The sequence below is a fragment of the Pantoea sp. BJ2 genome, assembly GCF_040255075.1.
In the GTDB taxonomy this organism is placed as follows: Bacteria; Pseudomonadota; Gammaproteobacteria; order Enterobacterales; family Enterobacteriaceae; genus Pantoea; species Pantoea leporis.
The window spans coordinates 980,415-1,210,363 of the sequence record NZ_CP158292.1 but is presented as its reverse complement, the minus strand read 5'-3'; the positions used below and the strand labels follow the sequence as shown (position 1 = coordinate 1,210,363).

Below are 229,949 nucleotides of genomic sequence, written 5' to 3'. Positions count from 1 at the left end.
ATGTGTGGGTCGGCAGCTCTGAAATTGATAGCCAAGGCCGCTGGCAGTTTGAACTGCCCACCGATATTTCTGTCGCTCAGCATGTTTTTAGTGCAGTCCCCATTAATCCGCAAGGCGTAATGGGTGGCAAAGTTGATTATCCGTTTTTGACTAAGCCTAAAATAGGTGAAATCATTATGCCAATTGATGAGAGTGAATCAGACAAAATTGAAATAGCACTCATTGATGTTATTACAGCAGAGGAAGAAGAAAGACTATCGCTGATACCCTTAATTTTAACTGATGATATGTTGCAGGGCTGGCATACCCAGGATGGGTTGAGCGACTTTGATGGCTTATATGGCTCAACAATATTTGATGTGGATGAGCAGGAAATCATTTACGCCAATTGGCACTAAGACGCAAAAAACAAAAACCAGGCTGGCGACAGTCTGGTTTTTTATCAACGTAATAAATATTTACACTTATTGACGTTTGGCGCAGAGATTACTCTTTGTGGCTGACACGTTCAGCAGGCACTTCTTCAGCGCTGCTTTTGGATGCGCCGGATTCATCATCTTTCATGGCTTTTTTGAAGCCTTTGATTGCGGAACCCAGATCGCCACCCAGTGAACGTAACTTATTGGTGCCAAAAAGCAGTACGATGAGCGCACCGATGATCAGCAGTTTGGCAATACTGATACCTTCCATAATTTACCTTTCAACCAATGTGAAAAACGGACCTGACTATTAACGCGCAGTTTATAAAAGGCCTCAACTGCAATCTGTAACAGAGTGAGACCGCCTGCTCAGATAAAGCGGCTGAGAAATGCCTGCGTGCGCGGATGTTGCGGGTTACCAATCACCTGCTCCGGACTACCCTGCTCCACTACCACGCCGCCATCCATAAACACCACGCGATCGGCCGCCTCACGCGCGAAACCAATTTCATGGGTCACGACAATCATGGTTAGCCCTTGATCAGCTAAGGTGCGCATGGTGGCCAGCACTTCGCCAACTAATTCCGGATCGAGTGCCGAAGTGGGTTCATCGAACAGCATCAGCGCCGGTTTAATCGCCAGCGCGCGCGCAATCGCCACGCGCTGCTGCTGGCCACCGGATAGATGACGCGGCCAGGCATCGGCTTTGTCACTTAATCCCACGGTTGCCAGCAGTTCACGCGCATGCTTGAGTGCATCCTGCCGTGCAAACTTGTGCACGCCTATCGGCGCTTCAATGATGTTTTGCAGCACCGTCATGTGCGGATAGAGGTTGAACTGCTGAAACACCATGCCGATTTTCTGGCGCTGATGAGCAATTTTACGCGCCGACAGACGATGCAAAATACCGCGCTTCAGTTCATAACCGATCTGATCGTCACCGACCACAATCGAACCGGCATTCATGTCTTCCAGATGGTTAATACAGCGTAAAAAGGTGGATTTACCCGAGCCTGATGGCCCGAGAATCACCACCACTTCACCGGGAAACACATCGAGATCGATGCCTTTCAGCACTTCATTATCGCCATAACTCTTCTGCACATTACGCGCACGCACCAGTGGCTGAACTTCACTCATACATCCTCCTTCAGACGGTGCGCGACGGCAGGCGCGGCTTCGTTAGCAGCAACGCGACGTTTATTCACCACCGTGCGGGTGGTGCCACGGGCGTAGTAACGCTCGATGGCGGACTGGCCAACGTTAAGAATCGAGGTGATAAGCAGATACCAGATCACCGCAACCATCAGCATCGGGATAATTTCAAAGGTGCGGTTATAAACGGCTTGCACCGAGTACAACAGATCGCCCATAGCGATCACACTTACCAGCGAGGTCGCTTTGATCATGCTGATCAACTGGTTGCCGGTAGGCGGAATAATTGAACGCATCGCCTGTGGAATGATCACGCGGCGCAGCGCACGACTGCGACTCATGCCAAACGCCTGGGTGGTTTCGATCTGACCGTTATCCACTGACAGCAGGCCGGCGCGAATGATCTCGGCCATATAAGCCGCTTCATTGAGCGCCAGTCCGGCAATGGCGGCAGTCAGTGGCGTGATCAGATCGTTGGTGTTCCAGCTGGCGAAAGTGATATCCGTCCACGGAAGAGTGATTGCGATGGTGGGAAACAGCGTCGACAGGTTGTACCAAAAGATCAGCTGTACCAGCAGCGGCGTACCCCGGAAAAACCAGATGTAGAGCGACGATAAGCCGCTCAGCAATTTGTTTTCCGAGAGACGCCACACGCCCAACAGCAGCCCGAGCAGCGTGCCGAGAATCATCGACACCACCGTCAAGCCGAGCGTGACCTGCAGGCCTTTCATCACCGAACCTTCGGTGAACCACTGCAGCACCACGTTCCACTCGAAATTGGGGTTGGTCGCCACCAGCCAGAGGAAGTTCGCGGCAATAACCAGCACCAAAATCCATGAGATCCAGCGCCCATAAGTGGGCGCACTGCGGGCAAAAGCCACATCGCGCTGCTGCACGTCGGCCTTATCCCTGGCTCGCGAATTGTTGGTGACCGGACTCATTTTGCTGCCCCTTGCGCCAGGTTACGTCCCGGTTGCTGCAACACGTTGCCGTCTAATTTCCACTTCTTCATGATGGCCGCGTAAGTGCCGTTATTGAACAGCTCTTTGTACGCATCCAGCACCACGTTGCCGAGTTCAGAACCCTTGGGTACCACGGTGCCCTGGAAAATGTCACCAAAGCCGTTTTTCTTGCCTTTGCCCGAAAGCTCTAGCTGGCCATTGGCCTGTTCGATGAAGTATGTCAGCGGCGCCTGCGAGGAGAAGAAAGCATCGGAACGTTTTGAACGCACGGCTAAAATCGACGATGGCTGGTCGGTGAAGGATTGCACCACCACCGCCGGTTTACCCGCCGCGACACAGGCATCGGACTGCTTGCGAATCACCTGCTCTGCTGAACCGGCCGCCATTACCGCAATGCGTTTACCGCAGGTATCTTCCAGACCGTTAATCTTCGAGGGATTGCCTTTCTGCACGCCAAACACCACGAACTCCTGCACGAAGTCGATAAAATCAACCTTCTGCTGACGATCCGGATAATCGCCAATCGGGCCAATCGCCATCTGGTAGCGGCCGGAATTAATGCCGGTGAGCACGCCCGATAAACCGCTGACGGTGGCATGTTCAATCTTCACGCCCAGCAATTGTGCCAGCGCTTCGGTGAGATCGGCGGAAGCGCCGTCCATTGAGTGCGGACCGTTAACCATCTCATACGGAGGAAAAGATCCGTTGTTCACCGAGATCATTTTACCGCTGCTTTTGATCTCTGCTGGCAGACGATCGTGCAGCGCCTGATCCACTTTTTGCGCAGGAATCACGTCGGCGGCCTGAGCGAAACAGGCCGTGAGGCCCAATGACAGCGCGATGGCGGTAGCAAGAATTTTCATCAGTCAGATTCCCCAGCGATCAAAGTGGTTTAAGTTCGGGACGCGCAAAACAGCGATTTTCCAGCACCGGCAGTACGCTGCGTGCATAGGCGATGCGCTGTGGATCGAGATCGGCAAACACCAGCGCGGCCGATTCCGGCGCTTTGGCAATCGCCACGCCCAGCGGATCGATTACCAGACTGTTGCCGATATTGCGTGGCCCACATTCGCCCACCGCCACCATGTAGCAGGTGTTTTCCAGCGCACGCGCGGTGGTCAGCAATTCCCAGTGCATCTCTTTCAGCGGGCCTTTCACCCACGCTGCCGGCAGCACCAGCACATCCGCGCCGTCAAGCACTAAGCGACGCGCCAGCTCCGGAAAGCGCACGTCGTAGCAGGTCATCAACCCGACTTTCATGCCCGCCACGTCAACCAGCGGCGGAATCTCACGTCCCGGATTCACGCGCTGCGACTCCTGCATGGCGAAGGCATCATAAAGGTGCAATTTCACGTACTCGGCGATGATTTCGCCGTTGCGAATGGCGATCAGCACATTGAGCGCCTTCTGCCCTTCTGTCGGCACGTGCACGCTCATCATGGTGGTCAGGTTGTTGCCTTTGCTAACCGCCAGCAGCTGCGTGACGAAAGGACCATCAAGTGGCTGCGCCGCTTTCAATACCAGATCAGGATCGGCGATATCACGCGCCAGTACGCCTTCCGGCAGCACCAGCAGATCAGCACCGCTCGCCAATGCCTGGTTCATCAATCCGATGCAGATATCGGTGTTTTCCTGCCATTCGCGGCTGACGGCAAATTGTCCCATTGCTACTTTCATGGTTATTCTCCTTGGGCCGCAGCCGGGAAAATCGCTTCCGGCGTCAGCAATGTTTGGGTTAGGCCTTGCTGGAACAGCTCATTCGCAAAGTCGGCAATCATCTTTTTGTTAACGGAAAATCCGTTCTGATTCCAGTTGGCCGGTAATTCCTGCGCGGTGCGCCGCAAATCGTCCAGCAGCCACGGCGTAGTGTCGGCATATTTCTCGCGCTTCTTCATCCACATCTGGTACGAACGATCGATGATGTCGCTCAGCGCCTGAGGCAGCCACGGATGCGCCTCCGCTAAGGCGGGCTTCAGTGCCAGTAAGTGAATGCCCGGCACATAACCGACGCGATTAAAGTAGTCGCGCTCGGCAGCGGCAAAATCCACCTGCAGCTGACGCAAACCCGAATCGGCGAGGAAAAAACCTTCCGGCATAAAAGGGGTAAAGACAGCATCCAGCTCACCGGCTTTCAGCAACGCGATCAGTGGACGCTCACCTGGCGCCGGTTCAATACGCCCCGGACGACCAAAACCGGCCAGACGATCAACAATCGGGTGATCCTCAGTCAAACGCCCGGCAAACCAGTACGCATCATCAATCTCCACGCCCGCTTCACGCAGCACGGTGCGCGTCCAGGTGTTGCCCGAATCCTGCCAGCCGGTGACGCCGATCTTTTTACCTTTCAGCTGCGCTGGCGAAGTCATCGGGCTGTCGCTGCGCGTAATGATGCAGCGCTGACGGAAACCGCGCATCAGAAAGTGTGGCAGGCCCAACAGTGAAGTGTCACCTTTTGCCCGGGCCTGAGCAAAGCGGCTAAACGACACCTCACCGGCATCGTATTTATCGCTGGTGGCGAGGTTATCCACCAGCGTGCCAACACGATCGATCTCCAGCGTGAAACCTTCCGGCTTGATATCGCCAAGTGCCAGCGGTGTGAAGTAATCCCAGTCACGTACCGCCAGTCTGATGGTTACCATAGTTTTGCCTTCCCCGTCTGTTCTGCCAGCCCTGCGGCTGTGATTATTTATGCAGCAAATAGTGCTTGAATTTGAGTCTAAATCGCGAATACTAATCTGAACAATCTATTATTTGTTACTGAACAAAGGATTTTCTTATGACGCAAAGTGTGGATTTGGAGTGGCTCAGCCAGCAGATCACGGATGCTTCGGTGAAAGGCATCACGCATGCGGCATCCACGCTAATTCGCGATGGGCAGATTGCGGTGGGCATGCAGATGCCGGCAGTACGGGAATTGGCTGAGCGATTAGGCGTGAGCCCGGCAACCGTTTCGGCTGCCTGGGCGCAACTGAAGAAGCAGAAAGTGCTGGCGGGTAAAGGTCGCAGCGGCGTGTGGGTGAGCGGTAACAGCGTGATGCCGCGTCCGATTCGCTTCGAGAAGATCGGCAATTACGGCGAGAATATTCAGGCGTCACTGGCGATGGCCTCACCGGATCCAACGTTATTGCCGGATCTGCGTCGGGCGATGCTGGCGGGCATTGCATCGCCGCAACTGAATAGTTATCAGCGTGAGGCGATTTCACCGCAATTGCTGGATGCCGTAGCGCCACGTTGGCCCTATCCCGCCGAAGCCTGGTTGGCAACCGATGGCGGCTTCGATGCCATGAACCTGATCGTGCAGACGTTGCTGTCACCAGGCGATCGTGTGGTGATCGAAGATCCTACCGCCACGCGATTACTGGATATTTTAGACAACATGGGGGCAGAAATTCTGCCGCTGCCCTGCGATGAGCAAGGTCCCATTCCCTCGGCGCTGACCACGCTGATGCAGAAATCTCCGGCGATGTTTATCTATCAACCGCGCACCCATTCCGCCACCGGAAACAGCGTGAGCCAGCGTCGCAGTGCAGAGTTGGCGCGCGTGCTGGCAAACAGCAGCACCGTCATTGTCGAGGATGACGGCATTGGCGATCTGTCGCGCTACCCGGTGTTTAGCCTCGGCTTCCACTATCCCGAACGCGTGCTGCACGTGCACTCTTTTTCTAAAGCTTATGGGCCGGATTTGCGGCTGGCGGTGTTATCAGGAAACGCCGAAATGGTGAAGCGCCTGCAAGCGTGGCGCAACTTTGGCGTGAGCTGGACCAGCCGTATTTTGCAGGATGCCGTGGCGTGGATGCTCAATGATGAAGAGACTCAGCAGCGTATTCAGCAGGCCAAAGCCACTTATGCGCAGCGTCGCCAGCAGTTACTGGCCGCGCTGGCGAAACGCGGTCTGGTGCTGGAAGAGCGCGATGGATTGAGCGTATGGATTCCGGTGGAATCGGAGCAGTACGCGATGATCACGCTGGCCGCGCGCGGTATCGCCGTGCTGCCCGGGGAACGCTGTAGCATTAGCAGCCGGCAGTTCATTCGCGTCAGCGCCGCGCTGCTGCCTGTGGCACAACTCGACAGCATCGCCGATGCCATCGTGATAGCCAGCGGACGCGAGCTCAATCTTAACTCAGAGCTTTAATGTGATAGCGCGGTGATTCCACATAGCCCTCACGCGCATAGAACTGGTTGGCTTTGAGGCGCGATGAATGGCAGTGCACTTCCATACGGTCGCAACCGCGTGACCGCGCCAGCTGTTCGGCGTGGTTCAATAACTGCTGCCCGCTGCCTTTGCTGCGCTCGCCTTCGGCAATACAGAAGTAGCTGATGCGGGCAAAATCGCCGGCCAATGCCAGCTGCGGAATAAAGTGCAACGAGAGAAAGCCCAGCACCTGATTGCCGTGTTCCGCGACCAACAACATTTCATCGGGATGATGAATAAGCTGCGCCAAACGCGTATCGATAAATCCTTCCGTCGCGCTATAACCTAATTCGGTTAGCAACGCGCTCAATGCAAAGCTGTCTTTTGCCTGTGCCTGACGTATGTTCATCCTGCCTCCTCATTTTCCCTGAGCAGTTATATAGCGTTGCCGGACAAAAATCTGCAAGTAAGCATTGTTGTGGCTATGTTACGGAAGTTATCTGTGAGATGTGCCGCAGAATCTGCCTTGTCACGAGAATGTCATAACGGCTTAAGGCTGGCTTAATCTGGCATTGGCATGCTGAGGGAAATCTCTTTCTGAGGCAGGCGAAATGAAAAACCTTATTCCACGCACTTTCGATGAGTTAATGGCACTGAGCATCAGCATGCTTGCCTTAGCGAGCTGGATGATTATTTGGTGGCGAGCCTAAAAATGAATAAAAAAAACCCGCCAGAAGGCGGGTTTTCAGAATTCGAACTGTTAAATTACAGTGCGATAACGTTAGCAGCTGATGGGCCTTTAGCGCCGTCAGTGATTTCGAACTCAACGCGTTGACCTTCAGCCAGAGTTTTGAAACCGTTGCTGTTGATTGCAGAGAAGTGTACGAATACATCTTTGCTGCCATCTTCTGGAGTAATGAAACCGAAGCCTTTCGACTCATTAAACCACTTTACGTTACCTTTGATCTTAGACATCTATATTACCTTTACATGAAAAAAGGACACTAAACTGTGTCGACGTCTAGTACAGCAATTGCGGTGACATTTGTCCAGTGCGATTTGATGAAAAAGTGATAAATATTGATTTTTTGCATGCCGATCACACTTTATGCGTGCCGCCAGCGCTTAAAACTCAAATCTCAGCCATGCAAAGTAAACGTTGCCGTTATTATAAGTGCCGGGAATATAAGTCATTTGGAAAGTGGCTGGACCATATCCAATTGATGCTAAAGGCAATATCAGCGGAACCGGGATGTAGCGCCAGTTATCCCGCGCCGTTACACCCGCCGTGTATCCGGCGCCCAAATGAAAGTTCTGATCGCTAAGCGGTCGCCAGGTCGCTTCCCAACCGTAACCGCCAATCGGCTCCCATTTGTTAAAGGAGTCCTTGAACGCCATCAGGTACAAACCGTGCCAGTTACCTTTCTCATCCCAGCGCGAAACGCCCGCACCTGCGCCCCACGGGCGCTCGTTGTATTTATCGATGTGTTCATCGTCGTAAGTCCAACGGTTGTGCCAGGTAATCGCCGGCAGATAAAAATCATAATTCTGCGGTTGCGACCAGGTTTGCGACACGTTGTCGCTAAAGGTGTTCCAGCCTGATTTGATGGCTTGTGAAGTTGTTACCGCTGATGCCGAAAATGAGACCGATGAGGTCAAAATGCAGCCTAACAAAACTGCAGAAAAGTGCCGATTCACAACGTAATTTCCTGTTAATTCATGCTGAAAAAATGCACTACCCTGAGGTAAATTTTTCAGATTCTTGTACGACGCATGCCTAAGTAATCGCCAAAAGGATATTAAAAAACAGGCTTAATATCTCCAGGCTAATTCTCGGTTGACGGCGAATTTTACCTCATGCGGAACGTGAAATTGAAACGCCGGATAAACGGAAAGGTATTACTGAGGGATGTACACAAAGTGCAATCATGTTGTGAGGATGACGGCAAGCAATAAGATAGCTTTCAGTGACTTAGTGTCAACTATTCACGCATGGAATAAATTAACAAAATTTATCAATTGAACTCGCCCGACGAATAAGATAAATCTCGATACTCCAGGACGGAGATGGGGAAAAAACTGACATGACTATTCGTTGTAGCCGCTGCGGTTGCACTAAATTTTTTTACACCTTAACGGACTGCAAACAGGTCGATGCAATAAATCATCATGGCGCCTGCTGCGCACAATGTCAGAAACCGTTGACGCTGGGCGATCTTATCCTGCCGATTGCGTCTTTTAATGACAGCGAAAAATCCTATGCTGAATAAAAAATTCAGGCACCCGCAGGTGCCTGTTGTTGTCAGAAAATCAGTTTAAAGACGCCTGTTAGTGTCAGTAACCCAACGATGAAGATGATGGCGATGACCCACAGAATTATTTTCATTGTTCGCTCCTTCAAGTATGAAAAATAACGTGTCTGCTAACCAGTATAGATGATCATTCTGCTTTCGCTGGGCGCTGCGAGAGTGGTCACAACCCTTAGCTATCGTTTCGCTTAATGCCGATTTAATTCTGCGAGACGGGTCGCAGCCTGCGATTTTCCCTCTCCTTGATTCCGCACTCAGCGCCTGTCCGCAGTCTAAACTTATAGCGCCTGAAGAGGCCTCGATTGTTATCAATGCCGACGTAACAAGGAGATTCTTATGAGCACGATTAATACCAGCATGGGGCGTTATAGCCTTAAGGCAAAGGATTACGGCAACCACATCAGCGGCAGTATTGCGATTAATGATGAAGGTGGCACGCAACTCACCCTGCAGGAATTTGAAGAGCACTATCTTGACGATGTCGTCAACAATGTCATTTATCCGATCACTGGCGGAAACCGTGAAATTACCCGCGCACTGCGCGATCAGATGGTCAAAGCGGGCTTTGAACAGCCGCACTGAGTTTTTGGGCCACACGTTGTGGCCCTTTACTTCTTATCATTGACTTGCGGTTATTACTGGTTTCGGCACAGGATGCATGATTGTTCATGATAAGGAGATTGACCGTATGAGTACTCTGCATCTTATTCCCCCTTCTCGCCTTCATCAATTTGTTCAAGCCATTTGGTTACATGCTGGCAGCAGCGCCGAAGAAGCGCGCCTGGTCGCCGACCATTTGGTGGCCGCGAATCTGGCGGGTCACGATTCACACGGCGTTGGCATGATTCCGAGCTACATGAAATCGCTGGCACAGGGCTTTTTGCAACTCAACCAACATGCCAGCGTTGCAAAAGACGCCGGCGCGGTGCTGACGCTGCACGGGCACAACGGTTTTGGTCAGGTGGCGGCCTTTGAGGCGATGCAACTCGGTATTGAGCGCGCAGCCAGGTTAGGTATTGCGGCGGTTGGTTTACACCATTCGCACCACATTGGTCGCATCGGCCATTGGGCAGAACAGTGTGCGGCCGCCGGTTTTGTCTCGTTCCATTTTGTTAACGTGATGGGCGATCCGATGGTCGCGCCGTTTAACGGTAGCGATCGTCGTTTTGGCACTAATCCTTTTTGCGCCATTTTCCCGCGCCGCAATGCCAAACCACTGCTGCTCGATTTCGCCACCAGCGGCATCGCCTTTGGTAAAACGCGAGTAGCGTGGAATAAAGAGCAGCAGGTCGCGCCAGGTTATCTGATTGATCATCAAGGCCAGCCGACCACCGAGCCAGGCGTGATGCATCAGGCGCCGTATGGTTCACTGATGCCGTTTGGTCTGCACAAAGGCTATGCGCTGGCAACCATGTGTGAAATTCTCGGCGGCGCGCTGTCCGGCGGACGCACCACGCATGATGAGACGCTGGTCACCGGCCACGATGCCATTTTCAACTGCATGACCACCATCATCGTGAATCCGGATGCGTTTGATGCGCCTGCGATGCAGGAAGAAGCGGAATCATTCCTGGATTGGGTGAAACAGTCGCCGCAAAGTGGCGAAGCACCAATTCAGGTGCCCGGCGAGTGGGAAGAGCAAAACCGCGTGGCACGTGAACGCGATGGCATTCCACTCGACAGCAACAGCTGGGAGCAAATCTGTGACGCGGCGTTACAAGCGGGAATGCCGCAAGAGGAACTCGCGGCGTTCCGCGCCTTAACGCAGTAAACCGCAAGCGGCTGAGGCGCAGTGCCTCAGCCTTGATGCTTAGATGACGTTGGCAAGCAGTAAGCAACCCAGCAAACCGCACACCGAAATAATGGTTTCCAGCGCCGACCATGAGCGGAAAGTTTCGCCGATGGTCAGGTTGAAATACTCCTTAAACAGCCAGAAGCCCGGATCGTTGACGTGAGAGAAAATCACGCTGCCGGAGCCGACCGCAATCACCATCAGTTCCGGACTGGCGCCGCTGGTGATGATCAACGGTGCGACAATGCCGCCTGCCGTAATCGCCGCCACGGTAGCGGAACCCAGCGCAATACGCAGCACCGCAGCAATCGACCACGCCATGAAGATCGGCGACAGATTGGTTTCATGCATCATGCTGGCGATATATTTATCGACGCCGCTGTCCACCAGCACCTGTTTGAACGCCCCGCCACCACCAATCACTAACAACATCATGGCGATGATCTTGATCGAATCGGTGATGGTGCCCATCACGTCATCCATGCTGCGGCCACGGTTGAGACCAAAGGTGAAGATGGCGATCAGCACGGCAATCAAGGTTGCCATAATGGGGTCACCAAAGAACTCGGCATACGGCAACAACACGTGACCTTTCGGCAGCAGCATCTCCGCTACTGCGCGCAACGCCATCAGCACCACCGGCACCAATGCCGTCCAGACGCTGACGCCAAAGCCAGGCATCTCCGCTTCGGTAAAGGTTTTCGGGTTCCATAAGCCTTCCGGGATCGGCTTATCAATGCCTTTCAGGAAGCGCGCATAAACCGGACCGGCGAGAATAACGGTTGGAATCCCCAGCAGCGTTCCGTACAGCAGCGTTTTACCCATATCGGCATTAAACAGCGTGGCGATCGCAGTTGGGCCCGGATGCGGTGGCAGGAAACCGTGTGTGACCGAGAGCGCGGCCGCCATCGGCACACCCACGTACAGCAGCGGCACGCGCGCGGAGGCGGCGATGCTGAACACCAACGGCAGCATCAGCACAAAGCCCACTTCGTAGAACAGCGCAAAGCCGACGGTGAAGCCGGTCAGCACCAGCGCCCACTGAATATGCTTCTCACCAAATTTAGCGATTAACGTGGTGGCGATTCGCTGCGCCCCGCCGCAATCCGCCAGCAGTTTACCCAGCATCGCGCCGAAGCCCATGATCAGCGCGAGGCTGCCCAACGTGCCGCCGACGCCGGTTTTAATCGAAACAATAACTTTGTTGACCGGCATGCCCTGCATCATGCCAACGGCCAGCGCCACCAGAATCAGCGCAATAAATCCGTTCAGTTTGAAACGAATCATCAGCAACAGCAGTAACGCTACGCCAATCGCCACATAGAGTAATGGCATAATTTTTCTCCACTTTTGCGCACGGTAAGCTACCGGCAGCGGTTTATTTTGGTTATCCCAGAGGACATGAGAATCAACAACGTGCACCACAGGAAACATCCTGCCGAGCAATGTTACGGGTATCATGTTAAGGGTAACATTGCGTACAAAGCACCTGGCGCCGCAGCGGAATTTCTGTTTTGCGAAGGTGATCAACTTTTTGCCAGCGGGTTATCAGAATGTTTGCAGCGGGAGTGTCACGGCTTTTGGTTACACTTAGGTCTTTGAGCCAAACAAGAAGGACGTGCAGGTGAGTGAGAATCTGATCGAGTTGTACAGTAATCAACAAACCCTGTTTGGGCGCGGCAGCATTGACCAACTGATTCCGCTGCTGGCGGCCAATACCCAGCCGACGCTGCTGTTTTGCGGCCGCTCATTCCTGAATGGTCCGGCCTGGACGCGCTTAGGTGCCGCGCTCAACGATCACATCATCGGTTACGAGATTGTCAGCCATGAAGCCTCGCCGGATGAGATTGATGGCTGGGTGCGACGCTGGCGCGGCCATGTTGATCGCGTGGTGGCGATTGGTGGCGGCAGCGTGCTGGATGCGGCTAAAGCCTTTAGCGCGATGATGCAGCACCCGCTGAATACCGCGCGCTATCTGGAGAAAGTCGGTGATACGCCAGTGCAAGCGGTGACCTTGCCGCTGATCGCCATTCCCACCACGGCCGGCACCGGCAGCGAAGCCACGCAGAACGCAGTGGTGACCGATCAGCAGCACATTCAGGTTAAAGCCTCGCTGCGCCATCCAGTGTTTGTGCCGCAGGTCGCGATTCTCGATCCCGATCTGCTAAAAGGCGCGCCCGACAGCGTGCTGGCAACCTGCGCCATCGATGCCTTCACCCATCTTTTCGAAGCCTATCTGTCGCGCAAAGGCAATTTGTTCACCCAGCAAACTGCGCTTAATGGGCTGCGACTGTTCTTCCAGGCCTGGCCAGATTTAAACCGTGACGACGAGCGCGGAGATGCTGCGCGCGAAGCGATGATGATGGCGTCATGGTTGGGTGGCGTGTGTCTGAGCAGCGCCGGATTGGGCGTGATCCACGGCATTGCCGGTGAGTTGGGGGCGATCAAGCCGTTCCATCACGGCGAAGTGTGCGGACGTTTACTGTTCCCGTTCCTCGAGGTGCTGGCAGAAACCGAGCATGCTGAACAGCAACGTTTGATGGCGCAGTTCGGCCAACAGTTGCTGCCGGACGATCCCGCGCCGCCCGCGCTGGCGTTGAAAGCCTGGATCCAGCAGCAGGCGATCGTGCCGTTCTGGTTAGAGGGCCCAACGCTGTCAGCCAGCGACGTTGACTGGATTGTGTCACGCGCCAACAGCAAAAATGGCTGGGTCAGCTACGATGCACCGACGTTAACCGAGATGATCGCCGCCGCCTGGCGCATCGTCTAAATGATAACGGGCAGCCGACGCTGCCCGATTTTTTACTGCTCAGCCACTTTAAACATCGCCATCTCTTGCGCCAGCTGCGCCGCTTCATCACGCAGCGCCTGGGTATTTTCGGCGGTTTGCGTCACCAGCATCAGGTTTTGCTGAATACCGCGCTCCATCTGTGATACGGCCAGCGTCACTTCCGCAATACCTTTGCTCTGCTCATCACCGGCCACGCGCATCTCGCTGACTACCTGCTTCACTTTATGCACGTCGGAAACCAGTTGCGAAAGCTGCTGCCCCGCGCCTTCCACCAGTTTACTGCCGGCCAGCACGTTGCTGTCGGAATCGGCAATCAGCGCTTTGATCTCCTGCGCCGCCGTGGCGCTGCGCTGGGCTAAGGCCCGCACTTCAGATGCCACCACCGCAAAACCACGCCCTTGCTCACCAGCGCGTGCCGCTTCCACCGCCGCATTCAGGGCAAGGATGTTGGTTTGAAACGCGATGCTGTCGATCACCGTCAGAATCTCCGCCACGCGGCGCGACGAGGATTGAATAGCGCCCATGGTGCTCACCACTTCGCCCATCACTTCGCTGCTGCTGCGGGCAATCTGCGCGGTCTGTTCGGCGGCAGCATCGGCCAGTCGGGTATTTTCAGCGTTTTGCTGCACGGTGGCGTTAAGCTGCTCCATCGCCGCCGCACTCTGCTCAAGCGCCGCAGCCTGCTCAGCGATTTTCTCCGACAGCGCGGTGTTGCTGTGCGCTAATCCCGATGCGTTGGCCGCCACCGTTTCGCCGCTGCCCTGCACGCGGGTAATCACGCCAGCGATCTTATCGACAAAGCTGTTGAACGCACCGGCAATATCCGCCAGCTCATCGCGCCCACTTTTGGTCAGACGGCGGGTTAAATCACCATCGCCATTGGCAATCTCATCCAGCGCCGCGTGCGTCGCCTTCAGACGTTGGCCAATGCGTTGGGTAAACGCCCAGGTTAACAGCAGCAGCACGATCATCGCCGGAATCAGGAAAGTGAAGATGTCGCGCATCATGGTACGCGCCAGGCCGCTGACGGCACTTTCCGGCGTTACCAGGCCAATCACCCAACCGGTGCCGGGCATGCGGAACAGCGTCACCTGCGCGCTGTTGTGCAAGTAGCCGTCTGCAAAATCCGACAGTTGTAATACATCGCCATCGCCCTTCAGCTGGGCGATACGGGCGGCCAGCGGCGCCAGCCAGCTGGATTTTTCCGCCAGGCTGCTCAAGGTGGTGAGCGATTTCATATCCTGGCCTGGGTAATAGAGCAGGTTGCCCGCGCTATCGAGGGCAAAGGCGTAACCGCCCGTCACCTGCCCTTTCTGCTGCATAAAGCCCGCAAGATTATCCAGCTGCACATCCAGCGTTGCGACACCGGCAAACCGATCGCCCGCCGCATACGGCACGCTGCAGGTCACCATTTTTACACCGGAGACCGGATCCTGATACACCTCCGACCAACCGCAACGATCGCGCGGTCCGTTACGCACCGCGCTGTACCAGCTTTCCTGTTGATAGCCGTTGCCCGCAGGCAGGTTGTAGTCATCGGAATAGGCCAGCGCGCCATCACCCTGTCGCGCCCAGAAGAAGCTACGACGTTGCACACCGGCGCTAAACGCATCGGGTTCCGGCCACACGCCGCCGCCGGCAATGGTTTTATTGCCGCTGCTGTTGATGATTTGTGGGAAGCTTTGCTGCCACAGCGTGGCATCGTGCGGCAACACTTCAGCAAGGCGCGCCATGCTGACGGCCTCGCCTTCAATGCGCACCAGCTGCTGATTTAATTGGCTGACCAGATTGCTACCGGCCTGCTCAATCAGCGTATGGCTGGCTTCGATGACGCGCGGCTGACCGCGCAACAACAGAACGGAAAACACGACTGCGGTGGTGACGCACAGTAATAGCAGGCCACCCAGCGTCATGCGGGCAGCCAAACGGGTTGGCAACATAATTTATCCTTTCTAACCGACTGCATTAACGATTGAGATAAGAAGTGCCGCTCAGCGGCGAATTGTGCGTTCCGTCACAATCGAATATCGGCAAAGCAAAGAATAAATTCAGCTGTAAATGACGATCAGATGACAAACGGCGGTTTGCCGGCCAGCATCTGCTCAATCACCTGTAAAACGCCCTCGTCGTTATTACCCGGCGCTTCAAAGCGGGCCGCATCTTTGACCTTCTGCGGTGCGTTCGCCATGGCAAAGCTGAAGCCCGACTGCTGCAGCATTTCGAGATCGTTACCGCCGTCGCCAAACACCAGAATTTCACTGCGTTCGATGCCCCAGCGTTTGCCCAACAGATCGAGGCCGTGACCTTTATGGTTGCCCGGCACGATCAAATCCACCGATCCATGACCGCTGGACGTGGCGGCAGCCGCCCCCTGATGTAGACGCTCAATGTCCGCCATCAGCGGTTCCACGTAATCATCAGACAGATTCAGCGCGAACTTGAATAGCTTATCGCCCGCCACGTCATCGAGGCTGCGAATCGCCTTCAGGCGATGGCAATAGTGACGCATTTTCACCAGCCACTTTTCATCAAGGCCTTCGAAGTAGTACGCGCTGTCACGTCCGCATAGGATGTAACGCAGTTCGGGATAGTTACCGTTGTGCAATGTATCCAGCACCGCATCAATATCCGGACGGGAAAACTCGCCGCAGAATAACTCTTCATCACAATCGATAATCCACGCGCCGTTCTCCGCCACGAAGGCAATTTCGTGGGCGATCTCAGGGAAGAAGGATTTGAGTTGGTAATACTGGTTGCCGCTGGCTACCACAAACTTGATGCCGCGCTGCTTCATTTCCTGATAGCAGGCGTTAAAACGCGCGCGATTGTACTGTTTCTTGTCGTCGAGAAAGGTGCCGTCTTTATCCACCGCCACCATTTTTACCACGGTCATCATCACTCCTTAACGTATCGAAAGGAAAAACGGGTCGTAGAGAGAATAACCTGGTGAGCGGATAAAGCGCAGAGAAACACGGATGGCCGCAGCCATCCGCGGAGGGATTAGTTGAACGCGCCGTTGAGCAGAATTGCGGTAATGATGCCGGTTGCTGCGGCCACCAGCACGTAATTACCGTCGATGTAAGCCCAATGCTCACCGCGCGGTGGTTCATACAGACCACGGTCACGCCAGTCATCTACGCGATAATGCGGACCACGAAACTCCGGCGGTGCCGGATAGCCGCGACGGAAGTCATGTCCGCCCCAGGCGAAGCGGTCGCCGTCACGATGCCCTTCCGGCATACGATGGTCAGCATAACGGTCATGACGATCCGGGCCGGGGCCGCGATCGTGGCCACGGTCATGATGATTGCCGCGATCCGGTCCGCGGTCGCCGCCACGATCCGGGCCACGTCCGTGGTCCTGATGCTGGTCGCCGCCGTGCGGCTGCCAGCGCTGGTCACCTGGGCCGTCTGCCCACGAGACGCTTGAAAACAGTGTGCTGCATGCAATAAATGACGCAATAAGAGTTAATGTTGTTTTTTTCATGGTGTTGCCTCCAATGATAACGGCGGTTGCTGTGCCGTTGAGCATTACTATTGATTAACTGGAGACAGAAAAGCATTTCCAAAACTCTTAAAAACCGCATACTTACAGGAAATTACGTCAACTTATCACTTTCTTAACGATTGTGTATTTTCTGACATTAACGGGATCGAAGAGACGCATCAGCGTTTATTACGGCGAGAGCGGGAAATATAAAGAAAAACCCGATCGCAAGGATCGGGAGGATAATTCAATTTCCATAAATTGCATAAAGGGGTAAACCCTGCAAAAGTGAGGGTAAAACTGAAGCACACAACGCCACATCACTAGCATTGCCAGCAAACAATACCATTTAAAATTGAAAACTTCTTTTGAAAAGGGCTATTTTTCAGAAAAATACGCAAAAACTAAATGATAGAAAGAAATATTATTTTAGGAACGTTGTTTCAGGATAAATAAGGTCTGTGCTCTGACCAGATTCAGCAAAGACACAAAAACAAGGCATTCAAGCAGCTAATCCATGCTATCAATAATGGTTAATATCCCTTTAAAAACAACACCATTGGCTTTTTAAACCTTTATAATCTCAGCACGCCGCACGCGCAACCTGATGAGTATTTAACAATTACTGCTCCTTATTCGGCCCGGATTGTTTATAACCAACATTAATACACAGTGGTGATTACTATCGTGCTCAAAATTACCCTGCTTGCGTAACGTTTAAATATCACGAGGCAGCCTGATAAACTATTTAGGGTAAACGTTTACATGAGCAGAATATTGGTTTGCACGCTCACTATCTCATGAAGAAGATAAATGGCGCGTTGAGGACGCCGGATGACGTGCTAACGCTGCAGCAGGACGAATCGGTCGACGCACCAGTTCACCGCTGCAATTCGGGCAGCGCTGCGCCAGGATACCTTCCGCGCACGCCACACAGAACGTGCATTCAAATGAACAGATGCGCGCCTCAAGCGACTCCGGCGGCAGATCTTTATCGCAGCATTCGCAGTTAGGACGTAGTTCCAGCATGATTTCCTCCGGTGAGTTTCAGCCACCATCATCACCGTAATAATGCTGCCGCGCCAGCCAGTGAACAGACATCAGGCGGACAAATCGGGACATCCTGTGTCTGCTCTCTTCACGAGCTTAAGCGAACCATCGATCCTAAAAACATTACTTTCCCCGTTAAGCGTTCTATAGTTCATTCGCCCTATCTACTGACGAGACTTTGTAATGCGTATTAAAGGACTTAATTTAGGCTTCTTTATCGTTATTTTGGCGATCGTCACCTTCGCCTTTTTTGATGTGCTGACACCCTATTTTTCTGCCATTTTCTGGGCCGCGATTCTGGCGGTGATCTTCCATCCACTGAAGTCGCTGCTGCGCCGTAAAATGGGCGATCGCAATGGTCTGGCTTCGTTCGCTACGTTGCTGATTATCTGCCTGATGGTGTTCACGCCGCTGGCGCTGATCACCTCTTCAATGGTGGTTGAAGTTAACACCGTCTATACCAAGCTGCAGAACAACTCCGCGCAGTTCCCTGCGGTGTTTGCCGATCTGCTGCAGCATCTGCCTTCCTGGGCACGCAACTACCTCGCCGATAACAACCTGAACAACGCGCAGGAGATTCAGCAGAAGCTCTCTGGCTTTGCGCTGAAAGGCGGCCAATACATGGCGGGCAGCGTGTTCCTGATCGGCAAAGGGACGTTCACCTTTACCGTTGGCTTTGGCGTGATGCTCTATCTGCTGTTCTTCCTGTTGAAAGATGGCGCCTGGCTGGTGAATTTAATTCTGGAAGCGCTGCCGCTTTCAACCTACGTGAAACATCACCTGCTGATGAAGTTCGCAGCGGTATCGCGCGCCACGGTCAAAGGCACGGTGGTGGTTGCGGTGGTACAAGGTGTGCTGGGCGGCATCGCCTTCTGGATCACTGGCATTGATGGCAGCTTGCTGTGGGGCACCTTAATGGCGTTCCTGTCGCTGATTCCGGCGGTCGGTTCCGCTATTGTCTGGGTACCGGCAACCATCTTCTTCTTCGCCACCAGCGCCATCTGGAAAGCGCTGTTCCTGATTGGCTTCTTCGTAGTGGTGGTTGGACTGGTGGATAATATTCTGCGTCCGCTGCTGGTCGGTAAAGACACCAAAATGCCGGACTATCTGATCCTGATCTCCACGCTAGGCGGCATGGAAGTGTACGGCATCAACGGCTTTGTAATTGGTCCGCTGATCGCCGCGCTGTTTATTGCCTGCTGGAATCTGCTTTCTGGTCGCGATAACCGTGAGAACTCTGAAGAGATCGACGAAGAGTTTATCGAAGAGGGTAAAACCCGCGAGGAAGAGGGCAAAATCCGCGAGTAAGCGTTTCAAACGGCTACCGTTTATCGGTAGCCGCATTCACGCATGAGAATATCGGCCAGCCATTTGCTATCATCGTGGCATTGATTACGGCTTGCGACAAAAGAGAACAACATGTCCATGGAATCCTCCTTAGCGCGTGAAAATCAGGTTCTGTCAGTCTTCGATTTTGACGGCACGCTGACCATTCACGACAGCTTCATCCCCTTTCTGCGTTTCAGCTTTGGCAAACGCGCGTTCGCACGCAAAATTGCCAAACTGGCATTCCCTACGCTGCGCTGCATGCGGAAAAAGCTAACGCGTGATGAGTTAAAAGAAGTGTTGATTCACACCTTTTTAACCGGCGTTGAGGAGCAATGGATTCGCCAGCAGGCGCAACTTTTCTGCGCGGCAAACTGGAATAAGCTAATGCGCCCAGCCGGGCTGTTAGCGGTTGCCGCCGAAGTGAACTCCAGCGCCGAAGTGACCATCTGTTCCGCCTCGCCAGCGATGGTGTTAGAACCGTTCGCCGAGCGTCTGGGCATCAATCTGATCGGTACCCAATTAGAAGTGGTAGACGGCATTCTTACTGGTAAAATTACCGGCCATAACTGCCGCTGCGGGCAAAAGGTCAAGCGACTGGAAAGCGTTTACGGCCCGCTGCATAACTATCACCTGCGCGCATGGGGTGATACGCGCGGTGATTTTGAGTTACTGGCTGCCGCGCAGGATCCACACTGGCGTCATTTCCATCCAACGTGGAAAAAACGCCGCGTGCCAATGGAAAAACTGCGCATGCTGCGTCTGGATCCTTAGGCGCACAATTCGGGCTGATCAATAAATCCGGTCAGCCTTTGCTGCATCCAGCCACGGCTTAAACTCCTCCAGCAGCAAATCGTATAACCGGTCTTCCGCCAGGCTGGCAAAGTTGTCGATGGCGAAGAAATGGGTGTTGTCGATGCGGCGATCGTTGAAGTTATCCAAATCCTGCAAAATGCCATAATTACTGCCGCCGAGGCCGACAAATTTCCAGAAGATGGGATAGTTAGCCGAGCGGCGAATCGCCTCTTTGATGGCGCGGGTTTTGCTGATGCCGCCGTCGGTAATGAAAACCACGTACACCGGCAGATCGCTGTGCCTAAAGGTATCAATCAGCTCTTCCATGACCGGCGGTTCATTATTAGTGCCGCCCAGTCCGGGTAAAATCTCCCACGCCGATGTCTTGCCGCCACGCTGGATGGTAGCGATGTAGCCATCAAGATTATCCAGGGTTACATCGGGATATTTCGCGTGCTGCTGACCGAAGCCCCAGACATCCATCGAACCGTCATCATCAAACTGCGCCGCCAGCACCGCAATGCGATCTAATACGGCCTGCACGTTGCCCTTACTAAACTGCCCTTTCATCGAACCCGAGGCGTCCAGTACAAATGCCACCTTCGCTTTCACCGTTTGTAGCTGGTATTTGCTCAGGCTAACGCTGGCGTTTTTCGCCAGGCTCACTAATCGTGGCGCTTTCTGTTGCAGCTTTTTCTCCAGGCTCACCACCGTTGGCGCGGCTGGCTGAGGATCGGGCTGGGCGATATCCACGCCATAATGACGCGCCAGTGGTTCGAGCCCGCCGTTGAATCCCTGCCCCAGCGCGCGCAGCTTCCAGCCGCTATTGTGACGATAAACTTCGGCCAGAATCAGCGCCTTCTCGCCGCGCCCGTGCGTTTCCGGGCTGAACTGCGCAATATTTTCGGCGGTTAAGCTCAGGCTGTTGAGCGCATTGATCGCCTCGTCGCCGTCAATCACTAAGGTGACGGCGATTTTACTGACGCTGGCGGCAATCTTCATCAGATCCAGATTAATGGTGCAGCCTTGCGGCGTGCTCTGCATGACCACACTGCGATTGGCGGTTGTGGGCTGATTGAAGAAGATGAAGTCTGCATCGCCACTCACTTTGCCAGCGGCATCGAGCAGAAAAACACTGGTATCCACATCGCCGCGCAACGTGGATGAAGCAGCATAGTGCAGGCGCAACGTCAGTTCGGTGGTGTTCAGCGGCAGGTTCTGGCCCGGTTGTAACATCATAGTTTTAACCTCCTGTTAAGGATGCGTCCTTTGAATAGCAAAAAGCCCCGGGCCAGCCGGGGCTTTGTTAGCAATGCTTTGAATCAGACGCTCACGCCGTGCTGCGAAGCCAGCGCTGACAGGCCGCCTGCGAAGCCCTGACCAACGGCTTTGAATTTCCACTCGGCACCATTGCGATACAGCTCACCGAACACCATCGCGGTTTCGGTAGACGCATCTTCAGACAGGTCAAAACGGGCGATTTCAGCACCGCTGTCATTATTGAAGATACGCATGAAGCTGTTGCTCACCATGCCGAAGTTCTGCTTACGCGCTTCGGCATCATAAATGGTCACCGCGAAGACCAGCTTCTTCACCTCAGCCGGTACTTTAGACAGGGTAATTTTAACCTGCTCGTCATCGCCATCGCCAGCACCGGTGCGGTTATCGCCCTGATGCTCAACGGAACCACAAGCGCTCTGCTTGTTGTTGAAGAAGATGAAGCTGGCATCGCTCAGCACTTTACCGTCGTCACCGACCATAAATACTGACGCGTCGAGGTCGAAATCCTGACCATCTGTTACACGTGCATCCCAACCCAGACCCGCCATGGCAACATTCATGGTTGGTGCTTCTTTAGTCAGGGAAACGTTACCGCCTTTTACCAGAGAAACTGCCATTTTAAAGCTCCTGCTTTTAATTGGATGATGCGGGCAGCGCGAAGCTGCCCGTGATAATTAAGACGCGTTGATACCGTACTGAGCACATACCGAAGCGAGGCCGCCGGCATAACCCTGGCCTACCGCGCGGAATTTCCACTCGGCGCCGTTACGGTACAGCTCACCAAACAGCATCGCGGTTTCGGTGGAGGCATCTTCGGTCAAATCGTAACGCGCCACTTCACTGCGATCGTCATCGTTGACCAGGCGGATAAACGCGCCGGAAACCTGGCCAAAGCTCTGACGACGGGTCTGCGCATCGTGGATGGTGACCACAAACACAATCTTGTCGACGTCAGCCGGAATCAAATCCAGTTTGATTTTCAGCGATTCATCATCGCCATCGCCTGCACCAGTACGGTTGTCACCGGTGTGGGAAACGGAACCGTCGGAAGAGACCAGATTGTTGTAGAAAATAAAGTCAGCATCGCCGCGGACTTTGCCGCTGGCGGACAGCAAGAACGCTGACGCATCAAGGTCAAAGTCCTGACCATCGGTGGAACGTGCATCCCAGCCAAGGCCAACGAGGACGTTTTTCATGGTTGGTGCCGCTTTGCTCAGCGAAACGTTACCGCCTTTAGAAAGAGAAACGCTCATTGTAATTACCTCTTGGTTAATGATTTTTCAGACTCATTGCTGGCAGAAGATCAGCTCTCTTCTTTTTCCTCGGGTTTACCGGGGAACATCACGCTGAGTACGATACCGACCGCTAACACGCCGAGTACCACAAACAGGCTGGCGCTAGCAGAGATGCTGTAGCCGTGATGCCAGATATGATCGGTAGCATTCAGACCCAGTTTCACCGCGATGAAGAACAGCAGCACGATAACGGCTTTCTCGAGGTGAACCAGATACTGCTTCAATGCTTCAAGTACGAAGTACAGTGTACGCAAGCCGAGGATGGCGAACATCATGGCGCTATAAACGATCAGCGGTTCACGGCTTACTGCGATAATCGCCGGCACGGAGTCAAAGGCGAACATCACGTCAGAGAGTTCAACCACCGCCACACACAGCATCAACGGCGTGGCATACAGTGCCGCTTTCTTGCCGCGACCAATCGCTACGTCTTTGTTTTCTGGCTTCTGCAGCTCTTCATCAACTTCCTTCTGATTCAGCAGGAAGGCGTTACCGCGCATTTTTGGCCAGATTGGGAAGAAGCGCTTCACCATGCGATAAGCAAGGTGCTGCGAGTAATCTTCGATCTCGTCGCTGTCATCGCCGCTTTTCAGCATCATTACCGCCGTCCACGCGACGATCAGCGCAAACACTATTTCGACATACGGACCAAGGCTCAGCAAGCCGGTACCGATCGCCACGAAGATGCCACGGAAAACGATGGCACCGATGATGCCCCAGTAAAGCACGCGGTGACGATAGCGGTCCGGAACGGCAAACCACGAGAAGATCGCCATCATCACGAACAGGTTATCGACGGAGAGTACTTTCTCCAGCGCATAACCGGTCACGAACAGGCTGGCAACTTCAGCGCCGTGATGGATATAGAGGAAGCCGGCGAAACCCATCGCCACCGCCACCCAGAACACTGACCACAGCGCCGCGCTTTTCAGCGAAATCGGCTTGTCGCCGCGGTGCATGAACAGGTCGATAAAAATAGCGCCCACCGACAGCGCGATGAAAACCGCGACTGTTTCAGTTGGGAAGCCAATGTGCGTAGACACCATGATGAACCCTTAAAAGATAAAAAATTACAGACCAAATATTGCTGGATCAAAGCCCAAAGCGACGGCGATTTCGCGCACCGCTTTCTGCTCGTCAGCATCAAAATCACCATCACTCTTACCGACAGCAATACCTACGCGGATCGCCAACTGTGCGGCTTCCGGCTGATCTTTCAACGCCATGATGTACTTCATGGTTTCGCCCTTGCCGATTTCCAGATCGAAATCAAAGCTGCTCACCAGTTTGTTGAAGAACTCAATCACTTCATTGGTATCAAAGACTTTCAACTCTTCGGAGGCGCGCAGAAAACCGATCATCTTCTGCTTCTCTTCCGTGCTCACGCCGCCGTCTGCCACCGCAATGCGTGCGCACACCGCGACGGTGCCTTGCATAAATTTCTTGTTCTTAAAGCGGCTAACCTGTTTGGTTAATTCATCGCGGCCGGAATTAAATGCCCCTTTGACCTTGTTCAAAAAGCTCATAGTGAATCCTCTGTCTGTTATTATTTGGAGCCAGCTCGCCAGTTGAATCCCCAACCGAAAGCTTTGTCCATATCGGAATGCCCGTTAAAGAACTGATTGATACGCTCGACGCGGATACTGCCGTTCTCATTGACCAGGCGAGCAATCGCACACATGTTGCGGCGGTTCTCCCCTTCAGTCATACGCGTTTCAATCGGAGGCTGGTCTGGAATGTGCAGCGTGACTACGCCATCCGTTTTGTCCCAGCTCGCCGCACCTTGATAGATGAAGGCGAAAATTAATACCTCGCGAATCTGACTCCATTCGCGACCGTTGATGTGCAGCCATTCGCCGTCGGTCACTTCACCGGTGCGATCGTCGCCCTGCAAGTGTACGAAAGGTTTGGCATGCATAGCGCCAAAATTGCCGCCCAGCGCCTGGATCACACCGCGCGAGCCGTCTTGCAGCTCAACGAAGGCGCCGAGATCGAGATCCACGCCTTTGTTGCCGCCGAACAATCCGCGCAATCCGCCGCCACCGCTGCTGGTTTCACGGTGCCAGTTCAGATTGATGCGAATCTCACCGAAGTTATCGCGCTTGGTCAGGCTGATGGCTGGCTTCTCTTTGGTAAGAGACACTTTGCTCAGATTGATTTTTGCCGGCGCGGGTGTCGGTGCTGGAGCCGGTGCCGTCTGCGGTGCAGGCGCAGGCGTTGGGGCAGGCGCGGGTTCAGCCACATCCACACCAAAATGTTCCGCCAGCGGCTTTAAGCCGCCGTTGAAACCCTGCGCAATAAAGCGGAATTTCCACTCATTATTACGGCGGTAAAGTTCGCCGAGGATCAACGCCGCTTCCTGACGTCCTACTAGCTCCACGCTGCCATTCAGCAACACTTCACCGCTCTGCTCCACCTGAATCGCCAGGCGTTGCAAACCCGACACGTTGCGGCCGCCGTCACAGGTAACGGTAAAGGCCACTTTCTGCACGTCAGGACGCAGGCGGGTGAGATCGACAGAAAAGGCGGAGTTGTGCCCTTCGCTTTTCAGGCTGATGGTGCGGTCATCGTTATCCGGCTGACCGTAGAACACCATATCGGCATCGCCATTGACTTTGCCGCTGGCGAACAGACGAAAGGCCGAAGCATCAACGGCGGCGCCAGCGAGTACGCGCACCGTCAGCAGATTAGCGGGAACGGGAGCATTGCTCCCCGGCGTCATATTCATTAGCGCACCACTGCGGCAACGATGTCGTTTTGCATCGCGTCAATGGTACGGCCTGCACTCGCGCGGCCATGCGCCGTGAAATCCCACAGCCCGCCGTTGCGGTGCAGCGAAGCAATCACAATGCCGGTATGGCTGCCTTGCTCAGTCAGCTCATAGCGCGCCAGCTCTTTGCCGTTTTGATCCACCACGCGGCAGAAGGCATTTTCCACTTCATTGAAGGTTTGACCCTGGAAGCTGTTCACGGTGAACGCCAGATACTCAACGTTAGCTGGCAGACGTGACAACTCAACGATGATCACTTCATCGTCGCCATCGCCTTCGCCAGTACGATTATCACCGCTGTGTTTCACCGCACCACATTTAGAGGTTAATGCGCGGAACCAGATGGTATCAATGGCATGACCGGATTGATCCAATAATACGCAGCTGGCATCCAGATCGATGGAATCGCTGCCACCACCAAAAAGCTTGCCCATGAAGCCTTTCTTTTTAATGGGATCCCAGCCTAAGCCGAAATGTAATTTATTCAGCGAAGCGGTTTGTTTGCTGAGTGAAACCGTCTGATTCTTGCTTAATGAAACCATGTCATAATTCCTTCAAACAGGTTTGAAAAGGGTTTTATATTTGCAACAAATTCCATGAGGGAAAAATCATAACATGAGGATATTCATGTTCAGTATTAATTTTCACAGCAATTTTATGAAACACAATAAATCCTTGCAGAAGAACAACTTAAAAGAATCCAGCCCGAACCAGCAACGCACTAAACATGACAATTCTTTACATTAAAATTCATAAGGTTACGTTAGGGTAAAAAATCATATTATGATTGACTCATTTCAAAGTGAGAAATAAACTCGCAAACCATAATCCAGCCACCAGCCTCTTGCGGAAATAATTAGAAATGTCTCACAAAATTTGGCTAATGGAAGGTTTATCCTCCCAGCGCGATATAATTAATGGCATAACATCTGCAGCTAAAAAACATAACTACAACGTGTCGATTTATGCATCACATCGCCAATCGCGTAATGAAATACTTTCGCTGGCGGATCATGCATTAATTGAACCTGGTGATGTTAATCAGCGCCTCGAATTTATTCTTTCTACCGTAGAAAAATATGCCATTCAGGCGATCCATACCGGTCGACATGCTCATTGGTTTGAAGCCCATCGCGTCGCTATCGAAGCCAGCGGTGCGCGCTTAACCACCGGCGCACGCGATGTTGTAATGCTGGATCTGGCCGATGACAAAGTCGCGTTTGCCCACCATATGAAAAGCCTGAATTTGCCGGTGGTGCCTTCACTGCGCGTGGATTCACCCGTACAGTTGCGTGAGCTGATCGCCGGTAAACCCTTTGGCGATCTGCCGCTGTGCGTAAAGCCGGTTACCGGTATTTATGGCATGGGATTCTGGCAGTTTGATGAAAGTGTCTCGCCGATGGCGCCGTTTACCCATCCCGACGCACGCCGGGTGAAAGCCGAATATTACTTACAGGCGCTGGAGGCCGCCGACAGCATGGAGCCGCTGGTCCTGATGCCGTATCTGCCGGGCCCGGAATATTCGGTTGATATGCTGGCGGAAAACGGCAAGGTGCTGGCCGCCGTGGCGCGCCGCAAAGAAGGGGCGCTGCAGTATCTGGAAAACCGCGGCGAAGCCTTTGAGCTGGCGCTAGCCTGTGCCGCTGCGATGGGCGCGGATGGATTGATCAACGTGCAGACGCGCAATGACGCCAGCGGCAAATCGTTATTACTGGAGATCAATATGCGCCCTTCCGGCGGCATTGGTTACACCCGTTTCAGCGGCGTCAATCTTCCCGGCTTGTTTGCCCTGCGCCAGCTAGGCTTGATCAGTCAGCAGCAGGTGATCGACGACGCCCGCCGCGACTTCACGCCAGCCACCGTCCGTGCGCTGAGCGACGTGGTGGCGTACAACCCCGTCCTGTCCAACCAGGTTCAATAAGGAACAATCCATGACCACACTTTGGAGCAGGACGCTGTCATGCGGCTCGCTGAGCGTTACGCCAACCGGCGGCATCAGCGCCATCGACGATCTGTTCGAGATCGCCGAGCGCCGCAATCCCAAGCGCGCTTTTTTGTTCGTCAGTAAAGTGCTTGGCCGCCACATCCCGGTGGCGCCGGAGAAAATGCGCGCCGTGTATCGCCAGCTGGCGGAGCAGTTCCCGCCGTTTTCTGACGGTCCGGTGCTGTTTATCGGCATGGCGGAAACCGCCGTTGGCCTCGGCGCAGGCGTGTTTGATGAAGTGCGCCAGCGCGTCAGGGAGCCGGTGTATCTCACCTCAACGCGTCATCCGCAGCAGGCGGATTTGCTGTGCGAGTTTAAAGAAAATCACAGCCACGCCACCGATCATCTGATCTACCTGCCCGATGATGCGCAGCTGCGCCAGCGCGTGCTCAACGCGCGCACGCTGGTGATGATTGATGACGAAGCCACCACCGGCAACACCTTTATTAACCTGCTCGAAGCGCTGCGCAACGACGGCGGCTTAACGCAGATCGAGCAGGTTATCGCCGTCACGCTCACCGACTGGAGCGGCGATGCGTTATCCGCGCGCTGTCCGGTGCCGGTGCGCAGCGTGTCGCTGGTGCAAGGCGACTGGCACTGGCAGCAGGATCCCGACGCCGCACTGCCACCGATGCCAGCGATGGTGCTTAACGATGCCGCCACCGTGCCCATCACCGGCAAACAGCGCTGGGGCCGACTCGGCATGGCAGCGCCAGCGGGCGATCTGGGTTGCGCGATTCAGGCGCAGCCGGGAGAAAAAATCCTCGTGCTCGGCAGCAGCGAATTTGTCTGGGAACCTTTCTTGCTGGCTGAACGTCTGGCGGCACAAGGCGCAGAGGTGAAATACAGCTCCACCACGCGCTCGCCAATCGCTACCGGATTTGCCATCGAATCAGCTATCGCCTTCGGTGATAACTACGGTCTCGGCATCGCCAACTTCGTATACAACGTGGCGCATCAGCAGTTTGACCGCATTTTGCTGTGCATCGAAACGCCGGTCGACAGCGTGGATCCGCTGTTAACCACGGCACTGGCCCAAGTTGCGCCACAGGTGGAAGTAATTAGCTATGAATAAACCGGTGATTTTTTCCGACCTTGACGACACGCTATTTCAAACGCGCCGCAAAATGGTGGACGAGCTGGATCTTGAGCCGTTCCGTACTGGCGCGCTCGATCTCAGCCTGCAGCCGCGCAGCTTTATGACCGAAGAGCAGTCGATGCTGGTTGACTGGATGATCGAGCAGGCCGATTTGATCCCGGTCACCGCGCGCGGCACCGAAGAGATCGCCCGCGTGCAGATCCCTTTCCGATCGTGGGCGGTGACCACGCACGGCGCGGTGATCCTCAACCCGCAAGGTGAGGAAGATGCCGAATGGCGCGCGCAGATGCTGGAAAAACTGACGCCGTACGGCCCGGCGCTGCTCTCGATGCAGCAGGCGATCACCGACCTGATGGCAGAGCGCGACATCAATGGCTGGGCGCGCATCAACTATGAATATGGCGTCACGCCGATCTATCTGGTGATGAAGCACCGCGACAGCACGCGCCTCGAAGAGCTTTACGCCATCGCCGATGAAATCGAGCAACGCTTCCCCACCGCCGGCTATTACATCCATCGCAACAGCAACAACGTCGCCTGGCTGCCGAACGTGGTGGAAAAAGGCTTAGCCGTCAGCTACCTGCTGGAAAAGCTGCGTAACGAGCGCGGCGTTTTCCCGGTGATTGGCCTTGGCGACAGCCTCAGCGATCACCGCTTTATGAAGCTGTGCAGCTGGTACGGCATTCCGCGTCAGAGCCAGTTTGCCGAACGCATCAACCAGGCAATATTCGGAGAACAAACAGATGGTGAATAACTTGCCTTTCTCTGGATCGTACCGAGCCGGCGACGTCGAATTTCTGCTGAAGCCGGTTGAAATCGACATGACGCCGGTGGAGCAAAAAGAGCAGCTGATCCAATCTGGCGCGCGCCACTATTCCGAGATGTTGAGTCAGGAACCGGAACCGACGCGCTGGCACCTTGAGCTGTTTTCCCGCGCGCTTGACGCCGGTGCCGGACGCCTGGCGCAAGAAGTCACCATGCTGGCGCGGACGCTGGCACAACAGTTTGGCGACACGCCGATTGTGCTCGCCAGCTTGGTGCGCGCGGGCGTGCCGCTCGGCGTGATGCTGCAACAGGCGCTGCGCGCGATGGGCCGCGAATCCTACCATTACGGCATCAGCATCATCCGCGATCGCGGTATTGATCAGGCCGCGCTGGAGATCATCGAAGCGCGCCACGGCACCGCAGGCATTGTGTTCGTTGATGGCTGGACCGGCAAAGGCGCCATCACCGGCGAGCTGATCCGCAGCCTCGAACATCGTCCCGGCTATCCGGCACAGCCGCGCTTGGTGGTGCTGGCCGATCCGTGCGGTCGGGCGTGGCTTTCGGCCAGCGATGATGACTGGCTGATCCCGTTTGGCATTATGGGCGCGCCGGTTTCAGGATTGATCTCGCGCTCGTTGTGGTCTGAAGCGGGCTTGCACGGCTGCGTGCAGTGCGACCATCTGGCGCAATACGATTGCAGCCAGCAGCTGGTGAACACCGTGGCGGAATATGCGCGATCGCTGGATGTCAGCGCCCTGCCCGCGTGCCGGCAGGATCCACAACATCAGCAGCAGCTGGTGGCGCAAAGTGAGGCGGTGATCGCCATGCTGGCGGCGCGTTATCAGGTGAACAGCATCAACCGCATTAAGCCGGGTATCGCCGAAGCCACGCGCGCCGTGCTACGTCGCGTGCCGGATCAGGTGCTGGTCCGTTCGGTGAACGATCCCGACGTGGCGCTGCTGGTCTATCTTGCCCAACAAAAAGGGCTGACCATCACAGAAGCGGGTGCCGATCTTGGGCAATACCGCGCCGTGACGATAATCAAAAAGGTGCTGTGATGAACGGCCGTCTCTCTCCATGGCGATTGGGCGCAACGCTGTATATGCCGGCGGTGCGCAGCGATATCGTCGATGCCATTCTGCACAATAAAATCAGTGGCCTGCGCTCGCTGGTGATCTGCCTGGAAGATGCGGTCAGTGATGCGGATTTGCCGCAGGCGCTGCACAATCTCCAGCAGATCCTGCTGGTGTTGAATGCCGAACAGCGTGCCAATGGCAACGCGCAGTGGCCGCTGGTGTTTATCCGTCCGCGCAACAGCGAGATGGGCGCGTGGCTGGTGGAAAACCTCAACCTCAGCGCGATAGACGGTTTTGTGCTGCCGAAATTCACCGCCGACTCCTTGCCGCTGTGGTGGCAGATTCTTGAACCGAGCCATCTGTGCATGATGCCGACGCTGGAAACCGAAGAGGTGTTCGACGTGGTGGCGATGCGCGAGCTGGCCCTCACGCTGCAAAACCATGCCTGCCGCGAGCGCGTGATCGCCCTGCGCATCGGCGGTAACGATTTGATGAATGTGCTGTCGCTGCGCCGTTCGCGCCACTTCACGCTGTATGACAGCCCGATGGGTTACACCATCAAAATGCTGGTGGCGGTATTCGCGTCGCGCGATTTTGCGCTGACCGCGCCGGTGTGCGAGCACATCGACGATCAGCAGATTATGGATCAGGAACTGGCGCTGGATATCGCGCACGGTTTGGTGGGCAAAACCGCCATTCACCCGAGCCAAATCGGCAAGATTCAGGAGATGTTGATGGTTTCCGCCAGCGATCAAGCGGATGCCTTCCGCATCCTTAATTCAAGCCAGGCGGTATTCAAATCGCAGGGCGCGATGTGCGAACCGGCGACGCATCGCCGCTGGGCCGCCGCCATCCTGGCGCGCGCGCAGGAATATGGCATCGCACCCGATACCCGCTCAGACGGCGCCTTGATGCTGGTAACCTGACAAATCCCTTAGGGTGGGCATTCCTGCCCACCGCGTTACCACCCAATCGCAAACCGGACGTAGGAATTTTCGCACCCTATTTACCTGATATTTAAATACCCTCTGATACTGTCGAAAACCATTTGCCAGGAGGGCGATACCAACCATTGACCACTAACGCAGGCCTCATCGACCATGCAACTCAGTACCCGACAGACACGCGTATTCATGCTCGCCTCGCTGCTCAGCAGCGGCAAACCGGTCGCATCCAGCCGCATTCTCGCTTCGCTCGACTGCTCCGAACCCACGCTGACGCGCGCGCTAAAAGAGCTGCGTGAATCCTGGTCTGCGGAGATCAAATACAGCCGCCTCACCCATTGCTACCAACTCACTGAACCCGGCAAACTCGATAAGAAAAGCCTGCGCCATATTAATGAAGCGCTTAAGCTCAATGCCGAACTACAACAGAGCGAAACCGTCAGCCGGGTATTTCTGGATAAAGAGAAAAAGAAAGCGGTGTCACTGTCGTTGCGTATGTCGGTTTTAAGGAAAATCGACCAGGTTGTGCGATTGAGTGAAACGACAAGGAGTGATGCGGTGGAGATGCTGGTTGAGAGCGGGTTGGATGAGTTGATTGAAAAGTTAATGCTTAAAAAGAACGAGTTAAAACGGCAGTAATATTTCAGCAGTAGTTTAACGACGTTGAGTGGTGGGGTGTATTGCCAACGCACTTTAGCGATACCAATTCTACATCAGCCCCTTAAATTTTTGATGGACCTTATCGACATTGCCAATGTCCCCTAACCTGCCAAAACTGTTAACGTAATCACGTTTTATCGATCGTTATTTTCATCATTAACATTCACATCTTCACACCGCATGATTACTCACGCAGAACAGACTTCCCCTTTATTGAATTATCAAAAATCTTTCAAAATCAGAATGTAAAATAAAAAACCGCAGTAACTGAATCGCGTTAGGATTACTAGTAATGTCGAGGGTAAATCCTTGCTGAAAATTGGAATCCTGTTTCACAAACTCAAATTGTTAGTTTGATCAACTATCACTCCTTGTAATATCCTCAGGGCCGTTGGTAGGTGGAGATCGCTCTTTCAGGGCAGCGAGTCCACCTTTGCTCGGCTAAGTAAGCAGCGTGAGCAACAGCCATTTCTCGATTGAAATCGGTAATTGGATTAATGGATTAACAATGCTCAGGCGTTACCAGGAAGGTGCCCATGACGTTTTCACAACACAACATCACAGCGAATACTCTCGATGAGCTGATGCAGGATACCTGGCTATTGGCGCTCGCGATCCGTAATGGGCAATCCATCACGGTTGATGATGCACTCTACCAGCGCTGCTTCAATACGATTCAACAGGTTCAGCATCACCTCACGACAGCGGGAGCATCCGCTTCTCTCTGCGAAGAAATCAAATTTGCGCACTGCGTGTTTCTCGACGAACTGATCATGACCATTCCGGAAGCTGATATCTCTGCCTGGTGGAAACGCACACCTTTGCAGGGGCACTTTCTCGGGCACCTCATTGGTGGTGAGCAATTCTTTGACCGCGTCAAAAATCTGCTTCGTGAACCTGCAACAGCTCAAGCCGCTATTAGCTGCTACTACAGAATGTTGCATTTGGGTTATGCCGGAAAATACCGAACGGAAGACGATGAGGAGCGCCAGTTGCTGATGCAGCAGCTAAAAGCGCTAATGCCGAAGCAGATTGGATCTGCCGACTCAGCAATAATTATCCAGCGCTCGAAACACAAAACATCGTTCTGGCAACGTTCTCCGTGGCTTATTCGCAGCAGTGTGCTGGTTGCCATTATTGTCGCCACTTTCATCATGAACGGTCATCTGCAATATCTGTTGGTCAAAGGGTAGGCTTCAGGCAAACAAATTTCAGGAAGGAATCTGTAAATGGGCAAGAGGGATTTTGTGATTACGGCTGGCAAGACGCCAATATACAGCCACTATCAACTGAGCATCCAGACGCTGAAAAATCAGCGTCCCGATATTCTTTTGTCAGTGCTGCGTTTTAGCGGTGAAGAGGCATTAAATTCGCCGTGGAAGTACAGTATTGAACTCACCAGTGCTACACGCGATATTCCCGCCGATATTCTGATTAACAGGACGGCCCAGTTATTGTTTTACCCTGACGGCCAACCCTGGCAGTCAGTGGAACCCCGCATTTTGCGCGGTGTAGTTACCGCTTTCCAGCAGTGCGAATCCTCTGCTGACCAAACACGTTATGTAGTCACGCTGGAATCGCGCCTTGCGCTGCTAAAAAACAGCCTGACCTATGCCGTTTACCAGCATAAAAGTGTACCGGGTGCGGTAGAGGATATCCTTAAACGCTGGGAATACTCCTCGCTGGATTATCACTTTCGCCTGAATACTCAATATCCTATTCGCGATTTCTATATCTCATATGCGGAGAGCGATCTCGCCTTTATAGAGCGTCATCTGTCGCGCATTGGGGTCTTTTATTACTTCACCTGGGATGAAGAAAACCACCGAGATGTGCTGGTACTGGGTGACAGCGCGCAGGCCTATGGTGCTGAGCAAAGCATCGTCTTTCGCCATCCGTCAGGGTTATTTGATGGCGGCCTGGAATCTCTCTGGGATATTTCCGTTAATCGCCAATCCGTTGCCGCCAGCACACGACTCAATGATGAGTATTACCGCAACGCGCAAAATGACATGCTGGCGCAAGCGGAAACCGATCCTGATAAGCCTGCGCTTACGGGAGAGCTGTATCGCTATGGTGAAAACTATCAGTTGCTCGGCAAGGAGTACCAGGCTCTACCGGAACAGGGACAGTGGTTTGTCAGACGTCGCCAGGAACGCCTGATCACCGAGCAGGTCACTTTCGACGGTATGAGCAACGGCATGGATATCCGTCCGGGCATGGTGATCTCGCCACAAGGTAAAGAGTGGCCAGACGCGCCGGATGGCCTGCTGGTAGTGTCTACCTCATCAACCCGTATTTCGCGCGATACCGCCTATGTTATCCGCTTTACCGCTGTGCCCGTTCGGCCGCAAAGCACTTATCGTCCACCGTTGAAAAGCTGGCCGCACATTGCAGGCACGCTGCTGGCTCGCGTCACCAGCCCGGTAGAAAATGCGCAATATGCAGAACTTGATGAACATGGCCGCTATCGGGTGCGTTTTCAGTTCGATCTAAACGAATCCTGGCAGTCTGGTTTTGAAAGTGTACCGGTGCGGCTGGCGAAGCCCTATGCAGGCAATGTCTACGGCTGGCATTTTCCACTGATAGCTGGAACGCAGGTGATGATTGCCTTCACCAACGGCGATCCTGACAGACCTTACATTCTCTGCGCGGTGCATGATTCTCGCCATGAAGATCATGTCAATCTCTATAACTATCAACGCAATGTGCTGAGGACGCCGGCGAACAACAAACTCCGCTTTGAGGATCGCCGTGGATATGAACATGTCAAACTGTCGACGGAATTTGGCGGTAAGAGCCAACTTTCACTCGGACATATCGTCGACAGTTCACGTAGCAAGCGCGGCGAAGGGTTTGAGCTGCGTACAGACAGCACCGGTACGCTGCGAGCCGGCAAGGGCCTTTTCCTGACGGCTGATAAGCAGGCCACGGCAACCGGGCCGGTGCTGGAAATGACACCGGCAATAAGCCTGGTCAAAGGTGCGATCAGCCAGATGAGCGGCTGGCAGTCGATCACTCAGTCGCACCATAATCTCCAGCCTGATGTCACGCATCTCAGGGCTTATCTGGCCGCTGTCGACCAGCTCAAATCCCCTGCCATGTTGCTGAGTGCGCCAGAAGGCATTGGCGTTGTCAGCCCCAAAAGCATTCTGCTCAACTCAGGCAGCACTCTGCATCTGCAAAGCCAGATGGAAACCAGCATTGCCAGTGGCAAACGCATTCAGGTCAACGCCAGCCAGGCGATTTCCCTGCTGTCGCAGCAGGAAGGGATTCGCATGGTGTCGGGCCAGGGTCCGCTGACGGTGGAATCGCACGGCGATACCCTCGGACTGACGGCGATGAAAGATATCAGCGTCCAGACCGTTCAGGGTGAACTGCGCCTGACCGCGAAAAACGGCATTATGCTGGGATGTGGCGGCGCAACCATCAGGATTACGCCGCAGGGTGATATCCAAATTCATTCGCCGGGTAAAACCAGCATCCGTGGCGTTCATGTCTGGAATTCTCCTGCCAGCGAAGAAACAACGCTGCCTGATCTGCCTAAATCCGTGTGCAAAGAGTGCCTGAAAAAAGCACAGGAAGCCGCGCTGGCTTTCGCGCCAAGGGGATAGCGATGACGGACATGAATAATGGATGGTTGAAACAGGCTAACGCGCTTTGCACTGCTGCCGGACAGGATTATCTCGATGTGCTGGTTGATCAGGCTGGCACAGCACAGCCGCTGCAACAGGCGCTGAACCAAATTAACCCGCCGTTACGCTGGTTCGAGCTGTTTGCGAACACGCCGGAAGCGGCAACGCCAGAGTATTCACCGCTGGTGATGCGATTGCATTTTAGCATCAGCAGCCACCAGCGCTGGCTGGAACAGCTGGTGGAACACTTCTCCACGACACCGCGATTGACGTTGCTGATATCGCCACTGGCATTCGACCTGCTGAGTAGCCATTTGCAGGCACTGTCACAGGTTCACTGGGAAGAGCAAACCGGTTTACTGCGCTATTACGACAATCGCGTATTTCCCTCGCTACTTGAGCACGTCCTGACGCCAGAGCAGCAGGCGGCTTTCACCGATATTGCGCTGTTCTGGGGCTGGCGAGATCGTGATGACGAGGTGGTATGGAAAACCGGTACCTGGAACCCGGGTCGACAACTTGCTGATGCCCCGGAAATGAGCCGAATTAGCGATGCGCAGGTTGAACTGATGGGATGTATTAGTGATGCCGAGATGTTGATGAAGGAGCAAGCAACTTTGGTTCCCTCACGAGAGGAACACTTTGCGCAATGCCTGGAAATAGCTATTAAAGCAAGCCGGGCGGGATATATAGGCGATCTACTGGACTATAAGGAATAAAGCGAATGAAAAAATGGATATTTAGTGCGCTGAGCAAACAGTTAATCTGCGCAATTTTGTTTGTACAGCTAGCTGGATGCGGGACATTGATGCGCGGAGAAAGTAGCGAAAAAGTTTATCGCGGAGTTGATACCGATATACGCATTACCACTAATGCATTCATGTGGTTATTTAGTGGTGGAATTTTACCCGTTTTCTCAATTATTTCGATGCCCTTTGATGCAGTGATCGATACACTTTTATTGCCTGTCGATCTAGCCATCAGCAATTCGCCTAAAGTTTATAAACAACCCGCGGAAAATTATGTCCCAGTTTTTGCCGTCAATATGACGGGTCAACCAGACGTTGATTATACTATTCGAAAAAAAAGCACTGGAGAAATACTTACTCAATCCCGAACTAGAATTATCCCTCAGGCTGGTAGCGCATCAGGAAAACTTAATAAATCATCCCTGATAACAAAGGATAATCCATCTGCTCCTCCAGAATCTGTGACGATTAGCTGGGATGCTGGAACAAGGCTTCTACAAGCAGAGACGACGGATATCAGCGACTTCACTGAATCATATACTCCCGATGAATCTCTGCTTAAAGCCGCAAGTATCATCGCAATATTTATGCCTTGCAATCGAGTCATGCTGGTTAATTATGAAGATGAATATTACAACTACGATTTCATTCATAAGCAAGCCATACAGGATGTTTTCCAGCAATTACAGTCATTATCCGAACGTTCTCAGTGTTCTGCTTCAGGACAGATAACGTTAATGATGGAAGGAGCCTGGAAATGAAAAAGAAAACATCCGATTGGTTGAATAAAGGATTGTTTTTTATCGTTGCTTCGATACTTTCAGGTTGCTCGCAGGCAAGCGTTGATGACGGCTATACCGCTGGAGACTTGAGCGGTATCAACCATATGGCTGACAGTGGTGTTAATTCGTTTTCGGTTAATGGGTATGGAGGGGTGATGGCTGGTAACACATGCTGCATCATGCTGCCTGAAAAATGGACACCTGAAATGAAAGCTCGGATTCAATGGGAAGTTGATCCTCATACTTCACCATCGCCACCAAGTTATAAAGATTGGGACAAATATCTAGCTTGGGAAAAACAGCTAAAAAGCGGTTTTAAGCAACATAGTGCCATCGTTAATATTCCGCAGTATGGCAAGGAACGCTGTGGACTAACTGTGCACTTTCTACCCTGTAATCAGGTTAAGGTGACAACCGCATGCTCTGGATACGGTACATCGGGCTACCCGATTAAAGAGCCTCTTAACATGAAGGAGCCTGCGACATGTCCCGTGAAATGAATTTAGCGCTGCCTTGTTTTGCACCACCGCTGTTCCCTGACAGTGGTCGCTTGCCACTTAGCGAAACGCAGGTTAATGCCAATTATAAAAAGCAGATTTGCGAAGAAAATGATTATCGTGCCAGCCTGGCCGAAGAATCAAGTAAGAAAGGCATCATTCCATGCTGTCAGAGCCTACATATCAGCTTATTTTTCGATGGCACGGGAAATAATGAAGAGAACGATACGCGTGTAGCTAAACCAACTCATCCGACCAATATCGCCAAATTGTTTCATGCAACATATGACAAAACAGCAGAAACCGAGGGGTATTTCTCCTACTACATTCCTGGCGTTGGCACGCCATTTCCTAAAATTGGCGAGATGGATTACAGCAATGATGGCTTGGCTTTCGCCGCTGGTGGAGAGGATCGAATTAACTGGGCGTTGCTGAGAGTAGTTAACGCCTTGACATATGCTATCACCAAAGGAGCCAAACGCCTTGATGATGGAGTAGCGAAGGGAATGCTGCCCAGTATGCAGGCTCGCGGAGCTTTTTCAGGGGAAGTGAACCGACGTAATGCGATCAATCCCTTGTTAAAGGCGTTAGAAGGTCAGGCAGCGCAAACTCAGCAGCCCCATCTTCTGGGTATTAAGTTGTTTATCTATGGTTTTTCTCGCGGTGCTGCTGAAGCGCGAACCTTTGTGAACTGGTTAACCCAGTTACCCGACCCCAAGTTAAAAAACGATCATCTGCAACTTGCTGGTTTACCCATCAGTATTGAGTTTCTGGGATTACTGGATACGGTGGCGTCTGTTGGGGCTGCTCACATGGTGCCGGGTGCCGCAGGACATATGGGCTGGGCAGATAATAGTCAGCAATTACCTGATGAGCGTAAATTTCCTGGATTAATTAAATGTTGTCGGCATTTTGTTGCCGCACACGAACAGCGCTTATGTTTCCCTCTTGACTCCGTTCGTCGCCCTGATGGCAGTTACCCAGCCAACACTCAGGAGGTCATTTATCCTGGAATGCACTCAGATGTTGGCGGCGGTTATCCTCCAGGGGATCAGGGAAAATCATGTAATGGCACAGGTGAAATTCTATCGCAGATCGTTCTTCACGATATGTATGCTGCGGCATTCGAGTCCGGCGCTCCATTGCTGGTACATCCCTCCGCAATAACCTTACTAATTAAAGATATCTCTCCATCACGCGTGATGTCTGGTGATTCTGTTACTGAGTTTGCTGTTGCACCTATGTTAGCCAAACGCTTCAACATCTGGCGTCAAACCCTGCTCAACACCACTCTGCAAGGCAGCGAAGAGCCGGGAGATACATCAGAAGGCTATCGCGCCTATCAACTTTCTCAGACACTTGAAAGCGCGCTGATCGATCAGATTGGCTGGATCACCGCGTGGCGCATTGGCCGCTACGCTCACGGCAGTATGCTTCCTCAGGGCGATAAGTTTGCCCACAGTTTCTTTAACAAAGCACCACAGCTAACTCCTGAAGAACTTAAAAAAGAAGCGGATGATCATAAAGCAGCGGTAAAAGCACTTGACTCACGCCGAGCAGAAGCCAAAAAGAGCCGCTTGCCGCTGGACGAAAGTTTACAGGGCAAACCCGATCTTGATCCGACTAACGCCCAATATCAACTCCGCGAAGCTGCGCGTGAATTCCAACACGACTATAGGCTGTGGCGGCGAGACATTAATGGTGGCTTGATAGATAAAACTGCGCAGATCGTTCTGGATGTGATCCCCAAGCACGCCATCTTCCTGATCAACGGTGACGATGAAGACGCGGAATACGCGCAGATGAAAGCCGATGGCAATCGTCGTTATCCGCAGCTGTTTACCGACAAGCTGGGCACCGGCATTCGTACTCAACCGCGTGCTGAGCTGCTGACCCTCTTTGATGAACAAATTCACGATTCCCGCGCCTGGTTTATGCAAAGTGCATTGGGGGGACGTGAACCCTGGGGCGGTTATTTCCGCTATCGCATGATTTACTGCGGCAACCAGACTAATAAAAACCTTCGCCTGATTTCCGTCGAAGGCAAAGTTATCAACGCCGCGCCAACCTCCAATAACGTCATCTATTTTATCGAGCCGAAAACCGCTTATAACAATGTGACTTATAAAGTGAAAGATATGGCGACCGGTATCGTTCAGACACTCACTCCACCAGAGGCAACCACTCGACCAGGCACCGCAGTTGCCCTGGCTCGCACCAGTGTGGTGAGCGAACAGCACCAGGCCATGATGACCTCTGCCGTCGATATGCTGAAATCATCGGGAGCGCGAGTGGTATGAAACTTAAAAAACTGGTGCGCGTTGGCGATAAGCTCAAACCTTACGGTGGTGAAGTGCTCAGCGGGAGCTTTGACGCATTTGGCAAGCCGGTGGCCTGCGTCAAAGACAAAGCGAAATGCAACGAGCACGGCATGACCACCATTATTCAGGGAGCAACCAACAGCACCGTAAACGGTAAAGCGGTGGCGCTCGATGGGCATAAATGTGCCTGTGGTTGCACGCTGGTCAGTTCACTACCTGATATGGATGCCTGCGGATGAATCAACCGCCGGTTTATGCCGATTACGCCACCATTTACCCTGCCCGCTGGCGGCGCTGGTGGGTGGCGTTGCCCGTGCTGCTGTTTATATCAGCGATGACAACCATGCTGTTGTGGCCGGAGGGAAAGCCGACCCGTTCGCCGCTTTTCTGGTTCTGCGCACTGGTCTTGCCGCTGCTGTGCTGGTTGCTGGCGGTGACGCTGCGCTGGCTGGTCTGGCTGCAATCCACCGATAACCGCCGCACGCACTATGCAGAAATCTCGCTGGCGCTCGATGCGTGGTGGCGAAAGCGCAGACAGGCCTTGCCGGTTGAAGCCGTTTTATTGGTGACGCCAGCCGGAGACGATGCGTCGGAACATCTGGCGCTGTTGTCACACCCAGCAGATGCCCCACAACCGGGCATCACTGCGCAAGGTTATGCTGCGTTGCGTTGCCCACGGGTGCTTAACAGCGCCCGCAGTCGTCCTGTCATGCTGGCGGCTTATCTCGCCAATCGCCTGGTGACGCATATGCGTCAGTCAAGTGATGCACGCTCAATCACGCATCTCTGTTGGCTGGGTGATGACCACAGTCTGCTCGCCTTTCGCGAAACGCTACTGGCAGCGGGCATGACGTTGCCAGAGGAAACCCTTCGACTCAGTGCAATTGATGGCGCAGATAGCGTTATCGATCTCTTCGCCACTACTGCTCCGGTTTTGCTGCTGTGTGCCGGAAGTGGCGAAGGATTGGCTGATTGCACCCCGGTTGCCGGGGAAGCCGCCTTTGCCTGGCTCTGCTCGGCGCAAGGGGCTGCGCTGATGCATCGCTCGGAGTGCTGGCAACCGGCGAGGGGTGAAACGGCCACTCTGGCCGTTTCACAGCTTTCCCGTTATGCCGGATTAAGTGATATGCCGGATACGGTGATCGCGGCAGATGCCGCCGCCATGGAAGCATTGCTGGAGGGCGGCTGGTCCGCGCTGGATCACGTACTTGCCCCATGGCTCGGCAATGCCGGGCAAATCACACCGTTTACGTTACGGTCGCTGGCGCTGCTCTCGGCGCTCAACGGCCAGTCATGCGGCTGGATCGCCGCAGAAATGGAATCTCAACACACTACAGGAGTTTGTGTTCCCCGTGGAAACCTCCCGCACTAATTCCCGGCACTCGCTGTTCTGGCTGGTTTGTGGCTATTTGCTAGCCGTAACCCTGCTGGTGCTGACTGGCGCAGGGCTCTATTACTTCGCAGGCAGCAGCATTGATCTGCCTGAAGCTCTGCCGCGCCAGATTGCTTTCTGGTCATTGATGGTCTGGCTGGCGCTGGTGTGGTTCTGTCCACTGTTTATTCTCGCCTGGCGCGGGCTGGTGCGACTCAACGCGCGTGAGGCAACGGGCTCGCAGAAACAGCGCCCTGCCGAGAATCAGTGGGTGCAGGAGATCATTACCCAGATGCGCTACCAGTATCGGTGGCGTTGGCGTAGCCGGGTACGCATTCTGCTGGTGTTCGGCGATGAGCATCTGGTTGAACGGAGTATTCCCGGCCTGACAACTCAACACTGGCTTGAGGGGCATCATACCTTGCTGCTCTGGCACGGTAGTCCGCAGGAAGATCCGCTACCCGCGCAGCTGCGGACGTTACGCAAAATTCGCCGCCAGCTGGCCGATGCTGTGGTGTGGGTCGTGAACGCAGAAGCGGAAATGACTCAGGATATGCTGGATACCACGGCTCGCCAGATGCAGAAGCGCTACAGGCTGTTGGGCCAGGATATCCCGCTGTGGCTGTGGGAGATTCACGCGCCCTCTCTGCATAGCGCCCCCGCGCAGGGGATCGGATTCACCATTGCACAAGGTGATAGTGCGGACGATTACCGTCAGTCACTGGATGATCTTGAGCACCAGTTGGTTGAGCGCGGCATGCAGCAGATTGAGCATAATCGCCAGCACAGTTTTTTACTGGAACTGGCGCACGTGCTGCGCAGCGGTGGCGCGGATCGCCTGACACGCACCTTGTCACAGCTCTCCACAGGTGCAAGAGCGCTGCCGCTGGCGGGAGTCGTGCTCAGCCAGCCGGAAACCACGGGAAGCGCTTCATTGCGAAATGCCTGGCAGCCGGGAAAAGCCTGGCGGGATTTACTGGCGCTTCACTGGCGCAGGCCGCTAACTAACGGTGCCTCATGGCGGAAAACTTTGCTGACGCTCTGCTCCTGCCTGCTGGTGATATGGATGGCCTGCCTGGTGTTTTCCTGGATTGCCAATATGCGCCTTATACAGGCAGATCAGCACCTTGCCGCCGCCGCAACAGATTCCCGTCAGCCGCTGCAGCAGCAACTTTCAGCCTTGCACGAGTTGCAGAAAGAGATCGAGCGTCTGCAGCATCGTCAGCAATATGGTGCGCCCTGGTATATGCGTTTTGGCCTCAGCCAGAATGACGCACTGTTAAATTCGCTGTGGCAACAATGGCAGCAGGCGGCCATGCCGCTGCTGCGTGATGCCTCCGTCAAGCGCCTGACTACGCTGATGAGCGGCTGGCGTAACCTGCCGCCCGATAGCCCGCTGCGGGCCGATGAGGCCAAAAGCATGTATGACCTGCTGAAGGCGTACCTGATGCTGGCACATCCCGAACAATCCGATCCGGCGTTTTGCAGCGCCACGGTAATGAAAGTCTGGCAACGGCGTGATGGCATTCCGGACGCAAGCTGGCGAAACAATGGCGGCGCTATGCTGGCCTTTATGATGACGAATCTGCCTGAGCACCCAGAGTGGCAGTTACAACCGGATATGCGACTGGTCAGCAGTATGCGCTCAGCGCTGCTGCGTCAGATTGGTGCCAGCAATGCGGAGACCTCGCGCTATCAGCAGCTCATTGAGCAGGTGTCCCGTGATTATGCTGATATGACGCTCAGTGAGATGGTCAGCGGCACCGACAGCAGCAGGTTATTCAATACCGATGAAACCGTGCCCGGCGTCTTTACCCGTAAAGCGTGGGAAGAGGCAGTAGAGCCTGCGATTGAGCAAGCGGCGAAAGTGCGTCGCGATGAAATCGACTGGGTGCTGAGTGATAACAAAACGGCCAGCAACAATGATCTCTCTGCGGAAACGCTGCAAGCGCGGCTGACAGACCGCTATTTCTCCGATTACGCCGGCGCCTGGCTGAAATTCCTCAACAGCCTGCAATGGCAGCGGGCGGAGAGCCTGTCAGAATCGATTGAACAGTTAACCCTGCTGGCCGACATACGCCAGTCACCTTTGATTGCGCTGATGAACACGATGAATGTGCAGGGCCGGACGGGGCAAACTGGCGGTAATCTTACCGATTCGCTGGTGAGCTCTGCAAAGAATTTGCTCAGCAGTGACAAAACCCAGGCCATCGCCAGACCACAAGGTGCACGTGGCCCAATGGATGACGCCTTTGGACCTTTGCTGGCGCTAACCGATACCGGCGCAGCGGCTAAAGATAGCCTCAGCCTGCCAACCTTCCTGACGCGTATCACCCGTGTTCGGCTGCGGCTGCAGCAGGTCACCAACGCGCCGGATCCACAGGCCATGATGCAGTCGTTAGCATTGACGGTGTTTCAGGGCAAAGCCGTTGATCTGACTGACACCCGAGATTACGGCAGTCTGATTGCTGCCAGCCTCGGACAGGAGTGGAGCGGGTTTGGTCAGGCGATATTTGTCGAGCCGATGGTGCAGGCGTGGGAGCAAGTGCTCAGCCCCACTGCTGAAAGCATTAACAGCCATTGGCAGAACGATATTGTAACCCCGTGGGATCAATCGTTTGCCGACCGCTATCCGTTTGCTAACCGACAAAGCGACGTCTCCTTACCGCATTTAGCGCAGTTTATGCGTACCGACACCGGACGTATCGCGCAGTTCGTTAACAGTCGCCTCGCTGGCCTGTTGCGACTCGAAGGCGATCGCTGGGTGCCGGATGACATGAACAGCCAGGGACTGACGTTCGATCCTGCTTTTCTCAACGCGCTGAATAAACTGACGCACATCGCTAACACCGCATTTGTCCGGGGAGATGTAGAGCTGCACTTTCAGATGATGGCAAAACCTTCCCGCGACGTGGTGGAATCGGAGCTGACGGTGGATCGCCAGAAGCTGCAATATTTTAACCAGGAAGAGAGTTGGCAAACGCTAAACTGGCCTGACAACCGCTGGCAACCGCAAACCACGCTGACCTGGCGCAGCACCAATAACGGAACCCGCATTTATGCCGATCCCCCGGGAAGCTGGGGCCTGATCCGCCTGCTGGATAAAGCCCGCATCACCAATCTGGGGAACAACATCTATCGTGTTACCTGGCCGACGCCGGACGGGCTGGCACTCAACTATCAGATACGTACGGAGCTCGGCAGTGGCCCGCTGGCGCTACTCGAATTGCGCGGCTTCCGCATGCCTGCGCGGATATTTATTTCCGCTACGCAAAATGAAGATGCGTATCAGGGAGGTGAACAATGAAAGTTCGCTTCGCTCATGTGTTGCTGATTTTGCTGTCGCCAACGTTGCTGAGCAGTTGTGGAGCGTGGCAAAAAACCAAACAGGGAACAGCAAGCATTGCCGATGCCGTGTTTTATCGTCAGGTCAATATCCTGCACCTGACCTTCACTGCGCGTACGGCGATCAATCAGGACGACGCCCAGCAGTCGATGCCTTTACGCCTGAATATTTTGCAGCTCAGCACGCGTCAACGTTTCGATAACGCCGAATACAGCAGCCTGCTGACACAGCCAGATTGGGTGCTGAAAGAGAGCCTGCTGGCACAGCGGCAGCTCAGCGTCATGCCGGGACAAAGCGTCAGCCTGGATATGCCAATGGAGAAGCAGGCGCAGTTTGTCGCAGTCGTGGGCTTGTTCCGCCAACCGGACCGGGAGCGCGGTACATGGAAACGGGTGCTGAGCCGTGAGGAGCTTGATGCGGATTCACCACGCACGATTGAAGTAAGGGATAACACCCTGAATTTGGAATTATTGAAGTAACTATTCAATTTAACGGCAGGAGCCACAAAGTGACGCTATACGATATAAAACCGAAGTTTCAGCATTTATTAAGACCGCTGGTCGTCAGGTTACATGCGCAGGGTATCACTGCGAACCAGGTAACCTTGTTTGCCATGCTCACCTCTGTAGTACTGGGCGCATTGTTGATGCGTTTCCCCGATCCACGCTTTTTTATCACCCTGCCCGTTTTCCTGTTTTTCCGCATGGCGCTAAACGCCATTGATGGCATGTTAGCCAGGGAATTCCATCAGCAATCCACCCTCGGGGCAATCCTCAACGAGGTGGGTGACATTATCTCCGACGCGGCACTCTACCTCGCTTTTGCCTTTGTTACTGGCATCTCTGCCTGGTGGGTTGTGCTGGTCGTGCTGCTTGCCTGGCTGAGCGAATTTTGCGGTGTGATGTGCCAGACGCTGAACGGCATCCGTAGCTACCGTGGCCCGTTAGGCAAAAGTGACCGCGCATTTATCTTTGGCGCTCTCGGCCTGGTGATTGCGCTGTGGCCGCAGTCTATCGGCTACGCTAACGCAGTGTTTGCCATCGCCGCCCTGTTGCTGTGCTGGACCAGCCTGACTCGCTGCCGCAATGCGATGGAGGTGAAAAATGACTGATTCCAGACACCTGCTTTATTACTGCCTGGGCGGTATCTTCGGCGTTCTCATTCTGGCGACGCTGATTATTTTTGTGCTGAGAAAGTGCCGCCCACAACGCAACTGGCTGGAATTGCAGCAGCGCGTTAATAGCTGGTGGGTGATTATCTGCCTGTTCTCGTTAGCAATGCTGTCGCCGAAGTGGCTGGCGCTAACCTTTTTCGGCTTCATCAGCTTCCTGTCGTTAAAAGAGTATCTGACGCTAGCACCCACGCGGCGTTCTGACAGTATGCCGCTGCTGTGGATGTATGCCGCTATCCCGGTGCAATATCTCTGGACCGGCATGGCCTGGTACGGCATGTTCATCATTTTTATCCCGGTTTATGTCTTCCTATTCCTGCCCGCTCGCATGGTGATTGCCGGTGATACTAAAGGTTTTCTGCACTCTGCGTCGGTAATGCACTGGGGCATGATGACCACCGTGTTTGCTCTGAGCCACGTGGCCTACCTGATGACTTTACCCGGTGCCGACGCCAGCGCCGGTGCGCTGCTGGTGTTCTTCCTCGTTGCGCTGACTGAGCTGAATGATATTGCCCAATATCTGTGGGGAAAATCGCTGGGCAGGATTCGCGTGACGCCCAACGTCAGCCCGAATAAGACGCTGGCCGGTTTGCTGGGTGGCATCTTTACCACCATGTTGCTGGCCGTGATTCTTGGCCCACTGCTGACACCGATGAGTTATCTCCACTCGCTGGGTGCTGGGTTGATTATTGGTGCAAGCGGCTTTTGCGGCGATGTTGTGATGTCGGCGATCAAGCGCGATTTTGGTGTGAAGGATTCCGGCAAATTGCTGCCCGGACACGGTGGCATTTTGGATCGACTCGATTCACTGATCTACACCGCGCCGCTGTTCTTCCACTTCTATTACTACTTCTACGTGTAGGAGGCGCACATGAACCGCATGCTGCGCTGGCTCTTTACCCTGTGCATCGCTTATCCGGTGGTGTGGATCTGGCTGGGTGTCGCCGTGGCCAACCGCAAGAAGCTACCGAAAACAGGCCCGGCGATCATTGTGGCAAACCACAACAGCCATCTTGATGTGCTGACGCTGTTCACCTTGTTCCCCCTCTCGACGTTAGTGGACGTACAGCCGGTGGCTGCCGCTGATTACTTCCTGAAAAACAAAGTGGTGGGTTGGTTTGCACTCAAGGTGATTGGCATCATCCCGGTGTATCGCGGGGCGCATCAGGCTAATCCGTTGCAGGCCTGCGTCGATGCACTGGCGGAAAAGAAAATTGTGATTATTTTCCCGGAAGGCACACGCGGCGAGCCGGGGAAACTGTCAGAAATTAAATCTGGCCTCTGGCATCTCAGCCAGCAGTGCCCGGATGTGCCCATCATTCCGGTCTATATGCACGGGCTGGATCGCTCAATGGGTAAAGGTCAGAAAATACCGGTGCCGTTCTTTATCGATATTTATATCGATGATCCGCTGCGTTATCAGGACAACAAGGCCGAATTTAAAAGCGCGTTATTAAATCGTTTTGTCGAATTACAACAGCAAGCCATAAGGAAATCATCATGAGCCAGGAAGCACGTTTATTTCAGGAAGGATCTTTTTCAACCAGCGACGGTGAATCTCTCTATTTTCGCCACTGGCCCGCGCAGGATGCGCAGAGCAAAAAAGTGATTGTGCTATTTCATCGCGGGCATGAGCACTCAGGACGTTTGCAGCATGTTGTCGATGAGTTACTGATGCCGGATGCCCATTTTTACGCCTGGGATGCGCGTGGACACGGACATTCGCCGGGAGAACGAGGTTACAGCCCAAGCCTGGCTCGCTCAGTGCAGGACGTCGATGAATTTGTTCGCTTTGTCGCTGAACAAGCCAGGGTGAGCATTGAAGATATTGTTGTGATTGCGCAAAGCGTCGGCGCGGTGCTGGTCGCTACCTGGGTGCATGATTACGCACCTAAAATTCGCGGTATGGTGCTGGCCTCTCCAGCGTTTAAGGTGAAGCTGTATGTGCCTTTCGCACGCACGGGTTTGGCTATGCTGCAACGTATTCGCGGTCTGTTTTACGTGAACTCTTACGTCAAAGGGAAATTTCTCAGCCACGACCCGGAGCGCATTCGCAGCTTTGAGCAGGATAAATTTATCACCCGTCAGATTGCCGTGAATATTCTGCTGGATCTGTATAAAACGGCGGAGCGTATTGTTTCTGACTCTGCCGCCATCACCGTGCCAACCCAGTTGCTGATTTCCGGCGATGATTTTGTGGTGCACACCAAACCGCAGAAAAAATTCTATCAGGGGCTGCGTAGCGCCATCAAAGAGCAGCATATTCTGCCCGGTTTTTATCACGATACGCTGGGAGAGAAGAATCGCCAGCTTGCCTTCGATAAAATGAAGCCGTTTATCGAACAGCTTTACCACGCTGCACCTTACACCTTCGATTACAGCCATGAAGATCAGTGGAGTCCGGGCGCTGATGCGTACCGTGAGCTGCAGGCTCCTCCTAAACGCTGCTCACTACAAGGCATGTCCTACGCTTCATTAAGTTTTGGCATGAAAACCATTGGTCGGCTGTCAAAAGGCATGCGCCTGGGATATGAAACCGGCTTTGACTCTGGCAGTACGCTGGATTATGTCTACCGCAACACGGCTGAAGGCACCGGCATTATTGGCCGTATCATCGACAGGCAGTACCTCAACAGCATTGGCTGGCGCGGCATTCGCATGCGCAAAGAGAATATCCAGCAGGTGATTGCGCAGGCCGTAGCAAAACTGCAAGAGCACAATTTGCCGATTCGCGTAGTCGACATAGCCGCCGGACATGGCCGCTACGTTCTTGATGCACTAGAGAAACAGCCGGGAATTGAAAGCATCTTGCTACGAGATTACAGCGATCTGAATGTGGAGAAAGGCCAGGCGATGATTGAAGCGCGTCAATTAGGCCATCTCGCACAGTTCAAAAAAGGCAATGCCTTCGATTATGACTCGCTCGCCACACTCGCGCCTGCGCCGACGCTGGGGATTGTCTCCGGCCTGTATGAACTGTTTCCGAGCAACCAATTAATCAAAACTTCGTTGGCCGGGTTGGCAGCAGCCATTCCGTCGGGCGGCGTGCTGGTTTATACCGGGCAACCGTGGCATCCGCAGTTGAAAACCATCGCATGGACCTTAACCAGCCACCAGAACGGTATTCCCTGGTTGATGCGCGTACGCAGCCAGAAAGAGATGGATACGCTGGTTGAAGAAGCTGGATTTGAGAAGTGCCACCAGCTAATTGATGAGTTTGGCATCTTTACCGTGTCGCTGGCGGTAAGAAAATAGCATGACTGAATCGTTGCTGACACAACGCCTTTTTAGCCCCTGGAAACAGGGGCTTTGCTGGCTGATGTTGCTGGGGCCCCTGTTTTTTCTCAGCTACGGGCAGGTTAATACCTTCACCGCGACCCGCGATGATGTGGAAAGCCTGGTGTTTGCCTGGGAACGTTCGATTCCATTTGTTCCCTGGACCATCGTGCCTTACTGGAGCATCGACCTGCTTTACGGTATTTCACTGTTCATCTGCACATCAAGACAAGAGCTGATGCGTCACGGCTATCGCCTGCTTGTAGCATCGCTGGTGGCGTGTGCAGCGTTTTTACTTTTCCCGCTGAAGTTTACCTTCACGCGCCCGGAAACCCAGGGTGTCTTCGGCTGGTTGTTCCACCAGCTTGAACAGTTTGATTTACCCTATAACCAGGCCCCTTCGTTGCACATTATTCTGACCTGGCTGCTCTGGCTGCGCTTTCGCCAGCATCTGAATCGCAATGCGAGAATCGTTGCGGCCAGTTGGTTCCTGCTAATAGCTATCTCCGTACTGACCACCTGGCAGCACCATGTTATCGATGTCATTAGCGGGATTGGGGTCGCGCTCATCATCAGCTACCTGATTCCGATTAGAGGAGAATGGCGCTGGCAGCGGCCCACTTGGCACGCGCGACGTCTCGCAAGCAAATACGGCTTAGGTGGAATGCTGTTTTTACTGGCGGGGATAGCGATTCCCTGTGGTCATTTGCTGTTGTGGCCTGCCATAGCGCTGCTGGCGGTGGCTGCGGGCTATGCCGGCTTGGGCGTGACGGTGTTCCAGAAAAACAGTTGCGGCAACTTATCCCTCTCCGCACGCCTGCTGCTTTTACCCTATCTGACAGGCGTGAGGATTTCCCGCCGCTGGTTTTCCCGGCATAGCGCGCAAAGTAATGAGATTGTCGCTGGCGTAGCGCTGGGCAGGTTCCCGGGCAAAGCGCAGCAGGATTTTGCCGTTTTTGATCTGACCGCAGAATTACACAAAGGCAACCGGAACGCACAGCGATGGCAGGCCTATCCACTCATGGATCTGCTGGTGCCCGACATTGCGCATTTGCAGACTGCGGTAAGACAGCTTCAGCAACTGCACCAGGAAAATGACAAGGTGTTGGTTTGCTGCGCGCTGGGTTTATCGCGCAGTGCCACAGTGATTGCGGCGTGGCTGCTGGCGGAAGGACATGCAGCCTCTGTCGTTCAGGCCGTTGAACTCATTAAGTCCCGACGCCCGCAGATTGTTCTCACCCCTGCACACATTGCAATCCTCGAAGCCTTCAGCAAGGAACAGCTATGTCAGACATCATGATGACCAACCGAATTGTGCAAATTCATCTGGCAAGCTGGCGCTACTTTGCCGCGCTGACGCTGCCACCGTTGGCGTTGATACTCAACCTTCTCCACTCTGCGCTGAGTCTGCCGTTAATGGTGTTGTTCTTCATCACACACTACTACTGCTGGCGTTTATGGCTCGATGAACGGCTCTTCGCATTGCTCAACAACGAAGACGACCTTGCTGAGTTTGACCGGGGCATGGCGCAGCTGTGGCCGAAAAAATTTGCCCGCCCGCGTTCTCTGGCAGATCGCCTGCACGGAACAAGAGTCATGTTTTACCGGGCAATGATCTCACTGCTGATGTTGTGGTTGGTTTCACTCTGCTCAGTGAGTTATCTGGCACTCACGCTGGTTGAGTAGGTGAACAATGAACGAGCATGATTTTCTAAAATATTTCGACAGCGAAATGCGTTATCTGAAAGCTGCTGCGCAGGAGTTTGCGGAGCAGCATCCGGAGGCGGGACGGCGACTGGGTGTCGACGGCATGTCTTTGAAGATGAATGACTCCGTAGAGCAACTGTTTCAGGGCTTCTCGCTGATGATGGCGCAGATGCGTCGCAAGATTGATGATGATATTCCGGAGCTAACAGAGCCGCTGCTCGGGCATCTGCTACCTGTGGTAAACCGCACGCTGCCATCAATGTCTGTGGTGGAATTTACGCCCGATAGCGTCGCTCAGGTACGTGATGCGGTGCTGCCGGAAGGCACGACGCTGCTGACCCGACCGATGGATATCACTGGCCTGCGCTGCCCTTATCGCACGACCGATGCGTTGAAATTGCATCCGCTGGCGCTGGGCGAGATAACGACGCCCTTCCATCCCGATGGACACCAGATGATCTCCCTGCGGTTTACACTCAGCCCTCAGGCCGATACGAGCCAAATCGATCTCAGCGATATCCCGCTCTACATCCACGGAGATCGCCCAGTGCAGTCGCTGCTATACCATGCGCTGACCCGTCATCTGAGCAACATCACTTTACGCCTGCCGCAGAGTGAAAACCACGATCCGCAGCCATTTAGTGGCGACATCCGTGCCCGCTGGCAACAGCACTGGCGTCCGGTCTGGCCGGAAAGCGACAGTCCTGCACTCTGTGGTGAAGTGCGCCCGCTGCTGGAATATTTCAGTTTTCCGGCTCGCTACGCCTTCTTTACTCTATCGGGGCTCAACACGCTGCCCTTCAATGAAAGCTGCCGGGAAGTGATGCTCGATATTCACCTTAGTCAGCCACTTCCGCATGATATTTCCCTGCCGGCAGACGCGCTGCGCATTCACTGCGTGCCGGTGATTAACCTATTTACGCTGAACGCCGAGCCGCTGAAGGTAAAGCCTGCGGTACTCGATTATCGTCTGCGTCCGCATCGACTGCGCGATCAGCACACTGAGATTTACAGTGTTGATGAAGTTGCCGCCAGCGAAACACTGGATAAGCGGCGTTATGTGCCGTATCGGCACTTCCGGCAAAAAGGGGGCATGTTGCAACGCAAAGAGTCGTGGCCGGAGCGATATTTCCATACGCGCATCTGGCGTGGTGTCAGCGGTCTTTATGAAACCTTGCTGATGTTGGGTGGCGATGCAAGCGAGACCGATCGGGGCGAGGATGATGCCACGCTGTTTATGAACATCACCTGCACCAATGGTAACTATCCGCGTATGGCGCTGGAGAAAGCCGTATTTGATGGAAGCGCGGTCACCGGCAACCTGACGTTGCAGTGCACAACGCGTCATCCCCCTTCTATGCCTTATTACCCGCCAACCACACAGCTGTATCAGTGGCATGTGATGTCGCTGCTGCATCCGCGCGCGCTGAGCCAGATGATTAGCGATGCTGCAAGCCTCCGCGCCGTGCTGGCGCTGTTTGACTGGAGCAATGACGATAACAACCGCCGTCGCATCAGCGGTATTCGTCACGTCAGCTGGCGTCAGGACTATAACGCCTCGTATCACTGGCACGGCGTGCGTATTCGCGTGGCGCTCGATGAAACCCAGTTCAGCGGCACCGGCGATGCCCGTCTGTTCTGCGAGCTGCTGGAACAGTTTCTGACGCAGTACGCCAGCGTTGTGCGCTTTATCCAGCTGACGGTGCTGCTGACCGCTTCGGGCACCGAATGGGCCTGGCCGGAGCGCCGCATTGACAGGGTGTTGATGTGAGCGAAGAAAACAAAAAGCCGTTCTGGCTAGACGATAACGGCAATGACCAGACCGCGCAGTATAACTTTTACCGCTTCTGCCAGTTGCTTGAGCAAACGACCGGCAGCCGCCTCGGCACGGGCCGCACGCCAGAGAGTGATCCGGTGCGCTTTCGCCCCAATCCGCATCTGGGCTTTCCCGCCGGGGAACTGAAACGCACGGAAATTGCCCCCGATAACCCGGATGCGATACCAACGGTCAGAACCAATTTCTTCGGTTTGTACGGTGTGGATTCGCCGCTGCCCACCAGCATCATTGATGACATCAACCAGGGGCGTGACGGAGCTGATGCGATGGCGGCGTTTCTGGATATCTTCAATCATCGGCTGATGACGCAGTTTTACCGCGTATGGCGCAAGTACAGCTATCCGGCCACCTTTGAGCCGGGCGGTACCGATAGGGTTTCGCAAAGTCTGATGGCGCTAACCGGCATCTCCAACAGCGGTGAACAACCTTCGTCACGCCTGCTGGCTATTCTGAAACCGTTGCTGCATACCACACACACTGCTGAAGGCATCGCTGCGGTTATACGCAGCCAGGCACCGAACACCAAAGTTGAGGTTTTCGCACACCATCCGGTGACGATGCCGGTGGCAAAACGCGCCCGGCTTTCAATACGCAGCGGCATGACGCTCAATCAGAATCCGATACTGGGCGATGAAACCCGCGTGGCTGACTACTGCTCACAGGTTGAGCTTTCAACAGACGATCCTGATGAGGCAAAGGGTTGGATGCCTGACGGACAGCTCAGGAAGGACGTGATGGCGCTGCTGCGCACCTATCTGGGCTGTGACTATGATTTGCGGTTTTGGCTGACGATTCCCACCCGATTGCTGCCAATGCCGCGGCTGGGCGATGCCGGGCTGTTCAGCGGATACAATATGATGCTGGGGTTACGGGAGGATAATCGGAGTGCGATGCCGGAGACGGTGCGGATTAAAGTAGGAAAACTGCGAGAGGAAAATGTCCAGATTGCGGCAGACTTGCGGCACGGGCGTACCCAGCTCAGCTTGCTTCAGGGCAAAGACAATCTGCTCTTCGGTGAGTCATGACTTTTTCATCGGCATAACCTCTGCTCAGGAAAATCATTATTATGCCGGAATTCTGTTTCTGAATGGAGCAGGATTTCGGCTCAGGGTCACTGTAAACTACACACTGTCACAGACTGATCAAGCCTTGCCGCTGGCAAGAAGGTCTCTTCAAACGTACAATCCCCCCCCTAAAAGATCCCTTTCCGAAAAAAAATCGTTTTAACAGGATTTATTGTGAATAAACAGCAGCTTGCGGCAAAAATCTGGGAATCGGCTAACCAGATGCGATCTAAAATTGAAGCTAACGAATACAAAGATTACATACTCGGCTTTATCTTCTACAAGTATCTAAGCGACCAGCTGGTGCAGTTTGTATCAAAAAAAGGTATGACGCCCGAAGACATCAAAACACTCAATGAAGAAGACGTAGACACCGTTGAATATGTGCAAAGCAACTTGGGCTATTTCATTGCTTACGACAATCTATTTTCAACATGGATTGATCCAAAATCAGATTTTGATGAATCTAACGTGCGAGATGCACTCTCGGCCTTTAGCCGTTTAATTTCGCCAAATGATAAAAAAACTGTTTGAAGGCATTTTCACTACCTTAGAAACAGGTCTAAGCAAACTGGGTGAAAGTGCTGGCAAGCGCACCAAAGCCATCAGCGATTTACTGCACCTGATAAAAAGCATCCCCATGAATGGCAATCAAGGGTATGACGTACTTGGCTACGTCTATGAATACCTGATTGAAAAGTTTGCCGCCAATGCCGGTAAAAAAGCCGGTGAGTTTTACACGCCTCATGAAGTTTCGGTATTGATGTCGAATATCATCGCCCATGAGTTAAAACATAAAAATACTATCAAAATTTACGACCCTACCTCCGGCTCTGGTTCATTACTGATCAATATCGGTGGGGCATTCGAGAAATATGCTAAAAACAAAGACAACATCACCTATTACGCGCAAGAGTTAAAAGCTAATACCTACAACCTAACCCGTATGAATCTCATCATGCGTGGTATCAAAGCCAGTAACATTAAAACCCGTAATGGCGACACTCTTGAAGAAGATTGGCCACACTTTGATGAAAACGATCCACAAGGCTCATACTACGCCGTGCATGTCGATGCCGTCGTATCTAACCCGCCTTACTCACAAAACTGGGACCCAAGCTTTAAAGACAGCGATCCACGCTATTCGCGTTTTGGCCTGGCACCTAAAACCAAAGCCGATTTTGCTTTTTTACTGCACGATCTCTACCACCTAAAACCTGATGGCATTATGGCTATTGTGCTGCCACATGGTGTCTTATTCCGCGGCGGTGAAGAAGGTCAAATTCGCAAGCAACTCATTGAGCAAAATCATATTGATACTGTTATTGGATTACCTGCCAATATCTTTTTTGGCACCGGCATTCCCACGGTGATTTTAGTACTTAAACAAAAACGGCAAAACACCGATGTATTAGTGGTCGATGCCTCCAAGCACTTTATGAAAGAAGGTAAGAACAACAAACTACAAGCCAGTGATATCAAGCGTATTACCGATGCAGTGATAAACCGAGAAAGTATCGATAAGTTCTCGCAACTGGTGTGCAAACAAACCCTGCGCGACAACGGCTACAATCTCAACATACCGCGCTATGTGGATTCATCTGCAGCGGTACAAAGCTGGGATTTACACGCCATCATGCTCGGCGGCATTCCCAACAGCGAAATTGCCGAGCTACACAACTATTGGAAAGCTTTCCCGCAATTGCACAATGCCCTGTTTACGCCAGAATCCGCCGCTTACAGTGAGTTGGCCATTGCCAAAGAAGGCGTCAACGCCAGCATTAGTGGGCACCCGCAAGTGCTGGAGTTTATCAGTGCCTACAACCAAGCCTTTAATAGCTTTGATGACCACCTAAACTCCCAATTAATACAAAACTGGGAAAGCGTAAAGCGTAACCAACAAGAGTCGGCATTGAGTGCCGAGCTATTTACTCGCTTAGCCCCTATTACCTTAATCGACAAATATCAGGCTTACCAATTTCTGAACAACCAATGGAAAATTATCAGCGCTGATTTAGAAATGATGCAAACCGAAGGCTTTTCCGCAACTAAACAAGTTGACCCTAATATTGTCATCAAGAAGAAAGACGGCAAAGATACCGAAGTACAAGACGGCTGGAAAGGTCACATACTACCGTTTCATTTAGTGCAAAAAACTTATTTAAGTGATGACTTAGATGCCTTGGCAGCTAAAGAAAACCGTTTGGCTGAAATCGCCAGCACGCTGGAAGAAATTTTAGCAGCCTTGACTGAAGAAGAAAAAGAACAAGATACGGTCAAAGAAAGTAAAGACGGCTTTGCCAATGCCGAAGTCGGTAAGGCAGCCAAAGTCTTCTTGAAAGAGCAAAAAGATGCCAAAACTAAATTTGCAGAAGACAGCTATGAAGCCAAAATCATTCGCGCGAACAAATTAATCGATGAAGAAAAATCCCTGAAAAAAATGGTCAAAGATGCCGCCACTGCCCTGCACTTAAAAACCAAAACGACCATCGAGACATTAATTGATGAACAGGTGAACACCCTGCTGCACCTTAAATGGATTGCGCCATTAAGCACAGAACTCGCCGCCATGCCAAACGCCGTGATTAGCCAACTTACTAGCCAAGTTCAAGCTCTCGCTGATAAATACGCCGTCACTTACTCGCAGGTGGCCAATGAAATTAAAACCACCGAGCAACAACTGGCGGAGAAGATGGGTGAACTCACCGGTAATGAGTTTGATATGCAGGGCTTGGCTGAACTCACCAACTTATTGAAGGGTAAATAAGATGAGTATGGATAGCAAGGTACCAGAAATTCGCTTTAAAGGGTTTAGTGGGGGGTGGGTTAAAAATAATCTAGGTGAACTAATAGATATTAGATCAGCCGCACGAGTTCATAAAGAGCAATGGACTGAAGCAGGCGTGCCATTTTTTAGAACAAGCGATGTAATATCTATTTACAAAGGACAAGAAAACACTAAAGCCTATATTTCCCATGAAGTTTACAACAGCCTCTCCGAGAAGATTGGCAAGGTAACAAAAGATGATCTCCTTATAACTGGCGGTGGCTCCATTGGTATTCCCTATCTAGCCCCGAACGATAATCCTTTATATTTCAAGGATGCTGATTTGCTTTGGCTAAAGAATAATAAAAAATTCAATGGGTATTTTCTATATACATTTTTCTTTAGTGCACCTTTCAAAAAACATATTAAAAGTATTTCTCATACAGGAACGATTGCGCACTACACAATTGAACAAGCGAAAGCAACACCGATAAATACGTGCTACGACGAAGAACAAAACCAAATCGGCAACTACTTCCAAAAGCTTGACGCGCTGATTAATCAACACCAGCAAAAGCATGACAAGCTCAGAAACATTAAAAAAGCCATGCTGGAAAAAATGTTTCCCAAACCTGGCGAAACCATACCAGAAATTCGCTTTAAAGAGTTTAGTGGCGATTGGAAGAAAAAAAAGTTAGGTGATACTACTAATATAACCATGGGACAGTCTCCAAATGGAGAAAATTATACAGACAATCCTAACGATTATATTTTAGTCCAAGGAAATGCAGATTTAAAAGATGGCTTCGTTGTCCCTAGAGTATGGACTACAGAAGTCACAAAAACCGCTACAAAGGGTGCATTGATTTTTAGTGTTAGAGCACCCGTGGGTGAAGTCGGAAAAACTAATTATGATATTGTTATTGGGAGAGGCGTGGCAGCAATATATGGAAATGAATTTATATATCAACAACTGAAGAAACTTAAATCTGATAGTTATTGGTACACAGTTTCCGCAGGTTCAACTTTCGAGGCTATATCAACCTCAGAATTAGCTTCTACATTTATATGGGTTTCTAGTGAATTAGAACAGGAAAAAGTGGGCCATTATTTCAAAAAATTAGACATGCTGATTAATCAACAAAAACAACAAATTACCAAATTGAATAGTATCAAGCAGACCTGCTTAAGTAAAATGTTTATCTGACAGGGAGCGCCATCATGACCATCTTTAAAACCGAAGCGCAATTTGAGCAGGCCTTTATTGAGGTACTCACCAACAAAGGTTGGGAGCCGGAGATACTCAAAAACAAAACTGAAGCCGATTTACTGCAAAACTGGGCAAACATATTGTTTGAAAACAACCGCCAGCAGGATCGCTTAAATGATGTTCCGCTTACCGCGACTGAAATGCAGCAAATTATTGAGCAAATAAAACAACTTAAAACACCGCTCAAGCTCAACGGTTTAATTAACGGCAAAACCGTGGCGATTAAGCGCGATAACCCAGCCGATACCTTGCATATGGGCAAAGAAGTCAGCTTAAAAATATACGATCGCCAGGAAATCGCTGCCGGACAAAGCCGTTACCAAATTGTGCAGCAACCCAAACTTGAACGCGGCAGCCCTTTGCGTAACGATAGACGCGGGGATGTGCTATTACTAATCAACGGTATGCCGGTGATCCATGTAGAGCTGAAGCGTAGTGGTATTCCGGTTAGCCAGGCAGTGAACCAAATTGAAAAATACAGCAAAGAGGGTGTATTTAGCGGCTTGCTTTCGCTTATCCAGGTCTATGTGGCAATGGAACCGAATGAGACAAAATACTTTGCCAATCCAGGGTTAGACGGCAAGTTTAACCCTGACTATCAGTTTAACTGGGCCGATTTTAATAACGAGCCCATGAATCACTGGAAAGACATCGCCTCTACCTTGCTTTCTATCCCTATGGCGCACCAGTTAATTGGCTTTTATACCGTTGCCGACGATACCGACGGCGTGCTCAAGGTAATGCGCAGTTATCAGTATTACGCCGCCAATGCGATATCTGACAAAGTGGCCAAAACCAACTGGCAACAACTGGGCAGCGCGGCCAATAATCCCGATCGCCTCGGGGGATATGTGTGGCATACCACAGGTTCGGGTAAAACCATGACAAGCTTTAAATCGGCGCAATTGATTGCACAATCCAAAGATGCCGATAAAGTGATTTTTTTAATGGACAGGATTGAACTGGGCACCCAGTCGCTCGCGGAATACCGCAATTTTGCTGGCGATGGCGAAGACGTTCAAGCAACAGAAAATACTCACGTACTCATTACCAAATTAAAAAGTGCCGCCCCCGCCGATACCTTAATTGTTAGCTCAATTCAAAAGATGAGTAATATTTTTGAAGATGTAGACGATGAAGGTGCGGCCACAAATTCTGCGGATATTGAAAAAATCCGCGCTAAGCGTTTAGTGTTTATTGTCGATGAGGCGCACCGTTCTACCTTTGGCGACATGCTAATTATTATTAAACGTACCTTTCCGCGCGCCTTGTTTTTTGGCTTTACTGGGACACCCATTCAAGAAGAAAACGAAAAAAATGGCAATACCACCAGTACCGTATTTGGCAACGAGCTACACCGCTATAGCATTGCCGATGGTATACGCGATGGCAACGTGCTGGGTTTCGACCCTTACAAAGTACCCACCTTTAGAGACAGTGATCTAAGACAAGCAGTGGCGTTAGAGCAAGCCAAAGCCGGCTCGGTGATGGAGGCTATGGATAACCCAGCCAAAAAGAAAAAGTTTAACCACTTTATAAATAACGTGCCGATAGCAGGCAATAAAGACGCCACAGGCAAGTACCACAAAGGCATTGAAAACTATGTGCCTAAAAGCCAATATTTAAGCGAAACTCACCAAGCCAAAGTGGTGGAAGATATTCTGCATAAATGGGATGTGCTTAGCCAAGGCAATAAATTCCACGCTATTTTGGCCACTAACAGCATTGCCGAAGCCATTGACTATTACCGTCATTTAAAAGCCGCTAAACCTGAACTGAAAGTATCGGCCTTATTTGACCCGAACATTGATAACGACGGCAGTGGCGACCGTGGCCCCACCTTTAAAGGCGATGGTCTGGACGAAATTATGGATGACTATAACGCGCGTTACGGCCAGGATTTTGATTTTGCCCGCCACGCGGCTTTTAAAAAAGATTTAGCGGCACGTCTTGCACATAAAAAGCCCTACGAACGTATTCACACCGAGCCTTCAAAACAATTAGATTTATTGATCGTGGTGGATCAAATGCTCACTGGCTTTGACTCTAAATGGCTCAACACCTTATATTTAGACAAAGTGATTAAATACCAAAATATTATTCAAGCCTTCTCACGCACAAATCGATTGTTTGGACCGGACAAACCCCACGGCGTTATCCGTTATTATCGCTATCCACATACCATGGAACAGCACATTAAGGATGCGGTAAAACTCTATTCCGGCGATAAACCTATCGGCTTATTTGTTAATAGGTTAGAAAGCAATCTAGAATCCATTAATGAATTAATGGCTAACATTACCGAGCTGTTTACGAACGCAGGTATAGATAATTTTGAAAAACTGCCAGAGGATATAGAATCCTGTGCCCAGTTCACCAAATTATTTAACGCTTTCAACCAGCATCTTGAAGCCGCCAAAGTACAAGGCTTGAATTGGGAACAGTCGCTCTATTCCTTTACTGAAAATGATGTTGAACATGAGGTAATGCTGGCCATAGATGAACAAACTTACTTTAGCTTGGTCCTGCGCTATAAAGAGTTGGTAGGCAAAGGTGATCGCGATGGCACGGGGGATGGCGATATACCTTTTGATATTAGTGGTTATTTAACTGAAATAGATACGGGTAAAATCGATGCCGACTACATGAATAGTCGTTTCGATAAGTATTTAAAAGAGCTTAACAAAAACCACGATTCTGCAAGAATTGAAACCACTTTAAATGAACTGCACAAATCGTTTGCGTCGTTAACTCAAAGCGAGCAAAAGTATGCCAAGCTTTTCTTACACGATTTGCACCGCGGCGATGCGCAGCTAATTGAAGGCCATACTTTTAGGGACTATATTAACACCTACAAAGATAATGCTGAAAATGCGCAGTTGAATGCTGTTGTCAATGCACTTGGTTTAGATAAAGGACAGCTCATATCATTAATGGCTGATAACGTTAATGAGAAAAACTTAAACAACTTTGGCCGTTTCGATGCACTAAAAGAAACGGTAAATAAAGAAAAAGCCAAGCTCTATTTTGAAAAGCAGGACGGTGTCAAACTACCTTTATTCAAGTTGAATATGCGCATTGAACAATTTTTAAAGAAATTTATTTGTGCTAAAACGGATGACTTTATTGACGAAGTAGTTGGAAAAATAGATGGCTTAGCGGAATAGTCATGCATAAGAACTCTGATTTTTGATTAGGGTTCTTCAATCTAGCTACAATAGATCATCGAAAATCAGAAAGTATTAGAAATAAAGCGAGTTCAGTAGAAGTGTGTTGACTTGAAAATGGTACGCCCTACAGGATTCGAACCTGTGACCTACGGCTTAGAAGGCCGGTGCTCTATCCAGCTGAGCTAAGGGCGCATAGTGATTGGGTCGGATTATACGTCCAGCGGCTCGCGCGTCAACGTTTTTGCCCTTCCAGAGCAGCGGAGTGCTGCCAGATTAACCAAAACCCCTTAATGCCGCTTGCGCCACTCGCTCATCGACACCAGATTCCCGCCCTGCTCGGTTTCGCCTTCCAGCTCAATCCCTTGCTGCGTAAAGTGCGCATTGTACTGGTCGCGCAGCGCATGCAATTCCTGGCTGTCCGGCTCCAGCTGGCGCAAGAACCCCAATGCCAGCAACAGCTGCTGCCTCGAAATCAACGCAGAAAACCCCGCCCGGCTCAAAATGCCATGCCAGCGCTGCCTATTTTCGTCGCTGCCATCGACAATCAGCACCTGCCAAATCAGCAGCACCGCCGCGCCATTGTGCAGATGCGTGTCGTTATCTCCCGCGATGTAATCGGTAAACTCTTTTGCCGCCTCTTTGCCCATCAGCGACAACATCGATTCGATATGCACCGGCGGCAGTTGCAACTGTTTATTGAGCGCCTGCACCGCATGGCGCGAGCTGGCCGTCAGCAGCTGAAAACCTACCACGAACACCACCGCCAGCGTGGCGAGAATTAACCAAATCATCACGTCATCCATCTCATTCACTGCCCGGCATCATAAGCGCTAACGCGGGCGGGCGCCACGGCGAAAAATCGGGAAAGCGGCGTTGATGGCGAATCTCTACCTGACAGCCGCACGCGCTTCTGACAGAATAGGCGCCATCCCCGATCTAACCCTCTACAGATGGATTTCCTCTCTGATGGCAGCAAAAATTATTGACGGTAAAACGATTGCGCAGCAGGTGCGCCTTGAGGTTGCCGAAAAAGTACAGCAGCGTCTGGCGGCCGGTAAACGTGCGCCTGGTTTGGCAGTTGTGCTGGTGGGTGAAAACCCGGCTTCGCAGATCTATGTCGCCAGCAAACGTCGTGCTTGTGATGAAGTGGGCTTCATCTCCCGCTCATACGATCTGCCGGCCACCACCAGCGAAGCCGAGCTGCTGGAGTTGATTGATACGCTCAACAACGATAACGACATCGACGGCATTCTGGTGCAGCTGCCGCTGCCAGCCGGCATCGATAACGTCAAAGTGCTGGAGCGCATCGTGCCGGACAAAGATGTGGATGGTTTCCATCCATACAACGTCGGTCGTCTGTGCCAGCGCGCGCCGAAGCTGCGTCCGTGTACGCCGCGCGGCATCGTCACTTTGCTGGAGCGCTACAATATCGATACTTACGGCCTGAACGCCGTGGTGGTTGGCGCATCGAATATCGTTGGCCGTCCGATGAGCATGGAGCTGCTGCTCGCCGGTTGTACCACCACCGTCACGCACCGTTTCACCAAAGATCTGCGTCATCACGTTGAGCACGCCGATCTGCTGGTGGTAGCGGTCGGCAAGCCGGGCTTTATTCCGGGCGACTGGATCAAGCCGGGCGCGGTGGTGATTGATGTGGGTATCAATCGTCTCGACAGCGGCAAAGTGGTGGGTGATGTGGAGTTCGAAGCGGCTGCTGAGCGCGCCTCGTTCATCACGCCCGTTCCAGGCGGCGTCGGTCCAATGACGGTTGCTACACTGATCCAAAACACGCTGACGGCGTGCGAAGAATTTCACGACATTGAGGAGGCATAATGGCCAGTTTTTCTCTCGGTAAACATGCCCACGTAGATTTGTGCGACCTGCTGAAACTCGAAGGTTGGGTGCAAAGCGGTGCGCAGGCGAAAGCCGTGATCGCGGAAGGCGAAGTGCGCGTCGATGGCGCAGTTGAAACGCGTAAGCGCTGCAAGATTGTTGAAGGCCAGAAGGTCGAGTTTGCGGGCTTTAAGATTACGGTTGTTGCCTGACCTTTAGGCGTCCCAATCGGGACGCCTAAATCCGCTCTTCCCCCACCACCCGAGTTTCCCCTTGGATTTGCTCCAGCGCGATATGATTCACCGCCGTATGCTGCGCAATCAGCGTCGCCAGTTTCGGTGAATGGCTGGTGATCCACAGTTGGCTAAACTGGCTGGCTTCGGTGATCAGTCGTGCTAATGCAGGCAACAAGTCTTCATGCAAACTGTTTTCCGGTTCATTTAGCGCCATAAACGCCGGCGGACGCGGGCTGAGCAGCGCCACCACTAAGCAGAGAAAGCGCAGCGTGCCATCCGAGAACTCGGCGCTCTCCAGCGGACGCAAAATCCCCCGCCGTGACATCAGCATCTGAAAACGCCCGTTCTGCACATCAACGTGAAATTCCGTGTCCGGGAAGGCTTCGGCCATCACCTCGAGCAGTAATTCGGAATGACCGCGTTCAACAATTGTGGCCCAGGCTGCGGCCAAATTGCTGCCATCGTGGCTCAGTACCGGCGCGCGCACGCCAATCTGCGGCGCACGAATCGGCGAACCGGGCCACACCGCAAACTCATGATAGAAACGCCACTGGCGCAGCCTTTCACGTACCTGCGAAAGCTCGGGATAAAGGTGCGGCTCGCCAAGCTGCCCAAACAGCGACTCTTCCGGATGCAGCACCGCAGGATAAGCAACGCGTTCGCCCTCAACGTTGTGCAGGAAAGCGGTTTGATTTTGCCGCTGCAGGATGCAGGAGGAAGGACGCCGACGCTGGCCGCTCATCCATATACGCTCCTCTTTCACCAGCGGATCGAGGTTAAACATGCTGGTGGCTAACGGCTCAGGAAAACCGATATCAAGCTGATAATCCATATCATCCATCACCACCGCGAGCGCCAGACGTTTAGGATCGTGGCGACGATCGCCGCGCCGTAATCCGCCCGCCCACATCGCTTTCTGGATGCCGCCCTCTTCCGCCAGCGCCAGCGCTAAACGTCCGCTCGCCGCTTCGTGCAGCAATCGCACCGCTTTATAAAGGTTGGATTTACCGCAGCCGTTCGGGCCGCTCACCACGTTGAGCTGCTGCAGCGGTAGCGTCAGGTCGCGCACCGATCGGAAGCCGTGAATATGAATCTGTTCAATCGCCATCAATAAAAAAGGGCGATTTCTCGCCCTCTCCGGTTATTTGCGTCGCCAGCTGGAACCTTGCGGCCCATCCTCAACGATCACGCCCAACTCATTGAGCTTATCGCGCGCCACATCCGCCTGCGCCCAATCTTTGGCTGCACGCGCGTCGGAACGGGCTTTTACCCAATGCTCGATTTCCGCCACTTCATCATCATTCACCTGCGCACCGCTCTGCAGGAACTGCTCGGGATCCTGCTGCAGAATGCCGAGCACGTTAGCGATCTGGCGCAGTTTCGCCGCCAGCGCATCAGCGGAGGCTTTGTCTTCAGTCTTCAGACGATTAACTTCACGCGCCATATCGAACAGCACCGAATAGGCTTCCGGCGTGTTGAAGTCGTCATCCATCGCGGTACGGAAACGCGCTTCGAAATCTTCGCCACCCGACGCCGTAGCATTGGCATCGGTATGACGCAGCGCGGTGTACAAGCGCTCGAGCGCCGCACGCGCCTGGTTGAGGTTGTCTTCGCCGTAGTTGAGCTGGCTGCGATAGTGTCCCGACATCAGGAAGTAACGCACGGTTTCGGCATCGTAGTGCTGCAACACATCGCGCACGGTGAAAAAGTTATCCAGCGATTTCGACATCTTCTCGCGATCAACCATCACCATGCCGGAGTGCATCCAGTAATTCACATACGGGCCATCGTGCGCACAGGTGGATTGCGCCACTTCGTTTTCATGGTGCGGGAACATCAGGTCCGAACCGCCGCCGTGAATGTCGAAATGGGTGCCAAGCTGTTTGCAGTTCATCGCCGAGCACTCGATGTGCCAGCCTGGACGGCCGTTGCCCCACGGCGAGTTCCACGCCGGTTCGTCGGCTTTAGACATCTTCCACAGCACGAAGTCCATCGGATTGCGCTTCACGTCCGCCACTTCGACGCGTGCGCCGGCCTGCAGTTGCTCCAGATCCTGACGCGACAGCACGCCGTAATCTTTGTCGCTCATCACGTCGAACATCACGTCGCCGTTGTCCGCCACGTACGCGTGCTTACGCTCAATCAGCCTGCCAACCAGCTCGATGATTTCATCGATATGGCGGGTGGCGCGCGGCTCCAGATCCGGCGGCAGAATGCCGAGCGCGGCGAAATCGTTATGCATCTCGGCGATCATGCGGTTGGTCAGCGTTTCAATGCTTTCCCCGTTTTGATTGGCACGTTTGATGATTTTGTCATCGATGTCGGTGATGTTACGCACATACTTCAGCTGATAGCCCACGTAACGCAGATAACGCGCCACCACGTCGAATGCCACAAATGTACGCCCATGGCCGATATGACAGAGGTCGTAAACCGTGATACCACACACGTACATACCGACTTGACCGGCATGGATGGGTTTGAATTCCTCTTTCTGTCGACTCAGGGTGTTATAAATCTTTAGCATTGAACGGTTCCGTTTATTTACGTGTGCGGGAATAGAACTATCAAAAATCTTGCTGTTTATTGCGTCAAGCCAACCAGTTAACCACTGTAATCCGTGACTGCACATTCCGTAGCGGCGCGATTTATCGCGCAATAAATTGCGCCGCTACGGAATGTGCGCGCTATGAGAACGGTTTTCATCTCTTAACTGACAAACATCAAGCCGGTTATTGTGCCGTATTTTTCTGACTTGTGCATCGCTCGGTTGCCAACTGCCGTCCGGTTACTGACGCGTTATTGGAAATTGTGATATAAGAAGCGTCTACAAAAATGCCCCGCCGCCTTACAGGCGTGGCAGTTGATACTGACGACAACCTTGACAGGAAGAAAATAATGGTCACTTTCCAGACGAACCATGGCGATATCGTAATCAAAACTTTCGATGACAAAGCGCCGGCTACCGTGAAGAACTTCCTGGAATACTGCGCGGAAGGTTTTTACGATAACACTATCTTCCATCGCGTAATCAACGGTTTCATGATTCAGGGCGGCGGTTTTGAGCCTGGCATGAAGCAGAAAGATACCAAAGCAGACATCCGCAACGAAGCAAACAACGGCCTGAAAAACACCAAAGGCACCCTGGCGATGGCGCGTACTCAGGCGCCACATTCTGCAACGGCCCAGTTCTTCATCAACGTGGCAGACAACGACTTCCTGAACTTCCGTGACGAAAGCCTGCAAGGCTGGGGTTACTGCGTGTTCGCTGAAGTGGTTGAAGGCATGGACGTGGTTGAGAAAATCAAAGCGGTGAAAACCGGCCGCAGCGGCATGCATCAGGACGTTCCGGTTGAAGATGTTGTCATCCAGAAAGTGACTGTTAGCGAGTAATGTCGCGCACGCTGTTTATCGCAGATCTGCATCTGTGTCATGAAGAACCGGCAATTACTGCCGGTTTTCTGCATTTTTTGCAGGGTGAAGCGCGCACGTGCGATGCGCTTTACATCCTCGGCGATCTGTTTGAAGCCTGGATCGGCGACGACGATCCTAATCCGCTGCATCAGCAAATCGCTGCGGCGCTCAAGGCGCTGCCGGTGCCGAAGTTCTTTATTCACGGCAATCGCGACTTCCTGCTCGGCCAGCGTTTTGCGCGTGCCAGCGGCATGACGCTGCTGCCGGAAGAGAAAGTGCTCGATCGCTACGGACATCGTGTGTTGATCATGCACGGCGATACCTTGTGTACCGACGATGCAGGCTATCAGCGTTTCCGCGCCAAAGTGCATCAGCGCTGGTTGCAGCGTCTGTTCCTCGCGTTGCCGCTGCGTCTGCGCATGCGTATTGCCGCGCGCATGCGCAATGGCAGCAAGCAGGCGAATCAGCATAAATCGGTCAGCATCATGGACGTCAATCAGTCCGCGGTGGAAGCCGCGATGACGCGCCAACAGGTGGCGATTCTGATTCACGGCCACACGCATCGTCCCGCCATTCACGCCTTCCCGCTGCACGGTGAAAACGCCGAGCGCGCGGTGCTGGGTGCCTGGCATGAGAACGGATCGATGATTCAGCTTGATGCCAGCGGCGTCAGCCTGATCGAATTCCCCTTCTGAAATCCGGGCATCAATGCCCGTTTTCCGCCTACGCAACCGTTTTCCTTGCTGCCATCTCATGCTATTCTCTGTGCCCTTCTTCGCCTGCCCGCCCGGCCAGGTTCGTTTGCATATTCACAGGAGTTGACCGCATGTCATCCAACGCCGCCCCGGCCCGTATCGCCATTGTCATGGGTTCCAAAAGTGACTGGGCTACCATGCAGTTCGCCGAGGAAATTCTTAACAGCCTGGATGTTCCCTTCCACGTTGAAGTGGTCTCAGCTCACCGTACGCCCGACAAACTGTTCAGCTTCGCGGAAACCGCAGCCGACAACGGTTTTCAGGTGATCATCGCCGGTGCCGGCGGTGCTGCCCATTTGCCGGGCATGCTGGCCGCGAAAACGCTGGTGCCGGTGCTGGGCGTGCCGGTGCAAAGTGCGGCGCTGAGCGGCGTCGATAGCCTCTACTCCATCGTGCAGATGCCGCGCGGCATTCCGGTGGGTACGCTGGCAATTGGTAAAGCCGGTGCTGCCAACGCCGCCCTGCTAGCGGCACAGATTCTGGCGATCCATGACAGCGCGCTGTCAACGCGCATCGCCCACTGGCGTCAAACGCAAACGGATGAAGTACTGAACAACCCGGATCCGCGGGAGGACGCATGAAGCCGGTTTGCGTATTAGGAAATGGTCAGTTAGGCCGCATGCTGCGCCAGGCGGGAGAACCGCTGGGCATCGCGGTGTATCCGGTGGGCCTGGATGCAGAACCTTCTGCGCTGCCGATCGCCGAAAGCGTGATCACCGCTGAGATCGAGCGCTGGCCGGAAACCGCGTTAACCCGCGAACTGGCGAGCCATCCAGCCTTTGTGAATCGCGATATCTTCCCGCGTCTGGCCGATCGCCTGACGCAAAAACAGCTGCTGGATCAGCTGAACCTCGCCACCGCGCCGTGGCAGCTGCTGGCCGATAAAGCCGAGTGGCCAAACGTATTCAGCTCGCTTGGCGAACTGGCGATTGTAAAGCGTCGTACCGGCGGCTATGACGGCCGCGGTCAGTGGCGTTTGCGCGCCCATGAAACCGATGCGCTGCCGGATGAGTGCTACGGCGAATGCATCGTTGAGCAGGGCATTAATTTCAGCGGCGAAGTGTCGCTGGTCGGTGTGCGCGGACACGATGGCAGCACGATGTTTTATCCGTTAACGCATAACCTGCATCAGGACGGCATTCTGCGCACCAGCGTGGCGTTCCCGCAGGCCGATGCCGCACAGCAACAGCAGGCAGAAGCGATGCTCAGCGCCATCATGCATGAGCTGAACTACGTCGGCGTGATGGCGATGGAGTGTTTCATTACGCCAGAAGGTTTGCTGATCAACGAGCTGGCACCGCGCGTGCACAATAGCGGCCACTGGACGCAGAATGGCGCGTCAATCAGCCAGTTCGAGCTGCATCTGCGTGCGGTTTTGGGCCTGGCACTGCCAAAGCCGGTGGTGTTTGCGCCGTCGGTGATGGTGAATCTGATTGGTACTGAGGTGAATCTGGCGTGGCTGCAGCAGCCGCTGGTACATCTGCATTGGTATGACAAAGAGGTGCGTGAAGGCCGCAAGGTTGGGCATCTTAATCTCACCGATAGCGATCACGCACGTCTGGCGTCAGCCTTGAATGCGCTGGTGCCGCTGCTGCCGGAAGCGTATGCAAGCGGGATTGCGTGGGCAGTTGAGAAGCTGTAGTTCAGCTGTTTTTCCCTCACCCTAGCCCTCTCCCTCTGGAAGAGGGCCGAGGTGAGGGCATCAGCCCGCTCAGAACTCCCCTTACCCCACCATCTTCATCGCCACATGACTCCAGCGATTCAGATGCGTAATCTGGAAACCATGCGCCTTAAACAGCGCATTCAGCGATGCTTCCGAATGAATCGTAATATGACCGGTGCGCGGGGCAATATACCAGTCAGTCATCCCCAAATGACTCACTTCGTCAGTGGTCGCTGTGCTGAAGAAAAACACCCCGCCTTTTTTCAAAAAACCTGACACTTCTGCCAGCGTTTTATGCGGATCCGGCGTATGCTCAAACACCTCAAAACTGGTTATAAATTCATAAGAATTCAGTTCTGGATAATCGCCGGGCACAAACGGATCCCACGCCACCATATCAATGCCCACTTCCTGCATTAAGCGCGCCAGCGTGCCGGTGCCTCCACCGTAATCCAGCATTTTTTTGCCGTGATATTTTTTGAATAACGTCAAAATCAGATCGCGATTTCTCATCGGTCGATTGATCTCATAGTTAGGATCAAACTGCCCGTAAGCCTCGTTATACATATGCTGTGCATAATCCGCTGGCGTCCAGTCATCGCACGCGTGGGTATAAACCAAACCACAGGTCTGGCATTGATGATAATAAATCGCCACACCCGTCAAAGGATAAGTGTAGCGGCTGGCATTTTCCGAATGGCAGATGGTATTGAAATCGGTCACGCCATACAGCGTGGCTTCGCCTTGGCAGACTTTACAGCAGCCGATTTCAACAACAGATTTGACGATAAGTGGAGATGACATGTTTAGCCTTAAATAAGTCTGGTCTGCTTTCATGAGTCGACTCACCCAGACCAGAACTTAAATTTAAGACAAAACCGTTTTGCTTATCCGGCACTGAAGCTTCTGAACAGCGCCTTATGTTTTAACAGCCGAATCCCCAACCAGGCACCGCACAGCGAGAGCAGCAGCGCGCCGCCGATCGGCAAGGCGATCCACAACGTCCAGTCTGGCTGCCACGGGAAATCGAAGATCTTGCGCTGCAAGCCCCATAACGCCGCTTCCGCGCCCAGCGCCGCCGCAATCCCCGACACCACGCCAAGCAGCGCAAACTCACACCATAAAGTGCCACGCAACAGGCGCTTGCTGGCCCCGAGCGTGCGATAGACCACCAACTCCTGCCGACGCTGACGCATGCCGACCTGAATCTGCGCCAGCAGCAGCAGCACGCCGCACACCGTTACCAGCACCACCATCACTTCCAGCGCCTGACTCACCTGCGTCAGCACCTGACCGATCTGGCGCATCATGCTGCCGATATCCAGCAGGCTCAGCGTCGGGAATGCACGATTAAGCTGCGCCAGCAGCGCCGGATTGCTCTCCATACGGAAGCTGGTCAGCCAGGTTTGCGGCTGTTGATCGAGCGCGCCCGGCGGGAAGATAAAGAAGAAGTTCGGCCGCAGACTCTCCCAATCCACCTTACGCAAGCTGGTGATTTTGGCGCTGAACTGCTGCGTATCGCCGCTGAAGGTCAAGCTATCGCCGAGCTTCACGCCCAGACGATCCGCCAGCTCCACCTCCATTGACACTTCACCGGCCTGCGGCGGCCAGTTGCCGGATATCAACGGATTGTGATCGGGACGCTCCGCTTGCCACGTCAGATTCAGTTCGCGATTCAGTGCGTTATCCAGCTTGGGATCGGCCTCTTTGCCGTTCAGCTCGGTCAGACGCGCGCGCACAATCGGGTAGAAGGTTTCTGGCTTAAGCTGATGTCCAGCCAGGAAGTCGCGCACCTGCGGCACCTGCTCTTTGGTGATGTTCAGCAGGAAATAGTTCGGACTGTCCGGCGGCAGTTGCTGTTGCCAGCGATCCAGCAGATCGCCGCGCATCACCAGCAGCAGCGCCAGCAGCATAAATGACAGTGAAAACGCCGCCAGCTGGCTGAGCGTCATCGCCGGTTGACGCAGCAGACGGTTGATCGCCAGGCGCAGCGCCAGATTGCGCACCACCAGCCGACGCAGCAGCAGCAAGGTGCCCCAGCCGAGTAACGCCAGCAGCAGCGCCAGCATCACCACGCCCGCCAGCAGCGCCCACAGCATTTTGCTGCCGCCCATCAGCAGCGCCAGTAAGCCAATCACCACCAGCGCCATTGCTGGCAGATAGAATCGCAGCGGCCAGACGTTCGCCACCGCATCCCGCCGCAGCACGCGCAGCGGTTGTGTCGCCATTAGCAAGCGGTACGGACGCAAACCCACCAACAGCGAAATCACAAACATCGCGCCAATCGCCCATAGCCACGGCCAGAAACTCGCCGCTGGCAGCGCGCCCGGCAGCACCGGTTTCAGCATCAGCAGCAGGATCACTTCAATGCCCTGCCCCAGGGCGCTACCGACAATCGCCGCCAGCAGCAGCACCGCCAGCCACTGGCCGATAATCAGCCGCTGCAGCGCCTTGCGCGTTGCGCCCAGCGTTTTCAGTACCGCCACCAAATCGTAGCGGCTGCGGCAGTAATGACTCATCGCCACCGCCACCGCAGCAATCGCCAGCATCAGCGTCAGCAAGGCCGAGAGCAGTAAAAATTGCTGCGCACGCTGCATTGAGCGGCCCAGCGCATCTTCCGAATTCTCCACGCTGATCCAGCGCTGATCGGCTTTTAGCTGTGGTTCGATCCAGCTGTCATAGCGCGCCAGCGGTGCCGGATCGCCGGAGAATTTATAGCGCCAGCTCAGGCGACTGCCCGGCTGCACCGCACCGGTTTTCTCCACGTCGGCCAGGTTCATCAGCAGACGCGGCGCGGTCTGGAACGGATTAAAGCCGCCATCCGGCTCCTGAATCACTTCCCCGGCAATACGCAGCGTGGTATCGCCGACATCCACGCTATCGCCTACTTTCAGATTCAGCAGCGCCAGCAAACGCGGCGCGGCCAACACCGTGCCCGCTTGTGGACGTAAGCCCGGCGGTTCGGTTTGCAGCGTGCCAAACATCGGATAGGCATTATCCACCGCCTTCACGTCCGCCAGCTGCGGCGTATCTTGCGCAAAGGTCATGGTCATAAAGTGCAGCTGACTGCTGACCGAAAGCCCTTCGTCGCGCGCTTTGTTAAGCCACGCTTCCGGCGCGGGCGCGGTGGTACGCAGCGTGCGATCGCCCGCCATAAAGTCGCGGCTCTGCTGGCTTAAGCCTTTTTCCATGCGATCGCTGATCGAGCCCAGCGCCAGCACGCAGGCCACCGCCAGCGTGAGCGCCAGCCAGACAATCAGCAGCGAGGGCGAACGCCACTCGCGCCAGAACCAGCGCAAAATCATGACTCCTCCCACAACTTGCCGTCGCGCAGCCGTAAGCGACGGTCGCAGCGCGCCGCCAGTTGTTCATCGTGCGTCACCAGAATCAGCGTAGTGGCAAAATCGCGGTTGAGGGAGAACAGCAGATCGGCGATGCGATCGCCGGTTTTACGATCGAGGTTGCCGGTGGGTTCATCGGCAAACAGCAAACCGGGACGACCGCTAAAGGCACGCGCCAACGCCACACGCTGCTGCTCGCCGCCCGAAAGTTGCGCCGGCAGATGATGCAGACGATCTTTCAAACCCAGCACCGTCAGCAGTTCCACCGCCTGGCTGCGGCTTTCGCGATCGCTGTCGCCACGCAGCAGCGCCAGCAGCTGCACGTTTTCCAGCGCATTCAGCGTCGGCACCAGCATAAAAGATTGAAACACAAAGCCCACTTCGCGCGCGCGCAGCGCCGCTCGCTGCTCTTCATTCATGCTGTGCAGCGGCTGGCCAAGCAGATGCACTTCGCCGCTGCTGCCGTCGTCCAGTCCGGCCAGAATGCCCAGCAGCGTGGATTTGCCAGAGCCGGACTCGCCAATCAGGGCGATGGTCTCAGCTGGTTTGACAACCAGCTCAACTCCGGTAAGGATGGTCAGCTGATGCTCTCCCTGACCGACGGACTTAGTAAGATGATGAACTGCAACAATGTTTTCCGCTGGCATTATCCCTTCCTGTTGTTATTGCTTCTGCTGGTGTCCCGACTCGCCGCCGCCGATACCTTGCTGGTGTTGGGCGACAGCCTGAGCGCCGGGTATCGCATGTCAGCCACGGCGGCCTGGCCCAGCCTGCTGAATAAAGAGTGGCAACAGCAGCCCAAAGTGGTCAACGCCAGCATCAGCGGAGATACCGCAGGACAAGGGCTGGCGCGTTTACCGGGCCTATTAAAACAGCATCAACCCCGCTGGGTGTTAATCGAATTGGGCGGTAACGATGGCCTGCGTGGTTTCCCGCCGCAGAATATCGCCGCGGACCTAACCAAAGTGATCGACGAAGTGAAAGCCGCGAAAGCGCAGCCGCTGCTGATGCAGATTCGTCTACCGGCTAATTATGGACGTCGTTATACGGAAGCGTTTAGCGCGATCTATCCACGCCTGGCACAGCAGTACGACATTCCTCTGGTGCCCTTCTTTATGGAGCAGGTCTACCTGAAGCCGGAGTGGATGCAGCAGGATGGAATTCACCCCAATCCGGATGCTCAGCCGTTTATCGCCAACCTGATGGCGACCGAACTGGCTCCGCTAGTAAAGCATGATTAATGCAGGCGTGTGATTTTTAACGGGTAAAGAAATGCAAAAAACAATTCTCATCACCGGCTGCTCGAGCGGCATTGGTTTGGTCGCCGCGAACGATCTTTTGTCACGCGGCTATCGCGTGCTGGCCGCCTGTCGCCGCGCCGACGATGTGGCGCGCATGGAAGCGCTGGGATTTACTGGCGTGCAGCTGGATCTCGATGATGCCGCCAGCGTCGATGCCGCCGCTGATCGCGTGCTGGAACTCACCGATCATCGCCTGCACGCGCTGTTTAACAACGGCGGTTTTGGTCAATATGGGCCGCTCAGCAGCGTTTCGCGTCAGCAATTAGAGAAGCAATTTTCCACCAACCTGTTTGGCACCCATCAACTGACCATGCGCCTGCTGCCCGCGCTGCAAGCCAGCGGCAACGGACGCATCGTCAATACCAGCTCGGTGCTGGGACTGATCTCCACGCCGGGACGCGGTGCCTATGCCGCCAGCAAATGGGCGCTGGAAGCCTGGAGCGATGCGCTGCGTCTCGAAGTGCGCGACTCTGGCGTGCGCGTTAGCCTGATTGAGCCGGGCCCGATAAGCACCAGCTTCACCGATAACGTGCATCAGGGCCAGCAGGATAAACCGGTGCAAAATCCGGGCATCGCCGCGCGTTTCACGCTGCCGCCGGAAGCGATTTTGCCGAAGCTGCGCCACGCGTTAGAGAGCAAACATCCGCGCCTGCGCTATCCGGTAACGCTGGTGGCCTGGGCGATGAGCCTGCTAAAACGCCTGCTGCCAGGTTGGATACTGGATCGCATTTTGCGCAGCAACTAAGCTGCAACGCAGAATCAAACTTGAACCGGGGCAGCTTGCCCCCATATCCTCAACACACTTTCTGACAAGAGACGTATTCATGTCACACGCTTTGATTATCGACATCAACGAATCCAACCTGCAGCAGACCTTAGAACAGTCGATGCAGCTGCCGGTGCTGTTTTATTTCTGGTCCGAACGCAGTCAGCACTGTCTGGAACTGACGCCGGTGCTGGATCGCCTGGCGCAGGAGTATGCGGGTCAGTTTATTTTGGCGAAGCTGGATTGCGATAAAGAGCAAATGGTGGCATCGCAGTTTGGCCTGCGCTCGATCCCAACCGTTTATCTGTTCCAGAACGGTCAGCCGGTTGACGGCTTCCAGGGACCGCAGCCGGAAGAGGCAATTCGCGCTCTGCTGCAAAAAGTGTTGCCGCGTGAAGAAGAAGTTAAAGCGCAGCAGGCGATGCAATTGATGCACGAAGGCAAACCGCTGGAAGCGCTGCCGCTGCTGAAAGACGCCTGGCAGCTGAGCAACAAAAACAGCGAAATTGGCTTCCTGCTGGCAGAAGTGTTGATCACCCTGAACCGCAGCGACGAGGCAGAAACCGTGCTGGATGCGGTGCCGCTGCAGGATCAGGACACGCGCTATCAGAGCCTGATTTCGCAAATCGACCTGTTAAAGCAGGCCGCCGATACGCCAGAAATTCAGCTGTTGCAGGAGCAGTTAGCCAGCGATCCGACCAATGCCGAACTGGCTGCTAAACTGTCGTTACAGCTGCATCAGGTTGGCCGCAACGAGGAAGCGCTGGAGTTGTTATTCAGCTTCCTGAAAAGCGATCTCAGCGTCGGTGACGGCCAGGTGCGTAAAATGTTCCAGGAAATTTTGGCCGCACTCGGCACCGGCGACACCCTCGCCACGCGCTATCGCCGCCAGCTTTACTCGCTGCTGTACTGATCGGTACCGCGCGTTAAACGGGCCGAACGACTCGGCCCGACAATCTGACAGCCAGGAGGTTATATGTTAACGGTCATTCCCGTCATCATTATGCTCGCACTCGTTACCGTGTGGGCCGGTGTAAAAATTGTTCCACAAGGTTACCAGTGGACGGTAGAGCGCTTTGGCCGCTACACCAAAACCCTGGCGCCCGGCCTCAATTTGCTTGTGCCGTTCATGGATCGTATTGGTCGCAAAATCAATATGATGGAACAGGTGCTCGATATCCCTTCGCAGGAAATCATCTCTAAAGACAACGCCAACGTCACCATTGATGCGGTGTGCTTTATTCAGGTTGTCGATCCGGCGCGCGCCGCCTACGAAGTCAGCAATCTTGAACTCTCGATCCTGAATCTGACCATGACCAATATCCGCACCGTGCTCGGCAGCATGGAGCTGGATGAGATGCTGTCGCAGCGCGACAACATCAACACGCGTCTGCTGCATATCGTTGATGAAGCCACCAATCCGTGGGGCGTGAAAATTACCCGTATCGAAATTCGTGACGTGCGCCCGCCGCAGGAGTTGATCGCCGCGATGAACGCGCAGATGAAGGCGGAACGCACCAAACGCGCCGATATCCTTGCCGCCGAAGGCGTACGTCAGGCGGCGATTTTGCGCGCCGAAGGGGACAAGCAGTCGCAGATCCTCAAAGCAGAAGGCGAACGCACCTCGGCCTTCCTGCAAGCTGAAGCGCGCGAGCGTCAGGCAGAAGCGGAAGCCACGGCGACGCGCATGGTCTCCGAGGCGATAGCCGCCGGTGATATTCAGGCGGTGAACTACTTTGTGGCGCAGAAATACACCGACGCGCTGCAAAAAATCGGCGAAGCCAACAACAGCAAAGTGGTGATGATGCCGCTGGACGCCAGCAGCCTGCTCGGTTCAATTGCCGGTATCAGTGAATTGCTGAAGGAGAACCGGACGGAGCGCAGACCATGATCCTGATGGAGCTGATTGCGCATCCACACTGGTTCTGGCTGACGCTGGGCGGCCTGCTGTTGGCCGCCGAAATGCTCGGCACCAGCGGTTATCTGCTGTGGAGTGGCTTAGCCGCCGTCGCGGTGGCGCTGATTGAGTGGCTGTTTCCCATCTCATGGACCAGTCAGGGCATTGTGTTTGCGGTGATGACGTTGTTCAGCGCGTTCTTCTGGCATCGCTGGATGCGCTATCGCGAATCGTCGCAGGTCGCCAACACGCTTAACCAGCGCGGCAACCAGTTAATGGGCATGCAGTTGACGCTGGATAACGCACTGAAAAACGGCCTTGGACACGTACGCATTGGCGACAGCAGCTGGCGCGTGCAGGCAGATAGCGACCTGCCGGCGGGCACGCCGGTGATTGTCACTGGCGTGGTCGGCATTACGCTGATGATTCAGCCGCGCTTTCCATCGGCGTGATGGCAGCAACCGGCCAGGTGATTGATGATCGGGCACTCTGCGCTGTCATCGCCGGGGCAAGCCTCCGCCAGTTCCAGCAAGCGCGCACGCATTACATGTAACTCTTCGATGTGCGCAGCAATCTCGTCGGCTTTCTGCAAAGTGCGCGCTTTAACATCGGCGCTGTGGCGCGCGGGATCGTTGAACAGCGTCACCAGTTCACGGCACTCTTCCAGCGTAAATCCCACCTGACGCGCCTGGCGCAGCAGATTCAGCTCATCAATATGATGCGCCGCGTAATGGCGATAGCCATTGTCACCGCGCGACGGCGGCGTCACCACGCCCTTCTCTTCGTAGAAGCGAATCGCTTTGCTGGTGAGTCCGGTTTTTTTTGCAACATCGCTGATGTTCATCTTTCCCCCTTGACCTTCCATTCAGGGGAAGGTTTAGGCTGTAGTTCTAATGCAAATTTTGCATGCAGTCAAAATCATTAGCCTGAGGAGTACACCATGTCACATACCCAACTGCTGGCGCTGGACGGCTTGTCCTGTGGCCACTGTGTAAAACGCGTCAAAGAAGCGCTGGAGCAGCGCAGCGATGTTGAACAGGCGGACGTCACGCAGCAAGAAGCGCGCGTGACCGGTGCGGCGAGCGCCAGCGATCTGATCGCTACGGTTGAACAAGCCGGTTATCACGCGGTGCTGAAAGACGACGCAGCCAGCCCAAAGCCTGATCCGTTGACAGCTACAGAGCCGCCGCCGGAGGCGCTGACAACGGAGTCGCAACCGGCACAATCCACTGAAGCTGAGCTTGCTGTGCATCATTTACTGATTGGCGGCATGAGCTGCGCCAGCTGCGTAAGCCGCGTGGAACAGGCGCTGCAAAAAGTGCCGGGCGTCAGCCAGGCACGCGTCAATCTCGGTGAGCGCAGCGCGCTGATCATGGGTGATGCAAGCGCCGAAGCGCTGGTGAGCGCGGTCGATCAGGCTGGGTATTCCGCCGAAGTGATCGAGGATGAACAAACCCGCCGCGAACGCCAGCAGGTTAGCGCGCAGCACGCTATGCGCCGTTTTAGCTGGCAATCGGCGCTGGCGTTGCTGCTCGGCGTGCCGATGATGATTTGGGGCATGCTCGGCGACAACATGATGCTGAGCGCAGATAACCAAACGCTGTGGCGCACGCTCGGCGTGATTACCTTGCTGGTGATGGTGATGGCCGGCGGCCACTTCTATCGCAGCGCGTGGCGCAGTTTGCGTCACGGCACAGCCACCATGGACACGCTGGTGGCGCTGGGAACCGGCGCGGCGTGGCTCTATTCGATGAGCGTCGCCCTTTGGCCCGAATTCTTCCCGCATCAGGCGCGTCATCTCTATTTTGAAGCCAGCGTGATGATCGTTGGCCTGATCAATCTCGGCCACGCGCTGGAGCAGCGCGCACGCCAGCGCGCCTCGCAGGCGCTGGAACGATTACTGGATTTAACCCCGGCGCAAGCGCGGGTCATCAGCGATCAGGGTGAAACGCTGCTGCCGCTCAGCGAGGTTAAGTCCGGCATGACGCTGAAGCTGGTCACCGGCGATCGCGTGCCGGTGGACGGTGACGTCGCCAGCGGTGAAGCCTGGCTGGATGAAGCGATGCTGACCGGTGAAGCAGTGCCGCAGGCCAAACAGTCGGGAGATAAAATCTTTGCCGGTACGCTGGTACAAGACGGCACGCTGCACTTTGTGGCGCGCGCCATCGGCAGCCACACCACGTTGGCGCGCATTATCAATCTGGTGCGCCAGGCGCAAAGCAGCAAACCGGATATTGGCCGACTGGCGGATCGCATCTCCGCCGTATTTGTGCCGGTGGTGGTGGCGATTGCGCTGCTGAGCGGGGTTATTTGGTATCTGGCGGGTCCGCAGCCGCAACTGGCTTACACGCTGGTGATTGTCACCACGGTGCTGATCATCGCCTGCCCTTGCGCTTTGGGTTTAGCCACGCCGATGTCAGTGATTGCGGGCGTCGGGCGTGCCGCAGAGCTGGGCGTGCTGGTACGTGACGCCGATGCGCTGCAGCGAGCCAGCGAAGTCGATACCATTGTATTTGATAAAACCGGCACCCTGACGCGCGGCACGCCGCAGGTCAGCGATGTGGTGCTGTATGGCGAGTGGAATCGCGAGCAGGTGCTCAGCGCGGCGGCGCAGATGGAGCAAGGCTCCAGCCATCCGCTCGCCAAAGCGATTCTTGAGGCTGCGCCTGCGGTGAGTAACGAAGCGGTTAAGCAATTTCGTACAATACGCGGCAAAGGCATCAGCGCTACAGTTGCCGACAGAACGCTGCTGCTGGGGAATCAGGCGCTGCTGGATGAGCAGCAGGTTGATTACCGCGCCGCGCAGGACGATATCGCGCGCTTCGCCGCACAAGGCGCAACGCCGGTGCTGCTGGCCGACAATCAGCAGCTGCTGGGATTGATCGCGCTGCGTGACAGCTTGCGTCCCGAGAGTAAAGCGGCGCTGCAGTGTCTGCATCAGCAAGGTTATCGCCTGATTATGCTGACCGGCGATCACCAGAAAACCGCGCAGGCCATTGCCGCCGAAGCGGGTATTGATGAAGTGATTGCCGGCGTGTTGCCGGATGGCAAAGCGCAGGCGATTACTCAGTTACAGCAGCAAGGCCGCAAAGTGGTGATGGTCGGCGACGGCATTAATGATGCGCCCGCGCTGGCGCAGGCGGATGTCGGCATTGCAATGGGCGGCGGCAGCGATGTGGCGGTAGAAACCGCCGCCATGACGCTGATGCGCAACGATCTGCACTGCGTCGCCGATGCGCTGTCGATCTCCAGCGCTACGCTGCGCAATATGCGGCAAAATCTGTTGGGCGCCTTTATCTACAACAGCCTCGGGATTCCCATTGCGGCCGGCGTGCTCTATCCGTTTACTGGCATGCTGCTGAGCCCGATTGTCGCGGGCGCGGCGATGGCGCTGTCATCCATTACCGTGGTGAGCAACGCTAACCGTTTGTTGCGCTTCAAGCCCGCGCAACGGCAATAGCCATTCCAGCCCTGTTTTTCATGAGATGAAATCGCTAGCATGGTTTTTTGCCTTAAAAAGGACAGGGAATGAGACACGGTCTGTGGCACAGCATCCAACAACGGATCGCGACCCTTTTTCCGGCCAGTTACAGCTGGCCGGCCATGGATATTCAGCTGGGCGATCGTCGTTTGCATTTGGCGGGCAGCATTCACATGGGCACGCGCGATATGCAGCCGCTGCCTGCCGGGCTATTGCGCCAGCTGCATAAAGCCGACGCGCTGATTGTCGAAGCCGATATCACTCAAGGCGAATCGCCGTTCAGCAATGATGATGAACATCCGCCGCTGGCAATGCGACTCGACGACGACGTGCTGCAGCGCTTGCAGGCCTTGTGCGAGGAGCTTTCGCTGTCACTGAGCCTGTTCGATACGCTGCCGTTCTGGCAGATCGCGCTGATGTTGCAGGCGCAACAGGCGCAGCGGCTGGGATTGCGTCCGCAGTTTGGTATCGATTATCAGCTGTTGCAGGCGGCCAAAGCGGCCAACAAACGCATTATCGAGCTGGAAGGTCCGGAAACGCAGATCGCCCTGCTGAAATCGCTGCCGCAGGATGGTTTGCCGCTGTTGCTGGATACGCTGGAACACTGGCACACCAACGCGCGCCTGCTGCAAACCATGATCAGTTGGTGGCTGGATGCGCCGCCCACCCAGCAACCGGTGGCGTTGCCGACCACCTTTAGCAGCGAGCTGAATGACACGCTGATGCGCAACCGCAACCAGCACTGGCGCGAGCTGCTGCTGGCGTTACCGAAAGGGCGTTATGTGGTGGCGGTGGGCGCGCTGCATTTGTATGGCGATGATAATTTGCCGGGACTGCTGAAAGGGTAAAGTCGGGTCGCCATTCATGGCGACCTACATTCCAGACATACACAAAACACAAAAAAAGAAGGCCAATAATACTATTGGCCCGTCAAAGAGGAATTTGTTTATGATTTTGGTTATCACCAACAATCTCTTGCTGGCGCGGGCCAATTCTCGCGCAAAGTTCAGAATTTCGCCACTGTTTTTCCATCAAAACTGAAATAAGAATTTTCCTAACAAGGACCGATCATGACGCCCGCGGTAAAACTTCTGGAAAAACAAAAAGTCACCTTTACCCTGCATCCCTACGACCACGATAGCCACGAAACCAATTTTGGCGACGAAGCGGTGCGTAAGCTTAATCTGGATGCGCGCCAGGTGTTCAAAACCTTGCTGGTATCGCTCAACGGCGATGCTAAAGCGCTGGCGGTTGCGGTGACGCCGGTCTCAACCCAATTGGATCTAAAAAAGGTCGCCAAAGCGCTGGGCGCCAAGAAAGCGGATATGGCCGATCCGCAGCTGGCACAGCGCGTGACCGGTTATCTGGTAGGCGGCATTAGCCCGCTGGGACAGAAAAAACGTCTGCCAACGGTGATCGATCGGCAGGCAGCGGAGTTTGCCACCATCTTTATCTCCGGCGGCAAACGCGGGCTGGATATCGAGCTGGCCGCGCAAGATTTGTCTCGCCTGCTGGATGCGCCGCTGGCCGACGTCGCACGGCGCGATTAGTCGGGCTGCTGGGCGCAGAGTTGATCGATCATCCAGCGTCCGGCCGGTCCCGGCGGATTACGCCGCGACCACACCACATCAACCGCGATATGCTGCGGCCAGCCCGGCACCGGCAACTCCTTCAACACCTGATGACCAAACTGCTCCACCAGCCAGCGCGGTAATATACTCCAGCCAAAACCCTGCTCTGCCATCTCTAACAGCAATAAATAAGATGGCGCCGACCACACGCGTCCGGCGGGCAAGGGATCGCGATTTTGTACCCAGGTATTGAGCCGCAGATGCCGCAACTCACCTAACTGCCCTTCACTCACCTGCTGAGCCTGCGACAGCGCATGATCCTGATGAAGGTAGATCGCCATCTGCGCCCCCACTTGCAAGCGTGCCACCGCCAAATCCGGCGGCAATTGTGGCTGCGCCCGCACCACGCCAAGGTGCACGCGCCCGGCTTGTATCAAATCTAATGCATCAGCATCCTCGGCGATCATGCATTCAAAATCGATATCTGGATAACGCACCTCAAACCGGTTAAGCAGATTTTCATGGTGATCCGCTTGCCAAAAATCGGAGATCGCCAGGCTAAGGCGCGGTTCTACGCCCTGCGATAAGCGCACTGCCAGCTCATCCAGCCGCTGGCTGGCGGCCAGAATCTGCTGCACCTGCGCAAACGCGCGCTGGCCATGCTCGGTCAATACCGGGTTACGTCCGCTGCGATCAAACAGCGTGAAACCCAAATCGTCTTCCAGATTAGCGATCGCGTTACTGATGGTGGACTGGCTTTTAGACAACGCGCGCGCCGCCGCCGAAAAGGATCCGCTGGCCACGGTTTGCACAAATGCCTCAAGGGATTCCGGGGAATATTTCATGTTGAACCATCGCTTTTATCGATAGGTGATCATTTTATCTTAGCATCACCCAGTGCGAAAATAGGGGTTATCACCAATAAGGAGGTTTATATGCGTACCCGTTCGCTGAAAGAACGTTTTTGTCATGCCGCAGGCTTTGAAGGGTTAGCACTTATCACTGTTGCGCCGCTGGCTGCCTGGATCATGGAGAAACCGCTGTTTCAGATGGGCGCGCTGGCGATTATGCTGTCAACCGTCGCCATGCTGTGGAACATGATCTATAACACCGGCTTTGACCGCATCTGGCCGCCGCAGGTGAAACGCGGATTCGGTTTACGCGCCATGCATGCGCTGGGCTTTGAAGGCGGTTTTATCCTGATTGGCTTGCCGATTGCCGCCTGGATGCTGAATATTTCGCTGCTGGAAGCCTTTGTGCTAGAAGTGGCGTTCTTCCTGTTCTTCCTGCCCTATACCATGGTTTACAACTGGATGTGGGATAAGTTGCGCCACCGTTGGGTGACGCAGAAATCCTGTCGGGCCTGATGTGCGTATAAAAAGTGGTCGCCATAAATGGCGACCTACGAGCGCAGAGTTCAATGTTGTGCAGCGCGCGGCCAGATCCACGCCAGAATCATTTGCGGGTAGCTTGGTTTGCGTTGCTTCTCCAGCGCTTTGTTGCGCTCTTCAATTTGTGCTGCCGTCAGATGCACAATCCCGCCAGGTTGATAATCCGCTACCTTCAGCGGTGAATGCTGGCTGACATAATCACGCAGCACATCCGCATCGCGCTGCCCGCTGTTGCTGAAGCCAGCATGGGTTTCAATGTTCGGATAACCATCGCCGCCGCTGGCGTTAAAGCTGTTAGTCGCCATGCGGTAGGTTTTATCCTTTTGCAGCGGTTCGCCATTAATCTTCACGTCGCTGACGCCTTTACCATCAGCCACCAGGCTGATGTTGCTGAACTGCGCGAAGCCGCCGGAGTCCACTTTAATATTGGCAACCGTCGCCAGATAATTCATCACTTCATTACCCTTCAGCGTCACCGACACCACCTGATTGCCAAACGGCTGCACCTGCAACAAATCGCGCCAGCTGAGATTGCCTGGCGCCAGCGAAGTGCGAATGCCACCGCCGCTCATCACCGCAAAGTCCGCTTTGGTCGCCGCCATTTGGGCGCGCAAAATTAGCTGCCCAAGATTGGTCTGCTCAAAGCGTACCTTGTCGCGCTCACCGACAAACACGCCGTCGCTGCTGCCGACTTTGACATCCAGTTTCTTGCCAGCACGCAGTTGATACGGCGTTAACAGCTTCATCATCGCGCTATTTTTCGGGATCTCTTCCTGCCAGGTAAGCCAGGATTCGCTGCCATCAAGATTTTTTACCTTGTGCTTGAGGTTGACCGGGATCAGCTGGTAATTCTCCAGCGTCAGCTCGCCATTGCGGAAGGTGAAGTCGCCACGCCCAACAAATTTGCCCCACTCTTTTGCCTGCATGATCCACACGCCGTTTTGCCGATCCGGCTGGCAGGGCTGGCCTGGCTGATAATCTTTTACGCTGACGTTCTCTTTCTCCATGCACACCGCATCCTGCGAATGGCCGCCAATGATCACGTTGATGGTGCCCGCCGGCAGGCTGCGCGCCAGCTCCACGTCGCCCGGCGCATTGCTGCCGTGCTGACCGTCGTCGTAGTGGCCCATGTGTGTCAGCGCGATGATGACATCAGGCTTTTCGCTGGCGCGTAGTTCCGCCACCGCTTTTTCGGTCTCTCTCACCGGATCGCGAATATCAATCGTCGCAATGTTTTCCGGATTGGCGATGCGCAGCGTGTCGGTGGTGGTCAGGCCGATCACCGCAATCTTCAGCCCCATGCGGTTAAAGGTTGCCCACGGCTTAAATAAGCGCGTGTCGGTGCCTTTTTGATAGATGTTGGCCGAAAGGAACGGAAATTTGGCCCACTTCTGCTGCTGTTGTAGCACGCTCAGCGGTTTGTCGAATTCGTGGTTGCCCAACGCCATGGCGTCATAGCCCACCAGGTTCATGCCGCGAATGTCGGGTTCAGCATCCAGCATGTCTGACTCTGGCACGCCGGTGTTCACATCGCCCGCCGACAGGATCAGCGCGCCGCCACCTTTGGCCTGCACATCGTAGCGCTGTTGATCCATCAACGTTTTCTGTGCCGCAAGGCCATATTCGCCCTGTGCGTTCGGCCAGTAACGACCGTGATGATCGTTGGTGTGCAGAATGCTGAAACGATAACTGCGATCCGTTTGCCACGCCTGCGCCAGCATCGGCAGCAGTAACACTGTCAGCGCCAGCCAGCGCCCTTTTCGCGGTGATAAAAACAAAGTCGATCTCCTTATTCTGCGTTTTTCCACTTAGCGGTGGACTTAATGTGCGTTATCGCCCTTCTGTGTCGCACAGATGGCTGGCTAACTCAAGATGAAACACGCATTGCATCATGGCACAGCGTGACGACCAGCATTTTTAAATTCGCTTCTCGCTGGGACTGACAACCCAATTCTACACCTGGCGGTGACTTTATCGACTTAGGACCGCTTTAACCCTAACAACCCCTGCTGCGAAGCCAATTTCCCCCTGCAACTATTTTTTCCGCGCCACCCTTCATTCTGCGTATTTCCAGCCGATAGAGTGAGATAACTGACGAAAATGGAGCTTCAGCTGCGTTTTAGTCTCATTTTTTCAATTTAGTGGGCTTTAACCGCTCAAATGTTTAAACGCGGTAAGGGATTGTGCATTACACTAGGTTGTTACAAGCGGATACATTTGCACACAAGGAGACAGGCATGCATCACACCACACCGTTGATCACTACCATTGTCGGGGGACTGGTCCTCGCATTTCTCCTTGGTATGCTGGCAAACCGCCTGCGCATCTCACCGTTAGTCGGTTATCTTCTGGCTGGCGTCCTGGCCGGCCCTTTCACGCCAGGCTTTGTCGCGGATACCAACCTTGCCCCTGAACTGGCTGAACTCGGCGTTATTCTGCTGATGTTCGGCGTCGGTTTGCACTTCTCGCTGAAGGATTTGATGTCGGTAAAGTCCATCGCCATTCCTGGCGCCATCGCGCAAATCGCCGTGGCGACGCTGCTGGGAATGGGACTTTCATGGACAATGGGCTGGTCGTGGATGACCGGTTTGGTATTTGGGTTGTGTCTTTCCACCGCCAGCACCGTGGTGCTACTGCGCGCGCTGGAAGAGCGTCAGCTGATTGATAGCCAGCGCGGGCAAATCGCCATTGGCTGGTTGATCGTGGAAGATTTGGTGATGGTGCTGACGCTGGTGCTGCTGCCAGCCATCGCCGGCATGCTGGAACAGGGCAACGCCAGCCCAACGCTGCTGTTGTGGGATCTGCTGCTAACCATCGGTAAAGTCGTCGCCTTTATGGTGCTGATGATGGTGGTAGGCCGTCGCGTGGTGCCGTGGATTCTGGCAAAAAGTGCCGCGACCGGTTCGCGTGAGCTGTTTACCCTTGCGGTGTTAGCGCTGGCGCTCGGTATCGCCTTTGGCGCCGTCGAATTCTTTGATGTCTCCTTCGCCCTCGGCGCCTTCTTTGCCGGCATGGTGCTGAACGAATCTGAACTTAGCCACCGCGCGGCGCACGATACCTTGCCGCTGCGTGATGCGTTCGCCGTCCTGTTCTTTGTGTCCGTCGGCATGCTGTTTGACCCGATGATCCTGATTGAGCAGCCGCTGGCGGTGCTTGGCGCGCTGGCGATTATCGTGCTGGGCAAATCCATTGCCGCCTGGCTGCTGGTAACGCTGCTGGGTCATTCACGTCGCACCGCGATGACCATTTCGGTGAGCCTGGCGCAGATTGGTGAATTCGCCTTTATTCTCGCCGGCCTCGGCATCTCGCTCGGCATGCTGAGCGAGGAAGGCCGCAATCTGGTGCTGGCGGCGGCGATTCTCTCCATCATGCTTAACCCGATTCTGTTTAGCGTGCTGGAACGCTACCTCGACAAAACCGAGACCATCGAAGAACAGACGCTGGAAGAAGCGATCGAAGAAGAGAAGCAGATTCCGGTGGATATCTGCAATCACGCAGTTTTAGTAGGTTATGGCCGCGTCGGCAGCCTGCTGGGGCAAAAGCTGATGGAAGCGGATGTGCCGCTGGTGGTGGTGGAGAACTCCCGTCCGCGCGTTGAAGCGCTGCGCGAGCAAGGGATCAAAGCGGTGCTGGGCAATGCGGCACGCGTGGATACCATGGAACTGGCGCGCCTCGACTGTGCCCGCTGGCTGCTGCTGACCATTCCGAATGGCTACGAAGCCGGTGAAGTCGTGACGGCAGCGCGCGAAAAGCGTCCGGACATTGAGATAATTGCCCGTGCGCATTATGACGATGAAGTGACCTACATAATGGAGCGCGGCGCGAATCGCGTGGTGATGGGCGAGCGTGAGATCGCCAACAGCATGCTGCATGTGCTGGAAGAAGAGATTGCGCAGAACCCGATTGTACGTGAGTGCCCGATTTAAGTGAGTGTGGTCTTTGGCAAGGTCGCCATGAACGGCGACCTTGCGTTTTATCTGTCCCAATATGACTCTTCTAAACTGTCTTCCCGCTCCGGCAGGCCGCGCGTCAGGCGCGGTGAATGCTGGTTCAGTACCTGATAACTTACCCGGTTCGCGTATTTACACACCTGTGCCAGCGACGAATAGGTCAGGTAGGCGCGGCCGTGTTTGCTGGAGTTCGGCACTTTTTGGCGGTGGAAGTTGTTAGCGGTGATGTCATGCAGCAGCGCCGCCAGCGCACCATCGCCTGCGCCGTTGGTGTTCATGATCTTCTCTGGGCCGCCCATATATGGCGCGATATGCGAGAAGATGCGCAGCGGCTGATCGCAATCCTTGTGGCGCATCGCGCGGCTAAATTCATATTGGTTGAACTCAGCCAGCGCGCCCGGCAGCAGCGGATGGTTGGTTTTGCGCTTGTACTCTTCTTCAGTGAAACCGGCCATGTACAAACCGGTTGGCCCGGCGGTGCACAGCACCAAATCCACCCAATCCAGCGCCATATTCGACGCCAGCAGCGGATCCTGTTCGCCGGTCAAGGCAAAGGCTTCTTCTTCGTTCATCGCCACAATCGAGACGTGATCGCGCAGGAAATCACGCCAGAACTGCGGGTTATCCTGAATCACGTATTTGGTGCCGAGCGTCAATACCACCGGCACATTGTGCTTTTTGGCGAATTCGATGGCGCGCAAGGTGGCTTCCGGCATCGGTTCGCCCGGCTGGCAGCGCACCAGATAGGAAGTCAGCACCAGCGCCGACGCGCCCGCAATAACCTCTTCCGGAATGCTGTTGGCCTGCAGCTGGTTCATCAAGCCGGGACTGATGGCAAAGGTACGCTCACCCTGCTCGCCAATCAGCGTAAAGCAGCGGCCAATCGCGCCATCGACGCCCTGCAGGAAGTTAAGATCCATGCGGCTGGAGGTGTTGCACAGGTAGCGATAGGCGTAGCCGCCGATCTGGATGTTATTGCACATCACACCGAGCAGCACCGAGCGGTCATCTGCCAGCACCGAATAGTTATGCAGGGTATTTCCGATGGTGCCACCGGCAAATTGATGGCTGATGAGCGCTTCGCGCATCAGTTCGTTGTAGAGCGCCTCGGCGGTAGCATCGTCGATCACCAGCGAGTGACCGGCGCTTAAACCGTAACGCTGCAGAAAGTCGTCGTCGACTTTGGCTTCAATATCCACCAGCGTCTGGTCGATACCCACCACCCAACTGCCCTCTTCCTGCTCTTGCTGCGTGGCTTGCAGCAGCGGATCGCGCGCGTTGACGGGGAAATAGTGTTTGGATTTGCGTTTGCCGGGAAATTTCATCGAGAGTGCCGTCAGGGAAAATCAGGCAGAGAATGATATCACACTCTCTGCCACACCCTTAACGGCGCGCGTTGACCAGTTGCACCATCATTTCAATGTGCTCCGCATCGGCGTTGAGCGCAGGAATGTACTCGAACTTTTCGCCGCCGGCATGCAGGAAGATCTCGCAGTTCTCACCGCTGATCTCCTCCAGCGTTTCAAGGCAATCCGCCGCAAAGCCCGGACTCATCACCTGCACATGCTTGATGCCTTTGGCCGGCAAACTTTTCATGGTTTCATCGGTGTACGGCGTCAGCCACGGCTCGCGACCAAAGCGCGACTGGAAGGTCATCATGATTTTGTGTGGCGCAATGCCCAACGCCGCGGCCAGCGCATCGGTGGTGTCTTTGCAACGCAGCGGATAATCATCGCCTTCATTGGCGAAACGCTGCGGAATGCCGTGATAGGACAGCACCAGCAGATCCGGTTCGCCATGCAGCGCAAACGAGCGCTCAACCGAGGCTTTCAGCGCGGCGATGTAAGCCGGATGCTCCGCGTAATCGCGGATAAACGCCACTTCCGGCAGCGAGCGCAGTGGTTTAAAGCTGGTGGCTAAGCCATCCCAAACCGCGGCAACCGTCGAGCAGGAGAACTGCGGATAGAGCGGCAGCACGATGAGTTTGGTCACGCCCTGATCCAGCAAGCGTTTCAGCGCGCTGTCGAGGCTTGGCTGGCCGTAGCTCATACCGAGTTCAACCGGCATATCAAGGCGCTGCGCCAATGCTTCACGCTGACGCTTGCTGAACACCATCAGCGGTGATCCTTCATCCATCCATACGGAAGCATACAGTTTCGATACGCGTGGCGAACGGAAAGGCACGATGATGAAATTGAGAATCGGCCACCACAGTAAGCGCGGTGTATCAACCACTCGTGGATCGCCGAGGAATTGTTTCAGATAGCGTTTAACCGCAGGTGTTGTGGGTGCGTCTGGTGTGCCTAAGTTAACCAGCAAAACCCCGGGCTTTTCTTGCCTCATGGTATTTCCTTGATGTCGAAACGAATGGGTCGAATGCAAAATCAGGGGGAAATTGTAGCGGAAATTAAAGGAGGGGAAAGCAATTGCTGCAAAAGGGCCGGACAACCGGCCCCTCAACGCATTAACCGAGAATCGTGGCCAATTGCGTGCTCACTTCGGCGACAGGACGTGTGCCGTCGATTTTGTGATATTCGGTGTTGCCGTCTTGCGCTTCTTTGCCGTAGTAGGCAATCAGCGGTGCAGTCAGTTGATGGTATTCCACCAGACGCTTACGCACGGTCTCTTCCTGGTCATCTTTACGCGTGGTCAGCTCTTCGCCGGTCAGGTCATCTTTACCTTCCACTTTCGGTGGATTGTAAGTGACGTGATAAACGCGGCCCGATGGCGTGTGTACGCGGCGGCCAACAATACGATCCACAATCAGCTCGTCCGGTACAGCGAACTCCAGCACGTAGTCAACCTTGATGCCCGCTTCTTTCATCGCGTCAGCCTGCGGGATAGTGCGTGGGAAGCCATCGAGCAGGAAACCGTTTTTGCAGTCTTCCTGCGCGATACGCTCTTTAACCAGCGCAATCACCAGCTCGTCAGTCACCAGTTTACCGGCATCCATGATCGCTTTTGCCTGTTGGCCCAGTTCCGTACCTGCTTTTACTGCCGCACGTAACATGTCACCGGTGGAGATTTGCGGAATACCGTATTTCTCCATGATGAATTGAGCCTGAGTGCCTTTACCTGCGCCCGGAGCTCCGAGCAGAATAATACGCATTGCGTAATTCCCCTTGCGAATCGCATTGTTCAATCTGAGAAGGCGAAGAACATACCATTATGGCCCGCGCACCACAAGGAAACGGGCGCGCTCGCCACGAAAGGTCTACTTTGACCTGCTTTGTCAGCAAATACCAGCAGAGTGCCCGTTTTTAGGAATCACGGCTAAGCATGAGTAGGTCTTTGAGGCGTTTTTTCAGTGCGGGTGTGACGTTCAGCTGTTTGTTGACCCCGCCGCGCACGTCGGCGCGCAAGCGTAATTGCGCCTGTTCGGGCAGCACCTGAACATCCTGCGGCAATTCACTGGCATTAAGGCCGTTCGGCAGCGGAAAAAGTGCAAAGGGTAAACCCGGTTGCTGAATGGAGTGCAGGATGAATGGCGAGTCGAGCGCGATTTTTTCCACCATCGCAATATTGTACGGACGCCATTCGCTGTCCTTCATCATTGCCAGCGCCTGTTCTGGCGCGCCACCGAGCGCTAATCCTTGCTCAAACAGCCGCAGCTCGCTGCGCACCAATGTGCTGAAATCGGCGGTGCGCAATGCGATTAACACCAGATCGCCGCATAACGCCGAATGGCGATCAAGGCGGGCGACAAACAGTCGCGCATCGCTCACCAGCCGATTATGCAGCTGCGTGGCAAACGACTCCGATGCATCGGTGACGCCGTGGCTTTGACATTCGCTCAACGCACGCACGCGACCTTGCTGCATATCAACATGATCCACCAGCGCAATGTTGCCCGCCGTCATCGGCAAAGTGGGCAGCACGCTCAGTTCACTAACCGGATAGTGCGAGGCATAGCGCGTGTGATTACGTGATTGCTCCTGACGGAGAAACAGCTGGGAAAGCAGCACTCGCGAGATATGCAAAGAGGGTGCGAAGAAGAGATCGAAATTTTCAAGCCGGTAATAACGGGAAAGCGAGCCGCGAAGCTTGTCGCGCGCCGCCGCCGCCCTGGCAGAAGCAAGTTGTGGAGCCATCGCGTGGTATGTCTCTGGTTATTATGCTGTGTGTGGGAGGTGAAACCTGCGGTGATAGTCGGCGTAAAACACAGAGAGCCGTAGCCGTCAACCTGCCAGAATCTGGGGGAAAGGTTAGGCCAATGCGGCTGGACATTAAAATGATATAAACTGACAATCCCTGTTAGGTTTTTACACAGGGGACGAGTATGACCGTGCTTCCTTCGTTACGTGCACTGCACTATTTCCACCAGGCGGCACTGTTCAGCAGTTTTAGCGTAGCGGCCGAACGTCTGCATGTCACCCATAGCGCCATCAGCCATCAGGTTCGACAGCTGGAGAGCTGGATGGGGAAGCCGCTGTTTGTGCGTACCAATGGACGCGTCAAATTAACCTCACACGGTGAACGTTTGCTGGTTAGTTGTCAGAAAGCCTTTAGCGAGCTCTCCACCACCTGCGAAAGCATTCGTACCGGCATGCGCCATCATATCAGCGTCTCCTGCGCGCCCAGCTTTCTCTCGCAATGGCTGATTCCGCGCATCGCCAGCTTTTATCAGCGCTATCCCGATATTGAAGTGCAGTTTCAGCCGCTGGTGGAGATTGACCAGTTGCGCAGCGAGCACACCGATGTGCTGATTCTCAGCGCCGAGCAGTCGCCGGATGACGATATTGATGCCACCTTGATCAGCGATGATTACATCGGTCCGCTGTGCGCCCCGCAGTTTGCCGCCCGCTTTCAAAGCGAGCAGGATCTCGCCTCACTGCCATTGCTGCACGCCGATACGCGGCTGCATGCGTGGGCCGAATGGGCGAAAACCAGCGGCGTACGCGGCAATTACTGGATCGGCAAGCATTTCGATAATTTGACGTTAGCCATTCAGGCGGCGAGAAACGGATTGGGCGTGATTATGGCGCCACGCTTGCTGGTGCGTCAGGAGTTGAGTGACGGCACCTTGATCGCACCGCTGGGCTTTGTGCGCGTCGATCGCGCCACGTTGATGATGACCAAGACTTCGCGTCAGCACGATGCGGAGATTACATTATTTCGCGATTGGTTGCGGGATCAGGCGCAGATTTAACAGCAGATATAAAAAAAGGTCGCCATGAATGGCGACCTTTCGGGTTTGGTGCGATTACGCCTTCAGCAACTGGTTCATGCGACGGATGAACTGGTTTGGATCGTCAAGCGTACCGCGCTCGGCGAGCAGCGCCTGATCCAGCAGCAGCTCAACCCACTCGGCAAAGCGCGTTTCGTCCTGGGTATCGGCCACGCGTTTCACCAGCGTATGATCCGGATTGATCTCGAAAATGTACTTCACGTCCGGCACGTCCTGACCGGCCGCGGCAAACAGCTTCGCCATCTGCGTGGTCATTTCGTTAGCATCGGTGGTGACGATCGCTGGCGTGTCGGTGAGACGATGCGTCAGACGCACCTCTTTCACACGCTCGCCCAGCAGCGTTTTCACGCGCTCAACAAACGGCTCCAGCGCCTTCTCCGCTTCTTTCTGCTCTTCGGTCTCTTCATCGGCCAGTTTGCTCAGCGAATCATCCGCTTTGCTGACTGACTGGAAGGTTTTGCCGTCGAACTCGGTGAGGTAACTCATCATCCATTCGTCGATACGATCGGAGAGCAGCAGCACCTCGATGCCTTTCTTGCGGAACAGTTCCAGATGCGGGCTGCTCTTCGCAGCGGCATAGCTGTCGGCGGTGATGTAGTAAATCTTGTCCTGACCTTCCACCATGCGCGTCACGTAATCGTCGAGCGAAACGGTCTGCTCAGCGCTGTCGCTCTGGCTGGTGGCAAAGCGCAGCAGTTTGGCAATCTGTTGCTGGTTAGCGTTGTCTTCGGCTGGACCTTCTTTCAGTACCAGACCGAACTCTTTCCAGAACTGCTGATATTTTTCCGCGTCGTCTTTCGCCAGCTTCTCTAACATTTGCAGGCTACGCTTGGTGAGCGCGCCACGCAGGCTCTGGGTCACACGGCTGTCCTGCAGGATTTCACGCGATACGTTCAGCGGCAGATCGTTGGAATCTATCAAACCACGCACGAAGCGCAGGTAGTTCGGCATGAACTGCTCGGCATCGTCCATGATGAACACGCGCTGTACGTAGAGTTTCAGGCCGTGCTTGCTGTCGCGGTTCCACATGTCGAACGGCGCACGCGCCGGGATATACAGCAGGCTGGTGTATTCCTGCTTACCTTCCACGCGGTTATGGCTCCAGATCGCCGGATCGCTGAAATCGTGGGCGATGTGTTTGTAGAACTCGTTGTACTCGTCGTCGCTGATCTCAGACTTGTTGCGCGTCCACAGCGCCTGGGCTTTGTTGATCTTTTCCCAGGTGATGGTGTCGCTCTCTTCGTCTTTGCTTTCAATCTCAACCGGCAGCGCGATGTGATCGGAGTATTTGCTGATCACGTTACGCACGCGCCACGCATCGAGGAAATCATCTTCGCCTTCACGGAAGTGCAGCGTGATTTCGGTACCGCGATCGGCTTTCTCAATCTCTGCCAGCGTATATTCCCCTTCGCCAGCAGATTCCCAGAACACCGCTTCATCGGCTTTAGCGCCGGCGGCGCGGGTGCGCACGGTGACTTTATCCGCCACAATGAACGCAGAGTAGAAGCCCACGCCGAACTGGCCGATCAGCTGGCTGTCTTTCGCCTGGTCGGAGCCCATGGATTCGAGGAAGGATTTGGTGCCGGATTTAGCGATGGTGCCGAGGTTCTCAATCACTTCATCACGGCGCATACCGATGCCGTTATCGCTGAGCGTCAGCGTGCGATTTTCCGGATTGACCGAGATACGTACGCGCAGGTCGCCGTCGCCTTCATACAGATCGGGCGTCGACAGCGCGCGGAAGCGCAGTTTGTCGGCGGCATCTGAAGCGTTGGAAATCAGCTCGCGCAGGAAAATCTCTTTATTTGAATAGAGTGAATGGATCATCAGGTGCAGAAGTTGTTTTACCTCTGACTGGAAGCCACGCGTCTCTTGTCCTTTCATGGTCATTGCTACCTCAACTGAATCGGGGTTGATGATACGTTGAGAGAGAAATGGGGATGAAGGAGAGGATTTCAAGCCGATGTCTGTGAAGACATCGGCAAGTGATTAGAAATTAATCTTGTGGCGTCCGGCGAGCGAGTGCGACAGCGTGGTGCCATCGACCATTTCCAGCTCACCACCGACCGGCACACCGTGTGCAATGCGGCTGGCATCAACGCCATATTGTCCGCACAACTCGGCGATGTAGTTGGCCGTGGCTTCCCCTTCCACAGTGGGATTGGTGGCGAGGATCACTTCGGTTAAGGTTTCGCGCTCGAGACGCTGCTCCAGCCGATCCAGGCCGATATCCTGTGGCCCAATGCCATCCAGCGGTGACAAGTGCCCCATCAGCACAAAGTAGCGGCCGCCAAACTGGCCGGTCTGCTCAATGGCGTGGATATCTGCCGGGCTCTCCACCACACAAATCTGGCCGTTTTGCTGACGACGCGGATTGGCGCAGATGGTGCAGATTTCCTGTTCGGTGAAGGTACGGCAATCGGCGCAGTGACCGATTTCCGACATGGCGCGGGTCAATGCCTGCGCCAGACGCATGCCACCGCTACGATCGCGCTGCAACAGCTGAAAAGCCATACGCTGCGCCGACTTCGGGCCAACGCCCGGCAGGCAGCGCAACGACTCCATCAAAGATTCAAGCAGTGGACTGGTTTGCATCAGAACGGCATCTTGAAGCCAGGCGGCAGCTGCATACCTGAAGAGACCGCAGCCATCTTCTCTTTCTGCGTTTCGTCAATACGGCGTGCCGCATCGTTGAAGGCCGCGGCGATCAGATCTTCCAGCATGTCTTTGTCATCTTCCAGCAAGCTAGGATCGACTTCAACACGACGGCAGTTGTGCGCACCGTTGATGGTTACTTTAACCAAGCCAGCGCCTGATTCACCGGTCACTTCGATCGCGGCGATCTCTTCCTGCACTTTGGCCATTTTGTCTTGCATCTGCTGGGCCTGTTTCATCAGGTTGCCCAATCCGCCTTTACCAAACATAGTTTTCTCTCTCTGCTGGGGCTGCGCGCAGTTGACGCGCGGCAGCATGTTCACACCGGTCGAATACTCTCTTCATCCAAATCGGCATCGAAGAATCGACGCAATGTCTGAATATGGGTATCGCTTTCGATCGACTGTCGCGCCTGCGACAGCTTCTCTTCATAAATGGCCTGGCGCCACTCCAGTGGCGTCAATACCGTAGGATTATCGTCTTCAATAATCGTCAATTCAACCGGCTGACCGGCAGACTGACTCAGCGCTTCCGCCAGCGCCTGCCTGGCAGAAGCTGAATTCAGATGGCGCTGACTGCTGCGCAGATGCAGCGTAACGCCGGCTTCGCCCACCTCTTTCCACGCATTGAGCGCCACTTGCTGCACCAGTTTCGGTAGCGTCAGCGCGGCGATTTCAGCAGCCCACGCATCGCGCTGCTGGGCTTCTTCCGCCAGACGCAGCGCCAGCTCAGGGGTTTTCTCATGCTCCAGTGCCGAACGCAAGGCTTTTGGCGTCGCCACCGGCTCCGCTTTAACCTCCACCGGCAGCTGCGTTTTCCAGCGATAAGCTTCCGGTTTGGCCGGGGCTTTTACCGTGGGTTCGGACGCACGTTGTTGCACACGTTCAGTGACGCTAGCGAGACGTTCCAGCGCCGGATTCGCCGGCCGCGCGGAACGCGCTGCCGGCTCACTCTTTTTTGCTTTGCCGGCTCCCTGACGCAGCAACTGCGTTCGCGCCTGTAACAACTGGCTGGTGGAGTCAGGTAACGGATCGGGCGCGGGCTGCATGTCTGGATAATCATCCGACACCGGCGGCGCGTCAGGGTTTGGCGGTGCCATCTGCGGCTGCGCAGCCGGTGCGGGCGCGGTTTTCGCGGCGGCTTGTGGCGCAGCAACCTGCGGCGCAGCTTGTGGCGTCAAGGTGGGACGCGCCACCGGCTCCGCAATCGTTGCCTGCGGATGGAACGCCAGCGCCCGCAGCAGCGTCATCTCTACGCCTAAGCGCCGATCCGGTGCCAGCGGCAGATCTTTACGTCCCATCAACAACGTTTGGTAATAGAGCTGCACGTCAGCCGGTGGCAGCACGCGCGCTAACTCGCGCAGGCGATCGGCCTGGCTGAGATCGTCCTCGCTGAGCGAGCTTGGCAGCAGCTGCACCATCGCAATGCGGTGCAGTAAGCGCAGCATCTCGACCAGCAGCGCTTCCCACTCAACCCCACGCGACGCGGCCTGATTCAGCAGCGCCATCACCTGTTCACCCTGGCCATCCACCAGCGCTTCAATCAGCGCCAGCGGCTGTTCATCGTCGAGCGTGCCGAGCATTTGTGCCACGGTGTCACGCGTTACGCTGCCCTGCCCCATGGCAATCGCCTGGTCGGTCAGACTCAGCGCGTCGCGCATGCTGCCATCAGCGGCGCGTGCCAGCAGATGCAGCGCGCGCGGTTCGGCAGCAATCTGCTCCTGCTGCAACACATGTGCCAGCTGCTGCTGGATTTGCTCCACGTCCAGCGCTTTGAGATGGAATTGCAGGCAACGGGACAGAATCGTCACAGGCAGCTTCTGCGGATCGGTGGTCGCCAGCAGGAATTTCACGTGCGATGGCGGCTCTTCCAGCGTTTTCAGCAGCGCGTTGAAGCTGTGACGCGACAGCATGTGCACTTCATCGATCAGATAGACCTTGAAGCGACCGCGCGCCGGCGCGTACTGCACGTTATCGAGCAGATCGCGCGTATCTTCAACTTTGGTGCGTGATGCGGCATCGATCTCAATCAGATCGACAAAACGGCCCTGCTCGATTTCGCGGCAGTTATCGCATTGCCCGCACGGCGTTGACGTGATGCCGGTTTCACAGTTAAGCCCCTTCGCCAGCAGACGGGCGATCGAGGTTTTCCCGACGCCGCGTGTGCCAGAAAAGAGATAAGCATGATGGATTCGTCCCAGTGACAACCCGTTGGCCAGCGCAGTCAGCACATGTTCCTGACCGACTACGTCAGCGAAGGCCTGGGGACGCCATTTTCGCGCAAGTACCTGATAGCTCATGTGGATTCAATCACTGGAATTTAGGGAGAAGGGAGAAAATGCAGCTTCGCAAACCCTGTTTATTTTGGCAGTAGTTTAACAGCCACCAGCGGATCAGCAACCACTAACTTTGCAGAGGTGGCGCCCCGCCGTGCAGCGGAGCGCGCAGGCCTTAGTGGCCGGGGAAATTCACCAGGCTGAAGCACTCGACGCCCATGGCAGTCAGGCGGGCTTCACCGGTCAGGTCAAACAGATTAATCACGAATGCGGCGTCTTTCACTTCTCCACCGGCGCGGCGGATCAGCTTCACCGTTGCTTCCAGCGTGCCGCCAGTCGCCAGCAGATCGTCCACCACCAGCACCACATCGCCTGGTTTAATGGCATCTTTGTGCAGTTCCAGCGCATCGGTGCCGTACTCCAGCTCGTAGCTTTCGCTGAAGGTGTCACGCGGCAGTTTGCCCGGCTTACGCACCGGCACAAAACCCACGCCCAAACCCAGCGCCACCGGTGCGCCAAACAGGAAGCCACGCGCTTCCGTTCCCACCACCTTGGTGATGCCTTTGTTACGATAACGCTCCACCAGAATGGCGATCGACGCGGCATACGCCTGCGGATCTTCCATCAGACTGGTCACGTCACGGAACAGAATGCCCGGCTTCGGATAGTCAGGAATGCTTTTAATGCTGTTTTTGATGAGTTCAAGCTGCTGCGCAGTTGCGGTCATAAATGTTACGCCTGGAGAAAATATCTAATACGCGCAGCTTCTCTAGCGCCAAACCCCGGAAACCGGGTTAAGCGAAGTCGTTTATAAGGGAAGCCACGCACGAAGATGCCCAAATCTATGCAAATACCCGGCTAAATGCAACCCTCACGCTACTGTTGTGGCGGGTTGGCATCCTCGGTTACAACCGGAATGCGCCACATAAAAAGCAGCAGCAGGCACAGCATCGCGCCTAACAGGATGCGCACCCACAGCAGGTTTACTAAATAAAGGGACACCGAAAAGGTAATCACAATCAGCAACATGGCGCGCCCTTTGGCGCCGGGCGGCATGGCACGATGCTGCTGCCAGTGGCGAATAAAGCGACCAAACGGCGACTTCCATAGCAACCAATGATGGAAACGCGGCGACGAGCGGGCAAAACACCAGGCCGCCAGCAACACAAATGGCGTCGTCGGTAATAAAGGTAATACAATGCCCAGCGTACCTAGCACAATCGCCAGCCAGCCAAGGCTCAGTAGTAAAATGCGCTGCATGCCTGATGCCTGAATAAGTCAAAAACAGCGTTACGTTAACACAGTCGGAAACAGAGTGATGCCCCAACCGCCCGCCCAGCAACGTCTCCATGCCATGTTAGAGTTACTGCGCCAGCAGATTGCGCAGCAGCCGGATGGTGCCTGTCGTCAGCCCCGTTTTGATTCTCACCTGTTTCGCACCAGCGGCACGCGTCTGGCGGATTATCTGCGCGAGCTGGAAGGCAATGTGACGCAGTTAACCGCTGCTGACACTGATGTGGCGCGCCGTCAATGGCTGGCAGAGAAAGTGCTGGATCAAATTGCCGCATTACAGCGCGAATGCCAGAGCCAGCAGCTGCGCGTCAAGCGCGAGCGGCCACGTGTCGATGCACGCCAGGCCAAGCGTGAAGAGTATCAAGGCTATGAAAAACGCTTACTGGCGATGATTGCTCAGCGCGAGCAGCATCTGGCGCGCGCTGAAACGCTGAGCGTTCAGCAGCAGTTAATTCGTGAAGTCGATCAGCTGCAAGAACGTTTGGCACGCTGCCGCGCCGCTATCTACAAACTGGAGTTGCCGCCTATGCCGCGCTGAACGCGGCGCTTTTTCCTCTATACTCATTGCGGTGAGAAAAAGGAGTAAAATCATGACGCTGGTATTATGGATTGTGATCGGTTTAGCGGCAGGCTGGCTCAAACGGGTGATTTTTCCCGGTCGTCCGGGAGGATTTGTGCCGACGTTGGTGCTGGCGGTGATTGGCGCGCTGATTGGCGGCTATATCGCCACCTACTTCACTACCGGCGATCTGGCCGCCCTGCATCCAGCCGGTTTCGCTAGCGCACTGCTGGGCGCACTGTTAATGCTGCTGGTCGCGGCGAAATTACGTATTTAGGAGAAAAAATGTCACTGGACAGCGCACCCGACGACATCAAACTTGCCGTCGATCTGATTCAACTGCTTGAAGAGAATAATGTCCCTACCGCCACCGTGCTGGCTGCGTTGGCGATTGTTCAGCGAGATTATGAGCAGAAACAAGCGGCGGAAATCAAGGCCGACTAAGCAGCGTTGGACTCAGGCGCAACATATCAAGAAACGCATCCACCAGCTGAGGCGCATCGGCTGCTAAATCAAAACTTTGCGGGTTAAACAGCCAGCTTTCCATCATGCCATTGATATAGCCGCGCATCAGTAGCGCCGCCTGACGCGTATTCAGGTTCGCAGGCAATTGGCTGGCATCAATACAAAGACGTAGTACAGTTTCAATTCGATCGTAACACGCTTGCAGTAAGCTCTGCTGCATATCCTGTAACGTCGACATTTCGCCAACAAACTCACATTTGTGAAAGATAATCTCCATTAATGCGCGTCTTTGCGGATCCTTTGCTGTGGCGTCAAGGATATAGATCAACATAGAACGAACAACAGAAAGTGGATCGCCCGGGTATTTTGTCTGATACTCAAGTTCCACATCGTCCAGCCCAGCGTCACAACGCAGCCAGATTTCCTGTAAGAGATCGGCTTTATTTTTGAAGTGCCAGTAGATAGCCCCGCGCGTGACGCCGGCCGCTGTTGCGATATCCGCCAGAGACGTGGCGGCCACACCATGTTCGGAAAAGTGTGCTAATGCGGCGTCAAGAATTTGATGCCGTGTTTCAAGAGCTTGCGCTTTGGTTTTTCGTGCCATGCTGGGCTTTTTTTACAAACTTGTAAGTTTACATACATTTGTGAATGTATGTACCATAGCATGACCCGTGTTTTAACGCAGCAATGGGTTTATCGGTTTGTGATCCATTGATCATTTGATATCGGACACTAGAGGTTTATTTATGAATAAAAACAGAGGATTAGCGCCTCTGGCGGCCGTCCTGATGCTATCAGGCAGCTTTGTGTTAACAGGATGTGATGATAATAAATCCCAGCAAGCCGCCCAGCAGCAGCCCCCAGAAGTGGGTGTTGTAACGTTAAAAAACGAACCCTTGAAAATTACCACCGAGCTGCCGGGCCGTACCTCGGCTTTCCGCGTTGCGGAAGTGCGCCCTCAGGTGTCAGGAATTATCCTCAAGCGTAATTTTGTTGAAGGTAGTGATGTAAAAGCCGGTCAGTCGCTGTATCAGATTGATCCAGCCACCTATCAGGCGGCCTACGACAGCGCTAAAGCGGATCTCGCCCAGGCTGAAGCCAATGCGCGTGTTGCGCAGTTAACCATTACTCGCTATAAGCCGCTGCTGGGTACTAAGTACATCAGTCAGCAGGACTATGACACCGCCGCAGGCACCGCAGCTCAGACTGCTGCAGCCGCCCAGGCTGCGCGTGCCAACGTCGAAACTGCGCGCATCAATCTGGCGTATACCAAAGTGACGTCACCCATCAGCGGCCGTATTGGTAAATCGTCGGTAACCGAAGGTGCGCTGGTTTCCAACGGGCAAACCACTGCCCTGGCGACCGTGCAACAGCTCGATCCTATGTATGTCGATGTGACCCAATCCAGTGATGATTTCCTGCGTCTGCGCGCAGAGCTGGAATCCGGTCAGCTGAAACAGAACGACGGTAAGGCCAACGTCACCCTGCTGATGCAAAACGGTAACGCATACCCGCAGACAGGCACATTGGAATTCTCTGATGTGAGCGTGGATGAAACCACCGGCTCGATCACGCTGCGCGCCATCTTCCCGAACCCGGACAATCGCCTGCTGCCAGGCATGTTTGTTCGTGCGCGTCTGGATGAGGGCACCAATCCCACCGCACTGCTGGTGCCGCAACAGGGCGTAACACGCACCCCAACCGGTCAGGCAACCGCAATGGTGGTTGGCGCAGATAATAAAGTGGAATCCCGTAACATCACCGCTAATCAGGCATTTGGCGACAAATGGCTGGTGACGGAAGGTCTAAAAGAAGGCGATCGGGTGATCACCACCGGTATCCAGCGTGCCAAACCGGGTGCGCAGGTGACGCCAAAAGAAGTCTCCGATGATGCCAAAGCTGCACCAGAATCACCGTCTGCTAAATCATCGTCATAACAGGAGCCACTGATACATGGCTAAGTTCTTTATTGATCGCCCCATTTTTGCGTGGGTGCTCGCCATCATCATCATGTTGGCCGGTGTGCTATCGATTATCAGCCTGCCGATTGAGCAATATCCCAATGTTGCACCGCCGGCGGTTGAAATCCAGGCCACCTATCCGGGTGCTGATGCGAAAACGCTGCAAGATTCGGTGACGCAGGTCATCGAGCAAAACATGAACGGTATCGATGGACTGATGTATATGTCCTCGAGCAGTGACTCGTCGGGTACATTGACGCTGACGCTGACCTTCCAATCCGGTACTGATGCCGATATCGCGCAGGTTCAGGTGCAGAACAAACTGCAGCTGGCCACGCCGTTACTGCCACAGGAAGTACAGCAACAGGGTATTCAGGTTAAGAAATCCTCTAGCAGCTTCCTGATGGTGGCGGGTTTTGTCAGTGATGACGGCACCATGACGCAGAATGATATTTCTGACTATGTTGCTTCAAACATCAAAGATCCGGTCAGCCGTATGCCGGGTGTCGGTGATACCCAGGTGTTTGGTGCGCAATATGCGATGCGCATCTGGCTGGACCCACACAAGCTGAACAACTATTCACTGACACCAGTGGATGTGATCAACGCGCTGAAAATCCAGAACACCCAGATCGCCGCGGGTCAGTTGGGCGGTACGCCACCTGTACCGGGCCAACAGCTGAATGCCTCGATCATTGCGCAAACCCGTCTGACATCGACAGATGAGTTCGGCAATATTCTGCTGAAGGTGAATCAGGATGGTTCGCAGGTACGTCTGCGTGACGTGGCGAAGATTGAACTCGGTGGTGAAAACTACGAGATCATCGCGCGTTATAACGGCAAACCGGCTTCCGGTATCGGTATCAAACTGGCCACCGGCGCTAATGCACTGGACACCGCCGATGCGGTGAAAGCAGAACTGGCGAAACTGGAGCCGTTCTTCCCGGCAGGCATGAAAACGGTTTATCCGTACGACACCACACCGTTCGTGAAAATTTCGATTTTCGAAGTGGTGAAAACGCTGTTCGAAGCAATCGTGCTGGTGTTCCTGGTGATGTATCTGTTCCTGCAAAACTTCCGTGCGACGCTGATTCCAACCATCGCCGTTCCTGTTGTGTTGCTCGGAACCTTTGCGATCATCAGTGCCTTTGGCTACTCGATAAACACCCTGACGATGTTCGGGATGGTGCTCGCCATCGGCCTGCTGGTGGATGACGCCATCGTGGTGGTAGAGAACGTCGAACGTGTAATGGCGGAAGAAGGCTTACCGCCGAAAGAAGCGACCAAACGTTCGATGGAGCAGATTCAGGGCGCATTGGTCGGTATTGCCTTGGTGCTGTCAGCGGTATTTATTCCAATGGCGTTCTTCGGTGGTTCAACCGGCGTCATTTATCGCCAGTTCTCCATCACCATTGTTTCGGCGATGGCGCTGTCGGTGCTGGTGGCGTTGATCCTGACGCCTGCGCTTTGTGCCACCATGCTGAAGCCGGTGGAGAAAGGCGCTCACGGCAAAACTACCGGTTTCTTCGGCTGGTTTAACCGCCTGTTTGATAAGAGCACCAACCACTACGTTGACAGTGTTGGTCATATCATTCGCAGCACCGGCCGTTACCTGCTGATTTATCTGGTGATCGTGGTCGGCATGGCGTACCTGTTCCTGAAACTGCCTACCTCATTCCTGCCGGAAGAGGATCAGGGTTTGTTACTGGCGCAGGCGCAATTGCCAGCCGGTGCTACCCAGGAACGTACCCAGAAAGTATTGGATCAGGTGACGGATTACTTCCTGACCAAAGAGAAAGACAGCGTTAATTCCGTGTTTACCGTTAACGGCTTCGGCTTCGCCGGTCGTGGACAGAACACCGGTATTGCGTTCGTCAGCCTCAAGCCGTGGGATGAGCGTGGCGATGCCAACCTGAAAGTCCCTGCGATTGCCGGTCGTGCCATGCAGGCGCTCGGTCAAATCAAAGATGCGATGGTGTTCCCGTTCAACCTGCCAGCGATTATCGAACTGGGTAACGCCACCGGCTTCGACTTCATGCTGACCGATCAGGGTAACCTGGGTCACGAGAAGCTGACCGCCGCGCGTAACCAGCTGTTTGGCATGATCGCCCAGCATTCGGATACGCTGGTAGGTGTGCGTCCAAACGGCATGGAAGATACGCCGCAGTACAAACTGATCATCGACCAAGAGAAAGCGCAGGCGCTGGGTGTGTCGCTGTCCGACATCAATACCACGCTGGCTTCAGCATGGGGCGGTTCTTACGTCAACGACTTCATCGACCGCGGTCGCGTGAAGAAGGTGTACGTTATGGGCAAGGCCGATTCACGTATGTTGCCGGACGATATCAGTAAATGGTACGTGCGCAACAGCGGCGGCACCATGGTACCGTTCTCCGCCTTCTCTTCGGCGAAGTGGCAGTACGGTTCACCGCGTCTGGAACGTTACAACGGCTTGCCATCGATGGAGATTCTGGGCCAGGCTGCGCCAGGCAAGAGCTCCGGTGATGCCATGAACCTGATGGAAGAGTTGGCAGGAAAACTGCCGGCGGGTATCGGTTACGACTGGACCGGCATGTCCTATCAGGAACGCTTGTCAGGTAACCAGGCTCCGGCGCTGTATGCTATCTCACTGATTGTGGTGTTCCTGTGTCTGGCCGCGCTGTATGAGAGCTGGTCGATTCCGTTCTCGGTCATGTTGGTGGTACCGCTGGGTGTTGTCGGCGCACTGATCTTCACCACGCTGCGCGGCTTAAGTAACGACGTCTACTTTGTGGTGGGCTTGTTGACTACCATAGGATTGTCGGCGAAGAACGCCATCCTGATTGTCGAATTCGCCAAGGATTTGATGGAGAAGGAAGGTAAAGGGTTGGTGGAATCCACGCTGGAAGCATCCCGTATGCGTCTGCGTCCGATTCTGATGACCTCACTCGCCTTTATCCTCGGCGTAATGCCGCTGGCGATCAGCACCGGTGCGGGTTCTGGCGCACAAAATGCGGTAGGTACCGGCGTAATGGGCGGGATGGTAACAGCGACCGCGCTGGCTATCTTCTTCGTTCCGGTGTTCTTCGTGGTGGTACGTCGCCGCTTCAGTAAGAACAAAGGTGACCTGGAACACGGTCATCCGGTTGAGCACAAACACTAAGTTTTACTCTTCCCTAAAAGGCCGCTGATGCGGCCTTTTTTATTGCTGTTCCCCTGCCCCACCAAAATCCCTGCGTTTTTCACGGTTGCAATCAGCCATGTTCGGGCTTATACTATTGTTATAGTATAACATTACATAGCGAGGTTACTATGAAACCGAATATCCATCCTCTTTATCGCCCAGTGGTGTTCCACGACACCTCGGCCAACGAATACTTTAAAGTCGGCTCCACCATCAAAACCGAGCGCACCATTGAGTATGAAGGTGAAGTGCTGCCATATGTCACGCTGGATGTCTCGTCAAAATCCCACGTGTTCTACACCGGCAAGCAGAAAGACTTTGCTAAAGAAGGCAGCACCGCGCGCTTCAACCAGCGTTTCGGCAGCTTCCTGTCGCGCAACAAGTAACGCTGGAGAGAACAGATGCAGGTATTGAGTTCATTGCGCTCTGCAAAGACGCGCCATAAGGATTGCAAAGTCGTGCGTCGTAATGGTCGCATCTATGTGATTTGCAAAACTAACCCGCGCTTTAAGGCGGTTCAGGGAAGAAAGAAAAAAAGGTAGGAAAGTGTCGTGATAGTTGGCCGGGATGCTCCCCGGCCTTTTTTTTACTTCATGCTATGCAAAATGGCGTCAACATTGTGTTTGAACGCGGCGACATAGGTCGCTGCTGGGCCATTCGCTTCCGACAGCGCCTCAGGATAAAGTTCCCCGCCCGGCTGCGCGCCGGTTTCGCTGGCAATCTGTTTTACCAGTCGCGGATCGGTTTGATTCTCCATGAAGTAGGTTTTGATGTGCTCGGCCTTCAGTTGTTGGATGATCGAGGCCACGTCGCTGGCGCTGGCTTCCGCTTCGGTAGAGAAACCCACCGGCGCCAGGAAACTGACGCCATAGCGTTGGCCAAAGTAGCCAAAGGCATCATGGCTGGTCAGCACTTTACGCTTGCTCTTCGGCACTTCTGCAAAGGCATTTTTCGCCCAGCTATCCAGCTTCTGCAGCTGCTGAATGTAACTTTCACCGCTTTTACGAATATCCGCCGCATCTTCTGGATCGGCTTTGATCAGCGCATTCATCACATTAGTGGCGTAGATCACACCGTTTTGCATGCTGTTCCACGCGTGCGGATCGGTGACGCTTTTACCGTCCTCTTCCATCTTACGCGTGTTGACACCGTTCGATGCCACTACGATGGTGCCTTTATAGCCTGACGCGCTGATCAGGCGATCCATCCAGCCTTCCATGCCCAAACCGCTCACGAATACCACATCCGCCTTCGACAGCGCCTGGCTATCCTGCGGCGTCGGTTCGAAGGTGTGCGGATCGCCATTCGGCCCGACCAGCGATTTCACGTTAACGTGATCGCCACCAACCTGTTTAACGATATCCGCCAGCACGGTAAAGCTCGCCACAACATCAACGCTTTTCGCTAGCGACAGCGGGCTTGCCAGCATGGCGCCAATCGCCAGACTCAGCGGTAACTTTTTCATTCCTATCCCCTTTATTGGTTTGGTTATCGACGGCGCAACAGGCCGCCACATGGTCCTGTCAAAACAGAAAGCAGAAACAGTACCGCAGCACTGAGCACCACCGCCGGTCCAGCCGGCAGCGAGAAATGCCACGAAAGAATCAGGCCGATAAATGCTGAGACGATCGCCAGCAGCATGGCGATGCCGAGCATGAAAGCCAGATGGCGGCTCCAGAAGCGTGCGCTGGTGGCCGGCAACATCATCAATCCCACCGACATCAGCGTGCCCAGCACCTGAAAGCCCGCCACCAGATTGAGCACCACCAGCATCAGAAACAGACCGTGCACCAGCGGTGCGCTCCATTTGCCCTGAGCGCGCAGGAAATCGGGATCGAAGGCATCGATCACCAGCGGACGGAAGATCACCGCCAGCAGCAGCAAGGTCGTAGCCGCAATGCTGCCGACCAGCAGAATCGCCGCGTTATCCACCGCCAGCAGCGATCCAAATAACACGTGCAGCAGATCGACGCTGGAGCCGCGCAGCGACACCAGCGTGACGCCCAGCGCAAGAGAACCGAGGTAGAAACCGGAAAAACTGGCATCCTCTTTAAGATGCGTATAACGGCTAACCGCTCCCGAGAGCAGCGCCACCGCCAACCCGGCAATCAGGCCGCCGATACCCATCGCCACCAGCGATAATCCCGACACCAGATAACCAATCGCCGCGCCGGGTAACACAGCATGCGATAACGCATCGCCGACCAGACTCATGCGGCGCAGGGAAAGGAAAACGCCCAGCGGCGTGGCGCTGATCGCTAATGCAACGCAGGCCACCAGCGCACGGCGCATAAAACCAAATTCGATAAAGGGTTGGAGTAATGTCACGACGCCACCCTATGCAACGTTGGAGTTTGTGCGGCATCAGCGTCATCGAGCGATAGCACATCCTGAAAATAGCGCGCCACCAGCGGACGATCGTGTAGCACGACTAATAACGTGGTGCCCGCCTGCTGCTGCTGTTCGAGGATCGACATCAGCAAGGTGACGGTTTGGCTATCAATGCCGTTGAAGGGTTCATCCAGCAGCCACAGCTGGCTGCGCTGCAGCATTAAGCGCGCGAACAGCACGCGCTGCAGTTGCCCGCCAGATAACGTCGATGGCTGCGCATCGGCGAACTCACGCATTTGTACCGCATCCAGCGCGGCATCGATTTCCAGGCGCAAGGCGCGATTGATTCCACCAAACCAGCCGCAGCGTGGCCAGCAGCCCATCGCCACCAGTTCATAGGCAGTAAGAGGAAAGCGGGTTTCAAGTTCACTGCGTTGCGGTAACCAGCCCAGGGCTTTGCGTGGGATGTGCAATTCGCAGTTGCCGGAAATTGGCGGTAGTAAGCCGGCAATGGTTTTTAGTAATGTCGATTTGCCGGTGCCGTTAGCGCCAATCAGCGCCGTCATGCTGCCCGTTGCCAGCTCACCGTTAACGACCGGCGTCACCGCACGGCCTTGATAACCGGCTTGTAAGCGGTTGAAATGCATCATTTCTGCATGCCCCAATATAGGGCCAGCGCTAGCAAGGCAATCAGCATCAGTGCAACCAGCAAACGGCCGCCAAAGGAAAGAAGTAAACCGCTGTGATTCATACTCAACAACCAATAATGTTATAACATAACAATTATCATACCCGACTCATCCTCAATTGCGCCCAGGCAAAAGTGTTTCAAAAGTTGATCGATCATGAAGATAGCCGCGCTAATTCGCCGTTTCGCCATGATTGTGTTATGAAACCCATCACAACGATTACTCTTTCTGTTTATTAGCGACTTGCAATGTCACTCAATAAGCACAATGATAGAAACATCATTCTTTTACTGGATACAAAATGCCGTCTATTATTCATTGTGATATTGCTGTGGATGAGGACGATTGCGAAAAGTTGGTCAGAATTATCCAGGGGAATATTCTCAAAATAGCCGAGGAATTAGCCGGTGATTTACAGTGGTATTCTCAAAACGCGCAATTAGTTCCCGATAGCTTCCAGATTATTTCTATTCAACCAACCGACAATAATCGATTTAAAATGCTTTACGATTTCAGCTGGAATTTATTTAATCCTTGCCTGGATTTAAATGAAACGTTTACGCGTCGTGAAGAAGTGTTGTTTCAGGTAAAGCCCGGCGCGCTGGTGTTTGACGTGATTGACAATGAGCGCCCCTCTCCCGCCGATGAATTGTAATATTTGGTAATTGAGGTGAGCAAAGCTAATGATTGTGGATTACATTTAAGGAGTCGCTGAATTCAATTTTATTCGATATCGCTTCCTGGTAGCTTTTCTTAATCTCGCCGCGCTGCGGTAACTGTGCTAGCTATGGAGGGGAAAAAGATGGACGAATACTCACCGAAACGGCATGATATTGCCCAGCTTAAATACCTGTGTGAGAACCTGTTCGACGAAAGTATGGCGACATTGACTGACAGCCATCATGGTTGGGTTAATGATCCTACTTCGGAAAGCAATTTACAGCTCAACGATTTGATTGAGCATATCGCTTCTTTCACGATGAATTACAAAATTAAGCACGTTGAAGATGAAGCCCTGATTACGCAAATCGATGAATATCTTGACGATACCTTTATGCTGTTCAGCAGCTATGGAATCAATACTCAGGATCTACAACGGTGGCAGCGTTCAGCAAAACGCTTATTTAATCTGTTTGCCGAAGAGTGCGCTTATCTCCAACAACCTAGCCATTCCTTTTAGCACCAGACTGAGACCGGTTTATTTATGAGCAACCAAGCCTTAACTAAAACAGATTATTTGATGCGACTGCGCCGCTGTCGCTCAATCGATACCCTTGAACGGGTTATCGAAAAAAACAAGTATGAATTACCTGATAATGAACTCGCGGTATTCTATTCGGCAGCCGATCATCGTCTGGCTGAACTGACCATGAATAAGCTTTACGATAAAGTACCGGTTTCTGTCTGGAAGTTCGTCCGCTAAGTTTTTCCCCTAACAGCCGATCTGCACCATCATCGTTTTGATCAAGGATTGAATCACCGGCAAAGGATTGCCAGATTTCTCTGTGCGTAAAATTCTGTGGAGTATGAGGCGGGTACAAATTGGTGGGGGCCCTGCCAGCTACATCCCGGCACACGCGTCGCCTGCTGCGGCTGCTTCCTTCCGGATCTGACCGAGTTCACAAGTTAGCATTGCGGGAGAACCAACAGGGCCCCCATTGACAAGCCCTCATTTCGAGAGCGCAGGCATTATCAAGTATGCCCCCGGCAATTGCAAGCGCAGGCCCGACAACCGTTGGTTTCTTGCACAAGCACACAGCAATGCGCTGATGTCTACCCTTCTGCATGCTAAAGTTTGCCCTTTCCAGATGAAAATAGGTGCGCATATGAGCGACCAAAACAATTTCTCTGAGCGCGTCTGGCAGATCATCGCGGCCATTCCCCCGGGAAAAGTCACTACTTACGGGGATGTTGCGCAATTAGCGGGTTCGCCGCGTGCGGCACGCCAGGTGGGTGGCGTATTACGCCGTTTGCCGGAAGGCAGTAAATTACCCTGGTTTCGCGTTATCAATCGCCATGGCCGCATTTCACTGCAGGGTGACGACTTGTTACGTCAGCGCGATGCGCTGGAAGCGGAAGGAATTGAAGTGAGCGATGCTGGGGAGATCGAGTTAGAGAAATATCAGTGGGAAATTTAGCGGTGCGATATGTCGCGCACAGGCCTGCAGCCGTTACGTAAAGGCGCTGTCTCGTCCCTGATCGCTCGGCACACGCCATCCATGGCGTGTGACGCTTTACTCCACGGCAGCGGGCCTGTGCGCTTGGCCTGTGCCGTTTGGTAGATTACAGACTTGTCGGTGCCGGCACCGAAGCAGATGGCGTCACCTGCGTAGGTGAAGTCGAAGGCACTGTTGTTGCTGCTCCCGGCTGGGTTTGCATCGCGACGTTAGTCACTGGCACCAACAGCAGTTCGGCTTTTGTGCCGCCCTGATTAATCACCGGTTTCACCGTATCGGTGATAAACGCCAGCTTGCCATCAATCGAAATCGCCGCACTCAACAGAATGCGCGCGTTCGGCTGGATGTCAGCCGGATTAAACGGCAAGACAAACTGGAACGGCGACTGTTTCCCTTCAGTACGCACCACGCGCTGCGACAGCACTTTTGAAGGCGCGTCGGCCAGCGATGCATCTGATAGCGTAACGGTCAGCACAGAATCCGGCGGCAGCGCAATGCGCTGGCGGATATACACCGAACCACTGACATTAGGCTGCGCAATCGCGGCCTGCTGCCCCGCTACCGCTGAGCCGAGTGTAGGCGTGGCTACCGGCTTGCTGTGGTCCGCACAACCGGTAATCGCCGCAGCCAGGGTCATACCGCTAATAACTTGCCAGAGTTTCATCGATGTCGTCTCCTTATGAACACTATGATTGTCGGCGGTAAATTCATTGCTTAGCTTTTCAGCCGCCGAATGACCTTAATTCTGGCACAAATATCGGCATTGCGCCTAAACCCTCCGCCAGCCCGCTGAAATCGCGGCAAAATCATTGACGGAAACTGGTCGGATCTTTCACACTGACGCGATGAGTCACGCTGAGGAATCCGCTATGAGCCAGGCACTGCACAACCTGCTTAATTTATTAAATCTGGAAAAACTGGAAGAAGGCCTGTTTCGTGGTCAGAGCGAAGATCTGGGCTTGCGCCAGGTGTTTGGTGGCCAGGTAGTCGGCCAGGCGCTGTATGCTGCGAAACAAACGGTGCCGGAAGAGCGCATCATTCACTCCTTCCACAGCTACTTTCTGCGTCCGGGCGATAGCCAAAAAGCCATCATTTATGATGTCGAAACGCTGCGTGACGGCAAAAGCTTCAGCGCACGCCGCGTTAGCGCGGTACAGAATGGTCAGCCGATCTTCTACATGACGGCTTCGTTCCAGGCACCTGAAAGCGGCTTCGAGCATCAGAATGAAATGCCGCAGGTGCCGGGCCCGGATAATCTGCCATCGGAACAGGATTTGGCGAAGAAGCTGGCCGCGCATCTGCCACTCAAGCTGAAAGAAAAATTCCTCGCCGAGCGTCCGCTGGATATTCGTCCGGTGCAAATTCATAACCCGCTGAAAGGCCACGTCGATAAGCCGCTGCGTCAGGTGTGGATTCGTGCCAACGGCGAGTTACCGGCCGATCGTCGTATCCATCAATACCTGCTGGGCTATGCCTCGGATCTCAACTTCCTGCCGGTGGCGCTGCAACCGCACGGTAAAGGCTTCCTCGAAGCCGATATGCAGGTTGCAACCATCGATCACTCAATGTGGTTCCATCGTCCGTTCGACTTGTCTGAATGGCTGCTGTACAGCGTGGTGAGCACTTCCGCCTCGGGCGCGCGCGGTTTTGTGCGGGGTGAGTTTTATACCCAGGATGGCCGACTGGTGGCGACCACGGTGCAGGAAGGCGTGATGCGCCAACGCGACGCATAAAAAAAGGGGCGATAAAATCGCCCCTCTGTTTTTTTATAATTTTAGCGCACTGCTCTTCTTTAGCGCGGCGGTTACTGGTTGTAAGCGTTCTCGCCGTGGCTGTTTACATCCAGACCTTCACGTTCCTGATCTTCCGGAACACGCAGTCCAACAATCATATCCGCCAGTTTGAAGCCGATGAAGGCTACAACTGCAGTCCAGACGATGGTCACACCCACGCTGAACAGCTGAATCCAAACCTGATGGCCCATGGTCACGCCTTCTGCGTAGCCTACGCCGCCCAGTGAAGAGGACGCGAACACGCCGGTCAGGATACAACCAAGGATGCCACACACGCCGTGCACACCGAACACATCACATGGGTCATCAACGCGCAGCCATTTCTTCAGGGTTGTTACGCCCCACAGACCGGCTAAACCACCCGCCAGACCTATAATCAGCGCGCCGCCGACACCCACATAACCACAAGCAGGGGTAATCGCCACCAGACCGGCGATGAAGCCCGAGCAGGCGCCAAGCAGAGAAGGTTTACCGCGTACCGCCCACTCGCCAAACACCCACGACAGCACCGCACCCGCTGTAGCCACCACGGTATTCAGGAACGCCAGCGCAGCGATTTCGTTAGCTGAGGAAGCAGAACCAGCGTTGAAGCCGAACCAGCCCACATACAGAATCGCGGTACCGAGGAACACCATCGGCAGGTTGTGTGGTTTGAAGGCCTCTTTGCCGAAACCAGCACGTTTGCCCACCAGATAAGCACCCACCAGGCCTGCAACGGCGGCGTTGATGTGAACCACGGTGCCGCCCGCGAAGTCGAGCGCGCCATCTTGCGCCAGCAAGCCACCAGCCCATACCATGTGTGCGATTGGCAGATAAGCCAGCGTCAGCCACACCACCACGAAGATCAATACCGCAGAGAAGCGAATACGTTCAGCCAGCGCACCAACAATCAGGCCGACGGTGATACAGGCGAAGGAAGCCTGGAACGCGATGTGAATGTACTGATAGAAGCTGCCCATCAGCGCTTTCAACTCAATATTTTTCAGCATCGCCCACTGGAAGCTACCGAAGAAGGCGTTGCCTTCACTGAACGCCAGTGAGTAGCCGTAAATTACCCACAGCACGCAAACCAGTGAGAAGGTCACCGCAACCTGCGTCAGCATCGACAGCACGTTCTTGCCGCGAATCAAACCGCCGTAGAACAGCGCAATGCCGGGAATCGACATAAACAGTACCAAGGCGGTACAGATCATCATAAAGGCGTTATCGGCTTTATCCGCTACTGCAGGGGCTGCCGCCATCGCCAGAGAAGGTAACAGCGCAAGGCTGGTGAGGCCCAACTTCGTTATCAGTTTATTCATTTCTTTCCATCCCATCACAATTCAGAGCCCCAGTTACAGTGCTGCTTCGTCGGTCTCGCCGGTACGAATACGAATGACGCGCTGCAGTTCTGCGACGAAAATCTTGCCGTCGCCAATTTTGCCGGTATACGCGGCTTTGCTGATGACATCGACCACTTCATCAAGTTGGTCGTCCGCAATAGCGATATCAATTTTTACTTTTGGCAGGAAGTTAACGCTGTACTCGGCACCGCGATAAAGCTCTGCGTGACCTTTCTGGCGACCAAAACCTTTAACTTCGGTAACGGTCAGTCCTTGAATGCCAATAGAGGATAAGGCTTCACGCACGTCCTCCAGCTTAAATGGTTTGATTACCACGGTAACCAGCTTCATACGTTCCCCTCCGGATAAGAAATTGAGTGAGTCTTCGCGGACACGTAGGGATATAAGCAAAGGCTGTGCCATAAATAAAAAAAGGGGAATGTCAGTAGCATAGGCGCGCTGCATCACGCTTCGTTATGTGAAGCACAGCGCAGCTTGCGGAGGAGGAAGAGGAAAGGTGTTGCAATATTGCACTTCTTTGGTGCTTCAAGCCTCAAAGAAGTGCATCAATACAGAACATTCCGATAAAACTGTGCAAAAAAGGTGCAATTCACCCTTCAGCTTGTACGGGGATGCCCGCCGCGAGTTCATCGCCGGCCTGCTGCAGCTGATACATTTGCCAGTAACGGCCCTGCTCGGCCAGCAGCTCAGCATGCGTACCGCGTTCAACCACCTGACCGCGATGCAGCACTAAAATCTGATCGGCTTCGGTAATGGTGGAAAGGCGATGCGCAATCACCACCAGCGTGCTGTGCTGGCGTAGTGCACGTAACGCCTGCTGAATCGCCTGTTCCGTGCCGGAATCGATATTGGCCGTGGCTTCGTCGAGGATCAGGATTTGTGGCAATGACACCAGCACGCGCGCCAGCGCCAGCAGCTGTTTCTGCCCAACCGACAGATTATTGCCCTGCTCGCCTAAACGCGTATGGATGCCGTCCGCCATGCTGCGCGCCAGCGGTGCCAGCTGCACCGTCTCCAGCGCCTGCCACACCTGATCTTCAGGGATATCGCGCCCCAAACGCACGTTGGCCAGTAGCGAATCCGCCAGCACTACCGGATCCTGTTGCACCATCGCAACACTTTGACGTAAAGCGGCGTGCGACAGCTGCGGCAGCGGGCGACCATCCAGTTCGATACTGCCGCGTGTCACCGGGTAATAGCCCATCAGCAGATTCGCCAGCGTACTTTTCCCGCTGCCGGTGTGCCCCACCAGCGCAACAAAATGACGCGCCGGCACTTCGAGATTGATGTGGCTGAGCACATCGCGATTATCGCGATAGGCAAAGCTCACATCCCGCAGCGAGATGCTGCCGGAGGCCAGCGGCAGACTATCGCTGCCATAACCTTGCTGCTCCGCATCCATCAGTTCGAAGATACGCTCGCCGGACACCACCGCCTGTTGCAGCATCGACTGCTGCGTGGTGAGTTCAATCAGCGGTTCATTGAGGCGGCCAAGATAGGTAATAAAGGCGTACAGCACACCAACTTCAAACACGCCCGGCGTGGCGAAGCTGAACAGCATCAGCAAACCGCACAGAATCATGGCCGAAAACAGACTCAACAACGGGCGCAACAAAAAGCCATCCAGCCGCAGCGTTTCCATACGCGCCAGATAGTGTGAACGGCTGGCTTCGCCCATGCGTTCACCAAAGCGCGCCTGCTGGCGGAACTGCTGGATCACGCTCATGCCGTTGATCACTTCATTGAAGCCGTTGTTGATGTCCGCCAGATAGCTGCGCACGCGACGCGCAATCGGCGTGCTAAAGCGCTGATAAATCATCATCACCGTCAGCACCAGCGGGAAAATCACGATGGCTACCAACGCCATGCGCCAGTCGAGGGAGAACATCGCCACCAGCATCGCGCCAATCAACGCGGCAGCCCGCAACACTGTGGCCACCACGGTGACGTAGAGATCTTTGATCACTTCGGTGTCATTGGTGACGCGCGAGATGATTTGGCCGACCGGCTGCGTATCGAAGGCGCTGAGCGGCTGGCGCAACGCCGCGTTCATCACGTCCACGCGCAATTGCTGCACCACGCCAATCGCCGCGCGGTTAAACAGCAACGCCTGAAAATAGTGCAAACCGGCGGCCAGCAATTGCAGCAGGACAAAGCCCACCAGCAGGCCCGCGACGATGCCCCACGGCATCTGATGTTTCGCCACCAGATTATCGATGAAGTAGCTTACCAGCACCGGTCCGGTGACTTCGGCTGCCGCCGCAATCCACAGCATGCCGACCGCCAGCCACAGCGATTTACGCCACGGTTTGCCATACGCCAACAGTCGTTTCAGCGTCGGCCATAAACGTTGTGATTTAGCCACGGCTTGCTCCTTCTGCCACTTCATCGTCATCCAGTGCGGCTTCCAGCTGCTGATAACGGTACATATCGCGATACCAACCCTCTTTGCCCGCCAGGGTGTCATGATCGCCACGCTGCGTCACGGCGCCGTGCTGCAGCACCAGAATTTCGCTGGCCTCGGTAAGTGCCGAAAGACGATGCGCGCTAATAATCAAGGTGCGCCCTTTGCCCCACTGACGCAGGTTATGCAGGATGTCATGTTCAGTGCGGCCATCAACCGCCGATAGCGCGTCATCCAGAATCAGGATTTCGGCATTCAGCAGCAGCGCGCGTGCAATCGCTATGCGCTGCTTCTGTCCGCCCGATAACATCACGCCGCGTTCGCCCACTTCGGTCTCATAACCTTGTGGCAGGCGCAGAATATCATCGTGCACGCAGGCCATGGTTGCCACACGCTCCAGCTCTTGCTGCGTCGCATTCGGGCGACCCAGCGCCAGATTGGCGGCAATGGTATCGGAGAACAGGAAAGGCGTCTGGCTGACGACCGCCAGCCGGCTGCGCCAGCTATCGAGCCGCAACTGCGGCAGCGGCGTATTGTGGTAGCGAATATCGCCTTGTTCGATGTCGAAGTGGCGCTGAATCAAGCTTAGGAGCGTGCTCTTGCCGCAGCCGGTTGGCCCACATAATCCCAGCATTTGGCCCGGTTTTAACTGGAAATTAAGATGGCTCAGCACTGGGCCAGAGCTGGCCGGATAGCGGAACTCACGAATAGCGACCTGCAGGATGCCAGGTTCGGGCGGTAACACTTTCTGACCATCTTCAACCGCTGGCGCTTCCGCCAGTAATGAACGGATACGGCTCCACGCCGCACTGCCGCGCTCAACGATGTTGATCATCCACGCCAGCGCCAGCATGGGCCAAATCATCAGGCCGAGGTACATCACAAAGCTGGTGAGCTGCCCAAGCGTCAAACTGCCGTTCCACACCATCCAGCCGCCACCGGCAATCGCCAGCAGGTTAGAGAAGCCGACGGCGATATAAATGATTGGATCGAATCGCGCATCCACGCGCGCCACATGCAGGTTTTTCTTACCGGTATCAGCAGCAATGCCGGCAAACTGCTGCGACTGATGATCTTCGAGGCCAAATGCTTTGATCATACGGATGCTGGTCAGGCTTTCCTGGGTTTGATCGTTCAAGCTTGAAAACGCCGCCTGCGCCACTTTGAAACGTTGATGCAAGCGGGCACCGTCTTTCTGGATGGCGAAAGCCATAATTGGCATCGGGATCAGCGCCAGTAACGTCAGTTGCCAGCTAATTTGGGTGCTCATCACAATCAGCACCACCAATCCCATCACCAGCGAATCCACCAGCGTCAGCACGCCTTCACCGGCGGCAAACACCACGCGATCCACATCATTGGTGGCGCGGGCGATCAGATCGCCAGTGCGATGGCGCAGATAAAATGCCGGATGCTGGCGGCTGAGCTGGCGATAAAAATCTTCACGTAGCTCAACGGCTAATTGATAGGATGCGCCAAACAGCAGCACGCGCCAGACGTAGCGCAGCAGATAGATAATCACCGCCGTCACCAGCATCACGCCGATCCACATAAAGATCTGCCCGGCGCTTAAATTATGCTGGGTGACGCCGTCGACAATTACGCCAACCACGTGCGGTGGCAGCAATTGCAGTAAGGCAATAACGATCAGCAAGCTGACGGCGCCCAGATATCGCCGCCACTCGCGCAGGAAATACCAACTTAACTGGCTGAATAATTGCACAAGCGTGTCTCTTTCTGTGCCCGTTAGGGCGCTACCGGCAAGGCGGTGGTGTATTTAATCTCTTCCATGGCAAAACTGGAGGTCACATCTATCAGTCCCGGTACGCCGTTCACCAGGCGCTTATAAAAGCTGTCGTAACTCTTCATGTCCGCGACCTGAATGCGCAGCAAATAATCGTACTCGCCCGCCATGCGGTAAAACGCCATCACTTCCGGCATTTGCTGCACCACGGCGACAAATTGCTTAAACCACTCGCTGCTATGCTGCTGAGTTTTAACAAACATAAAAGCGGTGAGCGACAGACCGATTTTTTCGCCGTCCACCAGCGCCACGCGCGCACGAATAATGCCATCATCTTCCAGTTTTTTCAGGCGTTTCCAGCACGGCGTGGTGGTGAGATTCACCGCATCGGCTAACGTCTGCAGCGACAACGTGCAATCCTGCTGCAGCATTGCCAGCAAAGTGCGGTCATTTTTATCTAACATTTGCCACTCCGGGAGAAAATTTTTCTCTAATCTCGCCATTATAGCGCGGTTTTAGCAACCTCTTTTTCCTGCTAGTGCCTTACACTGTGCGCAATAATGATTACGGAAATGCCACATGCAAACGCCCTGGGTTCGCCACGCCATCAATGAAATTAACGCCGATTTTCAGCGCTCCGCAGATACGCATCTGATCCGCTTTAAGTTGGATGATTTTCCCGGCATTCACTTCTATCTTAAGGATGAAAGCACCCATCCCAGCGGCAGCTTAAAACATCGCCTGGCGCGTTCCCTGTTTCTCTATGGCCTGGCGAATGGCTGGATCCACGAAAATACGCCGATCATTGAAGCCTCATCCGGCAGTACGGCGGTATCGGAAGCTTACTTCGCGCGTTTGCTCGGTTTGCCCTTTATCGCTGTGATGCCTGCCAGCACCGCGAAACGCAAAATCGAGATGATTGGTTTTTACGGTGGCGAATGCCATTTCGTCGCCGATCCCTGCCAGCTGTACAGCGAATCCGAGCGTTTAGCACGTGAACTCAACGGCCATTTTATGGACCAGTTCACCTACGCAGAACGTGCCACTGATTGGCGCGGCAACAACAACATCGCCGAAAGCATTTTCCGCCAGATGTCACACGAACCCTTCCCGGTGCCGCATACGGTGATCATGAGCGCCGGTACCGGCGGCACCTCGGCAACGCTGGGCCGCTATATCCGCTATCAGGGCCATGACACGCGCCTGCTGGTGGTCGATCCGCAGCATTCAGTGTTCTTTGATTACTGGCAGAGCCGCGACAAAACGCTGCGCAGCGAACGCGGCAGCCTGATTGAAGGCATTGGTCGTCCGCGCGTGGAACCGTCGTTTTTACCCGACGTGATTGACGAGATGATGAAAGTGCCGGATGGCGCGACTATCGCCGCAATGCTGCAGCTGGAAAAGGTGCTGGGACGTCGCCCTGGCGCTTCAACCGGCACCAACTTCTGGGGCATGATGCAGGTGGCAAAACGCATGCGGGAAAACGGTGAGCAGGGTTCTCTGGTGACGTTGCTGTGTGACAGCGGTGAGCGCTATCCCGACACCTATTACAATGCGCAGTGGGTAGAGCAGAATATCGGCGACATTGCGCCGTGGGTGCGTGAGCTGCAATAAAAAACCGGACGTCCTGTCCGGTTCACTGTAAGCCTCAGCATTCGGGGGAATAATCGAGGTGTGGTGTGGTCATCCAGTGATTAAGGTAGTGAGACACCGCCTGTGTCTCGCAATGTCCGATAATCGGTAAATGGGGCAACGACGCTTTCAGTTGATGCATGGCGTTGCCCATAATGAAACCGCTGCCAACACGTTCCAGCATTTCGCGATCGTTCATGGCATCGCCAAACGCCATACAATCCGCCAGCGACAGCGAAAGATGCTGGCACAAACGTCCCAACGCCGCGCCTTTATGGCAATCGACCGGCAACACCTCCAGACAATCCCACGCAGAGAAGCAAATGTTGGCCCGCTCGCCCAACGCGGCCTGCAATTCGCTTCTTAACGCCTGCAACATTTCATGTGGCGCAATAAAACAGATTTTCGTGACTTCATGCGCCGACATCTGACGCAAATCGCGCAGCTGATAATGGAAGCCACTCATCGCATGCGCTTCCAGCGCGCCGGGCAGCGGCTTATCGGTAAACCAGCCCTCATCGTTGAAAACATGAATCGAGGCCGGCGTTTGCCAATGCGTATGAATCACCTCTTCCGCCATCGATGGCGACAAATCGCAGCCGTAAAGTTGGTTGCCTTCAAGATCGTGAATGCGCGTGCCGTTACCGGTAATCAGCCACGCAGGCAAGGTGATTTGTTCGCGTACTCGCTGCATATCCATGAGATGACGCCCGGTGGCAAACGCCAACGTGACGCCGCGCTGATGCAACGCATGCAGGCTTGCCAGCGTTTCATTACCTAACCGGTGCGAAGGCAGCAACAGCGTGCCGTCCATATCAAATGCCGCGAGGCGAGCCATGCGAATTCTCCTGTCTGTGTGAGGCAGCTACTATCGCCTGGTAATTACGGAACTAATAGTGAATACTTTTTAAAAACTGTTCCGGGTTTAGCTATGCGTGAACTTCATCGGGTCAATCAATTTCAGCGCCTGTGGCAACTCAGCCACGGCGAAACGCAACGCCTTAGCGTCGCTGCGATGGCGCAACACTGCTTTTGCAGCGAGCGCCATGTGCGCACGCTGCTGCGTCAGTGGCAGGATGCCGGCTGGCTGCAGTGGCGCGGTGAATCCGGGCGTGGCAAACAGGGTGAGCTGACTTTCCTGGTGTCGCCGGAACAGCTGCGCCAGCAGTTGTTAACGCAGCAACTCGACGCCGGCGAGGCGGTACAGGCGCTGCAGGTGCTCGATCTGCATCCCGAGCGATTAGTAAAATTGCTGCGACCACTGATGGGCGGTCAGTGGCAGAAGCAATCGCCGGTGCTGCGCATTCCTTACTACCGCGCGATGGAGCCGTTGCGTCCGCTGCAGCTGACCGGACGCGCCGAGCAACATCTGGCACGCCAGGTTTTCTCCGGGTTAACGCGCTTTCGCGATAACGATGTTGAAGGCGATCTCGCTCACCATTGGCAGCATGATGCCAGCGGCCGTGACTGGTATTTCTGGCTGCGCCCACAGCTCAGCTGGCACAACGATGAACCGGTGCAGGCGGCACAGTTGGTTGAGCAGCTGCAACAGATCAGGCATTCGCCACGCGGTTCGCGGCTGCTGGCGGCGATTGAACAGATTGAAGCGCCGCATCCGCTAGCGATACATATTCAACTGCGCGAAAGCGATTACTGGCTGCCGCAGCGGCTGGCGCATCAGTTATGTCTGTTACCGCATCCTGAATTCACCGATATCGGTAGCGGGCCGTGGAAACTCACGCATTTCACCGCTGAGATGGTGCGGCTGGAGAGCCATGCGCGCTGGCATTTGCAGCGTCCGCTGATCCAGCGGATGGAATACTGGATCACACCACAGCTGTTTGATCGTGATCTCGGCACCAGCTGCAGCCATCCGGTGCAAATCGCCATTGGCGATCCTGACGAACTCGGCTCGCTACGTCCGGTTGATCGCAGTATCAGCTTGGGATTTTGCTATCTGGCGCCACGCATCTCGGCGAACTTCAGTGCCGAACAGGCCCAATCGCTGATTGCCCTGATTCAGCGCAGCGGTGTGATTCAGCAACTGCCGCTGGATGAGGATTTAATCACACCGAGCCATGAGCTGCTGCCTGGCTGGCCGGTACCGCGCGCCGAAAGAGAGACGATTGCACTGCCGCCCACATTAACGCTGCATTACCACTTGCCGGTCGAACTGCATGTGATGGCACAGGCGTTAATTCCACTGCTGGCGCAACACGGCTGCGCCCTCACCTGCATCTTCCATGACGTAAAAAGCTGGCGTGACGATAGCGATCTCAGTGAGGCCGATGTGGTGATGGGCGATCGACTGATTGGCGATGCACCGCTGTTTACGCTGGTGAACTGGCTGGAGAACGATCCGGTGTGGCAGCCGCTGCGCGAACAGGTTCTGCAAACGCCACTGAGCGCGATTGCCCAACAACCTGATGCACTGCAGCGCAGTGAATTGACTCAGCAACTGTTTCAGCAGCTGATGTGCGATGGCCACTTACTGCCGCTGTTTAACTATCGCTATCAGGTTTTTGCGCCGCCCGGCGTGGAGGGCATCCAGCTTAATAGTTTGGGATGGTTTGATTTCACCCGCGCCTGGATTCCGCCGCCAACCACAGCTAGCGCTGTTCAGCCTGCGTCCGAGCCAGTACCATAAGCGCACTGATTTTTGGGGAAGAAAAAATGAAACGAGCCGTTGTGGTATTCAGTGGCGGACAAGACTCCACCACCTGTTTAATTCAGGCGCTGCAACACTATGATGAAGTGCATTGCGTTACTTTTGATTACGGCCAACGCCATCGTGAAGAGATCGAGGTTGCGGCTGAGCTGTCGCACAAGCTGGGCGCGCGCGCGCACAAAGTGCTGGACGTTACGCTGCTCAACGAGTTAGCCGTCAGCAGCCTGACGCGCGACAACATTCCGGTGCCAACCTATGATCCCAATGCCAGCGGTTTGCCGAGTACCTTTGTACCGGGCCGCAATATCCTGTTCCTGACGCTGGCATCGATTTATGCCTATCAGGTCGAAGCCGAAGCGGTGATCACCGGCGTGTGCGAAACCGATTTCTCCGGCTACCCGGATTGCCGTGATGAGTTTGTTAAAGCACTGAATAACGCCGTCAGCCTCGGCATGGCGCGCAATATTCGCTTTGAGACGCCGCTGATGTGGCTGAATAAAGCGGAAACCTGGGCGCTGGCCGATTACTGGCAGCAGCTGCCGCTGGTACGCGCTGAAACGCTTACCTGCTACAACGGCGTAAAAGGTGATGGCTGTGGCGAATGCGCGGCCTGTCATTTACGCGCCCGTGGCCTGGCAGATTATCAGGCGAACGCGCCGGCGGTGATGGCAGCGATGAAACAAAAAAGCGGCCTCAACTGATTCAGGCCGCAGGGTAAACTGGCGTCATCGGCGCCAGTTATTCATTTTCCACCATCAATGACATCAGACGCTCGCGCAACTCCCCTTCCATCGGCACCGCTTTTTGCGTGCGCAAATCGATACAGACAAAGGTCAGCGCGGCATCGGCCACCACCGAATTATCACTCGCCAGCAAGACACGCTGCGCAATGATGCCACTTTTACCGCTGAGCTGTGACACTTCACTTTCAATATTCAATACGTCGCCCAATACCGCCGGACGACGATAGTTGATGTTGATATTCACCACCACAAACGCCAGTTGCTGCTCCATCAGCCAATGAAACGCATCGACATCCTCCAGCCACTGCCAGCGCGCCTCTTCCAGAAATTCCAGATAGCGCGCGTTATTCACGTGCTGATAAACATCCAGATGATAACCGCGCACTTTAATTGTGGTTTGCATTGTTGCTCCTTGTTCAGGCTGAGAATGACAACTGGTAAGACCTGTTGAGCATAGCACAGCCTGAATCCGGGCTTTTTCAATCCTTCAAAGTCGCGAGACGCTTCACAGTTTAAGCCGGGCGCTGTTGCGCTCAATCAGGGCGCTACCAATGCCCGGCACCTCCTTGAGCTGTTCAATGGCGGTAAAGGGCCCGTATTGTTCGCGATAACTGACAATCGCCTGCGCCTTCTTCAGCCCGATACCGTTCATACCAGCCGCCAGTTGTTCGGCGGTGGCTGAATTGATGCTGACCTGTCCTTCCTGTGGCGTGGAGACTTGCGTCGCCTGCGTTTCACTGGGACTTTCGGCAGCCGCCAGTCCGGTGGTATAAACTGCGCCGCCCAGCGCCAGCGTAATGCATAGGGCTTGAAACGTTGATTTAACCATGCTGTGTTTCTCCTTGTGTTTGACAGCAACAGCAGGGTGTCACAGCTCAATTCAACGCTCAAAAGGGCAATTACAGAAATGGAAAAGGCCGCATAAGCGGCCTTTCGGGTATTGCAGTGATTTAACTTTTTTTGTGAGGCTTACTGGTTTTGTGCTGCGGCGCCGTACTTAATCTTCGCCTCTTTACGCAGGTTTTCCAGCAGCGCTTCAAAGGCGATTTGCGCGTTATTCTGCGTTACGCCTTTTACCATCTCATCGATCTGCGCCTGCGGCATGTTGCCCGCGCTGACTTTATCCAGCGCGATCAGCACCACATTGCCCTGCATATCTTCGCTCACGCCCCACGACGGTTTATTGTCGGCAGGTTGTGGCAGATTGAAGGCTGACTGAGCAACAGGATCCTGCGCGTTGCGATCGAACGATTTGCTGGCGCTGAGCGTCAGGCCTGCAGCCTTCAGTGCATCCGCTTTACCGGCTTTCAAATCGGCCAGCAGCTTGTCTGCTTGTGCTTTCGCCTGCTGTGTCGCTTTATCATGCTTCAGCGAATCTACGATCTGCGCTTTTACCTGATCCAGCGGCTTCACCGCTTCCGGTTTGTGCTCGCTGATACGCAGTACAAAGGCACGATCGCCATCCACAGAGATGATGTCGGAGTTGTTACCCGGCGCACCATTCTGGCCTACCAGACCACCGTTGAAGATCGCTTGTTTAACCTGCTCGAAATTCAACTCGTCTGGCAGGTTATCGCGGGTGATCCAGTTGGTTTCTACCACTTTCAAGCCGGAAGCCTGCGCGGCGCCCGCCAACGATTCGTTGTCGTTGCTGGCTGCTTCGCTGACTTTCTGCTGAATTTTGTAGAAGGCATCAACCGCTTTCTCTTGTTTCACTTTATCGGCAACGATGTCATGAACATCGGCCAGCGGCTTAACCTGCTCCGGCTGGATATCATCCAGACGCACCACCAGGAAGCCAACCGACGATTTGATAGCGCCGGAAAGCTGGCCTTTCTGCGTCAGATTGGCGTTTTTCAGCTCGTCTGGCGTAGTGCTCGGCTCCAGCCAACCCATGTCACCGCCTTTGCGGGCTGAGATTGGGTCGATGGATTTGCTTTTTGCCAGCGCAGCGAAATCTTCGCCTTTCTTCAGCGCGTCAACCACGGCGTTAGCGTCAGCTTCCGTCCTGGTCTGGATTACGCTGTAGCGATTACGCTGTGGCTGTGAATAATCCGCTTTATGTTGATCGTACCAGCTCTGAATGTCCGCTTCGCTGGCCGTTTCCTGCATGCTAGCGGCATCCATTTTGATGTAACTCACGCGGAACTGTTCAGGCGCCATGAAGCTATTCTGATGCTGCTGGTAATATTGGCTGACTTCGTCGTCGCTGACCGTCTGCTTAGCCGCCAGCGCGTTGACATCAATCACCGCCTGACGCACTTCACGCTGCTGAGACACCAGATCCACCAGCTTGCTGGTTTCGCCTTTTAGCATGAAATCGGTGTTAGCAATTGCGTTAATCAGCTGCTGCGTCGCCAGCTGCTTGCGCAGCGCTTCGGCATACTGATCGGCAGTGAAGCCCATGCTGGTGATCAGGCCGCTGTATTTGGCGTTGTCGAATTTACCGTTGGTCTGGAAAGCTTTCTGATTAAAGATCGCCTGTTTCACCTGATCATCGCTGATGCCGATGTGCAGATCTTTGATGTACTGATCAAGTAACGCCTGATCGATCAACTGCGACAGCGCCTGCTGGCGCATCTGCTGCATGTAGCCTTCGTTGCTGGCTAACTGCGAGAACTGATCGCCCAGCATCTGCTGCTGACGATTGCGCTCGTTGTTATAACCCTGCTCCAGCTCTGCACGGCTGATCTCATGGCCGTTAACTTTGGCAGCATAATCACCGCCGCCACCGATCAGGTAGTTGCCCACCCCGGTGAGTACGAAAGACAGGATGATCAATCCCAGAATAATCTTGAGCACGACATGATTCGACGCCGCGCGTAAATTGTCCATCATGGTATGACAACACTCCGCTGTAGTGTGAATGTAAAGCTCTAACACGATGTCATCATCGTGCAACTGCTGTTCAGGCTGGCAGTTGGCAACCATGCGGAGACAACAACCAAAGGCTATCGCCGCGCATCAAGAATAAAAAAGGCACATCAAAATGATGTGCCCGTATGTTACATGAGAACGGCTTTTGCGTCCTCAATCCACGGAAGAAAATGCTTCAATGGATGTATCAGCGGTCATTAATTGACGGAATCTTTCAGTGCTTTACCAGCACGGAAGCCCGGAACTTTACCAGCCGGAATGGTGAGCTCTTTACCCGTTTGTGGGTTACGGCCTGTACGAGCTGCACGCTCACGCACAGAGAAAGTACCGAAACCAACCAGTGCCACTTCATCACCGCCCTTCAGAGCTTCGGTAACGGAGTCCATGAATGCATCTAAAACACGTCCCGCTGCCGCTTTAGAAATGTCAGCATCTGCAGCAATTTTGTCGATCAACTGTGACTTATTCACTCTCTTCATCCCCTCTTTTATTATTCACATCGCACCCGTGCTTCCCGCCCGGTGCGAACGCGCAGCCAGTTATATCAAGCCTGTGGAGCTGAAACAACGGTATTCATCTTAATCGTTGATCCAGCAGCCCACTAAGTTAGCGGCACAAAAAAAAGCTGGCAAGCACCATTTTGCCTGCCAGCTTCGCTTTTTAGCGGTTTATGCCGCTAATCACTATTTTGCGGTCGCAACCTGCATGCCGTAAGGCGCATTTTCCAGTGCCAGGTTCAGCACTTCTTCAATACGCTTCACCGGATGAATCTCGAGATCGGCAATCACGTTCTGGGGAATATCCTCCAGATCGCGCTTGTTTTCGTCCGGGATCAGCACGGTTTTGATGCCGCCACGGTGTGCCGCCAGCAACTTCTCTTTCAGGCCACCAATCGGCAGAACCAGACCACGCAGGGTGATTTCACCGGTCATTGCGACATCAGAACGCACCGGGTTACCGGTTAAGCAAGACACCAGCGCGGTGCACATAGCGATACCGGCGCTCGGGCCATCTTTCGGCGTCGCACCTTCTGGTACGTGCACGTGGATGTCGCGTTTCTCGTAGAAGTCACCGTTGATGCCCAGTTTCTCTGCACGCGCGCGCACCACAGTCAGCGCGGCCTGAATCGATTCCTGCATCACTTCGCCCAGCGAACCGGTGTACGTCAGCTTGCCTTTACCTGGTACGCAGGCGGTTTCAATGGTCAGCAGATCGCCGCCCACTTCCGTCCACGCCAGTCCGGTCACCTGACCCACACGGCTTTCGCTCTCTGCGCGACCATAATCAAAGCGCTGCACGCCAAGGAAATCCTTGAGATTATCGCCATTGATCACGATGTGCTTTTTCGACTTATCCATCAGCAGCGCTTTCACTGCTTTACGGCACAGCTTGGAGAGTTCGCGCTCCAGACTACGCACGCCCGCTTCACGCGTGTAGTAGCGGATGATGCCAACAATCGCGCTGTCGTCGACGGTGATCTCTTTCTCTTTCAGCGCATTACGTTCAATCTGCTTCGGCAGCAAATGTTGCTTCGCGATGTTCAGCTTTTCATCTTCGGTGTAACCGGAGAGACGAATCACTTCCATACGATCAAGCAACGGTGCTGGGATGTTCATGGAGTTTGAGGTCGCCACGAACATAACGTCAGAGAGATCGTAATCCACTTCCAGATAGTGATCGTTAAACGCGATGTTCTGCTCAGGATCCAGCACCTCAAGCAGCGCTGAAGCCGGATCGCCACGCATGTCAGAAGACATTTTGTCGATCTCATCCAGCAGGAACAGCGGGTTTTTGACGCCCACTTTCGCCATTTTCTGGATCAGCTTGCCAGGCATAGAACCGATGTAGGTACGACGATGTCCGCGGATTTCCGCTTCATCACGCACGCCACCCAGCGCCATACGCACGTATTTACGTCCGGTGGCCTTAGCAATCGACTGTCCCAGCGAGGTTTTACCCACGCCCGGCGGTCCAACGAGGCAGAGAATTGGGCCTTTGATTTTGCTAACGCGACTCTGCACCGCAAGATACTCAAGGATGCGATCTTTGACGCGCTCCAGACCGTAATGGTCGATATCCAGCGTTTCCTGCGCTTTACGCAGGTCTTTTTTCACCTTGCTGCGCGCCACCCACGGAACCTGAACCATCCAGTCGATGTAGCCACGCACCACGGTCGCTTCTGCAGACATCGGCGACATCATCTTCAGCTTCTGCAGCTCAGCTTCGGCTTTTTCACGCGCTTCGGTCGGCATTTTGGCCGCTTCAATCTTACGTTTCAGCGCCTCGTACTCATCCGGCGCATCATCCATTTCGCCCAGCTCTTTCTGAATGGCTTTCATTTGCTCATTCAGATAGTACTCACGCTGGCTTTTTTCCATCTGCTTTTTAACGCGGTTGCGAATACGCTTCTCAACCTGCAGCAGATCGATTTCTGATTCCATCATCGCCATCAGATATTCCAGACGTTCATTGACGTCGGACATCTCCAGCACGGACTGTTTATCAGCCAGTTTCAGCGGCATATGCGCTGCGACGGTATCGGCCAGACGAGCCGCATCGTCGATGCTGTTGAGGGAGGTTAAGACCTCAGGTGGGATTTTTTTATTGAGCTTGATGTAGCCTTCAAACTGGTTGATGGCCGTGCGCACCAGCACTTCCTGCTCGCGCTCTTCAATTTCTGGCGAGACAAGGTATTCGGCCTGGGCAACAAAATGGTCGCCATTATCAGCCAGCGTGGTGATGTGCGCGCGTTGTAAACCTTCGACCAGCACTTTTACCGTGCCATCTGGAAGTTTCAGCATCTGCAATACAGAAGCGACGGTCCCTACTGAGAAGAGATCGTTAATGCCAGGTTCATCCGTTGAAGCCTCTTTCTGTGCAACCAGCATGATCTTTTTATCATGATCCATCGCGGCTTCGAGGCACCGAATCGATTTTTCCCGGCCAACAAACAACGGAATTACCATGTGCGGATAAACCACCACGTCGCGCAACGGCAACACGGGGATTTCAATGCGTTCAGAACGCTCAGGATTCATAGAGCTCTCTCTTAGTTTAATGTCCGCCAGGTGATGGGTACCGCGCAATAGAGGTTTTGCAGTTAAACCCACAGGATATTGAGTATATGGGGATGCTTGTACGACATTCAATGTCACTGGCGAGAGAAAAACAAAAGGGGAAAGATTTTTCCCCTTTTTTAAGATAACAACGTGGTGCAATTGTTTATTTATTCACCAGAAGCCTGGGCTTCATGCTTTCCATAAATCAACATCGGCTCGGATTGACCTTCAATGACTGATTCATCAATCACCACTTTTTCAACGTCATCCATCGAAGGCAGGTCGTACATAGTTTCAAGTAACGCACCTTCAACGATAGAACGCAGACCACGCGCACCGGTTTTACGTGACATCGCTTTTTTAGCGATTGCCGTTAAGGCTTCGTCGCGGAATTCCAGTTCTACGCCTTCCAGATTGAACAGCGCCTGATACTGTTTGGTCAGCGCATTCTTCGGCTCACGCAGGATCTGAATCAGCGCTTCTTCACTCAGTTCGCTCAGCGTTGCCACAACCGGCAAACGACCGATGAACTCAGGAATCAGGCCAAACTTGATCAAATCTTCTGGCTCAACCTGAGACAGCAATTCGCCTTCACTCGCCTTCTGGGATTTGCCCTTCACGGTTGCACCGAAGCCGATGCCGGACCCGGTTTCAACACGCTGGGAGATCACCTTATCGAGACCGGCGAATGCGCCACCACAGATAAACAGAATCTTGGAGGTATCAACCTGCAAGAACTCCTGCTGCGGATGTTTACGTCCGCCCTGCGGCGGTACGGCAGCCACGGTGCCTTCAATCAGTTTCAACAGCGCTTGCTGTACGCCTTCGCCCGAGACGTCACGGGTGATCGACGGGTTGTCAGACTTACGAGAAATCTTGTCGATTTCATCGATGTAGACAATGCCGCGCTGCGCTTTCTGCACGTCGTAATCACACTTCTGCAGCAGCTTCTGGATGATGTTTTCAACGTCTTCACCCACATAACCCGCTTCGGTCAGCGTGGTGGCATCCGCCATCGTGAAGGGCACATCCAGCAAGCGCGCCAGCGTTTCTGCTAACAGTGTTTTACCGCTACCGGTTGGACCGATCAGCAAAATGTTACTTTTGCCCAGTTCAATACCGTTGCTGGTATCGCCATTGCGCAGGCGTTTGTAGTGGTTATACACCGCTACTGCCAGCACTTTCTTCGCCCTTTCCTGACCAATAACATAGTCATCAAGGTGATGGCGGATTTCATGCGGCGTCGGCAGTGAGCTACGCTCGCGGTGCGGCGCAACTTCCTTAATCTCTTCGCGAATGATGTCGTTGCAAAGATCAACGCACTCATCGCAAATGTACACTGACGGCCCGGCAATTAGCTTACGGACTTCATGCTGGCTTTTGCCGCAGAAAGAGCAGTACAGCAACTTACCTGAACCGTCTTTGCGCTTATCTGTCATCAGCTAACCTCTTTTCTTTCTCAGACCAAATTTGTTGTACGGCGCTGGCCGTACATCAACGGCCGATATGCATTCAACCCATCTGCCTGCTCCCCGTTAACTATAGCGTAAGGGGCAGACAGATGTGTTTTATTGGCGATGCGTCAGGATTGAGTCAACCAAACCGTATTCAACCGCCTCACCCGCAGAGAGGAAACGATCGCGCTCAGTGTCGCGTTCAATCTCTTCCAGCGATTTGCCAGTGTGCTCAGCCATCAGCTCATTCATGCGCTGCTTCACTTTCAGGATTTCGCGCGCATGGATTTCGATATCCGTCGCCTGGCCCTGATAGCCGCCCAACGGCTGATGAATCATCACACGTGAATTAGGCAGGCAGAAGCGTTTACCTTTGGTGCCTGCTGTCAGCAGGAACGCACCCATTGAACAAGCCTGACCCATACAGATGGTGCTGACATCCGGCTTGATAAACTTCATTGTGTCATAAATCGACATCCCAGCAGTAATCACGCCGCCTGGCGAGTTAATGTAGAGATAAATGTCTTTTTCAGGATTCTCAGCTTCCAGAAACAGCATCTGCGCCACGATCAGGTTAGCCATATGATCTTCAACCTGACCAGTCAGGAAGATCACACGCTCTTTGAGCAGGCGAGAGTAGATGTCGTAAGAACGCTCGCCGCGCGAGGTTTGTTCGACCACCATTGGCACCAGCGCCATGTGCGGTGCAGTAAATTCACGATCGCCACTGTATGACATTACCGTCTCCTGATAAATTTCATTGGCAACATTGTGTACCGATTTTACGTGAGGCGCGCCGGGAAAACTATGCGCTGCAGTCTCACTCCGCAGTAACAAGACGGTTAATCAGTCAGTCTCACTGTTTTCATGCATTCTCCCTGTATCTGGGGATGCTGCCCAGTTGTTTCAAGCATAACAACCTTTTGCCCATTCGCTAACACGGAAAAAGAGCTTAGCGAATAATTTGCCGATTAATTAAGCAAATAGAGGGCAAATCGGTGTATTTGGCGCCTGAAACGAAAAAGCCCGCGACTTTTCAGTCACGGGCTTAGCACTAACGGTTAACGAATGAATCAGGCCGCAGAGGTCTGGTTCATCAGTTCCTGGAAGTTAGTGGCTTTATCGGTCACTTTCGCTTTCGCCAGAACCGCTTCAACCGCTTGCTCTTCCAGAGCCACGTTGCGCATGTTGTTCATCAGCTCGCTGTTCTTGCTGTAGAACTCGATCACTTCCTGCGGATCTTCGTACGCAGAAGCCATCTCTTCGATCAGCGTTTTAACGCGTTCTTCGTCAGCCTGCAGTTCGTTGATACGAATCACTTCGCCCAACAGCAGACCCACAACGACGCGACGTTTAGCCTGCTCTTCGAACAGTTCGCGTGGCAGTTCCAGCGCTTGCTTCTCGTTGCCACCAAAACGCTGTGCAGCCTGACGACGCAGAACGTCAATTTCGCTGTCGATCAGCGCAACCGGAACATCGATGTCGTTGGCGTTAACCAGACCGTCGATTGCCTGCGTCTTGACGCGGTTACGGATAGCACCTTTCAGCTCGCGATCCATGTTCTTACGCACTTCAGCACGCAGACCGGCAACTGAACCATCTTCCACGCCAAAGCGCTTGATGAACTCTTCAGTCAGCTCTGGCAGTTCGCGAGTTTCAACTTTCTTCAGCACGATTTCAAACTTCGCATCTTTCCCTTTCAGGTTTTCTGCATGGTAATCGTCTGGGAATTTCACGTCGATAGTGAAGGTTTCGCCGGCTTTGTGGCCAACAACGCCCTCTTCGAAGCCAGGGATCATACGGCCCTGGCCCATTGCCAGCACGAAGTCAGAGGCTTTGCCGCCTTCAAACTCTTCTCCGTCAACAGAACCGCTGAAGTCGATGGTCGCGCGATCTTCAGCTGTCGCTGCGGCATCGCTCTCTTTCCAGGTCGCCTGCTGCTTCTGCAGGGTTTCCAGCATGGTATCAACGTCAGCGTCAGTTACTTCTACCACTGGCTTCTCAACTTCGATTGCGTCCAGGCCTTTCAGCTCAACTTCTGGATACACTTCGAACTCAACCGCGTAGGTGAAGTCTTCGCCTTCTTTATATTCGCCCGGCACATAGTTTGGTGCGCCAGCCGGATTGATTTTCTCTTTGATGATGGCGTCAACGAAGTTGCGCGTCATCAGCTCGCCCAGCACGTCCTGGCGAACAGAAGCACCGTAGCGCTGAGAAATGATGTGTGCCGGCACTTTGCCTTTACGGAAACCGTCGATACGGACTTTCTTAGCCACTTCCACCAGTTCTTTCTTCACTGCGCTTTCGATGCTGTCAGCTGCAACAGTAATCGAAATGCGACGGCCCAGACCCTGAGTGGTTTCTACTGAAACTGTCATCTTGTTACCTCAAAAAATCACGTGCTCGGTCAACTTCAGACACCACACATAAAATGCGCCGTATCCAACAACCGGGACGGCCTCTGCAGGCAGAACCAAATCCCTGTCACCAGAAGCGTCCCGAAGACATTCCGGAAAAATAGACGCAGCATTATAGCGGCATCGCTGGAATGAGTCGAGGCTGCAAACTCACCACTTTTTAGCGGTTTTGCTGCTTTTTTGCGCCGTAGATCGCGTTTGAGTGTAATAAATGAAAAGAAAACGGCCCGCAGGCCGTTTTTAAGGATGAGTAAAAAGGGAATTCAGGCGAGCGTTCCCGCGCCGCGACAATTCGGCGAGGCCAAAACCGTATCCTGCAATCCATCCCACTCTTTTTGCGTGTAAGTATGCAGTGCCAGCGCGTGTACGCTGCCCGCTAATTCGGTCGCCAGTTCGCCATAAATAGCGCGATGACGTTGCAGAAAGCGCTGACCGGTAAATCGATCGCTGACAATCACCACTTTAAAGTGACTTTCAGAACCGGCGGGCACGTTATGACGGTAGCTTTCATCATGCACTTCAAGATGTGCAGGCTCGAAAGCGTTACGCAACTTTTCTTCTATTTGTTCGCGAATCATGATTAACACTCCTTTCCGGCGAGCGCTGTGCCCATCTGTTTAAATATTAGTAGGTTTTTCACCGCTTCCGCAGGTTGACCGTAAATAAATCCGCCAGCGCTGCGCATAGTAACTCGCTTATCTCTCAGGTCAACTGGCTGGCGTTTCATCCTGTCCGAAAAAAGCCTTTACAATCAATTTCCATTGGCCCGGGGCTTTTTTCACCGCTGCGCAATGCTATGATGGCCGCAGTTTTGCAAACCAACCCATATGCTAACGAGAATGAGTATGTTGAAAAAACTGTTATTCCCTCTGCTGGCTGCTTTTATTTTGGCCGGCTGTGCCAGCAACAACACCACATTGGATATTCAACCGAAGATTCAATTACCGCAGCAAGATCCAAGCCTGATGGGCGTCACCATCAGCGTTAACGGTGCCGATCAACGTTCCGATCAGGCGCTGGCCAAAGTAAACCGCGATGGTCAGTTGATCACGCTGACACCATCACGCGACCTGCGTTTCCTGCTGCAGGAAGTGTTAGAGAAGCAGATGACGTCACGCGGCTACATGATCGGCCCAAGCGGTGCCGTTGATCTGCAGATCGTGGTGAATGGTCTGTATGCGGATGTGACCCAAGGCAATGTGCGCTACAGCATTACCACCAAGGCGGATATCTCCATCATCGCCACCGCGAAAAACGGTAACAAGCAGGTGAAAAACTATCGCCAGACTTACAGCGTAGAAGGCGCGTTTACCGCCACCAACGCGAAGATCACCAACGCGGTTAACTCAACCCTGAGTGACGTGATTGCTGATATGGCGCAGGACACCAGCGTTCACAACTTCATTAAGCAGAACGCCCGCTAATTTCCGCAGTATTTTGCCCGGCGACTCTCAGCCGGGCTTCATTTCAGGTTGGCTATGACATCTCACTATCTGCGAATTTTTACCCAACGTAATGCGGCGGTCTTGCTGCTGCTGGGTTTTGCCTCAGGCTTACCGCTGGCGTTAACCGCCGGAACATTACAAGCGTGGATGACGGTAGAGAATGTTGACCTGAAAACCATCGGTTTCTTCTCCCTTGTCGGTCAGGCTTACGTGTTTAAGTTCCTGTGGTCGCCGATGATGGATCGCTATACGCCACCGTTTCTTGGCCGCCGTCGCGGCTGGCTGCTGGTCACGCAGCTGGCGCTGATAGGCGGCATTATTGCCATGGGCTTTATGCAGCCTTCGCGTGACTTAACGCTGTTGGCCGCGCTGGCGGTGCTGGTTGCCTTCTGTTCGGCTTCGCAGGATATCGTGTTCGATGCCTGGAAAACCGATGTACTGCCGCCGGAGGAGCGCGGCAGCGGCGCGGCAATCACCGTGCTGGGCTATCGTCTGGCGATGTTGATTTCAGGCGGACTGGCGCTGTGGATTGCGGATCGCTATCTCGGCTGGCAAGCCACTTACTGGCTGATGGCGTTACTGATGGTGCCGGGCCTGATCGCCACATTGCTGGCGAAAGAACCGGTGGCGCCGGCGCGCGAACCGCACTCGCTACGCCAAGCCGTGACATTCCCGCTGAAAGACTTCTTCCAGCGTAACAATGCCTGGCTGCTGATCACGCTGATTATCCTTTACAAGCTTGGCGATGCATTTGCCGCCTCGCTCACCACCACCTTCCTGATTCGCGGCGTCGGCTTTAGCGCGGGCGATGTCGGTCTGGTGAACAAAACGCTGGGTTTGTTGGCCACCATTATTGGTGCGCTGTATGGCGGCGTGCTGATGCAGCGCCTGAGTTTGTTCCGCGCCCTGATGATTTTTGGCGTGCTGCAAGCGGTGTCGAATTTTGCTTACTGGTTGCTGGCGGTAACGCCACCGCACTTGTGGAGCATGGCCAGCGCGGTCTTCATTGAAAACCTGTGCGGCGGCATGGGCACCGCGGCCTTTGTCGCGTTGCTGATGACATTGTGCAACAAATCCTTCTCGGCGACGCAGTTCGCACTGCTCTCTGCCCTCTCCGCCGTGGGCCGCGTTTACGTCGGTCCCGCCGCCGGTTGGCTGGTCGAAATGTGGGGCTGGCCCACCTTCTATGCTTTCACCGTGTTTGCTGGCGTACCGGGATTACTGCTGTTATGGCTGTGTCGCGGCACTTTGCATAGCATGCAGCAAAGCGGAGAGTTTGTGATGCGCAGCTTGTGGCCGCAAGGTTACCGCTGGACGGTGCGTCTGTTTAGCATCGGCTGCGGCTTACTGGCCTTGTGGTTACTGGCCTTAGCCCTTAACGCCAGCGGCGTTGTGCAGATTGATGCGCTACTTACGCCAATGTTTGAAGCCGGCATGGCATTTGCGCTGTTGGCGGTCGCACTCGGTGTTATTTTGGATAGTTTGGCATTAAAAAAAGCGGCGCGGGAAAATCTGGGTTGAGTAAGCCAATTTTCATAACGAAATAATGGGGTAAAAATATCAGTTGCTCATTTTCCCAATAGCATTTTTTTTAAAGCGAATTAGAAACATTAAATTAACAACGGCGAGCGAATATTTAAATCCGGTGCGCAATTACTTTGTATAAAAGTCATCGCCGAAATGATGCAGAAATGTTAAATAAATGAGTATTAAGAGTACGGTTTATACTTTCCCTGATTTTTCTGCGGTTTCTACCATTGGTTTTTGTTATATTGATGCCAACTGCTTGTCGCAGTTAATAATTTGTCACCCTGCGTAACATCTGTGACACCCTTAGCAAAAGGTGTCAACAGCCTTCTGACACATCCTTAAGCTGGTTTACACTGCATAAACCTTCCCGTAAAATGCGCGCACACTTAAACGACAATAGAGCCCTTTGTCATTGAGGTCGTTAAATGAGACTCAGTAAATACAATAAAAGTTTGGGGATTTTGTCATTAATTGCAGGCGCTGTATTGCTCAGTGGCTGCGATAGTGCGTTGTTAAATCCCAAAGGACAGATTGCACTGGAGCAACGTTCGTTGATTCTGACAGCTTTCGGCTTGATGATGATCGTAGTTATCCCGGCAGTCTTCATGGCAGTATTCTTTGCCTGGAAATATCGGGCAACCAATACTAACGCAACATATAGCCCTAACTGGTCACACTCAAACAAAGTGGAAGCCGTGGTCTGGACCATTCCGATCCTGATCATTATCTTCCTCGGCGTTTTGACCTGGAAATCAACCCACGCGCTGGAGCCGAGCAAACCGCTGGTTTCTGACGTTAAACCGGTTGAGATCGACGTAGTGGCACTGGACTGGAAATGGCTGTTCATTTACCCGGAACAGGGTATTGCAACCGTCAACCAGATTGCCTTCCCGGCAAACACTCCGGTGAACTTCAAGATCACCTCCAACTCCGTGATGAACTCCTTCTTTATTCCTACTCTCGGCAGCCAGATCTATGCGATGGCCGGTATGCAGACCAAACTGCATCTGATCGCCAACGAGCCAGGAACATTTGACGGTATCTCTGCGAACTTCAGTGGTCGTGGTTTCTCTGGCATGAAGTTCAAAGCCATTGCAACTAAAGACGATGCGGAATTCCAGCAGTGGGTTGCCAAAGTTAAAGCGGCACCTAACGCGCTGAACACCATGGATGATTTCGAGAAACTGGCTACGCCAAGCGAAAATCACCCGGTGGAATATTTCTCAACGGCAAATCCAGAACTGTTCAAGCAAGTGATTGATAAGTTCATGATGAGCCACGGGAAGATGGACATGCCAGAACATAAAGGCATGGACATGAGTCACGCCGCTTCCGCGGGAGCCGAGGAATAATACGATGTTCGGAAAATTAACACTGGATGCAGTGCCATACCACGAACCCATTATCGTGGTTACGGTCGCCGCTATCATCTTATGTGGTCTGGCGCTGGTTGCTGCGATTACCTACTTTGGTAAGTGGCAGTACCTGTGGTCAGAATGGTTCACCTCCATTGACCACAAAAAACTGGGTATCATGTACATCATCATGGCTTTCGTCATGTTGCTGCGCGGCTTTGCCGATGCGGTAATGATGCGTACTCAACAAGTGATGGCTTCCGCTGGGGAAGCCGGCATACTACCGCCGCACCACTACGACCAGATCTTCACCGCTCACGGCGTGATCATGATCTTCTTCGTGGCGATGCCGTTCGTGGTAGGTCTGATGAACATCGCGGTACCGCTGCAAATCGGTGCTCGTGACGTTGCCTTCCCGTTCCTGAACAACCTGAGCTTCTGGTTTACCGCGATCGGTGTGATCCTGGTGAACATCTCTCTGGGTGTGGGCGAGTTCGCACAGACCGGCTGGTTGGCTTATCCGCCGCTTTCGGGTGCGGAGTACAGTCCTGGCGTCGGGGTCGATTACTGGATCTGGAGTCTCCAGCTGTCCGGTATCGGTACGACACTGACCGGTATCAACTTCTTCGTTACCATTCTGAAGATGCGTGCGCCGGGCATGGACCTGTTCAAAATGCCGGTATTCACCTGGGCATCACTGTGTACTAACGTCCTGATCATCGCTGCGTTCCCGGTACTGACCGTTACGCTGGCACTGTTGACGCTTGACCGTTACCTTGGCTTCCATTTCTTCACCAATGAAATGGGCGGTAACATGATGATGTACGTCAACCTGATTTGGGTCTGGGGTCACCCGGAAGTGTACATCCTGGTTCTGCCTGTGTTTGGTGTCTTCGCTGAAGTCACGGCGACCTTCTCTAAAAAGCGTCTGTTCGGTTACACCTCTCTGGTGTGGGCGACCATCGCGATTACCGTTCTGTCGTTCATTGTTTGGCTGCACCACTTCTTCACCATGGGTGCGGGCGCGAACGTAAACGCCTTCTTCGGTATCATGACGATGATCATCGCTATCCCGACCGGCGTGAAAATCTTCAACTGGCTGTTCACCATGTATCAGGGTCGCGTTGAGTTCCACTCAGCGATGCTGTGGACCATCGGCTTCCTGGTTACCTTCTCTATTGGTGGTATGACAGGTGTTCTGCTGGCGGTTCCAGGTGCGGACTTCATTCTGCACAACAGCCTGTTCCTGATCGCGCACTTCCATAACGTGATTATCGGTGGTGTGGTGTTCGGTTGTATGGCTGGCGTGACCTACTGGTTCCCGAAAGCGTTCGGCTTCACGCTGAATGAAAAATGGGGTATCCGCGCGTTCTGGTTCTGGATCATCGGCTTCTTCGTGGCATTCATGCCGCTGTATGCGCTGGGCTTCATGGGCATGACGCGTCGTATCAGCCAGGATATCGATCCTCAGTTCCACTCACTGCTGGTGGTTGCAGCAGGCGGTGCGGCGCTGATCGCTTGCGGTATCCTGTGCCAGGTTACCCAGTTCTACGTTTCTGTGCGTGACCGCGACCAGAACCGTGATCTGACCGGTGACCCGTGGGGTGGACGTACGCTGGAGTGGGCAACCTCTTCACCGCCGCCGTTCTACAACTTTGCTGTTATCCCGCATATCCATGAGCGCGATGCGTTCTGGGAAATGAAAGAGAAAGGCGAAGCGTACAAGCAGCCAGAAAAATATGAAGAAATTCATATGCCGAAAAACAGTGGCGCAGCTGTTGTTATCGCGGCTCTGATGACTGTATTCGGTTTCGCCATGATCTGGCATATCTGGTGGCTGGCTGGCCTCACCTTCGTGGGCACCATCATCACCTGGATTGTGAAGAGCTTCGATGAAGACGTGGATTACTACGTACCGGTTGCTGAAGTCGAGCAGATCGAGAAGAAGCACTTTGACGAAATCAGCAAAGCAGGTCTGAAATAATGTCAATTGAAACTGCAAAACACCACCACGACGCCCATGCGGAGCATGGGCATCACGATGCAGGAGCCAATAAAGTCTTTGGCTTCTGGATCTACCTGATGAGTGACTGCATTATCTTCGCAACCCTGTTTGCGACCTATGCAGTTATGGTCAATAACACTGCCGGTGGCCCGGCAGGTAAAGACATCTTCGAACTGCCGTTCGTTCTGGTCGAAACCGCGCTGCTGCTGCTCAGCTCCATTACCTATGGTATGGCAGTGATTGCGATGAACAACCAGAACAAGGGCTCGGTCATCAGCTGGTTAGCGTTGACCTTCCTGTTCGGTGCTGGCTTTATCGGCATGGAAATCTATGAATTCCATCACCTGATCAAAGAAGGCTTCGGTCCTGATCGCAGCGGCTTCCTGTCAGCGTTCTTTACGCTGGTCGGCACGCACGGTCTGCACGTGACCTCTGGCCTGATCTGGATGGCAGTGATGATGTTCCAGATTTCTAAACGTGGTCTGACTGCAACCAACCGCACCCGTATCATGTGCCTGAGCTTGTTCTGGCACTTCCTGGATGTGGTTTGGATCTGCGTATTCACCGTTGTCTACCTGATGGGAGCCATGTAATGAGTCATTCTGTTAACGAACATGGCGCTTCTCACGGTAGCGTGAAGTCTTACATGATCGGCTTCGTCCTCTCTATCATCCTGACCGGTATTCCGTTCTGGATGGTCATGGATGGCGGCGCTTCACACGGCACTATTCTGGGTGTGGTTCTGGTGTGTGCGGTAGTTCAGGTGCTGGTTCACCTGGTCTACTTCCTGCACTTAGACAGCAAATCAGAAGGTGGCTGGAACATGGTGGCCATTGTCTTCTCAGCACTCATCATCTTGATTGTTGTCGTAGGCTCACTGTGGATTATGTGGAACCTCAACTACAACATGATGGCCCACTAAAGAGTCGCGTAATGATTAAGCAATACCTGCAAGTAACAAAACCAGGAATTATTTTCGGCAATTTAATTTCTGTGATCGGTGGATTCCTGCTGGCTTCGAAAGGCAGCATTGATTACACCCTGTTTCTCGCCTCGCTGGTTGGCGTATCGCTGGTTGTCGCATCAGGTTGTGTTTTCAACAACGTGATTGACCGCGATATCGACATCAAAATGGAGAGAACGCGGAACCGTGTTCTGGTCAAAGGCCTGATCTCGGCGAAAGTAAGCCTGGTTTATGCAACCGCATTGGGTATTGCTGGCTTTGCGTTGCTGTATTTCGGCGCTAATCCGCTGGCCATGTGGCTGGCGGTGATGGGCTTCGTGGTTTACGTAGGCGTTTATAGCCTCTATATGAAGCGTAACTCTGTCTACGGCACGCTGATTGGTAGTCTCTCTGGCGCTGCGCCGCCGGTGATTGGCTACTGCGCAGTAACCAACCAGTTTGATGCTGGCGCGTTGATTTTACTGGCTATCTTTAGCCTGTGGCAGATGCCGCACTCCTATGCGATTGCCATCTTCCGCTTTAAAGATTACCAGGCTGCCAACATCCCGGTTCTGCCAGTGGTGAAAGGCATCTCGGTGGCAAAAAATCATATTACGCTATATATCCTGGCGTTCATGATTGCCACGCTGATGCTGACCCTTGGCGGTTACGCGGGCTACAAATATCTGGTGGTGGCTGCGGCCGTTAGCGTGTGGTGGCTCGGCATGGCGCTTTCAGGTTACAAAACCTCAAACGATAAAGTTTGGGCGCGTAAACTGTTTGTGTTCTCGATTGTCGCTATCACCGCTCTGAGCGTGATGATGTCCGTTGATTTCATGACGCCAGCGTCGAAAGATTTACTGACTTACGTCTGGTAATTCAGCTCCGCAAAACCAGAAAGGGCGCGAATTTCGCGCCCTTTCTTTTTGTTACCACTGCTTAAGAACAAATGTTTTACCCGCCCTGCCCTGCTGCCTAAAATGGGCGCAGTATAATTTTGAGGTAAACATGAACGACAATAAAATGACGCCAGTAGAGCTTCGTGCTACATGGGGTTTAGGTACCGTTTTTTCCCTGCGCATGCTGGGAATGTTTATGGTCTTGCCGGTACTCACCACGTACGGCATGGCGTTACAGGGCGCCAGTGAAACACTGATTGGGTTCGCAATCGGTATCTATGGTTTGGCACAAGCCATCTTCCAGATTCCTTTTGGTCTGCTCTCCGATCGCGTCGGCCGAAAGCCGCTGATCGTTGGCGGGCTGCTGCTGTTCGTTTTCGGCAGCGTTATCGCCGCCACCTCCGACACCATTTGGGGCGTGATTTTAGGCCGCGCGTTACAAGGCTCCGGCGCGATTGCCGCCGCGGTAATGGCGTTGCTGTCAGATTTAACCCGTGAACAAAACCGCACCAAGGCGATGGCGTTTATCGGCATCAGCTTTGGCGTCACTTTTGCTATTGCGATGGTAGTTGGCCCGATTGTCACCCACGCACTCGGCTTGCACGCGCTGTTCTGGATGATCGCCATCCTCGCGACGCTGGGCATCGTCATCACCTTATTAGTGGTGCCGAACGCACCAAACCACGTATTGAACCGCGAATCCGGCATGGTGAAAGGCAGTATCCGCGCGGTGTTGACCAATCCAAAACTGTTAAAACTGAATATCGGCATTCTCTGCCTGCACATTCTGCTGATGTCGAGCTTCGTGGCGCTGCCGGGACAGTTTGAACAAGCCGGTTTACCGGCGGCCGAGCACTGGAAAGTCTATCTGGTGACGATGTTGGTGGCCTTTGTTGCCGTGGTGCCTTTCATTATCTATGCCGAAGTGAAGCGCCGCATGAAGCGCGTGTTTGTCGGCTGCGTGGCGATCATCATCATTGCAGAAATCGTATTGTGGGGCGCGGCAGGCCACTTCTGGACGCTGGTGATTGGCGTGCAGCTGTTCTTCCTCGCCTTCAACCTGATGGAAGCGATTCTGCCATCACTGATCAGCAAAGAGTCGCCGCCGGGCTACAAAGGCACCGCGATGGGCATCTACTCCACCAGCCAGTTCATTGGTGTGGCGATTGGCGGCAGCATGGGCGGATGGATCTATGGTCATGTTGATGCTCAAACCGTGTTCCTGGTCGGTGCGATTGTCGCGGCTGCCTGGCTGTTTGTGGCGATGTCGATGCAGGAACCGCCTTACGTCAGCAGCCTGCGCATTATGCTCAGCGATGCGGTGCTGGCGGTGCCGAATCTGGAGAAGCGTTTGAAAGCGCAGCCCGGCGTGGCGTCGGTGTTTATCGTGCCAGAAGAGAAAAGTGCTTACATCAAAATCGACAGTAAAGTGACGAGCCGCGTCGAACTCGAAGCGCTGCTCGCCAGCTGCTAAATGACCAGCCCGACCATCGCGTCGGGCTTTTTGTTACAGCGACATATCCACCACGATGCGCCCTTCAATCTTGCCAGCGTGCATCCGCGCGAAGATATCGTTGATGTTAGTCAGCGGTTCTACCGCTACGGTGGCTTTCACCTTGTGACGACCGGCGAAATCCAGCGCTTCCTGCAGATCTTTGCGCGTCCCGACGATGGAACCGCGCACCGTAATGCCGTCCAACACCATATCGAAAATCGACAGATCGAATTTGCCCGGCGGCAAACCGTTCAGCACCATGGTGCCGCCACGACGCAGCGTACCAATCGCCTGTTCGAACGCTTTCGGTGAAACTGCCGTGACCAGCACGCCATGCGCACCGCCAAAACTCTCCTGGAACACCTTGGCCGGATCGACATTTTTCGCGTTCGCCACCACACTGGCACCGAGACGTTTAGCGAACGCCAGTTTCTCATCATCAATATCCACCGCCGCCACGTTCAGACCCATGGCAACCGCGTACTGCACCGCCATATGCCCTAAACCGCCAATACCGGAAATCACCACCCAATCGCCGGGTTTGGTGTCGGTCATTTTCAGCCCTTTATACACGGTGACGCCGGCACAGAGGATTGGCGCGATTTCGTTGTAATCGACGTTATCCGGAATGATGCCGACATAGTTGGCATCGGCGAGGCAGTATTCCGCGAAGCTGCCATTCACTGAGTAACCGGCATTTTGCTGCGACAGACACAGCGTTTCCCAGCTATCGAGACAGTGTTCGCAGTGACCGCACGCCGAATAGAGCCATGGCACACCGACGCGATCGCCCATTTTCAGGTGCTTAACGCCCTCGCCGAGCGCCACAACCTGGCCTACACCTTCGTGGCCCGGAATAAACGGCGGATTGGGTTTAATCGGCCAGTCGCCTTCGGCCGCGTGAAGATCGGTATGGCACACGCCGGTAGCCGCAATTTTCACTAAAATCTGCCCCGGCCCGACCTGCGGCACCGGCACCTGCTCAATCACTAACGGTTCACCAAAAGCCTTCACAACAGCGGCTTTCATGGTGGTTTTGATTTGCATATTCATCTTTCACTCTCCATTTGATCGGATGCGGACTTAGAACAGGCCCAAAGGCGCGGTGCCATAGCTAACCAGCAGATTTTTGGTTTGTTGATAGGCGCTGAGCGCCATCTTGTGCGTCTCACGGCCTACACCCGACTGCTTGTAGCCGCCGAATGCCGCGTGAGCGGGATAGATGTGATAACAGTTGGTCCAGACGCGCCCGGCTTTGATGCCGCGTCCCATGCGATAAGCCAGATTGGTATCGCGCGTCCACACGCCCGCACCAAGACCGAACTGGGTTTCGTTGGCGATGGCGAGCGCTTCTGCCTCATCCTTAAAGGTGGTAACACCAATCACCGGCCCAAAAATCTCCTCCTGGAAACAGCGCATCTGGTTGGTTCCTTTGATTAAGGTCGGCTGAATGTAGAATCCATCATTCAGCTCGGTGGCCATGCTGGCGCGATCGCCACCGGTGAGAATTTGCCCGCCTTCGTCGCGTGCGATGTTGATATACGACAGGATTTTATCGAATTGCTGGCGTGAAGCCTGTGCACCAATCATGGTGTCGCTATCGAGCGGATCGCCGCGACGGATGTTCGCCACCTTGGCCATCACGCGATCCATAAAGGGTTGATAGATCGATTCATGAATCAAGGCGCGCGATGGACAGGTACAGACTTCCCCCTGATTGAAGAAACCGAGTACTAACCCTTCCACCGCCTTCTCAATAAACTCGTCCTCACCATCCATCACATCAGCGAAGTAGATATTCGGCGACTTGCCGCCCAGCTCGACGGTGCAGGGAATGATGTTTTCAGCAGCGCAGGCCATAATGTGGCGCCCCACCGGCGTTGAACCGGTGAAGGCGATTTTGGCGATGCGTTTGCTGGTCGCCAGCGCTTCACCCGCTTCACGACCAAAGCCCTGCACCACATTCAACACGCCAGCCGGGAACAGATCGCCAATCACCTCCATCAGCAGCGTAATACCGAGCGGCGTCTGTTCCGCCGGTTTCAGCACGACACAGTTGCCCGCCGCCAGCGCTGGCGCCAGTTTCCACGCCGCCATTAACAGCGGGAAGTTCCACGGAATGATTTGCCCAACCACGCCGAGCGGTTCATGAAAGTGATATGCCACGGTGGTTTCATCGATCTCCGCGGTGCTGCCCTCTTGCGCACGCAGGCAACCGGCGAAGTAACGGAAGTGATCCACCGCCAGCGGAAGATCGGCGTTCAGGGTTTCGCGAATCGGTTTACCGTTATCCCAGCTCTCCGCTACCGCCAGTTTTTCGAGATTGGCCTCAATGCGATCCGCCACCTGCAACAGGATGTTGGCGCGATGCTGCACGCTGGTTTTTCCCCAGGCATCGGCCGCCTGATGCGCCGCATCCAACGCTAAATCGATATCGCGCGCATCCGAACGCGGGAACTGCGCGATATCGCTGCCATTCACTGGCGAGGTGTTAGTGAAGTATTGGCCGCTGAGCGGCTCGACGAATTTGCCCGCAATGTAGTTGCCGTAAATCGCCTGGAATGAAACCAAAGCGCCGGGCGTACCGGGATGTGCATAACGCATCGCAAACTCCTTTATGTAGGGTCAGATATTCTGAAGGCTCAGTCGCCTTCCAGAAAACGTGCTGTCAGAGGAGCTATTGCAGCGGGCGTGCCAGCTTTTTTCATCAGACGATATTTCATTAAAAAACCAATATCATCATTAAGTTAAAAAACTCTGCACGGCATGACCTGCGCATGTTGTGCAGAAAAGTTCACCATCTGTGTTGCGTATCGCAACAGTACAGAAACCGACCCGCTACAATGTCGCAACACTTTCGCTTGGGCATGAGGTCATCAATGCAGGGACATCCATCCGCGTCTGCCGTTAACGCCAATCCGCTATTGAGCGACTCCTGGTTCCGTAGCCAGCTGTATGGCCTCGATCGCACCGCCGATGATTTTCCGCGTGTTCGCCAGGGTGAACTGGCCGATGTACTCGCCAGCAATGCCGGGCTGCAGCAGTTCGCTCAGCCGGTGATCAAACAGCTGGCGCAGAAACTCGCCGAGAAGCAATCGGTGGTGATTCTGTCGGATGCCACCGGTCTGGTGCTCAATACCTTTGGCGATATGCCCTCGCTGGAAAAAGCCCAACGTTATGCGCTGGCGCCGGGTAATTTATGGAGTGAATGCGGGCGTGGCACCAATGCGATTGGCACCGCGCTGGCGATTGATGATGGCTGCGAGATTCAAGGTCATCAGCACTTCCTGACGCTCAATCAAGGTTTGTACTGTGCGGCGATGCCGCTGCAAATGCCCAACGGTCAGATTGCTGGCGTGCTGGATATTTCCGGCCCGGCGCACTTCCCGCATCCGCAGACCTTTAGCTGGGTGAAAGCTGCGGCGAAACAGATCGAATATTTGTGGGTGAAGCAGAGCCTGCACCCGCAGCAATGGTTGATGAGCCTGCATCTGCAGCCGCAGGGTATTGATACCAGCGATGAACTGCTGCTGGTGTTCTCGGATAACGTCCTGACCGCCGCCAATCGTCTGGCGATGCGCGAACTGGCGCTGAGCGTCGGGCAACTCGGCAGCGTGACCTTTCAACAACTGTTTCCGCAACAGCAGCAGCACGCCAACAGCATTCCCGCTCCGCTCGATTACGCTACGCAGCGCTACTATTTTCGCCTGCGAGCACCGCAGCGCAGCCATTTTGCCACGCCGAGCGAACCCGCCAGCGAGCTGCCTTTCTCGCTGGGGCGCGATGGCGAGAAGATGGTGCGACTGCTCAATGCCGGCGTTTCACTGTGCATTCACGGCGAAACCGGCAGCGGCAAAGAGTATGTCAGCCGCGCACTGCATCAGCAAAGCCGCTGGCGCGAAGGCAAATTCGTTGCCATTAACTGCGCGGCCATCCCCGAAGCGCTGATTGAATCTGAGCTGTTTGGCTATCAACCCGGCGCGTTCACCGGCGCGAGCAAGAATGGTTACATCGGCAAAATCCGTGAAGCGGATGGCGGCGTGCTGTTCCTTGATGAAATTGGCGATATGCCGCTGGCACTACAAACCCGCTTGCTACGCGTGTTGCAGGAGAAAGAGGTGGCGCCGCTCGGATCCAGCCGCAGCTGGCCGGTGAATTTCGCGGTGATCAGCGCCACGCACCGCGATTTGGCACAGCGCGTGGCCGAAGGCGAATTCCGCGAAGATTTGCTCTATCGCCTGCAGGAATTCTCGATGACCATTCCGCCGCTGCGCGCCTGGCCGGATGTGGAAGGTTTTATCCGTCGATTATGGCTGGAGCTGGGCGGCGCGGATCGCGATATTCAGCTCTCACCTGCGCTGTTGACGGCTCTGGCGCAGCTGCCGTGGCCGGGTAACGTGCGGCAATTGCGCAGCTTGTTACGCGTGCTGTTGGCACTGGCGGATGAAGGTGAAGAAGTGACAGAGGTCCATTTACCGGCAGAGTATCGGCGTGCGGCGGTGCAGCCACAGTCCGATCGGCAGAGTCATGATAGGCGGTTGATCAGCGAAACGCTGCAGCGCTTCAATGGTAATATCAGTAAAACGGCGGAAGCCTTAGGCGTCGCGCGCAGCACGCTTTATCGTCGTGCGGCGCGCGACAAACGCGATTAGTCGCGGAAGTTTTTGAACTGGAAAGGCTGACCGAGGTTGCCACCGCGCACCAGCGCCATCGCACCTTGCAGGTCGTCGCGTGACTTACCGGTTACGCGCAGTTCTTCACCCTGAATCTGCGTCTGCACTTTCAGCTTGCTGTCTTTAATCAGCTTCACCAGCTTTTTCGCGATATCGCTTTCGATACCTTTCTTCAGCTTGGCTTCCACCGACCAGCTTTTACCGCTGTGCACGATCTCTTCTGGCACTTCAATCGCTGCGCCTTCAATGCCACGCTTCAGCAGCTTTTCGCGCAGAATATCCACCAGCTGCTTGACCTGGAAATCAGATTCGCTGCTGAGTTTGATGGTCTCGTTCTTTTCGTTGAGCTCAATGGTTGCACTCACGTTACGGAAATCGAAACGAGTTGAGATCTCGCGGTTCGCATTCTCCACGGCATTTCGCACTTCCGACAATTCGACTTCGGAAACGATATCGAAAGATGGCATCTTTTCTTCTCCTGATACTAAAGTGACATGCATAATACGCGTCTTGTGGCGCTAATAAAACACGATACGCGGAAAGCTATACTTACCCGTAACGTGAAAACAGGAACCCGCCCACGGGAGGCAAAATGAAAATTACCGTGTTGGGGTGTGGCGCCTTAGGTCAAATTTGGCTCGCCGCTCTCGCCCGTCAGGGACATGAGGTGCAGGGCTGGTTACGTGTACCGCAGCCCTATTGCTCAGCCAACGTAGTCGATCCGCAAGGCGAGGTGAGCAATCACACCTTTATTGCCAACGATCCGCTGTTCCTCGCCGAAAGCCAGCTGTTACTGGTGACGCTCAAAGCGCCCCAGGTTTCACCTGCGGTGAAAAATCTGCAAAGCGTGCTGCCGACGCACGCGCCAATTCTGCTGCTGCATAACGGCATGGGAACGTTGGAAGAGCTGAAAGATTTGCGTCAGCCGCTGTTGCGCGGCATCACCACGCACGCGGCAATGCGCGACGGCACGGTGATTAAGCATATTGCGCACGGCATCACCCATATCGGCCCTGCTAATCGTGAGAGCGCCGCACTCAGCGATATCGCTGATATTCTGCATCAGGCGCTGCCGGATGTGGCCTGGCATGACAATATCGCCGCCGCCAGCTGGCGCAAGCTGGCAATCAACTGCGTGATCAATCCGATGACCGTCGAGCACGATTGCCAAAACGGGGCGCTGCGCGCCTGGCCGGAACAAGTCGCGCTGCTGTGCGAAGAGATCGCCTGGGTGATGGAGCGCGAAGGCCAGCACATGGCGGTGGATAATCTGCGCGACATCATTTACGACGTGATCGATAGCACCGCCGCCAATACCTCATCAATGTTGCAGGATGTGCGCGCGCAGCGTCTGACCGAAATTGATTACATCACCGGCTACCTGTTGCGTCGCGCCCGCGCGCAGGGCATTTCACTGCCGGAAAACACCCGTTTGTACGATCTGATTAAACGTAAGGAGTCCCACTATGAGCGCGAACGCATCGGTTCTGGTTTGCCTGGCACATGGAAGTGAAGAGACCGAAGCGGTCACCACTATCGATTTGCTGGTACGCGGCGGATTAAGCGTCACCACCGCCAGCGTGGAGAGCGATGGCACGCGTGAGATCGTCTGTTCGCGCGGCGTGCGGCTGCTGGCGGATGCGCCTTTGGTTGAGGTGGCGGATAACGACTACGATGCGATTGTGCTGCCCGGCGGTTTAAAAGGCGCGCAAACCTTCCGCGACAGCCCGCTGCTGGTGGAAACCGTGCGCCAGTTCCATCTCTCCAGCAAGATTGTGGCGGCGATTTGTGCCGCGCCGGGCACGGTTTTGGTCGCGCACGATCTGTTTCCGGTCGGCAATATGACCGGTTTTCCCGGCCTGCGTGACACCATTCCCGACAGCAAATGGATGGAGCGCCGCGTGGTGTGGGATCCGCGCGTTAATCTGCTGACCAGCCAGGGACCGGGCACCGCAATGGATTTTGCGTTGAAGCTGATTGATTTGCTGGTGAATAAAGAGACCGCGCGTGAAGTGGCTTCACAGCTGGTGCTGGCGGCAGGGATTTATAATTATCAGGAGTTTGAAGAGCGGTAACGTTGTTACAACAGACTGCACATGATTGTAGCGGCGCGATTAATTGCGCATTTCACTGCAACACTGATGCCGCATGAAATACTCGTGATTCATCGCACCGCTACGGTTTATCGCTTAAGGACGATAAACCTTCACGTTTTTGAAGCCCTGCTCATGCAGATAGAGCGCCTGCAGGCGACTCATCACACCGCGATCGCAATACAGCAGCCAGGTTTTACTCTGGTCCAGATCGCCAAACTGGGTGCTGAGTTTGTAGAACGCCAGAGTTTTCACTTCAACGCCTTCGACGATCAGCGGATTCGCCTCTTGCTCATCGGCCGAACGGATATCCAGCACCACGTCGTTGCTGATGAAGGAGTCAACGGTTTCAACTTCCACCACTTCTTCTTCCGTCTGCTCGGCGATTTCACGGATATCGACGTTGCTGGCTTCCTGCACCACGCGATGAAGGATCTCGAAATCGAAGTTTTGCTCTTCCGCTTCGATCTTGCCCTTCACCGCTTTAACGGTTGGGCTTTTCGAAATCACGCCGCAATATTCTGGCATGGTGCGGGCAAAATCTTCGGTGCCGATCTTACGCGCCACATCAATGATGTGCTCTTTGTCATGGGAGATCAGCGGACGCAGAATCAGCGTATCGGAGGCGTTATCGATCAAACGCAGGTTGGTCAGCGTCTGGCTGGAAACCTGGCCCAGCGCTTCGCCGGTCACCAGCGCCTGCACGCCGTAACGTTCCGCCACCATTGACGCCGCACGCACCATCATACGCTTCAGCACCACGCCCATTTGGCCGTCGTCCACTTTCTCAAGAATCTCACCGACTACCGGCTCGAAGTTGATCGCTACGAAACGTACGCGGTGTGAGCGACCAAAGCGCTGCCACAGGTAGTGTGCAACCTGGCGCACGCCAATCTCGTGTGCCGCACCGCCAAGGTTGAAGAAGCAGTAATGCACGCGGCAGCCGCGACGCATCAGCATGTAGCTCGAGACGCCAGAATCGAAACCACCGGAAATCAGTGACAGAACATCTTCCTGGGTACCAATCGGGAATCCGCCTAAGCCTTCATAGCGTGCGGTGATCAGCAACAGGCGATCGTCGTCGATCTCCAGATTCACCGTTTCTTCCGGGCGATTGAGCTGCACGCGCGCGCTGGCGATGTGTTGATTAAGGCCGCCGCCAACGTAGCGTTCCACGTCCTGCGAGCTGAAGCTGTGCTTGCCGCGACGCTTGACGCGCACGCAGAAGCTTTTGCCTTCCAGACGCTCGCGGTTGAGCACCAGCGTCTGCTCGAAGATGTCGTGCATATCGGTGTAGGCGCGATCTTCCACCGCCAGCACATGGTGAATGCCCGGAATGCGCGTCAGTTCGGTGACAAGGGTCTCGCGCAGCGACTCATTCTTAGAACGCACTTCAATGTGGTCCCAATGGCGCACGACTTTAATCTCTTCATCCACGGTGCGCAGAATATTACGAATGCTACTGGAGAGAATTTTGATAAAGCGCAGACGTACCGACTGACTTTTGATGGTGATTTCTGGAAACAGCTTGACGATAAACTTCATGGCGACAGGGGTTCGTTTGGACAAATAAGTGCTAAAAGCATCGGCACTTAACTGTTAAAATCATATAATTGCGGGTTAATTCAGGAGCCCCCGCATCCGAGGCGCAAAAGTATATCACCTTTGCCGGGTGACTGCTTTAAGCAACCTTCATCACATTCATTATTTTGCTAATTAATCCTCGTCAGCTACCATGACCGATTGCAAGATGATCTCCTAACCTGTGAGTCGACACTGATTATGCCGAAAAAAGCCGAAGCGCCTGCCAGTTTTGAAAGCGCATTAGAGCAGCTGGAACAGATTGTCAGCCGCCTGGAAAGTGGCGAGCTGCCGTTAGAGCAGGCGCTGAACGAATTTGAACGCGGCGTACAATTGGCACGTACCGGTCAGCAAACCCTGCAGCAGGCAGAGCAGCGTGTGCAAATTCTGCTTAGCGATGAGAAAGATGCCGCCCTCGCCCCTTTTACCCCGGAAAATGAGTAATGGATTTCGCTAAACTGCTGAGCGCTTACCATCAACGCGTTAATCAGGCATTGACGCGCTTAATAGATCCACTTCCTTTTCAGAGTTCTCCTCTGGTGAATGCCATGGAGTATGGGGCATTATTAGGCGGTAAGCGTCTGCGTCCCTTTCTGGTGTACGCAACAGGCGAAATGCTGAAGGCCGATGCCGTCAGCCTCGATGTGCCGGCTGCGGCCGTGGAATGCATCCATGCTTATTCCCTGATTCATGACGATCTGCCGGCGATGGACGACGATGCGTTACGCCGCGGGCAGCCAACCTGCCATATTAAATATGGTGAAGACACGGCGATTCTCGCCGGCGATGCTCTGCAAACTTTGGCCTTTTCGATTCTGGCCGATCAGCCGATGCCCGGCGTCAGCGCCGACGCGCGTATTGCGATGATTTCCGAACTGGCGCAGGCCAGCGGCGTGGCAGGCATGTGCGGCGGTCAGGCACTGGATTTGGCGGCGGAAGGCAAAAGCATCGATCTGGCGCAGCTGGAACAGATTCACCGCCATAAAACCGGCGCGTTAATTCGCGCCGCGGTACGTCTTGGCGCATTAGCCGCCGGCGATCGTGGTCGCGCCGCGATGCCGCTACTGGATACCTACGCCAATGCCATCGGACTGGCGTTTCAGGTGCAGGATGACATCCTTGATGTGGTCGGCGATACCGCCGTGTTAGGAAAAACACAGGGCGCGGATCAGGCATTGGGTAAAAGCACCTATCCTTCATTGATGGGGCTGGAAAATGCCCGCAGTAAAGCCTGGGATCTTTATCAAGAGGCGCTCGGCGCGCTCGATATTCTGGCGGCACAGTCTTACAACACACTCGCCTTACAAGCGCTGGCAAGCTTCATAATTGAACGCGATAAATAACTTTCATAATGAGTCTCTGATGAGTTTTGATATTGCAAAATACCCGACACTGGCGTTAGCCAACACGGTTCAGGAATTACGTTTATTACCGAAAGAAAAACTTCCGGAGCTGTGTGACGAACTGCGTCAGTATCTGCTGGATAGCGTGAGCCGATCTTCCGGCCACTTTGCATCGGGTCTGGGCGTCGTCGAGCTAACAGTGGCGCTGCATTATGTTTATAACACCCCCTTTGATCATCTGGTGTGGGACGTAGGCCATCAGGCCTATCCGCATAAAATCCTGACCGGACGCCGCGATCGTATCGGCACCATCCGCCAGAAAAATGGCCTGCATCCGTTCCCGTGGCGCGGTGAGAGTGAGTACGACGTGCTGAGCGTAGGTCACTCCTCCACCTCGATCAGCGCCGGGCTTGGCATGGCGGTTGCCGCCGAACGTGAAGGCAAAGGCCGCCGCACCGCCTGTATTATTGGCGATGGCGCGATCACCGCCGGCATGGCGTTTGAAGCCATGAACCACGCCGGTGACATCAAGCCGGATATGCTGGTGATCCTCAACGACAACGAGATGTCGATCTCCGAGAACGTGGGCGCACTCAACAATCGTCTGGCACAGATTCTCTCCGGGAAAACCTATTCACGCCTGCGCGAAGGCGGCAAGCGTGTATTGGGCGGTTTGCCGCCGATTAAAGAGCTGGTGAAGCGCACAGAAGAGCATCTGAAAGGCATGGTGGTGCCGGGTACGCTGTTTGAAGAGCTGGGCTTTAACTACATCGGCCCGGTAGATGGTCACGACGTGCTGACGCTGGTGAGCACGCTGAAGAACATGCGCGATCTGAAAGGTCCGCAGTTCCTGCACATCATGACCAAAAAGGGCAAAGGTTATGCCCCGGCGGAAGAAGATCCGATTACCTGGCATGCGGTACCGAAGTTCGATCCCGCCAGCCTGGCGCTGCCGAAAAGCGTGCCGGGCTTACCAAGCTACTCGAAGATTTTCGGCAACTGGCTGAGCGAAATGGCGGCTGACGATCCGCGCCTGATGGCGGTCACGCCAGCGATGCGCGAAGGCTCGGGCATGGTGAGCTACTCACGCGACTATCCGCAGCAATATTTTGATGTGGCGATTGCCGAGCAGCACGCGGTAACGTTCGCGGCGGGTATGGCGATTGGTGGTTACAAACCGGTTGTGGCGATCTACTCGACCTTCCTGCAGCGCGCCTACGATCAGCTGATCCACGATGTCGCCATTCAGAAATTGCCGGTGCTGTTTGCTATCGATCGCGGCGGCATTGTCGGCGCGGATGGTCAAACTCATCAGGGCGCATTTGATATCGCGTTCTTACGCTGCGTGCCAGAGATGGTGATCATGACGCCAAGCGATGAAAACGAATGTCGTCTGATGCTTTATACCGGATATCACTATCAGGATGGCCCAAGTGCGGTGCGTTACCCGCGCGGTACCGGCACCGGCGCAACGCTGGAACCGCTGGCGAGCTTGCCGCTGGGCAAAGGTATAGTGAAGCGTCGCGGCAAAAAGCTGGCGATCCTTAACTTCGGTACTTTGCTGCCAGAAGCCGCTGCCGCTGCGGAAGCGCTGAATGCCACGCTGGTGGATATGCGTTTTGTGAAGCCACTCGATGAAGCACTGATTGCCGAGCTGGCGGCCAGCCACGATTCGCTGGTTACGCTGGAAGAAGGCGCCATCAAAGGCGGCGCCGGCAGCGGCGTCAATGAGTACGTGATGGCAAAACGCCTGCGCGTGCCGGTGCTCAACCTCGGCCTGCCGGATGAGTTCATCCCGCAAGGTACGCAGGAAGAAGTACGTCAGGATTATCAGCTGGATGCCGCCGGTATTCAGCAGCAAATCACTGACTGGCTCGCCCAGTAATCTACCCTACTCGCTCACCGCCCGGTGAGCGAGCCTGCTGCTATGCTTAGGGAACGATTTCCCTCAAGCATAAGAGCAGGAGCCCAAATAGATGAAAACCATTCCCCTAGGCCAAACCGACTTACAGGTTTCACGTCTCTGTTTAGGCTGCATGACTTACGGCGATCCCACGCGCGGCAATCACGCGTGGACGCTGCCTGAAGAGAGCAGCCGACCGTTGATCAAGCAGGCGCTGGAAGCCGGCATCAACTTCTTCGATACCGCTAACAGCTATTCCGATGGCAGCAGCGAAGAGATTGTGGGCCGGGCGCTGAAAGATTTTGCCCGCCGCGATCAGGTTGTGGTCGCCACCAAGGTCTATTTCCCGCTGAGTAATCTGTCACAAGGCTTGTCGCGTCAGAATATCCTGCAATCGATTGATGACAGCCTGACGCGCCTTGGTATGGAATATGTCGATCTGCTGCAGATTCACCGCTGGGATTACGCCACGCCGATTGAAGAGACGCTGGAAGCGCTGCATGAAGTGGTGAAATCCGGCAAGGCGCGTTACATCGGCGCATCATCAATGCACGCATCGCAGTTTGCTCAGGCGCTGGAACTGCAAAAGCAAAATAACTGGGCGCGCTTTGTCAGCATGCAGGATCAGTACAACCTGATTCAGCGTGAGGAAGAGAATGACATGCATCCGCTGTGTCAGCGCGAAGGGATCGCGGTGCTGCCGTGGAGCCCGCTGGCGCGCGGTAAACTCACGCGTCCATGGGGCGAAACCACCGCACGTTCGGTATCGGATAATGTGATGGAGAAGCTGTATACCGGCACCGAAGAGAACGATGCGGCAATTGCAGAGCGTCTGGCTAACGTAGCCGCCGACAAAGGCGTGACGCGCGCGCAGGTGGCGCTGGCGTGGCTATTACATAAACCGGCGGTCACCGCGCCGATCATTGGCGCTTCGCGCGAGCAACAGTTCGCCGAGTTGGTGAAAGCGGTGGATGTTGAATTAAGTGAGAATGAGATTGCCGAGCTGGAAACGGTATATCAACCGCACCCGGTGGTGGGGTTTGAGTAAGGTAGACTATTCCCCTCACCCCAACCCTCTCCCGCAAGCGGGCGAGGGAGCGAAACGTGCAGTACCCACCTAATTGTCCCCTCTCCCACTTGTTGGAGCAGAACGAGCAGTCCCTACCTAATCGTCCCCTCTCCCACTTGTGGGAGAGGGTTAGGGTGAGGGCAATTTACTTCGCGCCGAAGTGATCAAACCCTTTCACATCTACACTGCGCGGTTTGCCGTTCTCCAGCAAACTCAGCCCTTCCGATTCGGGTGCAATCTGCCCAATACAGGTATAAGGCACACCAAAATGGCCGAGCGCCACGTCAATCGCGCCACGGTTCACTTCTGGCACGGTAAAGCACAGCTCGTAATCTTCGCCGCCGCTCAACGCCCATTTCAGCACCAGTTCAGGCTCGAAGTGATCGCGCAGGGCCGCTGAAAGCGGTAACGCGTCGAGATTGATGCGAGCGCCAACGCGGCTGGCGGTCAGCACATGGCCGAGATCGGAAATCAGGCCATCAGAGATATCGATCGCCGAGGTTGCCAGCCCCCGCAGCGCCTGGCCTTGCAGCACGCGCGGCATTGGACGCAAATGGCGTTTGATCAACGCTTCGTGCACCGCCGGATCGTTCAGGCGATGGCGATGCTGCAGCAGCGATAAACCGGCCGCGCTGTCACCCAAGGTGCCGGTGACAAAGATCCAGTCGCCTGGCTTCGCGCCCGAACGTTTCAGCGCCCTTCCCACTGGCACTAAACCGTGAATGCCGAGCGTCATGCTCAGCGGTCCGCGCGTGGTATCGCCACCAATCAGCTGCATATCGTAATAATCCAGCAGCTCAAACAGGCTGTCGCTAAAGGCCGCCACCCACGGTTCATCAATTTCAGGCAGCGTTAATGCCAGCGTCAGCCAGGCCGGATCGGCGCCCATGGCGGCTAAATCACTGAGATTAACGGCGACGGCTTTGTAGCCGAGATCGGCGGGATGGATATCACGTAAGAAGTGGACGCCTGCAACCAGCGTGTCGGTGCTGATGGCAAGTGTCTGTTTTTCTGGCACGTTAAGTAACGCGCAGTCGTCACCAATTCCTTTCTCCACATCGCGGCGGGAGCTGGTGACGCGGTTAAAGTAACGTGCAATCAGTTCGAATTCACCACAAGACATAAGTCAGGTCTCAATGAGAAAAAGGCCGGATAACCGGCCTTTAACGCTATTTTTTGTTTGGTCGAATTTGCGGGGCAGCTTTGTCGAGCACACCGTTGACGAATTTGTGGCTGTCTTCAGCACCAAACACTTTTGCCAACTCGATGCCTTCGTTGATGGCCACTTTATACGGCACATCAGAACGCTTGCTCAGCTCATACAGCGAAATACGCAGGATGGCTTTTTCTACCTGGCCCAGCTCTTCCAGCTGACGCGACAGGTAAGGCTTCATCAGACCGTCCAGGTACGCGCTGTTAGTCGCCACACCGGCCAGCAATTCGCGGAAATAGCTAATATCGACGTCTTTGACGTCTTGTTCCGCCAGAAACTGGTATTCCACATCGGCAATGTCGTTCTTAGACAGCTGCCAGGAGTAAAGCGCCTGGACAGCGCACTCACGGGCGCGACGACGAGCAGCAGGTTTCACAAAATTCCCCTTACAAAAATCAGGCTTTGATGGCTTTCAATACGTTGATCATTTCGAGTGCAGTCAGGGCCGCTTCGGCACCTTTATTACCTGCTTTCGTGCCGGCGCGTTCAATCGCCTGCTCGATATTTTCAGTGGTCAACACGCCGAAGGTCACCGGGATTTCGCTGGTCATCGCGACGTGCGCAATGCCCGAGCTGGCTTCACCGGCCACATATTCGAAATGTGCGGTGCCGCCACGGATGACAGTGCCCAACGCAACAATGGCGTCGTGCTTACCGGCTTTCGCCAGTGCGCGTGCTGCCAGCGGCAGTTCGTATGCACCTGGAACCCAGACAACGGTGATGTTATCTGCTTTCACCTGGCCGATGCGCTTAAGTGCGTCAATCGCGCCGTCCAGCAGGCTGTCATTAATGAAGTTGTTAAAACGCGCAATTACGATGGCAATGTTTGCATCAGGCGTGGCAACAGGAGCTTCGATAACTTTCATACATATCCTTTGGGTTGTTTTATGGCCCCGCAGAAGGGGGCGGATTCTATCATACTCTTTGGCGACGCGCTCAGGCTTTTCCGCGCGCTTTCAGCGCGGCGTCAGCGTCAGGCGCAGGTCATCGCCAACCAGGCGCACATCGCTAAAATTCAGGGCCGGCGCATCGGCCAGCTGTTCCAGTCCGGGCAGCGTGCACAGGCCGCGTGCGGCATTCCCTAACAGCTTTGGCGCCATGTAAACAATCAGCTCATCCACCAAGCCCGCTTGCAGCAAAGCACCCGCTAATCCGGCACCCGCTTCCACCCACACGCTGTTGATCTGGCGCTGGCCGAGCAACATCATCACCGCGACCAAATCAAGCTGTTCACCACGCTGGGGCACCGCAATCTGGGTCACGCTGGCAGGCCACGCGTGTTGATCGGGCTCGCAGCGCATCAGCCAGGTTTCGCCTGGCTGGTCAATCAGTCGGTGTTGCGGCGTGACGCGCTGTTGGCTGTCAATCACCACGCGCACCGGCTGACGCAGCTGGCTTTCATCAAGCTGCGCACGCACCTCTTCATTCAATTCCCTCCAGCGTACCGTGAGCGACGGATTGTCAGCCAACACCGTGGCGCTGGTGCTAAGAATAGCTGAACTCTGGGCGCGTAAACGTTGCACATCGCGCCTTGCGGCCGCGGAGGTGATCCACTGACTTTCGCCACTCGCCATGGCGGTGCGGCCATCAAGGGATGCGCCGAGTTTCAGCTGGATCCACGGGAATCCGGTCCGCATACGTTTGAGAAAACCCCGGTTCAGCGCTTCCGCTTCGTTCATCATCAGGCCATGACTGACGTCGATGCCCGCCTGCTGTAAACGGTAGAGTCCACGTCCTGCCACCTGCGGATTGGGATCCTGCATCGCGGCGACCACGCGCGTCACGCCTGCGGCAATCAGCGCATCGCAGCACGGCGGCGTGCGTCCATGGTGGCTACAAGGTTCCAACGTGACATACGCGGTTGCGCCAGCAGCTCGTTCGCCCGCCATACGCAGCGCATGCACTTCGGCATGCGGTTCGCCGGCGCGCTGATGCCAGCCTTCGCCGACAATCTCGCCCTCGCGCACAATCACGCAGCCGACGTTGGGGTTAGGTGTGGTGGTAAAGCGTCCGCGCCGCGCCAGTTCCAGCGCGCGCGCCATATAGCGTTCGTCAGTCATGGATTAGTCCTGTAGGCGGGCGATCTCTTCACCAAAATCGCGAATATCTTCGAAGCTGCGATAGACCGAGGCAAAGCGAATGTAGGCCACTTTATCGAGCTTTTTCAGCTCATCCATCACCAGATTGCCGATCAGTGCGCTTGGCACTTCGCGTTCACCGGTGGCACGCAGCTGAGTTTTAATATGATTGACCGCGCTTTCAACCGCATCGGCGCTGACGGGGCGTTTTTCCAGCGCCTTAATCATGCCGCTGCTGAGCTTGTCTTCATTGAAGGGTTCACGCACATCGTTGCTTTTTACCACGCGCGGCATCACCAACTCTGCCACTTCAAAGGTGGTAAAACGCTCATGACACACCAGACACTGACGACGGCGACGCACCGACGATCCTTCACTAACCAGACGAGAATCAATCACTTTGGTGTCCACAGCGGAGCAGAATGGGCAATGCATGAGGCTTCCTGATGCGAGATAAATAGGCCACACAGTGTAGCGCGATCGCGCCACAAAATGTATGTGTGTGGCACATAATGTGTGAATCCCCGTTTGTGACGTTAAGCCAAATGCAAGACATCACCTACATGACCTCAGGCAAAAAACCACTACGCTTAAAGAGCCGCCAGCAAGGCGGCCAACATCATAAAAATCTGGAGGATGTATGGGTCTGTTTGATTTCGTGAAAGATGCTGGAGAAAAACTGTGGGATGCCGTCAGTGGCGGCGGCGACGATGCCAGCAAGAAATTGCAGGATCACATCAACAAACTCGGTTTGCCCGACAGCGATAAGGTCAAGGTGGATGTCAAAGGCGATACCGTTACTGTGACTGGTGATGGCATCTCTCAGGAGTTGAAAGAGAAGATTCTGGTGGCCGCCGGTAACGTCGCGGGCATCACAAAGGTGGATGACAAGGTCACCGCCAGCGATGCCGCTACGCCCGCGAAATTCTATACCGTGAAAAAAGGCGATACCTTGAGTGCGGTATCGAAAGAGGTCTACGGAAACCCTAATGAATACAACAAGATTTTCGAAGCGAACAAGCCAATGCTGACGCATCCTGATAAGATCTACCCTGGCCAGGTTTTACGAATTCCCGAATAAAGAAAGGACATTGCATGACGATCAGGACGTTTTGGGCTCCGGCAGCACTCTCTTTGCTGGTTCTCAGTGGTTGCAGTTCAACGCCGGTTTCACCGCAGGTCAAAGAGTTGCATCAGGAGGTGAGTCAGCTTAATCAGCAGATGCGCAAGCTGACCAATCAGGCAACGGCGCTGGAGATTCAGGGACAGCTGAACAGCCAATCCACCCAGGGCGCGTGGCTGTTGCCGCAAGCCAATACGCCGGTGGAGTTACAGACGCAGCTAGGTAAATTGCGTTTGTCACTCTCGCAGGTGGCGGGTGAAGCCAGCGGCAGTCGCGCCAATCTGAATATCCGCTCGACCGATGACCAGCCGATTCCGGCACTGCGCGCGACCGTGGTATGGGGCGAAATGGATCCGGCCAGCGGCAAACCGCTTAACGCGGGCAGCCTGAGCCAGACCATCGAGGTTCCTGCACAGTTAATGCCGCGCAGTTCCGTTAGCGTACCGCTGCGACTCAGCGGGTTAACCCCGGAGCAACTCGGCTACGTGCGCGTGCACGATGTTGAGCCTCCAGCGACGAAAACCACGCCCTGATCGACAGGCATAAAAAAACGGGCTGCCAATGGCAGCCCGTTTACTTTCTGACTCCGCGTTACGGCAGAATCGAAGGCTGATCTGCGCCCTCTTTTTCCACTTTCTGTACCAGCATATGTTCACGCTTCATGCCGAGTTTCAGCGCCAGCGCTGAAGAGACATAAATAGATGAAATGGTACCAATGGTGACACCGATCAGCATGGTCAGTGAGAAACCTTTCAGCAACGCACCACCAAACACGAACAGGATCATGATCATCGCCAGCGTGGTGATGGAGGTGATCAAGGTACGGCTCAGCGTCTGGGTCAGCGACACGTTAGTGATGTCGTAAGAAGAACCGCGGCGAATCTTGCGGAAGTTCTCACGAATACGGTCGGATACCACGATCTTATCGTTAAGCGAGTAACCAATGACCGACATCAATGAAGCGACAATCGTCAGGTCGATTTCGACGTGCGCCAGCGACAAAATGCCACAGGTGATGATCACATCGTGCGCCAGCGCCAGAACGGTGCCGAGCGCTAAACGCCACTCAAAGCGGAAGCCGATGTAGATCAAAATCGCAATCAGCGCTGACAGCAGCGCCATCGCACCGGCCTGCGCCAGATCGCTACCCACGCTTGGGCCAACGAACTCGATACGTTTCACGGTAGCGTTCTGCTGCGTGGTCTGGCTAATGGAAGCCAGCACTTTATTGCCCAGTTCGGTGCCGGCATTGCCGGTGGCCGGAGGCATACGCACCATCACATCACGGCTGCTACCAAAGTTCTGCACCAGCGGCTCTTCAAAGCCCGCTTTCACCAAACCTTCACGCAGCGCGTCGAGATCCGCTGGTTTTTCCAGGTTAATCTCAATCACCGTTCCGCCGGTAAAGTCGAGGCCCCAGTTGAAGCCTCGCACACCGACAATGACGATAGATGCCACAATCAGCAGACCGGAGATGATGAAAGCCAGCTTATCCCAGCGCATAAAGTCGACGACTTTACGACCGTGGTTTAGCTGCTCAATACTATATTCCTGTGCCACAACGCACTCCTCAGATAGACAGCTTGTTGATGCGTTTGCCGCCGTACACCAGGTTAACGATGGCACGGGTGCCGACGATAGCGGTAAACATTGAGGTTGCGATACCGATAGCCGTAGTAATCGCAAAGCCTTTGATTGAACCGGTACCGACCGCATAAAGAATGATCACTTTGATAAGCGTAGTGACGTTGGCATCGACGATACTAGAGAAGGCGCCTTTATAGCCTTCATGAATCGCCTGCTGTACCGATCGTCCGTTACGCAACTCTTCTTTAATACGTTCGTTAATCAACACGTTAGCATCGACCGCAACCGCCAGCGTCAGCACGATACCGGCAATACCCGGCATGGTGAGCGTCGCGCCTGGCAGCAGTGACATGATGCCGACAATCAGCACCAGGTTACACAGCAGCGCGCTGGTAGCGATGAGACCAAACTTCTTGTAGAACACCACCATGAACAGGATTGACGCAATCAAACCCCACAGGCAGGCTTCGAGGCCTTGTGTGATGTTCTGCTGCCCCATGGTTGGGCCGATAGTACGCTCTTCTACAATCTGGATTGGCGCAATCAACGCACCCGCGCGCAGCAGCAGCGACAGCTGACGTGCTTCGTTTGCATTATTGATACCGGTGATACGGAAGCTGTTACCGAGGCGCGACTGGATGTTCGCCACGTTAATCACTTCTTCCTGTTTCACCAGAATCGACCGGCCGTTGGCATCTTTCTTACCGCTGTCTTTGTACTCCACAAACAGGGTCGCCATCGGCTTACCGATGTTGTCCTTGGTGAAGTTGGACATCATGTTGCCGCCCGCGCCATCCAGTGAAATGTTCACCTGCGGCTGGTTGTACTCATCCATGCTCGACGTGGAATCGGTGATGTGATCACCGGTCAGAATCACACGCTTGTACAGCACCACTGGCTGCCCGTCGCGGGTTTTCTTCACTTCCGAATCGCCGGGCACACGGCCGCTGGCCGCTGCGGTTGGATCCACACTGGTGTTCACCAGACGGAATTCCAGCGTGGCGGTAGCGCCCAGAATCTCTTTGGCGCGCGCGGTGTCCTGAATACCCGGCAGTTCCACCACGATGCGGTCAGAACCCTGACGCTGCACCAGCGGTTCGGCAACGCCGAGCTGGTTCACACGGTTACGCAGAATGGTGATGTTTTGCTGCACCGCATATTCACGCGCTTCGCTCAGGCGCGCATCGCTCATCACCGCACGCAGCGCATCGCTGCCCTGGCTTGAGATCACCAGATCGCGGTGGCGAGTAGACAAGTAGCTGATTGCCGCATCACGGCTGGCGCCGTCACGGAAACGCACTTCTACGCCATAGTTCGCGATTTTATTAACGGTGGTATACGGAATGCTTTTGTCGCGCAGATCGCTGCGCAGGCTGTCGGCGTTCTGCTCTTGCAGTTTGCCCAGAGCCGTATCCATATCCACTTCCATCAGGAAGTGAACGCCGCCGCGCAGATCAAGACCGAGTTTCATCGGTTCCGCGGACAGCATGCTCAGCCAGCGAGGCGTTGCCGGCGCAAGGTTAAGGGCCACAATGTAGTCTTCGCCCAGCGCGCTGGTGAGTGCATCACGCGCGCGCAGCTGTCCATCCTGCGTTGCAAAGCGGGCCAGAATGGCACCATTTTCCAGAGCGAGGGATTTGCTCTCGATATTGTCTTGTTTTAATACGGTCTGGATCTGATCCAACGTTTGCTCACTGGCGGCGCCACCGCGCGCACCAGTGATCTGAACGGCCGGATCCTCACCATAAAGGTTAGGAAGCGCATAGAGCAGGCCGACGAGAATCACGACGACCAGCATGATGTACTTCCACAAAGGATAACGGTTTAACACGGCAGTTCCCTTCGGGAAGAAAAAATTACAGCGCCTTCAAAGTACCTTTCGGCAGAACGGCGGCCACGAAATCACGTTTAACAACTACTTCAGTGGTGTCGTTCAGGGCAATAGAAACATAGCCAGTTTCTGCCACTTTGGTCACACGGCCAACTAAACCACCGCTGGTCAGCACTTCATCACCTTTAGAGATGGAATCCATCAGTTTCTTGTGATCTTTAGTACGCTTCTGCTGTGGACGCAGAATCATGAAGTAGAAGATCAGACCAAATACCACCAGCATGATCACCAGAGAATACGGACTTCCCTGAGACGGTGCGCCTGCTGCGGCTACGGCGTCAGAAATGAAAAAGCTCATTAAATTTCCCTCATTGATGAATTATCAGACGTTCAGCGGAGGAACCGCCTTCCCCGTCCGTTGGTAGAACTCGCTAACAAAGTGCTCTAATTTACCCTCTTCGATAGCCTTACGTAAACCGGCCATCAAACGCTGGTAATAGCGCAGATTGTGAATCGTATTCAGGCGTGCGCCCAGTATTTCGTTACAGCGATCAAGATGATGCAAGTAGGCGCGGCTATAATTGCGACAGGTGTAACAATCACACTCTGCATCCAGCGTTGCGGTGTCATCTTTATACCGGGCATTACGAATTTTCACCACGCCATCGGTAACAAACAGATGACCATTGCGCGCATTGCGCGTTGGCATAACGCAGTCAAACATATCGATACCGCGGCGAACGCCTTCCACCAGATCTTCTGGCTTGCCGACGCCCATCAAATAACGCGGTTTGTCTTGCGGAATTTGCGGACAGACGTGCTCCAGGATTCGGTGCATGTCCTCTTTAGGTTCACCCACCGCCAGGCCGCCCACAGCGTACCCATCAAAGCCAATCTCTACCAGAGCTTTAACCGAGACATCTCGTAAATCTTCGTAAACACCACCCTGAATAATGCCAAATAATGCATTTTTATTGCCGAGTGAATCGAAGCGATCGCGGCTGCGTTGTGCCCAGCGCAACGACATCTCCATCGAACGTTTGGCGTAATCCCAATCCGCCGGATATGGCGTACATTCGTCGAAGATCATCACCACGTCAGAACCGAGATCGAACTGAATCTCCATCGACTTTTCCGGATCGAGGAAAATCGGATCGCCGTTGATCGGGTTACGGAAGTGCACGCCCGCTTCGGTGATCTTACGGATATCGCCAAGGCTGAACACCTGGAAGCCGCCGGAATCGGTAAGGATCGGTCCTTGCCAGTTCATGAAATCGTGCAGGTCGCCGTGCAGTTTCATGATCTCCTGACCTGGGCGCAGCCACAGGTGGAAGGTGTTGCCGAGCAGGATCTGCGCGCCGGTCTCTTTCACTTCTTCCGGCGTCATGCCTTTCACCGTGCCGTAAGTGCCCACGGGCATAAATGCTGGGGTTTCAACAACGCCACGATCAAAGACCAGACGGCCACGGCGCGCGCGCCCGTCGGTAGTATCTAATTCAAATTTCACATTAACCTCTGATCAGAGAAACAGTCTGATTCAATTATGCGCCGACGCTTTCGTCAGGCGCTTGTGGATTACGGGTGATGTACATCGCATCCCCGTAGCTAAAGAAACGGTACTGCTCTGCCACCGCGCTGTGATAAGCCGCCATGGTGTGCTGATAACCAGCAAAGGCCGAAACCAGCATAATCAGGGTCGATTCCGGCAGATGGAAGTTGGTGATCAGCGCATCGATCACCTGATAGTGATAGCCGGGATAGATGAAAATCTGTGTGTCATCGAAGAAGGGTGCAATCAGCGCATCCTGGCTGGCCTTCGCGGCGCTCTCCAGCGAACGTACTGAGGTGGTGCCCACGGCGACCACTTTGTTGCCGCGTGCTTTACACGCCAGCACCGCATCCACCACATCCTGCGGCACTTCCGCGTATTCGGCATGCATGATGTGATCCTCGATGGTTTCAACGCGCACCGGCTGGAAAGTCCCGGCACCGACGTGCAGTGTGACAAACGCCATCTCGACGCCTTTAGCTTTCAGCGCTTCCAGCAGCGGCTCGTCAAAGTGCAAACCGGCGGTCGGTGCGGCGACGGCGCCGGGACGCACGCCGTACACGGTCTGGTACAGCTCACGGTCAGCATCTTCATCCGGACGATCAATATACGGCGGCAGCGGCATATGGCCGACGCTGTTGAGAATATCCAGCACCGCGCGATCGTCTTCGAAGGCGATCTCAAACAGTGTGTCATGGCGCGCCACCATCGTGGCTTTGACACTTTCGTCATCGCCCAGCAGCAGCGCTGCGCCCGGCTTGGGCGCTTTGGAGGCGCGCACGTGCGCCAGCACGCGCTTATCGTCCAGCATGCGCTCAACCAGCATCTCGATTTTGCCGCCGCTGGCTTTACGCCCAAAGACGCGCGCCGGAATCACGCGGGTGTTGTTGAACACCAGCAGATCGCCCGGATTGAGCTTATCCATCACGTCTGTAAATACGCCGTGGCTTAACGCGCCGCTTGGACCATCCAGCGACAGCAAGCGGCAACCGCTTCGCTGCGCCTGCGGATAGTGGGCGATTAAGGATTCTGGCAACTCAAAGGTAAAATCGGCTACGCGCATGCTTCACTTCTTCAGGACTTAAAATCAGGCGGCATAGTCTAGCGGAAAAGCGGCAAATTCTGAACAACTGGCTGCGCTTCTGTGATTCTGCGAATACACAAAATAATTCGAGGTACAGGCAGGCGGCAAACGAGAGCAGCTCCCGCACCTGTAACTTGAAGTATGACGTGTATATAATGCGCCATGAACTTTCTCGCTCACCTTCACCTGGCGCAGCTGGCTAACAGCTCTCTGCTGGGCAATCTCATGGCCGATTTCGTACGCGGCAACGTGCAATCACAATGGCCTGCATCGGTGGTGGATGGCATTGCCATGCATCGTCGCCTCGACGTCCTGACCGATAACCTGCCCGAAGTGCGGATTGCGCGTGCGCTGTTTCGTCCGGAAACGCGCCGCGTGGCCCCCATCACGCTCGACGTGATTTGGGACCACTTCCTCGCGCTACACTGGGATAAATTCCACCCAACGCAGTCGCTGGTGGCGTTTACCGCGGCGGCTGAACAAAACATCGTGCCGCAGCTGGCGGGCACGCCGGAAGGTTTCATCGAGCTGAACGCAGTGATGTGGCGCGAACGCTGGTTTGAGCACTATGCCGAACCAACGCGGCTGGCACGCGTGCTCAACGGCATGGCGCATCGCCGTCCGCGCTTAGCCGCGCTGCGCGACTCCTATCAGGATTTTGTTGATCACTACGAGCAACTTGAGCCGCTGTTCTTCCAGTTTTATCCGCGCTTAATGGCCGCCGCGCGCGCGCAGGAATTGTAATATTAGGTAATTCAAGACCCGTCTGTTGGACGGGAAATTTCCCATCACCTACCCTGCGTGACCTTAATCTTCGTCACACTCAGGGAAATCTCATGCAGCATCTTATTGCCAACCGGCTCGCAGAAGCCGGTCTTAGCTACACGCACATCCTGGCGTTGGGGATAGTGATTGCCATTATCTTTGCCATCTCACTGCTTACTCACGCCATTCTGCACCGCGCTATCTTGCCGCTGCTGCGTCGATACACCGAGAAAAGTAGCCGTCAGTGGCCAAAAGCGCTGATTAACAGTCGCCTGTTTAGCCGCAGCGTCTGGCTGATGCAAGGTGTGCTATTCAAATTACAGACTGAACTCTTCCTGCACGACAGTGCTCAGATCTATGCAGCGCTGCTGATTTTCGCCCAGCTGTGGATGATGATCTTCGCCCTGCTGATGTTGTTCTCCTTGCTGGATTTACTGCAGCAGCTCAGCGCGAACAGCATGCTGGCACAGCAATTGCCGCTGCGCGGTATTATCCAGAGCGTGAAATTGATCGCCGCCATTTTAATGGTAATCATGATTATTTCGCTGCTGTTGGGTAAATCGCCCGGCGTATTGATCACCGGACTCGGTGCCATGACCGCGGTGCTGATGCTGGTATTTAAAGATCCAATTCTGGGTCTGGTGGCCGGTATTCAGTTGGCGGCCAATAATATGCTGAAAATGAATGACTGGCTGGAAATGCCGAAATATGGTGCAGACGGTGCGGTCATCGATATTTCTTTAACCACGGTAAAAGTGCGCAACTGGGATAACACCATTGTTACCATTCCCGCTTACGCCTTAATTTCCGACTCCTTTAAAAACTGGCGCGGCATGTCGGAATCCGGTGGGCGTCGCATTAAGCGCAGCATTCATATTGATACCACCAGTATTGGCTTCCTTGATGATGCCATGATGCAGCAGCTGAAAAGTGCGCATCTGCTGGCACCGTATCTGGATAGCAAAAGCGAAGAAGTGGCCGCATGGAATGCGCAACTGGGCTGTGATTTAGATTCGCCACTCAACGGTCGCCGCCTGACGAATATCGGTACCTTCCGCGTCTGGCTGCAGAGCTGGCTGGAGCAGCATCCGCGTATTCATAAACAGATGACGTTAATGGTGCGGCAGTTAGCGCCAGGTGAAAACGGTTTGCCGCTGGAAGTGTATGTGTTCACCAACACCACGGTGTGGAAAGAGTACGAGAATATTCAAGCGGATATCTTTGACCATATTTACGCAGTGCTACCTACTTTCGGTCTGCGCGTCCATCAATCGCCAACCGGTAATGACATGCGTCAAATTGGCGTAAGAACCCGCCACTAAGGCTTCATCCCGTATTACCCGCCAGTAAGAAGAAAAATTTCACTGGCGGGCTTTTCCCCCTCTTGTCACGCGCAGCCATCTGCGGCTTAATGAAGCCTTTCTTAACTTTTGTTAACTTCGTCACACAGCCAATACGCCATTTTTGGCGTCTGTTGTTGCTTCGCCAGCCTGAAAATCATAAGAGGGAAAGATGTCATCAGCTTCGCTTACCGAACTCGACGCACGTTATCATTTCGCCTGTGATGTTGCCAAAACCGCCGCCAGCCGGGCTCTATCCTGGTATCAGCAACGTCATCAATTAGTGGTTGAGCATAAGAAAGATCTGCAGGATGTGGTCAGCGAAGCCGATCGCAACGTTGAGGCCTTGGTCAAGCATCTGATCCACGAACGCTTTCCTGACGATGCGGTGTTGGGTGAAGAGAGCGGCGGCAATACTGCTGGCGCACGCTTTATCTGGGTGCTCGATCCGATTGATGGCACCAGCAGCTTTCTTAACGGCTTGCACAACTGGTGCGTATCGCTGGCGATCGTTTGTGAAAACGAAGCGGTGATTGGTGTGGTGTGCGATCCCAATCATCATGAAACCTTTCACGCCTGCCGCGGCAAAGGTGCTTGGGTTAATGATAAGCGCATTCAGGCGCACAGCGCGCAGCAGCTCGATCAGGGATTGCTTGGTCTGAGCAGCTCCAACAGCCAACCGATTGAACCGCTGACCACTTTTATCAGCGCATTACTGGCGCAGGGCGGCATGTTTATCCGCAACGGCTCGGGGGCGTTGATGAGCGCATGGGCGGCGGCCGGTCGCTTAATTGGTTACTACGAAGCGCATATGAATCCGTGGGATGGCTTGCCGGGCATTGTGCTGATGCGCGAAGCGGGCGGCATTACCAACGATTATCTGGCTAATCACGGCTTGCAGAACGGCAATCCGGTGCTGCTGGCTAATGCGGTGATTTATCCGCAGCTGAAAGCGCTGCTGCCTGGGCATTTATCGTTATAATTTCCGTAATCGGTTAAGTTCGTTAATTTATGCGAACTTAACCTTCATGCAAAATTACTTAAGCGCGCTGTAAGTAATATTCTATTCCGAAGTGAGAATTTTCTCTTTTTTTCTTAAACATCCCGGCATCAATAAAAATACGATATGCTGCGCAAGTCAAACATCCCTTAGTAATACTTATTTTCTCCTTTTTTGTTGTTCTTTTTCGGCGCCAGGATGCGCCGAGATATTTTTCGGCATTTTATTATTTCGGGATGGCGTGATTATTTTTTAATATTATTTTTAATCGTCATCGATAAAAAAGGTCGCCATCAATGGCGACCTTACAATATCATCAGCTTTTACGCTTTTTCACTAGCGGCCATGCCAGTAATAGCAGCGCAATCCACGCAAAACCAACGTACAGCGACACGCGCGTATCCGGGAAGTAACCAATCAGCCCAATAATGAAGGCCAGGAACAGCACGCCGAACCATGCGGTGGCGCTACCGCCCGGCATGGCAAAATCCAGCTTACCGGCTTGCTCTTTGCCAATCTTGCGGCGGAAGGCGATCTGCGACAGCAGAATCATGATCCACACCCAAACGGTAGCAAAGGTCGCCAGCGAGGCGATCACCAGGAACACTTTCTCTGGCATCAGGTAGTTGAGATACACCGCAATCAGCATCGCCAGCATCATCACCAAAACGGTCACCCACGGAATTCCGCGATTCGAAACCTTCTGGAATACCTTCGGTGCGTGGCCCTGTTGCGCCATGCCGTGCAGCATACGCCCCACGCCAAACACATCGCTGTTAATCGCCGACAGCGACGCCGTCAGCACCACGAAGTTAAGAATTGATGCCGCCGCCGCAATCCCCAAATGCTGGAAGGTCAGCACGAACGGACTGCCAGAAGTGCCCACCTGATTCCACGGATAAATCGACATGATGACGAACAGCGTACCAACGTAGAACACCAGAATACGCATCGGTACGGAGTTGATGGCGCGTGGAATCGATGTCTTCGGATCTTCCGCTTCACCGGCAGTAATCCCGATAATCTCTATGCCGCCGTAGGCAAACATCACCATCTGCAGTGACAGCAGCATGCCAACAATGCCGTGCGCGAAGAAACCGCCGTTGGTCCACAGATTGTGAATGCCGGTCGGCTGGCCGCCGTTGCCGATGCCCCAGAAAATCATGCCGAAGCCGGCGAGAATCATGATGATGATGGTGGCGACTTTGAAAAAGGAGAACCAGAACTCCACTTCGCCAAATACTTTCACGCTCATCAGGTTGATGGCGCCGATAATCAGCACCACGCTCAGCACCCAAATCCAGTGCGGCACATCGGGGAACCACACGCCCATGTAGATACCAAAAGCCGTTACGTCGGCAATCGCCACAATCAGGATTTCAAAACAGTAGGTCCAGCCGGTGATGTATCCGGCCAGCGGGCCGAGATAATCCTGCGCATAGCGCGAGAATGAGCTGGCCTGCGGATTGTTGACCGACATTTCCCCCAACGCACGCATGATGATGTACGCCACCGCACCGCCGATGATGTACGCCAGCAGCACGCTTGGGCCCGCCATTTTGATAGCATCTGCCGAGCCGTAAAACAGCCCGGTGCCAATCGCCGATCCCAGCGCCATAAAGCGAATGTGGCGCGTGCTCAGTCCGCGTTTGAGCTTATTGGTTTCTTGCATAACACTCAGTACCTTGAAAATGAAAAACCACGGGCAAGCCCGTGGTTGGAATTAACAGCAATGTCGCTTACTGATGAACCGCGACCTGCTCACGTCCTTTTGCCCGATCAACTACCGCGGCAATCACCAGCATCGCCAGCGATGGCGGCAACCAGGAAAGTCCCTGATCGGCCAGCGGCAAATGCTGACTGAACAGCGGCAACACATCTTTAAAGCTGGTGGTTTTGATGGCATCAACGATACCGAACAGCAGGCTTACCAGCATGGTCGGCGCGATAATACGCGAACTTTTGTTCCAGAACTTCAGCGTGAAGCTCAGCACCACCAGCACGATGCATGGCGGATAAATCGCCGTCAGCACCGGAATCGAAATCTGAATCAGATGGCTCAGACCGAGATTCGACACCACCATCGAGAACAGACCCAGAATAAATACCAGCGTTTTATACGACAGCGGAACATATTGCGCAAAGAATTCTGCACAGGCGCAGGTCAGGCCCACCGCCGTTACCATGCAGGCGACGAAGATCAGTGCCGCAAGGAAGAAGCTGCCCATGCCGCCGAAGGTCTGCTGCACGTAAGCATGCAGAATTTCAGCACCGTTCGCGCTTTGCGCCACTAATGCGCCGCTATCGTTACCGAGTTTGAACAGCGTCAGGTAAATCAGCGTCAAACCGATACCGGCGATGATGCCCGCCAGCATGGTGTAGCGCGTCAGCAGTTTGGCATCTTCCACACCGCGTGAGCGCGCCGCATTGACGATGACGATACCGAACACCAGCGCTCCCAGCGTATCCATGGTCAGATAACCATTAACGAAACCGCTGGAGAAGGCGGCACGCTGATACTCTTCGGTGCCCGGCGAAACGCCACCGGCCGGCCAGATCAGCACGGCAACGCCGAGCACAATCAGCGCCAGAATTTTCAGCGGAGCGAGGAAGTGGCCGACGGTATCCAGCAGTTTGCCCGGATACAGTGAGATGCCAATCACCAGCGCGAAGTAAATCAGGCTGTAAATGAACAGCGGCAGCGTGCCGTCGCCGGTCAGCGGTGCAATACCTACGGCAAAGGAAACGGTGGCGGTACGCGGCGTGGCAAACAGCGGGCCAACAGCCAGGTAACACACGGTCGCCAGCAGCAAGCCTGCGGCTTTACCAATCGGCGAGCTTAGCGCATCAATGCCGCCGCCCACACGCGCCAGCGCGATGACGGTGATCACCGGTAAGCCAACAGCCGTAATCAGGAAGCCGAAAGCCGCAATCCAAACGTGTTCGCCAGACTGAATCCCCACCATCGGTGGGAAGATGATATTTCCTGCGCCAACGAACAGGGCAAACGTCATGAAGCCCAGCGCCAGGATATCCTTGGAGGTTAAACGATGTGTCATAAACTTCTGTACTGCCTGTAGCTGATGTTGCGGTGGAAGTTGAGTTCGTGTTGTCCTCTGGATGCGCTAAAACAAGGGCTTATCAGGCAAGACCAGCGTGTTATGCGGGACTAATCGTTAAAGCGCAGGTGATTTAATCTACTTTTCTTCTGTTCGCAGAGGGATAAATCGACAACGGCGCAAATTAGAACGTTTATAGCGAAGAAAGGCAATACAGGATCGAAAAACCAGAATGATATAACAAGATAGTGAGATAAAGCAGTGAATCACGGTGGAATAGCGGCAAAACACCTCAGATGATTTGCTAAATGTTTCCTCGACGCGAGAGATCTCTTTGCATAAATCAGCCTGCAGATGCACAAAAGGCGCGATTTACGCGCCTGTTTGGCTAACTTTACAGCATTACCAGACTGTTCTTGCTATATCGACCACCAGACGAATCTTCTGCCACTGCTGCTCTTCGCTCAGGCTGTTGCCCTCTTCGGTTGAGGCAAAGCCACACTGCGGGCTGAGGCAGATTTGATCAAGGCTCACGAACTGTGCTGCTTCCTGCAAACGCGCTTTCACCTGCTGCGCATCCTCCAGCTCGCCGGTTTTGGTGGTGATTAAACCCAGCACCACTTGCTGATGACCCGGCTTGAGGAAGCGCAGCGGCTCAAAGCCACCTGAACGTTCGTTGTCATACTCAAGGTAGAAAGCATCGATATTCACGCCGCCAAACAGCACTTCGGCGACCGGCTCATAGCCACCTTCGGAAATCCAGGTTGAGCGGAAGTTGCCGCGACACACATGCAGCCCAACGGTCAGATCCTCTGGCTTACCTTCCAGCGCAGTATTCAGCACTTCAGCATAGATGCGCGCCAGTTCCTGTGGATCTTCACCACGCTCGCGGATCTGCTGCTGCTGTTCGGTTGAGCACAGATAGGCCCACACCGTGTCATCCAGCTGCAGATAACGGCAACCAGCCGCATAAAACGCTTTGATGGCGTCTTTGTAGGTCTGCGCCAGATCGGCGAAGTACTCTTTCAGATCGGGATACACCGTGGCATCGATCACCTTACGGCCACCGCGGAAGTGCAGCACGCTTGGGCTGGGAATGGTCATCTTGGCAACCGCATCGCCCGCCACGCTTTGCAGGAAGCGGAAGTGATCCAGCATCGGGTGTTGAGGATTAAAGGCCACTTTACCGGTGACTTTCACGCCGTGCGCTTTGGTCTGCACGCCGTTGAACTGAATGCCCTGCTCCGCTTCGAACAGCTCGACGCCGTGCAAATCGCCGAAGAAATCGAAGTGCCACCAAGCGCGACGGAATTCACCATCGGTAACGATCTGCAGGCCGTTGGCACGCTGCTGCTCCACTACATGGCGGATTTCGCGATCTTCAACCTGACGCAGTTGATCAGCGTTGATTTCGCCATTGGCAAACTGCACACGCGCCTGCTTGACGGCAGCGGGACGCAGAAAACTGCCGACGGTATCGGCGCGGAACGGGTTATGACGTGGCATTTTATCTCCTGGCTGAGCGCATAGTTGCGTCAGGGTATAATTTCGCTGGGTTATTTCAGCCATCTGGACGGCTATATGTCCACGAAGAATGCCACGCTGTTACCCTTTCGGCAACGGAAGAAAATTCAGCTTGCATGAAACTATTTCATGTTCAGATGCACGTTCTTCAATTTCCCTCAATTGCCGCTCGCGCTTGCGCCATCTGGCTATCTGACAACGGCAGATAACCCGCTTCGCTCACCCGACGCTGACCTTGTGGCGATAACACCTGATGCAGAAAGGCATTCACCAGCGGCGGCAGCGGTTTGCCGGGTGCTTTGTTGACGTAGATATAAAGCGGGCGCGACCACGGATAGCGGCCGCTGCGTATCGATTCGGCATCCGGCATCACGCTGTCGCCGTTCGCCGTGACCACCGGTAGCATTTTCACGCCGCTGAGATGAAAGCCAAAACTGGCATAACCGATGCTGTTGGGCGTAGCGGCAACGGCTTGTACCACCGCCGCAGAGCCGGGGAATTCAGCGACATCAGCACGGAAATCACCTTTGCACAGCGCCTGCTGCTTAAAGAAGCCCCATGTTCCCGACGCCGAGTTGCGGCCATAGCGCTGGATGCTGCGCGTGGCCCACTGGCCTTCTCCCAGCCCGAGATCGCCCCAGCGCTGCGGCACTTGCTGCCCGCCGCACAGACGCGTGATGGAGAACAGCGCATCGAGTTGTTGCGGCGCGATGCGCGACAGCGGATTGTCCTGATTAACCACTACCACCAGCGCATCCATCGCCACCGGCACCGCCAGCGGCGGATAGCCGTAGCGCGCGGTAAAAAGTTGACGTTCGTCGATCTGCATCGGCCGGCTCATCGCGCCCAGCTGGGCAGCACCTGCCGCCAGCGCCGTCGGCGCAGTAGAAGATCCCGCCGCCTGCACCTGAACGTTGACGCCCGGCGACTGGCGGCTGAAATCCTCGCCCCATAATGTCATCAGATAACCCAGCGTATCCGATCCAACGCTGCTCAGATTGCCGGTTAGCATGGTTTGTTGGCCGTGTGCCAAAGCAGAGCAAAGCAGCAAGAGGGAGATCAACAGCGATTTCATTGGCGATTCCGCAATTCAGTAAGACGCCTATTCTGGAGCGGCGCGATTTATCACGCAATACATTGCGTATGGGTTGTTAATGAGGCAGCGGTCGTCATGAATAGCGATCCCATGACCTTAATTAACCCGCTCTTGCATCACGTTAGCCACAATCAAGCGTGGCGGCAGCAGGAAGCTGAAACAGGTTTCCTGATGCGGCACGCTGGTGATCTCCAGCCGCGCGTTGTGATGTCCCAACGCATGCTTCACGATCGCCAGCCCCAATCCGCTGCCGCCGGTGGCGCGCGAACGCGCTTTATCCACGCGATAGAAACGCTCGGTGAGGCGTGGCAGATGCTGCTCGCTAATGCCCGGCCCGTCATCACACACCTTAAACTGCGCGCCTTGTTTGGTGCGCAGCCAGCTGATGTCGATGCGCGTGCCATCGGGCGTGTGATTCACCGCGTTATAGACCAGATTGGAAATGGCGCTACGTAGCTGCTCATCATTGCCGAACACTTTCAGATGCGGATCGGTATGGAAATGGATGGTGTGACGTCCCTGACTCAGCGTTTCCGCTTCACGCTGCAACAGCATCAGCATGCCCGGCACATCCACCGTCTCTTTGAGATCGATGGCCGGCGCCGCTTCGATACGCGACAAGGTCAGCAACTGCTTCACCAGGCTGTCCATGCGGCGCGTCTGCTCTTGCATGGTATGCAACGCCTTGCTGCGCGTGCGCTCGTTCATCACCGAGTCGTCCATCATTTCCAGATAACCCTGCAATACCGTTAACGGCGTGCGCAGTTCATGACTGACGTTAGCAAAGAAGTTGCGTCGCGCGCCTTCCAACTGATGCATCTGGGTGACATCACGTGCCACCATCAGCCACTGACCTTCGCTGTAAGGCATCACGCGGAATTCCATATGACGCTGATTATTGAGGATCTGGGTCAGCGGCATGTCGAACTTGCGCTGGCGGATATAGCGGGAAAATTCAGGATAACGCAGCAAATTGAGGATATTCTGGCCGTTATCTTCCGGCCAGCGCAAGCCAAGGTGCTGCTGCGCCAGGCCGTTGCACCAGAAAATAGTGCCCTCTTCGGTGGTCAGCACCACCGCATCCGGCAGCGATTCTGCTCCGCTGCGGAAACGTTTGATCAGATTGCCCAGCTCGCGCCGCCGCCGCCGGTTGCGCAATTGCATCTGGTACAGGCCATAAAACAGCGGTTCCCAGCTGCCGCGTCCGGTGGGCGGCGTCATTGAACGATCGACCCACAGCCAGTGCGACAGACGCATCAGATTTCTGAAGTGCCAGAACATCACGCCGGTCACCGCAATCAGCAGCAGCCACGGCAGATATCCGAACAACAGACCCAACACCAGCGCAGGTAAACAGACCAGCGCCAGCTCGGTCAACAATCTCTTCCAGGAGAGTCGTTCCAGCACGGTAAACACTCCGTTTACGTTTAATAGCGGGCAGAGAAACGATACCCTGTTCCGCGCACGGTTTGAACCATGCGATCGTGGCCGGTTAATTCCAGTGCTTTACGTAAACGGCGAATATGCACATCGACGGTGCGATCTTCGACATACACATTGGTGCCCCAAACATGGTTCAGCAGCTGTTCGCGGCTGTACACGCGTTCCGGGTGGGTCATAAAGAAGTGCAGCAGTTTGTACTCGGTCGGTCCCATCTCCAGCGGCGTGGTTTCCGACATCACGCGATGTGAGGAAGGATCAAGGCTCAGGCCCTGCATCTCAATCACCTCTTCCACCGCCATCGGTGAAATACGGCGCATCACCGCTTTGATACGCGCCATCAGCTCTTTCGGTGAGAATGGCTTGGTGATGTAATCATCCGCGCCCACTTCCAGACCGCGCACGCGATCTTCTTCTTCACCGCGCGCCGTCAGCATCATCACCGGAATGTCGCGCGTCATGGCTTCACGCTTCAAATGCTTAATAAACTGAATCCCGCTGCCGCCGGGCAACATCCAGTCCAGCAGAATCAAATCAGGCCAGGGTTCGATCAGCTTACCAATCGCGCTGTCATAATCTTCCGCCTCAATAGGCTGGTAATCATTCTGTTCCAGCACGAAACATAACATTTCACGGATGGGAGCTTCGTCTTCCACAACCAAAATGCGCTTAGCCATTGTAACTCCTGCTAGTGTGACACCGTGTCACTGGGATTTGCGGCGCCATTATGCGTCAGTTTTGTGACACTTTTATGAAAACACCGCCCTAAGATAGATAGATAAAAAACAGAAATGTCACAATAAAATTCTGCGTTTTTTCTTTGTGATCTTAAGTGGTTATAATCCGCCTTCGCTAAACAGAGCACGGAGCAAACATGCGCATCATTCACACCGCTGACTGGCATCTCGGTCAGTTCTTTTACAGCAAAAGTCGCGCGCGGGAACATCAGGCGTTTCTCGACTGGCTGCTGGATCAGATTGTGCAGCATCAGGTGGATGCGCTGATTATCGCCGGCGATCTGTTTGATACCGGTTCGCCGCCGAGCTACGCGCGTGAAATGTTTAACCGTTTTGTGGTGGCGCTGCAGCCAAGCGGCTGCCAATTGGTGGTGCTGGCGGGCAATCACGACTCGGTGGCGACGCTGAATGAATCGCGCGAGCTGCTGGCCTGCCTGAATACGCAGGTGATCACCAGCGCCACGCCGCAGGGCGAACAGCAGGTATTAACCCTGAAGCAGCGCGATGGCGCGCCGGGCGCGCTGCTGTGCGCCATTCCTTATCTGCGTCCGCGCGACATTCTGCGCAGCCAGGCCGGCCAATCCGGCCGCGAAAAGCAGATCTCGCTGCTGGAGGCGATCGAGCAGCATTATCAGCACTGCTTTGCTGCCGCGCAGGCGCAGCGCGATGCGCAGGACGTTACGCTGCCGATCATCGCCACCGGTCATCTCACCACTGTTGGCGTGACTAAAAGCGATTCGGTGCGCGACATCTATATCGGTACGCTGGATGCCTTCCCGGCGCAGGCGTTTCCGCCCGCCGATTACATCGCGCTCGGTCACATCCATCGCGCCCAGCGCATCGCCAACAGCGAGCACATTCGTTACAGCGGTTCGCCGATTCCGCTCAGTTTTGATGAGCTTGGCCGCGAGAAAAGCGTCTTCCTGCTGGAATTCAGCACCACGCTCGATACCGTTACGCCGCTAACCATCCCGCACTTCCAGCCGATGCAGATGCTGAAAGGCTCGATGGCGGAGATTGAACATCAGCTGGCGCAGTTCAGCGCGAGCGCCAGCGAACAGCCAGTCTGGCTGGATATTGAGATCACCACGCAGGAATATCTTAGCGATCTGCAACGTCGCATTGAAGCGCTCACCGAAAATCTGCCGGTCGAAGTGCTGCTGGTGCGCCGCAGCCGCGAACAGCGGCAGCGCAGCCTCGAACGGCTGGAGAACGAAACCCTGAGCGAACTAAAAGTGGAAGACGTGTTTGCTCGCCGACTGGCGCAGGAAGATCAGCTGGATGCCGGGCAGGCCGAGCAGTTAACGCAGCTGTTCCGCACCCAGCTTGCCGCGCTGGAGAATCCATCCGCATGAAAATTTTGACGCTACGTTTTAAGAACCTCAATGCGCTGCGCGGCGAATGGTTTATCGATTTCCGTCGTGAGCCCTTTGCCAGCAACGGCTTGTTTGCCATTACCGGCGCCACCGGGGCGGGCAAAACCACCTTACTCGATGCGATTTGCCTGGCGCTCTATCACCAGACGCCGCGCCTCGGCACGCTGTCGCAAACCCAGAACGAGCTGATCACCCGCGACACCGCCGAGTGTCTGGCGGAGGTGGAGTTTGAGATCAAAGGCGAAGCCTGGCGCGCCTTCTGGAGCCAGAACCGCGCGCGCGGCCAAGCCGACGGTAAGCTGCAGGCACCGCGCGTCGAGCTGGCGCGTGTGGCCGATAATCAGATCATCGCCGATAAAGTTGGCGACAAGCTGAAAGCGATTGAGACCCTGTCGGGGCTCGATTTCGCCCGTTTTACCCGCTCAATGATGCTGTCGCAAGGCCAGTTTGCCGCCTTCCTGAATGCCAAACCCGGCGAACGCGCCGAGCTGCTGGAAGAGCTGACCGGCACCGAAATCTACGGACAAATCTCGGTGCAGATCTACGAGCGCTGGCGCACCGCGCGCAGCGAGCTGGATACGCTGCGCGCCCGCGCCGGCGGCATGTCGCTGCTCGATGAAGCGCGCCGGGCAGAATTGACGCAGCAGCTGGCGGAACTTGGCACGCAGGAGAAAATCCTGAGCGAACAGCTAACGCTGGCGCAGCATCAGCAGCAATGGCTGGTGCAGCAGCAACAGCTAACGCAAGAGCAGCAGCAGGCCGAACAGACGCTGCTTGCCGCGCAACAGGCCTGGCAGCAGGCGGATGGCGATCGTCAGCGGCTGGCGCGCGCCGAACCGGCAGAAAAACTGCGCGAGAAGTTGCAGCAGCGCGAACAGTTGCAGGGCGATCTCCGTGCGCTGGAACAGCAATCGCAGCAGCTGCAAGCGCAACGGCAGCAAGCCAAAACCGCGCTGCAACAGGGCGAAAACCATTATCAGGCCGCGCAGCAGGCGCGTGAACAGGCGTTACAGCAACAGCAGCAGCTTGAAATGCTGCTCACCGAGCAGGTTATCCCGCTCGATCAACGCATCACCACCCTCGCGCAGCAGCTGGATGAACAGCAGCGATTGCATCTGCAGCAGCAACAGGCGCTGCAATCCAGCCAAACCGCACTCAGCCAGCAACAGCAGGTAAGTGAACGTTTACAACAACAGCTGGCGCAGCAGCAGGAATTCCGTGTCCGCGAAGCCGCTGTCGCCCATTGGGGCGCGGAATTAACGCGCTGGCAGGCGGAGATTGCCCGGCTGGATGAGCGCGAGCAGACGCTGACGCAGCTCATCGCACAGCATCAACAGCAGCGCAGCCAGCTGGAGCAGCATCAACAGGCGCAGGCTCAGCGTGAACAGGCGGCGCAACCGTTGCAGCAAGCCGAAGCGCAGGCCGCGCAGCAGCGTCTGCAAGCGGAGCAAGCACTGACTTCACTTGAAGCGGAGATCGGCAGCGCGCAACTGCGCGACGCCCTGACGCAGCATCAAACCCAACGCCCTGCGCGCCAGCAGCTTAACCTGCTCGCCGCGCAGTGGCGCGCGCTGCAACCGCAGCGGTTGCAGCGTCAGCAGAAACTGGCGCAGCTCCAGCAGCAGCATCAGGACGCGGAACAGGCGTTACAGGCGCTGCGCGAGGAGTACAAACGGGAACATCAGGCGCTGCTCGATGTGCGCAAAATCTGCGAGCTGGAGCGCACCATCGCCCAGCTGGCCGACGAGCGCGCTAAACTGCAGCCGGATCAGCCCTGCCCGCTGTGCGGCTCGTGCCAGCATCCGGCGATTGCGCAATATCAGCAGCTTGAGCCCGGCGCCAATCAGCAGCGTTTAACCGCGCTGGAAACGCGCGTGGCGCAGCTAAAAGAGTCCGGCACCGCCAAAGGCGAGCAGCAGAAACTGTCGCTGCAACAGCAGCAGGCGTTGCAGCAGGAGATCAGCGATTACGATCAGCAACTGGCGACGGTGAACACCCAATGGCAAGCGCTGAGCGGTGAGCTGGCACTTACCTGCACGCTGGAGCAGCAGGACGATTTTGCGCAGTGGCAACAGCAGCAGGATGCGCAGGAACAGCTGCAGCAACAGCAGCTGCAGACGCGGGAAAACGCTGCGCGTGCGCTGCAGCAGGCAAAAGATGCGCATCTGCAACAGCAGCAGCTGTGGCAGCAGCATCAGAATCAGCAGCAGCTGGCGCAGCAGCAGATCGCCAGCACGCAGCAGACGCTGGATGAAATCAGCCAGCGCGAGGCCAGCGAACGCAGCGCCATGCAGCAACTGGCGCAGCAGCTGGAACAGCAGCTGACGCAGCATCAGCTCGTCCTGCCAGATGTCGCTGAGCGGGAAAGCTGGCTGCGCACCTTACAGCAACGCTGGATCGCATGGCAGGAAAATGAACGTTTACACGGCGAGTTACAGCCACAGCTGGCGAAAGCCGAAAGCGAGCGCAGCAGCCTGCAGCAGAATCTGGCGCGTGAACAGCAGCGGCTGGATGAGCTGCAGCAGACGCTCAGCACTTTGCAGCAGCAGCGCCAACAGCAGCAACAACAGCGTCAACAGCTGTTTGGCGATCGTCTGGTGGCAGAAGCCCGGCAGCAGCAGCATGCCGCGCTGCAACAGTGTGAACAGGCGCTGGCGCAGCAGCTTCAGCAGTGGCAACAGGCGCAAAGCATGCTGCACGGCCTGAATGGCCAGTGCGAGCAGATCGCGGCGCAGCAACACACCTTACGTGAGCGCGCTGCCGCCGCAGAAAGCGCCTTCCTCGCCGCGCTGCAGCAGAGTGATTTTGACGATGAGCGCGCGCTGCGTGCCGCCCTGCTGGAGGAGCGCGAGGTGCAGCAGCTGCGCCAGCAGTTGCAAACGCTCGATCAGCAGCGCCAGCAGCAGCTCACCCTCAGCGAACAGCTTATGCAGCGCTGGACGGCGCATCAGCAGCAGCGGCCTGCGGATCTTAGCGATGAGATCGCCGCCACGATTCAGCAGCAGCTGGAACAGCTGCGCGTGACGTTACGTGACAATGCCCGTCAACAGGGCGAAGCGCAGCAGCAGTTACACAGCGATGCACAACAGCGTTTGCAGCAGCAATCGTTGCTGACGCAAATTGCCACCGATGAAGTGGAACTGGCGCAGCTGGGCCGTCTGAACGATCTGGTGGGTTCAGCCAAAGGCGATAAATTCCGCCGCTTCGCACAAGGCCTGACGCTCGATCATCTGGTGTGGCTGGCGAACCGTCAGCTCGATCGCCTGCACGGTCGCTATCTGCTGCAGCGCCGCATCAGTGAGGAGCTGGAGCTGGAAGTGGTTGATACCTGGCAAGCCGACGCCACGCGCGATACGCGCACGCTATCGGGCGGCGAGAGTTTTCTCGTCAGCCTGGCGCTGGCGTTAGCGCTGTCAGATTTGGTGAGCCATAAAACGCGCATCGAATCGCTGTTCCTCGATGAAGGCTTCGGCACGCTGGATGCCGAGACGCTGGATACCGCGCTGGATGCGCTCGATGCCCTCAACGCCAGCGGCAAAACCATCGGCGTCATTAGCCATGTGGAAGCGATGAAAGAGCGTATTCCGGTGCAGATCCGCGTCCGCAAGATGAATGGCCTGGGTTACAGCAAGCTGGAGTTGCCGGGCGATCTCGCTTAAAAACGCACAATTGGTAGCGGCGCGATAAATCGCCGCTACGATTCACTGTGTTTTTTATCGCGTACTCGCCAATTTATAACGTGGGCCGGCCAGCAAACCGCCCTGCTCGTTCTGCGCCAGCAGACGGGCGCTGGTCACACCGGCGATGGTGTGTGCCTTATCCGACACATTGCTGGCAATCTGCTTAATCGCAGCAGAGACCAACATGCCAATAATGCCGCCGTTATTGTTGTTGCCATCTTCCGCGTCGCTGGCGGTGGCAATGCCTTGCCACAGCTCTTTACCGCTGCGCAAATCCACCAGACGCGCCGTCGCCGACACCTTGGTCACGCTCTGGATCACCTGATAGCTGCTGCCGTAATCGGTCACTGAAATGTACAGCGCGCTGTCCGCATGGAAGATGTCATGCAGACGCTGCGGGCTGACAGCCTGAATTTCATGGCCGTTGGTCAATCCGTTCTGCTGGAAGGTTTCATCCACCACCGCCACCGGGAACACGTAATAGCCCGCTTCCGCCAGCGGACGCGTCACCAGCGAGGTGAAGCTGTTCGCTGCATTCACATCTGGCGCGCGGTTATCCGCAGGCAACACCAGAATCGAGGCCGGCTTGCTGGCGCGGAAGGCGCTGTAGTCGTACGGTTTTTTGTGCGCGCAGCCGGTCAGCAACAGCACGGCCAGCACGCCTAAAGAAACAATCAGCTTTTTCACTGGGCAACTCCTTGTTTTTTCTTCATCAGAAAGTCCATGTATGGCGCCGATTCCGGGAACAGCTGCTTCTCGGTGGCAAACTGGCCGAAGGCTTTATCGGTAGCACCGGTTTTGGCGTACAGCAGGCCGAGCTGCGCGTGCAGGCCCGGCGCGACCGGTTTATTGACCGATTTGGCTTTTTCAATATCCAGATTCAGTGCTTCGATCTGCTTCTGCGGATCGCTATCTTTTTTGTAATAGCTGTAGATCTGCTGCTGGTAATCGCCCCAGTAATAGATCGGTTCCGGCCCTTTTGGCGCACAGCCAGCCAGCACGCCCGCAGCGATCAACGCCGCACTCAGTTGCAACCCTTTCATGCTCAATATCCTTATTTCGCCGGACGCCATGCGCCGCTGTTAATGCCATCCACTAAATGATCTACCGCTTCACGAATCGCCAGATCCATCACTTTGCCGTTGAGAGTGGAGTCATAGCTGGCGGTGCCACCGAAACCGACGATCTCACGCGCTGACAGCTTGAATTCACCCGCGCCCTGCGCGCTGTACACCACTTCTGAAGTAGTGACATCCACCACGTTCAGGTTGACTTTGGCATAGGCGATCTGGTTTTTACCGCGCCCCAAAATGCCCCACAGCTGCTGATCGCCCACTTCTTTGCGACCAAATTCAGTGATATCGCCGGTGATGATGTAAGTCGCACCTTTGATGTTCTGCTCGCTCTTCTTAAAGCCCGCTTCCTGCTGCAACTCTTTCAGGTTGCTGCGATCCAGCACGTTGAAGCGATTGGTCTGCTGCAGGTGCGTGACCAGAATGGTTTTCGACTGATTGCCAAGACGATCAACGCCATCGGAGAAGATGCCGGTCATGTACGAGGAGCGGTTATCAAACTGGCCAACCGCAATCGGGCTGCGCACGCCCTGATACGCAGGCTGGCTGGCCGCACGTACCTGCGGTGCTTCAATGGCGCGTGACGATTCGGTCGCGCAGCCGCTGAGCAGCGTGGCGCTTAACAAGGAGAGTGCCGCAAGGACATATTTTTTCTGCATTTCTAATCCATGAATCAAAAGGAGATAAAGCCGCGAGGCTGCGGCAAATTCTGGTTCTGCCGACAGTCAGAGTAATGCCATAGCATTGGTTGAGTCGGTCTGTAGACTGTCGGCAGTAAGGGAAAGGATCTTTAGAGAAAACACAGGCACATTAATGAATTTAATTAATCGAATGGCGGTATTATTGGGCGGATTAATGATTGTCGTGGCGCTCAGTGCTTGTCAGCATTCTCAGCCAAAGCAACAGGATAGCATCGCCAACCTGTGTCAGCCGCAGAGCGCGCCGGGCAGCGCATCCTGCAAGTGGACTGATGAGATGCAGCATCAGCTCAACCAGCATTTCCGCGATGCGCGCCGTTATGCCGGTCAGCAATGCCTGGTGCGGCTCGAGTGGCAAAACAGCGGGCGCTACGCGGTGACGCAGACGCAAGGCGACGAAACGCTGTGCCTGCGCGCCTGGCAGTTGATTGGTCAAAGCAAAGATTTACCGCCGCCGCCGGATGCTAGCCAGCCAGCGTGGTTCGGTTTTGCCCCGGCGACGCCGAGCCATCCTGGCGCCACTGGCGCGGGCTGATGCCAAACCAGCGGCGGAAGGCGCGGGAGAAGGCGCTGACTTCGGAATAGCCGAGCAGCAGCGCCATCTCTGAGATAGGCAGCTGCTTCTGTTGCAGATAATGCGTCGCCATTTCGCAGCGCACCTTGTCCACCAGCGCCGTGAAACTGATGCCCTCTTCGCGCAGCCGCCGTTGCAGCGACCAGCTCGACAAGCCCATTTTTTCGGCAATCTCTTCCAGCACCGGTTCGCCCTGCATCAGTGACAAATTCACCTGCGATCGCGCCTGTTCCACCACGCTCTGCAGGCTGGCACAACTGTTCAGGCGGCGAATGGCATCCTGCATCACCATCAGCAGCATCGGATCCTGCTCTGGCATGGTTCGCAGCAGATCGCGTTTCGGGATCAACAACGAGTTGAACGGTTGATCAAACCACACCGGCGCATCAAACACTTTGCAGTGCTCGTGCCACTGTTCCGGACGCGGATGTTCGAAATGCACTTCGCGCGGCGCCCAGTTTTTGCCGGCGACGTGGCGGATCAAGTTAAGGAACATGCCGAGCGTTAGCTCCGCATCCTGACGTCTGGAGAGGATCGCGCCGTGGCGCACCTGATAATCGAGCCGCCAGCACTCGCCTTTGTCCACCAGCCGCGTCAGCGTGTCGTGCTGATGCCATGGAAAGGCATTCACCACGTTATGCAGCGCCTGCTCCAGCGTCGGTGAACAGAGGCCGATATACCCAATCAAGCCTAATGACTGCGGTTTGAACTGCTTGCCGTAATGCAAACCGAAGTTATCAAAACCGGAATGACGCGCCGCCTCTTCCATCACGCGGCAGTAATTCACTAAACCCAGGCTCAGCGTAGGGCTCGCCAGCAGTTCGGAATTGATACCGCTGATGCCAAAAATACGATCGACATCGCCGCCTTTGTCAGTAATAAACCCGCTCAGTCCGGTGGCGGCCGCCGCCAAAACGCCGCGGTTGCTGGCGCTGACGGATAAGGCGCTAAAGGCTTCTGAAGGTGTTATTAGTGATTGCATCGGAACCTCTGCGTGTGGCGCGAGTGAAACAGGTTGAGGATTCCAGCAATATTCGTACCAGGCGGGTTATTTGTGGATTTTGTCGCAGGGTCGCCATTAATGGCGACCTTTGCTGCGCCGCGACAGCGCAAAGCTGCTCAATGCTGGTGCATCAGACGCCGACCGGCAGCTGATTGGTTTCCAGATAACGTCGACAGAGGCGCACCGAGTGATCGGCCCAGCGCGGCCCGAGGCTCAACGCCATTTCCGTTTCCGCGTGCGATCCCATCCATGCCGTCATCTGAATGCGGCGCTGGATCAGCAGCGTCGGCACCAGCGCCATCTCGTCATCACTGATGTGCGCCACTTTTTCGTAACCGAGGATCCAGTTATCCACCCATTCGGCGGCGCGAGGGTGGTGCTCTACAAAACTGATCGCCGCCGCCAGATCGTGCAGATACCAGCCGAGTCCGCAGTCATCAAAGTCGATCACCCGCGTTTCGCCTTTATGCAGCAGCAGGTTGGTCAGACGCAGATCGGCGTGGATCAAACCATAACGATCCGCCCCTTTGCCAAAGCCCTGCAGCTCCTGCCCGACGCGCGCTACCGCTTCGGCGACGATGCCGTGATCGGCCGGATTGAGGTTCGGCGCATCCTGCCAGCGTCCCCAATGGCTATGATCGCTGACCATGGTGTGATGATCCCAGATGATGCGCTGAAAACCCGCCGGTTTCTGCCAGCTGCGGCTGTGCTGATGCAAGCGCGCGGTGATGTGACCCAGCTGCTGAAACGCTTTGGGATCGACATCGGTGGTGGGCATGTCACCCTCAATCCAGTGGAACAACACGGCGTAGCGCTCGTCGCCGTTTGCCATCAGCAGCGTCAGCACGGTCTCACCCTCACTGGCCGGGATCGCCTGCGGCACCATGATGCCAATGTCACGCAGCGCATCCAGCCACAGCAGCTCGCTCTGAATGTCCGCTTTGCTGTGATAGTTAGGACGATGCAGACGCAGCGCGTAGCGTTTGCCCGCCGCCTGCAACAGGAAGGTGGCATTTTCCGACCGGCACAGCAGCTTGAGTTCGCCGCGCAGTGCCGCGGGATAACGGGCCAGCGCCTGATGCGCCAGCAGGGTGATTTCAGTATCGGTTAAGGTATCGGACTGTTCGGCACTCATTCATCAATCTCCAGCATCAAGCAAGTGGTATCAGCATGGGATGACGTCGTTCTGACTGCTTGACCGCAGATAACCCAAAGTTGACCGCAGCGTGCATCTGGCACTTTTCTTGCCTTAGAGTTGACCGTGGAGGACAAAACTCACTGCGCCCGCGTCAAGTTTTCCCGCGTCCGGCAGCGGCATTATCACTTCACTGTAGCGCAAAGATAAAAAAGCGCGGTGAAGCTGCCGCACCAACAATGACGACGGGGAGAAGATGATGACGAATAAGCTCAAACCCACGCTGGGCACCCTGCATTTGTGGGGCATTGCGGTTGGACTGGTGATTTCCGGGGAATATTTTGGCTGGAGTTACGGCTGGGGCGTGGCGGGCACGCTAGGGTTTCTGATCACCACCGCGATGATCGCCACCATGTATACCTGCTTCATTTTCAGCTTTACCGAACTGACCACCGCGATTCCGCATGCGGGCGGTCCGTTTGCCTATAGCCGCCGCGCGTTCGGTGAAACCGGCGGCTTGATCGCGGGCCTCGCCACGCTGATTGAGTTCGTGTTCGCACCGCCGGCGATCGCCATGGCGATTGGCGCTTACCTCAACGTGCAATATCCCGATCTCAATCCGAAAACCGCCGCGGTTGGCGCCTATATCGTCTTCATGACGCTGAACATTCTCGGCGTTAAGCTGGCGGCGATGTTCGAATTGGTGGTCACCGTGCTGGCGGTTCTGGAGCTGCTGGTGTTTATGGGCGTGGTGTCGCCGGGCTTCAGCATCGCCAACTTTGCCGCTAACGGCTGGGCGGGCAGCGATCACTTCGGCATGCCGGCGATGTCTGGCATCTTTGCCGCAATTCCGTTCGCCATCTGGTTCTTCCTGGCGATTGAAGGCGCGGCGATGGCGGCCGAAGAGGCCAAAGATCCCAAACGCACCATTCCCAAAGCCTATATCACCGGCATTCTGACGCTGGTGGTGTTGGCGATTGGCGTGATGCTGCTGGCCGGTGGCGCTGGCGACTGGCGCAAGCTGTCGGACATCAACGATCCGCTGCCGCAGGCAATGAAGATGATTGTCGGTGAAAATTCCAACTGGATGCACATGCTGGTGTGGATTGGTCTGTTTGGTCTGATTGCCAGCTTCCACGGCATTATTCTCGGCTATTCGCGCCAGTTCTTCGCCCTCGCCCGCGCCGGTTATCTGCCGCAAAGTCTGGCGAAGCTGTCGCGCTTTCAGACGCCGCACCGCGCGATTATCGCCGGCGGTTTGATTGGCATCGCCGCCATCTACAGCGATGGTTTCATTAATCTGCAAGGCATGACGCTGACCGCCGCAATGATCACCATGGCAGTGTTCGGCGCGATTGTGATGTATCTGATGAGTATGCTGAGCCTGTTCAAACTGCGTCGCACTGCGCCGGAGATGGAACGCAGCTTCCGTGCGCCTGGCTATCCGATTGTACCGGGCATTGCGCTGGTGCTGTCGCTGGTGTGTCTGGTGGCGATGCTGTGGTTTAACCCGGTGATTGGCGGCTTGTTTGTGGCGATTATGGCGGTGGGATATGTCTACTTCCTGGCGACCAAAGCCCAGCGCGATAACGCGCCGCAGGATTCGATGTTAGTGGGCGAGTAAGTGGGTTAGTGCTGGCTGTCCCCCATCCCGGCCTTCCCCCGTAAACGGGGGAAGGAGACGCTGCCACATGCAGCTTCAGCACTGACATGTGGCAGCATCTTCCTCCCCCATTGATGGAAGTGTGCACGCTGTCCCCCATCCGGCCTTCCCCCGCAAGCGGGGGAAGGAGACGCTGCCACATGCAGCTTCAGCACTAACATGTGGCAGCATCTTCCTCCCCCATTGATGGAGGTGTGCACGCTGTCCCCCATCCCGGCCTTCCCCCGCAAGCGGGGGAAGGAGACGCTGCCACATGCAGCTTCCTCACTGACATGTGGCAGCATCTTCCTCCCCCATTTATGGGGGAGGACCGAGGAGGGGGAAAGCGAGCACAAACCGAGGAGGGGGAAAGCGAGCACATACAGAGGTGCGTAAAAGAAACTACCCTTTCAACGGCCACAACCACGCCGCCCCGCGCACGCCGCTCGAATCGCCATGTACCGCCTTCAGCACTGGCGTTTCACACTCGCGGCCAAACACCCACTGCTTCATCAGCGCCGGCACGGTTTGGTACAGGCGATCGTTGTTACTCATGCCGCCGCCCAACACAATCACATCGGGATCCAGCAGATTCACGACCTGCGCCAGTGATTTCGCCAGACGCATTTCGTAGCGATTCATCGCCAGTTCCGCCACCGGATCCTGCTGCTCAATCAGCTTGATGATCTCCGCGCCTTTCAGCGCTTTACCGCTCAGACGCTGATAATCGATAGCGAAGCCGGTACCCGATACAAAGGTCTCAATGCAGCCCTGCAAGCCACAGTAACAGGGCACTTCCGCGCGATGGCGCAATTCATCCTCATCCATCCACGGCAGCGGATTGTGGCCCCACTCACCGGCATTGCCGTTACCGCCAATACGCGACTCACCGCCAATCGCTACGCCCGCGCCCGATCCGGTGCCGATAATCACCGCAAACACCAGCGGCTGACCCGCGCCCGCGCCATCTACCGCTTCGGAAACCGCCAGACAATTCGCGTCGTTGGCGATGCGCACGTCACGATTCAGCGCCTGCGCTAAATCCTTATCCAGCGGCTGACCGTTCAGCCAGGTGGAGTTGGCATTCTTCACCCGTTGCGTGTAGGGCGAAATCGTGCCGGGAATGCCGATGCCGACCGTGCCCTGCTGGCCGGTTTTCTCCTCCGCCAGCAGCACTAAATCGACAATCGCCTGAACCGTGGCAGCGTAGTCGTCACGCGGCGTGTTAACGCGATGACGGAACAGTTCCTGACCCTGATCAGACAGTGCAATCACTTCAATTTTGGTCCCGCCTAAATCAATCCCGATGCGCACGATCTATTCCTCATTATTCGTTCTGGTGACAAATACAGTAGAAGGCTGAATCGGGAAAGGCAATGAAACCAATCCGATGTTTCGCTATCATGCGCGCTGACTTTGAGACTTGTGCGCCCGATCGCACCCACGGTAAGGAATCCCGATGTTGTGGTTTAAAAATATGATGGTTTATCGTCTGAATCGTGACATTCCGCTGTCCGCAGACGATCTGGAAAAACAGCTCGACGCCTTTACCTTTTCGCCATGCGGCAGACAGGATATGGCGAAAACCGGCTGGGTTTCACCGATGGGCAACCGCAGCGAAGCGCTGACGCACGAAATCAACGGTCAGATGGTGATTTGTGCACGCACCGAGCAGAAGATTCTGCCGTCGCCGGTGGTGAAGCAGGCGCTGGAAGCCAAAATCGACAAGCTGGAAGCTGAACAGAGCCGCAAGCTGAAGAAGACCGAGAAAGATTCGCTGAAAGATGAAGTGCTGCACAGCTTGCTGCCACGCGCGTTTAGCCGTTTCAGCCAGACGTATATGTGGATCGACACCGTTAACAATCTGATCATCGTCGACTGTGCCAGCGCCAAGAAAGCCGAAGACACGCTGGCGCTGCTGCGTAAAAGCCTCGGTTCGCTGCCGGTGGTACCGCTGACGCTGGAGAATCCGATCGAGCTGACGCTGACCGAATGGGTGCGCTCAGGTGAGCTGCCAGCCGGTTTTGCCCTGATGGATGAAGCCGAGCTGAAAGCCATGCTGGAAGATGGCGGCGTGATCCGCTGTAAGAAGCAGGATCTGATTTCCGACGAAATCGCTACACACATTGAAGCCGGTAAAGTGGTCACCAAGCTAGCGCTTGACTGGCAGGAACGCATTCAGTTCGTTATTGCCGATGATGCTTCAGTGAAGCGTTTGAAGTTCAGCGACACGCTGCGTGAGCAGAATGATGACATCGACCGCGATGATTTCGCCCAGCGTTTCGATGCCGATTTTATTCTTATGACCAGCGAACTGGCCGCGCTGATCGGCAATCTGGTCGAAGCGTTAGGCGGCGAAGCGAAGCGTTAATCCTCTCGATCCTGATCGCCATTAAGGGTGACCCTACGACAAACCAGCAGGATTTTCGTGGGTCGAGCAATAAAAAAACCTGCGCTTCAACAGAAGTCGCAGGTTTAAGATGTTCTAAAGCTTGAGTTTAGAGGTAGCGGCACAGATAAGAAGAAGGCTCTGCCACCTGCAGATGGAATTCGCTTTGGCCTGGCACGTTGAAGCTGGTGCCGGCTTCGTACCATTTCCACTCGGTTTCGCCCGGCAGCAGCACTTTCAGCGCGCCGCTCACCACCGTCATCTCTTCCGGTTGATTGGTGCCGAAGGTGTATTCACCTTCGGCCATCACGCCAACGCTGGCACGGCCAATGGTCACGCTGTCGAAACCAATGGATTTCACTTTTCCGTCGAAATACTCACTTGTATTGAGCATATTACTTCCTCACAGCACATTATCGTGACTGGCAGATTACTAAGGAACTCGCTGATCTGTCACGCGAATTAGCGCCACAGATCGCAACTTGTGATCTCCCTGCGTTAGACGATTAATTCTGCCGCCAGCTTGGCCACCAGCACGTTCGACAGCAGTACCGGAATGCCCAGCATTTTCTGCAGGAAATCGCGGTGCTGCTGGTGATAGCCGATGCAATCCAGCACCACCACATCCGCGCCCTGCTCCTGCAGCGACAATCCCGCTTCCACCAAATTGGCCTGCTCCGCCAGATACGGGCTGGCAACGGCAAAACATGGTGGAGTGATCAAGTTGCGCCACTTGTTGGCCTGCTCGGCAATCTGCTCTTCCACCGGCACCACAATCCCGACTTTATGATCTTGCACAATCGCGCGTACCAGCGGTGGGATGATGCGATCGGGCTCCAGCAGCAAAGCGGATTGGGTTTTCAGCGCGCCAAACTCGCCGGTGCACAGCAGCAAAATGGTGTCATAGCCCTGCTGCTCCAGCGCGTTGATCTTACGTTGCAGTCCCTGCTCCACTTTTGCTACGGACAGGCGCACCTGCTCGCCGCTGGTCATACGCGATACCAGCACCTTGTCGCCCGGCGCGGGCGCATACTGCAGCTCAACTTCGGCTAGCGTCAGGCCGTCGAGTAAACCGGCATGCGCCACCTGATCGGCGGGCAGATATTCCAGCAGCAGCGGCAGAATGTCGCTACGCGGTGATTGACCAATCGTCAGTGTGACCAGGGAGATGTTCATCATCAGGCTTTCCGGGTGCGCAGATGGCTGAGACTACCATACAAAGAGAGCAGCAGCGCGTACTCTTGTGGGTCGTAGAAGTGACAGGTTTCACGCCCGAACTCTTTCGCCACTTCGACCGCAAACTTCACTGCTAAAGCGATATCCACTTCGTGGCTGGCGCCGGTGCCGCAGCCCGGCACCACCGATTCGGCACAGATCGCCACGCCGACCACCGGCACATCCGTCGCGGTGGAAGGTTGCAAAATACTGTTGAGGTGATAAACCCCGTTGCCGTATGGCGTGATGTCCTGCGTGGTGATCGGGAAGGTAACCGCCGGTTTGCCGCTGGTCATCTCCATGATGCGCAACAGATCTTCTGATACGCGCAGGATGTAGCCCTCTTTCACCGTCGGCGACAGCGCGTAGCCTTTGTGATTGAGGATGCGGTTACCTTTGGTGGTATCGATCGACAGAATCGCATCAACGCCAGCGATCACTTCGTTGTCATTCATGGTGATGTCGTCGCACGGCGAATCCATGAAATCGACTGGCTCGTGCGGACGGGTTGGCGCATCCGGGCAGATGTGGGTGGTGATAATCACATCACCGGCCAGCACGTCGCCTTTGGTCTGCATCTGCGCCAGCTTCAACGCGCTGCTCACCGCCGCGACGGCGCCATCGGCATCCGATACCATACCAATGCGCGTTGGACGCGCACCAATACCGCCGAGACGGCCAATGATGCCGAGTGTTGGCGCACTGCCGCCGTTGCTTTTGCCCTGCGCACCGGGGATATCGATGCGGACGAAATCGGTCCGCCCTTTTGGCCCGCTAACGCGTTTCGTGCTGGCGGTGACGCCCGGATAGGCCGCGAACAGATCGACCACCTGTTGGCCATCAATGTAAGCGCTATCGAGTAACTCAAAGACCTGCAGTGTCTGCTGTAAACTCATCATGAATTTCCTGGATTATTTTTTGCTGCCGCTGGCAAAAAGTGAATGGAAGAAGCTGTAGAGCGCGTCGCCCGCGATAAATCCGGCGGCCATCACCTCCATCGGTGAACGTCCACGCTCGCCCCACACGCGCAGGATGATAATGCGCAGCGCGATGCCCACCATCACCGCCCAACCTGCCGCGGCGTTGTTGATTAACAAGCCGGTCGCCAGCAGGACGCCAAGCTGACGTTTTGGTCCGCCGATCAACTGAATAATCGCGCCCGGAATCGCCCACATCAGCAGGTTGCCGGCTATCCCCGGTTCGGCGCCGGCCTGAATGGTTTTGGCATAGACGCGCGCCACCGGCGGCAGCAGATTCTCGGCAAAGAAAATGGTGTGCGCGTACCACACCACGGGAATACAGATCACAAAGGCAATCATCGCGGCGATCAGCTGGATACGGCGACCCCACAGCTCTTGCTGCACATCGGCACCGTTACCGCGCAGGATAAAGCCGGCTTTCAGGTCATAACCCATATCGGCAAACGCCGGACCGGTAGCGGCGGTAAAACCACACAGCAGGCACAACGCCAACGGCGGGAAGCCGAGCAGAATACCGAGAATCAGGGTAATCAGCGCCACCGCAAAGGCCGGGAACCAGCCAGAGTGCATGGCGGCGATACCAACAATCAATTCATGCACGAAGGCAGCAAAGGCGGCGTAAAGGATAAACAGCACCAGCATCGGCAGGCCCATCTGGCTCCACAGACCGCCCGCCAGCGCCAGCAGCGTGGAGATGACGATGTAACCGACGGTGCCGAAACCCAGCGAACGTTTGACTTCGCTGTCGCTACGGCTGACGTTGACCTGATCATTGCGGCGGCTGCGAATCACCTGCACCACCTGAATTAACGCCACCAAACCGGCACCGACCATCACGCCGTGCGGAATATAGAGTGCGTTGATATCAATGCCAGCAACCGGTTGCGCGTAGGCGCGCAGCAGGAAACCCATACCGAGCATGCTGAGCGCCCAGATATTACCGATAAACGCGGTACCAAATGCCGACATCGGGATCTTCAGCATCGAACCCACGATGCCGCCAACAATCCCCACCACCAGCAGCCAAGCCTGACGACCGCCTTTGTCACCGGCTTTGATCGCTTCGGCTGCCGCCACGCCCGGCGGCCACGCATTGCTGGCCGGGAAGACGCGGGTATCAAATAGACGATAGAGTAAATAAGCATCGAGCAGCATCGCCGCGCTGACGCCTACAAACAGCGGCAGCACCAGCTGCGGCTCACCCAGCGCCCACGGCACCGCAATCGGCATCAACAGGCTGTTGGCCGCACCGAAGGTGGCAGAGGAGATGGCGGTTTGCGCGAGGTTTTGTACTTCAATGGAGCGATAGCGACGAAACCATTGCAGCGGAATACGCGCCAGCAGCATGGCAAACAGCGCGCCGATAATAGAGGTATTGGGTGTTACCCCAATGGTGGTAATAAGCTGAACCCCAATGATGGCGCCGGCAACGGACAGCAGAACCAGCATTAAGGCAACGCCAACGCTTTTTATTGGATTATTTTGACGCATGAGATCCCCGTATTTTCACCCTGTAGAAAACGCTTTAATTCGAAGTGCCCGACACGCGGGACATCAACGTTTTTATATTAATCGTTCCCTGATTATTGAAATAAGCAGGTCCGAAGACCTGCTATTTCCCTGGTGTGGCGCGAATAAACGCCTTCAAAACTAAAATAGGGTTTCCTGTTTTGGACAGGATTATGCGCCGTATTTTTCGGCCATCAGTGCAGCCGTTGCGCGTAGTTCGCTGAGCAGCCTCTCCGGATATCCGGGCGCCGCTTCTTGCGATAAAAACGAGAGACAGAGAGCGGCACTTTCACCGCGATGTTTATTGGTTACCGCGACCGCCAGCGAACTGATGCCCGGCAGCGTCTCATTGCGCGCCAGTGCCCAGCCTTGCTGGCGAATTACCGCTAACTCTTTGCATAACGCATCGACGCTCAGCGGCGAGTTCATCGAAGCCGCCTGCCAGTTGCTGGCAAAACGTTCGCGAACCTCGTCATCACTGAGCTGCGCCAGTAGCACGCGTCCGGTCGAAGTGCCGGTTAATGAAACGCGCGAGCCCGGCGGCGTCACCAACTGGGTGAAGAAGCGGCCGTGATACATGCGCATCACCAGCACATCGTCGCCATCCAACACCGAGATATAACCCATGCAACCGCTGCTGGCCGCCAGGCGCGCCATCGGCGCCGACGCGCTATCCACCAGCGGCGTCGACAGATAGTGACCCGCCACCGACAGCAGCACGCGACCAATCTGGAAGCAGCGACTTTCAGTGTCACGCTCAAGTAAGCCTTCACTCTCCATCGTCGCTAACAGGCGCGAGACCGTGCTTTTCGGCATGCCTAACGCATCCACCACCTCGGTAAAGGTCAAGCCGGGATGGCCCTGCGTCACGCCAAAGCGCTGAAACAGCTTCAGTACAGCGGAGGCATTTTCAAGTGTGGTCATGGTGTCGGTTTCACTATATGGAACACAGTTCCTCTTTCAATAACCAGAAAGTAAAGCGCGACGCTTTGACGGTCAAGCGCAAATTTTAAGCCGGACGTTTCTGAGGGAATTTAAGGCAGAATAAAATACGGCGTGAAGTGGGAAATAAATGACGTAATCAGGTGAGTTAAATATTCCGCAGGAAAGTGTGTAACTTTTTTGGAATATTGCAGTTTTTCGGCTGAATTCTTTACCCTATAGAGTTCAAGTTGCAGGGAGGCGGCAAATGGGTGAATCCCCCAAAAGCTTACTTAGGTAAGTGACTGGGGTGAAAACATGCAGCCAACGCACCTGCAGCTTGAAATATGACGGGTAAACTTAATCTTTTTCAGCGTCTTCGTAGCGCTCTTTGGCATCTTGCGCTTCGGTTTCGCTTTTGTGTTCGCTTATTAATGTATCGGGTTTGGGATGGTCGGCACGTAATTCATACCAGGTGACGGTTTGATCCGCCGAACCTTTTTCAACGGCGACAATACGCGCGACGCGCGGATAGGGTGGTTTCGTTGGCATTGTTTTCCCTCTTCTATCAGTTGTCCACAGACAGCGGTGATCCTCTGCCTAACGCTAAGTATAGACAACTGAGGATCGCTGCAAAGAAACAGAGAGAAATCTGAGGGTTTAGCTGGCGCGCGCTAAAGAGAGCGATTGCAGAATTTGCTCTACTACGCGATCGGGCGATTGCATCGCGTTGACTTCATGATGCGCGGTTTGGCGATACAAATGAGCACGCTCACGCAAAATATCGCCCATCTCTTCGGCAATCGGGCGGCCGGTTAAGGTGGGACGCTGCGCGGCTTCCGGCTGATGTTCCAGACGATCGGCCAGCACGTCTGCAGGCGCGTTCAGCCAAATCACCTGGCCGTGTTCGCGCATAAAGCGACAATTCACTTCCGCCAACACCATGCCGCCGCCGGTGGCGATGACCGTATTCGGAGCGGTGACCGCGCGCAGCGATTCCGTTTCGCGGGCGCGGAAGCTATCCCACCCTTCAGATGCGACAATCTCCGCCACGCTGCGTTGCGTAGTGAGTTGCAAATAGTGATCGGTATCGTTGAAGACATAGCCCAGCGCTTGCGACAGCGCCTGGCCAACCGTGGTTTTACCGCAACCGCGTGCGCCGATCAGATAGATGGGTAATGACATCCGGGCTCATCCTCCGCCGTAATGTGCCGCACGGGCAACGTCATCAGGTCAATAATGCGTCGCATAATACCTGGATTTTATTTTATCAGCCACCCGCGAGGCACGATTTACGCGTATTTCAGTCACATCCTAAGCTAGTCGTTTGATTAAGCTGCAAAAAACAATGCATGAATCGTGCATCGGGCCAAATGTAACAGCGGCCAACATTTCCTTACCAGGCCGCTGATTTACTTTCTCTGGTCGCGCCCTCATATATGAGGCATACCTTAACGGAGGGTTCCCCATGCAAAGCGAAGAACAACAACTTATTGAAAACCTGTTCAGCCGACTGAAACAGGCTGAGACGCAAAGCGGCCCGCGTGATGCTGGCGCAGAGCAGTTAATCAAACAGCATTTACAGAATCAGCCCGGCGCGCCTTACTACATGTCACAGGCGATCCTGATTCAGGAAGCGGCGCTGAAAAAGCTTAATGCGCAGGTTACGGATCTGGAAAATCGTCTGGCGCAGGCGCAGCAGCAACAGGCACCGCAGCAGAGCAGCGGCGGTTTTCTTTCCAGCCTGTTTGGTGGCGGATCGCGCCCGGCGGCGCAACAACAGCCAGCGTGGGGGAATCCACCGCCGCAGCCACAACAGCAATATGCGCCACCACAGCAGCAATCTGCTGCGCCTGCGGCACGCGGCACCGGCTTCCTCGGCGGCGCATTGCAGACGGCCGTTGGCGTGGCGGGCGGCGTGGTGATGGCGGATATGCTGACCAGCATGTTCCACCATTCGCAGCCGGAAGAGATCGTTAACATCATCAACGAACCGGCGCTGCCGCAGGTCGATAACAGCCTCGACACCTTTAACGGCAACGACAGCAACAATGCGTTCCTGAATGATAACTCGGGCTGGGATAACAACCTGGCGGACAACAATGATTTCGGTGACTTTGGCAGCGGCGGCGACTTTGACGACGATGATAGCTTCGTCTGATCAGCGCTGACGTAACCACTTATCTAATTCATTGGCGAACAGTTGGCGGTCGCGTTGGCTTAAGGTCGACGGGCCGCCACTCTGAATCCCGCTGGCGCGCATCGTTTCTATAAAGTCACGCATGGTTAAGCGCTGACGAATGGTGTCTGTCGAATAACGCTCTCCGCGCGGATTCAGCGCCGCAGCGCCCTTCTCCAGTACTTCTGCCGCCAGCGGAATATCGCCGGTGATCACCAGCTCGCCGGGCTGCACCCGTTTCACAATCTCGTTATCCGCCACGTCAAACCCGGCAGCAACCTGCAGCGTTTTCAGCCACGGCGACGGCGGCACGCGCAGCGGTTGGTTGGCGACAAAGGTCACGGTAACTTTGGTGCGCTCAGCCGCGCGGTACAGCACTTCTTTGATGACATTGGGACAGGCATCGGCATCAACCCAAATCGACATGATGACTCCTTTTTCACAGACAATGAGGCTGATCTTGCCGTGCTGCGGCAGAATGGCAACTGTTTTTGCTGGCCGCCCGCCTTGTTATTAATCCTCGCTGACGTAAGCTTACCCCCACAGAAAATGAACCACTTAGAGGATAAAGCGATGCTGGATAAAAAAATCGGGTTTGTCGGCTGCGGCAATATGGCGAAAGCCATCATTAGCGGACTGGTCAACAGCGGGCAGATCGCCCCCGCCAATATCTGGGTGTTCGACCGTAAGCCCGCCACCAATCAGGCGGTGGCGCAGCAATATGGCGTCACCGCCGCGGACAGCGTGGAAAGTCTGGCGCGCGAAGTGGATATTCTGTTTGGCGCGGTGAAACCCAATGTGATTCTCAAAGTGCTGAAAGATCTTGCCGGCCAGCTGAAGAAAGATGTGCTGGTGGTCTCGATTGCCGCAGGCGTGACGCTGGATTCTCTGGCATCGGTGCTCGGCCACGATCGCAAAATCATCCGTGTGATGCCCAACACGCCATCGCTGGTCAACGAAGGTATGACCTCGGTGACGCCAAACGTGCTAGTGGAAGCGCATGAAGTGGATGAAGTGGTGGGGATTTTCGAAAGCTTCGGCAAAGCGGCGGTGGTAAATGAATACCTGATTCACGCGGTGGTTGGCGTGAGCGGCTCAGCGCCAGCCTATGTGTTTATGTTTATCGAAGCGATGGCCGATGCGGCGGTGCTCGGCGGCATGCCGCGTGCGCAGGCATATCAGTTTGCGGCGCAGGCGGTCAAAGGTTCGGCGCAGATGGTGCTGGAAACCGGCAGGCATCCCGGCGAGCTAAAAGATATGGTGTGCTCGCCAGGCGGCACCACCATCGAAGCGGTGAAAGTGCTGGAAGAGAAAGGCTTCCGCGCCGCGGTGATTAATGCGATGCAGCAGTGTATGGCGAAGTCAGAGGCGTTGAGTAAGCAGTGATCGGTGCGCTTTGCCCCTCACCCTAACCCTCTCCCGCAAGCGGGAGAGGGAACGGATCGAGCATGTGGCGAACTCGCGCATGCGGGAGAGGGGTCCGATCGGGCATGTGGCTGCGTCTCCCTCTCCCTGTGGGAGTGTACAGTCCGGGGACATGGTGAACACTTGTTCGGGGACATGGTAGACACTTACAACTAAGGCATAAGAACCCGTTTATGGAGTCGCTTATGTCCTGGGATGCGAGAGATACCATGTCATTACGTAAAGAGTTTGTTCTGTTAGCCTCGCAAGACGGGGCGAACATCCGCGCACTCTGCCGTCACTACGGCATTTCTTCCGCCACTGCCTACAAGTGGCTTCGCCGCTGGGCTGAAGAGGGAGAATCCGGTCTTCAGGACCGCCCCTGCATACCCCATCACTCTCCCAACCGCTCGTCTGACGACATCACTGACCTGCTTCGTATGGCGCATGAACTTCATCAGCACTGGGGCGCGCGCAAGATAAAGCGCTGGCTCGAAGACCGCGGACACCGCATGCCCGCCTTCAGCACCGTCCACAGCCTGATGGCCCGCCACGACCTGCTGCCGGGCTCAGCTCCGGGTGTCCCGGCCACGGGCCGGTTTGAACATGCGGCCCCGAACCAGCTCTGGCAGATGGATTTCAAGGGGCATTTTCCCTTTGGCGGCGGCCGCTGCCACCCGCTTACCCTCCTTGACGATCACTCCCGCTTCTCGCTGTGCCTCGTACACTGCGCTGACGAGCGGCGTGAGACGGTGCAGAAGCAGCTGGTCAGCGTCTTTGAACGTTACGGCCTGCCGGACCGGATGACGATGGATAACGGTTCGCCGTGGGGCGACACTACCGGGACCTGGACGGCCGTCGAGCTGTGGCTTATGCGACAGGGTATCCGGGTGGGGCACTCCCGGCCTTATCATCCGCAGACGCAGGGCAAGCTGGAGCGCTTTCACCGCAGCCTGAAGGCTGAAGTGCTGCAGGGGAAGTGGTTCGCGGACGACGGTGAGCTGCAGCGCGCCTTCGATCACTGGCGGACGGTTTATAACCTTGAACGCCCGCATGAGGCGCTGGATATGGCGGTGCCGGCGTCGCGCTATCAGCCATCGGCTCGGCAGTACAGCGCCAGCGTAACGTCAGCGGAATACGACGAGGGCGTGATGGTCAGGAAGGTAGATATCAGTGGGAAGCTGACTATAAAAGGCCTGAGTCTGAAGGCAGGCAAGGCGTTCAGGGGAGAGCACGTTGGCCTGAAGGAGATGCAGGAAGACGGGTGCTACGAGGTATGGTGGTACAGCACAAAAGTGGGGGTGATCGACCTGAAGAAAAAGTCGATCACCATGGGTAAAGGATGTTAAAAAGTGTTCACCATGTCCCCGAACACCTGTCTACCATGTCCCCGGACTGTACAGGGAGAGGGCCGGGGTGAGGGCATCAGGCCGCTGCGTACGCCTCATACAGCGCAATACCCTGCGCCAGCGTCATGGGCTGCTGCATCTCCTGCACCAGCGCTGCTGTCAGCGTATATAACCCGGCAGAACACACCGCCGCAATCATCCCTTCCTGACAATAGAAAGCGATAAACTGCTTATTCTGTAGCGATCCCAGCAGCCGGTAATCGTCCCACTCTTCCGCATGCCCCAGATACTCATAGCGGGTACCGTAATGCGCGGTCCAGAAGAATGGCACGCGGTCATACAGGATCTGTTTCCCTAACATATTCAGCGCCGCGATGCGCCCTTGCTGGTGCGCCACGCGATAGTGCTCAATGCGTTGTGGGCCCTGCACCGACGGATAACTGGCGATATCACCGGCCACCCAGATGTTATCGGCCACGCGCAGCTGGCTGTCGGTAAGCAAGCTGCCATCGTCCTCCAGCGGCAGGTCGTGGATGAATGAGGTCGCCGGCACCACGCCCGTGCCAAACAGCACCAGGCTGGCATCAACTTTTTTGCCACTCTTCAGGCGCACGGCAGTGACTTTGCCCTCGCCTTCCAGCGCCACGGGATCGCCTTCGACAAACTTCACGCCGTTGCTGCGATGCAGATCGTAGAAGTGGCGGCCAATCTCTTCGCCAAACTGTTTAGCAAACGGCAGCGGCTGGCGCGCAATCACCGTGACATCAACATCACGATTACGCAGCGAACCTGCCATCTCCATGCCGATAAAGCTGTTGCCGATAATCACCAGCTGTTCGGTTTTATCCACCTCTTTAAGTAACTCATCGGCCTGATTAAGCGATCGCAGCAGATGCACGCCGTCGAGATCTTTACCCGGTATATCGAGCGGTTGCGGCACGCCGCCGCTGGCAATGAGCAGTTGGTCAAACTTCACTTGCTGACCGCCTTTAAGGATCAGCGTTTGCTCAAGCGCTTTGAGCTGCTCGACATCGCCCTGAATCCGTTCCACCGTACCCAGCACATCCTGCTGCAGCAGCCTGGGTACATCCTCAATCGCCATTTTGCCGGACGGCACGAATTTGCTCAGTGCGGTGCGATCGTAAGGTGCGGCCGACTCCCGCTCGACCAACACAATATGCCCTTTAAAACCTTCATCGCGCAGCGTCCAGATCGCCGCACTCCCCGCCGCGCCCGAACCAAGAATCACGCATACCGGTGACTCGCCTTGTACGGAGGGCGCACTGGCGGGCGACATCGCCTGCGGGCTGACCAGCACTTTACCTTGTTCGATGCGCACCGGATAACGCTTGAGATTCGCCAGCGCCAGCGGCTCGCACATCTGCCCATCCTGCAGCTGAAACACCGCTTTGTGCCACGGACAGATCAGCTTGTCGCCACACACCGCGCCCTGCTCTAACGGCGCCCCGGCGTGCGGGCATTTGGCCTGAAACGCCTGCACCCGCTCATCGTCACGAATCAGTACCACATCGGTGTCGCCGACGGTAAATTTGGTGGGTTTGCGCTGTGCCAGCGACTTGAGTTCTACGACAGTTTGATAGCTCACGTTAGGCCTCCTTTCTTGTGGTTTTTGAGGTATTCAGCAAATCCCTACAAAGAGTAAGCCTGGCAAAGCATGGTGATTTGTCCGCATCGACAACGCGCTACGGTAGGTAAGTTATTGTTTATTCGCTAAAGATAATCTTCACCATCCCGCCACACGACAGCGCCTTGCTTCACACAGCCGCGTAAAGCCACGCCGCCGTCCGCCTGAGCAGCCAGCAGCAACACATCGGCGGGTGCGCCGCAGGCCAAACCTTGTTGCTGCGGCAGATTGAGCTGCCGCGCCGGACGAACAGACGCCATCTCAATCGCCTGCGCCAGCGTCGCCAGCTGATGGCGCAGCAGGAAGTTCACGCCCTCCAGCAAACCACGCGCCGATCCCGCCAGCAGCTGCGGCGCATCGGCGATGCTCAGGCGTCCGCTAGCGCTAAGCTGCACGCGGCCGCCAATCGCGGTGTCGTAGATGCCCGGCGGCTGCCCAGCGAAGGAGGTGACGTCACTGACCAGCAGCGCCTGCTCGCCTTTGGCACGCAGGAACACTTTCAACACGTCCGCCGGCAGGTGATCGCCATCGGCAATCAACGTGGCCGTCAGCGCATCTTCCGCCAGCTGCTGCCAGATGTAATTGGGATGACGCGGCAGTTGCAGATGCGCGCCGTTGCCGAGATGGGTGGAGAGCGTGGCGCCCGCGTCAACCGCCGCGTGAATTTGCGCTGGCGTGGCGGACGTATGCCCAATGGCGACGCGCACCTGCTGCGCCACACAATGTTTGATCAGCGCATCGCTGTGCGGCCATTCCGGCGACAGCGTGAGCAGGCGAATATGCTGCTGCGCGGCTTGCTGCCAGCTGTCGAACAGCGCAATATCCGGTGCGCGAATCGCCTCGCGCGGATGCGCACCGCGCGGCCCATCTTCAGGCGACAAAAAAGGTCCTTCCAGATGAAACCCCGGAACGGCGCGTGCCACGTCAGGATGATGCTGGCGGGCGCTGGCGAGTCGCTGCATCGCCTGCGCAATTTCCTCCGGCATGGCGGTGATCACCGTTGGCAGAAAGCTGGTGACGCCCTGCTGCCACAGCGCGCACGTGGCGTTTAGCACATCCTCTTCGCTAAAAGGAAAGTGGTTGAAATCGACGCCCTGAAAGCCGTTGACCTGCAGATCGACCAAGCCCGGCGCGAGGATGATCTCCTCTTCCAGTTTATTCAGCGCGCGCACATCACTGATGGTGCCGTACTCAATCTCCAGCTCAATCGGTTGCAGCGTGCGGTAATCGCGACCGCGCAAAATGAGGTTAGTCAAAGGTCACCTCCGGGCAGGCATCGCTGTCGGTATAGAGCGTGCAATCGGCATGCTGGCGCAGACACGTCGCCGGACACGCGGTGGAGATCGCATCCTCAAGCGTTGCGCGCACCGCCGCGCGTTTGCTCGCACCCGGCACCATGCAGAACAGCCGCGCACCACTCATCAAGGCGGGAATCGTTAGCGTTACGGCATGCGTCGGTACCGCCTCGACAGTGGCGAAACAGCCATCGTTGACCTGCTGCTGGCGGCAGGCATTATCCAGCTGCACCACCTTAACGGAGAAAGGATCGTTGAAGTCGGCCACCGGCGGATCGTTGAAGGCTAAATGGCCGTTCTCGCCAATGCCAAGGCACACCGCATCAATTGACGCGGCGTTAATTTTTGCCGCGTAATCCGCACAGATCGCGGCAGGATCGCCGCAAGAGGGAAGTAGATGGACTTCGCCAGGCTGCACCCTATCAAACAGCTTCTGGCGTAAAAAGTGGCTGAAACGCTGCGGCGCATCCGTCTCCAGCCCGATGTACTCGTCCATATGGAAAGCGTGAATACGCGACCAGTCGATATCCCCAGCCGCAACCAGCGCGTCGAGAAACTCGTTTTGCGAGGGCGCGGCGGCAAACACCATGCGCACCACATGCTGTTCACTCAGCCGTTGACGCAGAAACGCGGCCACATCCTGCGCCGCAGCCGCACCTAATGCCGCGCGGCTGGCGAAGCGTTTTATCCGTAAGCGATCTCGGGTTCCCTGTTGTAATAGCGTCATGTTATCCCTCCTGAGAGACGTTGCTTTTGTGCGCCCAGCGCTGAGCGGCGGGCGCATCCTGATCCTGATTGAGTGCGTTCAGCAGCTGATCTACTTCCGGGCGCACCGGCGCGCGGCGTAACCAGCCCATCACCACAAACAGCACCAGCGAGGACATCACCGGCGCAGCCACCACGGTGGCGGTGCTGACATCGGTAAAGACAAATTTCACGCAGAAGAAAGTGCCGACGCCGATCGCCCAACTCACCAGCGCGGCGGCGCTACCGCTGCGACGAAATGCCGGCAGCAAACCCAGCAGCATGGGAATGGAGATCGGGCCGACTAAGCCGCCAAACCAGATGATCAGCAGCGACAGCACGCCGCCGAAGTGGCTGGCGTTCATGGCAATCACCAGCGTGGTGATAATGAAGATAAAAGCGGTGAGCCGCGCCACCAGCAGCGAGCTTTTACCGCGCTGAAAGTGTTTCGGCAGCATGCCGGGCAGGATATCGCGCGTCACCACCGCCGTAATGGCGTTGGCATCCGACGAGGTCATCGACAGTGTGTGAGTAAACATCGCCACCAGCACCAAACCCACTAGACCATTCGGCAGCAGCTCCATCGCCATCATCGAATAAGAGCGCGACGGATCGCTGAGATTGGGAAACAGCAGCGGCGCTGCCCACATCGGCCAGAACAGAATCAGCGGCCAGATGAGATAGAGCGCGGCGGAGAGGCGCGCCGCTTTGCGTGCATCGCGACCGGCGGGCGCGGCAATAAAGCGCTGCGCCAGATTCCAGGTGCCGCCGTTATAGCTCAGCGTGTAGATGACGAAATAGGCGAGAATAAAGCCGATGCTGTACGGCTCCTGAATGATCTGGGTGTGGGTTGGCGGCAAACGCTGCCAGATGGTAAACAGCTCAGCAAAGCCGCCGAGATGCACCGCCACCGCGACCACCATCACAATCGCGGCGACAAACTGCACCACGAACTGGCCGAAGTCGTTGCAGGCATCCGCCCACAATCCGCCCATCACGGTGTAAAACAAACTCAGCGCGCCGGAAACGCAGATGCCAATCAGCGGATCGAGTCCGGTGAAGACGTTGATGATCACCGCAATTGCCGCCCACTTCGCGCCGACGTCAAAAGTTTTCAGCAGCACCCCGCTCCACGCCAGCACCATTTGCGTTGGCAGGTTGTAGCGCGTGGCGAGATATTCCATCGGCGATTCAATGTTCATATAGATGCGCAAGCGCGCCCAGCGCGGCGCAAACAGGCGTGAACCTATCAACACCGCGATCGCGATGGGAAACGCCCACCAAAAATAGATGGTGATGCCCATGTTGTAAGCCACCGCCGCATAGGCGACAAACACCGCCGCGCTGTAGCCTGACATATGATGCGACACGCCCGACAGCCACCACGGCATTTTGCCGCCAGCCGCAAAGAAATCACGCGTGCTGCCTACCTTGCGCATCGCCCACAAGGTTATAGCCACAATCATCAGCGCATAAAGCGCCATCACAGCATAATCAAGCACATTCATAGCAGACTCCACAGGTAAAGGCTGCCCAACGAACGCTCTGGCTTCGCGGGGATTGAGCGAATGGAATAATTAGTCACCATTTAGGACTAAAGCATCCTGGCAGCGTTATCGGTGCGATTTTGTGATGAGGATCCTGATATGAGTTTTTCCTCTGACGTGATAAGTAAAATTGAATATGTCTGCGCCGCAGCTTACAGCAATAAAAAAAGGGTTCACGCTAAACATGAACCCTTATTCCTTTTCACGCATGAGTGATTTAAAAACGGCGACGATTTATCGCTAATTAAATCAGCTTTTCTTCAGGCACGAACTCATAAACGTTTTACGTGCATCGCCGGTGAGCTTTTTATCGCTCGCATCAGCATTACAGGTTTTCATCTTCATTTGTTGCGGCGTCATACTGCCTATTTTGCTGTCTTTTTTCAGACAGTCACTCATAAAGCTTTTACGCGCATCGCCTTTCAGATTTTGTGTACCGGCGCTCTGGTTACACTGGGTCATTTTTTCCTGCTGTGCGGTTTTCTCTGCCGCACTCGCTCCGCCTGCAATCAGCAAGCCTGCTGTCATTATTGCCAAAAGACACGATTTCATTACCGGATTCTCCGTAGCATTATTGCTCTCTAAGCATGGCACGGAATAAGCAAATACGAGAAATCGATAATGACAATTGCCTGCAAAAACAGGCGATAGCCATTATACGCGCGGATGATGCAGCAACTTCTCTACGTAATTACGCAGCATGGTGGTATCGGGCGTTTCAGCCGCGGGAGCGACGGGTGGCATGGCTAATTTAATAGCGGCCTCAATGTCGTGGAATTGATCGGGATTCAGTTTGCGCAGCATCGCGGTTAACACGATTTCTAATGCCTCAACCTGAGCCACTAATTCTTTAGACTCTTCTTCTTTTTCAGCCAGCTTTAGAAGGAGTTCCGCAATCAGGTTTTTCATGCGACAAGCTCAATGAGAGAAGAAAAACAGACGTTAGCATTGCGCTGAATAAAACAACAAGGATTTTTAAGCCGTTTTAGAGAAAAAACAGCCAAACGGCAGAATAAAAAAACCGGCTAGATTTCAACAGGTAATAGCGAAACGTTTCACTGGACGTTCAAAGATTTATTGAAACGTTTCGCTCACCTATATCCTAAATAATTCGACTGCAGGAAGGCGGCAAGTGCAATCATCCTCAGGAGCTTACTTCACTAAATGACTGAAGGTGAATGCACGCAGCCAACGCACCTGCAGCCTGAAGTATGACGGGTATTAATGCGGCCCCATAAAGCCGCGTCCCGGACCGCCACCATGACCGCCGCCCCAACCGCCGCCACCCGGAGGTGGGAAAATACAACCGCTCAACGCGGTGACCAATGCCACAACTGCGGCAATTTTAATCATACGGACCATAATTACCTCGGAATGGTGAAATCGGGCTGAGTGTATGAGGCCGCATCGGGCACGACAATACAGAATTCTCCGCAACCCGGCGCTATTCATCTCTGCTCACCACGCTTAACAATTTACTGGCACTAAAGCGGGAAAAACATTGCACGGGTGACATAGATTGCTGCCAACGCGCTGCGCAAAATCGTTGTTGATCGCTTTACAGCCGGTGCGATTTCACGCAATGTGAGCGCATTACAATAAATGAGATCTCATCATGAGCTTATCTGCTGTCTCCCTGAGTGAAATTCTGGCGCGCCGTGACTGGGAAAATCCGGTGATCACCAGCCTTAATCGACTGGATGCGCATCCGCCGTTTGCCAGCTGGCGCGACGAAATAAGCGCGCGCGATGACCGCCCTTCGCCTTCGCGCCAGCTATTGAACGGCCAATGGACCTTCAGCTACTTCACGCAGCCGGAAGCGGTACCGCAAAGCTGGCTGCTGCAGGATTTGCCTGGCGCACATGCGCTGCCGGTGCCGGCAAACTGGCAGCTGCACGGCTTTGACGCGCCAATTTATACCAATGTGCAGTATCCAATTCCGGTAACGCCACCTTTGGTGCCGCAACAGAATCCTACTGGATGCTACTCGCTCACATTCAAAGTGGATGTTAGTTGGCTGCAACAGGGCCAGACGCGCATTATCTTTGATGGCGTAAATTCGGCCTTCTTCCTGTGGTGTAACGGCCAGTGGATCGGCTATTCGCAGGACAGCCGCCTGCCCGCCGAGTTTGATCTCACTCACGCTTTGCAGCCCGGCCAGAACCGCTTAGCCGTGATGGTGCTGCGCTGGTGCGATGGCAGCTATCTGGAAGATCAGGATATGTGGCGCATGAGCGGCATCTTCCGTGATGTCAGCTTGCTGCATAAGCCGGAGACGCAGCTGGCCGATGTGCAGATTGAAACCGCGCTGAGCCCGGAATACCTGCGCGGCGATCTGCGTGTCAGCGTCAAGATCCACGCCGGCGCTCGTCAGCCCGCGCAGTGCCGATTGCGCGTCAGTTTGTGGCGCGGCGCCAGCTGCATTGGTGAGCAGGAACAGGCACCCGGCAGTGCGATTATCGACGAGCGCGGTCATTATCCCGAACGCGCCCTGCTGATCTTGCCGGTCAACCAGCCGCAACTGTGGAGCGCCGAAACGCCGCATCTCTATCGCGCGGTGGTGACGCTGCTGGATGAAAACGGTGCCGTGCTCGAAGCCGAAGCTTACGACGTCGGTTTCCGCCGCGTCAGCATTGAACAGGGCCAATTGTGCCTCAACGGCAAGCCGCTGCTGATTCGCGGTGTGAATCGCCATGAACATCACCCGGAAAACGGTCAGGTGGTGGATGAAGCCAGCATGCGCCGCGACATCGAGCTGATGAAGCGCCACAACTTTAACGCGGTACGCTGCGCGCACTATCCCAATCATCCGCTGTGGTATCGCCTGTGCGATCAATACGGTTTGTATGTGGTGGATGAGGCGAATATCGAAACGCACGGTATGCAGCCCATGAATCGCCTCTCCAGCGATCCGCGCTGGTTCGCCGCCTACAGCGAGCGCGTCACGCGCATGGTTCAGCGTGACCGCAATCATGCCTGCATCATTATCTGGTCGCTGGGCAACGAATCAGGTCACGGCAGCACGCACGATGCGCTCTATCACTGGGTGAAAAGCAGCGATCCGACGCGTCCGGTGCAGTACGAAGGCGGCGGCGCCAACACCGCCGCCACCGATATCGTCTGCCCGATGTACGCGCGCGTCGATCAGGATCAGCCTTTTCCGGCGGTGCCAAAGTGGTCGCTGAAAAAGTGGATTGGTTTGCCGGGCGAGACGCGGCCATTGATTCTGTGTGAATACGCCCACGCGATGGGCAACAGCTTTGGCGGTTTCGCGAAATACTGGCAAGCCTTCCGCCAGTTCCCGCGCTTGCAGGGCGGCTTCGTCTGGGATTGGGTCGATCAAAGCCTGACGCGCTACGACGACAACGGTGAAGCCTGGCAAGCCTACGGCGGAGATTTTGGCGATACGCCGAACGATCGCCAGTTCTGCATGAACGGGCTGGTTTTTGCCGACCGCTCACCGCATCCGGCGCTGTTTGAAGCCCAGCGCGCGCAGCAGTTCTTCCAGTTTCAGCGGGACGCTAACGAGCCGTATCGCTTTACCGTCAGCAGCGAATATCTGTTCCGCCGCAGCGATAACGAAGTGCTGCGCTGGTCAATCGAGCAGGATGGCGTTGCCATCGCCAGCGGTGAATTGCCGCTCGATCTCGCCGCTCAAGGCAGCCAGACCTTTACGCTGCCCGCCAGTGAAGATTTGCAGGGCAACGCGTGGCTGAACCTGGCGGTGCATCAAATCAACGCCACGCCGTGGTCCGAAGCGGATGCGCGCGTCGCCTGGGATCAGTGGCCGTTGCCCGCTGCGCTGCCGGTGCGCGTTGTGGAGATCGGTGCCACCGCGCCGGAACTGATTGCCAATCACGATCTGGTGGCGGTAGTTGTGCCGCAGCAGCGCTGGCACTTCTCGCGCCGCAGCGGCGAGCTGGTGCAATGGTTTGTCGATGATGAAGAAACGCTGCTCACGCCGCTGCAGGAGTGCTTTATTCGTGCGCCGATTGATAACGATATCGGCACCAGCGAAGCTGCCAATGTTGATCCCAATGCGTGGGTCGAGCGCTGGAAACGTGCGGGCTACGATGAGTTGCAAGCGGTGCTGGTGGATATGCAGGTCGATAGCCTGAAACACAGCGTGCTGATTGAAACCTGGCATCAGTGGCTGGCCAACGGTCAGCTGGCTTTCACCAGCCACAAACGCTATCAAATTAATGCTAACGGTGAGTTGTCCATTAGCGTCAATGTGGAACAGGCGCCCGGTCTGCCGGCGCCGGCACGCATCGGGCTGCGCTGCCAACTGGCGAAGTCGCCGCAGCAGGTGAGCTGGCTCGGTTTGGGCCCGCACGAGAACTATCCGGATCGCCAACTGGCGGCGCAGTTCTCGCGCTGGCAGCTGCCACTGGCAGCGCTCAGCACCGCGTATGTGTTCCCCGGTGAAAATGGTTTGCGCTGTGGCACGCGTCAGTTACAGAGCAATGGCTTGCAGGTGAGCGGCGACTTCGCCTTTTCGCTCAGTCGCTTCAGCCTTGAACAGCTGCGTGCCACCTCGCATCGCCACTTATTGCAGCAAGAGGATGGGTGCTGGCTGCACCTCGATGGCTTCCACATGGGCGTCGGCGGTGATGATTCATGGAGCCCAAGCGTTAGCCCGGAGTTTTTGCTTTCTCAGCAGCGCTGGCACTACGCGCTGACGTTGCGTCAGTAGGTTTTTCTGCGGTTTCACGCTGGCTCAAAGGTGGAGTCAGCGTGGTTTTCGGCCGACGATAGAAGCGGCGCAGGAAGATCACGTTAACCATCACCACCATCGCCGTGGCGAAGAACACCCAGCGATAGCCGGTTGCCGCCGATACCGCCGCGCCCAGCAGCGGACCCGCCACGTTACCCAGATACATAAAAGATTGGTTGTAGCCGAAAATGCGCCCGGTGACGTTATCGCGTGAATGCCGCACCAGCAGCGTTTGCACCGCCGGCATCATGGCACCATCGGCAAACCCCAACAGGAAACGCAACACGCCCAACTGCGTCGCGCTGGTGACGAACGACATCGCCACCAGCAGCAATAATGAAACCATCATAGTGGCGAGCAGAATGCGTTGCGTGCCAATACGATCGCCGAGTTTACCCAGCCGTGGCGCGGAGATCAGCGCCGATACGCCCGGCAGCGCGGCGATCACTCCGCTGAGAAACGCGATGTTCTGCGCATTCGGTGCCAGCTCGCGCACGAACAGCGTCAGGATGGGGTTCACCGAGCCGTTGCACATCTGAATCACCATGGTGGTGAAGAACAGGCAGATCATTAAGCGCGGATTATCGAGGGTGAGAAACACGTCGCGCCCGCTCAGCTTGTCCTGCTTGCTAACCGGCGTATAACCGGTCTCTTTTATCAGAAATAAGGTGACGAGAAAGCTCACCATCAGCAGCACGGCGGTGACGATAAACACCATGCGTAAACCGAGCCAGTCCGCCAGCAAACCGCCAATCATCGGCCCGAGAATGACGCCGCTGATCTGCCCGGTGGAAACACAGCTGAGCGCCCAGCCGCTGCGCTCGCGCGGCACCTGCGCCGCCACCAGCGCCATCGCATTGGGAATGTAGCCGGACGTAAGGCCCATCAGCGCGCGCAGCAGCAACAGCTGCCACGCCTGAGTGACAAACGCCTGCAGCAGAATCACCGCGCCCATGCCGAAAGAGGCGCGCAGCAGCATTAGCTTGCGCCCTTTACGGTCAGCAAGGCTGCCCCACAACGGCGCGACGGCGGCAGAAACAATGAAGGTGACGCTGAAAGTGAGCCCAGACCAAATGCTGAGCGCGTTACCGCCACGAATCCCGAGTTCTTCCACATACAGCGGCAGGAAGGGAATGATCTGACTGATAGCAAGGCCGGTAAAAAAGCAGCCGAACCAAACGGATATCAGATTAACTTTCCAGGACTCGATGGAGCGTAACATGGGCGTGGGCATCAGCAGAATGAAACGAGAGTTCAGTCTAACAATCTCATAACATTACCGGACGGCAAAACATGGCATGGGCGAAAAAACGCAGTTTTACACTGTCGAGCGTGATTTTGCTCACAGCAAATCATGTCTGAAAGCCGTTTTTTAGTGTCTTTATGTGCTGAAACCCAGCCTGCCGCAAGATAAGCGCATCGCAATGGCAGGCAAACGTGAAAAAATATGTCTACACGTTACTGACAATATTCCACACCGCATCTATGTTTAAAAAACCACCAGTTATCACTGGCGACGCGCTGTCTGTTCTGGACAGTCCGCATGATTAAACCCAATTTCCCCATGCTGCCATTATCCGGCGGTGGGCATCGTTGTCTCTGCGGAGGTCAGCTATGAGAACCCAGCCAAACAGCGCCAGTCGGGCGATTACCGACTACTTCAATAGCCCAGCCTGGCATGCACCGCATGAGAGCGACATGCTGGCGGCGATCATGCGCGAACTGATGGATGACGGACAGCCTGCCACCAGCAAAGCGATTATTGCGCGCGTGATTGATAAGCTGGAATTTGAAGGGGATGAACAGCAGCTGCAGAGCTACCGCAACTTACTGGCAAAACTGCTGGAATCGGGGCCGCAGAAATAGCGGCCCACGCCACTATTTTACCGCACGCAGATGGTCGGCTTCGCTGACAAATGCCTTGCCGCTTTGACGCTGGTACAGGCAGAGTTCGCGTCCGACCTGATTTTTCATGTGCTTTTGCGGATAGCGACCTTCCAGCAGCAGCGCATCAAAGCCCACGCTGTCATCATACTGAATCGGCTTACCCACCACTTTCGCTGTCTTCAGGCCGCTGGCCTTGATACAGCTTTGCTGCATATTTTTGTCGTTCTGCTGCCATGCGGCTTCGCTCGACGCCTGCGCCAGCGGACTCAACAACAGCGTTAACAGCAGCAATTTTCCACGCGTTCTCATCATCACTCCTCCATCAGCCTTGCAGGCCGAAAGATAAAAAAATTCCCGCCGCAGCGGGAAGAAATAAGACGAACATTGCATATTCGAGAGTGACGAGGAAATCTCCGTAGTGCGCAGTTATCCTCGCCCGGCGCTGTGACAGCCAGATGACAATGCAATGTCGTTTTTTTGTTATCCGCAGTACACCCGGGAAATTTTACCGCTTTGATCCGCCGCGAAATTTATCCGACGCAGATTGAAATCCATCGTTACCGCTGAATTCCACGGAATAGCACGCACGGGCACCGCGAAGCGTTTGTTGTCGAGCGTCGATAATGGCTGACCAACGTAGTTTTGGTATTGCGATGCGCCGCACTGATCGGTTTCCGGATCGTGGCTGGCAGCCGCGCTGGCGTCAGGTTTGCTGGCTGACTGGCAAGCGGTCAGGGCAAAAAAGGCCGTTACCAGTAGCGCTTTTCCATAATGGGTCACAAGTTTCTCCTCCTGGATAAATAGACAACCGGTTTTTGAGAGTAGCAAAGCGTGACCGTGAAACGGAAATTTTTACAGCAGATTGGTCGCACTAATCAGCTCAAAAGGGCGATCTTCCTCTCAAAAGTTAGGATTAATCGCACGCACTGTCTAAAAATCAATCCGCCAGCCACTACAATTAACTAAGAATTTTCTTAGCGAGGAGGCAATGATGGAACTGGTAATTTTTGTTGGCTTCGCCGCTCTGATGACGTTTGTTGCGATCAGAGTGCGTTAAAAAGCCGCGCACATTTCGTAGCGGCGCGATTTATCACGCAATGCATTGCGCCGCTACAATGTGTGCAAAATCAATTGACGGTTTCCTCTTCCTGTAACCGCGCATTGAAGGCTGCCAGCGACATGGGTCGGCCAAGGACATATCCCTGCCCTTCTTCACACGACAGCGCTTTCAGCGCCTTTAGCTGTGCTTCGGTTTCAATCCCTTCAGCGGTAATGGTCAGCGCAAACGCGCGCGCCAGGCCGACAATCCCCGCCACCACCGATTGCGCCTGCTGCGATTCCGGGAACTCCTTCATCCATGAACGATCGATCTTCAAGCCGTTGAACGGGAAAGTTTTCAGATAGCCCAACGCCGCATAGCCGGTACCAAAATCATCCACCGTCAGCCGCACGCCGAGCGCGCGCAGGCCTTGCATGATCTCCAATGCGCGATCCGGATTCTCAAAAGTGACGTTTTCGGTGATCTCCAGCTCCAGCCGTGTGGCCGGTAATCCACTCACCTCCAGCGCATGCGCCACGCGCTGCACCAGATCGTTATTACGAAACTCCACCGGCGAAATATTCACAGAAACATAGCGCTGTTCGCCCCAGTCGCGGGCGTCCACGCATGCGCGCATCAGCACCCAATCACTGATCGCAGCGATCAGGCCGTTCTCTTCCGCTAACGGAATAAAGCGATCGGGTGTGATCCATTGATCGTCGGCTATCTGCCAGCGAATCAGCGCTTCAGCGCCAGCCAGCTGCCCGCTTTGCAGCTGATAGCGCGGCTGATAATGCAGCGTGAAGGCGTGATTGTGCAGCGCGCCCTCAATCGCCTGCACCATGTCGCGTTTTGACTGCAGATGGTTCGCCATATCGGTGGAGTACCAAACCCACCGATCGCGTCCGGCACTGCGCGCCTGAGCCAGCGCAATATCGGCCAGGCGTAACAGCGCTTCCGGCTGAGCCGCATCCTGCGGTGCTGATACGATGCCCATGCTGGCGGTGAGGCTGATTTGATGCGATCCGCTGATGATCGGTTGATGCACCATGCGCTGCAGCGCACGACAGCGATATTCCACACCCGCCCGCGTGCTTTCGCGCAGCAGCAAAATAAAGGCATCGCCGCCGAGCCGGGCCGCCAGTTCATTCGGCGCCAGCAAGCTTTTCAGCCGTGTCGAGATCTCATTCAGAACGTCATCACCGACCGCGTGGCCCCACGTATCGTTGATCGGTTTGAACTGATCGAGATCGAAACTGATGACAAACAGCGGATCATCCGCGCTGACGCACTCCAGATACGCGGTTAAATACTCCTGCAGCTGCATGCGGTTCGCGAGGCCGGTCAGCATGTCATGACGTGACAGAAACTGAATGCGCGCTTCGGCGTCAACTTCATGAGTGATATCCGACACCGTGCCGCGAAAACCCGAGCGCAAGCCGTTACGCCGAATGGCTTTCGCCATTAACTGCCCAATGCGGCGCTCGCCGTTGGCCGACATAAACTGGCAGCGCAGCGGCACATGTTTCACCTCTTCGCCTTGACGCATCAGCCAGGAGACCAGCGAATGGCTGGGATGGCTCAGCAGTTGATCGAGCGGACGTCCAATCCAGCTTTTCACTTCATGGCCGGTCACCGCAGCAAAGCGCGACGAGAGATAACAGAGGCGGCCCTGTGCGTCGACTTCCCAAATCCAGTCCGACGCGGCTTCCGCCAGATCGCGAAAACGCTCTTCGCTGTTGGCCAACTCACGCTGACTGATCGCCAGCATTTCAAAGCGACGATCGGAGATCACCGCGTTGTGCAGTGCATGCCGCAGCACGCGACGCGTCACCAGCGCCACCGCCAGCGCGGTGAACAGCAGCAGCGGCATCATCAGCCACATCACACCGAAGCCGGGATTTTTCGGCTGCCAGCGCAGCACCAGGGGTTCGCCCTGCAGCACCGGCTCCACCAGCCGTGGCTCAAACCGCGCATCGTTTAAATCGCTAGCGATGCGCGGTTCAATCACATTCAGGGCTTTGCCCAGCGTTTGCAGTTTTTGTGGCGTGAAAGTGTTAACGAACACCATGACCGAAGCGGGGCCGGGCATCGTCGGCAAATCCTGTCCTTTGCCCGGCGTAATCGGCGCGGCCACGACAATCGCCGGGTTACTCTCCACCAGCGCATTGCCTGCAACGGCGTCATGCCGTGAGCGCGCCGCGCTTAGCAGTACGTTGCTTTGTGCGCCTAACAAGCTCTCAATCGAAGCATCCGATAATTCACCGTTAATCACCGCATAGCGGGTTTTTCCATTGCCATCGACCACGAACACGCCGTCGTAGTGATACTCCTTGTAAAGCCCCGGACCAAAGTTCTCTTCGTCCCACGCCCAAACCTTATTGACCGTCAGATGCAGGTTTTTCCAGCCTTCGCCCCAGTTAGCATAATCGCGCGCATCGACGAGCATCTGTTGCTGCTGTTGCTGCCACGCCTGACGCATCAGATTGGCATCCTGCTGGATTGAGTCGATGTTTTGTCGATGGGCGATAACTAACACCATCACCACAGAGAGAAGTAGCACGCCAAACAGCAGCGAGGATAAGGTGCGCAGAATGCGCCGCGTCAGCCTTACCGTGTGTGCTTCCATATTGGTCCTGGCGGCCAGTGCCGTGTGCCGGTGAAACTCAGAATTCATGCGCATTGCTCGTAGAATACAGGCAGCAAAAAAAGGCGGATGACAACGCAGACTGCGCACATCTCCACCCTGTAAGGGTTTGATCGGTTATCGGCCCCGAGCGCCGCAGATTTAGTCTTGTTGGTGGAATATTTGAGCAGCGCAAATGTGCAGCACGCCACCTCGACAGGGATGATCGGCGTTGCTACTATGCGCTCTCCTCTGCTCGCTGAGTCGCCTATGGACACCCAATCCGACAAAGTTACGTTAACGCTGTTCTACGTGGGTAGCTTTGTGGTCTATTACCTTGTGACCATGCTGGTTACGCTGTTTCCCAATTACGGGATGCTGCGTACCAACGGCTTGCTGATGCCGGTGCTTTGCCTGGTGGAGTTTGCGGTGATCTATCCGCTGTACCGTTTTTACTGTCAGCGTCGCAGCGACATTCCGCTGGGCTTTGTGCGGCCGATGCAGGCGCTGCTGTTTATTGGATTGCTGTTTGCTTTGATGGTGGCGCAGACACAATTTCTGCAACCCGAAGGCTGGCTGATTGCGCAATCGCAGCAGGGACGAAGCTCGATGCTGATTCTGCTGCTCACCGCCGTGCTGCTGGCACCGGTGTTTGAAGAAGTGCTGTTCCGGGGATTTTTACTGCAAGGTTTTCTGTTGTGGGCGCCGAGAAGCCGTTTTGCCTGCATGCTGCTCACCTCCCTGCTGTTCGCCGCGATGCATACCCAATATGTGCACTGGGAAACGCTGGTTGCCTTAACGCTGTTTTCCATGCTGCTGTGCTACGCGCGCCTGCGCAGCAACAGCCTGGCGCTACCGATTTTCCTGCACACGCTGAACAATTTAATCGCTATCCTGCCCGCCTGGTATTTCGCCTGACCAAAGCAAAACAGCCATCCTGAGATGGCTATGTATGATGCTTACACCTGTGTCAAACCGCCATCCACACAGATTTCTGCGCCCGCGATGTAACTGCTCTCGTCACTGGCGAGGAACAGCGCGACGTTGGCCACCTCTTCGGGCTTGCCCATTCTGCTGAGCGGAATAGTGCTGGTGATGCCGTTGCGCACCTCTTCAGAAGCCGCCCGCATCATATCGGTATCGATCGGGCCAGGCGCCACCACGTTAATGCGGATACCGCGCGCAGAGAGCTCGCGCGTCCAGGTACGGGCAAAGGATCGCAGCGCGGCTTTGCTGGCGCTGTAAACGCCGTATCCTTCGGTGCCAATCACATCGGCAATAGAACCAATCAATACCACGCTGGCGCCGGGCTTCAGCAGCGGCAACGCGGCCTGCAGGGCAAACACCGGCGAGCGCACATTGAGGCCGAAGATGTGATCAAAATGCTCAGCGCTAATCTCATCAATGGTAGCGTACTCCGCCATCCCAGCGTTGATCACCAACACATCCAGCTGGCCGGATTCACGCGTGATCGTTTCAATAATGCGCGTCAATTCACTCTGCTGGCTCACATCGGCACGCAGCGGATGCGCGTTGCCGCTGATGCTGCTGCTGGCGGTCTGTAACTCCTCGTCACGGCGCGAGGTAAACCAGGTGGTAGCGCCCTCACTGGCAAAACGCTGGCTGATTGCCAGACCAATTCCTTTTGCGCCGCCCAGTACCACTGCCACTTTGTTATCCAGTCTGCTCATCTGCTCTCTCCTGTTTGGGTAGAAAGCTGATGGTATATATTTTATACTTAATAACAATTACGCACTTTGTTTATACCAGATATCGCGGAGTATATCGCCATGGCAGAGATCGACGGTAACAGCTTGAGAGATGTAGGAAAAACCCGGCCGGTGCTGGAGCACATCACCAATAAATGGTCGATTTTAATTCTCACCGTGCTTTGTACTAAGCCGTCGCGTTTTAACGAGATTCGTCGTCGGCTGGATGGCATCACTCACAAGGCGTTGGCGGATGCGTTAAAGCGGCTGGAGCGTAATGGGCTGGTGAATCGCGAAGTGCTGAACACCGCGCCGATCGGCGTGGAATACAGCCTGACGCCGCTGGCACAGACGCTGCAACAACCGTTTGTCGCGTTGTATGACTGGGCGCTGGAGCACGGTCCATCACTGGAACGCGCGCAGGAAGAGTACGACCGCACCCACACGGATGAGATCGCCTAGGGCCGCCATTCATGGCGACCGCTGGCACAAAAATTACTCTTTTTCCGCTTCGAAATGGGTTTTGAACTGTTCGTAGATAGAAATCATGTTGGAAGCATCACCGTGCAGCGGGCTCAGTTTTCCCGCGCGCACCAGTTCAATCACCAGTTGCAAGGCGGCTTGTTTTGGGCTGCTGGCTGGTTGGGCAATTTCGTTCGACATGTTAACTCACTCATCGTTTTTATCAGGGCCGCATAGTTTAGCCCAGATTGAGCTACGGTTGCGCACTGCGATGCGTATAATCTTGCGAGCCGGACAAGAAAGCCGCTCAGGGTGATAATTGACTCTCAACGCGTTTAGCTATACTGGATCAAAAAAGGGAACGACCAGCCACACATTCCGTACCAGCGAGAAGGTGTTAAAGGAGTCTAATTATGCTGATTGGTTTTGTTTTATTAGTGAGCGCGTGTGGGCATGATGCCTGTGATGCCTTACCGGTTTCGGAGCGTATCTATCCGACCAAAGTGGCCTGTGAGCAGATGGCCGATCGCATCCATAAAGTACGGCCAAATGTGGTCTTACTTTGTGGCGAAGTGCACCGTTAATTCGGTGCCAGCTTGATTAAAGTTGCGCAAATAGTAGCCAAACGGCATTGCAAGAATGGGTTGTAGCGTTCAAAATATAAGCTGCTTTTCACTATCATCGTTGTGAATCCAATGAAAACATCTCGCCCCCGTCGTCCAAACGGACGCTGGGTTTATTACATTTTGTATGATGGCATTCTCTGGCCCTGCCCCGTACGTTGGGAATGGGAAAGCGGCTTCGGCGGCTGGCTGCCATTCTATTTCTCGCCCACGTTTGAGTTCGTGGCGGGCGATCCACGCAAGGCGTATCGCATTGCGCGCAGCAGTGCGCGTAACGTACGCCAGACAGACGGTGAGTTCGCCTGATTGATTAGCCAATCTGCCATGGGAACCATGACGCCGTGAGCAGGTAGTGCAGTAACTCCAGCACCAAAATCACCATCACCAACACGCCAAGCTTGTGGCTGCTGATCCACTCTTTCATCCCCATATCATCGCCGCCCAGCGAATCAGCATCAGCGCCCCGCAGATGCACAACAGCACCACGATCATTTTCCAGTGTTTGGTTGCAGCCAGTTTTTTTGCCACGCATCCTCCAGACGACAGAAAGCAACGATGCGCCCTAAGGCGCACCGTTGATTCTAACGCTGGTCACCCATTTGGGCGATTATTTATTCAGCGTGTAGTCGAGCGTGATTTCAGCATTCAGTACCTGAGAAACCGGGCAGCCCGCTTTGGCTTTCTGGATGATCTCATCAAACTTCGCGTCATCAATGCCCGGTAAGACGATGGCGCTGGTCAGCGCGATTTTGGTGATGGCAAAACCGTCGCCCTTTTTATCCAGCGACACATCCGCGGTGGTATCAATGCTTGTTGGCGGATGCCCTTCATTGCCCAACATCAATGACAACGCCATTGAGAAGCAAGCGGCGTGCGCAGCACCAATCAGCTCTTCCGGGTTAGTGCCCTTCTGGCCTTCAAAACGGGTATTGAAACCGTACGGTTGATTGCTCAACACGCCGCTTTCGGTACTTACCGTACCTTTGCCTTTAATGTCGCCTTCCCAATGGGCCGATCCTTTCTTATGAATGGTCATGTCATTCCTCCTGTTGTGTTCGACAGCTATTGAGTATAGACAACATGACTCATTCTGCTGGATTAGCTCACCGCGCGTGGACGCGCCGGACTCAAGCCCGCCTCACTCAACAGCGCGTTAGCCTGCACCAGCGAAGCCTGCGTAATCTCTTTGATCGATTTCGCACCGGTCAGCGTCATCGCCACTTTCATCTCTTTCTCAATCAGGTTGAGCAGATTTTCAACGCCGCGCTGACCGTGCGTTGCCAGCGCATAGACAAACGCGCGTCCCAGCAGCACGCTGTCGGCACCGAGGGCGATCATCCGCACCACATCCAATCCGCTGCGAATCCCGCTGTCGGCGAGAAGGGTAATATCGCCTTTCACCGCATCGGCAATTGCCGGCAACGCGCGCGCCGACGACAGCACGCCGTCCAGCTGACGCCCGCCGTGATTCGACACCACAATGCCATCGGCACCAAATCGCACCGCATCGCGCGCATCTTCCGCGTCGAGAATGCCTTTAATCACCATCGGGCCATCCCAGAATTCACGAATCCACTCCAGATCTTTCCAGGAAATCGACGGATCGAAATTGTTCGCCAGCCAGCCGATGTAATCTTCCAGCCCGGTCGGTTTACCAAGATAAGTGGAGATGTTGCCGAGGTCGTGCGGACGGCCATGTAAACCGACATCCCACGCCCATTGCGGATGGGTTGCCGCCTGCCAGTAACGACGCAGCGGCGCATTGGGGCCGCTCATGCCGGAGTGCGCATCACGGTAACGTGCGCCAGGCGTCGGCATATCGACAGTGAACACCAGCGTGGTACAGCCGGCGGCTTTGGCGCGCTCCAGCGCGTTGCGCATAAAGCCGCGATCGCGCAGCACATAGAGCTGGAACCACATCGGACGATTTATGGCCGGCGCCACTTCTTCAATGGGGCAAACCGACACGGTTGAGAGCGTAAACGGAATGCCTTTCAGCGCCGCCGCGCGCGCCGCCTGCACTTCACCGCGTCGCGCATACATGCCACACAAGCCGACCGGCGCCAGCGCCACCGGCATCGACAGGGTTTCGTTGAACAGCTTCGTTTCGAGGCTCAACGCCGACATGTTTTTCAGCACGCGCTGGCGCAGCGCCACGTCGGAGAGATCGGCGACATTGCGCTTCAGCGTGTGCTCGGCGTAAGCGCCGCCATCCAGATAGTGAAACAAGAACGGTGGCAAGATGCGTTGCGCCGCGGCGCGATAGTCACTGGCAGCAGAAATGATCATCCGTTATTTTCCTTGTGCTGAGGTTGGTGGCCCGGCAGACGCGTAATGCGCGCCTGGCGCGCCTCATCTTCATGCAGGGTTTTCATAGTGGTGTGAACAAAGCCGAGATGATCCATCGCCGCCTGGCGCGCCGTTTCCGCATCACCGGCCATCACCGCATCAAACATCGCCTGATGCTGTTCGTTAAGACGATTAAAAATCACCGGATGGGTATACATGCGCTGACGGCTGTGCAGCACCGAGGATTGCAGCAGATCGAAAAAGCCGCGCATGGTCTGCAGCAGCACCACATTGTGCGAGGCTTCGGCGATGGCGAGATGAAAACGCAGATCAGCCTGCGCCGCGAGATCGGCATCGTCGCTCTGCTTAATCTTCAGCAGCGCATCAAAGGCGTAAGCCAGCCGCTCTTTATCGGCTTCGGTGGCGCGCAACGCCGCATGCCACGCGGTGCTGGCCTCTATTGCGTGACGCGCTTCAAGGATGTCGTAGCGATAATCGGGATCTTCAGCCAGCAGCTGGCGAATCGGCTCTACGATACGCTGTTCCGACCACGGTTGCTGCGGCTGACGTAGCCAGGTGCCGCCACCGCGTTTACTGATCAACACGCCGCTGCTGATCAGTTGCTGGATCGCCTCGCGCAGTGACGATCGCGATGAACCGAACTCGGCCGCCAGCGCGCGTTCGGACGGCAGCCGCATCCCCGGCTCCAGCTGATGCTCGGTAATCCAGGCGCAGAGCCGCGCCCGCAGCGTATTTTCGGTCATCGCATTATCCTGAGAAAGGCTCCCCCGCCATGCTGCATTGGTAGGACCAAAATGCAGCATGGCGGGCTTGATAGAGGAGAATGGTTAATGCTTTGTTATTTCGATGCAACGTAACAGGCGGGATTTTTCAGGTTATGTGACGACGCGGCCACATTTGAATCTTTTGGTAGGACCAATTACGCCGCAGTCCGGCCAAAGGCCCGACCATAACTGCGCGGATGAAAGCGCAGGTTCAGCAAAATCAGCCCGACCGTCACCGCCGCCTGCATCAGCCAGACGCTGGAAAAACTGTGGGTTAATGCCTGCAGCTGACCGGCGATAAACGGCATGCAGCCGGCAATGATAAAGCCCGCGCCCTGCATAAACGCCACCAGCCGTGCACCGGCCTGCGGATGCGGCAGGTGATCAAGCGCCAGCACCATCGCCAGCGGGAATGCCGCGCCCAGTCCAAATCCGGCAATCGCCGCCCACAGCCACGGCGCGAACAGCGGGGCAAACAGAAAGCCGCTCATGCCGATCAGCTGACAAACCAAGCTGATAATCAGCTGCGGACGCCGATCCGCCTTACGCGCCAGCAGCGGCATCAACAGCGCACCTGCAACCTGACACAGAATCATTGCGCCGAGCAGCGATCCGCCGGCCTGCGCCGACCAGCCAAGATGATGATAGGCATCCGGTAGCCAGGCAACGCAGGTGGCGTAACCACCGTTCACCAGGCCAAAACTGATTGCTAGCGTCCAGGCGCGCGGCGTGCGCCACAGCGACGGCAGCGCAACCTTTTCCGTGCTGGCGACGGTTGGTACGCGCACGTAAAGCCACAGTGCAATCGCCAGCAGCACCGGCAGCGCCCAGCCGCTCAGCGCCAGCGACCCGCCAAAATGATCGCTGAGCCACGGCGATAACGCCGCTCCTAAACCGCCGCCGCCCATCAGCGCACCGGCCCACAATCCGGTGACCGGCGCGCTGCGCTGTGCAAAGCGCTGACGAATCAGGCCCGGCATCGCCATCTGCACCACGCCCACGCCAAGGCCGCCAAACAGCGCGCTGACCACCAGCCAACTGCCGTCGTGGATCACGCCACGCGCCGCCAGCGCCAGCAGCAGCAGCGTCAATCCGGCCAGCAGCAAGCGTTGCAGCGGCACGCGCTGCATCAGCGAAGCACTCAGTAGCGCGGCCGCGCCCATCATCACCATCGGTACCGCAGGCAGCAGCGAAGCCGCCAGTGAAGAGAGTCCCATCGTCTGCCGAAGCTGGCCGAGTAACGGACTAAGAGAAGTGAGTAACGGTCGCATATTCAGCCCAGCCAATACCAAAGCGGCGAGCGTTAATCCGTTGAAATGTCGATTCATACACAATCCTGCTGCAAAGAGGTTGTCAGCATCGCAGCAGTCGTTACTATTTGGAAATGAAATAACACCATAACGACCAGTGGAAAAATGAATCGTCAACCGATGTTCACCCCGCAGCAACTGCTGAGTTTTGTCGCGGTGTGCGAAACCGCCAGCTTCACCCGCGCCGCCGATCGCGTGCATCTGTCGCAATCCACCGTGAGCCAGCAGGTGCGTCGGCTGGAAGAGATGATCGGTAAACCGCTGCTACAGCGCACATCGCATCAGGTGGCGCTCACCGAAGAGGGCGAGAAGCTGCTGGGCTATGCGCGCCGCATCATCGCGCTAAACGGCGAAGCGCACGACGTGCTGAGCGATAAATGGCGCGACGGCGTGCTGCGCCTTGGCGTGCCGGAAGATTTCGCCGCGCCGACCGCCGGTTTGCTGGCGGAGTTCAGCCGCGATCATCCGCAACTGCGCCTTGATGTGATGAGCGGCATGTATGTCGATTTGCATCGCGCCTGGCAGCGTGAGGAGCTGGATATCATGCTGATCAAACAGCCGGGCGGTGAACGTCCGCTGGCTGCGCGCCCCGAGCCGCTGCTGTGGCTGGACAGCGCCGCACATCCCTGCTTTGAGCAAACGCCGGTGCCGCTGGTGGTGTTCCCGCAGCTCGGTTTATATCGCGAGGAGATGGCGCAGACGCTGGATAGCCTCGGCCGCAGCTGGCGCATCAGCTACAGCAGCGCCAGTTTGGTGGCGCTCGCCAGCGCCAGCGCCGCCGGATTGGGCTTAACGCTGCTGCCCGCCAGCTGCCGCTTGCCTGAGCATCGCGTATTAGGGGAAGACGATGGTTTACCCACCATCAACCATTTTGAACTGGCGCTATTTTGCCGTGCGCCGCAGGACGAACTGCAGCAGGCGCTGGCCGCCGCGCTGGTGACCTTTTGTCAGCTGCAGTGGCAGTGATTTTTCCACTGCTAACCAGTGGCAAATATCGCAGCGCGCTACGTAGAGTTTTGCCAGATTAAGCGTTTCTCATTTGATGGAACCTCTGATGCAACTGACCTCTCCCACCCGTCGTGAATTTCTTAGTCTGACCGCCGCCGGAAGCCTGCTGGCCGCCGGCATCAGCTACGCTGCGCCCGCTTCACCGCTGCTCGCCAGCAGCACACAGCCGCACACGCCGCCACCGCGCGTTGCGCACTACCAGCTGCTCAATGTCCGCCTCGAAGAGGGCTTTGAGCGCGACGGTAAAGAGGTGATCGCCACACGCACCGCGCTGTACGACATCACTATCAAAGACGGCACTTTCGCGGCGATTGATGCCGCAGGCAAAGCGCGCAACACCAATCTGCCTCAGTGGGATGCCAACGGCGCCCTGCTGCTGCCGCGCACCCGTGATATGCATATCCATCTCGACAAAACCTTTTACGGTGGTCCGTGGGAAGCGCCGCGTCCGCGTCAGGGCAAAACCATCATGGATATGATTGCGCGCGAACAGGTGCTGATCCCGCAACTGCTGCCGACGTCGCAGGCGCGTGCCGAAGCGATCATTGGTTTGCTGCACAGCAAAGGCACCACCCAAGCGCGCAGCCACTGCAATATCGATCCGGTTAGCGGCCTGAAAAGCCTTGAGCATCTCAAGCTGGCGCTGGCGAATCATGCGGAATTCCCGTGTGAAATCGTTGCCTTCCCGCAGCACGGTTTGCTGCATTCGAAGGTTGATGGCTTGATGCGCGAAGCGATGCAGATGGGCGTGCAGTTTGTCGGCGGGCTCGATCCGACCAACGTGGATGGTGCGATGCAGGCGTCGCTGGATGCGATGTTCCAGATCGCCCTCGATTTCCAGCGCGGCGTGGATATCCATCTGCACGAAACCTCGCCATCCGGCGTGGCGGCCATTCAGTACATGATCGACACCATCGCGAAAAACCCGCAGCTGAAGGGCAAAGTGACGCTGAGCCACGGTTTTGCGCTCGGCACGCTGGAAGGCAAAGCGCTGGATCAGATGATTGCGGGCATGGCCGAGCAGCAGATGAGCGTGGCGTCGACCATTCCGATTGGCAAGCTGACCATGCCGCTGCCGCAGTTGCAGGCGGCGGGCATCACGGTGATGACCGGCACGGACAGCGTGATCGATCACTGGTCACCGTTTGGCACCGGCAGCATGCTGGAGAAAGCCAATTTGTACGCGCAGCTGTATCGCGGTTCCGATGAGTTCGGTTTGAGCCGCGCGCTGCATATCGCCACTGGCGGGATTTTGCCGCTGTCGAATCAGGGCGAACGTCAGTGGCCGAAGGTCGACGATGAAGCCAGCATGATGCTGGTCGAGGCCAGCTGCTCCGCCGAAGCCGTCGCCCGCATCTCCCCGGTCCGCGCCACCTTCCACCGCGGATTGCCAGTGTTCAGTGCGTAAGCCGAAAATCGCACATTGCCGTAGCGGCGCGATTTATCGCGCGTATTAATGGCGGCACCGCGCCCTTCACGACATAGCGCAATAAATTGCGCCGCTACAATGGTATGCAGCTTGTGGTTGAAGGCACCCAACAAAAAAGCCTCCGCAAGGAGGCTTTACGTACGACATAAACAGGCAGCATGCGCACACCCGGTGAGTGCTGGATTTTACGAAAGCATCTGAATCGCCAGCGCATACAGCCGCTGGTTTTCATCGTCGCTGACAGGCTCTTCTTCCGCGTAACAGGCAATCATAGAGCTGACTTTATCCGAAGATAAGGTTTCTCCATGCAGATGCAGCGTTAACACGGCGCGGCCGACGATTTTCAGAATGTCTTCGTTTTGTCCCTGGACATAATGACTCAATGAAATGACCTCTGAAATATTATGGGTATTTACTGATTAGCCAAACGGCGGGGTAAATATAAAGCAAATCGGCTATTCGTTTTAATCAGAATTTTACCTAAGCGAAGCCATTCATTAGCACAATACTTATAAGTAAGCATTAACAAACCCTGATAATGCTTGTTTAATAACGCTAATTCTCCTTTTTCGTTGCATATGTCGAGGTTTAGCGCCTTCATTGCAGAATAAAATCAACCACAAAAGCATTAGAACTTCGCAACAGTATGCGTATAAAAACGAGACAAGCCTGTTATAACACTAACGGTTTTCAGGCAGGCAGCAGAAGCGCTTTTGCCATTGCCGATCACGCCCCTTTCTGCCAGACTGACCGCCGCCATCCTACCCGCAATTAGAGACTTTCCCGTGACTGCTTTTTCTACCCTGACGCAACTGCCCGCCAGCCAACTCGATAACCTGCGCGAGATGGGTTTCGACGCCATGACGCCGATTCAGGCCGCTTCCCTGCCCGCGATTCTGGAAGGGCGCGACGTGCGTGCGCAGGCGAAAACCGGCAGTGGCAAAACCGCCGCCTTTGGCGTGGGTTTGCTGAACCGCATCGATAACAGCCAGTTCCACACTCAGGCGCTGATTCTGTGCCCGACGCGTGAACTGGCCGATCAGGTCAGCAACGTGCTGCGTCAGCTGGCGCGTTTTACCCGCAACATAAAAATTCTGACGCTGTGCGGCGGCCAGCCGATGAGCGCGCAACGTGATTCCTTAGTGCATGCGCCGCATATCGTGGTTGGCACGCCGGGCCGTTTGCTCGATCACCTGAAGCGCGACAACCTTGATCTCAGCCAGCTGCAAACGCTGGTGCTGGATGAAGCCGATCGCATGCTGGAGATGGGCTTCCGCGACGATATGGAAGCGATCATCGGCTTTACGCCGGAAACGCGCCAGACGCTGCTGTTTTCTGCCACCTGGCCGGATACCATCGCCAGTCTCAGCCAGCGTTTTCAGCGCGATGCGCTGGCGGTCGCCACCGAAGATAAAACCGAGTTACCGACCATCGAGCAGCAGTTTATTGAAGCCAGCGCCAAAGAGCGCCACAGCCTGCTCGGCGCGCTGCTCAGCCAGCAACAACCGGCCTCCTGCGTGGTGTTCTGTAACACCAAGCGCGAGTGTGACGACGTTGCTGCCGCGCTGAACGAGCGTGATATCAGTGCGTTAGCGCTGCATGGCGATCTGGAGCAGCGCGATCGTGAGCGCGTGCTGATTCGCTTCGCCAACGGCAGCATCCGCGTATTGATCGCCACCGACGTCGCTGCACGCGGTCTGGATATTAAATCGCTGGCGCTGGTGGTGAATTTCCAGCTGGCGTGGGATCCGGAAGTGCACATTCATCGCATCGGCCGTACCGGTCGCGCCGGTGAGAAAGGGTTGGCGGTAAGCTTTGTTGCCCCCGACGAAATGGTGCGCGCCAATGCGCTGGAAGAGTATCTGCAGCAGAAGCTCAATTGGGTTTCCTCCAGCTCGCTGAAAGGCACCAGCGCCAAATCGCTGCCGGCGACCAAAATGACGCTGTGTATTGATGGCGGCCGTAAAGCCAAAATCCGTCCGGGCGATATTCTCGGCGCGCTGACCGGTGAAGCCGGTTTTAGCGGCGACCAGATCGGCAAGATCGATATGACCGCCACCCACGCCTATGTTGCCATCGACGCCGCTCAGGCGAAGAAAGCGCTGATCAAGCTGAAAGAGGGCAAGATCAAAGGCAAAAGCGTGCGCGCCATTCTGCTGAAGTAAAGGGTACCCGCGTGAGGGCGATCGCTCTCACGCTAAAATTTCCGTTATCTCCCCCTTCATTTTTTTTCTCTTCTGCCGATAAGTTAATCATGGCGATATTGCCCTGCCCTTTACTCAGCCCAGATCTGCTCCGAGGCCATGATGGATAATTTTCAGAAAGAGATCGATGAACGCGCCAACCTTGCGCTTTCCAATAAATTCGAACTGCTGTTGTTCCGACTGGGTTCCGATCAGCTGAAAGGCAAATCTGAGCTGTACGGCATCAACGTGTTTAAACTGCGTGAAATCGTGCCGATGCCCACCATCACTCGCGCCGCTGGCATGCAATCGCCGCTGCTTGGCATGGCGAGTATTCGCGGCCAGTTTATTCCGGTTATCGATCTGCCCGCCGTCACCGGCTGCAAACCAGAAACCGGCCTTAACCTGCTGCTGGTGACCGAATATGCGCGCAGCACTCAGGCGTTTGCCGTGGAATCGGTGGAGAACATTGTGCGTCTCGACTGGAGCCAGGTACACACGGCGGAAGCGGGCATCGGTAGCCGCAACATCACCAGCATCGCCTGTCTGGATACCGACGGCCAAAGCAATAATCTGGCGATGGTGCTGGACGTTGAGCAGATTCTGTATGACATCATTCCTTCAGTGCGCGGCGTTGAGCCAAGCGCAGAGACCGCCAAAGACTTCAATCTGAAGCCTGGCCAAGTGGCGATTGTGGCGGAAGATTCCAAAGTGGCGCGTCAGCTGCTGGAGCAAGGCCTGAAAAGCATGGGCATCCCGGCGATTATGCACAACACCGGTCTGGAAGCCTGGATCAAAATTAACGAAATGCAGAAAGAAGCGGCTGCAAACGGTGAGTCGATCCACGACAAGATCGCGCTGGTGCTGACCGATCTCGAAATGCCGGAGATGGATGGCTTTACCTTAACGCGCAACATCAAACGCGATAACAACCTGCGCCAGATTCCGGTGGTGATCCACTCTTCACTCTCCGGCAGCGCCAACGAAGATCACGTGCGCAAAGTCGGTGCCGATGGTTACGTGGCGAAGTTCGAAATCAACGAGCTGTCGAATGTAATCCACGGCGTGCTGAAAAAGCCGCGTTAATGATCGTAATGCCACCGTTCATAGCGTAATGCTTGTCAGTTAAGACCTGAAAACCCTTAATTACCAGAGCACACCTTGTAGCGGCGCAATTCATTGCGCGATAAATCGCGCCGCTACGGAATGTGCGGTGATTTGATAAGGTGCTTAACTGATCGGCATTACGCCATTCCTGGCGACCCTTCAACCAGGATCCTCCCGCCTAACTTTCCCATCCAGTCAAAAATCAAGGTTAACGTCATTAACCAAACCGTGACGCATCTCTAAAAAATTAAAGTTAAAACATTAACAACCGATAACAGATAGCGCTTGCGCTGGTGCTGCCATACCAGATTTGTCACGCTGCGTAACCATTTTTACCTTAGAAAACATCAACCTGATGCGGGCGCCTTGCCTGCTTTTCCGTCTTGAAAACATCAATTTTTGGCATTACGGGGAGAACCAATGTTGAGCTTAAAGAATATGAAGGTCGGCGTCCGTTTGGGCATCGCCTTTGGTTTAGTGGTGGCACTGTTAGTCATTGTCGGCATCACGTCGATTACCAAAATTAACAACATCAAAACCGGTATTACGTCGATTGTGGAAGACCGTTACGTGAAAGTGCGTCTTGGTTTTGACGTCCGTGACGGTGTTAACGATCAAATTAAATATCTGCGTGGCATCGTGATTGATACCACGCGTCCGGAAAATAACGTTAAACGTTATCAGCAACTCGCCGAAGCCACTGAGCATACCAACAACGCGATGAACAAAATCAAAGCGATACAGGTTACCGACGTGGGTAAAAAGAAAATCGCCGGGCTGCTGGCGGCCAGTGACAAATTCGAGGCCGAGAAACATCAGCTGATTGAGCTGGTACGCGCTGGCGATGCAGACGCCGCCAGCACCTATGTACTGAAATCCATTACCGATACGCAAAACGCTTTCCTGGCGAGCGCGGTGGCGTTTGCCGATTCGCAATCGCAGCAGTTACAGCAAGAAGGCGCGAAGATTATTGATAACGGCTCATCCGCTATTGAGATGACGCTAATCTTCTCCGCTCTCGCCATTGCAGCCTCCATCGTATTAGGCTTTATGCTGACGCGTTCAATTGTGCGTCCGCTGAATGAAGCGGTGGAAATCGCCGGGAAAGTCGCGGCAGGCGATCTCAGTTCGCACATTGAAATCAGCGGTAAAGATGAAACCGCCGTGCTGATGCAGGCGCTGCAGGCGATGAACGACAATCTGCTCACTATCGTTTCCGATGTGCGCGCCGGTTCCGATACCATCGCTGTCGCCTCGAATCAAATCTCCAGCGGTAACATCGATCTCTCATCACGCACCGAACAGCAGGCCAGCTCGCTGGAAGAGACCGCATCGGCGATGGAACAGATGACCGCCACCGTTAAGCACAACGCCGAAAACGCGCGGGAAGCCAATCAGTTGGTGGCCAACACCTCCAACGTGGCGAAGCAAGGCGGCGTGGTGATGGAACAGGTGATCGAGAAGATGGAAGCCATTACGCTCTCTTCGAAGAAGATCGTCGATATTATCAGTGTGATCGACTCCATCGCCTTCCAGACCAACATACTTTCCCTTAACGCCGCGGTCGAAGCCGCACGCGCCGGTGAGCAAGGCCGTGGTTTCGCCGTGGTAGCCACCGAAGTACGTAATCTGGCGGCACGTTCGGCATCTGCCGCGAAAGAGATCAAGGTGTTGATTGAGGATTCGGTCGCGCAGGTGGATGAAGGTAGCCGTCTGGTGACGCACGCCGGTTCAACGATTGGTGAAGTGGTCAACAGCGTGAAGAGCGTGGCGGATATTATGAGCGAAATCACCATTGCCAGCAGCGAGCAAAGCAGCGGGATTAGCGAGATCAACTCAGCGATTACGCAGATGGAGGCGGTGACGCAGCAGAATGCCGCGTTGGTGCAGGAAGCCTCAGCGGCGTCGCAGGCGTTGCAGGAACAGGCGGATCGTCTGGCGCAGTCGATGAGTGTGTTTAAAACGGCTGCGGTGTAATGATGACAAGGTCGCCATGCCTGGCGACCTTTCTGATATATGCTTAGCTGACCAGCGAATAAGCAATCGACGAAATCGCCAGCACGCCAACGATCACCACAAACACGTTACTGATTTTCCCGCTGTACTGACGCATCGCCGGCACTTTCTGAATGGCATACATCGGCATCAGGAACAGAATCATCGCAATAATCGGCCCACCCAGCGTTTCAATCATGCCCAGAATACTGGGGTTCAGCGTTGCCACCAGCCAGGTGGTCAGCAGCATAAACGTGGTGGTCAGGCGATTCAGACGCTGCGGCGTGACGGTTTTACCGCGGCTGCGCAGCGACTTCACAACCATGCCGTTAAACCCTTCACGCGCCCCCAGATAATGCCCGAGAAACGACTTCGTGATCGCCACCATCGCCACAATCGGCCCCATCCACGCAATCATCGGTACATTAAAGTGGTTGGCTAAATAGGACAGAATAGTGATGTTCTGATCTTTCGCCGCCTGCAGATCGGCGGGCGACAGGCTCAGCACGCAGCTGAACACAAAGAACATCACCGTCACGACCATAAGCAGATGGGCGTTCGCCAGGATGCGCGAACATTTCTTCTCCGCGCCTGCGCCGTACTCATCGCGCTTGGCAACAGCAAAAGAGGAGATAATCGGCGAATGATTAAAGGAGAACACCATCACCGGAATCGCCAGCCACAGCGTCATCAGAATGCCGTGGCCGCTTACATTCGCATCTAACGACAACGTTTCCAGCGCTGCACCATGCCAGTGCGGTACCAGATAAGCCGCCAGCAGCATCAGCACCGCCACAAACGGGAACACCAGTATGCTCATCGCTTTCACAATCATCTGTTCGCCAAAGCGCACCACCGTCATCATGCCGATGATCAGAATCAGCGACAGCAGCGCACGCGGCGGCGAAACCAGCCCCAGCTGATGCACGATAAAGCTATCGACGGTGTTGGTGATCGCCACGCTGTACATCAGCAGGATCGGATAGATAGCAAAGAAGTAGAGCAAGGTGATGATCTTGCCAGCGCCCACGCCAAAGTGCTCTTCCACCACTTCGGTAATGTCTTCGCCGGGATTTTTACCGGAGAGCACAAAGCGCGTTAACGCGCGGTGCGCGTAA

At 55.1% G+C, this 229,949-nt stretch carries 218 protein-coding genes, 1 tRNA gene, 1 other RNA gene, 2 pseudogenes and 1 other annotated feature (2 of these 223 cut by a window edge); of the genes and pseudogenes, 106 read left to right on the top strand and 116 right to left on the bottom strand.

Annotation, left to right across the window (positions count from 1 at the left end):
- A protein-coding gene (locus tag AAF463_RS05450) for a hypothetical protein (protein ID WP_350261665.1) crosses the window boundary here: on the top strand, positions 1-398 show its 3' end. It extends 631 nt beyond the left edge of the window; 398 of the gene's 1,029 nt are visible here — the last part of the coding sequence; the start codon falls outside the window, past its left edge; the stop codon is at positions 396-398.
- A gap of 88 nt (positions 399-486) precedes the next feature.
- Here AAF463_RS05450 and tatE read toward each other — a convergent pair whose 3' ends face one another.
- The 6 genes from tatE to AAF463_RS05420 form a co-directional block, all read right to left on the bottom strand.
- Positions 487-690 carry a twin-arginine translocase subunit TatE gene (gene tatE, locus AAF463_RS05445; protein WP_064740541.1) on the bottom strand — a complete coding sequence of 68 codons (204 nt, stop codon included), beginning with the start codon at positions 688-690 and terminating at the stop codon, positions 487-489.
- Positions 691-788: 98 nt separating this feature from the next.
- Positions 789-1,559 (bottom strand): amino acid ABC transporter ATP-binding protein, encoded by a 771-nt coding sequence (locus AAF463_RS05440; protein ID WP_110865712.1) that lies wholly within the window; start codon positions 1,557-1,559, stop codon positions 789-791.
- Positions 1,556-2,515 (bottom strand): amino acid ABC transporter permease, encoded by a 960-nt coding sequence (locus tag AAF463_RS05435; protein WP_350261664.1) that lies wholly within the window; start codon positions 2,513-2,515, stop codon positions 1,556-1,558. The genes AAF463_RS05440 and AAF463_RS05435 overlap by 4 nt, the downstream gene beginning before the upstream one ends.
- On the bottom strand, positions 2,512-3,399 hold the full coding sequence (locus tag AAF463_RS05430) for an ABC transporter substrate-binding protein (RefSeq protein WP_350261663.1): 888 nt from the start codon (positions 3,397-3,399) through the stop codon (positions 2,512-2,514). The genes AAF463_RS05435 and AAF463_RS05430 overlap by 4 nt, the downstream gene beginning before the upstream one ends.
- A gap of 19 nt (positions 3,400-3,418) precedes the next feature.
- Entirely contained in the window at positions 3,419-4,213 is a 795-nt protein-coding gene (locus AAF463_RS05425; RefSeq protein WP_222210756.1) for a deaminated glutathione amidase, read from the bottom strand.
- Positions 4,214-4,215: 2 nt separating this feature from the next.
- On the bottom strand, positions 4,216-5,175 hold the full coding sequence (locus AAF463_RS05420) for an ABC transporter substrate-binding protein (protein WP_336767312.1): 960 nt from the start codon (positions 5,173-5,175) through the stop codon (positions 4,216-4,218).
- A gap of 137 nt (positions 5,176-5,312) precedes the next feature.
- Here AAF463_RS05420 and AAF463_RS05415 point away from each other — a divergent pair, with 137 nt between their 5' ends.
- Positions 5,313-6,668 (top strand): aminotransferase class I/II-fold pyridoxal phosphate-dependent enzyme, encoded by a 1,356-nt coding sequence (locus AAF463_RS05415; RefSeq protein WP_350261662.1) that lies wholly within the window; start codon positions 5,313-5,315, stop codon positions 6,666-6,668.
- Here the strand turns inward: AAF463_RS05415 and AAF463_RS05410 are convergent.
- The 3 genes from AAF463_RS05410 to pagP form a co-directional block, all read right to left on the bottom strand.
- Positions 6,652-7,077 (bottom strand): GNAT family N-acetyltransferase, encoded by a 426-nt coding sequence (locus AAF463_RS05410; RefSeq protein WP_137385354.1) that lies wholly within the window; start codon positions 7,075-7,077, stop codon positions 6,652-6,654. The genes AAF463_RS05415 and AAF463_RS05410 overlap by 17 nt on opposite strands.
- Before the next feature lie 356 nt (positions 7,078-7,433).
- Positions 7,434-7,643 carry a transcription antiterminator/RNA stability regulator CspE gene (cspE, locus tag AAF463_RS05405; RefSeq protein ID WP_007890714.1) on the bottom strand — a complete coding sequence of 70 codons (210 nt, stop codon included), beginning with the start codon at positions 7,641-7,643 and terminating at the stop codon, positions 7,434-7,436.
- Positions 7,644-7,793: 150 nt separating this feature from the next.
- Complete coding sequence (pagP, locus tag AAF463_RS05400) at positions 7,794-8,327, bottom strand: lipid IV(A) palmitoyltransferase PagP (protein WP_240632918.1); 534 nt, start codon at positions 8,325-8,327, stop codon at positions 7,794-7,796.
- Positions 8,328-9,313: 986 nt separating this feature from the next.
- Here pagP and AAF463_RS05395 point away from each other — a divergent pair.
- On the top strand, positions 9,314-9,559 hold the full coding sequence (locus AAF463_RS05395) for a hypothetical protein (protein ID WP_101763266.1): 246 nt from the start codon (positions 9,314-9,316) through the stop codon (positions 9,557-9,559).
- 106 nt (positions 9,560-9,665) lie between these two features.
- Positions 9,666-10,748 (top strand): malate/lactate/ureidoglycolate dehydrogenase, encoded by a 1,083-nt coding sequence (locus AAF463_RS05390; RefSeq protein ID WP_350261661.1) that lies wholly within the window; start codon positions 9,666-9,668, stop codon positions 10,746-10,748.
- Positions 10,749-10,787: 39 nt separating this feature from the next.
- Here the strand turns inward: AAF463_RS05390 and gntT are convergent, their stop codons facing one another.
- Positions 10,788-12,104: a gluconate transporter gene (gntT, locus tag AAF463_RS05385; RefSeq protein ID WP_101763267.1), complete on the bottom strand. Its 1,317-nt coding sequence runs from the start codon at positions 12,102-12,104 to the stop codon at positions 10,788-10,790.
- 283 nt (positions 12,105-12,387) lie between these two features.
- Here gntT and AAF463_RS05380 point away from each other — a divergent pair, with 283 nt between their 5' ends.
- The gene (locus tag AAF463_RS05380; RefSeq protein ID WP_350261660.1) at positions 12,388-13,539 is read left to right on the top strand and encodes an iron-containing alcohol dehydrogenase; all 1,152 of its coding nucleotides are present in this window, start codon (positions 12,388-12,390) and stop codon (positions 13,537-13,539) included.
- Between the two features lie 32 nt (positions 13,540-13,571).
- Here the strand turns inward: AAF463_RS05380 and AAF463_RS05375 are convergent, their stop codons facing one another.
- From AAF463_RS05375 to AAF463_RS05360, 4 genes are all read right to left on the bottom strand, one after another.
- Complete coding sequence (locus AAF463_RS05375; RefSeq protein ID WP_101763269.1) at positions 13,572-15,500, bottom strand: methyl-accepting chemotaxis protein; 1,929 nt, start codon at positions 15,498-15,500, stop codon at positions 13,572-13,574.
- 125 nt (positions 15,501-15,625) lie between these two features.
- On the bottom strand, positions 15,626-16,453 hold the full coding sequence (locus tag AAF463_RS05370) for a Cof-type HAD-IIB family hydrolase (RefSeq protein WP_110865702.1): 828 nt from the start codon (positions 16,451-16,453) through the stop codon (positions 15,626-15,628).
- A gap of 107 nt (positions 16,454-16,560) precedes the next feature.
- Positions 16,561-17,046, bottom strand: a complete 486-nt coding sequence (locus tag AAF463_RS05365) for an RcnB family protein (RefSeq protein WP_192414138.1) — start codon at positions 17,044-17,046, stop codon at positions 16,561-16,563.
- Between the two features lie 798 nt (positions 17,047-17,844).
- The gene (locus AAF463_RS05360) at positions 17,845-18,075 is read right to left on the bottom strand and encodes a DUF1272 domain-containing protein (protein ID WP_222233121.1); all 231 of its coding nucleotides are present in this window, start codon (positions 18,073-18,075) and stop codon (positions 17,845-17,847) included.
- A gap of 204 nt (positions 18,076-18,279) precedes the next feature.
- Between AAF463_RS05360 and AAF463_RS05355 the strand changes: the two genes are divergently transcribed.
- Both AAF463_RS05355 and AAF463_RS05350 read left to right on the top strand, forming a co-directional pair.
- The gene (locus AAF463_RS05355) at positions 18,280-19,404 is read left to right on the top strand and encodes an AI-2E family transporter (protein WP_101763272.1); all 1,125 of its coding nucleotides are present in this window, start codon (positions 18,280-18,282) and stop codon (positions 19,402-19,404) included.
- Between the two features lie 111 nt (positions 19,405-19,515).
- Complete coding sequence (locus AAF463_RS05350) at positions 19,516-20,196, top strand: HAD family hydrolase (protein ID WP_101763273.1); 681 nt, start codon at positions 19,516-19,518, stop codon at positions 20,194-20,196.
- Positions 20,197-20,214: 18 nt separating this feature from the next.
- Here AAF463_RS05350 and AAF463_RS05345 read toward each other — a convergent pair whose 3' ends face one another.
- The 7 genes from AAF463_RS05345 to AAF463_RS05315 all read right to left on the bottom strand — a co-directional run bounded on the left by AAF463_RS05345 (position 20,215) and on the right by AAF463_RS05315 (position 26,105).
- Positions 20,215-21,456 carry a VWA domain-containing protein gene (locus tag AAF463_RS05345; protein ID WP_222233119.1) on the bottom strand — a complete coding sequence of 414 codons (1,242 nt, stop codon included), beginning with the start codon at positions 21,454-21,456 and terminating at the stop codon, positions 20,215-20,217.
- An 83-nt stretch (positions 21,457-21,539) separates the two neighbouring features.
- Positions 21,540-22,115, bottom strand: coding sequence for a TerD family protein (locus AAF463_RS05340; protein WP_101763275.1), 576 nt, complete (start codon positions 22,113-22,115; stop codon positions 21,540-21,542).
- 57 nt (positions 22,116-22,172) lie between these two features.
- Complete coding sequence (locus AAF463_RS05335; RefSeq protein ID WP_008103744.1) at positions 22,173-22,751, bottom strand: TerD family protein; 579 nt, start codon at positions 22,749-22,751, stop codon at positions 22,173-22,175.
- Positions 22,752-22,801: 50 nt separating this feature from the next.
- Positions 22,802-23,839 (bottom strand): TerC/Alx family metal homeostasis membrane protein, encoded by a 1,038-nt coding sequence (locus AAF463_RS05330; protein ID WP_008103746.1) that lies wholly within the window; start codon positions 23,837-23,839, stop codon positions 22,802-22,804.
- A 24-nt stretch (positions 23,840-23,863) separates the two neighbouring features.
- Positions 23,864-24,319, bottom strand: coding sequence for a tellurite resistance TerB family protein (locus tag AAF463_RS05325; protein WP_350261659.1), 456 nt, complete (start codon positions 24,317-24,319; stop codon positions 23,864-23,866).
- Positions 24,320-24,339: 20 nt separating this feature from the next.
- Positions 24,340-25,521, bottom strand: a complete 1,182-nt coding sequence (locus AAF463_RS05320) for a TerD family protein (RefSeq protein ID WP_350261658.1) — start codon at positions 25,519-25,521, stop codon at positions 24,340-24,342.
- The gene (locus AAF463_RS05315; protein WP_101763278.1) at positions 25,521-26,105 is read right to left on the bottom strand and encodes a TerD family protein; all 585 of its coding nucleotides are present in this window, start codon (positions 26,103-26,105) and stop codon (positions 25,521-25,523) included. Before AAF463_RS05315 ends, AAF463_RS05320 begins: the two co-directional genes overlap by 1 nt.
- Before the next feature lie 320 nt (positions 26,106-26,425).
- Between AAF463_RS05315 and AAF463_RS05310 the strand changes: the two genes are divergently transcribed.
- The 28 genes and pseudogenes from AAF463_RS05310 (at position 26,426) to AAF463_RS05175 (ending at position 61,052) form a co-directional block, all read left to right on the top strand.
- The gene (locus AAF463_RS05310; RefSeq protein WP_110865698.1) at positions 26,426-27,484 is read left to right on the top strand and encodes an ATP-grasp domain-containing protein; all 1,059 of its coding nucleotides are present in this window, start codon (positions 26,426-26,428) and stop codon (positions 27,482-27,484) included.
- A 10-nt stretch (positions 27,485-27,494) separates the two neighbouring features.
- On the top strand, positions 27,495-28,622 hold the full coding sequence (locus tag AAF463_RS05305; protein WP_350261657.1) for a phosphoribosyltransferase domain-containing protein: 1,128 nt from the start codon (positions 27,495-27,497) through the stop codon (positions 28,620-28,622).
- Positions 28,615-29,400 carry a hypothetical protein gene (locus tag AAF463_RS05300; RefSeq protein WP_101763319.1) on the top strand — a complete coding sequence of 262 codons (786 nt, stop codon included), beginning with the start codon at positions 28,615-28,617 and terminating at the stop codon, positions 29,398-29,400. Before AAF463_RS05305 ends, AAF463_RS05300 begins: the two co-directional genes overlap by 8 nt.
- Entirely contained in the window at positions 29,390-30,469 is a 1,080-nt protein-coding gene (locus AAF463_RS05295; protein ID WP_350261656.1) for a cysteine protease StiP family protein, read from the top strand. The genes AAF463_RS05300 and AAF463_RS05295 overlap by 11 nt, the downstream gene beginning before the upstream one ends.
- Positions 30,469-31,413: an HpcH/HpaI aldolase/citrate lyase family protein gene (locus AAF463_RS05290; RefSeq protein WP_350261655.1), complete on the top strand. Its 945-nt coding sequence runs from the start codon at positions 30,469-30,471 to the stop codon at positions 31,411-31,413. Before AAF463_RS05295 ends, AAF463_RS05290 begins: the two co-directional genes overlap by 1 nt.
- 174 nt (positions 31,414-31,587) lie before the next feature.
- Entirely contained in the window at positions 31,588-32,070 is a 483-nt protein-coding gene (locus AAF463_RS05285; RefSeq protein ID WP_101763283.1) for a tellurium resistance protein TerW, read from the top strand.
- A gap of 557 nt (positions 32,071-32,627) precedes the next feature.
- The gene (gene tssL, locus AAF463_RS05280; protein WP_350261654.1) at positions 32,628-33,284 is read left to right on the top strand and encodes a type VI secretion system protein TssL, short form; all 657 of its coding nucleotides are present in this window, start codon (positions 32,628-32,630) and stop codon (positions 33,282-33,284) included.
- Positions 33,285-33,320: 36 nt separating this feature from the next.
- Positions 33,321-35,705 carry a type VI secretion system tip protein VgrG gene (vgrG, locus tag AAF463_RS05275; RefSeq protein WP_350261653.1) on the top strand — a complete coding sequence of 795 codons (2,385 nt, stop codon included), beginning with the start codon at positions 33,321-33,323 and terminating at the stop codon, positions 35,703-35,705.
- Positions 35,706-35,707: 2 nt separating this feature from the next.
- Positions 35,708-36,445, top strand: coding sequence for a DUF4123 domain-containing protein (locus tag AAF463_RS05270; protein ID WP_350261652.1), 738 nt, complete (start codon positions 35,708-35,710; stop codon positions 36,443-36,445).
- 5 nt (positions 36,446-36,450) lie between these two features.
- On the top strand, positions 36,451-37,236 hold the full coding sequence (locus AAF463_RS05265) for a YceK/YidQ family lipoprotein (RefSeq protein ID WP_350261651.1): 786 nt from the start codon (positions 36,451-36,453) through the stop codon (positions 37,234-37,236).
- Positions 37,233-37,757, top strand: a complete 525-nt coding sequence (locus tag AAF463_RS05260) for a DUF3304 domain-containing protein (RefSeq protein ID WP_350261650.1) — start codon at positions 37,233-37,235, stop codon at positions 37,755-37,757. Before AAF463_RS05265 ends, AAF463_RS05260 begins: the two co-directional genes overlap by 4 nt.
- The gene (locus AAF463_RS05255) at positions 37,742-40,054 is read left to right on the top strand and encodes a DUF2235 domain-containing protein (protein ID WP_350261649.1); all 2,313 of its coding nucleotides are present in this window, start codon (positions 37,742-37,744) and stop codon (positions 40,052-40,054) included. Before AAF463_RS05260 ends, AAF463_RS05255 begins: the two co-directional genes overlap by 16 nt.
- Positions 40,051-40,314 carry a PAAR domain-containing protein gene (locus AAF463_RS05250; RefSeq protein WP_350261648.1) on the top strand — a complete coding sequence of 88 codons (264 nt, stop codon included), beginning with the start codon at positions 40,051-40,053 and terminating at the stop codon, positions 40,312-40,314. Before AAF463_RS05255 ends, AAF463_RS05250 begins: the two co-directional genes overlap by 4 nt.
- Positions 40,311-41,447 carry a hypothetical protein gene (locus AAF463_RS05245; RefSeq protein WP_350261647.1) on the top strand — a complete coding sequence of 379 codons (1,137 nt, stop codon included), beginning with the start codon at positions 40,311-40,313 and terminating at the stop codon, positions 41,445-41,447. Before AAF463_RS05250 ends, AAF463_RS05245 begins: the two co-directional genes overlap by 4 nt.
- Positions 41,428-44,754: an ImcF-related family protein gene (locus AAF463_RS05240; protein WP_350261646.1), complete on the top strand. Its 3,327-nt coding sequence runs from the start codon at positions 41,428-41,430 to the stop codon at positions 44,752-44,754. Before AAF463_RS05245 ends, AAF463_RS05240 begins: the two co-directional genes overlap by 20 nt.
- On the top strand, positions 44,751-45,272 hold the full coding sequence (gene tssJ, locus AAF463_RS05235) for a type VI secretion system lipoprotein TssJ (RefSeq protein WP_350261645.1): 522 nt from the start codon (positions 44,751-44,753) through the stop codon (positions 45,270-45,272). The genes AAF463_RS05240 and tssJ overlap by 4 nt, the downstream gene beginning before the upstream one ends.
- 29 nt (positions 45,273-45,301) lie before the next feature.
- Positions 45,302-45,904 (top strand): CDP-alcohol phosphatidyltransferase family protein, encoded by a 603-nt coding sequence (locus AAF463_RS05230; RefSeq protein WP_350261644.1) that lies wholly within the window; start codon positions 45,302-45,304, stop codon positions 45,902-45,904.
- Positions 45,897-46,826, top strand: coding sequence for a phosphatidate cytidylyltransferase (locus AAF463_RS05225; RefSeq protein WP_350261643.1), 930 nt, complete (start codon positions 45,897-45,899; stop codon positions 46,824-46,826). Before AAF463_RS05230 ends, AAF463_RS05225 begins: the two co-directional genes overlap by 8 nt.
- 9 nt (positions 46,827-46,835) lie before the next feature.
- Positions 46,836-47,468, top strand: a complete 633-nt coding sequence (locus AAF463_RS05220; protein WP_350261642.1) for a lysophospholipid acyltransferase family protein — start codon at positions 46,836-46,838, stop codon at positions 47,466-47,468.
- On the top strand, positions 47,465-49,219 hold the full coding sequence (locus AAF463_RS05215; protein ID WP_350261641.1) for a bifunctional alpha/beta hydrolase/class I SAM-dependent methyltransferase: 1,755 nt from the start codon (positions 47,465-47,467) through the stop codon (positions 49,217-49,219). The genes AAF463_RS05220 and AAF463_RS05215 overlap by 4 nt, the downstream gene beginning before the upstream one ends.
- 1 nt (position 49,220) lies before the next feature.
- Positions 49,221-50,540 carry a phosphatase PAP2/dual specificity phosphatase family protein gene (locus tag AAF463_RS05210; protein WP_350261640.1) on the top strand — a complete coding sequence of 440 codons (1,320 nt, stop codon included), beginning with the start codon at positions 49,221-49,223 and terminating at the stop codon, positions 50,538-50,540.
- Positions 50,525-50,926 (top strand): hypothetical protein, encoded by a 402-nt coding sequence (locus AAF463_RS05205; protein WP_350261639.1) that lies wholly within the window; start codon positions 50,525-50,527, stop codon positions 50,924-50,926. Before AAF463_RS05210 ends, AAF463_RS05205 begins: the two co-directional genes overlap by 16 nt.
- 7 nt (positions 50,927-50,933) lie before the next feature.
- Entirely contained in the window at positions 50,934-52,718 is a 1,785-nt protein-coding gene (tssF, locus tag AAF463_RS05200; RefSeq protein ID WP_350261638.1) for a type VI secretion system baseplate subunit TssF, read from the top strand.
- Positions 52,715-53,563, top strand: a pseudogene (tssG, locus tag AAF463_RS05195) (type VI secretion system baseplate subunit TssG); the annotation flags it as partial. The gene tssF and the pseudogene tssG, both read left to right, overlap by 4 nt.
- 459 nt (positions 53,564-54,022) lie before the next feature.
- Positions 54,023-54,382: a type I restriction-modification system subunit M N-terminal domain-containing protein gene (locus AAF463_RS05190; RefSeq protein ID WP_350261637.1), complete on the top strand. Its 360-nt coding sequence runs from the start codon at positions 54,023-54,025 to the stop codon at positions 54,380-54,382.
- Entirely contained in the window at positions 54,363-56,615 is a 2,253-nt protein-coding gene (locus AAF463_RS05185) for a type I restriction-modification system subunit M (RefSeq protein WP_350261636.1), read from the top strand. The genes AAF463_RS05190 and AAF463_RS05185 overlap by 20 nt, the downstream gene beginning before the upstream one ends.
- A gap of 1 nt (position 56,616) precedes the next feature.
- Positions 56,617-57,822 (top strand): restriction endonuclease subunit S, encoded by a 1,206-nt coding sequence (locus AAF463_RS05180; protein ID WP_350261635.1) that lies wholly within the window; start codon positions 56,617-56,619, stop codon positions 57,820-57,822.
- 14 nt (positions 57,823-57,836) lie between these two features.
- Positions 57,837-61,052 (top strand): HsdR family type I site-specific deoxyribonuclease, encoded by a 3,216-nt coding sequence (locus AAF463_RS05175; protein WP_350261634.1) that lies wholly within the window; start codon positions 57,837-57,839, stop codon positions 61,050-61,052.
- A 118-nt stretch (positions 61,053-61,170) separates the two neighbouring features.
- On the opposite strand, the gene AAF463_RS05170 is transcribed toward AAF463_RS05175, so the two are convergent.
- A tRNA-Arg gene (locus AAF463_RS05170) sits at positions 61,171-61,247 on the bottom strand.
- Between the two features lie 95 nt (positions 61,248-61,342).
- Positions 61,343-61,846 (bottom strand): DUF1198 family protein, encoded by a 504-nt coding sequence (locus AAF463_RS05165; RefSeq protein ID WP_350261633.1) that lies wholly within the window; start codon positions 61,844-61,846, stop codon positions 61,343-61,345.
- A gap of 175 nt (positions 61,847-62,021) precedes the next feature.
- Here AAF463_RS05165 and folD point away from each other — a divergent pair, with 175 nt between their 5' ends.
- A complete protein-coding gene (folD, locus tag AAF463_RS05160) occupies positions 62,022-62,888 on the top strand; it encodes a bifunctional methylenetetrahydrofolate dehydrogenase/methenyltetrahydrofolate cyclohydrolase FolD (RefSeq protein WP_309835632.1) in 867 nt (288 codons plus the stop codon).
- Entirely contained in the window at positions 62,888-63,100 is a 213-nt protein-coding gene (ybcJ, locus tag AAF463_RS05155; protein ID WP_007890771.1) for a ribosome-associated protein YbcJ, read from the top strand. Before folD ends, ybcJ begins: the two co-directional genes overlap by 1 nt.
- A 25-nt stretch (positions 63,101-63,125) precedes the next feature.
- Here ybcJ and AAF463_RS05150 read toward each other — a convergent pair whose 3' ends face one another.
- A complete protein-coding gene (locus tag AAF463_RS05150) occupies positions 63,126-64,232 on the bottom strand; it encodes an AAA family ATPase (RefSeq protein WP_350261974.1) in 1,107 nt (368 codons plus the stop codon).
- Positions 64,233-64,265: 33 nt separating this feature from the next.
- Positions 64,266-65,651, bottom strand: coding sequence for a cysteine--tRNA ligase (cysS, locus tag AAF463_RS05145; protein WP_350261632.1), 1,386 nt, complete (start codon positions 65,649-65,651; stop codon positions 64,266-64,268).
- 371 nt (positions 65,652-66,022) lie between these two features.
- Here cysS and ppiB point away from each other — a divergent pair, with 371 nt between their 5' ends.
- The 4 genes from ppiB to purK all read left to right on the top strand — a co-directional run bounded on the left by ppiB (position 66,023) and on the right by purK (position 68,935).
- Positions 66,023-66,517: a peptidylprolyl isomerase B gene (ppiB, locus tag AAF463_RS05140; RefSeq protein WP_008103818.1), complete on the top strand. Its 495-nt coding sequence runs from the start codon at positions 66,023-66,025 to the stop codon at positions 66,515-66,517.
- Entirely contained in the window at positions 66,517-67,233 is a 717-nt protein-coding gene (locus AAF463_RS05135) for a UDP-2,3-diacylglucosamine diphosphatase (RefSeq protein ID WP_350261631.1), read from the top strand. The genes ppiB and AAF463_RS05135 overlap by 1 nt, the downstream gene beginning before the upstream one ends.
- A gap of 131 nt (positions 67,234-67,364) precedes the next feature.
- Positions 67,365-67,874 carry a 5-(carboxyamino)imidazole ribonucleotide mutase gene (purE, locus tag AAF463_RS05130; RefSeq protein WP_192236684.1) on the top strand — a complete coding sequence of 170 codons (510 nt, stop codon included), beginning with the start codon at positions 67,365-67,367 and terminating at the stop codon, positions 67,872-67,874.
- Complete coding sequence (gene purK, locus AAF463_RS05125) at positions 67,871-68,935, top strand: 5-(carboxyamino)imidazole ribonucleotide synthase (RefSeq protein WP_350261630.1); 1,065 nt, start codon at positions 67,871-67,873, stop codon at positions 68,933-68,935. Before purE ends, purK begins: the two co-directional genes overlap by 4 nt.
- An 81-nt stretch (positions 68,936-69,016) precedes the next feature.
- Here purK and AAF463_RS05120 read toward each other — a convergent pair whose 3' ends face one another.
- The 3 genes from AAF463_RS05120 to ybbA all read right to left on the bottom strand — a co-directional run bounded on the left by AAF463_RS05120 (position 69,017) and on the right by ybbA (position 72,944).
- Entirely contained in the window at positions 69,017-69,760 is a 744-nt protein-coding gene (locus AAF463_RS05120; protein WP_350261629.1) for a class I SAM-dependent methyltransferase, read from the bottom strand.
- A gap of 83 nt (positions 69,761-69,843) precedes the next feature.
- Positions 69,844-72,261, bottom strand: coding sequence for a putative ABC transporter permease subunit YbbP (ybbP, locus tag AAF463_RS05115; protein WP_350261628.1), 2,418 nt, complete (start codon positions 72,259-72,261; stop codon positions 69,844-69,846).
- Positions 72,258-72,944 carry a putative ABC transporter ATP-binding protein YbbA gene (gene ybbA / locus AAF463_RS05110; RefSeq protein WP_350261627.1) on the bottom strand — a complete coding sequence of 229 codons (687 nt, stop codon included), beginning with the start codon at positions 72,942-72,944 and terminating at the stop codon, positions 72,258-72,260. Before ybbA ends, ybbP begins: the two co-directional genes overlap by 4 nt.
- On the opposite strand from ybbA, the gene tesA reads away from it, so the two are divergent.
- The 5 genes from tesA (at position 72,912) to AAF463_RS05085 (ending at position 76,713) form a co-directional block, all read left to right on the top strand.
- On the top strand, positions 72,912-73,538 hold the full coding sequence (gene tesA, locus AAF463_RS05105) for a multifunctional acyl-CoA thioesterase I/protease I/lysophospholipase L1 (RefSeq protein WP_176971305.1): 627 nt from the start codon (positions 72,912-72,914) through the stop codon (positions 73,536-73,538). The genes ybbA and tesA overlap by 33 nt on opposite strands.
- Before the next feature lie 31 nt (positions 73,539-73,569).
- Complete coding sequence (locus AAF463_RS05100) at positions 73,570-74,343, top strand: SDR family oxidoreductase (RefSeq protein ID WP_350261626.1); 774 nt, start codon at positions 73,570-73,572, stop codon at positions 74,341-74,343.
- A 79-nt stretch (positions 74,344-74,422) separates the two neighbouring features.
- The gene (locus AAF463_RS05095) at positions 74,423-75,277 is read left to right on the top strand and encodes a co-chaperone YbbN (RefSeq protein WP_101762382.1); all 855 of its coding nucleotides are present in this window, start codon (positions 74,423-74,425) and stop codon (positions 75,275-75,277) included.
- A gap of 63 nt (positions 75,278-75,340) precedes the next feature.
- Entirely contained in the window at positions 75,341-76,255 is a 915-nt protein-coding gene (locus AAF463_RS05090) for an SPFH domain-containing protein (protein ID WP_350261625.1), read from the top strand.
- Positions 76,255-76,713: an NfeD family protein gene (locus AAF463_RS05085; protein WP_101762557.1), complete on the top strand. Its 459-nt coding sequence runs from the start codon at positions 76,255-76,257 to the stop codon at positions 76,711-76,713. Before AAF463_RS05090 ends, AAF463_RS05085 begins: the two co-directional genes overlap by 1 nt.
- Here the strand turns inward: AAF463_RS05085 and cueR are convergent.
- Complete coding sequence (cueR, locus tag AAF463_RS05080; protein WP_350261624.1) at positions 76,689-77,105, bottom strand: Cu(I)-responsive transcriptional regulator; 417 nt, start codon at positions 77,103-77,105, stop codon at positions 76,689-76,691. The two genes, AAF463_RS05085 and cueR, sit on opposite strands and share 25 nt — an antisense overlap.
- Positions 77,106-77,201: 96 nt before the next feature.
- Here cueR and copA point away from each other — a divergent pair, with 96 nt between their 5' ends.
- The 3 genes from copA (at position 77,202) to ybaK (ending at position 81,292) form a co-directional block, all read left to right on the top strand.
- A complete protein-coding gene (gene copA / locus AAF463_RS05075; protein WP_350261623.1) occupies positions 77,202-79,721 on the top strand; it encodes a copper-exporting P-type ATPase CopA in 2,520 nt (839 codons plus the stop codon).
- A 68-nt stretch (positions 79,722-79,789) separates the two neighbouring features.
- The gene (locus tag AAF463_RS05070; protein WP_350261622.1) at positions 79,790-80,590 is read left to right on the top strand and encodes a TraB/GumN family protein; all 801 of its coding nucleotides are present in this window, start codon (positions 79,790-79,792) and stop codon (positions 80,588-80,590) included.
- A gap of 222 nt (positions 80,591-80,812) precedes the next feature.
- Positions 80,813-81,292: a Cys-tRNA(Pro)/Cys-tRNA(Cys) deacylase YbaK gene (gene ybaK, locus AAF463_RS05065; protein WP_137385298.1), complete on the top strand. Its 480-nt coding sequence runs from the start codon at positions 80,813-80,815 to the stop codon at positions 81,290-81,292.
- Here ybaK and AAF463_RS05060 read toward each other — a convergent pair.
- Positions 81,289-82,158: a LysR family transcriptional regulator gene (locus AAF463_RS05060; RefSeq protein ID WP_101762388.1), complete on the bottom strand. Its 870-nt coding sequence runs from the start codon at positions 82,156-82,158 to the stop codon at positions 81,289-81,291. The genes ybaK and AAF463_RS05060 overlap by 4 nt on opposite strands.
- A gap of 90 nt (positions 82,159-82,248) precedes the next feature.
- On the opposite strand from AAF463_RS05060, the gene AAF463_RS05055 reads away from it, so the two are divergent.
- Entirely contained in the window at positions 82,249-82,680 is a 432-nt protein-coding gene (locus AAF463_RS05055; protein WP_192236693.1) for a multidrug/biocide efflux PACE transporter, read from the top strand.
- 50 nt (positions 82,681-82,730) lie between these two features.
- Here the strand turns inward: AAF463_RS05055 and ushA are convergent, their stop codons facing one another.
- Positions 82,731-84,482, bottom strand: coding sequence for a bifunctional UDP-sugar hydrolase/5'-nucleotidase UshA (ushA, locus tag AAF463_RS05050; protein ID WP_350261621.1), 1,752 nt, complete (start codon positions 84,480-84,482; stop codon positions 82,731-82,733).
- Positions 84,483-84,941: 459 nt separating this feature from the next.
- Here ushA and ybaL point away from each other — a divergent pair, with 459 nt between their 5' ends.
- Complete coding sequence (ybaL, locus tag AAF463_RS05045; RefSeq protein WP_101762391.1) at positions 84,942-86,630, top strand: YbaL family putative K(+) efflux transporter; 1,689 nt, start codon at positions 84,942-84,944, stop codon at positions 86,628-86,630.
- Between the two features lie 47 nt (positions 86,631-86,677).
- Here ybaL and AAF463_RS05040 read toward each other — a convergent pair whose 3' ends face one another.
- From AAF463_RS05040 to AAF463_RS05025, 4 genes are all read right to left on the bottom strand, one after another.
- Positions 86,678-87,979 (bottom strand): inosine/guanosine kinase, encoded by a 1,302-nt coding sequence (locus AAF463_RS05040; protein ID WP_110867727.1) that lies wholly within the window; start codon positions 87,977-87,979, stop codon positions 86,678-86,680.
- A gap of 58 nt (positions 87,980-88,037) precedes the next feature.
- A complete protein-coding gene (gene hemH, locus AAF463_RS05035) occupies positions 88,038-88,997 on the bottom strand; it encodes a ferrochelatase (protein ID WP_101762393.1) in 960 nt (319 codons plus the stop codon).
- A gap of 121 nt (positions 88,998-89,118) precedes the next feature.
- Positions 89,119-89,763, bottom strand: coding sequence for an adenylate kinase (gene adk / locus AAF463_RS05030; RefSeq protein WP_008103865.1), 645 nt, complete (start codon positions 89,761-89,763; stop codon positions 89,119-89,121).
- A gap of 151 nt (positions 89,764-89,914) precedes the next feature.
- A complete protein-coding gene (locus AAF463_RS05025; RefSeq protein ID WP_350261620.1) occupies positions 89,915-90,745 on the bottom strand; it encodes a DUF6024 family protein in 831 nt (276 codons plus the stop codon).
- Positions 90,746-90,933: 188 nt separating this feature from the next.
- Between AAF463_RS05025 and AAF463_RS05020 the strand changes: the two genes are divergently transcribed.
- Positions 90,934-91,803, top strand: coding sequence for a LysR substrate-binding domain-containing protein (locus tag AAF463_RS05020; protein WP_101762395.1), 870 nt, complete (start codon positions 90,934-90,936; stop codon positions 91,801-91,803).
- A gap of 54 nt (positions 91,804-91,857) precedes the next feature.
- On the opposite strand, the gene htpG is transcribed toward AAF463_RS05020, so the two are convergent.
- The 6 genes from htpG to AAF463_RS04990 all read right to left on the bottom strand — a co-directional run bounded on the left by htpG (position 91,858) and on the right by AAF463_RS04990 (position 98,032).
- The gene (gene htpG / locus AAF463_RS05015) at positions 91,858-93,726 is read right to left on the bottom strand and encodes a molecular chaperone HtpG (RefSeq protein ID WP_350261973.1); all 1,869 of its coding nucleotides are present in this window, start codon (positions 93,724-93,726) and stop codon (positions 91,858-91,860) included.
- Between the two features lie 105 nt (positions 93,727-93,831).
- On the bottom strand, positions 93,832-94,437 hold the full coding sequence (gene recR, locus AAF463_RS05010; protein ID WP_008103873.1) for a recombination mediator RecR: 606 nt from the start codon (positions 94,435-94,437) through the stop codon (positions 93,832-93,834).
- Positions 94,437-94,766: a YbaB/EbfC family nucleoid-associated protein gene (locus tag AAF463_RS05005; RefSeq protein ID WP_008103874.1), complete on the bottom strand. Its 330-nt coding sequence runs from the start codon at positions 94,764-94,766 to the stop codon at positions 94,437-94,439. Before AAF463_RS05005 ends, recR begins: the two co-directional genes overlap by 1 nt.
- Before the next feature lie 50 nt (positions 94,767-94,816).
- Positions 94,817-96,796 carry a DNA polymerase III subunit gamma/tau gene (gene dnaX, locus AAF463_RS05000; RefSeq protein ID WP_350261619.1) on the bottom strand — a complete coding sequence of 660 codons (1,980 nt, stop codon included), beginning with the start codon at positions 96,794-96,796 and terminating at the stop codon, positions 94,817-94,819.
- Positions 95,414-95,475 (bottom strand) — a sequence feature (DnaX frameshifting element). (Overlaps the previous gene by 62 nt.)
- A gap of 151 nt (positions 96,797-96,947) precedes the next feature.
- The gene (gene apt / locus AAF463_RS04995; RefSeq protein WP_101762398.1) at positions 96,948-97,499 is read right to left on the bottom strand and encodes an adenine phosphoribosyltransferase; all 552 of its coding nucleotides are present in this window, start codon (positions 97,497-97,499) and stop codon (positions 96,948-96,950) included.
- 149 nt (positions 97,500-97,648) lie between these two features.
- Positions 97,649-98,032 (bottom strand): DUF454 family protein, encoded by a 384-nt coding sequence (locus tag AAF463_RS04990; protein WP_101762399.1) that lies wholly within the window; start codon positions 98,030-98,032, stop codon positions 97,649-97,651.
- 58 nt (positions 98,033-98,090) lie between these two features.
- Between AAF463_RS04990 and AAF463_RS04985 the strand changes: the two genes are divergently transcribed.
- From AAF463_RS04985 to rsmS, 3 genes are read left to right on the top strand one after another with little or no spacing between them, the layout of a single operon-like run.
- Positions 98,091-98,603: a primosomal replication protein gene (locus AAF463_RS04985; protein WP_101762400.1), complete on the top strand. Its 513-nt coding sequence runs from the start codon at positions 98,091-98,093 to the stop codon at positions 98,601-98,603.
- A gap of 52 nt (positions 98,604-98,655) precedes the next feature.
- A complete protein-coding gene (locus tag AAF463_RS04980; RefSeq protein WP_101762401.1) occupies positions 98,656-98,901 on the top strand; it encodes a hypothetical protein in 246 nt (81 codons plus the stop codon).
- Positions 98,902-98,909: 8 nt separating this feature from the next.
- Positions 98,910-99,068 carry a pleiotropic regulatory protein RsmS gene (gene rsmS, locus AAF463_RS04975; RefSeq protein ID WP_101762402.1) on the top strand — a complete coding sequence of 53 codons (159 nt, stop codon included), beginning with the start codon at positions 98,910-98,912 and terminating at the stop codon, positions 99,066-99,068.
- On the opposite strand, the gene acrR is transcribed toward rsmS, so the two are convergent.
- The gene (gene acrR / locus AAF463_RS04970) at positions 99,055-99,693 is read right to left on the bottom strand and encodes a multidrug efflux transporter transcriptional repressor AcrR (RefSeq protein ID WP_110867732.1); all 639 of its coding nucleotides are present in this window, start codon (positions 99,691-99,693) and stop codon (positions 99,055-99,057) included. The two genes, rsmS and acrR, sit on opposite strands and share 14 nt — an antisense overlap.
- A 142-nt stretch (positions 99,694-99,835) precedes the next feature.
- Between acrR and AAF463_RS04965 the strand changes: the two genes are divergently transcribed.
- From AAF463_RS04965 to ykgO, 4 genes are all read left to right on the top strand, one after another.
- The gene (locus AAF463_RS04965; RefSeq protein WP_101762404.1) at positions 99,836-101,026 is read left to right on the top strand and encodes an efflux RND transporter periplasmic adaptor subunit; all 1,191 of its coding nucleotides are present in this window, start codon (positions 99,836-99,838) and stop codon (positions 101,024-101,026) included.
- 16 nt (positions 101,027-101,042) lie between these two features.
- Positions 101,043-104,192 carry an efflux RND transporter permease subunit gene (locus tag AAF463_RS04960; RefSeq protein ID WP_137385286.1) on the top strand — a complete coding sequence of 1,050 codons (3,150 nt, stop codon included), beginning with the start codon at positions 101,043-101,045 and terminating at the stop codon, positions 104,190-104,192.
- Between the two features lie 149 nt (positions 104,193-104,341).
- Positions 104,342-104,599: a type B 50S ribosomal protein L31 gene (locus AAF463_RS04955; RefSeq protein WP_101762406.1), complete on the top strand. Its 258-nt coding sequence runs from the start codon at positions 104,342-104,344 to the stop codon at positions 104,597-104,599.
- Between the two features lie 15 nt (positions 104,600-104,614).
- A complete protein-coding gene (ykgO, locus tag AAF463_RS04950) occupies positions 104,615-104,755 on the top strand; it encodes a type B 50S ribosomal protein L36 (RefSeq protein ID WP_137385285.1) in 141 nt (46 codons plus the stop codon).
- A 44-nt stretch (positions 104,756-104,799) separates the two neighbouring features.
- On the opposite strand, the gene AAF463_RS04945 is transcribed toward ykgO, so the two are convergent.
- The 3 genes from AAF463_RS04945 to AAF463_RS04935 are packed head-to-tail and all read right to left on the bottom strand — an operon-like array spanning position 104,800 to position 107,194.
- On the bottom strand, positions 104,800-105,678 hold the full coding sequence (locus AAF463_RS04945) for a metal ABC transporter substrate-binding protein (protein WP_110867733.1): 879 nt from the start codon (positions 105,676-105,678) through the stop codon (positions 104,800-104,802).
- Positions 105,679-105,701: 23 nt separating this feature from the next.
- On the bottom strand, positions 105,702-106,541 hold the full coding sequence (locus tag AAF463_RS04940; protein ID WP_271460103.1) for a metal ABC transporter permease: 840 nt from the start codon (positions 106,539-106,541) through the stop codon (positions 105,702-105,704).
- Positions 106,538-107,194 carry an ABC transporter ATP-binding protein gene (locus AAF463_RS04935; protein ID WP_101762409.1) on the bottom strand — a complete coding sequence of 219 codons (657 nt, stop codon included), beginning with the start codon at positions 107,192-107,194 and terminating at the stop codon, positions 106,538-106,540. The genes AAF463_RS04940 and AAF463_RS04935 overlap by 4 nt, the downstream gene beginning before the upstream one ends.
- Before the next feature lie 340 nt (positions 107,195-107,534).
- On the opposite strand from AAF463_RS04935, the gene AAF463_RS04930 reads away from it, so the two are divergent.
- The 3 genes from AAF463_RS04930 to AAF463_RS04920 all read left to right on the top strand — a co-directional run bounded on the left by AAF463_RS04930 (position 107,535) and on the right by AAF463_RS04920 (position 108,656).
- Positions 107,535-107,888 (top strand): hypothetical protein, encoded by a 354-nt coding sequence (locus AAF463_RS04930; RefSeq protein WP_350261618.1) that lies wholly within the window; start codon positions 107,535-107,537, stop codon positions 107,886-107,888.
- Positions 107,889-108,035: 147 nt separating this feature from the next.
- Positions 108,036-108,413 (top strand): Hha toxicity modulator TomB, encoded by a 378-nt coding sequence (tomB, locus tag AAF463_RS04925; RefSeq protein ID WP_007886936.1) that lies wholly within the window; start codon positions 108,036-108,038, stop codon positions 108,411-108,413.
- Between the two features lie 24 nt (positions 108,414-108,437).
- On the top strand, positions 108,438-108,656 hold the full coding sequence (locus tag AAF463_RS04920) for an HHA domain-containing protein (RefSeq protein WP_007886938.1): 219 nt from the start codon (positions 108,438-108,440) through the stop codon (positions 108,654-108,656).
- 129 nt (positions 108,657-108,785) lie between these two features.
- Here AAF463_RS04920 and ffs read toward each other — a convergent pair.
- Positions 108,786-108,882: signal recognition particle sRNA small type (gene ffs / locus AAF463_RS04915), an RNA gene on the bottom strand.
- 177 nt (positions 108,883-109,059) lie between these two features.
- Between ffs and AAF463_RS04910 the strand changes: the two genes are divergently transcribed.
- On the top strand, positions 109,060-109,371 hold the full coding sequence (locus AAF463_RS04910; protein ID WP_350261617.1) for an MGMT family protein: 312 nt from the start codon (positions 109,060-109,062) through the stop codon (positions 109,369-109,371).
- A 145-nt stretch (positions 109,372-109,516) separates the two neighbouring features.
- Here AAF463_RS04910 and AAF463_RS04905 read toward each other — a convergent pair whose 3' ends face one another.
- Positions 109,517-110,074 (bottom strand): YbaY family lipoprotein, encoded by a 558-nt coding sequence (locus tag AAF463_RS04905; RefSeq protein ID WP_110867736.1) that lies wholly within the window; start codon positions 110,072-110,074, stop codon positions 109,517-109,519.
- A gap of 205 nt (positions 110,075-110,279) precedes the next feature.
- Between AAF463_RS04905 and tesB the strand changes: the two genes are divergently transcribed.
- Complete coding sequence (gene tesB, locus AAF463_RS04900; RefSeq protein WP_309835682.1) at positions 110,280-111,143, top strand: acyl-CoA thioesterase II; 864 nt, start codon at positions 110,280-110,282, stop codon at positions 111,141-111,143.
- Positions 111,144-111,214: 71 nt separating this feature from the next.
- On the opposite strand, the gene amtB is transcribed toward tesB, so the two are convergent.
- The 5 genes from amtB to AAF463_RS04875 form a co-directional block, all read right to left on the bottom strand.
- Positions 111,215-112,504 (bottom strand): ammonium transporter AmtB, encoded by a 1,290-nt coding sequence (gene amtB / locus AAF463_RS04895; protein WP_101762414.1) that lies wholly within the window; start codon positions 112,502-112,504, stop codon positions 111,215-111,217.
- 33 nt (positions 112,505-112,537) lie between these two features.
- Positions 112,538-112,876 carry a P-II family nitrogen regulator gene (glnK, locus tag AAF463_RS04890; RefSeq protein ID WP_007886947.1) on the bottom strand — a complete coding sequence of 113 codons (339 nt, stop codon included), beginning with the start codon at positions 112,874-112,876 and terminating at the stop codon, positions 112,538-112,540.
- Positions 112,877-113,135: 259 nt separating this feature from the next.
- Positions 113,136-114,911: a SmdB family multidrug efflux ABC transporter permease/ATP-binding protein gene (locus AAF463_RS04885; protein ID WP_192414041.1), complete on the bottom strand. Its 1,776-nt coding sequence runs from the start codon at positions 114,909-114,911 to the stop codon at positions 113,136-113,138.
- Positions 114,904-116,673 (bottom strand): SmdA family multidrug ABC transporter permease/ATP-binding protein, encoded by a 1,770-nt coding sequence (locus tag AAF463_RS04880; RefSeq protein ID WP_350261616.1) that lies wholly within the window; start codon positions 116,671-116,673, stop codon positions 114,904-114,906. Before AAF463_RS04880 ends, AAF463_RS04885 begins: the two co-directional genes overlap by 8 nt.
- Before the next feature lie 23 nt (positions 116,674-116,696).
- Entirely contained in the window at positions 116,697-117,158 is a 462-nt protein-coding gene (locus AAF463_RS04875) for an Lrp/AsnC family transcriptional regulator (RefSeq protein WP_350261615.1), read from the bottom strand.
- Between the two features lie 115 nt (positions 117,159-117,273).
- Between AAF463_RS04875 and AAF463_RS04870 the strand changes: the two genes are divergently transcribed.
- Positions 117,274-118,308 (top strand): PLP-dependent cysteine synthase family protein, encoded by a 1,035-nt coding sequence (locus tag AAF463_RS04870; protein ID WP_110867738.1) that lies wholly within the window; start codon positions 117,274-117,276, stop codon positions 118,306-118,308.
- 34 nt (positions 118,309-118,342) lie between these two features.
- Here AAF463_RS04870 and cof read toward each other — a convergent pair whose 3' ends face one another.
- The gene (gene cof / locus AAF463_RS04865; protein WP_350261614.1) at positions 118,343-119,164 is read right to left on the bottom strand and encodes an HMP-PP phosphatase; all 822 of its coding nucleotides are present in this window, start codon (positions 119,162-119,164) and stop codon (positions 118,343-118,345) included.
- Between the two features lie 93 nt (positions 119,165-119,257).
- Between cof and AAF463_RS04860 the strand changes: the two genes are divergently transcribed.
- Both AAF463_RS04860 and queC read left to right on the top strand, forming a co-directional pair.
- Positions 119,258-120,973 carry an SgrR family transcriptional regulator gene (locus AAF463_RS04860; RefSeq protein WP_350261613.1) on the top strand — a complete coding sequence of 572 codons (1,716 nt, stop codon included), beginning with the start codon at positions 119,258-119,260 and terminating at the stop codon, positions 120,971-120,973.
- 26 nt (positions 120,974-120,999) lie between these two features.
- Complete coding sequence (gene queC, locus AAF463_RS04855; protein ID WP_101762419.1) at positions 121,000-121,695, top strand: 7-cyano-7-deazaguanine synthase QueC; 696 nt, start codon at positions 121,000-121,002, stop codon at positions 121,693-121,695.
- 37 nt (positions 121,696-121,732) lie between these two features.
- Here the strand turns inward: queC and AAF463_RS04850 are convergent, their stop codons facing one another.
- The 9 genes from AAF463_RS04850 to bolA form a co-directional block, all read right to left on the bottom strand.
- Complete coding sequence (locus AAF463_RS04850) at positions 121,733-122,140, bottom strand: YbgC/FadM family acyl-CoA thioesterase (protein WP_101762420.1); 408 nt, start codon at positions 122,138-122,140, stop codon at positions 121,733-121,735.
- Positions 122,141-122,242: 102 nt separating this feature from the next.
- The gene (locus AAF463_RS04845) at positions 122,243-122,566 is read right to left on the bottom strand and encodes a ComEA family DNA-binding protein (protein WP_101762421.1); all 324 of its coding nucleotides are present in this window, start codon (positions 122,564-122,566) and stop codon (positions 122,243-122,245) included.
- A 140-nt stretch (positions 122,567-122,706) separates the two neighbouring features.
- Entirely contained in the window at positions 122,707-124,575 is a 1,869-nt protein-coding gene (gene ppiD / locus AAF463_RS04840; RefSeq protein WP_350261612.1) for a peptidylprolyl isomerase, read from the bottom strand.
- A gap of 236 nt (positions 124,576-124,811) precedes the next feature.
- The gene (hupB, locus tag AAF463_RS04835) at positions 124,812-125,084 is read right to left on the bottom strand and encodes a nucleoid-associated protein HU-beta (RefSeq protein WP_036648244.1); all 273 of its coding nucleotides are present in this window, start codon (positions 125,082-125,084) and stop codon (positions 124,812-124,814) included.
- Positions 125,085-125,297: 213 nt separating this feature from the next.
- Entirely contained in the window at positions 125,298-127,652 is a 2,355-nt protein-coding gene (lon, locus tag AAF463_RS04830; RefSeq protein WP_101762422.1) for an endopeptidase La, read from the bottom strand.
- 188 nt (positions 127,653-127,840) lie between these two features.
- Positions 127,841-129,112, bottom strand: a complete 1,272-nt coding sequence (clpX, locus tag AAF463_RS04825; RefSeq protein ID WP_008103932.1) for an ATP-dependent protease ATP-binding subunit ClpX — start codon at positions 129,110-129,112, stop codon at positions 127,841-127,843.
- 129 nt (positions 129,113-129,241) lie between these two features.
- Positions 129,242-129,865, bottom strand: coding sequence for an ATP-dependent Clp endopeptidase proteolytic subunit ClpP (gene clpP / locus AAF463_RS04820; RefSeq protein ID WP_007886971.1), 624 nt, complete (start codon positions 129,863-129,865; stop codon positions 129,242-129,244).
- A gap of 335 nt (positions 129,866-130,200) precedes the next feature.
- Positions 130,201-131,505 (bottom strand): trigger factor, encoded by a 1,305-nt coding sequence (gene tig / locus AAF463_RS04815; RefSeq protein WP_101762423.1) that lies wholly within the window; start codon positions 131,503-131,505, stop codon positions 130,201-130,203.
- 302 nt (positions 131,506-131,807) lie between these two features.
- Positions 131,808-132,122 (bottom strand): transcriptional regulator BolA, encoded by a 315-nt coding sequence (bolA, locus tag AAF463_RS04810; protein ID WP_008103937.1) that lies wholly within the window; start codon positions 132,120-132,122, stop codon positions 131,808-131,810.
- A 267-nt stretch (positions 132,123-132,389) separates the two neighbouring features.
- Here bolA and AAF463_RS04805 point away from each other — a divergent pair, with 267 nt between their 5' ends.
- The 8 genes from AAF463_RS04805 to AAF463_RS04770 all read left to right on the top strand — a co-directional run bounded on the left by AAF463_RS04805 (position 132,390) and on the right by AAF463_RS04770 (position 141,195).
- Entirely contained in the window at positions 132,390-132,968 is a 579-nt protein-coding gene (locus AAF463_RS04805) for a lipoprotein (RefSeq protein ID WP_007886975.1), read from the top strand.
- 54 nt (positions 132,969-133,022) lie between these two features.
- Positions 133,023-134,510 (top strand): muropeptide MFS transporter AmpG, encoded by a 1,488-nt coding sequence (ampG, locus tag AAF463_RS04800; RefSeq protein ID WP_217547381.1) that lies wholly within the window; start codon positions 133,023-133,025, stop codon positions 134,508-134,510.
- Between the two features lie 434 nt (positions 134,511-134,944).
- Positions 134,945-135,871: a cytochrome o ubiquinol oxidase subunit II gene (cyoA, locus tag AAF463_RS04795; RefSeq protein ID WP_101762426.1), complete on the top strand. Its 927-nt coding sequence runs from the start codon at positions 134,945-134,947 to the stop codon at positions 135,869-135,871.
- Positions 135,872-135,875: 4 nt separating this feature from the next.
- Positions 135,876-137,858 carry a cytochrome o ubiquinol oxidase subunit I gene (gene cyoB, locus AAF463_RS04790; RefSeq protein ID WP_350261611.1) on the top strand — a complete coding sequence of 661 codons (1,983 nt, stop codon included), beginning with the start codon at positions 135,876-135,878 and terminating at the stop codon, positions 137,856-137,858.
- Positions 137,858-138,472: a cytochrome o ubiquinol oxidase subunit III gene (locus tag AAF463_RS04785; RefSeq protein ID WP_192414027.1), complete on the top strand. Its 615-nt coding sequence runs from the start codon at positions 137,858-137,860 to the stop codon at positions 138,470-138,472. The genes cyoB and AAF463_RS04785 overlap by 1 nt, the downstream gene beginning before the upstream one ends.
- Positions 138,472-138,801 (top strand): cytochrome o ubiquinol oxidase subunit IV, encoded by a 330-nt coding sequence (locus AAF463_RS04780; protein ID WP_007886986.1) that lies wholly within the window; start codon positions 138,472-138,474, stop codon positions 138,799-138,801. The genes AAF463_RS04785 and AAF463_RS04780 overlap by 1 nt, the downstream gene beginning before the upstream one ends.
- An 11-nt stretch (positions 138,802-138,812) precedes the next feature.
- Complete coding sequence (gene cyoE, locus AAF463_RS04775; RefSeq protein ID WP_008103945.1) at positions 138,813-139,700, top strand: heme o synthase; 888 nt, start codon at positions 138,813-138,815, stop codon at positions 139,698-139,700.
- A 130-nt stretch (positions 139,701-139,830) separates the two neighbouring features.
- Positions 139,831-141,195 carry an MFS transporter gene (locus tag AAF463_RS04770; RefSeq protein ID WP_192236709.1) on the top strand — a complete coding sequence of 455 codons (1,365 nt, stop codon included), beginning with the start codon at positions 139,831-139,833 and terminating at the stop codon, positions 141,193-141,195.
- Positions 141,196-141,228: 33 nt separating this feature from the next.
- Here the strand turns inward: AAF463_RS04770 and adhP are convergent, their stop codons facing one another.
- Together adhP and AAF463_RS04760 are read right to left on the bottom strand one after the other, a co-directional pair.
- Positions 141,229-142,263, bottom strand: a complete 1,035-nt coding sequence (adhP, locus tag AAF463_RS04765) for an alcohol dehydrogenase AdhP (protein ID WP_192236781.1) — start codon at positions 142,261-142,263, stop codon at positions 141,229-141,231.
- Between the two features lie 36 nt (positions 142,264-142,299).
- Positions 142,300-143,820 carry an aldehyde dehydrogenase family protein gene (locus tag AAF463_RS04760; protein ID WP_110867746.1) on the bottom strand — a complete coding sequence of 507 codons (1,521 nt, stop codon included), beginning with the start codon at positions 143,818-143,820 and terminating at the stop codon, positions 142,300-142,302.
- 275 nt (positions 143,821-144,095) lie between these two features.
- Between AAF463_RS04760 and AAF463_RS04755 the strand changes: the two genes are divergently transcribed.
- Positions 144,096-145,868, top strand: a complete 1,773-nt coding sequence (locus AAF463_RS04755; protein WP_137385268.1) for a sigma-54-dependent Fis family transcriptional regulator — start codon at positions 144,096-144,098, stop codon at positions 145,866-145,868.
- On the opposite strand, the gene AAF463_RS04750 is transcribed toward AAF463_RS04755, so the two are convergent.
- Positions 145,865-146,356: a YajQ family cyclic di-GMP-binding protein gene (locus AAF463_RS04750; RefSeq protein WP_101762432.1), complete on the bottom strand. Its 492-nt coding sequence runs from the start codon at positions 146,354-146,356 to the stop codon at positions 145,865-145,867. The genes AAF463_RS04755 and AAF463_RS04750 overlap by 4 nt on opposite strands.
- A 125-nt stretch (positions 146,357-146,481) precedes the next feature.
- Between AAF463_RS04750 and panE the strand changes: the two genes are divergently transcribed.
- The gene (panE, locus tag AAF463_RS04745; protein WP_192236712.1) at positions 146,482-147,402 is read left to right on the top strand and encodes a 2-dehydropantoate 2-reductase; all 921 of its coding nucleotides are present in this window, start codon (positions 146,482-146,484) and stop codon (positions 147,400-147,402) included.
- Positions 147,356-147,964, top strand: coding sequence for a protein deglycase YajL (gene yajL, locus AAF463_RS04740; RefSeq protein WP_101762434.1), 609 nt, complete (start codon positions 147,356-147,358; stop codon positions 147,962-147,964). The genes panE and yajL overlap by 47 nt, the downstream gene beginning before the upstream one ends.
- Before the next feature lie 114 nt (positions 147,965-148,078).
- Here yajL and thiI read toward each other — a convergent pair whose 3' ends face one another.
- The gene (thiI, locus tag AAF463_RS04735) at positions 148,079-149,527 is read right to left on the bottom strand and encodes a tRNA uracil 4-sulfurtransferase ThiI (protein ID WP_110867750.1); all 1,449 of its coding nucleotides are present in this window, start codon (positions 149,525-149,527) and stop codon (positions 148,079-148,081) included.
- Between the two features lie 237 nt (positions 149,528-149,764).
- Between thiI and xseB the strand changes: the two genes are divergently transcribed.
- From xseB to AAF463_RS04715, 4 genes are all read left to right on the top strand, one after another.
- Complete coding sequence (gene xseB / locus AAF463_RS04730; RefSeq protein WP_101762436.1) at positions 149,765-150,007, top strand: exodeoxyribonuclease VII small subunit; 243 nt, start codon at positions 149,765-149,767, stop codon at positions 150,005-150,007.
- Positions 150,007-150,906: a (2E,6E)-farnesyl diphosphate synthase gene (gene ispA, locus AAF463_RS04725; RefSeq protein WP_350261610.1), complete on the top strand. Its 900-nt coding sequence runs from the start codon at positions 150,007-150,009 to the stop codon at positions 150,904-150,906. The genes xseB and ispA overlap by 1 nt, the downstream gene beginning before the upstream one ends.
- A 19-nt stretch (positions 150,907-150,925) precedes the next feature.
- A complete protein-coding gene (gene dxs / locus AAF463_RS04720; RefSeq protein ID WP_350261609.1) occupies positions 150,926-152,791 on the top strand; it encodes a 1-deoxy-D-xylulose-5-phosphate synthase in 1,866 nt (621 codons plus the stop codon).
- A gap of 91 nt (positions 152,792-152,882) precedes the next feature.
- Positions 152,883-153,857: an aldo/keto reductase gene (locus AAF463_RS04715; RefSeq protein ID WP_101762439.1), complete on the top strand. Its 975-nt coding sequence runs from the start codon at positions 152,883-152,885 to the stop codon at positions 153,855-153,857.
- Positions 153,858-154,023: 166 nt separating this feature from the next.
- On the opposite strand, the gene thiL is transcribed toward AAF463_RS04715, so the two are convergent.
- The 5 genes from thiL to nrdR all read right to left on the bottom strand — a co-directional run bounded on the left by thiL (position 154,024) and on the right by nrdR (position 157,604).
- The gene (gene thiL / locus AAF463_RS04710) at positions 154,024-155,001 is read right to left on the bottom strand and encodes a thiamine-phosphate kinase (protein WP_101762440.1); all 978 of its coding nucleotides are present in this window, start codon (positions 154,999-155,001) and stop codon (positions 154,024-154,026) included.
- 46 nt (positions 155,002-155,047) lie between these two features.
- Entirely contained in the window at positions 155,048-155,467 is a 420-nt protein-coding gene (nusB, locus tag AAF463_RS04705) for a transcription antitermination factor NusB (protein WP_007887007.1), read from the bottom strand.
- A gap of 19 nt (positions 155,468-155,486) precedes the next feature.
- Complete coding sequence (gene ribE, locus AAF463_RS04700; protein WP_007887008.1) at positions 155,487-155,957, bottom strand: 6,7-dimethyl-8-ribityllumazine synthase; 471 nt, start codon at positions 155,955-155,957, stop codon at positions 155,487-155,489.
- Between the two features lie 90 nt (positions 155,958-156,047).
- Positions 156,048-157,151, bottom strand: coding sequence for a bifunctional diaminohydroxyphosphoribosylaminopyrimidine deaminase/5-amino-6-(5-phosphoribosylamino)uracil reductase RibD (gene ribD, locus AAF463_RS04695; RefSeq protein WP_350261608.1), 1,104 nt, complete (start codon positions 157,149-157,151; stop codon positions 156,048-156,050).
- A gap of 3 nt (positions 157,152-157,154) precedes the next feature.
- Positions 157,155-157,604 (bottom strand): transcriptional regulator NrdR, encoded by a 450-nt coding sequence (gene nrdR / locus AAF463_RS04690; protein WP_008103978.1) that lies wholly within the window; start codon positions 157,602-157,604, stop codon positions 157,155-157,157.
- Between the two features lie 205 nt (positions 157,605-157,809).
- Between nrdR and lysM the strand changes: the two genes are divergently transcribed.
- Complete coding sequence (lysM, locus tag AAF463_RS04685) at positions 157,810-158,250, top strand: peptidoglycan-binding protein LysM (RefSeq protein WP_101762442.1); 441 nt, start codon at positions 157,810-157,812, stop codon at positions 158,248-158,250.
- A gap of 14 nt (positions 158,251-158,264) precedes the next feature.
- Positions 158,265-158,825, top strand: a complete 561-nt coding sequence (locus AAF463_RS04680; RefSeq protein WP_101762443.1) for a DUF3251 domain-containing protein — start codon at positions 158,265-158,267, stop codon at positions 158,823-158,825.
- A 58-nt stretch (positions 158,826-158,883) separates the two neighbouring features.
- Here the strand turns inward: AAF463_RS04680 and secF are convergent, their stop codons facing one another.
- Genes secF through queA form a run of 5 tightly spaced genes read right to left on the bottom strand, consistent with a single transcriptional unit; the run spans position 158,884 to position 164,322 of the window.
- Entirely contained in the window at positions 158,884-159,852 is a 969-nt protein-coding gene (secF, locus tag AAF463_RS04675) for a protein translocase subunit SecF (protein ID WP_101762444.1), read from the bottom strand.
- A 10-nt stretch (positions 159,853-159,862) separates the two neighbouring features.
- On the bottom strand, positions 159,863-161,710 hold the full coding sequence (secD, locus tag AAF463_RS04670; RefSeq protein ID WP_101762445.1) for a protein translocase subunit SecD: 1,848 nt from the start codon (positions 161,708-161,710) through the stop codon (positions 159,863-159,865).
- 25 nt (positions 161,711-161,735) lie between these two features.
- Positions 161,736-162,068: a preprotein translocase subunit YajC gene (gene yajC, locus AAF463_RS04665; protein ID WP_008103990.1), complete on the bottom strand. Its 333-nt coding sequence runs from the start codon at positions 162,066-162,068 to the stop codon at positions 161,736-161,738.
- Positions 162,069-162,092: 24 nt separating this feature from the next.
- Entirely contained in the window at positions 162,093-163,217 is a 1,125-nt protein-coding gene (tgt, locus tag AAF463_RS04660) for a tRNA guanosine(34) transglycosylase Tgt (protein WP_217547401.1), read from the bottom strand.
- Between the two features lie 34 nt (positions 163,218-163,251).
- Entirely contained in the window at positions 163,252-164,322 is a 1,071-nt protein-coding gene (queA, locus tag AAF463_RS04655) for a tRNA preQ1(34) S-adenosylmethionine ribosyltransferase-isomerase QueA (RefSeq protein ID WP_210081249.1), read from the bottom strand.
- Positions 164,323-164,505: 183 nt separating this feature from the next.
- Between queA and AAF463_RS04650 the strand changes: the two genes are divergently transcribed.
- The 3 genes from AAF463_RS04650 (at position 164,506) to AAF463_RS04640 (ending at position 167,430) form a co-directional block, all read left to right on the top strand.
- The gene (locus AAF463_RS04650) at positions 164,506-165,087 is read left to right on the top strand and encodes an ACP phosphodiesterase (protein ID WP_222233082.1); all 582 of its coding nucleotides are present in this window, start codon (positions 164,506-164,508) and stop codon (positions 165,085-165,087) included.
- Between the two features lie 92 nt (positions 165,088-165,179).
- Complete coding sequence (locus AAF463_RS04645; RefSeq protein ID WP_350261607.1) at positions 165,180-166,430, top strand: mechanosensitive ion channel family protein; 1,251 nt, start codon at positions 165,180-165,182, stop codon at positions 166,428-166,430.
- A gap of 190 nt (positions 166,431-166,620) precedes the next feature.
- A complete protein-coding gene (locus AAF463_RS04640) occupies positions 166,621-167,430 on the top strand; it encodes an inositol monophosphatase (protein WP_101762449.1) in 810 nt (269 codons plus the stop codon).
- A 334-nt stretch (positions 167,431-167,764) separates the two neighbouring features.
- On the opposite strand, the gene proY is transcribed toward AAF463_RS04640, so the two are convergent.
- The 6 genes from proY to phoB all read right to left on the bottom strand — a co-directional run bounded on the left by proY (position 167,765) and on the right by phoB (position 175,244).
- Positions 167,765-169,120: a proline-specific permease ProY gene (gene proY / locus AAF463_RS04635; protein ID WP_101762450.1), complete on the bottom strand. Its 1,356-nt coding sequence runs from the start codon at positions 169,118-169,120 to the stop codon at positions 167,765-167,767.
- 67 nt (positions 169,121-169,187) lie between these two features.
- Positions 169,188-170,507 carry a branched-chain amino acid transporter carrier protein BrnQ gene (gene brnQ, locus AAF463_RS04630; protein WP_101762451.1) on the bottom strand — a complete coding sequence of 440 codons (1,320 nt, stop codon included), beginning with the start codon at positions 170,505-170,507 and terminating at the stop codon, positions 169,188-169,190.
- Between the two features lie 402 nt (positions 170,508-170,909).
- Entirely contained in the window at positions 170,910-172,013 is a 1,104-nt protein-coding gene (locus tag AAF463_RS04625; RefSeq protein WP_350261606.1) for a cobalamin-independent methionine synthase II family protein, read from the bottom strand.
- A 166-nt stretch (positions 172,014-172,179) separates the two neighbouring features.
- The gene (locus AAF463_RS04620) at positions 172,180-173,106 is read right to left on the bottom strand and encodes a phosphate ABC transporter substrate-binding protein PstS family protein (RefSeq protein ID WP_336767252.1); all 927 of its coding nucleotides are present in this window, start codon (positions 173,104-173,106) and stop codon (positions 172,180-172,182) included.
- A 117-nt stretch (positions 173,107-173,223) separates the two neighbouring features.
- On the bottom strand, positions 173,224-174,534 hold the full coding sequence (phoR, locus tag AAF463_RS04615; RefSeq protein WP_101762454.1) for a phosphate regulon sensor histidine kinase PhoR: 1,311 nt from the start codon (positions 174,532-174,534) through the stop codon (positions 173,224-173,226).
- Between the two features lie 20 nt (positions 174,535-174,554).
- The gene (phoB, locus tag AAF463_RS04610) at positions 174,555-175,244 is read right to left on the bottom strand and encodes a phosphate response regulator transcription factor PhoB (protein ID WP_007887040.1); all 690 of its coding nucleotides are present in this window, start codon (positions 175,242-175,244) and stop codon (positions 174,555-174,557) included.
- Between the two features lie 197 nt (positions 175,245-175,441).
- Between phoB and sbcD the strand changes: the two genes are divergently transcribed.
- Complete coding sequence (gene sbcD, locus AAF463_RS04605; protein WP_110867760.1) at positions 175,442-176,659, top strand: exonuclease subunit SbcD; 1,218 nt, start codon at positions 175,442-175,444, stop codon at positions 176,657-176,659.
- Entirely contained in the window at positions 176,656-180,339 is a 3,684-nt protein-coding gene (locus tag AAF463_RS04600) for an AAA family ATPase (protein ID WP_350261605.1), read from the top strand. Before sbcD ends, AAF463_RS04600 begins: the two co-directional genes overlap by 4 nt.
- Before the next feature lie 54 nt (positions 180,340-180,393).
- On the opposite strand, the gene AAF463_RS04595 is transcribed toward AAF463_RS04600, so the two are convergent.
- The 3 genes from AAF463_RS04595 to AAF463_RS04585 are packed head-to-tail and all read right to left on the bottom strand — an operon-like array spanning position 180,394 to position 182,092.
- The gene (locus AAF463_RS04595; RefSeq protein WP_350261604.1) at positions 180,394-181,047 is read right to left on the bottom strand and encodes a DUF799 domain-containing protein; all 654 of its coding nucleotides are present in this window, start codon (positions 181,045-181,047) and stop codon (positions 180,394-180,396) included.
- Entirely contained in the window at positions 181,044-181,403 is a 360-nt protein-coding gene (locus AAF463_RS04590; protein WP_101762458.1) for a DUF4810 domain-containing protein, read from the bottom strand. The genes AAF463_RS04595 and AAF463_RS04590 overlap by 4 nt, the downstream gene beginning before the upstream one ends.
- 11 nt (positions 181,404-181,414) lie before the next feature.
- Complete coding sequence (locus tag AAF463_RS04585; protein ID WP_350261603.1) at positions 181,415-182,092, bottom strand: CsgG/HfaB family protein; 678 nt, start codon at positions 182,090-182,092, stop codon at positions 181,415-181,417.
- Between the two features lie 154 nt (positions 182,093-182,246).
- On the opposite strand from AAF463_RS04585, the gene AAF463_RS04580 reads away from it, so the two are divergent.
- Positions 182,247-182,666, top strand: coding sequence for a cell envelope integrity TolA C-terminal domain-containing protein (locus tag AAF463_RS04580; RefSeq protein ID WP_350261602.1), 420 nt, complete (start codon positions 182,247-182,249; stop codon positions 182,664-182,666).
- Here AAF463_RS04580 and AAF463_RS04575 read toward each other — a convergent pair.
- Positions 182,596-183,687, bottom strand: a complete 1,092-nt coding sequence (locus tag AAF463_RS04575) for an AraC family transcriptional regulator (protein WP_350261601.1) — start codon at positions 183,685-183,687, stop codon at positions 182,596-182,598. The genes AAF463_RS04580 and AAF463_RS04575 overlap by 71 nt on opposite strands.
- A gap of 151 nt (positions 183,688-183,838) precedes the next feature.
- A complete protein-coding gene (locus tag AAF463_RS04570) occupies positions 183,839-184,843 on the bottom strand; it encodes a phosphotransferase (protein WP_192236726.1) in 1,005 nt (334 codons plus the stop codon).
- Positions 184,844-185,102: 259 nt separating this feature from the next.
- Here AAF463_RS04570 and eat point away from each other — a divergent pair, with 259 nt between their 5' ends.
- On the top strand, positions 185,103-186,467 hold the full coding sequence (gene eat / locus AAF463_RS04565) for an ethanolamine permease (RefSeq protein ID WP_061717487.1): 1,365 nt from the start codon (positions 185,103-185,105) through the stop codon (positions 186,465-186,467).
- A 420-nt stretch (positions 186,468-186,887) separates the two neighbouring features.
- Here the strand turns inward: eat and mak are convergent, their stop codons facing one another.
- Positions 186,888-187,799 carry a fructokinase gene (gene mak, locus AAF463_RS04560; RefSeq protein ID WP_110867766.1) on the bottom strand — a complete coding sequence of 304 codons (912 nt, stop codon included), beginning with the start codon at positions 187,797-187,799 and terminating at the stop codon, positions 186,888-186,890.
- Positions 187,800-187,944: 145 nt separating this feature from the next.
- On the opposite strand from mak, the gene rdgC reads away from it, so the two are divergent.
- On the top strand, positions 187,945-188,856 hold the full coding sequence (gene rdgC, locus AAF463_RS04555) for a recombination-associated protein RdgC (RefSeq protein ID WP_350261599.1): 912 nt from the start codon (positions 187,945-187,947) through the stop codon (positions 188,854-188,856).
- A gap of 127 nt (positions 188,857-188,983) precedes the next feature.
- Here the strand turns inward: rdgC and ppnP are convergent, their stop codons facing one another.
- The 7 genes from ppnP to aroL all read right to left on the bottom strand — a co-directional run bounded on the left by ppnP (position 188,984) and on the right by aroL (position 194,684).
- Positions 188,984-189,268, bottom strand: coding sequence for a pyrimidine/purine nucleoside phosphorylase (gene ppnP, locus AAF463_RS04550; RefSeq protein ID WP_101762466.1), 285 nt, complete (start codon positions 189,266-189,268; stop codon positions 188,984-188,986).
- 104 nt (positions 189,269-189,372) lie between these two features.
- A complete protein-coding gene (locus tag AAF463_RS04545) occupies positions 189,373-190,050 on the bottom strand; it encodes an AroM family protein (RefSeq protein ID WP_350261972.1) in 678 nt (225 codons plus the stop codon).
- A gap of 2 nt (positions 190,051-190,052) precedes the next feature.
- Complete coding sequence (locus tag AAF463_RS04540; protein WP_110867768.1) at positions 190,053-190,985, bottom strand: DUF1177 domain-containing protein; 933 nt, start codon at positions 190,983-190,985, stop codon at positions 190,053-190,055.
- 15 nt (positions 190,986-191,000) lie between these two features.
- Positions 191,001-192,560 (bottom strand): OPT/YSL family transporter, encoded by a 1,560-nt coding sequence (locus AAF463_RS04535; RefSeq protein ID WP_110867769.1) that lies wholly within the window; start codon positions 192,558-192,560, stop codon positions 191,001-191,003.
- Positions 192,561-192,749: 189 nt separating this feature from the next.
- A complete protein-coding gene (locus tag AAF463_RS04530; RefSeq protein WP_101762470.1) occupies positions 192,750-193,502 on the bottom strand; it encodes an IclR family transcriptional regulator in 753 nt (250 codons plus the stop codon).
- A gap of 357 nt (positions 193,503-193,859) precedes the next feature.
- The gene (locus AAF463_RS04525; protein ID WP_101762471.1) at positions 193,860-194,051 is read right to left on the bottom strand and encodes a YaiA family protein; all 192 of its coding nucleotides are present in this window, start codon (positions 194,049-194,051) and stop codon (positions 193,860-193,862) included.
- Positions 194,052-194,159: 108 nt separating this feature from the next.
- Positions 194,160-194,684: a shikimate kinase AroL gene (aroL, locus tag AAF463_RS04520; protein WP_101762472.1), complete on the bottom strand. Its 525-nt coding sequence runs from the start codon at positions 194,682-194,684 to the stop codon at positions 194,160-194,162.
- Between the two features lie 283 nt (positions 194,685-194,967).
- Between aroL and AAF463_RS04515 the strand changes: the two genes are divergently transcribed.
- Positions 194,968-195,660 (top strand): DUF2076 domain-containing protein, encoded by a 693-nt coding sequence (locus tag AAF463_RS04515; protein WP_101762473.1) that lies wholly within the window; start codon positions 194,968-194,970, stop codon positions 195,658-195,660.
- On the opposite strand, the gene AAF463_RS04510 is transcribed toward AAF463_RS04515, so the two are convergent.
- Positions 195,661-196,104: a YaiI/YqxD family protein gene (locus AAF463_RS04510; protein ID WP_350261597.1), complete on the bottom strand. Its 444-nt coding sequence runs from the start codon at positions 196,102-196,104 to the stop codon at positions 195,661-195,663.
- 147 nt (positions 196,105-196,251) lie between these two features.
- On the opposite strand from AAF463_RS04510, the gene proC reads away from it, so the two are divergent.
- Both proC and AAF463_RS04500 read left to right on the top strand, forming a co-directional pair.
- Complete coding sequence (proC, locus tag AAF463_RS04505; RefSeq protein WP_350261595.1) at positions 196,252-197,064, top strand: pyrroline-5-carboxylate reductase; 813 nt, start codon at positions 196,252-196,254, stop codon at positions 197,062-197,064.
- Between the two features lie 212 nt (positions 197,065-197,276).
- Positions 197,277-198,502, top strand: a pseudogene (locus AAF463_RS04500) (IS481 family transposase).
- A 5-nt stretch (positions 198,503-198,507) separates the two neighbouring features.
- Here AAF463_RS04500 and AAF463_RS04495 read toward each other — a convergent pair.
- The 7 genes from AAF463_RS04495 to AAF463_RS04465 form a co-directional block, all read right to left on the bottom strand.
- Positions 198,508-200,037, bottom strand: coding sequence for an FAD-dependent oxidoreductase (locus tag AAF463_RS04495; RefSeq protein ID WP_350261593.1), 1,530 nt, complete (start codon positions 200,035-200,037; stop codon positions 198,508-198,510).
- A 125-nt stretch (positions 200,038-200,162) separates the two neighbouring features.
- Positions 200,163-201,332, bottom strand: coding sequence for an amidohydrolase family protein (locus AAF463_RS04490; RefSeq protein WP_350261591.1), 1,170 nt, complete (start codon positions 201,330-201,332; stop codon positions 200,163-200,165).
- Positions 201,325-202,098: a glucosamine-6-phosphate deaminase gene (locus AAF463_RS04485; RefSeq protein WP_110867775.1), complete on the bottom strand. Its 774-nt coding sequence runs from the start codon at positions 202,096-202,098 to the stop codon at positions 201,325-201,327. The genes AAF463_RS04490 and AAF463_RS04485 overlap by 8 nt, the downstream gene beginning before the upstream one ends.
- A 1-nt stretch (position 202,099) precedes the next feature.
- Positions 202,100-203,623, bottom strand: coding sequence for a sodium:solute symporter family protein (locus AAF463_RS04480; RefSeq protein WP_101762478.1), 1,524 nt, complete (start codon positions 203,621-203,623; stop codon positions 202,100-202,102).
- Positions 203,624-203,911: 288 nt separating this feature from the next.
- Positions 203,912-204,214 (bottom strand): PsiF family protein, encoded by a 303-nt coding sequence (locus AAF463_RS04475; protein WP_101762479.1) that lies wholly within the window; start codon positions 204,212-204,214, stop codon positions 203,912-203,914.
- A 102-nt stretch (positions 204,215-204,316) separates the two neighbouring features.
- Positions 204,317-204,571: an anti-adapter protein IraP gene (iraP, locus tag AAF463_RS04470; RefSeq protein WP_101762480.1), complete on the bottom strand. Its 255-nt coding sequence runs from the start codon at positions 204,569-204,571 to the stop codon at positions 204,317-204,319.
- A gap of 312 nt (positions 204,572-204,883) precedes the next feature.
- A complete protein-coding gene (locus tag AAF463_RS04465; RefSeq protein WP_199559724.1) occupies positions 204,884-205,024 on the bottom strand; it encodes a hypothetical protein in 141 nt (46 codons plus the stop codon).
- A gap of 253 nt (positions 205,025-205,277) precedes the next feature.
- On the opposite strand from AAF463_RS04465, the gene AAF463_RS04460 reads away from it, so the two are divergent.
- A complete protein-coding gene (locus AAF463_RS04460) occupies positions 205,278-208,358 on the top strand; it encodes a beta-galactosidase (protein ID WP_350261590.1) in 3,081 nt (1,026 codons plus the stop codon).
- Here the strand turns inward: AAF463_RS04460 and AAF463_RS04455 are convergent.
- On the bottom strand, positions 208,297-209,601 hold the full coding sequence (locus AAF463_RS04455) for a multidrug efflux MFS transporter (protein ID WP_277974576.1): 1,305 nt from the start codon (positions 209,599-209,601) through the stop codon (positions 208,297-208,299). The two genes, AAF463_RS04460 and AAF463_RS04455, sit on opposite strands and share 62 nt — an antisense overlap.
- 392 nt (positions 209,602-209,993) lie before the next feature.
- On the opposite strand from AAF463_RS04455, the gene AAF463_RS04450 reads away from it, so the two are divergent.
- Positions 209,994-210,245: a biofilm development regulator YmgB/AriR family protein gene (locus AAF463_RS04450; RefSeq protein ID WP_101762483.1), complete on the top strand. Its 252-nt coding sequence runs from the start codon at positions 209,994-209,996 to the stop codon at positions 210,243-210,245.
- 12 nt (positions 210,246-210,257) lie between these two features.
- On the opposite strand, the gene AAF463_RS04445 is transcribed toward AAF463_RS04450, so the two are convergent.
- From AAF463_RS04445 to AAF463_RS04435, 3 genes are all read right to left on the bottom strand, one after another.
- Complete coding sequence (locus tag AAF463_RS04445; protein ID WP_350261971.1) at positions 210,258-210,575, bottom strand: hypothetical protein; 318 nt, start codon at positions 210,573-210,575, stop codon at positions 210,258-210,260.
- 171 nt (positions 210,576-210,746) lie between these two features.
- Positions 210,747-211,046 carry an I78 family peptidase inhibitor gene (locus AAF463_RS04440; RefSeq protein WP_101762485.1) on the bottom strand — a complete coding sequence of 100 codons (300 nt, stop codon included), beginning with the start codon at positions 211,044-211,046 and terminating at the stop codon, positions 210,747-210,749.
- Between the two features lie 347 nt (positions 211,047-211,393).
- Positions 211,394-213,982 carry an EAL domain-containing protein gene (locus tag AAF463_RS04435; RefSeq protein WP_350261589.1) on the bottom strand — a complete coding sequence of 863 codons (2,589 nt, stop codon included), beginning with the start codon at positions 213,980-213,982 and terminating at the stop codon, positions 211,394-211,396.
- 219 nt (positions 213,983-214,201) lie between these two features.
- Here AAF463_RS04435 and AAF463_RS04430 point away from each other — a divergent pair, with 219 nt between their 5' ends.
- The gene (locus AAF463_RS04430) at positions 214,202-214,849 is read left to right on the top strand and encodes a CPBP family intramembrane glutamic endopeptidase (RefSeq protein WP_101762487.1); all 648 of its coding nucleotides are present in this window, start codon (positions 214,202-214,204) and stop codon (positions 214,847-214,849) included.
- 41 nt (positions 214,850-214,890) lie between these two features.
- Here AAF463_RS04430 and AAF463_RS04425 read toward each other — a convergent pair whose 3' ends face one another.
- Positions 214,891-215,622: an SDR family oxidoreductase gene (locus tag AAF463_RS04425; protein WP_137385239.1), complete on the bottom strand. Its 732-nt coding sequence runs from the start codon at positions 215,620-215,622 to the stop codon at positions 214,891-214,893.
- Positions 215,623-215,721: 99 nt separating this feature from the next.
- Between AAF463_RS04425 and AAF463_RS04420 the strand changes: the two genes are divergently transcribed.
- On the top strand, positions 215,722-216,102 hold the full coding sequence (locus AAF463_RS04420; protein ID WP_192415363.1) for a helix-turn-helix domain-containing protein: 381 nt from the start codon (positions 215,722-215,724) through the stop codon (positions 216,100-216,102).
- A 33-nt stretch (positions 216,103-216,135) separates the two neighbouring features.
- On the opposite strand, the gene AAF463_RS04415 is transcribed toward AAF463_RS04420, so the two are convergent.
- Positions 216,136-216,303 (bottom strand): hypothetical protein, encoded by a 168-nt coding sequence (locus AAF463_RS04415; protein ID WP_168197444.1) that lies wholly within the window; start codon positions 216,301-216,303, stop codon positions 216,136-216,138.
- A gap of 212 nt (positions 216,304-216,515) precedes the next feature.
- Here AAF463_RS04415 and AAF463_RS04410 point away from each other — a divergent pair, with 212 nt between their 5' ends.
- Together AAF463_RS04410 and AAF463_RS04405 are read left to right on the top strand one after the other, a co-directional pair.
- A complete protein-coding gene (locus AAF463_RS04410; protein WP_007887091.1) occupies positions 216,516-216,686 on the top strand; it encodes a hypothetical protein in 171 nt (56 codons plus the stop codon).
- A 111-nt stretch (positions 216,687-216,797) separates the two neighbouring features.
- The gene (locus AAF463_RS04405) at positions 216,798-217,031 is read left to right on the top strand and encodes a hypothetical protein (RefSeq protein WP_101762489.1); all 234 of its coding nucleotides are present in this window, start codon (positions 216,798-216,800) and stop codon (positions 217,029-217,031) included.
- 114 nt (positions 217,032-217,145) lie between these two features.
- Here the strand turns inward: AAF463_RS04405 and yniD are convergent, their stop codons facing one another.
- The 5 genes from yniD to AAF463_RS04380 form a co-directional block, all read right to left on the bottom strand.
- Positions 217,146-217,253 carry a small membrane protein YniD gene (gene yniD / locus AAF463_RS04400; protein ID WP_021507251.1) on the bottom strand — a complete coding sequence of 36 codons (108 nt, stop codon included), beginning with the start codon at positions 217,251-217,253 and terminating at the stop codon, positions 217,146-217,148.
- Positions 217,254-217,332: 79 nt separating this feature from the next.
- On the bottom strand, positions 217,333-217,761 hold the full coding sequence (locus AAF463_RS04395; RefSeq protein ID WP_101762490.1) for an OsmC family protein: 429 nt from the start codon (positions 217,759-217,761) through the stop codon (positions 217,333-217,335).
- Between the two features lie 62 nt (positions 217,762-217,823).
- On the bottom strand, positions 217,824-219,014 hold the full coding sequence (gene lldD, locus AAF463_RS04390; protein ID WP_101762491.1) for an FMN-dependent L-lactate dehydrogenase LldD: 1,191 nt from the start codon (positions 219,012-219,014) through the stop codon (positions 217,824-217,826).
- Positions 219,011-219,778, bottom strand: a complete 768-nt coding sequence (lldR, locus tag AAF463_RS04385; RefSeq protein ID WP_101762492.1) for a transcriptional regulator LldR — start codon at positions 219,776-219,778, stop codon at positions 219,011-219,013. Before lldR ends, lldD begins: the two co-directional genes overlap by 4 nt.
- A 176-nt stretch (positions 219,779-219,954) precedes the next feature.
- Complete coding sequence (locus AAF463_RS04380) at positions 219,955-221,127, bottom strand: cyanate transporter (RefSeq protein ID WP_350261587.1); 1,173 nt, start codon at positions 221,125-221,127, stop codon at positions 219,955-219,957.
- An 87-nt stretch (positions 221,128-221,214) separates the two neighbouring features.
- Between AAF463_RS04380 and AAF463_RS04375 the strand changes: the two genes are divergently transcribed.
- The gene (locus AAF463_RS04375) at positions 221,215-222,075 is read left to right on the top strand and encodes a LysR family transcriptional regulator (RefSeq protein ID WP_336767236.1); all 861 of its coding nucleotides are present in this window, start codon (positions 221,215-221,217) and stop codon (positions 222,073-222,075) included.
- An 88-nt stretch (positions 222,076-222,163) separates the two neighbouring features.
- A complete protein-coding gene (locus AAF463_RS04370) occupies positions 222,164-223,525 on the top strand; it encodes an amidohydrolase family protein (protein WP_350261585.1) in 1,362 nt (453 codons plus the stop codon).
- Positions 223,526-223,731: 206 nt separating this feature from the next.
- Here AAF463_RS04370 and AAF463_RS04365 read toward each other — a convergent pair whose 3' ends face one another.
- Positions 223,732-223,929, bottom strand: coding sequence for a hypothetical protein (locus AAF463_RS04365; protein ID WP_039333073.1), 198 nt, complete (start codon positions 223,927-223,929; stop codon positions 223,732-223,734).
- 402 nt (positions 223,930-224,331) lie between these two features.
- Here AAF463_RS04365 and dbpA point away from each other — a divergent pair, with 402 nt between their 5' ends.
- From dbpA to AAF463_RS04350, 3 genes are all read left to right on the top strand, one after another.
- Positions 224,332-225,711, top strand: coding sequence for an ATP-dependent RNA helicase DbpA (dbpA, locus tag AAF463_RS04360; RefSeq protein WP_101762496.1), 1,380 nt, complete (start codon positions 224,332-224,334; stop codon positions 225,709-225,711).
- Positions 225,712-225,852: 141 nt separating this feature from the next.
- Positions 225,853-226,815: a chemotaxis protein gene (locus AAF463_RS04355; protein ID WP_008105989.1), complete on the top strand. Its 963-nt coding sequence runs from the start codon at positions 225,853-225,855 to the stop codon at positions 226,813-226,815.
- Positions 226,816-227,256: 441 nt separating this feature from the next.
- A complete protein-coding gene (locus AAF463_RS04350; protein ID WP_222233058.1) occupies positions 227,257-228,813 on the top strand; it encodes a methyl-accepting chemotaxis protein in 1,557 nt (518 codons plus the stop codon).
- Positions 228,814-228,856: 43 nt separating this feature from the next.
- Here the strand turns inward: AAF463_RS04350 and AAF463_RS04345 are convergent, their stop codons facing one another.
- Positions 228,857-229,949, bottom strand: partial view of an HAAAP family serine/threonine permease gene (locus AAF463_RS04345; protein WP_110867788.1) — the 3' portion only. 197 nt of this gene lie beyond the right edge of the window; only the last 1,093 of its 1,290 coding nucleotides appear in the window; its start codon lies off the right edge, out of view; it ends in the stop codon at positions 228,857-228,859.

Excerpts from the sequence above, each read along its gene's own strand:
- tatE (WP_064740541.1), bottom strand. The coding sequence starts at position 690 with ATGGAAGGTATCAGTATTGCCAAACTGCTGATCATCGGTGCGCTCATC.
- AAF463_RS05440 (WP_110865712.1), bottom strand. The coding sequence starts at position 1,559 with ATGAGTGAAGTTCAGCCACTGGTGCGTGCGCGTAATGTGCAGAAGAGT.
- AAF463_RS05435 (WP_350261664.1), bottom strand. The coding sequence starts at position 2,515 with ATGAGTCCGGTCACCAACAATTCGCGAGCCAGGGATAAGGCCGACGTG.
- AAF463_RS05430 (WP_350261663.1), bottom strand. The coding sequence starts at position 3,399 with ATGAAAATTCTTGCTACCGCCATCGCGCTGTCATTGGGCCTCACGGCC.
- AAF463_RS05425 (WP_222210756.1), bottom strand. The coding sequence starts at position 4,213 with ATGAAAGTAGCAATGGGACAATTTGCCGTCAGCCGCGAATGGCAGGAA.
- AAF463_RS05420 (WP_336767312.1), bottom strand. The coding sequence starts at position 5,175 with ATGGTAACCATCAGACTGGCGGTACGTGACTGGGATTACTTCACACCG.
- AAF463_RS05415 (WP_350261662.1), top strand. The coding sequence starts at position 5,313 with ATGACGCAAAGTGTGGATTTGGAGTGGCTCAGCCAGCAGATCACGGAT.
- AAF463_RS05410 (WP_137385354.1), bottom strand. The coding sequence starts at position 7,077 with ATGAACATACGTCAGGCACAGGCAAAAGACAGCTTTGCATTGAGCGCG.
- cspE (WP_007890714.1), bottom strand. The coding sequence starts at position 7,643 with ATGTCTAAGATCAAAGGTAACGTAAAGTGGTTTAATGAGTCGAAAGGC.
- AAF463_RS05395 (WP_101763266.1), top strand. The coding sequence starts at position 9,314 with ATGAGCACGATTAATACCAGCATGGGGCGTTATAGCCTTAAGGCAAAG.
- AAF463_RS05390 (WP_350261661.1), top strand. The coding sequence starts at position 9,666 with ATGAGTACTCTGCATCTTATTCCCCCTTCTCGCCTTCATCAATTTGTT.
- gntT (WP_101763267.1), bottom strand. The coding sequence starts at position 12,104 with ATGCCATTACTCTATGTGGCGATTGGCGTAGCGTTACTGCTGTTGCTG.
- AAF463_RS05375 (WP_101763269.1), bottom strand. The coding sequence starts at position 15,500 with ATGTTGCCAACCCGTTTGGCTGCCCGCATGACGCTGGGTGGCCTGCTA.
- AAF463_RS05370 (WP_110865702.1), bottom strand. The coding sequence starts at position 16,453 with ATGACCGTGGTAAAAATGGTGGCGGTGGATAAAGACGGCACCTTTCTC.
- AAF463_RS05365 (WP_192414138.1), bottom strand. The coding sequence starts at position 17,046 with ATGAAAAAAACAACATTAACTCTTATTGCGTCATTTATTGCATGCAGC.
- AAF463_RS05360 (WP_222233121.1), bottom strand. The coding sequence starts at position 18,075 with ATGCTGGAACTACGTCCTAACTGCGAATGCTGCGATAAAGATCTGCCG.
- AAF463_RS05355 (WP_101763272.1), top strand. The coding sequence starts at position 18,280 with ATGCGTATTAAAGGACTTAATTTAGGCTTCTTTATCGTTATTTTGGCG.
- AAF463_RS05350 (WP_101763273.1), top strand. The coding sequence starts at position 19,516 with ATGTCCATGGAATCCTCCTTAGCGCGTGAAAATCAGGTTCTGTCAGTC.
- AAF463_RS05345 (WP_222233119.1), bottom strand. The coding sequence starts at position 21,456 with ATGATGTTACAACCGGGCCAGAACCTGCCGCTGAACACCACCGAACTG.
- AAF463_RS05340 (WP_101763275.1), bottom strand. The coding sequence starts at position 22,115 with ATGGCAGTTTCTCTGGTAAAAGGCGGTAACGTTTCCCTGACTAAAGAA.
- AAF463_RS05335 (WP_008103744.1), bottom strand. The coding sequence starts at position 22,751 with ATGAGCGTTTCTCTTTCTAAAGGCGGTAACGTTTCGCTGAGCAAAGCG.
- AAF463_RS05330 (WP_008103746.1), bottom strand. The coding sequence starts at position 23,839 with ATGGTGTCTACGCACATTGGCTTCCCAACTGAAACAGTCGCGGTTTTC.
- AAF463_RS05325 (WP_350261659.1), bottom strand. The coding sequence starts at position 24,319 with ATGAGCTTTTTGAACAAGGTCAAAGGGGCATTTAATTCCGGCCGCGAT.
- AAF463_RS05320 (WP_350261658.1), bottom strand. The coding sequence starts at position 25,521 with ATGAATATGACGCCGGGGAGCAATGCTCCCGTTCCCGCTAATCTGCTG.
- AAF463_RS05315 (WP_101763278.1), bottom strand. The coding sequence starts at position 26,105 with ATGGTTTCATTAAGCAAGAATCAGACGGTTTCACTCAGCAAACAAACC.
- AAF463_RS05310 (WP_110865698.1), top strand. The coding sequence starts at position 26,426 with ATGTCTCACAAAATTTGGCTAATGGAAGGTTTATCCTCCCAGCGCGAT.
- AAF463_RS05305 (WP_350261657.1), top strand. The coding sequence starts at position 27,495 with ATGACCACACTTTGGAGCAGGACGCTGTCATGCGGCTCGCTGAGCGTT.
- AAF463_RS05300 (WP_101763319.1), top strand. The coding sequence starts at position 28,615 with ATGAATAAACCGGTGATTTTTTCCGACCTTGACGACACGCTATTTCAA.
- AAF463_RS05295 (WP_350261656.1), top strand. The coding sequence starts at position 29,390 with ATGGTGAATAACTTGCCTTTCTCTGGATCGTACCGAGCCGGCGACGTC.
- AAF463_RS05290 (WP_350261655.1), top strand. The coding sequence starts at position 30,469 with ATGAACGGCCGTCTCTCTCCATGGCGATTGGGCGCAACGCTGTATATG.
- AAF463_RS05285 (WP_101763283.1), top strand. The coding sequence starts at position 31,588 with ATGCAACTCAGTACCCGACAGACACGCGTATTCATGCTCGCCTCGCTG.
- tssL (WP_350261654.1), top strand. The coding sequence starts at position 32,628 with ATGACGTTTTCACAACACAACATCACAGCGAATACTCTCGATGAGCTG.
- vgrG (WP_350261653.1), top strand. The coding sequence starts at position 33,321 with ATGGGCAAGAGGGATTTTGTGATTACGGCTGGCAAGACGCCAATATAC.
- AAF463_RS05270 (WP_350261652.1), top strand. The coding sequence starts at position 35,708 with ATGACGGACATGAATAATGGATGGTTGAAACAGGCTAACGCGCTTTGC.
- AAF463_RS05265 (WP_350261651.1), top strand. The coding sequence starts at position 36,451 with ATGAAAAAATGGATATTTAGTGCGCTGAGCAAACAGTTAATCTGCGCA.
- AAF463_RS05260 (WP_350261650.1), top strand. The coding sequence starts at position 37,233 with ATGAAAAAGAAAACATCCGATTGGTTGAATAAAGGATTGTTTTTTATC.
- AAF463_RS05255 (WP_350261649.1), top strand. The coding sequence starts at position 37,742 with ATGTCCCGTGAAATGAATTTAGCGCTGCCTTGTTTTGCACCACCGCTG.
- AAF463_RS05250 (WP_350261648.1), top strand. The coding sequence starts at position 40,051 with ATGAAACTTAAAAAACTGGTGCGCGTTGGCGATAAGCTCAAACCTTAC.
- AAF463_RS05245 (WP_350261647.1), top strand. The coding sequence starts at position 40,311 with ATGAATCAACCGCCGGTTTATGCCGATTACGCCACCATTTACCCTGCC.
- tssJ (WP_350261645.1), top strand. The coding sequence starts at position 44,751 with ATGAAAGTTCGCTTCGCTCATGTGTTGCTGATTTTGCTGTCGCCAACG.
- AAF463_RS05225 (WP_350261643.1), top strand. The coding sequence starts at position 45,897 with ATGACTGATTCCAGACACCTGCTTTATTACTGCCTGGGCGGTATCTTC.
- AAF463_RS05220 (WP_350261642.1), top strand. The coding sequence starts at position 46,836 with ATGAACCGCATGCTGCGCTGGCTCTTTACCCTGTGCATCGCTTATCCG.
- AAF463_RS05215 (WP_350261641.1), top strand. The coding sequence starts at position 47,465 with ATGAGCCAGGAAGCACGTTTATTTCAGGAAGGATCTTTTTCAACCAGC.
- AAF463_RS05210 (WP_350261640.1), top strand. The coding sequence starts at position 49,221 with ATGACTGAATCGTTGCTGACACAACGCCTTTTTAGCCCCTGGAAACAG.
- AAF463_RS05205 (WP_350261639.1), top strand. The coding sequence starts at position 50,525 with ATGTCAGACATCATGATGACCAACCGAATTGTGCAAATTCATCTGGCA.
- tssF (WP_350261638.1), top strand. The coding sequence starts at position 50,934 with ATGAACGAGCATGATTTTCTAAAATATTTCGACAGCGAAATGCGTTAT.
- AAF463_RS05185 (WP_350261636.1), top strand. The coding sequence starts at position 54,363 with ATGATAAAAAAACTGTTTGAAGGCATTTTCACTACCTTAGAAACAGGT.
- AAF463_RS05180 (WP_350261635.1), top strand. The coding sequence starts at position 56,617 with ATGAGTATGGATAGCAAGGTACCAGAAATTCGCTTTAAAGGGTTTAGT.
- AAF463_RS05175 (WP_350261634.1), top strand. The coding sequence starts at position 57,837 with ATGACCATCTTTAAAACCGAAGCGCAATTTGAGCAGGCCTTTATTGAG.
- AAF463_RS05165 (WP_350261633.1), bottom strand. The coding sequence starts at position 61,846 with ATGATTTGGTTAATTCTCGCCACGCTGGCGGTGGTGTTCGTGGTAGGT.
- folD (WP_309835632.1), top strand. The coding sequence starts at position 62,022 with ATGGCAGCAAAAATTATTGACGGTAAAACGATTGCGCAGCAGGTGCGC.
- ybcJ (WP_007890771.1), top strand. The coding sequence starts at position 62,888 with ATGGCCAGTTTTTCTCTCGGTAAACATGCCCACGTAGATTTGTGCGAC.
- AAF463_RS05150 (WP_350261974.1), bottom strand. The coding sequence starts at position 64,232 with ATGGCGATTGAACAGATTCATATTCACGGCTTCCGATCGGTGCGCGAC.
- cysS (WP_350261632.1), bottom strand. The coding sequence starts at position 65,651 with ATGCTAAAGATTTATAACACCCTGAGTCGACAGAAAGAGGAATTCAAA.
- ppiB (WP_008103818.1), top strand. The coding sequence starts at position 66,023 with ATGGTCACTTTCCAGACGAACCATGGCGATATCGTAATCAAAACTTTC.
- AAF463_RS05135 (WP_350261631.1), top strand. The coding sequence starts at position 66,517 with ATGTCGCGCACGCTGTTTATCGCAGATCTGCATCTGTGTCATGAAGAA.
- purE (WP_192236684.1), top strand. The coding sequence starts at position 67,365 with ATGTCATCCAACGCCGCCCCGGCCCGTATCGCCATTGTCATGGGTTCC.
- purK (WP_350261630.1), top strand. The coding sequence starts at position 67,871 with ATGAAGCCGGTTTGCGTATTAGGAAATGGTCAGTTAGGCCGCATGCTG.
- AAF463_RS05120 (WP_350261629.1), bottom strand. The coding sequence starts at position 69,760 with ATGTCATCTCCACTTATCGTCAAATCTGTTGTTGAAATCGGCTGCTGT.
- ybbP (WP_350261628.1), bottom strand. The coding sequence starts at position 72,261 with ATGATTTTGCGCTGGTTCTGGCGCGAGTGGCGTTCGCCCTCGCTGCTG.
- tesA (WP_176971305.1), top strand. The coding sequence starts at position 72,912 with ATGATGAACTGCAACAATGTTTTCCGCTGGCATTATCCCTTCCTGTTG.
- ybbA (WP_350261627.1), bottom strand. The coding sequence starts at position 72,944 with ATGCCAGCGGAAAACATTGTTGCAGTTCATCATCTTACTAAGTCCGTC.
- AAF463_RS05100 (WP_350261626.1), top strand. The coding sequence starts at position 73,570 with ATGCAAAAAACAATTCTCATCACCGGCTGCTCGAGCGGCATTGGTTTG.
- AAF463_RS05095 (WP_101762382.1), top strand. The coding sequence starts at position 74,423 with ATGTCACACGCTTTGATTATCGACATCAACGAATCCAACCTGCAGCAG.
- AAF463_RS05090 (WP_350261625.1), top strand. The coding sequence starts at position 75,341 with ATGTTAACGGTCATTCCCGTCATCATTATGCTCGCACTCGTTACCGTG.
- cueR (WP_350261624.1), bottom strand. The coding sequence starts at position 77,105 with ATGAACATCAGCGATGTTGCAAAAAAAACCGGACTCACCAGCAAAGCG.
- copA (WP_350261623.1), top strand. The coding sequence starts at position 77,202 with ATGTCACATACCCAACTGCTGGCGCTGGACGGCTTGTCCTGTGGCCAC.
- AAF463_RS05070 (WP_350261622.1), top strand. The coding sequence starts at position 79,790 with ATGAGACACGGTCTGTGGCACAGCATCCAACAACGGATCGCGACCCTT.
- ybaK (WP_137385298.1), top strand. The coding sequence starts at position 80,813 with ATGACGCCCGCGGTAAAACTTCTGGAAAAACAAAAAGTCACCTTTACC.
- AAF463_RS05060 (WP_101762388.1), bottom strand. The coding sequence starts at position 82,158 with ATGAAATATTCCCCGGAATCCCTTGAGGCATTTGTGCAAACCGTGGCC.
- AAF463_RS05055 (WP_192236693.1), top strand. The coding sequence starts at position 82,249 with ATGCGTACCCGTTCGCTGAAAGAACGTTTTTGTCATGCCGCAGGCTTT.
- ybaL (WP_101762391.1), top strand. The coding sequence starts at position 84,942 with ATGCATCACACCACACCGTTGATCACTACCATTGTCGGGGGACTGGTC.
- AAF463_RS05040 (WP_110867727.1), bottom strand. The coding sequence starts at position 87,979 with ATGAAATTTCCCGGCAAACGCAAATCCAAACACTATTTCCCCGTCAAC.
- hemH (WP_101762393.1), bottom strand. The coding sequence starts at position 88,997 with ATGAGGCAAGAAAAGCCCGGGGTTTTGCTGGTTAACTTAGGCACACCA.
- adk (WP_008103865.1), bottom strand. The coding sequence starts at position 89,763 with ATGCGTATTATTCTGCTCGGAGCTCCGGGCGCAGGTAAAGGCACTCAG.
- AAF463_RS05025 (WP_350261620.1), bottom strand. The coding sequence starts at position 90,745 with ATGGCTCCACAACTTGCTTCTGCCAGGGCGGCGGCGGCGCGCGACAAG.
- AAF463_RS05020 (WP_101762395.1), top strand. The coding sequence starts at position 90,934 with ATGACCGTGCTTCCTTCGTTACGTGCACTGCACTATTTCCACCAGGCG.
- htpG (WP_350261973.1), bottom strand. The coding sequence starts at position 93,726 with ATGAAAGGACAAGAGACGCGTGGCTTCCAGTCAGAGGTAAAACAACTT.
- recR (WP_008103873.1), bottom strand. The coding sequence starts at position 94,437 with ATGCAAACCAGTCCACTGCTTGAATCTTTGATGGAGTCGTTGCGCTGC.
- AAF463_RS05005 (WP_008103874.1), bottom strand. The coding sequence starts at position 94,766 with ATGTTTGGTAAAGGCGGATTGGGCAACCTGATGAAACAGGCCCAGCAG.
- dnaX (WP_350261619.1), bottom strand. The coding sequence starts at position 96,796 with ATGAGCTATCAGGTACTTGCGCGAAAATGGCGTCCCCAGGCCTTCGCT.
- apt (WP_101762398.1), bottom strand. The coding sequence starts at position 97,499 with ATGACCGCAACTGCGCAGCAGCTTGAACTCATCAAAAACAGCATTAAA.
- AAF463_RS04990 (WP_101762399.1), bottom strand. The coding sequence starts at position 98,032 with ATGCAGCGCATTTTACTACTGAGCCTTGGCTGGCTGGCGATTGTGCTA.
- AAF463_RS04985 (WP_101762400.1), top strand. The coding sequence starts at position 98,091 with ATGCCCCAACCGCCCGCCCAGCAACGTCTCCATGCCATGTTAGAGTTA.
- AAF463_RS04980 (WP_101762401.1), top strand. The coding sequence starts at position 98,656 with ATGACGCTGGTATTATGGATTGTGATCGGTTTAGCGGCAGGCTGGCTC.
- rsmS (WP_101762402.1), top strand. The coding sequence starts at position 98,910 with ATGTCACTGGACAGCGCACCCGACGACATCAAACTTGCCGTCGATCTG.
- acrR (WP_110867732.1), bottom strand. The coding sequence starts at position 99,693 with ATGGCACGAAAAACCAAAGCGCAAGCTCTTGAAACACGGCATCAAATT.
- AAF463_RS04965 (WP_101762404.1), top strand. The coding sequence starts at position 99,836 with ATGAATAAAAACAGAGGATTAGCGCCTCTGGCGGCCGTCCTGATGCTA.
- AAF463_RS04960 (WP_137385286.1), top strand. The coding sequence starts at position 101,043 with ATGGCTAAGTTCTTTATTGATCGCCCCATTTTTGCGTGGGTGCTCGCC.
- AAF463_RS04955 (WP_101762406.1), top strand. The coding sequence starts at position 104,342 with ATGAAACCGAATATCCATCCTCTTTATCGCCCAGTGGTGTTCCACGAC.
- ykgO (WP_137385285.1), top strand. The coding sequence starts at position 104,615 with ATGCAGGTATTGAGTTCATTGCGCTCTGCAAAGACGCGCCATAAGGAT.
- AAF463_RS04945 (WP_110867733.1), bottom strand. The coding sequence starts at position 105,678 with ATGAAAAAGTTACCGCTGAGTCTGGCGATTGGCGCCATGCTGGCAAGC.
- AAF463_RS04935 (WP_101762409.1), bottom strand. The coding sequence starts at position 107,194 with ATGATGCATTTCAACCGCTTACAAGCCGGTTATCAAGGCCGTGCGGTG.
- AAF463_RS04930 (WP_350261618.1), top strand. The coding sequence starts at position 107,535 with ATGCCGTCTATTATTCATTGTGATATTGCTGTGGATGAGGACGATTGC.
- tomB (WP_007886936.1), top strand. The coding sequence starts at position 108,036 with ATGGACGAATACTCACCGAAACGGCATGATATTGCCCAGCTTAAATAC.
- AAF463_RS04920 (WP_007886938.1), top strand. The coding sequence starts at position 108,438 with ATGAGCAACCAAGCCTTAACTAAAACAGATTATTTGATGCGACTGCGC.
- AAF463_RS04910 (WP_350261617.1), top strand. The coding sequence starts at position 109,060 with ATGAGCGACCAAAACAATTTCTCTGAGCGCGTCTGGCAGATCATCGCG.
- AAF463_RS04905 (WP_110867736.1), bottom strand. The coding sequence starts at position 110,074 with ATGAAACTCTGGCAAGTTATTAGCGGTATGACCCTGGCTGCGGCGATT.
- tesB (WP_309835682.1), top strand. The coding sequence starts at position 110,280 with ATGAGCCAGGCACTGCACAACCTGCTTAATTTATTAAATCTGGAAAAA.
- amtB (WP_101762414.1), bottom strand. The coding sequence starts at position 112,504 with ATGAATAAACTGATAACGAAGTTGGGCCTCACCAGCCTTGCGCTGTTA.
- glnK (WP_007886947.1), bottom strand. The coding sequence starts at position 112,876 with ATGAAGCTGGTTACCGTGGTAATCAAACCATTTAAGCTGGAGGACGTG.
- AAF463_RS04875 (WP_350261615.1), bottom strand. The coding sequence starts at position 117,158 with ATGTTAGATAAAAATGACCGCACTTTGCTGGCAATGCTGCAGCAGGAT.
- AAF463_RS04870 (WP_110867738.1), top strand. The coding sequence starts at position 117,274 with ATGCAAACGCCCTGGGTTCGCCACGCCATCAATGAAATTAACGCCGAT.
- cof (WP_350261614.1), bottom strand. The coding sequence starts at position 119,164 with ATGGCTCGCCTCGCGGCATTTGATATGGACGGCACGCTGTTGCTGCCT.
- AAF463_RS04860 (WP_350261613.1), top strand. The coding sequence starts at position 119,258 with ATGCGTGAACTTCATCGGGTCAATCAATTTCAGCGCCTGTGGCAACTC.
- queC (WP_101762419.1), top strand. The coding sequence starts at position 121,000 with ATGAAACGAGCCGTTGTGGTATTCAGTGGCGGACAAGACTCCACCACC.
- AAF463_RS04850 (WP_101762420.1), bottom strand. The coding sequence starts at position 122,140 with ATGCAAACCACAATTAAAGTGCGCGGTTATCATCTGGATGTTTATCAG.
- AAF463_RS04845 (WP_101762421.1), bottom strand. The coding sequence starts at position 122,566 with ATGGTTAAATCAACGTTTCAAGCCCTATGCATTACGCTGGCGCTGGGC.
- ppiD (WP_350261612.1), bottom strand. The coding sequence starts at position 124,575 with ATGATGGACAATTTACGCGCGGCGTCGAATCATGTCGTGCTCAAGATT.
- lon (WP_101762422.1), bottom strand. The coding sequence starts at position 127,652 with ATGAATCCTGAGCGTTCTGAACGCATTGAAATCCCCGTGTTGCCGTTG.
- clpX (WP_008103932.1), bottom strand. The coding sequence starts at position 129,112 with ATGACAGATAAGCGCAAAGACGGTTCAGGTAAGTTGCTGTACTGCTCT.
- clpP (WP_007886971.1), bottom strand. The coding sequence starts at position 129,865 with ATGTCATACAGTGGCGATCGTGAATTTACTGCACCGCACATGGCGCTG.
- tig (WP_101762423.1), bottom strand. The coding sequence starts at position 131,505 with ATGACAGTTTCAGTAGAAACCACTCAGGGTCTGGGCCGTCGCATTTCG.
- bolA (WP_008103937.1), bottom strand. The coding sequence starts at position 132,122 with ATGATTCGCGAACAAATAGAAGAAAAGTTGCGTAACGCTTTCGAGCCT.
- AAF463_RS04805 (WP_007886975.1), top strand. The coding sequence starts at position 132,390 with ATGTTGAAAAAACTGTTATTCCCTCTGCTGGCTGCTTTTATTTTGGCC.
- ampG (WP_217547381.1), top strand. The coding sequence starts at position 133,023 with ATGACATCTCACTATCTGCGAATTTTTACCCAACGTAATGCGGCGGTC.
- cyoA (WP_101762426.1), top strand. The coding sequence starts at position 134,945 with ATGAGACTCAGTAAATACAATAAAAGTTTGGGGATTTTGTCATTAATT.
- cyoB (WP_350261611.1), top strand. The coding sequence starts at position 135,876 with ATGTTCGGAAAATTAACACTGGATGCAGTGCCATACCACGAACCCATT.
- AAF463_RS04785 (WP_192414027.1), top strand. The coding sequence starts at position 137,858 with ATGTCAATTGAAACTGCAAAACACCACCACGACGCCCATGCGGAGCAT.
- AAF463_RS04780 (WP_007886986.1), top strand. The coding sequence starts at position 138,472 with ATGAGTCATTCTGTTAACGAACATGGCGCTTCTCACGGTAGCGTGAAG.
- cyoE (WP_008103945.1), top strand. The coding sequence starts at position 138,813 with ATGATTAAGCAATACCTGCAAGTAACAAAACCAGGAATTATTTTCGGC.
- AAF463_RS04770 (WP_192236709.1), top strand. The coding sequence starts at position 139,831 with ATGAACGACAATAAAATGACGCCAGTAGAGCTTCGTGCTACATGGGGT.
- adhP (WP_192236781.1), bottom strand. The coding sequence starts at position 142,263 with ATGCAAATCAAAACCACCATGAAAGCCGCTGTTGTGAAGGCTTTTGGT.
- AAF463_RS04760 (WP_110867746.1), bottom strand. The coding sequence starts at position 143,820 with ATGCGTTATGCACATCCCGGTACGCCCGGCGCTTTGGTTTCATTCCAG.
- AAF463_RS04755 (WP_137385268.1), top strand. The coding sequence starts at position 144,096 with ATGCAGGGACATCCATCCGCGTCTGCCGTTAACGCCAATCCGCTATTG.
- AAF463_RS04750 (WP_101762432.1), bottom strand. The coding sequence starts at position 146,356 with ATGCCATCTTTCGATATCGTTTCCGAAGTCGAATTGTCGGAAGTGCGA.
- panE (WP_192236712.1), top strand. The coding sequence starts at position 146,482 with ATGAAAATTACCGTGTTGGGGTGTGGCGCCTTAGGTCAAATTTGGCTC.
- yajL (WP_101762434.1), top strand. The coding sequence starts at position 147,356 with ATGAGCGCGAACGCATCGGTTCTGGTTTGCCTGGCACATGGAAGTGAA.
- thiI (WP_110867750.1), bottom strand. The coding sequence starts at position 149,527 with ATGAAGTTTATCGTCAAGCTGTTTCCAGAAATCACCATCAAAAGTCAG.
- xseB (WP_101762436.1), top strand. The coding sequence starts at position 149,765 with ATGCCGAAAAAAGCCGAAGCGCCTGCCAGTTTTGAAAGCGCATTAGAG.
- ispA (WP_350261610.1), top strand. The coding sequence starts at position 150,007 with ATGGATTTCGCTAAACTGCTGAGCGCTTACCATCAACGCGTTAATCAG.
- dxs (WP_350261609.1), top strand. The coding sequence starts at position 150,926 with ATGAGTTTTGATATTGCAAAATACCCGACACTGGCGTTAGCCAACACG.
- AAF463_RS04715 (WP_101762439.1), top strand. The coding sequence starts at position 152,883 with ATGAAAACCATTCCCCTAGGCCAAACCGACTTACAGGTTTCACGTCTC.
- thiL (WP_101762440.1), bottom strand. The coding sequence starts at position 155,001 with ATGTCTTGTGGTGAATTCGAACTGATTGCACGTTACTTTAACCGCGTC.
- ribE (WP_007887008.1), bottom strand. The coding sequence starts at position 155,957 with ATGAAAGTTATCGAAGCTCCTGTTGCCACGCCTGATGCAAACATTGCC.
- ribD (WP_350261608.1), bottom strand. The coding sequence starts at position 157,151 with ATGACTGACGAACGCTATATGGCGCGCGCGCTGGAACTGGCGCGGCGC.
- nrdR (WP_008103978.1), bottom strand. The coding sequence starts at position 157,604 with ATGCATTGCCCATTCTGCTCCGCTGTGGACACCAAAGTGATTGATTCT.
- lysM (WP_101762442.1), top strand. The coding sequence starts at position 157,810 with ATGGGTCTGTTTGATTTCGTGAAAGATGCTGGAGAAAAACTGTGGGAT.
- AAF463_RS04680 (WP_101762443.1), top strand. The coding sequence starts at position 158,265 with ATGACGATCAGGACGTTTTGGGCTCCGGCAGCACTCTCTTTGCTGGTT.
- yajC (WP_008103990.1), bottom strand. The coding sequence starts at position 162,068 with ATGAGCTTTTTCATTTCTGACGCCGTAGCCGCAGCAGGCGCACCGTCT.
- queA (WP_210081249.1), bottom strand. The coding sequence starts at position 164,322 with ATGCGCGTAGCCGATTTTACCTTTGAGTTGCCAGAATCCTTAATCGCC.
- AAF463_RS04650 (WP_222233082.1), top strand. The coding sequence starts at position 164,506 with ATGAACTTTCTCGCTCACCTTCACCTGGCGCAGCTGGCTAACAGCTCT.
- AAF463_RS04645 (WP_350261607.1), top strand. The coding sequence starts at position 165,180 with ATGCAGCATCTTATTGCCAACCGGCTCGCAGAAGCCGGTCTTAGCTAC.
- AAF463_RS04640 (WP_101762449.1), top strand. The coding sequence starts at position 166,621 with ATGTCATCAGCTTCGCTTACCGAACTCGACGCACGTTATCATTTCGCC.
- proY (WP_101762450.1), bottom strand. The coding sequence starts at position 169,120 with ATGCAAGAAACCAATAAGCTCAAACGCGGACTGAGCACGCGCCACATT.
- brnQ (WP_101762451.1), bottom strand. The coding sequence starts at position 170,507 with ATGACACATCGTTTAACCTCCAAGGATATCCTGGCGCTGGGCTTCATG.
- AAF463_RS04625 (WP_350261606.1), bottom strand. The coding sequence starts at position 172,013 with ATGCCACGTCATAACCCGTTCCGCGCCGATACCGTCGGCAGTTTTCTG.
- AAF463_RS04620 (WP_336767252.1), bottom strand. The coding sequence starts at position 173,106 with ATGAAATCGCTGTTGATCTCCCTCTTGCTGCTTTGCTCTGCTTTGGCA.
- phoB (WP_007887040.1), bottom strand. The coding sequence starts at position 175,244 with ATGGCTAAGCGCATTTTGGTTGTGGAAGACGAAGCTCCCATCCGTGAA.
- sbcD (WP_110867760.1), top strand. The coding sequence starts at position 175,442 with ATGCGCATCATTCACACCGCTGACTGGCATCTCGGTCAGTTCTTTTAC.
- AAF463_RS04600 (WP_350261605.1), top strand. The coding sequence starts at position 176,656 with ATGAAAATTTTGACGCTACGTTTTAAGAACCTCAATGCGCTGCGCGGC.
- AAF463_RS04590 (WP_101762458.1), bottom strand. The coding sequence starts at position 181,403 with ATGAAAGGGTTGCAACTGAGTGCGGCGTTGATCGCTGCGGGCGTGCTG.
- AAF463_RS04585 (WP_350261603.1), bottom strand. The coding sequence starts at position 182,092 with ATGCAGAAAAAATATGTCCTTGCGGCACTCTCCTTGTTAAGCGCCACG.
- AAF463_RS04580 (WP_350261602.1), top strand. The coding sequence starts at position 182,247 with ATGAATTTAATTAATCGAATGGCGGTATTATTGGGCGGATTAATGATT.
- AAF463_RS04575 (WP_350261601.1), bottom strand. The coding sequence starts at position 183,687 with ATGCAATCACTAATAACACCTTCAGAAGCCTTTAGCGCCTTATCCGTC.
- AAF463_RS04570 (WP_192236726.1), bottom strand. The coding sequence starts at position 184,843 with ATGAGTGCCGAACAGTCCGATACCTTAACCGATACTGAAATCACCCTG.
- eat (WP_061717487.1), top strand. The coding sequence starts at position 185,103 with ATGACGAATAAGCTCAAACCCACGCTGGGCACCCTGCATTTGTGGGGC.
- rdgC (WP_350261599.1), top strand. The coding sequence starts at position 187,945 with ATGTTGTGGTTTAAAAATATGATGGTTTATCGTCTGAATCGTGACATT.
- ppnP (WP_101762466.1), bottom strand. The coding sequence starts at position 189,268 with ATGCTCAATACAAGTGAGTATTTCGACGGAAAAGTGAAATCCATTGGT.
- AAF463_RS04545 (WP_350261972.1), bottom strand. The coding sequence starts at position 190,050 with ATGAACATCTCCCTGGTCACACTGACGATTGGTCAATCACCGCGTAGC.
- AAF463_RS04540 (WP_110867768.1), bottom strand. The coding sequence starts at position 190,985 with ATGAGTTTACAGCAGACACTGCAGGTCTTTGAGTTACTCGATAGCGCT.
- AAF463_RS04535 (WP_110867769.1), bottom strand. The coding sequence starts at position 192,560 with ATGCGTCAAAATAATCCAATAAAAAGCGTTGGCGTTGCCTTAATGCTG.
- AAF463_RS04530 (WP_101762470.1), bottom strand. The coding sequence starts at position 193,502 with ATGACCACACTTGAAAATGCCTCCGCTGTACTGAAGCTGTTTCAGCGC.
- AAF463_RS04525 (WP_101762471.1), bottom strand. The coding sequence starts at position 194,051 with ATGCCAACGAAACCACCCTATCCGCGCGTCGCGCGTATTGTCGCCGTT.
- aroL (WP_101762472.1), bottom strand. The coding sequence starts at position 194,684 with ATGTCATTACCCATCTATCTGATCGGCGCACGCGGTTGCGGTAAAACC.
- AAF463_RS04515 (WP_101762473.1), top strand. The coding sequence starts at position 194,968 with ATGCAAAGCGAAGAACAACAACTTATTGAAAACCTGTTCAGCCGACTG.
- AAF463_RS04510 (WP_350261597.1), bottom strand. The coding sequence starts at position 196,104 with ATGTCGATTTGGGTTGATGCCGATGCCTGTCCCAATGTCATCAAAGAA.
- proC (WP_350261595.1), top strand. The coding sequence starts at position 196,252 with ATGCTGGATAAAAAAATCGGGTTTGTCGGCTGCGGCAATATGGCGAAA.
- AAF463_RS04485 (WP_110867775.1), bottom strand. The coding sequence starts at position 202,098 with ATGACGCTATTACAACAGGGAACCCGAGATCGCTTACGGATAAAACGC.
- AAF463_RS04480 (WP_101762478.1), bottom strand. The coding sequence starts at position 203,623 with ATGAATGTGCTTGATTATGCTGTGATGGCGCTTTATGCGCTGATGATT.
- AAF463_RS04475 (WP_101762479.1), bottom strand. The coding sequence starts at position 204,214 with ATGAAATCGTGTCTTTTGGCAATAATGACAGCAGGCTTGCTGATTGCA.
- iraP (WP_101762480.1), bottom strand. The coding sequence starts at position 204,571 with ATGAAAAACCTGATTGCGGAACTCCTTCTAAAGCTGGCTGAAAAAGAA.
- AAF463_RS04465 (WP_199559724.1), bottom strand. The coding sequence starts at position 205,024 with ATGGTCCGTATGATTAAAATTGCCGCAGTTGTGGCATTGGTCACCGCG.
- AAF463_RS04460 (WP_350261590.1), top strand. The coding sequence starts at position 205,278 with ATGAGCTTATCTGCTGTCTCCCTGAGTGAAATTCTGGCGCGCCGTGAC.
- AAF463_RS04455 (WP_277974576.1), bottom strand. The coding sequence starts at position 209,601 with ATGTTACGCTCCATCGAGTCCTGGAAAGTTAATCTGATATCCGTTTGG.
- AAF463_RS04450 (WP_101762483.1), top strand. The coding sequence starts at position 209,994 with ATGAGAACCCAGCCAAACAGCGCCAGTCGGGCGATTACCGACTACTTC.
- AAF463_RS04445 (WP_350261971.1), bottom strand. The coding sequence starts at position 210,575 with ATGAGAACGCGTGGAAAATTGCTGCTGTTAACGCTGTTGTTGAGTCCG.
- AAF463_RS04435 (WP_350261589.1), bottom strand. The coding sequence starts at position 213,982 with ATGAATTCTGAGTTTCACCGGCACACGGCACTGGCCGCCAGGACCAAT.
- AAF463_RS04430 (WP_101762487.1), top strand. The coding sequence starts at position 214,202 with ATGGACACCCAATCCGACAAAGTTACGTTAACGCTGTTCTACGTGGGT.
- AAF463_RS04425 (WP_137385239.1), bottom strand. The coding sequence starts at position 215,622 with ATGAGCAGACTGGATAACAAAGTGGCAGTGGTACTGGGCGGCGCAAAA.
- AAF463_RS04420 (WP_192415363.1), top strand. The coding sequence starts at position 215,722 with ATGGCAGAGATCGACGGTAACAGCTTGAGAGATGTAGGAAAAACCCGG.
- AAF463_RS04415 (WP_168197444.1), bottom strand. The coding sequence starts at position 216,303 with ATGTCGAACGAAATTGCCCAACCAGCCAGCAGCCCAAAACAAGCCGCC.
- AAF463_RS04410 (WP_007887091.1), top strand. The coding sequence starts at position 216,516 with ATGCTGATTGGTTTTGTTTTATTAGTGAGCGCGTGTGGGCATGATGCC.
- AAF463_RS04405 (WP_101762489.1), top strand. The coding sequence starts at position 216,798 with ATGAAAACATCTCGCCCCCGTCGTCCAAACGGACGCTGGGTTTATTAC.
- AAF463_RS04395 (WP_101762490.1), bottom strand. The coding sequence starts at position 217,761 with ATGACCATTCATAAGAAAGGATCGGCCCATTGGGAAGGCGACATTAAA.
- lldD (WP_101762491.1), bottom strand. The coding sequence starts at position 219,014 with ATGATCATTTCTGCTGCCAGTGACTATCGCGCCGCGGCGCAACGCATC.
- lldR (WP_101762492.1), bottom strand. The coding sequence starts at position 219,778 with ATGACCGAAAATACGCTGCGGGCGCGGCTCTGCGCCTGGATTACCGAG.
- AAF463_RS04380 (WP_350261587.1), bottom strand. The coding sequence starts at position 221,127 with ATGAATCGACATTTCAACGGATTAACGCTCGCCGCTTTGGTATTGGCT.
- AAF463_RS04375 (WP_336767236.1), top strand. The coding sequence starts at position 221,215 with ATGAATCGTCAACCGATGTTCACCCCGCAGCAACTGCTGAGTTTTGTC.
- AAF463_RS04370 (WP_350261585.1), top strand. The coding sequence starts at position 222,164 with ATGCAACTGACCTCTCCCACCCGTCGTGAATTTCTTAGTCTGACCGCC.
- AAF463_RS04355 (WP_008105989.1), top strand. The coding sequence starts at position 225,853 with ATGGATAATTTTCAGAAAGAGATCGATGAACGCGCCAACCTTGCGCTT.
- AAF463_RS04350 (WP_222233058.1), top strand. The coding sequence starts at position 227,257 with ATGTTGAGCTTAAAGAATATGAAGGTCGGCGTCCGTTTGGGCATCGCC.